173 protein-coding genes, 1 pseudogene and 2 riboswitches (1 of these 176 only partly in view) are annotated in these 206,314 nt (G+C 72.4%); of the genes and pseudogenes, 88 read left to right on the forward strand and 86 right to left on the reverse strand.

The annotated features are described in order from the left end of the window. Positions 1-792: the 5' portion of an iron ABC transporter permease gene (locus AB0N27_RS19945; protein ID WP_364371594.1), read on the reverse strand. Its footprint begins 249 nt before the window's first position; 792 of the gene's 1,041 nt are visible here — the first part of the coding sequence; the start codon lies at positions 790-792; the stop codon falls past the left edge of the window. 60 nt (positions 793-852) lie between these two features. Continuing rightward, a complete protein-coding gene (locus tag AB0N27_RS19950) occupies positions 853-2,799 on the reverse strand; it encodes a multicopper oxidase domain-containing protein (RefSeq protein WP_364371597.1) in 1,947 nt (648 codons plus the stop codon). A 119-nt stretch (positions 2,800-2,918) separates the two neighbouring features. On the opposite strand from AB0N27_RS19950, the gene AB0N27_RS19955 reads away from it, so the two are divergent. Continuing rightward, positions 2,919-3,278 (forward strand): YciI family protein, encoded by a 360-nt coding sequence (locus tag AB0N27_RS19955; RefSeq protein ID WP_364371600.1) that lies wholly within the window; start codon positions 2,919-2,921, stop codon positions 3,276-3,278. Between the two features lie 10 nt (positions 3,279-3,288). On the opposite strand, the gene AB0N27_RS19960 is transcribed toward AB0N27_RS19955, so the two are convergent. Further along, complete coding sequence (locus AB0N27_RS19960; RefSeq protein WP_364371603.1) at positions 3,289-3,717, reverse strand: cytidine deaminase; 429 nt, start codon at positions 3,715-3,717, stop codon at positions 3,289-3,291. 2 nt (positions 3,718-3,719) lie between these two features. Next, the gene (locus AB0N27_RS19965) at positions 3,720-4,316 is read right to left on the reverse strand and encodes a CGNR zinc finger domain-containing protein (RefSeq protein WP_364371606.1); all 597 of its coding nucleotides are present in this window, start codon (positions 4,314-4,316) and stop codon (positions 3,720-3,722) included. A 60-nt stretch (positions 4,317-4,376) separates the two neighbouring features. On the opposite strand from AB0N27_RS19965, the gene AB0N27_RS19970 reads away from it, so the two are divergent. Continuing rightward, a complete protein-coding gene (locus AB0N27_RS19970) occupies positions 4,377-5,681 on the forward strand; it encodes an MFS transporter (RefSeq protein ID WP_364371609.1) in 1,305 nt (434 codons plus the stop codon). Positions 5,682-5,725: 44 nt separating this feature from the next. Beyond that, positions 5,726-9,796, forward strand: a complete 4,071-nt coding sequence (hrpA, locus tag AB0N27_RS19975) for an ATP-dependent RNA helicase HrpA (RefSeq protein WP_364371612.1) — start codon at positions 5,726-5,728, stop codon at positions 9,794-9,796. A gap of 39 nt (positions 9,797-9,835) precedes the next feature. Here hrpA and rfbB read toward each other — a convergent pair whose 3' ends face one another. Further along, entirely contained in the window at positions 9,836-10,876 is a 1,041-nt protein-coding gene (gene rfbB / locus AB0N27_RS19980; RefSeq protein ID WP_364371615.1) for a dTDP-glucose 4,6-dehydratase, read from the reverse strand. A gap of 164 nt (positions 10,877-11,040) precedes the next feature. Continuing rightward, entirely contained in the window at positions 11,041-11,970 is a 930-nt protein-coding gene (locus tag AB0N27_RS19985; protein WP_357985482.1) for a LysR family transcriptional regulator, read from the reverse strand. Between the two features lie 83 nt (positions 11,971-12,053). Between AB0N27_RS19985 and AB0N27_RS19990 the strand changes: the two genes are divergently transcribed. The 7 genes from AB0N27_RS19990 (at position 12,054) to AB0N27_RS20020 (ending at position 20,921) form a co-directional block, all read left to right on the forward strand. After that, on the forward strand, positions 12,054-12,737 hold the full coding sequence (locus AB0N27_RS19990; RefSeq protein WP_364371619.1) for a succinate dehydrogenase cytochrome b subunit: 684 nt from the start codon (positions 12,054-12,056) through the stop codon (positions 12,735-12,737). Between the two features lies 1 nt (position 12,738). After that, the gene (locus AB0N27_RS19995) at positions 12,739-14,676 is read left to right on the forward strand and encodes a fumarate reductase/succinate dehydrogenase flavoprotein subunit (protein WP_364371622.1); all 1,938 of its coding nucleotides are present in this window, start codon (positions 12,739-12,741) and stop codon (positions 14,674-14,676) included. After that, the gene (locus AB0N27_RS20000; RefSeq protein ID WP_364371625.1) at positions 14,673-15,437 is read left to right on the forward strand and encodes a succinate dehydrogenase/fumarate reductase iron-sulfur subunit; all 765 of its coding nucleotides are present in this window, start codon (positions 14,673-14,675) and stop codon (positions 15,435-15,437) included. Before AB0N27_RS19995 ends, AB0N27_RS20000 begins: the two co-directional genes overlap by 4 nt. A gap of 1,015 nt (positions 15,438-16,452) precedes the next feature. Then, complete coding sequence (locus AB0N27_RS20005) at positions 16,453-17,637, forward strand: zinc-dependent alcohol dehydrogenase (RefSeq protein ID WP_364371628.1); 1,185 nt, start codon at positions 16,453-16,455, stop codon at positions 17,635-17,637. After that, positions 17,634-18,572, forward strand: coding sequence for an SDR family NAD(P)-dependent oxidoreductase (locus tag AB0N27_RS20010; protein WP_364371630.1), 939 nt, complete (start codon positions 17,634-17,636; stop codon positions 18,570-18,572). Before AB0N27_RS20005 ends, AB0N27_RS20010 begins: the two co-directional genes overlap by 4 nt. Before the next feature lie 131 nt (positions 18,573-18,703). Beyond that, the gene (locus AB0N27_RS20015; protein ID WP_364371633.1) at positions 18,704-19,666 is read left to right on the forward strand and encodes a serine hydrolase; all 963 of its coding nucleotides are present in this window, start codon (positions 18,704-18,706) and stop codon (positions 19,664-19,666) included. 112 nt (positions 19,667-19,778) lie between these two features. Further along, positions 19,779-20,921 (forward strand): MBL fold metallo-hydrolase, encoded by a 1,143-nt coding sequence (locus AB0N27_RS20020; RefSeq protein WP_364371636.1) that lies wholly within the window; start codon positions 19,779-19,781, stop codon positions 20,919-20,921. 57 nt (positions 20,922-20,978) lie between these two features. Here AB0N27_RS20020 and dgt read toward each other — a convergent pair whose 3' ends face one another. Continuing rightward, entirely contained in the window at positions 20,979-22,490 is a 1,512-nt protein-coding gene (gene dgt, locus AB0N27_RS20025; RefSeq protein ID WP_364371639.1) for a dGTP triphosphohydrolase, read from the reverse strand. 142 nt (positions 22,491-22,632) lie between these two features. Between dgt and AB0N27_RS20030 the strand changes: the two genes are divergently transcribed. From AB0N27_RS20030 to AB0N27_RS20040, 3 genes are all read left to right on the forward strand, one after another. Beyond that, entirely contained in the window at positions 22,633-25,143 is a 2,511-nt protein-coding gene (locus AB0N27_RS20030; RefSeq protein ID WP_364371642.1) for a Tex family protein, read from the forward strand. Between the two features lie 104 nt (positions 25,144-25,247). Continuing rightward, entirely contained in the window at positions 25,248-26,132 is an 885-nt protein-coding gene (locus AB0N27_RS20035) for an aminoglycoside phosphotransferase family protein (protein WP_364372137.1), read from the forward strand. Between the two features lie 24 nt (positions 26,133-26,156). Beyond that, a complete protein-coding gene (locus AB0N27_RS20040) occupies positions 26,157-26,633 on the forward strand; it encodes a hypothetical protein (protein ID WP_364371646.1) in 477 nt (158 codons plus the stop codon). On the opposite strand, the gene AB0N27_RS20045 is transcribed toward AB0N27_RS20040, so the two are convergent. Continuing rightward, positions 26,554-27,510, reverse strand: a complete 957-nt coding sequence (locus tag AB0N27_RS20045; RefSeq protein ID WP_364371649.1) for a DUF389 domain-containing protein — start codon at positions 27,508-27,510, stop codon at positions 26,554-26,556. The genes AB0N27_RS20040 and AB0N27_RS20045 overlap by 80 nt on opposite strands. A gap of 219 nt (positions 27,511-27,729) precedes the next feature. Between AB0N27_RS20045 and AB0N27_RS20050 the strand changes: the two genes are divergently transcribed. Genes AB0N27_RS20050 through AB0N27_RS20065 form a run of 4 tightly spaced genes read left to right on the forward strand, consistent with a single transcriptional unit; the run spans position 27,730 to position 31,383 of the window. Next, the gene (locus AB0N27_RS20050) at positions 27,730-28,890 is read left to right on the forward strand and encodes an aminotransferase class I/II-fold pyridoxal phosphate-dependent enzyme (protein ID WP_364371652.1); all 1,161 of its coding nucleotides are present in this window, start codon (positions 27,730-27,732) and stop codon (positions 28,888-28,890) included. Further along, a complete protein-coding gene (locus tag AB0N27_RS20055; RefSeq protein WP_364371654.1) occupies positions 28,887-29,531 on the forward strand; it encodes a sugar transferase in 645 nt (214 codons plus the stop codon). Before AB0N27_RS20050 ends, AB0N27_RS20055 begins: the two co-directional genes overlap by 4 nt. Continuing rightward, positions 29,528-30,175 (forward strand): NeuD/PglB/VioB family sugar acetyltransferase, encoded by a 648-nt coding sequence (locus tag AB0N27_RS20060; protein WP_364371657.1) that lies wholly within the window; start codon positions 29,528-29,530, stop codon positions 30,173-30,175. Before AB0N27_RS20055 ends, AB0N27_RS20060 begins: the two co-directional genes overlap by 4 nt. Next, positions 30,172-31,383, forward strand: a complete 1,212-nt coding sequence (locus tag AB0N27_RS20065) for a glycosyltransferase family 4 protein (RefSeq protein ID WP_364371661.1) — start codon at positions 30,172-30,174, stop codon at positions 31,381-31,383. Before AB0N27_RS20060 ends, AB0N27_RS20065 begins: the two co-directional genes overlap by 4 nt. A gap of 58 nt (positions 31,384-31,441) precedes the next feature. On the opposite strand, the gene wecB (AB0N27_RS20070) is transcribed toward AB0N27_RS20065, so the two are convergent. Genes wecB (AB0N27_RS20070) through AB0N27_RS20080 form a run of 3 tightly spaced genes read right to left on the reverse strand, consistent with a single transcriptional unit; the run spans position 31,442 to position 34,747 of the window. Beyond that, entirely contained in the window at positions 31,442-32,566 is a 1,125-nt protein-coding gene (gene wecB, locus AB0N27_RS20070; protein ID WP_364371664.1) for a UDP-N-acetylglucosamine 2-epimerase (non-hydrolyzing), read from the reverse strand. A gap of 22 nt (positions 32,567-32,588) precedes the next feature. Further along, entirely contained in the window at positions 32,589-33,713 is a 1,125-nt protein-coding gene (locus AB0N27_RS20075) for an NAD-dependent epimerase/dehydratase family protein (RefSeq protein WP_364371667.1), read from the reverse strand. Then, a complete protein-coding gene (locus AB0N27_RS20080) occupies positions 33,707-34,747 on the reverse strand; it encodes a polysaccharide biosynthesis protein (RefSeq protein WP_364371670.1) in 1,041 nt (346 codons plus the stop codon). Before AB0N27_RS20080 ends, AB0N27_RS20075 begins: the two co-directional genes overlap by 7 nt. A 326-nt stretch (positions 34,748-35,073) precedes the next feature. Between AB0N27_RS20080 and AB0N27_RS20085 the strand changes: the two genes are divergently transcribed. After that, positions 35,074-36,396, forward strand: coding sequence for an O-antigen ligase family protein (locus AB0N27_RS20085; protein ID WP_364371673.1), 1,323 nt, complete (start codon positions 35,074-35,076; stop codon positions 36,394-36,396). Between the two features lie 15 nt (positions 36,397-36,411). On the opposite strand, the gene AB0N27_RS20090 is transcribed toward AB0N27_RS20085, so the two are convergent. Genes AB0N27_RS20090 through AB0N27_RS20100 form a run of 3 tightly spaced genes read right to left on the reverse strand, consistent with a single transcriptional unit; the run spans position 36,412 to position 40,120 of the window. After that, positions 36,412-37,785, reverse strand: a complete 1,374-nt coding sequence (locus AB0N27_RS20090) for a glycosyl transferase family 1 (RefSeq protein WP_364371676.1) — start codon at positions 37,783-37,785, stop codon at positions 36,412-36,414. Continuing rightward, entirely contained in the window at positions 37,772-39,166 is a 1,395-nt protein-coding gene (locus tag AB0N27_RS20095; RefSeq protein WP_364371679.1) for an oligosaccharide flippase family protein, read from the reverse strand. Before AB0N27_RS20095 ends, AB0N27_RS20090 begins: the two co-directional genes overlap by 14 nt. 9 nt (positions 39,167-39,175) lie before the next feature. Next, on the reverse strand, positions 39,176-40,120 hold the full coding sequence (locus AB0N27_RS20100) for an NAD-dependent epimerase/dehydratase family protein (protein WP_364371682.1): 945 nt from the start codon (positions 40,118-40,120) through the stop codon (positions 39,176-39,178). A 167-nt stretch (positions 40,121-40,287) separates the two neighbouring features. On the opposite strand from AB0N27_RS20100, the gene AB0N27_RS20105 reads away from it, so the two are divergent. Continuing rightward, positions 40,288-41,523 (forward strand): glycosyltransferase family 4 protein, encoded by a 1,236-nt coding sequence (locus AB0N27_RS20105; protein ID WP_364371684.1) that lies wholly within the window; start codon positions 40,288-40,290, stop codon positions 41,521-41,523. 128 nt (positions 41,524-41,651) lie between these two features. Next, positions 41,652-42,956 carry an O-antigen ligase family protein gene (locus AB0N27_RS20110; RefSeq protein WP_364371686.1) on the forward strand — a complete coding sequence of 435 codons (1,305 nt, stop codon included), beginning with the start codon at positions 41,652-41,654 and terminating at the stop codon, positions 42,954-42,956. 57 nt (positions 42,957-43,013) lie between these two features. On the opposite strand, the gene AB0N27_RS20115 is transcribed toward AB0N27_RS20110, so the two are convergent. The 3 genes from AB0N27_RS20115 to AB0N27_RS20125 form a co-directional block, all read right to left on the reverse strand. Continuing rightward, positions 43,014-44,282 (reverse strand): glycosyltransferase, encoded by a 1,269-nt coding sequence (locus AB0N27_RS20115; protein WP_364371689.1) that lies wholly within the window; start codon positions 44,280-44,282, stop codon positions 43,014-43,016. 2 nt (positions 44,283-44,284) lie between these two features. Then, positions 44,285-45,403: a glycosyltransferase gene (locus AB0N27_RS20120; protein WP_364371692.1), complete on the reverse strand. Its 1,119-nt coding sequence runs from the start codon at positions 45,401-45,403 to the stop codon at positions 44,285-44,287. Positions 45,404-45,519: 116 nt separating this feature from the next. After that, positions 45,520-46,977 (reverse strand): lipopolysaccharide biosynthesis protein, encoded by a 1,458-nt coding sequence (locus AB0N27_RS20125; protein ID WP_364371695.1) that lies wholly within the window; start codon positions 46,975-46,977, stop codon positions 45,520-45,522. 212 nt (positions 46,978-47,189) lie between these two features. Between AB0N27_RS20125 and AB0N27_RS20130 the strand changes: the two genes are divergently transcribed. Then, positions 47,190-48,470, forward strand: coding sequence for a glycosyltransferase (locus AB0N27_RS20130; protein ID WP_364371698.1), 1,281 nt, complete (start codon positions 47,190-47,192; stop codon positions 48,468-48,470). Here AB0N27_RS20130 and AB0N27_RS20135 read toward each other — a convergent pair. Then, the gene (locus AB0N27_RS20135; protein WP_364371701.1) at positions 48,377-49,057 is read right to left on the reverse strand and encodes an acyltransferase; all 681 of its coding nucleotides are present in this window, start codon (positions 49,055-49,057) and stop codon (positions 48,377-48,379) included. The genes AB0N27_RS20130 and AB0N27_RS20135 overlap by 94 nt on opposite strands. Beyond that, positions 49,057-49,611 (reverse strand): DapH/DapD/GlmU-related protein, encoded by a 555-nt coding sequence (locus tag AB0N27_RS20140; RefSeq protein ID WP_364372140.1) that lies wholly within the window; start codon positions 49,609-49,611, stop codon positions 49,057-49,059. The genes AB0N27_RS20135 and AB0N27_RS20140 overlap by 1 nt, the downstream gene beginning before the upstream one ends. Before the next feature lie 343 nt (positions 49,612-49,954). Here AB0N27_RS20140 and AB0N27_RS20145 point away from each other — a divergent pair, with 343 nt between their 5' ends. From AB0N27_RS20145 to AB0N27_RS20165, 5 genes are all read left to right on the forward strand, one after another. Then, positions 49,955-51,094: an aminotransferase class I/II-fold pyridoxal phosphate-dependent enzyme gene (locus tag AB0N27_RS20145; protein ID WP_364371704.1), complete on the forward strand. Its 1,140-nt coding sequence runs from the start codon at positions 49,955-49,957 to the stop codon at positions 51,092-51,094. Positions 51,095-51,336: 242 nt separating this feature from the next. After that, positions 51,337-53,211, forward strand: a complete 1,875-nt coding sequence (locus AB0N27_RS20150) for a polysaccharide biosynthesis protein (RefSeq protein WP_364371707.1) — start codon at positions 51,337-51,339, stop codon at positions 53,209-53,211. Positions 53,212-53,339: 128 nt separating this feature from the next. Then, complete coding sequence (locus tag AB0N27_RS20155) at positions 53,340-54,752, forward strand: oligosaccharide flippase family protein (protein ID WP_364371710.1); 1,413 nt, start codon at positions 53,340-53,342, stop codon at positions 54,750-54,752. A 16-nt stretch (positions 54,753-54,768) separates the two neighbouring features. After that, on the forward strand, positions 54,769-56,112 hold the full coding sequence (locus tag AB0N27_RS20160) for a glycosyl transferase family 1 (RefSeq protein ID WP_364371713.1): 1,344 nt from the start codon (positions 54,769-54,771) through the stop codon (positions 56,110-56,112). A 7-nt stretch (positions 56,113-56,119) separates the two neighbouring features. Next, the gene (locus AB0N27_RS20165; protein WP_364371716.1) at positions 56,120-57,313 is read left to right on the forward strand and encodes a glycosyltransferase; all 1,194 of its coding nucleotides are present in this window, start codon (positions 56,120-56,122) and stop codon (positions 57,311-57,313) included. Here AB0N27_RS20165 and AB0N27_RS20170 read toward each other — a convergent pair. Beyond that, on the reverse strand, positions 57,271-58,755 hold the full coding sequence (locus AB0N27_RS20170) for a hypothetical protein (RefSeq protein ID WP_364371719.1): 1,485 nt from the start codon (positions 58,753-58,755) through the stop codon (positions 57,271-57,273). The two genes, AB0N27_RS20165 and AB0N27_RS20170, sit on opposite strands and share 43 nt — an antisense overlap. Positions 58,756-59,081: 326 nt before the next feature. Here AB0N27_RS20170 and AB0N27_RS20175 point away from each other — a divergent pair, with 326 nt between their 5' ends. Both AB0N27_RS20175 and AB0N27_RS20180 read left to right on the forward strand, forming a co-directional pair. Then, entirely contained in the window at positions 59,082-61,082 is a 2,001-nt protein-coding gene (locus AB0N27_RS20175) for a heparinase II/III family protein (protein ID WP_364371721.1), read from the forward strand. After that, positions 61,079-62,266, forward strand: coding sequence for a glycosyltransferase family 4 protein (locus AB0N27_RS20180; RefSeq protein ID WP_364371724.1), 1,188 nt, complete (start codon positions 61,079-61,081; stop codon positions 62,264-62,266). The genes AB0N27_RS20175 and AB0N27_RS20180 overlap by 4 nt, the downstream gene beginning before the upstream one ends. A 12-nt stretch (positions 62,267-62,278) precedes the next feature. On the opposite strand, the gene AB0N27_RS20185 is transcribed toward AB0N27_RS20180, so the two are convergent. After that, a complete protein-coding gene (locus AB0N27_RS20185) occupies positions 62,279-64,447 on the reverse strand; it encodes a Gfo/Idh/MocA family oxidoreductase (RefSeq protein ID WP_364371727.1) in 2,169 nt (722 codons plus the stop codon). A gap of 175 nt (positions 64,448-64,622) precedes the next feature. Between AB0N27_RS20185 and wecB (AB0N27_RS20190) the strand changes: the two genes are divergently transcribed. Together wecB (AB0N27_RS20190) and AB0N27_RS20195 are read left to right on the forward strand one after the other, a co-directional pair. After that, positions 64,623-65,705: a UDP-N-acetylglucosamine 2-epimerase (non-hydrolyzing) gene (wecB, locus tag AB0N27_RS20190; protein WP_364371730.1), complete on the forward strand. Its 1,083-nt coding sequence runs from the start codon at positions 64,623-64,625 to the stop codon at positions 65,703-65,705. A gap of 68 nt (positions 65,706-65,773) precedes the next feature. Beyond that, positions 65,774-66,691: an NAD(+)/NADH kinase gene (locus AB0N27_RS20195; protein WP_364371733.1), complete on the forward strand. Its 918-nt coding sequence runs from the start codon at positions 65,774-65,776 to the stop codon at positions 66,689-66,691. 40 nt (positions 66,692-66,731) lie between these two features. On the opposite strand, the gene pgm is transcribed toward AB0N27_RS20195, so the two are convergent. Together pgm and glgC are read right to left on the reverse strand one after the other, a co-directional pair. Further along, positions 66,732-68,375 carry a phosphoglucomutase (alpha-D-glucose-1,6-bisphosphate-dependent) gene (gene pgm / locus AB0N27_RS20200; protein ID WP_364371736.1) on the reverse strand — a complete coding sequence of 548 codons (1,644 nt, stop codon included), beginning with the start codon at positions 68,373-68,375 and terminating at the stop codon, positions 66,732-66,734. A 31-nt stretch (positions 68,376-68,406) separates the two neighbouring features. Then, positions 68,407-69,639 (reverse strand): glucose-1-phosphate adenylyltransferase, encoded by a 1,233-nt coding sequence (gene glgC, locus AB0N27_RS20205; RefSeq protein ID WP_364371739.1) that lies wholly within the window; start codon positions 69,637-69,639, stop codon positions 68,407-68,409. A 72-nt stretch (positions 69,640-69,711) separates the two neighbouring features. Between glgC and glgA the strand changes: the two genes are divergently transcribed. After that, the gene (glgA, locus tag AB0N27_RS20210) at positions 69,712-70,923 is read left to right on the forward strand and encodes a glycogen synthase (protein WP_364371742.1); all 1,212 of its coding nucleotides are present in this window, start codon (positions 69,712-69,714) and stop codon (positions 70,921-70,923) included. A gap of 112 nt (positions 70,924-71,035) precedes the next feature. On the opposite strand, the gene AB0N27_RS20215 is transcribed toward glgA, so the two are convergent. The 4 genes from AB0N27_RS20215 to AB0N27_RS20230 form a co-directional block, all read right to left on the reverse strand. Beyond that, a complete protein-coding gene (locus tag AB0N27_RS20215; protein ID WP_364371745.1) occupies positions 71,036-71,980 on the reverse strand; it encodes an inositol-3-phosphate synthase in 945 nt (314 codons plus the stop codon). Positions 71,981-72,184: 204 nt separating this feature from the next. Then, a complete protein-coding gene (locus AB0N27_RS20220) occupies positions 72,185-73,435 on the reverse strand; it encodes a DUF222 domain-containing protein (protein ID WP_364371748.1) in 1,251 nt (416 codons plus the stop codon). Positions 73,436-73,536: 101 nt separating this feature from the next. Continuing rightward, entirely contained in the window at positions 73,537-73,992 is a 456-nt protein-coding gene (locus AB0N27_RS20225; RefSeq protein ID WP_364371751.1) for a type II toxin-antitoxin system VapC family toxin, read from the reverse strand. Further along, complete coding sequence (locus AB0N27_RS20230) at positions 73,982-74,239, reverse strand: AbrB/MazE/SpoVT family DNA-binding domain-containing protein (RefSeq protein WP_364371754.1); 258 nt, start codon at positions 74,237-74,239, stop codon at positions 73,982-73,984. Before AB0N27_RS20230 ends, AB0N27_RS20225 begins: the two co-directional genes overlap by 11 nt. A 117-nt stretch (positions 74,240-74,356) precedes the next feature. On the opposite strand from AB0N27_RS20230, the gene AB0N27_RS20235 reads away from it, so the two are divergent. Together AB0N27_RS20235 and glgB are read left to right on the forward strand one after the other, a co-directional pair. After that, a complete protein-coding gene (locus tag AB0N27_RS20235) occupies positions 74,357-76,522 on the forward strand; it encodes a maltotransferase domain-containing protein (protein ID WP_364371757.1) in 2,166 nt (721 codons plus the stop codon). Beyond that, positions 76,510-78,612, forward strand: coding sequence for a 1,4-alpha-glucan branching protein GlgB (glgB, locus tag AB0N27_RS20240; RefSeq protein WP_364371760.1), 2,103 nt, complete (start codon positions 76,510-76,512; stop codon positions 78,610-78,612). Before AB0N27_RS20235 ends, glgB begins: the two co-directional genes overlap by 13 nt. 49 nt (positions 78,613-78,661) lie before the next feature. Here the strand turns inward: glgB and AB0N27_RS20245 are convergent, their stop codons facing one another. Together AB0N27_RS20245 and AB0N27_RS20250 are read right to left on the reverse strand one after the other, a co-directional pair. Beyond that, positions 78,662-80,668: a family 10 glycosylhydrolase gene (locus AB0N27_RS20245; protein WP_364371763.1), complete on the reverse strand. Its 2,007-nt coding sequence runs from the start codon at positions 80,666-80,668 to the stop codon at positions 78,662-78,664. A gap of 65 nt (positions 80,669-80,733) precedes the next feature. Beyond that, positions 80,734-81,774 carry a phosphatase domain-containing protein gene (locus tag AB0N27_RS20250; protein ID WP_364371766.1) on the reverse strand — a complete coding sequence of 347 codons (1,041 nt, stop codon included), beginning with the start codon at positions 81,772-81,774 and terminating at the stop codon, positions 80,734-80,736. A 124-nt stretch (positions 81,775-81,898) separates the two neighbouring features. On the opposite strand from AB0N27_RS20250, the gene AB0N27_RS20255 reads away from it, so the two are divergent. From AB0N27_RS20255 to AB0N27_RS20270, 4 genes are all read left to right on the forward strand, one after another. Then, positions 81,899-83,518 (forward strand): hypothetical protein, encoded by a 1,620-nt coding sequence (locus AB0N27_RS20255; RefSeq protein ID WP_364371769.1) that lies wholly within the window; start codon positions 81,899-81,901, stop codon positions 83,516-83,518. A gap of 52 nt (positions 83,519-83,570) precedes the next feature. Further along, on the forward strand, positions 83,571-84,368 hold the full coding sequence (yaaA, locus tag AB0N27_RS20260; protein ID WP_364371772.1) for a peroxide stress protein YaaA: 798 nt from the start codon (positions 83,571-83,573) through the stop codon (positions 84,366-84,368). 105 nt (positions 84,369-84,473) lie between these two features. Beyond that, positions 84,474-85,133, forward strand: a complete 660-nt coding sequence (locus AB0N27_RS20265) for a hypothetical protein (protein WP_364371775.1) — start codon at positions 84,474-84,476, stop codon at positions 85,131-85,133. A 72-nt stretch (positions 85,134-85,205) separates the two neighbouring features. Then, positions 85,206-86,168 carry a TAXI family TRAP transporter solute-binding subunit gene (locus AB0N27_RS20270; protein ID WP_364371778.1) on the forward strand — a complete coding sequence of 321 codons (963 nt, stop codon included), beginning with the start codon at positions 85,206-85,208 and terminating at the stop codon, positions 86,166-86,168. Positions 86,169-86,175: 7 nt separating this feature from the next. On the opposite strand, the gene AB0N27_RS20275 is transcribed toward AB0N27_RS20270, so the two are convergent. The 3 genes from AB0N27_RS20275 to AB0N27_RS20285 form a co-directional block, all read right to left on the reverse strand. After that, positions 86,176-87,603: a HAMP domain-containing sensor histidine kinase gene (locus tag AB0N27_RS20275; RefSeq protein WP_364371781.1), complete on the reverse strand. Its 1,428-nt coding sequence runs from the start codon at positions 87,601-87,603 to the stop codon at positions 86,176-86,178. 9 nt (positions 87,604-87,612) lie between these two features. Then, positions 87,613-88,269 carry a response regulator transcription factor gene (locus AB0N27_RS20280; RefSeq protein ID WP_357985654.1) on the reverse strand — a complete coding sequence of 219 codons (657 nt, stop codon included), beginning with the start codon at positions 88,267-88,269 and terminating at the stop codon, positions 87,613-87,615. 87 nt (positions 88,270-88,356) lie between these two features. Further along, entirely contained in the window at positions 88,357-88,668 is a 312-nt protein-coding gene (locus AB0N27_RS20285) for a hypothetical protein (protein ID WP_139583969.1), read from the reverse strand. Between the two features lie 101 nt (positions 88,669-88,769). Between AB0N27_RS20285 and AB0N27_RS20290 the strand changes: the two genes are divergently transcribed. Beyond that, complete coding sequence (locus AB0N27_RS20290; protein ID WP_364371785.1) at positions 88,770-89,108, forward strand: DUF952 domain-containing protein; 339 nt, start codon at positions 88,770-88,772, stop codon at positions 89,106-89,108. 50 nt (positions 89,109-89,158) lie between these two features. On the opposite strand, the gene AB0N27_RS20295 is transcribed toward AB0N27_RS20290, so the two are convergent. The 3 genes from AB0N27_RS20295 to AB0N27_RS20305 form a co-directional block, all read right to left on the reverse strand. Further along, complete coding sequence (locus AB0N27_RS20295; protein ID WP_364371788.1) at positions 89,159-90,916, reverse strand: CDP-glycerol glycerophosphotransferase family protein; 1,758 nt, start codon at positions 90,914-90,916, stop codon at positions 89,159-89,161. A gap of 409 nt (positions 90,917-91,325) precedes the next feature. Further along, a complete protein-coding gene (locus AB0N27_RS20300) occupies positions 91,326-93,467 on the reverse strand; it encodes a DUF6077 domain-containing protein (RefSeq protein WP_364371791.1) in 2,142 nt (713 codons plus the stop codon). Positions 93,468-93,607: 140 nt separating this feature from the next. Then, positions 93,608-94,207, reverse strand: coding sequence for a TetR/AcrR family transcriptional regulator (locus AB0N27_RS20305; RefSeq protein ID WP_364372143.1), 600 nt, complete (start codon positions 94,205-94,207; stop codon positions 93,608-93,610). 218 nt (positions 94,208-94,425) lie between these two features. Between AB0N27_RS20305 and AB0N27_RS20310 the strand changes: the two genes are divergently transcribed. From AB0N27_RS20310 to AB0N27_RS20325, 4 genes are all read left to right on the forward strand, one after another. Continuing rightward, complete coding sequence (locus tag AB0N27_RS20310; RefSeq protein ID WP_364371794.1) at positions 94,426-95,319, forward strand: ABC transporter permease; 894 nt, start codon at positions 94,426-94,428, stop codon at positions 95,317-95,319. Next, positions 95,312-96,130 carry an ABC transporter ATP-binding protein gene (locus tag AB0N27_RS20315; protein WP_364371797.1) on the forward strand — a complete coding sequence of 273 codons (819 nt, stop codon included), beginning with the start codon at positions 95,312-95,314 and terminating at the stop codon, positions 96,128-96,130. The genes AB0N27_RS20310 and AB0N27_RS20315 overlap by 8 nt, the downstream gene beginning before the upstream one ends. A gap of 147 nt (positions 96,131-96,277) precedes the next feature. Further along, positions 96,278-97,786: a bifunctional cytidylyltransferase/SDR family oxidoreductase gene (locus tag AB0N27_RS20320; RefSeq protein ID WP_364371800.1), complete on the forward strand. Its 1,509-nt coding sequence runs from the start codon at positions 96,278-96,280 to the stop codon at positions 97,784-97,786. A 28-nt stretch (positions 97,787-97,814) separates the two neighbouring features. Further along, positions 97,815-99,485: a CDP-glycerol glycerophosphotransferase family protein gene (locus AB0N27_RS20325; RefSeq protein ID WP_364371803.1), complete on the forward strand. Its 1,671-nt coding sequence runs from the start codon at positions 97,815-97,817 to the stop codon at positions 99,483-99,485. Positions 99,486-99,489: 4 nt separating this feature from the next. On the opposite strand, the gene AB0N27_RS20330 is transcribed toward AB0N27_RS20325, so the two are convergent. Further along, entirely contained in the window at positions 99,490-100,035 is a 546-nt protein-coding gene (locus AB0N27_RS20330) for an alpha/beta hydrolase (RefSeq protein ID WP_364371806.1), read from the reverse strand. Positions 100,036-100,087: 52 nt separating this feature from the next. Beyond that, positions 100,088-100,324, reverse strand: a pseudogene (locus AB0N27_RS20335) (hypothetical protein); the annotation flags it as partial. A 23-nt stretch (positions 100,325-100,347) separates the two neighbouring features. Here AB0N27_RS20335 and AB0N27_RS20340 point away from each other — a divergent pair. Further along, positions 100,348-101,388, forward strand: coding sequence for a hypothetical protein (locus AB0N27_RS20340; protein ID WP_364371809.1), 1,041 nt, complete (start codon positions 100,348-100,350; stop codon positions 101,386-101,388). Positions 101,389-101,460: 72 nt separating this feature from the next. Here the strand turns inward: AB0N27_RS20340 and AB0N27_RS20345 are convergent, their stop codons facing one another. The 4 genes from AB0N27_RS20345 to AB0N27_RS20360 form a co-directional block, all read right to left on the reverse strand. Then, the gene (locus tag AB0N27_RS20345) at positions 101,461-102,309 is read right to left on the reverse strand and encodes a C39 family peptidase (RefSeq protein ID WP_364371812.1); all 849 of its coding nucleotides are present in this window, start codon (positions 102,307-102,309) and stop codon (positions 101,461-101,463) included. A gap of 227 nt (positions 102,310-102,536) precedes the next feature. Further along, positions 102,537-102,678: riboswitch (cyclic di-AMP (ydaO/yuaA leader) on the reverse strand. Between the two features lie 302 nt (positions 102,679-102,980). Then, positions 102,981-103,751, reverse strand: coding sequence for a hypothetical protein (locus tag AB0N27_RS20350; RefSeq protein ID WP_364371814.1), 771 nt, complete (start codon positions 103,749-103,751; stop codon positions 102,981-102,983). 131 nt (positions 103,752-103,882) lie between these two features. After that, complete coding sequence (locus AB0N27_RS20355) at positions 103,883-104,341, reverse strand: hypothetical protein (RefSeq protein WP_364371816.1); 459 nt, start codon at positions 104,339-104,341, stop codon at positions 103,883-103,885. Between the two features lie 81 nt (positions 104,342-104,422). Then, the gene (locus tag AB0N27_RS20360) at positions 104,423-105,640 is read right to left on the reverse strand and encodes an acyltransferase (RefSeq protein ID WP_364371819.1); all 1,218 of its coding nucleotides are present in this window, start codon (positions 105,638-105,640) and stop codon (positions 104,423-104,425) included. 245 nt (positions 105,641-105,885) lie between these two features. On the opposite strand from AB0N27_RS20360, the gene AB0N27_RS20365 reads away from it, so the two are divergent. Both AB0N27_RS20365 and pseI read left to right on the forward strand, forming a co-directional pair. Next, entirely contained in the window at positions 105,886-107,040 is a 1,155-nt protein-coding gene (locus AB0N27_RS20365) for a glycosyltransferase (protein WP_364371822.1), read from the forward strand. A 128-nt stretch (positions 107,041-107,168) separates the two neighbouring features. Beyond that, complete coding sequence (gene pseI, locus AB0N27_RS20370; protein WP_364371826.1) at positions 107,169-108,221, forward strand: pseudaminic acid synthase; 1,053 nt, start codon at positions 107,169-107,171, stop codon at positions 108,219-108,221. 264 nt (positions 108,222-108,485) lie between these two features. Here pseI and AB0N27_RS20375 read toward each other — a convergent pair whose 3' ends face one another. Genes AB0N27_RS20375 through AB0N27_RS20390 form a run of 4 tightly spaced genes read right to left on the reverse strand, consistent with a single transcriptional unit; the run spans position 108,486 to position 111,270 of the window. Beyond that, a complete protein-coding gene (locus AB0N27_RS20375; RefSeq protein WP_364371828.1) occupies positions 108,486-109,010 on the reverse strand; it encodes a hypothetical protein in 525 nt (174 codons plus the stop codon). Then, the gene (locus AB0N27_RS20380) at positions 108,994-109,749 is read right to left on the reverse strand and encodes an SDR family NAD(P)-dependent oxidoreductase (RefSeq protein WP_364371831.1); all 756 of its coding nucleotides are present in this window, start codon (positions 109,747-109,749) and stop codon (positions 108,994-108,996) included. Before AB0N27_RS20380 ends, AB0N27_RS20375 begins: the two co-directional genes overlap by 17 nt. Next, positions 109,742-111,022 (reverse strand): AMP-binding protein, encoded by a 1,281-nt coding sequence (locus AB0N27_RS20385; RefSeq protein ID WP_364371834.1) that lies wholly within the window; start codon positions 111,020-111,022, stop codon positions 109,742-109,744. Before AB0N27_RS20385 ends, AB0N27_RS20380 begins: the two co-directional genes overlap by 8 nt. Further along, the gene (locus AB0N27_RS20390) at positions 111,019-111,270 is read right to left on the reverse strand and encodes an acyl carrier protein (RefSeq protein WP_364371836.1); all 252 of its coding nucleotides are present in this window, start codon (positions 111,268-111,270) and stop codon (positions 111,019-111,021) included. The genes AB0N27_RS20385 and AB0N27_RS20390 overlap by 4 nt, the downstream gene beginning before the upstream one ends. Before the next feature lie 99 nt (positions 111,271-111,369). Between AB0N27_RS20390 and AB0N27_RS20395 the strand changes: the two genes are divergently transcribed. Then, positions 111,370-111,879 (forward strand): GNAT family N-acetyltransferase, encoded by a 510-nt coding sequence (locus AB0N27_RS20395; RefSeq protein ID WP_364371838.1) that lies wholly within the window; start codon positions 111,370-111,372, stop codon positions 111,877-111,879. Positions 111,880-111,963: 84 nt separating this feature from the next. On the opposite strand, the gene AB0N27_RS20400 is transcribed toward AB0N27_RS20395, so the two are convergent. After that, positions 111,964-113,697 carry a hypothetical protein gene (locus tag AB0N27_RS20400; RefSeq protein ID WP_364371841.1) on the reverse strand — a complete coding sequence of 578 codons (1,734 nt, stop codon included), beginning with the start codon at positions 113,695-113,697 and terminating at the stop codon, positions 111,964-111,966. Positions 113,698-114,062: 365 nt separating this feature from the next. Here AB0N27_RS20400 and pseB point away from each other — a divergent pair, with 365 nt between their 5' ends. Genes pseB through AB0N27_RS20435 form a run of 7 tightly spaced genes read left to right on the forward strand, consistent with a single transcriptional unit; the run spans position 114,063 to position 121,321 of the window. Further along, positions 114,063-115,046, forward strand: a complete 984-nt coding sequence (gene pseB / locus AB0N27_RS20405) for a UDP-N-acetylglucosamine 4,6-dehydratase (inverting) (RefSeq protein WP_364371844.1) — start codon at positions 114,063-114,065, stop codon at positions 115,044-115,046. Further along, positions 115,043-116,200 carry an aminotransferase class I/II-fold pyridoxal phosphate-dependent enzyme gene (locus AB0N27_RS20410; RefSeq protein ID WP_364371847.1) on the forward strand — a complete coding sequence of 386 codons (1,158 nt, stop codon included), beginning with the start codon at positions 115,043-115,045 and terminating at the stop codon, positions 116,198-116,200. The genes pseB and AB0N27_RS20410 overlap by 4 nt, the downstream gene beginning before the upstream one ends. A gap of 10 nt (positions 116,201-116,210) precedes the next feature. Next, positions 116,211-117,059 (forward strand): hypothetical protein, encoded by an 849-nt coding sequence (locus AB0N27_RS20415; protein WP_364371850.1) that lies wholly within the window; start codon positions 116,211-116,213, stop codon positions 117,057-117,059. Then, positions 117,049-118,863 carry a class I SAM-dependent methyltransferase gene (locus tag AB0N27_RS20420; RefSeq protein WP_364371853.1) on the forward strand — a complete coding sequence of 605 codons (1,815 nt, stop codon included), beginning with the start codon at positions 117,049-117,051 and terminating at the stop codon, positions 118,861-118,863. The genes AB0N27_RS20415 and AB0N27_RS20420 overlap by 11 nt, the downstream gene beginning before the upstream one ends. After that, positions 118,860-119,597 (forward strand): glycosyltransferase family protein, encoded by a 738-nt coding sequence (locus AB0N27_RS20425; RefSeq protein ID WP_364371856.1) that lies wholly within the window; start codon positions 118,860-118,862, stop codon positions 119,595-119,597. Before AB0N27_RS20420 ends, AB0N27_RS20425 begins: the two co-directional genes overlap by 4 nt. After that, a complete protein-coding gene (locus AB0N27_RS20430; RefSeq protein WP_364372146.1) occupies positions 119,594-120,676 on the forward strand; it encodes a spore coat protein in 1,083 nt (360 codons plus the stop codon). The genes AB0N27_RS20425 and AB0N27_RS20430 overlap by 4 nt, the downstream gene beginning before the upstream one ends. A gap of 9 nt (positions 120,677-120,685) precedes the next feature. Further along, positions 120,686-121,321, forward strand: coding sequence for an alpha-ketoglutarate-dependent dioxygenase AlkB (locus AB0N27_RS20435; protein ID WP_364371859.1), 636 nt, complete (start codon positions 120,686-120,688; stop codon positions 121,319-121,321). 78 nt (positions 121,322-121,399) lie between these two features. Here the strand turns inward: AB0N27_RS20435 and AB0N27_RS20440 are convergent, their stop codons facing one another. Together AB0N27_RS20440 and AB0N27_RS20445 are read right to left on the reverse strand one after the other, a co-directional pair. Next, a complete protein-coding gene (locus tag AB0N27_RS20440; RefSeq protein WP_364371862.1) occupies positions 121,400-123,883 on the reverse strand; it encodes a DNA topoisomerase IV subunit A in 2,484 nt (827 codons plus the stop codon). 32 nt (positions 123,884-123,915) lie between these two features. Then, positions 123,916-126,045: a DNA topoisomerase IV subunit B gene (locus AB0N27_RS20445; protein ID WP_364372149.1), complete on the reverse strand. Its 2,130-nt coding sequence runs from the start codon at positions 126,043-126,045 to the stop codon at positions 123,916-123,918. A gap of 166 nt (positions 126,046-126,211) precedes the next feature. Between AB0N27_RS20445 and AB0N27_RS20450 the strand changes: the two genes are divergently transcribed. The 3 genes from AB0N27_RS20450 (at position 126,212) to AB0N27_RS20460 (ending at position 128,787) form a co-directional block, all read left to right on the forward strand. Next, the gene (locus AB0N27_RS20450) at positions 126,212-126,364 is read left to right on the forward strand and encodes a hypothetical protein (RefSeq protein ID WP_364371865.1); all 153 of its coding nucleotides are present in this window, start codon (positions 126,212-126,214) and stop codon (positions 126,362-126,364) included. A 206-nt stretch (positions 126,365-126,570) separates the two neighbouring features. Next, positions 126,571-127,827 (forward strand): hypothetical protein, encoded by a 1,257-nt coding sequence (locus AB0N27_RS20455; RefSeq protein WP_364371868.1) that lies wholly within the window; start codon positions 126,571-126,573, stop codon positions 127,825-127,827. A gap of 96 nt (positions 127,828-127,923) precedes the next feature. Further along, the gene (locus tag AB0N27_RS20460) at positions 127,924-128,787 is read left to right on the forward strand and encodes an alpha/beta fold hydrolase (protein WP_364371871.1); all 864 of its coding nucleotides are present in this window, start codon (positions 127,924-127,926) and stop codon (positions 128,785-128,787) included. 38 nt (positions 128,788-128,825) lie between these two features. Here AB0N27_RS20460 and AB0N27_RS20465 read toward each other — a convergent pair whose 3' ends face one another. After that, positions 128,826-128,996 (reverse strand): hypothetical protein, encoded by a 171-nt coding sequence (locus AB0N27_RS20465; protein WP_364371874.1) that lies wholly within the window; start codon positions 128,994-128,996, stop codon positions 128,826-128,828. Between the two features lie 195 nt (positions 128,997-129,191). Between AB0N27_RS20465 and AB0N27_RS20470 the strand changes: the two genes are divergently transcribed. Both AB0N27_RS20470 and AB0N27_RS20475 read left to right on the forward strand, forming a co-directional pair. After that, on the forward strand, positions 129,192-129,824 hold the full coding sequence (locus AB0N27_RS20470) for a hypothetical protein (protein WP_364371878.1): 633 nt from the start codon (positions 129,192-129,194) through the stop codon (positions 129,822-129,824). 157 nt (positions 129,825-129,981) lie between these two features. Beyond that, positions 129,982-130,350: a hypothetical protein gene (locus AB0N27_RS20475; protein ID WP_364371881.1), complete on the forward strand. Its 369-nt coding sequence runs from the start codon at positions 129,982-129,984 to the stop codon at positions 130,348-130,350. A 56-nt stretch (positions 130,351-130,406) separates the two neighbouring features. Here AB0N27_RS20475 and AB0N27_RS20480 read toward each other — a convergent pair whose 3' ends face one another. Next, positions 130,407-131,357 (reverse strand): DUF72 domain-containing protein, encoded by a 951-nt coding sequence (locus AB0N27_RS20480; RefSeq protein WP_364371884.1) that lies wholly within the window; start codon positions 131,355-131,357, stop codon positions 130,407-130,409. Between the two features lie 128 nt (positions 131,358-131,485). On the opposite strand from AB0N27_RS20480, the gene AB0N27_RS20485 reads away from it, so the two are divergent. The 3 genes from AB0N27_RS20485 to AB0N27_RS20495 all read left to right on the forward strand — a co-directional run bounded on the left by AB0N27_RS20485 (position 131,486) and on the right by AB0N27_RS20495 (position 133,562). Beyond that, positions 131,486-131,989, forward strand: a complete 504-nt coding sequence (locus tag AB0N27_RS20485) for a DinB family protein (RefSeq protein ID WP_364371887.1) — start codon at positions 131,486-131,488, stop codon at positions 131,987-131,989. Between the two features lie 106 nt (positions 131,990-132,095). Next, positions 132,096-132,320: a hypothetical protein gene (locus AB0N27_RS20490; protein ID WP_364371890.1), complete on the forward strand. Its 225-nt coding sequence runs from the start codon at positions 132,096-132,098 to the stop codon at positions 132,318-132,320. A 195-nt stretch (positions 132,321-132,515) separates the two neighbouring features. Continuing rightward, entirely contained in the window at positions 132,516-133,562 is a 1,047-nt protein-coding gene (locus tag AB0N27_RS20495) for an NAD(P)-dependent alcohol dehydrogenase (RefSeq protein WP_364371893.1), read from the forward strand. A gap of 10 nt (positions 133,563-133,572) precedes the next feature. Here AB0N27_RS20495 and AB0N27_RS20500 read toward each other — a convergent pair whose 3' ends face one another. Beyond that, a complete protein-coding gene (locus AB0N27_RS20500; protein WP_364371896.1) occupies positions 133,573-134,082 on the reverse strand; it encodes a DinB family protein in 510 nt (169 codons plus the stop codon). Positions 134,083-134,159: 77 nt separating this feature from the next. On the opposite strand from AB0N27_RS20500, the gene AB0N27_RS20505 reads away from it, so the two are divergent. Together AB0N27_RS20505 and AB0N27_RS20510 are read left to right on the forward strand one after the other, a co-directional pair. Beyond that, a complete protein-coding gene (locus AB0N27_RS20505) occupies positions 134,160-134,675 on the forward strand; it encodes a 2'-5' RNA ligase family protein (RefSeq protein WP_364371899.1) in 516 nt (171 codons plus the stop codon). 212 nt (positions 134,676-134,887) lie between these two features. After that, entirely contained in the window at positions 134,888-135,073 is a 186-nt protein-coding gene (locus AB0N27_RS20510; protein ID WP_354821650.1) for a hypothetical protein, read from the forward strand. 15 nt (positions 135,074-135,088) lie between these two features. Here AB0N27_RS20510 and corA read toward each other — a convergent pair whose 3' ends face one another. Further along, a complete protein-coding gene (corA, locus tag AB0N27_RS20515; protein WP_364371903.1) occupies positions 135,089-136,216 on the reverse strand; it encodes a magnesium/cobalt transporter CorA in 1,128 nt (375 codons plus the stop codon). 229 nt (positions 136,217-136,445) lie between these two features. Between corA and AB0N27_RS20520 the strand changes: the two genes are divergently transcribed. The 5 genes from AB0N27_RS20520 (at position 136,446) to AB0N27_RS20540 (ending at position 141,360) form a co-directional block, all read left to right on the forward strand. Beyond that, positions 136,446-138,386 carry an amino acid transporter gene (locus AB0N27_RS20520; protein WP_364371906.1) on the forward strand — a complete coding sequence of 647 codons (1,941 nt, stop codon included), beginning with the start codon at positions 136,446-136,448 and terminating at the stop codon, positions 138,384-138,386. Positions 138,387-138,471: 85 nt separating this feature from the next. Next, positions 138,472-138,582, forward strand: a riboswitch (SAM riboswitch). A 33-nt stretch (positions 138,583-138,615) separates the two neighbouring features. Further along, positions 138,616-138,756, forward strand: a complete 141-nt coding sequence (locus tag AB0N27_RS20525; protein ID WP_364371909.1) for a hypothetical protein — start codon at positions 138,616-138,618, stop codon at positions 138,754-138,756. A 97-nt stretch (positions 138,757-138,853) separates the two neighbouring features. Beyond that, a complete protein-coding gene (locus AB0N27_RS20530; RefSeq protein ID WP_364371912.1) occupies positions 138,854-139,807 on the forward strand; it encodes an ABC transporter substrate-binding protein in 954 nt (317 codons plus the stop codon). Positions 139,808-139,852: 45 nt separating this feature from the next. Continuing rightward, positions 139,853-140,632, forward strand: coding sequence for an amino acid ABC transporter permease (locus tag AB0N27_RS20535; protein ID WP_364371915.1), 780 nt, complete (start codon positions 139,853-139,855; stop codon positions 140,630-140,632). Continuing rightward, a complete protein-coding gene (locus tag AB0N27_RS20540) occupies positions 140,629-141,360 on the forward strand; it encodes an amino acid ABC transporter ATP-binding protein (RefSeq protein WP_364371918.1) in 732 nt (243 codons plus the stop codon). The genes AB0N27_RS20535 and AB0N27_RS20540 overlap by 4 nt, the downstream gene beginning before the upstream one ends. A 69-nt stretch (positions 141,361-141,429) precedes the next feature. Here the strand turns inward: AB0N27_RS20540 and AB0N27_RS20545 are convergent, their stop codons facing one another. Together AB0N27_RS20545 and AB0N27_RS20550 are read right to left on the reverse strand one after the other, a co-directional pair. After that, positions 141,430-143,055, reverse strand: a complete 1,626-nt coding sequence (locus tag AB0N27_RS20545; RefSeq protein WP_364371921.1) for a Na+/H+ antiporter — start codon at positions 143,053-143,055, stop codon at positions 141,430-141,432. A 53-nt stretch (positions 143,056-143,108) separates the two neighbouring features. Continuing rightward, entirely contained in the window at positions 143,109-146,405 is a 3,297-nt protein-coding gene (locus tag AB0N27_RS20550; RefSeq protein WP_364371924.1) for a BTAD domain-containing putative transcriptional regulator, read from the reverse strand. 156 nt (positions 146,406-146,561) lie between these two features. On the opposite strand from AB0N27_RS20550, the gene AB0N27_RS20555 reads away from it, so the two are divergent. The 3 genes from AB0N27_RS20555 (at position 146,562) to AB0N27_RS20565 (ending at position 148,606) form a co-directional block, all read left to right on the forward strand. Further along, on the forward strand, positions 146,562-147,458 hold the full coding sequence (locus AB0N27_RS20555; protein ID WP_364371927.1) for an alpha/beta hydrolase: 897 nt from the start codon (positions 146,562-146,564) through the stop codon (positions 147,456-147,458). 306 nt (positions 147,459-147,764) lie between these two features. Then, positions 147,765-148,214: a hypothetical protein gene (locus AB0N27_RS20560; RefSeq protein WP_364371930.1), complete on the forward strand. Its 450-nt coding sequence runs from the start codon at positions 147,765-147,767 to the stop codon at positions 148,212-148,214. Continuing rightward, on the forward strand, positions 148,211-148,606 hold the full coding sequence (locus tag AB0N27_RS20565; protein ID WP_364371933.1) for a hypothetical protein: 396 nt from the start codon (positions 148,211-148,213) through the stop codon (positions 148,604-148,606). Before AB0N27_RS20560 ends, AB0N27_RS20565 begins: the two co-directional genes overlap by 4 nt. 19 nt (positions 148,607-148,625) lie before the next feature. Here AB0N27_RS20565 and AB0N27_RS20570 read toward each other — a convergent pair whose 3' ends face one another. From AB0N27_RS20570 to AB0N27_RS20590, 5 genes are all read right to left on the reverse strand, one after another. Then, the gene (locus AB0N27_RS20570) at positions 148,626-150,806 is read right to left on the reverse strand and encodes a hypothetical protein (protein ID WP_364371936.1); all 2,181 of its coding nucleotides are present in this window, start codon (positions 150,804-150,806) and stop codon (positions 148,626-148,628) included. An 8-nt stretch (positions 150,807-150,814) separates the two neighbouring features. Next, entirely contained in the window at positions 150,815-152,017 is a 1,203-nt protein-coding gene (locus AB0N27_RS20575; protein WP_364371939.1) for a low temperature requirement protein A, read from the reverse strand. A gap of 116 nt (positions 152,018-152,133) precedes the next feature. Further along, a complete protein-coding gene (locus tag AB0N27_RS20580; RefSeq protein WP_364371942.1) occupies positions 152,134-152,901 on the reverse strand; it encodes a TetR/AcrR family transcriptional regulator in 768 nt (255 codons plus the stop codon). A gap of 55 nt (positions 152,902-152,956) precedes the next feature. Continuing rightward, a complete protein-coding gene (locus AB0N27_RS20585; protein WP_364371945.1) occupies positions 152,957-154,591 on the reverse strand; it encodes an MFS transporter in 1,635 nt (544 codons plus the stop codon). Continuing rightward, complete coding sequence (locus AB0N27_RS20590; protein ID WP_364371948.1) at positions 154,585-155,280, reverse strand: SDR family oxidoreductase; 696 nt, start codon at positions 155,278-155,280, stop codon at positions 154,585-154,587. Before AB0N27_RS20590 ends, AB0N27_RS20585 begins: the two co-directional genes overlap by 7 nt. A gap of 162 nt (positions 155,281-155,442) precedes the next feature. Here AB0N27_RS20590 and AB0N27_RS20595 point away from each other — a divergent pair, with 162 nt between their 5' ends. The 5 genes from AB0N27_RS20595 to AB0N27_RS20615 all read left to right on the forward strand — a co-directional run bounded on the left by AB0N27_RS20595 (position 155,443) and on the right by AB0N27_RS20615 (position 160,593). Then, positions 155,443-156,732 (forward strand): histidine kinase, encoded by a 1,290-nt coding sequence (locus tag AB0N27_RS20595; RefSeq protein ID WP_364371951.1) that lies wholly within the window; start codon positions 155,443-155,445, stop codon positions 156,730-156,732. Beyond that, on the forward strand, positions 156,720-157,385 hold the full coding sequence (locus AB0N27_RS20600; RefSeq protein ID WP_364371954.1) for a response regulator transcription factor: 666 nt from the start codon (positions 156,720-156,722) through the stop codon (positions 157,383-157,385). Before AB0N27_RS20595 ends, AB0N27_RS20600 begins: the two co-directional genes overlap by 13 nt. Before the next feature lie 88 nt (positions 157,386-157,473). Further along, positions 157,474-158,535 carry a Gfo/Idh/MocA family oxidoreductase gene (locus AB0N27_RS20605; protein WP_364371957.1) on the forward strand — a complete coding sequence of 354 codons (1,062 nt, stop codon included), beginning with the start codon at positions 157,474-157,476 and terminating at the stop codon, positions 158,533-158,535. A gap of 201 nt (positions 158,536-158,736) precedes the next feature. Further along, positions 158,737-159,288 (forward strand): DUF1062 domain-containing protein, encoded by a 552-nt coding sequence (locus AB0N27_RS20610; protein WP_364371960.1) that lies wholly within the window; start codon positions 158,737-158,739, stop codon positions 159,286-159,288. 165 nt (positions 159,289-159,453) lie between these two features. Beyond that, on the forward strand, positions 159,454-160,593 hold the full coding sequence (locus AB0N27_RS20615; RefSeq protein WP_364371963.1) for a carboxypeptidase-like regulatory domain-containing protein: 1,140 nt from the start codon (positions 159,454-159,456) through the stop codon (positions 160,591-160,593). A 3-nt stretch (positions 160,594-160,596) separates the two neighbouring features. On the opposite strand, the gene AB0N27_RS20620 is transcribed toward AB0N27_RS20615, so the two are convergent. The 3 genes from AB0N27_RS20620 to AB0N27_RS20630 all read right to left on the reverse strand — a co-directional run bounded on the left by AB0N27_RS20620 (position 160,597) and on the right by AB0N27_RS20630 (position 162,434). Beyond that, positions 160,597-160,755, reverse strand: a complete 159-nt coding sequence (locus tag AB0N27_RS20620) for a hypothetical protein (protein WP_364371966.1) — start codon at positions 160,753-160,755, stop codon at positions 160,597-160,599. Positions 160,756-160,937: 182 nt separating this feature from the next. Further along, a complete protein-coding gene (locus tag AB0N27_RS20625; protein ID WP_030335934.1) occupies positions 160,938-161,159 on the reverse strand; it encodes a hypothetical protein in 222 nt (73 codons plus the stop codon). Positions 161,160-161,333: 174 nt separating this feature from the next. Next, positions 161,334-162,434, reverse strand: a complete 1,101-nt coding sequence (locus AB0N27_RS20630) for a PIN domain-containing protein (RefSeq protein ID WP_364371970.1) — start codon at positions 162,432-162,434, stop codon at positions 161,334-161,336. Between the two features lie 219 nt (positions 162,435-162,653). Here AB0N27_RS20630 and AB0N27_RS20635 point away from each other — a divergent pair, with 219 nt between their 5' ends. Beyond that, positions 162,654-164,690, forward strand: a complete 2,037-nt coding sequence (locus AB0N27_RS20635; RefSeq protein WP_364371973.1) for a glycosyl hydrolase family 28-related protein — start codon at positions 162,654-162,656, stop codon at positions 164,688-164,690. A 42-nt stretch (positions 164,691-164,732) separates the two neighbouring features. Here the strand turns inward: AB0N27_RS20635 and AB0N27_RS20640 are convergent, their stop codons facing one another. The 5 genes from AB0N27_RS20640 to AB0N27_RS20660 form a co-directional block, all read right to left on the reverse strand. Then, positions 164,733-165,362, reverse strand: coding sequence for a hypothetical protein (locus AB0N27_RS20640; RefSeq protein ID WP_364371976.1), 630 nt, complete (start codon positions 165,360-165,362; stop codon positions 164,733-164,735). 14 nt (positions 165,363-165,376) lie between these two features. Then, positions 165,377-166,465 carry a cellulose binding domain-containing protein gene (locus AB0N27_RS20645; RefSeq protein ID WP_364371979.1) on the reverse strand — a complete coding sequence of 363 codons (1,089 nt, stop codon included), beginning with the start codon at positions 166,463-166,465 and terminating at the stop codon, positions 165,377-165,379. Positions 166,466-166,532: 67 nt separating this feature from the next. After that, positions 166,533-167,582 (reverse strand): nitronate monooxygenase, encoded by a 1,050-nt coding sequence (locus AB0N27_RS20650; RefSeq protein WP_364371982.1) that lies wholly within the window; start codon positions 167,580-167,582, stop codon positions 166,533-166,535. Between the two features lie 47 nt (positions 167,583-167,629). Further along, positions 167,630-168,730: a hypothetical protein gene (locus AB0N27_RS20655; RefSeq protein WP_364371985.1), complete on the reverse strand. Its 1,101-nt coding sequence runs from the start codon at positions 168,728-168,730 to the stop codon at positions 167,630-167,632. Between the two features lie 334 nt (positions 168,731-169,064). Beyond that, complete coding sequence (locus AB0N27_RS20660; RefSeq protein WP_364371988.1) at positions 169,065-170,174, reverse strand: lectin; 1,110 nt, start codon at positions 170,172-170,174, stop codon at positions 169,065-169,067. 329 nt (positions 170,175-170,503) lie between these two features. Here AB0N27_RS20660 and AB0N27_RS20665 point away from each other — a divergent pair, with 329 nt between their 5' ends. Beyond that, positions 170,504-172,810 (forward strand): M64 family metallopeptidase, encoded by a 2,307-nt coding sequence (locus AB0N27_RS20665; RefSeq protein WP_364371991.1) that lies wholly within the window; start codon positions 170,504-170,506, stop codon positions 172,808-172,810. 115 nt (positions 172,811-172,925) lie between these two features. Further along, positions 172,926-173,198 carry a hypothetical protein gene (locus AB0N27_RS20670; protein WP_364371994.1) on the forward strand — a complete coding sequence of 91 codons (273 nt, stop codon included), beginning with the start codon at positions 172,926-172,928 and terminating at the stop codon, positions 173,196-173,198. A gap of 13 nt (positions 173,199-173,211) precedes the next feature. On the opposite strand, the gene AB0N27_RS20675 is transcribed toward AB0N27_RS20670, so the two are convergent. After that, positions 173,212-174,480, reverse strand: coding sequence for an Nramp family divalent metal transporter (locus AB0N27_RS20675; RefSeq protein WP_364371997.1), 1,269 nt, complete (start codon positions 174,478-174,480; stop codon positions 173,212-173,214). A gap of 180 nt (positions 174,481-174,660) precedes the next feature. Here AB0N27_RS20675 and AB0N27_RS20680 point away from each other — a divergent pair, with 180 nt between their 5' ends. The 4 genes from AB0N27_RS20680 to AB0N27_RS20695 all read left to right on the forward strand — a co-directional run bounded on the left by AB0N27_RS20680 (position 174,661) and on the right by AB0N27_RS20695 (position 178,776). Then, the gene (locus AB0N27_RS20680) at positions 174,661-175,068 is read left to right on the forward strand and encodes a GntR family transcriptional regulator (RefSeq protein ID WP_364372000.1); all 408 of its coding nucleotides are present in this window, start codon (positions 174,661-174,663) and stop codon (positions 175,066-175,068) included. Between the two features lie 20 nt (positions 175,069-175,088). Then, the gene (locus AB0N27_RS20685; protein WP_364372003.1) at positions 175,089-175,979 is read left to right on the forward strand and encodes an ABC transporter ATP-binding protein; all 891 of its coding nucleotides are present in this window, start codon (positions 175,089-175,091) and stop codon (positions 175,977-175,979) included. Further along, the gene (locus tag AB0N27_RS20690) at positions 175,976-176,965 is read left to right on the forward strand and encodes a transporter (RefSeq protein WP_364372006.1); all 990 of its coding nucleotides are present in this window, start codon (positions 175,976-175,978) and stop codon (positions 176,963-176,965) included. Before AB0N27_RS20685 ends, AB0N27_RS20690 begins: the two co-directional genes overlap by 4 nt. Before the next feature lie 200 nt (positions 176,966-177,165). Further along, the gene (locus tag AB0N27_RS20695) at positions 177,166-178,776 is read left to right on the forward strand and encodes a hypothetical protein (protein WP_364372009.1); all 1,611 of its coding nucleotides are present in this window, start codon (positions 177,166-177,168) and stop codon (positions 178,774-178,776) included. Positions 178,777-178,827: 51 nt separating this feature from the next. On the opposite strand, the gene AB0N27_RS20700 is transcribed toward AB0N27_RS20695, so the two are convergent. The 9 genes from AB0N27_RS20700 to AB0N27_RS20740 form a co-directional block, all read right to left on the reverse strand. Next, positions 178,828-179,655, reverse strand: a complete 828-nt coding sequence (locus AB0N27_RS20700) for an ABC transporter permease (RefSeq protein ID WP_364372012.1) — start codon at positions 179,653-179,655, stop codon at positions 178,828-178,830. Next, positions 179,652-180,617: an ATP-binding cassette domain-containing protein gene (locus AB0N27_RS20705; RefSeq protein ID WP_364372015.1), complete on the reverse strand. Its 966-nt coding sequence runs from the start codon at positions 180,615-180,617 to the stop codon at positions 179,652-179,654. The genes AB0N27_RS20700 and AB0N27_RS20705 overlap by 4 nt, the downstream gene beginning before the upstream one ends. A gap of 189 nt (positions 180,618-180,806) precedes the next feature. Further along, positions 180,807-182,012: an ROK family transcriptional regulator gene (locus tag AB0N27_RS20710; RefSeq protein WP_364372152.1), complete on the reverse strand. Its 1,206-nt coding sequence runs from the start codon at positions 182,010-182,012 to the stop codon at positions 180,807-180,809. 166 nt (positions 182,013-182,178) lie between these two features. After that, complete coding sequence (locus AB0N27_RS20715; protein ID WP_357986089.1) at positions 182,179-183,282, reverse strand: sugar-binding protein; 1,104 nt, start codon at positions 183,280-183,282, stop codon at positions 182,179-182,181. A 51-nt stretch (positions 183,283-183,333) separates the two neighbouring features. Further along, a complete protein-coding gene (mmsB, locus tag AB0N27_RS20720; RefSeq protein ID WP_364372020.1) occupies positions 183,334-184,632 on the reverse strand; it encodes a multiple monosaccharide ABC transporter permease in 1,299 nt (432 codons plus the stop codon). After that, positions 184,629-186,176 carry a multiple monosaccharide ABC transporter ATP-binding protein gene (mmsA, locus tag AB0N27_RS20725; protein WP_364372023.1) on the reverse strand — a complete coding sequence of 516 codons (1,548 nt, stop codon included), beginning with the start codon at positions 186,174-186,176 and terminating at the stop codon, positions 184,629-184,631. Before mmsA (AB0N27_RS20725) ends, mmsB (AB0N27_RS20720) begins: the two co-directional genes overlap by 4 nt. A gap of 533 nt (positions 186,177-186,709) precedes the next feature. Further along, positions 186,710-187,888 (reverse strand): alcohol dehydrogenase catalytic domain-containing protein, encoded by a 1,179-nt coding sequence (locus AB0N27_RS20730; protein ID WP_364372026.1) that lies wholly within the window; start codon positions 187,886-187,888, stop codon positions 186,710-186,712. A gap of 116 nt (positions 187,889-188,004) precedes the next feature. Next, positions 188,005-188,676 carry a maleylpyruvate isomerase family mycothiol-dependent enzyme gene (locus AB0N27_RS20735; RefSeq protein WP_364372029.1) on the reverse strand — a complete coding sequence of 224 codons (672 nt, stop codon included), beginning with the start codon at positions 188,674-188,676 and terminating at the stop codon, positions 188,005-188,007. A gap of 221 nt (positions 188,677-188,897) precedes the next feature. Further along, positions 188,898-189,296: a hypothetical protein gene (locus AB0N27_RS20740; protein ID WP_364372032.1), complete on the reverse strand. Its 399-nt coding sequence runs from the start codon at positions 189,294-189,296 to the stop codon at positions 188,898-188,900. A gap of 277 nt (positions 189,297-189,573) precedes the next feature. On the opposite strand from AB0N27_RS20740, the gene AB0N27_RS20745 reads away from it, so the two are divergent. Beyond that, positions 189,574-190,830 carry a family 16 glycosylhydrolase gene (locus AB0N27_RS20745; RefSeq protein WP_364372035.1) on the forward strand — a complete coding sequence of 419 codons (1,257 nt, stop codon included), beginning with the start codon at positions 189,574-189,576 and terminating at the stop codon, positions 190,828-190,830. 160 nt (positions 190,831-190,990) lie between these two features. Further along, positions 190,991-192,013, forward strand: a complete 1,023-nt coding sequence (locus AB0N27_RS20750) for a DUF4331 family protein (protein ID WP_364372039.1) — start codon at positions 190,991-190,993, stop codon at positions 192,011-192,013. A 196-nt stretch (positions 192,014-192,209) separates the two neighbouring features. Here AB0N27_RS20750 and AB0N27_RS20755 read toward each other — a convergent pair whose 3' ends face one another. Then, positions 192,210-192,440 (reverse strand): DUF2188 domain-containing protein, encoded by a 231-nt coding sequence (locus tag AB0N27_RS20755; RefSeq protein ID WP_364372042.1) that lies wholly within the window; start codon positions 192,438-192,440, stop codon positions 192,210-192,212. Between the two features lie 71 nt (positions 192,441-192,511). Next, positions 192,512-193,171, reverse strand: coding sequence for a M23 family metallopeptidase (locus AB0N27_RS20760; protein ID WP_364372155.1), 660 nt, complete (start codon positions 193,169-193,171; stop codon positions 192,512-192,514). A 121-nt stretch (positions 193,172-193,292) separates the two neighbouring features. Here AB0N27_RS20760 and AB0N27_RS20765 point away from each other — a divergent pair, with 121 nt between their 5' ends. Continuing rightward, positions 193,293-195,698: a PEP/pyruvate-binding domain-containing protein gene (locus tag AB0N27_RS20765; protein WP_364372045.1), complete on the forward strand. Its 2,406-nt coding sequence runs from the start codon at positions 193,293-193,295 to the stop codon at positions 195,696-195,698. Here AB0N27_RS20765 and AB0N27_RS20770 read toward each other — a convergent pair. Beyond that, the gene (locus AB0N27_RS20770; protein WP_364372048.1) at positions 195,685-195,873 is read right to left on the reverse strand and encodes a hypothetical protein; all 189 of its coding nucleotides are present in this window, start codon (positions 195,871-195,873) and stop codon (positions 195,685-195,687) included. The genes AB0N27_RS20765 and AB0N27_RS20770 overlap by 14 nt on opposite strands. An 18-nt stretch (positions 195,874-195,891) precedes the next feature. Here AB0N27_RS20770 and AB0N27_RS20775 point away from each other — a divergent pair, with 18 nt between their 5' ends. Next, complete coding sequence (locus AB0N27_RS20775; RefSeq protein WP_364372051.1) at positions 195,892-196,470, forward strand: TetR family transcriptional regulator C-terminal domain-containing protein; 579 nt, start codon at positions 195,892-195,894, stop codon at positions 196,468-196,470. A gap of 29 nt (positions 196,471-196,499) precedes the next feature. Here the strand turns inward: AB0N27_RS20775 and AB0N27_RS20780 are convergent, their stop codons facing one another. The 4 genes from AB0N27_RS20780 to AB0N27_RS20795 form a co-directional block, all read right to left on the reverse strand. Then, positions 196,500-197,846, reverse strand: a complete 1,347-nt coding sequence (locus AB0N27_RS20780; RefSeq protein ID WP_364372054.1) for an N-acetylmuramoyl-L-alanine amidase — start codon at positions 197,844-197,846, stop codon at positions 196,500-196,502. Positions 197,847-197,910: 64 nt separating this feature from the next. Continuing rightward, positions 197,911-199,080 carry a peptidase M23 gene (locus tag AB0N27_RS20785; RefSeq protein ID WP_364372057.1) on the reverse strand — a complete coding sequence of 390 codons (1,170 nt, stop codon included), beginning with the start codon at positions 199,078-199,080 and terminating at the stop codon, positions 197,911-197,913. 391 nt (positions 199,081-199,471) lie between these two features. Continuing rightward, positions 199,472-200,455 (reverse strand): hypothetical protein, encoded by a 984-nt coding sequence (locus AB0N27_RS20790; protein WP_364372060.1) that lies wholly within the window; start codon positions 200,453-200,455, stop codon positions 199,472-199,474. Then, entirely contained in the window at positions 200,452-201,726 is a 1,275-nt protein-coding gene (locus AB0N27_RS20795; protein ID WP_364372063.1) for an MFS transporter, read from the reverse strand. Before AB0N27_RS20795 ends, AB0N27_RS20790 begins: the two co-directional genes overlap by 4 nt. Positions 201,727-201,949: 223 nt before the next feature. Between AB0N27_RS20795 and AB0N27_RS20800 the strand changes: the two genes are divergently transcribed. Then, the gene (locus tag AB0N27_RS20800; RefSeq protein WP_364372066.1) at positions 201,950-203,329 is read left to right on the forward strand and encodes a DNRLRE domain-containing protein; all 1,380 of its coding nucleotides are present in this window, start codon (positions 201,950-201,952) and stop codon (positions 203,327-203,329) included. A 67-nt stretch (positions 203,330-203,396) separates the two neighbouring features. Here the strand turns inward: AB0N27_RS20800 and mmsB (AB0N27_RS20805) are convergent, their stop codons facing one another. Both mmsB (AB0N27_RS20805) and mmsA (AB0N27_RS20810) read right to left on the reverse strand, forming a co-directional pair. After that, the gene (gene mmsB, locus AB0N27_RS20805) at positions 203,397-204,647 is read right to left on the reverse strand and encodes a multiple monosaccharide ABC transporter permease (RefSeq protein WP_364372069.1); all 1,251 of its coding nucleotides are present in this window, start codon (positions 204,645-204,647) and stop codon (positions 203,397-203,399) included. Beyond that, a complete protein-coding gene (gene mmsA, locus AB0N27_RS20810; RefSeq protein WP_364372072.1) occupies positions 204,644-206,182 on the reverse strand; it encodes a multiple monosaccharide ABC transporter ATP-binding protein in 1,539 nt (512 codons plus the stop codon). Before mmsA (AB0N27_RS20810) ends, mmsB (AB0N27_RS20805) begins: the two co-directional genes overlap by 4 nt. Positions 206,183-206,314: the final 132 nt, after the last annotated feature.

Below are 206,314 nucleotides of genomic sequence, written 5' to 3' on the forward strand. Positions count from 1 at the left end.
CACCGCGGCACCTGTCAGCAGCACCGCGGCGAGTCCACCGCCGAGGCGGATCAGGCCGATGCGGTGGCCGAGGCCACGGGCCACGTCGTCGCCGAGGGCCAGCGCGTCCAGGCCCCGTGCCACCAGGGCGGCCAGCAGCAGCCCGACGAGGACGAACGGCAGCACCTGCGCGGTGACCGACAGGTCCCGGCCGGCCAGCCCGCCGACCACCCAGAACCGGTACTCCTCGAAGGTGCGGGCGTCGATGCTCAGCAGCGCGTACACCCCGGAGGCCAGGCTGGCGTCGAGGGCCGCGCCGACAAGCGCGAGGGTGACCGGGCTGGCGCCCTCGCGGGCCCGGGTGGCGATGGCGAAGACCAGCAGGCCGGCGATCAGCGCCCCGGCGATGCCGAACCAGACGTAGCCGGCGAGCGTGCCGATGCCGAAGACGGAGATGGCGAGCACCACGCCGAACGACGCGCCGGCGCTGATGCCGAGGATGCGGGGCTCGGCAAGGGGGTTGCGGGTGAGCGCCTGGAACAGCACACCTGCCACGGCGAGGGCGAGCCCGACGGCGAGACCGAGGGCGGTACGCGGCATGCGCAGTTCGCGGACGATAGTGCTCGCGTCGCTGCCGTCCGGTGCGACGAGGGCGTGCCAGACCGCTTCGACGCCGAGTTGCCTGCTGCCCAGCGCGAAACTGGCGAGAACGGCGAGCAGCAGGACCAGCGCGGCACCGGCGGTGACGATGACCCGACGGCCGGTGCGGGTGCTGGCCCGACTCCGGGTCGGCCGGCTGGCGAGGGCGGTCACGGAACTCCTGCACGTTCGACCTTAGGTTCGCCTAACCTTAGCCGAGCTGCGGAAAGTGGCCTAACCGGCGTCGGTCGATGCCGTCGTGGACCCCTCGGGTACGCCCGCCGAACCGCCGTCCCCGGCCGCCGCGCCACCGCGCGGCAGCACGTTGAGTGGCCGCATCATCTCGTTGTCCTCGTGCTCCAGCAGGTGGCAGTGCCAGGCGTAGCGGCCCGGCAGGTCGAAGCGCGCCTTGATCCGGGTCACCTCCCACGGGTACGCGAGGACGGTGTCCATCCGCCCCCGGTCCCCCGGGCCCGGCAGCGACCTGCCCGAACGCCCGCGTCCGAGGAACTCGAACTGGACCTGGTGCAGGTGGACCGGGTGCACGTGCCTGGTGAAGTTGCGGATCTCCCATACCTCGGTGGCGCCGACGCTGGGCTGCTCGGTCGCCGGGTCGCTCCAGCGCAGCGGCAGGCCCCGACCCCGTTCGTCGAGGACGCCGAGCAGCATGGCCATGGCACCCGACCCGCCCGACATCCGCTCGTTGAGCGACAGCCGTCGTACCCGCTCGGCCGGCCCGAGCCGACGGTGTGCCGGCAGCCGCAGCTGCTCGGGCGGCACGCTGGTGTCCACGCCCGCCGCCTCGGTGACCACGAAGCGCAGCACCTGCCCGGTGGTCCGCGGATCGGCGGGCGGGAAGTCCACCCCGGGCCGACCGCCGCGGTACGCCCAGTCGGGTCCCTCGTTGACCAGGTAGAACTCGGTGCCCGCCGGGACGTCGGTGAAGTCGACGACGGCGTCGACCCGCTGCGCGGGGCCGAGGGTCACGCGCTCGTGCGGTACCGGCTCGGGCAGGTAGCCACCGTCGCCGCCGATCTGCCAGATCGGCAGCACCGCGCGGGCCGGCCGCGCGGTGGCGTTGGCGACCACGCTGAGCATCAGGAACCGGCTGTTGCAGCCGTTGAGCAGCCGGAACCGGTAGCGCCGGGGTCGCACGGTCAGCGTGGGCCAGGTGCGGCCGTTGACCACGATCGTGGAACCGGAGAACTCCGACCTCCAGCGCGTGTCATCGCCGTGCGACGCGCGCCCGCCCGGGTAGCGGAGGCTGCCGTCGGCGCCGAAGCTGCGGTCCTGGATCAGCAGCGGAATGTCGTGGTGCCGGGCATCCGGCGGGTCGTCGAGGGCCGGGGCCGGGCCGGGTAGGACGCCGTCCGGCAGGTCGTCGCCGTCGAGCAGGTAGAAGCCGGCCGGGCCGGCGTAGATGTTCTCCCGGGTGAGCCCGAGGGTGTGGTCGTGGTACCAGAGGGTGCAGGGCCGCTGGTCGTTGGCGTACTCGAAGGTGGCCGAGCCCGGCGCCCAGCGCAGGCCGGAGGTCTCGGCGAAGCGGGACCGGAACTCGCGGTACGCGCTGCCGGCCACCGCGAAGCCGGGCGGCAGGTCACGGGTCACGGGCAGGTACCACGCCTCGGCGTGTCCGTCGCTCTCCTGGGTGCTGTGCGCGCCGTGCAGGTGCACCACCTGCGGCACCGGCCCCCGGTATCCCCGGGGGTCGCCGTCCCGGCGGCCGTGCCGGTCCCGGCCCGCGATTCCACCCGCCGGGTTGGCCCAGTGCAGGGTCGGGTCCACCGGCAGCAGGTGGGGCAGGTGGTCACCCCTGTCGTCGACGAGCTGGTTGACCCAGGTCACGCGTACCGGGCGGTCCACCCGCGCCATGATGGTGGGCGACGGGTAGCCGAAGCTGCCGGGGTGGGCGGTGGAGCCGTAACCCCACACCGTCGTGCGCGGCCAGGACGGGGGCAGGATCTGCTGGCGGAACTGGCGTACCGCGATGACGTACGTGTCCCGCTCCGGGCCGGTCGCCACCTGCGGCATGGCCGGTGGGATCCGCAGCGGCGTGACGTACTTCGGGATGTCTCCGGCGTCCAGCGGGGCCGCCGCCGCGAGCGCGGTCCAACCCGCCGGAACCAGCGCCGTGGCACCGCCGGCGGCCCCTGCCGCGAGCAGCCGTCGCCTGCTGACCATTTCCGCACCTCCCGATCGCGCGCACGTCCCATAAGAGAATGAGTTTCGCGGACGACCCCAGGACGGACAGATGGCGCATGACACCCGTAAGAGGGATGTTCACGTCATAGGGTGTGCACATGCGATTCGACAGGCACACGGTCGTCCTTCTGGTCCGACCGTCGGACCCGCCGGAGCTGCCGCAGGACGCGATCGACAGGTTGCAGGAGACCCACCTGGCCCATCAGGCCGGGCTCGTGGAGCAGGGTCTGGTGCTGGCGGCCGGGCCGTTCCTGCACACCGACGACGACCGGCTGCGCGGTTTCGTCGTGCTCTCCATCGCACCGGACGACGCCCGCGCGCTGTTCGCCAACGACCCGGCCGTCAGCGCCGGGCTGTTGACCGCGCAGGTGACGAGCTGGCTGGTCCCCGAGGGCAATGTGCGGTTCGAGGGCGTACCGATGCCCCGGTCGATGCTGGAGGCGGCTGCCGGCGACTGATCCGCCGGTCTCAGCCCTCGGCGGGCCGGGGCGTCGGCAGCGGGCCGTCGCCGGCGCCCACGCCGCCGAGGGCCACCTCCGGCGGCAGGTGGCCGATCGGCGTCACCCGGGGCGCGTCCACCGGCCCGACGATCACCCGTAGGCCGGGGAAGCTGTCCCGCAGCACCTGCCGGCACGGACCGCACGGCACCACGATCTCGCGGCCACGATCCCCCACCACGACCATCGTCTCCAGCTCGGTGACGCCCTGGGTCGCGGCGGCGCCCACTGCCACCATCTCGGCGCACGCCCCGCCACTGTCGTGGTGGACGTTCACCCCACTGAAGACCCGACCGTCGGCGGTGCGTGCGGCGGCGGCACGGGTGTGTCGGGGGCTGCGGCAGCGCAGCTTGGCGACGGCCGTGGCCGCCTGCACCAGCGCCCGGTCGGTGTCGCGCATCGTCACTCTCGGCCCCGGTTGCTCGTCGTGGTCCGATCCTGGTCGGGTCGGCTGCGGTCGCGGTACGCCCGCATCTTGGCCCGGCTTCCGCAGATGCTCATCGTGCACCAGCGGCTGCGCCCGGCCGGACTGTGGTCGTAGTAGACCCAGCGGCACCCGTGCGCGGCGCACGCCTTCAGTCGTGGCCAGGTGCCGTCGGCCTCGGCGAGGAGGACGGTACAACCCACCCGCGCGGTGAGCGCGGCGGCCCTGGTCAGTCCGGGACCCGGTGCCGGGTGGGCCCGCCCGGCGCTGTCGATCTCGACGGTCAGCGGGGCGTCCCGGAACAGGTCGGCAAGTGCGGTGAGGGTGTCCGGCGGCACGTCCACCCCGGTGTGGGCCTGACAGGCGTCGCGCACCGACTCGCGCAGGCGACGCACCGCCGCCAGGTCCTCCGCGCCGGCGGCCGAGGCCGGTACGCCGTGCGCGGCGCAGAACGCGACAAGGTCGGCGACGGTGACCAGCGCGTCGCGTCCCGCCTCGATGTCGAGGGTGTTGACGAGGTCCTGCACGAGGACGAGCGGACCCGGGGCGGGTTGACGGTCGCCGGGCTGTCGCATGCGCCGACATTACCGCTGTGGCAGCATCACCGGTAACTGTTACCAGAAGGAGGCAGCTATATGGTTACTCCGACCCGTGGGGTGCTCCGCCGCAACCGTGACTTCCGCCGGTTCTGGGCCGGCCACACGGCGTCGGTGGTCGGCTCCCAGGTGACCGCCGTGGCGTTGCCCCTGCTGGCCTCGCTGACGCTGGGCGCGGGCGCGGCAGGCGTGGCGGTCATCGCCACCGCGTCGTACCTGCCGAACCTGCTGCTCCCCCTGCTGATCGGTCACTGGTTGCAGCGGCGTCGACGGCGACCGGTGATGATCGGAGCGGACCTCGTGCGGGCCGGCACGTTGGCCGTGGTGCCTGTCGCGTACCTCCTGGGCTTCCTCTCGGTGCCACTGCTGGTGGTGGTCGCCCTGGTCGTCGGCGCGGCAAGCGTGGTGTTCGAGATCGGCAGCTTCGCGTACGTGCCATCCCTGGTGGACGACACCGACCTCGCCGACGCGAACCGGGCCACGCAGGGCTCCACCACCGCCGCCCAGGTGGCCGGGCCGGGACTCGCCGGCGGCCTCACCCAGCTCGCCGGGCCACCACTGGCCGTCGCCCTGGACGCGGTGAGCTACCTGGCCAGCGCGCTGGGTGTGGCCGGCGCGCGACGCGTCGAGCCGGCTCCGCCGCGCGAGGACGCCGGCGGCATCCTCGACGGGCTCCGGGTCATCGCCGTCAACCCGTGGCTGCGGGCGCTGACCACGCACGCCACCATCTACAACGCGGCGTCGCAGATCGTCACCGTCAACCTGGTCGTTCTCATGGTCACCGATCGAGGCCTGAGCCCCGGCCTGTTCGGATTGGCGCTGAGCGCCGCCGGGGCCGGCGCGCTTGTCGGCACGCTCGCGTCGACCCGGCTGGCCGAGCGGCTCGGCTACGGTCGGGCCTTCGCCGCCGCGCTGCTGCTGTCCACCGGCACACCGCTGCTCATCGCGGCGCTGCCCGGCTCCGGTGGCGCGCTCGCCGCCGGACTGGCCGGGGTGCAGTTCACCGCGGGCATCGGGCTCGGTGTGGCGAACGTCCTCTCGGTGACCCTGCGCCAGGTCGTCATCCCCCGGGGCAACCTGGCCCGCAGCGGGGGTGGCTACCGCGTGTTGATCTACGGGGCGCTTCCGCTGGGCAGCGCCCTCGGTGGCGTGCTGGGACACGGGGCGGGCAGCCGGGTCGGGGTCGCGGTCGGCACCGCCGGGCTCGCCGTCTCGGCCGTACCCATGCTGACCCGGCGGATCCGCGGCCTGCGCACTCCGCAGCAGGCGCGCACGGACCCGGCGGGCGCCGCGCCGACGGAGACCGCACCGGCGGGCGGCCCCCCGACCGCCGTCCGGCGGTAACCCGCAGGCGGTACGACGCCGGGCTGCCTATCCTTGGGCACGACATGCAGAATCCAGCCGCCTCCGCCGCGACCGATCCGGTACGCGAGCTGCACCGCCGCCTCTCTCCCCTGATGTTCCGTGACCAGCGCCGGCTCCAACGGCGGCTGGACGGTGCTCGCAAGCTGCGCGACCCGCAGCGGCGGGAGACGGCACTCGCCGAGATCAGCGCCGACGTGACCCGTGCCGAGCAGCGGATCGCCGCCCGGCGCGCGGCCGTACCCGTCATCACGTACCCGGCGGGGTTGCCGGTCAGTGAGCGCAAGGACGACATCGCCGCCGCCATCCGCGATCACCAGGTGGTGATCGTGGCCGGCGAGACCGGTTCCGGTAAGACCACCCAGCTGCCCAAGATCTGTCTGGAGCTGGGGCGCGGCATCAACGGCCTGATCGGGCACACCCAGCCCCGCCGGCTGGCCGCCCGGACGGTGGCCGACCGGATCGCCGACGAGCTGGGCACCGAGCTGGGCGACGTGGTCGGCTACAAGGTGCGCTTCACCGACCAGGTGAGCGAGCGCAGCCTGGTGAAGCTGATGACCGACGGCATCCTGCTGGCCGAGTTGCAGACCGACCGGATGCTGCGCCAGTACGACACGTTGATCATCGATGAGGCGCACGAGCGCAGCCTCAACATCGACTTCATCCTCGGGTACCTGCGGGAGCTGCTGCCCCGCCGGCCCGACCTCAAGGTGATCATCACCTCGGCGACCATCGAGACCGACCGCTTCGCCAGGCACTTCGCGGGCCCGGCCACCGCCGAGGAGCCGCAGGGCGTGCCTGCGCCGGTGGTCGAGGTGTCCGGACGGACCTACCCGGTCGAGGTGCGCTACCGGCCCCTGGTCGAGGTCGCCGACGGCGAGGAGGACGGCGACGGGGACGATGAGAACGTCCGCGACCAGATCCAGGCGATCGGGGACGCCGTCGAGGAGCTGGCCGCCGAGGGCCCGGGCGACATCCTGGTCTTCCTCAGCGGCGAGCGGGAGATCCGGGACACCGCCGACGCGCTGGGCAAGCTGGTGCAGAAGAAACGCTCACTGCTCGGCACCGAGATCCTCCCGCTGTACGCCCGGCTGTCCAGCGCCGAGCAGCACCGGGTCTTCGCCGCCCACTCGTCGCGCCGGGTGGTGCTCGCCACGAACGTCGCGGAGACCTCGCTGACCGTGCCCGGCATCAAGTACGTGGTGGACCCGGGCGCCGCTCGGATCTCCCGCTACTCCAGCCGCCTCAAGGTGCAGCGGCTGCCCATCGAGCCGGTCTCCCAGGCGTCGGCCAACCAGCGCAAGGGCCGCTGCGGCCGTACGTCGGACGGCATCTGCATCCGCCTCTACGACGAGCAGGACTTCGCCTCGCGCCCCGAGTTCACCGACCCGGAGATCCTGCGCACCAACCTGGCGTCGGTCATCCTCCAGATGACGGCTATCGGGCTGGGCGACCTGGCCGCGTTCCCGTTCATCGACCCGCCGGACCGGCGCAACATCACCGACGGCGTCAACCTGCTGCACGAGCTGGGCGCACTCGACCCGACCGAGGCCGACCCGGCGAAGCGGCTCACCGCGCTGGGCCGGCGGCTGGCGCAGCTTCCGGTGGACCCACGACTGGCCCGGATGGTGGTCGAGGGCGAGCGCAACGGCTGCGCCACCGAGGTGCTGGTGATCGCCGCCGCGCTCTCCATTCAGGACCCGCGCGAGCGGCCGGCGGAGAAGCAGGCCCAGGCAGACCAGGCGCACGCCCGGTTCGCCGACAAGGAGTCCGACTTCGTCGCGTACCTCAACCTGTGGCGGTACCTGCGCGAGCAGCAGCGGGAGCTGTCCTCGAGCGCGTTCCGCCGAATGTGCAAGGCGGAGTACCTGAACTACCTGCGGATCCGCGAGTGGCAGGACATCGTCAGCCAGCTGCGCCAGGTGCTGCGTACCCCGCAGGAGAGCGACAGGCGGGGTGGGCGGCCGGCGCGCGACACCGCGGACGGCGCGGAGGCCGGCCGGGGTGCGGGCCGCCGCGGCGGCGCGGACCTGCCCGAGGAGATCGACACCCCGAAGGTGCACCAGTCGCTGCTGCCCGGCCTGCTGTCGCACATCGGCCTCAGGGACGCCCAGAAGCACGAGTACCTGGGTGCCCGGGGGGCGAAGTTCGCGCTGTTCCCCGGCTCGGCGCTGTTCAAGAAGCCGCCGCGCTGGGTGATGGCAGCCGAACTGGTGGAGACGTCCCGGCTGTGGGGCCGCATCGCCGGCCGGGTCGAACCGGAGTGGGTCGAACCGCTCGCGCAGCACCTGGTCAAGCGCAGCTACAGCGAGCCGCACTGGGAGAAGAAGCAGGCCGCGGTGATGGCCTACGAGAAGGTCACCCTGTACGGCGTCCCGCTGGTCAGCTCCCGAAAGGTCAACTTCGGGCGGATCGACCCGGCGTTGAGCCGCGAGCTGTTCATCAGGCACGCCCTCGTCGAGGGCGACTGGCAGACCCACCACCAGTTCTGGGCCGACAACAAGCGGCTGCTCGCCGACATCGAGGAGTTGGAGAGCCGGGCCCGACGCCGGGACATCCTGGTCGACGACGAGACCATCTTCGGCTTCTACGACCAGCGGATCCCCGCCGACGTGGTCTCCGGCCGGCACTTCGACTCGTGGTGGAAGAGGACCCGCCGGGAGCAGCCGGACCTGCTCACGTTCACCCGCGACCTGCTCATCAACGACGGCCGGGCCGGGGTGGACGAGGACGACTACCCCGACGAGTGGCAGGCCGACGGCGTAAGCCTGCCGCTGACCTACCGGTTCGAGCCGGGCACACCCACCGACGGCGTCACAGTGGACATCCCGCTGCCGCTGCTCAACCAGGTGCCGGCGGAGAGCTTCGACTGGCAGGTGCCGGGGCTGCGCGAGGAGACAGTGATCGCGCTGATCCGGTCGCTGCCCAAACCGGTCCGCCGCAACTTCGTGCCCGTGCCCGACTTCGCCCGGGCCGCCCTGGCGGCGATCACCCCGGGCAGGGAGCCGCTGCTGGACGCGCTCACCCGCGAGCTGCGGCGGATGACAGGCGTCACCGTGCCCCGGGACGCCTGGGAGCCGGCCAAGCTCCCCGCCCACCTCCGGGTCACCTTCCGGGTGCTGGGCGACGACGAGAAGCCCGTCGCCGAGGGCAAGGACCTGCCGGCCCTGCAACGCCAGCTCCGCCAGGAGGTACGCCAGGTGGTGGCGGCCGCCGCGCCGGAGGTCGCCCGGACGGGCCTGCGGGAGTGGAGCCTCGGCACCCTGCCGCGCACCATCGAACAGGTCCGCGCCGGCTACGCGGTGACCGCGTACCCGGCACTTGTCGACGAGGGCGCGACTGTCGGGGTGAAGGTGTTCGACTCCCCCGCCGAGGCCGAGGCCGCGCACTGGGCGGGCACCCGACGGCTGCTGCGGCTCACCGTGCCGTCCCCGGCGCGGTTCCTGCAGGGCCGGCTGAGCAACGAGGCGAAGCTGGCGCTGAGCCGCAACCCGCACGGCGGCGTGCAGGAGCTGATCGAGGACGCGGCGGGCGCGGCCATCGACAGGCTCATCGACGCGGCCGGTGGGCCGGCGTGGGACGCCGACGGGTTCGCGGCGCTACGCGAGAAGGTACGCGCCGACCTCGTCGACACGGTGGTCGAGGTGATGGACCGGGTCCGCAAGGTGCTCGCCGCCGCGTACGCGGTGGAGCAGCGCCTGGGCGCCACCCGCAACCTCGCCGTGGTGGCCGCGTTGGCCGACATCCGCAGCCAGCTCGCCGGGCTCGTGCACGCCGGGTTCGTCACCGAGACCGGGTACGCCCGCCTGCCCGACCTGCTGCGCTACCTGACCGCCATCGAACGCCGGCTCGACCGCCTCGGCGGCAACCCGCAGCGGGACCGCCAGCAGCAGGACCGGATCGCGGTGGTGCAGAAGGAGTACGCCGACCTGCTCGCCGCGTTGCCGCCGGCGCGTCGACAGGAGACAGCCGTCCGGCAAATCCGCTGGATGATCGAGGAGTTGCGGGTGAACGTCTTCGCGCAGGCGCTGGGCACCCCGTACCCCGTCTCGGAGCAGCGGATCTACCGGGCGATGGACGAGGCCGAGGGCCGCTGACCCGGCCCGGCGGATCGGCCGGGCCGGGTCGCGGACCGGTCAGTGCGCCGGGACGGACAACGCCCGGCTGGCCGGGACGCCCCGCACGGAGCTGGTCAGCGCCGCGTTGCGCGGCTCGGCGGCGGTGGGCGCCCACCAGGCGCGGTTCTCCCGGTACCAGTGGAAGACCTCGGACAGGCCGTCCTCGAACCGGATCTGCGGCTCGAAGCCGAGCTCCTCGGAGATCTTGCGGTAGTCCAGCGAGTAGCGCTGGTCCTGGACCTTGCGGTCCGGCACGTGCCGGACCCGTTCCCAGCCGGCGCCGGCCAGCCGCAGGATCCGCTCGGCGAGGGCGCGGTTGGTCAGCTCGACGTCGCCCCCGATGTTGTAGACCTCGCCGGCCCGGCCCTTGGCCAGGACCAGCGCGATGGCCCGGCAGTGGTCGTCCACGTGCAGCCACTCGCGCACCGCACCGCCGTCGCCGTGCAGGGTGATGTCCTGCCCGGCGAGCAGGCTGGTGACGAATCGGGGGATGACCTTCTCTACGTTCTGGTACGGCCCGTAGTTGTTGGCGCAGCGGGTGATGGAGACGTCCACGTCGTACGTGCGCCAGTAGGAGCGCACCACGTGGTCGCTCGCCGCCTTCGAGGCCGCGTACGGGGAGTTCGGTTCCAGGACGCAGCTCTCGTTCCAGGAGCCCTCGCTGATCGAGCCGTACACCTCGTCGGTGGAGACGTGCACGACGCGGCCGACCCCACTGCGCGCGCAGGCGGCCAGCAGGTGGTGTGAGCCCATCACGTTGGTCTCGAAGAACGGCGCCGGGTCGTCGATGGACCTGTCGACGTGCGACTCGGCGGCGAAGTGCACCACCGCGTCGTGCCCGGGCACCACGTCGGTGAGCAGCTGGCGGTCGCAGATGTCGCCACGGATGAACGTCAGACGGGGGTGCGCGGCCGGCAGGTTGTCCCGATCACTGGCGTAGGTCAGCTTGTCGATAACCGTCACGTCGCAGTGCTCGAAGCCGACATAGCGCCCGGCGAGCAGGCTGCGCGCGAAATGCGAACCGATGAAGCCAGCGGCGCCGGTCACCAGGATCCTCATGTGTGGCCTCCCTGCCGGCGAGAAACGTCCACCGGTGAGCTCTGCTGAGACGAATGGGGCTTTTGCCCCGTGCAAGAACCCACCTTAGGTGACGGTCATCAACACTGACAGTGATACAACGCCCTTAAGGACGAATTAACCAAGCGGCCCGCCGTCGGGCCCGATCAGCGGGGATCCACGCCCGGGGGCAGGTCGTCGCGCTCGATCGCCGACTGCACGTAGTCCAGCAGGATCCGTCGTAGCTCCCGGCCGGCGTGGGTCGGCACGACGTCGCGCCGACGGGCCACCGCGATGGTCCGCCGCACCCCCGGCGGGGCCAGGGGGGTGATCCGGACCCCGGGTCGCCGGGCCAGCACGATGCCGGGTACCAGCGCGATGCCGAGGCCTGCCTCGACGAAGCTGAGCACGGCGTCCATCTCACCGCCGTCCACCGCGAAGGTCGGCTCGAAGCCCGCCTCGCGGCACGCCTGGATGGTGGCGTCGCGCAGGTCGTAGCCCTCGCGGAACATCACCATCGGCTGGTCGCGCAGGTCCGTGATGTGCAGCTCCCCGGTCGCCGAGGCGGTGGGCACCTCCCCCACCGACGCCACCACGAGGCTCTCGCGCAGGATCGGGTCGACGCGCAGGCCCGGGTCGGCGCCCTGCGCCGGCATGATGATCAGGGCCAGGTCGAGGTCTCCGCGCAGCAGGTCGCGCACCAGGTCCTGGGAACCACCCTCCTCGACCCGCAGGTCCACCGTCGGATGTGCGTCGCGGAAGCGGCGCAGGACCGGCGGGGCGAGCGAGGTGGCCAGGCTCGGCGTGGCGCCGAGGCGGACCCGGCCCCGCCGGAGGCCGACCAGCTCCTGCACCTCCCGGGTGGCGGTCTCCACGTCGGCCAGGATCCGGGTGGCCAACGGCAGCAGCACCTCGCCGGCCGCCGTGAGGGTGATGTTGCCCCTTACCCGCTCGAACAGGGGCGCCCCGAGGTCGGTCTCCAGAGCGTGAATTTGCTTACTGAGAGAAGGCTGAGTGATGCCCACGAGGTCGGCGGCTTGGGTGAAATGTCGTACTTCGGCCACCGCGACGAAGTACCTGAGCTGATGGAGCTGCATCTACATAGCTTATGGCTATCAACGCTGCGAGTTCGATGCATTGGACGACTGATCAAAGTCCTCCTAGCGTCGGTCACGTGGTAATGACGAAAACTCGGTCGCCCATCCGCTCGAACGTCGGTCTCAAGGCCGTCATGGCGGTGACGGGCATTGTGCTGGTGCTGTTCCTGATCGCCCACATGCTCGGGAACCTGAAGGTGTTCACGGGGGAGACCTCGTTCGACCACTACGCGCACTGGCTGCGCGACATCGGCAAGCCACTGCTGCCCGGCGTCTGGTTCCTGTGGATCCTGCGTACCGTGCTCGTGGTGGCGGTCGTCGGCCACATCTGGGCCGCGACAGTGCTCGCCCTGCGGGCCCGCGCCGCCCGCCCGGTCAAGTACGCCCACCGCAAGAAGGTCCGGGGCAGCTACGCCGCGCGCACCATGCGTTGGGGTGGCGTGATCATCCTGCTGTTCGTGATCTACCACCTCCTGGACCTGACCACAGGCACGCTCAACCCGGTCGGCGACCCCAGCAACCCGTACGGCAACGTCGTCGCCGACTTCGCGCCGGAACGCTGGTACGTCACGCTCTTCTACACCCTGGCGATCGTCACGCTCGGCTTCCACCTGCGCCACGGCGCGTTCAGCGCGTTCCGCAGCCTCGGCCAGCAGACGCCACGCGGCGAGCGGCGGGCGCGCAACGCCGCGCTCGTCTTCGCCGTGGCCCTCTGCGCCGGATACCTGGTGGTCCCGTTCGCCGTTCTCACCGGATTGGTGTCCTGACATGGAACTCTTCACCGAGGGCGACCCGATCGCCGACACGAAGGCTCCCACCGGCCCGATCGAGAAGCGCTGGGAGACCCGACGCTTCGAGGCCAAGCTCGTCAACCCCGCCAACCGCCGCAAGATGACTGTCATCGTGGTGGGCACCGGCCTGGCCGGCGGCTCCGCCGCGGCCACCCTGGCCGAGCAGGGCTACCACGTGAAGTCCTACTGCTACCAGGACAGCCCGCGCCGCGCGCACTCCATCGCGGCGCAGGGCGGCATCAACGCCGCCAAGAACTACCGCAACGACGGCGACTCGGTGCACCGCCTGTTCTACGACACCGTCAAGGGCGGCGACTTCCGGTCCCGCGAGTCGAACGTGCACCGCCTGGCCGAGGTGTCGGTGAACATCATCGACCAGTGCGTCGCGCAGGGCGTGCCGTTCGCCCGCGAGTACGGCGGCCTGCTGGACACCCGCTCGTTCGGCGGCGCCCAGGTGCAGCGCACCTTCTACGCCCGGGGCCAGACGGGCCAGCAGCTGCTGCTCGGCGCGTACCAGGCCCTGGAGCGGCAGATCGGCCTCGGCAACGTGGAGATGAACGCGCGGCACGAGATGCTGGAACTGGTCATCGTCGACGGCAAGGCCCGCGGCATCGTCGTGCGGGACCTGGTCACCGGCGAGATCAGCACCGAGATGGCCGACGCCGTCGTGCTCGCCTCCGGCGGCTACGGCAACGTCTTCTACCTCTCCACGAACGCCAAGGGCTGCAACGTCACCGCCACCTGGCGGGCGCACCGCAAGGGCGCGTACTTCGCCAACCCCTGCTACACGCAGATCCACCCGACCTGCATCCCGGTCTCCGGCGACCACCAGTCGAAGCTGACCCTGATGAGCGAGTCGCTGCGCAACGACGGCCGGGTCTGGGTGCCGAAGAACAAGGGCGACGACCGCAACCCCCGGGACATCCCGGAGGACGAGCGGGACTACTACCTGGAGCGGATCTACCCGTCCTTCGGCAACCTGGTCCCCCGAGACATCGCCTCCCGCGCCGCGAAGAACGTCTGCGACGAGGGCCGGGGCGTCGGGCCGACCAAGCTCGGCGTCTACCTCGACTTCGCCGACGCGATCGACCGCCTCGGCCGCAAGGCCATCGAGGCCAAGTACGGCAACCTCTTCGAGATGTACGAGCGGATCACCGGCGAGGACCCGTACGAGGTGCCGATGCGGATCTACCCCGCCGTGCACTACACGATGGGCGGCCTCTGGGTCGACTACGACCTCCAGTCGAGCATCCCCGGCCTGTTCGTGATCGGCGAGGCGAACTTCTCCGACCACGGCGCGAACCGGCTCGGCGCCTCGGCGCTGATGCAGGGCCTCGCCGACGGGTACTTCGTGCTGCCCACCACCATCGCCAACTACCTGGCGTCGGGCCCCCTCGAGAAGGTCGACGCCAGCCACCCGGCGGCCGTCGAGGCGCGTACCGACGTCGAGGACCGGATCCAGCGGCTGCTGGCGGTCGACGGCGACCGGACCGTGGACTCGTTCCACCGGGAGCTGGGGCAGATCATGTGGGAGCACTGCGGCATGGAGCGCAGTGAGGCCGGCCTGCGTAAGGCGATCGGCGAGATCCGCGACCTGCGCGAGCAGTTCTGGCAGCGGGTCAAGGTGTCCGGCACCGGCGAGGAGCTCAACCAGTCGCTGGAGAAGGCCGGCCGGGTGGCCGACTTCTTCGAGCTGGCCGAGCTGATGTGCATCGACGCCCTGCACCGCGAGGAGTCCTGCGGCGGCCACTTCCGGGCCGAGCACCAGACGCCCGACGGTGAGGCGCAGCGTGACGACGACCGGTTCGCGTACGTGGCGGCCTGGGAGTTCACCGCCACCGGCGAGCCGTCGGTGCTGCACAAGGAAGACCTCAAGTTCGAATACGTCCACCCCACGCAGCGGAGCTACAAGTGAACCTGACCCTGCGCATCTGGCGCCAGAAGGGCCCTGAGGACAAGGGTCGGATGGTGACCTACCCGGTCGACGACGTGTCCCCGGACATGTCGTTCCTGGAGATGCTCGACGTGCTCAACGAGCGGCTCATCCTCGACGGCGAGGACCCGGTCGCGTTCGACCACGACTGCCGCGAGGGCATCTGCGGCATGTGCGGCCTGATGATCAACGGGGACGCGCACGGGCCGCAGCGCGGCACCACCGCGTGCCAGCTGCACATGCGGCAGTTCAAGGACGGCGACACGATCGACATCGAGCCGTGGCGGGCCAGCGCCTTCCCGGTCATCAAGGACCTGGTGGTCAACCGGGGCGCCTTCGACAAGATCATCGCCGCGGGTGGCTACGTCACCGCGCCGACCGGCAGCGCGCCCGAGGCGCACTCCACCCCGGTGGCCAAGGCCAACGCCGACGCCGCCTTCGAGTCTGCGGCCTGCATCGGCTGCGGCGCCTGCGTCGCGGCCTGCCCGAACGGCTCCGGCATGCTCTTCACCGCCGCCAAGCTCACCCAGCTCTCGCTGCTGCCGCAGGGCCAACCGGAGCGCTACACCCGGGTGATCGGCATGGTCGACGCGCACGACGAGGCCGGCTTCGGCGGCTGCACCAACGCCGGCGAGTGCACTGTGGTCTGCCCCAAGGGCATCCCGCTGAACACCATCGGCCGGCTCAACCGCGACTACCTCGCGGCCACCACCAAGGGCGCCGGCAACACCCCCGGTTCCTGATTCCCGCGCGCCTCGACCGCCGCACCCCACGCTCGGGGTGCGGCGGTCTCGCGTCTGGTCCCGATGCTTCGGCGGGCGCGGTTTCGCGTCTGGTCCCGATGCTCCGGCGGGCGCGGTTTCGCGTCTGGTCCCGATGCTCCGGCGGGCGCGGTTTCGCGTCTGGTTGCCGTGCGGGGCTGGGGCGACCGTCCCCGGCTCCGGGCGGTCAGGCTTGATCCCTCCGCCGGGGACGGTCGGCCCAGCCCTGACCTGGTCATCGTTCGTCCGTCTGTCGCGGTCCCGCCCGTCGTGGCCCTGACCCGTCACGGCCCCGCCCGTCACAGTCCCGCCCGTCACGGCCCTGACCCGTCACGGCCCACCCGTCACGGCCCTGACCTGTCACGGTCCCGCCCGTTGCGGTCCTGCTGAGGTACGCCGGTAGCTGCCTACCGCCAATACGTCGGCCAATCCCGATTTCGTCCGGGTCCGGCCGGGCTGGACCACATGATCGACTCCAGGTCACCGATGTTGCGGTATCCGGTCGTTCGGATACCGCCAGGTCGCCGAGATGGAGTTGATCACGGCCACCACCCTCTGCGACGCACCGGGCGAAAGGGTGATAAGGCGTGGAACCTGCCGCCGAGCTGTCGGTGGGCGGGCCGCGCCGGCCTGATCCACTCGGGTTCCATCAGGTCGGGCTGTCCCCATGGCTCGGATACCGCAGCTTCAATGAAGACGAGTCGATCAGGGCCCGCCATCGTCCGGCCGATGCCTCCGTCGACAAGCAACGCGTCGGCAGCGCACGATCAAGAGCGCACCGGCAAGAAGTGCACGGGCGCGAGCGCAGGGGTGGAGCGCGTGGGGGCGTACGGGCAGGGCCACCCCACGGGCTGGGGGCGACCGTTTCCGGCGTAGGGATCAAGCCTGACCGCCCGGAGCCGGGGACGGTCGCCCCCAGCCCCAACCCCCGATTACGCGGCCGGTTCAAGTCTCCTCACCCGGGTAGCAGTCAGGCAACCGACGGAGGAGACCGGACATGAAGGCACTGACCTGGCAGGGCAAGCGGGACGTACGGGTCGAGGAGGTGCCGGACCCCCGGATCGAGGAACCGACAGACGCGATCGTGAAGATCACCTCGACGGCGATCTGCGGCTCGGACCTGCACCTGTACGAGGTCCTGGGGCCGTACCTGAAGCCCGGAGACATCCTGGGCCACGAGCCGATGGGCATCGTCGAGGAGGTCGGGTCGGGAGTGACCCGGCTCAAGCCCGGCGACCGGGTGGTGATTCCGTTCAACATCTCCTGCGGCAGCTGCTGGATGTGCGAGCGCCAGCTCTACGCCCAGTGCGAGACAACCCAGGTCACCGGCGAGGGTAAGGGCGCGGCGCTGTTCGGGTACACCTCGCTCTACGGCTCGGTGCCCGGCGGCCAGGCCGAGTACCTGCGCGTCCCGCACGCCCAGTTCGGACCGATCAAGATCCCGCAGACCGGGGCCGACGAGCGCTACCTCTACCTCTCGGACATCCTGCCGACCGCCTGGCAGGCCGTGAAGTACGCGGACACCCCGCCCGGCGGCACCCTTGCCGTGTTCGGGCTCGGCCCGGTGGGGCAGTTCTGCGCCCGCATCGGCCGGCACCTCGGCGCCGGCCGGGTCATCGGGCTGGACCTGGTGCCCGAGCGGCTGGAGCTGGCCCGCCGGCACGGCATCGAGGTGCTCGACGTCAGCGAGCTGACCGACGTGCCGGGCACGCTCATCGACCTGGTGGACGGGCGCGGCCCGGACGCGGTGATCGACGCCGTCGGCATGGAGGCGCACGGCTCTCCGGCGGGCAAGCTGGCCCAGACCGCCGCCGGGCTGCTGCCGAACAAGCTGGCCCAGACGATGACCGACAAGGCCGGCGTGGACCGGCTGTCCGTCCTGCACGCCGCGCTCAAGGGAGTCCGGCGCGGGGGCACCGTGTCGCTCTCCGGTGTCTACGGCGGTGAGGCCGACCCGATGCCGATGATGGAGATGTTCGACAGGGGCATCCAGCTGCGGATGGGTCAGTGCCACGTCCGCCGGTGGACCGACGAGATCCTGCCGCTGCTCTCCGGCGACGACGACCCGCTCGGCGTCGAGGACCTGCGCACCCACCGGCTGCCGCTGAGCGAGGCGCCCCGGGCGTACGAGATGTTCCAGAAGAAGGAGGACGGCTGCATCAAGGTGGTCCTGAACCCGTGAGTCGGGTGGTGGTGGTCGCCGGTGCGACGAGTGGGGTCGGGCGGGCGACGGCCCGGGCGTTCGCCGAGCGCGGCGACCGCCTGGTCCTCGCCGCCCGCGCCCCACAGACCCTCGCCGAGGTACGCGCGGAGTGCGCCGACGCCGACGTGTTGACCGTGCCCACCGACGTCACCGAGCCGGGCGCGTTGGAGGCGCTCGCCGACGCGGCGATCGGGCGGTTCGGTCGCATCGACGCGTGGGTGCACACCGCCGCAGTGATGGCGTACGGCCGCTTCGACGAGCTGCCCGAGCGGATCTTCGAGCAGGTGGTGCGCACCGACCTGCTGGCCGCGGCCGGTGCGGCGCGGGTGGCGCTGCGGCACTTCCGGGCCACCGGCGCCGGAACGCTGATCCTCACCGGTTCGGTGCTCGGGCACATCACCGCCCCGTACATGAGCGCGTACGTGGCCAGCAAGTGGGGTCTGCAGGGGCTGGCCCGGACGGTGCAGCAGGAGTTGCGCGACACCCCGCGGATCCGGCTCTGCCTGGTCAACCCGGGAAGTGTGGACACCCCGGTGTACCAGCAGGCGGCCAACTACCTGGGCCGGATCGGCAGGCCCCCGCCGCCGGTCGCCGGCCCGCAGCGGGTGGCCCGGGCCATCGTCGACTGCGTGGACCGGCCGCGCCGGGAGGTGTCGGTGGGGCGGCTGAACGTGGTGATGCGCGCCGGCTTCACACTGGTCCCGGGTGTCTACGACGTCCTGGTCGGACCGCTGATGAGGCTGGCCGGCCTGAGCGGACGGGCGATCGCCGCGCACGACGGCTCGGTCTTCACCCCGAACCCGGCGGGCGAAGCCGTACGCGGCGGTCACGTTCCCGACCTGCGGCAACTCGCGAGGCAGCTGTCCGGGCCGGCGTGGACCGTCGGCACCGCACTGCGCCGCCGGCTCGGCTGAGCTGTCCCGGGGGCATCATGTATCGATCAACTCGCCTAGGGTGGTGGGCCGGCAGGCGCTCCGGCGCCCCACGACGGGAGAGAAGATTGACTATCCGGCTGAACCGCAGGACAGCACTCGGACTCGGGACGGTGGCCACCGCCGGCACGGCGCTCGGCGCCGCCACACCTGCGAGCGCCGCCGATACCGAGGCCGCGCCGACCACCCCCGCCCGGGCCGCCCGTCGGGTCGCCACAGTCTTCGCCCGGCACAGCACCGAGGCCGGTGGCAACTGGCAGGCGTACGTCAGCGTTGCCGACCCGGCCGGCGCGCCGGTCGTCGCGGTGGCCGCCGACGCGGACCGGCGGATCGAGGCGTACAGCGTCAACAAGATCGCGGTCGCCACGGCGGTGCTGGACAAGGTCGACAGAGGGCTGCTCACGCTGGACCAGCGGGTCGACGTCACCGCCGCGATCGTCGTGCCGGGTGGTGACGGCATCTTCAGCCTGGACGGCGCGTACCCGAGCAGCGTGACCCTCGGGCACGTGCTGGCCAACCTGCTGACCGTCTCCGACGACACGGCGGTGCGGCTGTGCGGGCTGGTCGCCCCGGCCGCCGAGATCAACACGATCCTGGTCGGCAAGGGTTTCCCGAACACCCAGGTCGAGCCGGTGGCCAACCCCAACCGGTTCTTCCTCGGCACCAGCACTCCCCGAGAGACGCACGACCTGCTGCGGGCCCTGGTCGGCGGCACGCTGCTCTCCCCCACCTCGACGGCGTACCTGCTCGGGCTGCTGCGCTCCCCGGTGGCGTTCACCGACGGCATCAGGCGCACCATGTCCTCCGACGAGCGGGCCCGCATCGCCACCAAGGCCGGCTGGTTCGCCGACGCCCGCCACGAGGCCGGTGTGATCTTCGACCGATCCGGCGCGGCGGTGCTCACGTACGCGCTCTTCGCCGACGGGCAGGCCGACCCGGACAACTTCGGCGCCACCCACCCGGCGGTGCAGGCCCGGGCCGCCATGGGTCCGAAGTTCCTGACGGCGGTGGACCGGATCGCCGGCACCGGCGCCGCGTACCGGACCGCCACCCGGCGCCCCAGCAACGGCGGCTGAGCCCGGCCCCGGGTCGGTCGCCGCCGCCGGCGGCCGACCCGCACGGGAGGCCGTCCCGGCACGCCGGCCCGGGGTGACTACCGTGTAGGGCGGACACCTCGGAGGGACGGCGATGGCATCAACACGGAGCACTGACGTCGAACGGTCGCTCGGGCGACGGATGCGGGGCGCGGCCGGACTCGCCGCGCTGGCCGGCCTGGCCTGGGTGGCCCGGGACGTACCGGCGGCGCTCGGCGGCCGGCTCGCCGGCGCCCGCGCCGAACGGGCGGCCCGCTCGCCGCAGTTCCGCGACGGCACCTTCCACAACCGGGCCGGCACCCGCACGATGGTCGCCGACCCCGGTCGCAACCTGGTCCGCGAGCTGATCTTCGGTAAGCAGAAGCGGCGTCCCACCGCGCCCGTGCCACTGCTTCGCCCGAGCGAGTCGCCCGCCGCCGACACCGCCGACGAGCTGAACATCGTCTGGTACGGCCACGCCTCGGCGCTCATCGAGATCGAGGGCCGGCGGGTCCTGCTCGACCCGGTGTGGAGCGACAGGTGCTCGCCGTCCGCCCTGGTCGGCCCCCGCCGGCTGCACGAGCCACCGGTACGCCTGGACGAGCTGCCCCCGCTGGACGCCATCCTGATCTCCCACGACCACTACGACCACCTGGACATGGCCACCGTGCGGGCGCTGCTTGCCGGTCAGTCCGCGCCGTTCCTGGTGCCGCTCGGCGTGGGCGCGCACCTGGACCGGTGGGGCGTGCCCGCCGACCGGATCATCGAGCTGGACTGGTCCGAGTCGCACCAGGTCGCCGGCCTGGAGATCACCGCCACCGCCGCCCAGCACTTCTCCGGCCGAGGGCTGCGCCGCGACGGCACGCTGTGGAGTTCGTGGGTGGTGGCCGGGGCACGCCGCAGGGTCTTCTACACCGGCGACTCCGGCTACTTCGACGGGTACGCGGCGATCGGCGCCGAGCACGGGCCGTTCGACGTGACGCTCATGCAGATCGGCGCGTACGACAGGGCCTGGCCGACCATCCACATGTTCCCCGAGGAGGCGGTGAACGCCCACCTCGACCTGCGCGGCGGGCTGTTCATCCCGGTGCACTGGGCGACGTTCAACCTGGCCCTGCACGACTGGTCCGAGCCGGTGAACAGGCTGTGGGCCGAGGCGAAGGCCCGCGACGTGCGGCTGGCGGTGCCGCGCCCCGGCGAGCGAGTGGTGGTCGACGAGCCGCCCGCCGTCGACGGCTGGTGGCAGTCGATCGCCTAGTGAAAGGAAGGGTCCCTTATTAACGCCTCGCGTTAATAAGGGACCCTTCCTTTCACTTCAGAGCACGAACGCGTCGGTCCAGAGCGCGCCGGAGCGGCCGGAGAGCGCGTCCAGCATGGCGACGGCCTGACCGTCGGTGAGCTGCGCGACGAAGTCCACGATGGCCCGACCCCGGGCCCGCCCGATCCGGTCCGGCGTACGCGGGTGCAGCTCCGCCTCGGCCAGCTCCACCAGGTCGTGCAGCCGGCGGGGCAGCCGGGACTCCTCCTCCGGGTCGAGCAGCCACTCCCACAGCGCCTCCACCAGGGTGCCCAGCAGCCGGGCCTGACCCCGCTGGTGCAGGGCCAGGTCGGGGCGCGCCAGCACGAACCGGTGGTGGACGAACTTGAGCACCTGCACCTCGTGCCACTGCGCGCAGCCGAGCAGCACGTACCCGGAGCGCACCGACGGCTGGTCGGTCACGGTGATCGCCTCGACGAAGCGGGTGGACCAGCGGGCGGAGAACCGGGCCACGTACTGCTCGGCCTCGATCGAACCGTCGAACGGCATCGCCAGCAGCCCGTCGACCAGTTCCTCGCGGACGTGCTCGACGGCTGCGGCGAACGCGTCGTCGTCGGCGATCCAGGCGTCCTTGCGATGCAGCTGCCGGCGGAGCCGCTCGATCGCCGCGCCGGGTCGCCGGGCCGCGATGGCCAGCGCCCCGTCGGTGATCGCCCGGAGCTGCCCGCTCTCGCGCTGCCAGGCCATCAGCTCCGCCGACACCGACCCCTGCTGGAGCACACCGACGCGGTAGAAGTCCTCCACGTCGTGGATGGCGTACGCGATGTCGTCGGCGGTGTCCATCACCGACGCCTCGACTGTCTGCTGCCAGTCCGGGATGCGGCCGGCGAACGGCTCCCGCGCCTGCCGCAGGTCGTCCAGTTCGGTCCGGTACGCGCCGAACTTCAGCGAGCCGCTCTCCGGGTCGTCCGGCGGCGGGGTCGCGCCCCGGGGCGGTGGGTCCAGCAGGCGCGGGTGCGGGTCGGGGTAGTCCAGCCGCGTCCACGGGTACTTCAGCATCGCCGCGCGGACCGCGGCGGTCAGGTCCAGCCCGGTGGTGGCCGCGCCCCGGATCTCGGTGCTGGTGACGATCCGGTACGACTGGGCGTTGCCCTCGAAGCCGTCGGGGAGGCCGAGGCGTTGGCGGGCCAGCCGGTCCAGCACCCGCTCCCCCAGATGCCCGAACGGCGGGTGGCCGAGGTCGTGGGCGAGCGCGGCGGCCTCCACCACGTCCGGGTCGCAGCCGCCGAGCTTGTCCAGCAGGTCACGCCACCGCTCGTCGGCCGTGAGCCGTTCCGCGATCGACCGGGCCACCTGGGCGACCTTCAGGCTGTGGGTGAGCCGGTTGTGCACCAGCAGGCCGGAGCCGACCGGGCTGATGACCTGGGTGACGCCGCCGAGGCGGGCGAAGAACGGCGAGCCGACGATCCGGTCCCGGTCGGCGCGGAACGGGTTCGCCGCGAGGTCGCCGAGGGCCCGGGCGCTGCCGCCGAAGAGCCGCCGGGCGCGCGGCTCCGCAGGTGTTTCCATGATCGCCACGCTAGCGCAGGCCCGACCCCGGCCGCCGACGGTCACCCGGCCGGGCGCGGCGACAGCGGTCGGGACCGACCGGCACAATGCAGGGCGGTACCCGCTCTGTGAAGGCGGATCGAGTCGAAGGCGGATCGAGATCGTGACCCAGTCTGTTCATCAGCGGATCGCCGACGAGCTTGGCGTGGCCGAGCGTCAGGTGCGGGCGGCAGTGGAGCTGCTCGACGGCGGCGCCACCGTGCCGTTCATCGCCCGCTACCGCAAGGAGGCCACCGGCCTGCTCGACGACACCCAGCTGCGCACGCTTGAGGAGCGGCTGCGCTACCTGCGGGAGCTGGACGAGCGGCGGGCAGCGGTCCTGGAGTCGATCCGCGGTCAGGGCAAGCTCGACGAGGCCCTGGAAGCGCAGATCATGGCGGCGGACTCGAAGTCCCGGCTGGAGGACATCTACCTGCCGTACAAGCCGAAGCGGCGGACCCGGGCGCAGATCGCCCGCGAGGCCGGGCTGGCGCCGCTGGCCGAGTCGCTGCTTGCCGATCCGACGCAGGACCCGAGAGCCACGGCCGCCGGGTTCGTCGACGCGGAGAAGGGCGTCGCCGACGCCGCCGCCGCGCTGGAGGGCGCCCGCGCGATCCTCATCGAGACCTTCGCCGAGGACGCCGACCTGATCGGCACGCTGCGCGAGCAGATGTGGTCGCGGGGCCGGCTGGTGTCCCGGGTACGCGAGGGTCAGGAGACGGCCGGCGCCAAGTTCGCCGACTACTTCGACTTCTCCGAGCCGTACCCGAAGCTGCCCTCGCACCGGATCCTGGCGATGTTCCGGGGCGAGAAGGAGGGCGTGCTCGACCTGACCATGGAACCGGAGGAGGCCGGCGAGGCGGATGCCGCGCCGACCGGTCCGAGCCGGTACGAGGCGGCGATCGCCGGCCGGTTCGGGGTGTCCGACGCGGGTCGCCCGGCCGACAGGTGGCTGGCCGACACGGTCCGCTGGGCCTGGCGTACGCGGATCCTCATCCACCTCGGCGCGGACCTGCGGCTGCGGCTGTGGCAGGCGGCCGAGGAGGAGGCGGTCCGGGTCTTCGCCACCAACCTGCGTGACCTGCTGCTCGCCGCACCGGCCGGCAGCCGGCCCACGATGGGTCTGGACCCGGGTCTGCGGACGGGCGTGAAGGTGGCGGTGGTGGACGCCACAGGCAAGGTGCTCGCCACCGACACGATCTACCCGCACGAGCCGCGCCGGCAGTGGGACGCCTCGGTGGAGACCCTCGCCCGGCTGGCCGGCGCGCACGGTGTGGAGCTGATCGCGATCGGCAACGGCACCGCCTCGCGGGAGACCGACAAGCTGGCCGCTGACCTGATCAAGCGGCATCCGCAGCTCAACCTGACCAAGGTGATGGTCTCCGAGGCCGGTGCGTCGGTCTACTCCGCCTCCGCGTACGCCTCGCAGGAGCTGCCCGGAATGGACGTGTCGCTGCGCGGCGCGGTCTCCATCGCCCGACGGCTCCAGGACCCTCTCGCCGAACTGGTCAAGATCGACCCGCGGTCGATCGGGGTCGGGCAGTACCAGCACGACCTGTCCGAGGTGAAGTTGTCCCGGTCGCTGGACGCGGTCGTGGAGGACTGCGTGAACGCGGTGGGGGTGGACGTCAACACCGCCTCCGCGCCGCTGCTGACCCGGGTCTCCGGGATCGGCGCCGGCCTGGCGGAGAACATCGTGCTGCACCGGGACGCCAACGGGCCGTTCCGCTCGCGTACGGACCTGAAGAAGGTGGCCCGGCTCGGGCCTAAGGCGTTCGAACAGTGCGCCGGCTTCCTGCGCATCCCCGATGGTGACGACCCGCTGGACTCGTCGAGCGTGCACCCCGAGGCGTACCCGGTGGTGCGTCGCATCCTCGCCAGCACCGGTCAGGACCTGCGCTCGGTGATCGGCAGGAGCGCGATCCTGCGTGGGCTGCGGGCGACCGACTTCGTCGACGACCGGTTCGGCCTGCCCACCGTCACGGACATCCTCGCCGAGCTGGAGAAGCCGGGCCGCGACCCGCGACCGGAGTTCCGCACCGCCACCTTCGTCGAGGGGGTGGAGAAGATCGGTGACCTGACGCCCGGGATGGTGTTGGAGGGCGTGGTCACCAACGTGGCGGCGTTCGGGGCGTTCGTGGACGTCGGTGTGCACCAGGACGGCCTCGTGCACGTGTCGGCGATGTCCCGGACCTTCGTGAAGGACCCCCGCGAGGTGGTGAAGTCCGGCGACGTGGTGAAGGTCCGGGTGCTCGACGTGGACGTACCCCGCAAGCGGATCTCGCTGACCCTGCGCCTGGAGGACGAGCCCGCCGCCACCGGTGGTGGTGGTGGTGCGCGGACCGGGCAGGAGGGGCGCGGCCCCGCGCAGCGCGGCCCGCAGGGCGGTCGCGGCGGACAGCCCGGCCGTAGCGGACAGCCCGGGCGCGGCGGACAGAGTGGACGCGACGGGCAGGGCGGACGCGACGGGCAGGGCGGCGGACGCGGTGGGCAGGGCGGCGGACGCGGTGGGCAGGGCGGACGCGACGGGCAGGGCGGCGGACGCGGTGGGCACGGCGGGCAGCAGCGGCAGGGCGCGCCGGCGCCGGCCAACGACGCGATGGCGGAGGCGCTGCGCCGCGCCGGACTGGCCTGAGCGCACCCACCAGGCAGTGGCCGGCAGGCGCCGTGGCCGGCGGTGGCCGGCGGGAAACCTGCTCGCGCGGCGGTGGGGGTCGGGGTGATGATCTCGCGGTGAGGATGCACCCCGACCAGGTGGACGTGACCGTGGAGGTGGTCGCCGCCTTGGTGGCCGAGCAGTTTCCGCACTGGCGGGGTCTGCCGGTGCGCCCGCTCTCCTCGGCCGGCACGGTGAACGCCCTGTTCCGGATCGGCCCGGACGTCGTACTGCGCTTTCCACTGCGGCCCTCCACCGGCGGGGAGCTGCGCGACGAGCTGCTGCGCGAGCAGGAGCACGCCCGGCTGTTCGCCGCGCACCTGCCGGTGGCGGTGCCCGAACCCCTCGGCCTCGGTGAGCCGGGCGAGGGGTACGCCGGGTGGTGGACGGCGTACCGGTTCATCCCCGGTGAGACGGCCGGGCCCGACCGGATCGGCGACCCTGACGTGTTCGCCCGCGACCTGGCCGGCGTGGTGGTCGCCCTGCGCGGCATCGACACCGGCGGGCGGTCCTGGTCGGGGTCCGGTCGGGGTGGGTCGCTTGCCGACCAGGATGCCGATGTGCGGGCCGCCCTCGCCGTCAGCGGCGCGCTCACCGACACCGCCGCCCTCGCCGAGGTGTGGGCCCGGTGCCGCGACGCGCGCCGGGAGGACCCCGTCGACATGTGGATCCACGCCGACCTGATGCCTGGCAACCTGCTGGTCCGCGACGGTCGGCTGGCCGCGGTCATCGACCTGGGCGCGGTAGGTGTGGGCGATCCGGCGGTGGACCTGATGCCCGCGTGGAACCTGTTCGACGCGGGGGCGCGCGAGACGTACCGGCGGGCGTTGGGCGTGGACGACGCGACGTGGGAGCGGGGGCGCGGCTGGGCGCTGGGGCAGGCGATCAACGCGCTGCCGTACTACGTCGAGACCAACCCGGTGATGGCCGACATCGCCCGGCACACCCTGGGGGCCGTCCTCGGCTGAGCCCGGGTCGCGTACCGTCGGCTCGTGGTGGAGGGCGACGACCCGCAGTGGCGGGAGCGGCAGCGACAGGCGGTCCGGGCGCACGCCGACGCGGACGCCCGGCGGCGGGCGGCCGAGCAGGCGCAGGCGGCGGAGCTGGTGGCCTGGTTCGTGGCCGAGGCGACCCGGCGGGGGTTGCCCACCACGCGGCTTGTCGCGCGGGGCTACGACGGGCGCGGGCGCTACCGCACCCGGTTGACCGGCTGGTACGTCGACCGGGCCGGCACCCGGGCGGTGGACGTGGACGGCCGGTTCCACCTGCTGACCGTGCCGGGTGGCCTGCGGGCCCGACTGTTCGGCGTCGACCCGCAGCCCAGCCCGGCGCCGCTCGTCGTCGGGGCGGGTGGCCGCGACGGCGAGTCGATGCCGTTGCGGACCCTGCTCACCCGGCTGCTTGACGACGCGCCAGGCGATTCCGGCGGGCCACGTCCCACCACCAGGCCTGCTGGACCAGGAGCGTGAGCAGCCCGGCCAGGACGATCGCGCACACGTTGATCACCAGTTGGAGTGCCGAACCGCCCGCCTCGTCCCACACGCCGTAGGCGGCGGCCACCGCCACGTTCGCCGCGGCCGGCACCGTGGTCACCGAGATCAACACCCCGACCAGGCTTCCCGACTTCTTCGACGTCAGCGACAGCATGCCGGCCACGCCGGCGAGCAGGCCCACCACCCAGGACAGCGCGTCGGGCCGCCAGATGAAACTGGTGAGCGGACGGTCGGCGCGCAGCATCTCCTCGCTGACCAGACCGGCAGCGGTCAGCGCCCAGGTGCTCAGCACGGTCGCCACCATGGCCGCCAGGAAGCCCACGGTGAGCGCCTGCACCGACCGGCCGATCACGTCGAGCCGGCGACGCAGCAGCGCCACGCAGAGCGCGGCGAGCGGGCCGAACTCCGGGCCGACGACCATCGCCCCGACGATGAGGATCGGCTGGTCCAGCAGCACGCCGATACCGGCGATCATGGTGGCCACCACGATCAGCACCAGGTAGGTGCCGGACAGCTCGGTCTGCTCGCCGGTCTTCGCCGCGATCTCGTCCCAGACCACCGCGTCGGCGCCACTGCCGGGCGCCTTCTCCGCGGCCCGGTCCGCCGACGCGGAGATGGTCAGCTCGACGTCGTCGGCGGAGATACCGCCGCTCGCCTCCACCCCGAGCTGCTGGAGGCCCCGCAGGACGCCGTCGGCGCTCTCCCGGACCACGTCGCAGAGGATCAGGTCGCCCCGCGGTTGCCGGGCCACGCCGGGCAGCACGGCCAGGTGGGTCACCCCCGCCTCGGCGGCCAGCAGGTCGACGACCTCGGCGGATCGGTCCGCAGGGGCGATCACCCTCAGGTGCAGCACTCGTTCTCCCTGTTGTACGCGGCACGCGGGCACGGCCGGCAGCACTCTAGCGGGCCGGACCGGACGACCGGTTCGGACGTCGGGGCCAGTCGGCCCGATTCGCCGCAGAATCGGCGAAACCACCTATGCACCGTCATAGGCCCTGCTACAACCATTGTGGTCTTTTGTCACGTCCGATCGGAGGCGCCGTCCGTGGACCTGATCCACCACCGTCCGCCCGTGGCGCCGCGCAGCGGCGGCCCGGCGGTGACCGACCCGGTCTACCTCTCCCCACCGGACGTCGGTGAGCTGGAGGAGTCCTACCTGCTGCGCGCCGTGCGCACGGGACGATTCGACCCCGACGGGCCCGAGCTGGGCGCGTTCGAGCGGGAGGTCGCCGCGCGGGTCGGCGTCGGGTACGCGCTGGGGCTCTCCTCCGGCACCGCCGCCCTGCACCTGGCGCTGCTCGCAGTGGGGGCCGGACCGGACAGCGTCGTGGTGGTGCCAACGCTCACCTTCGCCGCCACCGCGAACGCGGTCACCTACACAGGCGCCGAACCGGTCTTCGTGGACTGTGACGCGGCCACCGGCAACGTCGACGTCGACCTGCTCTCCGACCTGCTGGGCCGCCTCGCCGACGCCGGTCGACGGGTCGCCGCCGTCCTTGTCGTCGACATCAACGGCCGCTGCGCCGACTACGACAGGCTGCTGCCGCTCTGCGCGGCCACCGGCGTCCCGGTGGTGGAGGACGCCGCACAGGCCCTCGGCTCCACCTACCGTGGACGGTGTGCCGGCACGCTCGGCCGGGTCGGGATCTACTCGTTCAGCCACAACAAGATCATGACCACCTCGGCTGGCGGGATGCTCGTCTCCGACGACGCCGCGCTCGTGGCCCGGGCCCGGCACCTCGCCACCCAGGCCCGCGAACCGGTGCCGCACTACGAGCACCGCGACATCGGCTACAACTACCGGCTCAGCACCCTGCTGGCGGCCCTCGGCCGGGCGCAGCTCAGCAGACTGGACCCGATGATCGCCAGACGGCGGGCGCTACGGGACCGGTACGCGCGACTCTTCGCCGCCGTACCGGGCACCCGCATCCTCGGCGCCGGCGACCCCGGCGCGAACTGCTGGCTGACCTCCGTGGTGGTCGAGCCGGAGCGGTCCGGCTGGCACGCCGGGGACCTCGCCGCGCACCTGGCCCGGCTCGGGGTGGAGAGCCGGCCGATGTGGAAACCGATGCACCGCCAACCGGTGTACGCCGACCGGCAGGTCGCCCTCACCGGCGCCGCCGACCAGCTCTTCGCCACAAGTCTCTCGCTGCCCAGCGGTTCCGCCCTCACCGACGAGCAGGTCGACCGCGTGGTCGGCGGGATCGCCGAGTTCCTCGGGGGGCACCGGTGAGCCGGCCGTACGACGCGGTGAAGCGGGTGCTGGACGTGCTGGTCGCCGCCGTCGGTCTGCTGCTGGCCACGCCGGTGCTCGCCGCCGTGGCGTTGGCTGTCCTGATCACGATGGGTCGGCCGGTGCTGTTCCGGCAGGCCCGGCCCGGGCGGCACGGGCGGCTGTTCGAGCTTGTCAAGTTCCGCTCGATGACGGTCGGGGGCGAGGACGCCGCGCCGGCGAACGACGGCGCGCGACTGACCCCGTTCGGTCGCTGGCTGCGCACCACCAGCCTGGACGAGCTGCCGCAACTGTGGAACGTGCTGCGCGGCGAGATGAGCCTGGTGGGGCCGCGCCCGCTGCTGCCGGCGTACCTGGACCGGTACACGCCCGAGCAGTTCCGCCGCCACGACGTCCGCCCCGGCATCACGGGCCTCCAGCAGGTGTACGGGCGTAACGCGCTGAGCTGGGAGGAGCGTTTCGCTCTCGACGTGCGCTACGTCGGGCAGCGCTCACTCCGGCTGGACCTGCGCATCCTGCTGCGCACGGTCCGGACCGTGCTGCGGCGGGAGGGGATCACCGCGGCCGGTGCGGCCACCGCGCACGAATACCTCGGTCCGGCCGAGCTGGCCGGCGCCGGCGCGGCGGAGGCCCACCGGTGAGCGTGGACCTCGTCATCGTCGGCTGCGGCGGGCACGGCAGGGAGGTGCTCGGCATCGTCCGGGCCGTCAACGCCGCAGCCGCTGGCGCGCCACCGTGGCGGGTACGGGGGTTCGTCGACGATCGGCCCAGCGAGGTCAACCTGAAGCGGGTGCAGCGGCTGGAGGTGCCCTACCTGGGCGGGACCGCCCGCCTCGCCGAGCAGCCCGCCGGCACGTACCTGGCGTTGGGCATCGGGGACCCGGCGGCCCGCCGGGCGGTGGACGGACGGCTGGCCGGGTACGGGCTGCCGGCCGCGGTGCTTGTGCACCCGGACGCCACAGTCGGGCCGGACGCCGTCTACGGCGAGGGTCTCATCGCGTTCCCCGGCGCCCGGGTCACCACGAACGTCACGCTCGGCCGGCACGTGCACCTCAACCAGAACAGCGCGGTGGCGCACGACTGCGAGCTGGGCGACCACGTCTCGGTCAACCCGCTGGGGGCGGTCTCGGGCGACTGCCGGCTGGGCGACGGGGTGCTGATCGGCGCCGGGGCGGTCGTGTTGCAGAAGCTGCGGGTGGGCGCCGGCGCGACGGTCGGCGCGGGAGCCTGCGTGGTCCGGGACGTACCGGCCGGCACGGTGGTCAAGGGAGTCCCGGCCCGGTGAGCGCCTCCGGCGGCCCCGGCGTGGGTCACCCGCTCGGGGTCCGCCGACTGCGCATCGCGGTGCTGGTCAAGACGAACGCCGGCGGGATGTGGCTGCTGCCGCAGGTCGAGGAGCTGCGCCACCGGGGGCACGAGGTGACGGTGGTGCTGCCCCGGGGGGCCGGCCGGCTCACCGACGAGCTGGAGCGGCGGGGCTTCGAGGTGCTCGACTCCCCGTACGACTTCACGCTGGGCAGGCACGCGCCGGTCGGGCTGCTGCGGCTGCGGGCACTGCTGCGGCGGCTGCGCCCCGACGTGGTGCAGTACCACCTGATCGCCTCGGCGTACGCGGTGCGGCTGGCCACCTTGGGAATGCCGGTGCGCCGGGTGCACATGGTGGCCGGTCCGGCGTACCTGGAGTCCCGGCTCGTCCGGTCGGTGGAGCGGTTGATGTGGCGGCTGGACGACCTGGTGGTCTGCGGGTGCCGGTACGCCTCCGCCCGGTACGGTGAGCTGGGCTGCCCGCCGCAGCGGCGGCCGGTGGCGGTGTACGGGGTGGACACCGACGCGTTCAGCCCGGAGGCCACAGGCCCGGACCAGCGGGCGAAGCTGCGCGCCGAGCTGGGCATCGACCAGAGCGCGTTCCTGGCGGTGATGGTCTCCTACGTCTACCCGCCCAAGCGCCTGGCGCACTCGGGTCGCGGGGTGAAGGGGCACGACGTCCTGCTGGCCGCGTGGCGGACGTTCCGCCGCCGGCACCCGGACGCGCACCTGCTGCTTGTCGGCGGCGGCTGGACGGCGGCCGGGGAGAGCTACCGGCGGCACCTGGGCGAATCCTTCGGCGTGGCCGACGACCCCGGGGTGACCTGGGTGGAGTCGGTGCCGGACGTGCGTCCCTGCTACGCGGCCGCCGACGTGAGCGTCGCGCCGTCGCTCTGCGACAGTCCGATGGCGGCGGTCGAGGCCGGTTCGATGGGCGTGCCGAGCATCGTCAGCGCGGCCGGCGGGCTACCCGAGGCGGTCACCGGACGTTGCGGCTGGGTGGTGCCACCGGCTGACCCGACAGCCCTGGTGGACGCTCTCGACACCGCGTACCGGGGCTGGGTCGCCGGAACGCTGACGCTGCGCGGCAGGCTGGCCCGCCAGCACGTGCTGGCGTCCTTCGACGACCTGCGGGCGGCGGCCGAGGTGGCGGACCTCGTGGAGGACGTGGCGGCCCGCAGGCGGTGACCACGACGGTGGGCGGTCGGTGGCCGGTCCCGCCGGGCCACCGACCGCCCGTCGCGCGTCAGTGCCGGATGCCTGCCCAGTCGTGGTGGCGACGCACCGTGGAGAGGATGAAGTCGACCACCCGTCGCGAGGTGTCCGGCACCTGGTAGTCGGCCGGGCAGGGCACCCCCTGCGCGGCGACCTGCGCCACCGTCACCTCGACGGCCTCGACCACGCCCTGCGGGTCGAGGCCGGTCATGATGATCCCGCCGGCGTCGAGCGCCTCGGGGCGTTCGATCGACTCGCGCAGGGTCACCGCCGGGAAGCCGAGGATGGCGGCCTCCTCGCTGATCGTGCCGCTGTCCGACAGCGTGCAGTACGCCCTGGTCTGCAGGTGCACGTAGTCGAGCAGCCCGAACGGCTCGTGGAAGGCGATGCCGTCCAGCGCGGTGGCGTCCGGCGCCAACGCCTCCAACCGCTTGCGGGTACGCGGGTGGGTGGAGACGAGCACCGGCAGGCCCCACCTGTCGCGGACCGCGACCAGGCAGTCCAGCAGCCGCTGGAGCCGGTCGGGCCGGTCGACGTTCTCCTCCCGGTGCGCGCTGACCAGGAAGTAGCCGCCCTTGTCGAGTTCCAGCTGGCGCAGGATTGTGGAGCTGGCGATCGGCGCCCGGTAGTGCTCCAGTACCTCGCGCATCGGCGAGCCGGTGTGCAGGATCCGGCGCGGGTGCAGGCCCTCGGCGAGCAGGTTGCGTCGGGCGTGTTCGGTGTAGACCAGGTTGAAGTCGGCCACGTGGTCGACCAGGCGCCGGTTCGTCTCCTCCGGCACGTTCAGGTCGAAGCAGCGGTTGCCGGCCTCCATGTGGTAGACCGGCACCCGCATCCGGCGGGCCATCAGCGCGGCGATGCAGCTGTTGGTGTCGCCGAGCACGAGCAGCGCGTCCGGCCGCACCTCGGCGATCGCCGCCTCCATGCCGACGAGGACCCCGCCGAGCACCCGGCCCAGCGACGAGGTGTCGACACGCAGGAACCGGTCGGGTTGCCGCAGGCGCAGCTCGGTGAAGAACACGTCGGAGAGGGTGGCGTCCCAGTTCTGTCCGGTGTGCACCAGCACGTGGTCGACTGTGTCGTCGAGCCGGCTGAGCACCCGGGACAGTCGGATGATCTCGGGACGGGTGCCGACGACTGTCATCACCCGGGTCATGTGGTCTCCCTCCGCATGTCACTCACCGGACGCCGGCCGGCACCCGGTGCTCGTCCCCGACCGGTTCGGGCCACGTGTCGGGCCGTTCCGGGTCGAACAGCTCGTTGGTCCAGAAGAGGGTGAGCAGCTCGTCCCGGCCGGTGTTGGTGATGTTGTGCGCCCACATGGTCGGCATGTCGATCACCACAGGTTCGTCGCCGCTGACCGGGAACCGGACGACATCGGTGTCGCCGATCCGGCGCAGGCTGATCTCGGCGGTGCCGCGCAGCACCACGAACCGTTCCACCTTGGCCAGGTGGAAGTGCTCGCCGCGGGTGATGCCGGGCCGGGTGCTGGAGCAGAACGTCTGCCCCGCTCCCCCGTGCGTCTTCACCGTCTCGACGAGCGCTCCCCGGGCGTCGGCCCGGGTGGGCAGGGCCAGCGGGTAGTGCGCCGGGAAGCAGTGCGACCGGTAGGTGTTGAACAGCCGTACGGCGTGCCTGTCGCCAAGCGGCGGGATCTCGCCGGTGCGGTAGATGTCCGCGTACGAGGCGAGCTGGTCGGCGAGGTCACGGACCCCGGTCCGCAGCGCCGGCATCGCCGGGTCCCAGGAGCCGCCCGCCGCCACACCGGCCAGCCGGGCCGCGGCGTCGGTGACGTGCACCAGGTCCATCTCCCGGTCGGCGTGCACCTCCGGCTGGCCGCCCTCGGCGAGCACCCGGCAGAAGGTGGCGACCGCCGAGTTGTACCAGGGCCGGCCGTGCTCGCCGTACAGGTTGGGAAGCAGCAGGTCGTCGAGCGGCACGCCGGTGTCGGCGAGGATGCTGGCGGCGGTGGCCTTGGCGTCGCCGTACGGGGTGCCGTTGCCGGCCTGCACCGAGTTGGCGAAGACCACACCGATGGGCGGGTCCGGGCAGGCGCGCAGGCCGTCGGCGAGCTGGGCGGCGAGCTGGACGTTGCCGGCGGCCACGTCGGCGGGTTCACCCCGGTTGACCCCGGCCAGGTGCAGCACCCGGTCCACGCCGGCGATCTTGTGGGCGACCACTGCCGGGTCGGCGAGGTCCGCGCGGGTCAGCACTGTCGGCTCGGGCCAGCCGAGCGCCCGCAGCAGGACCCGCACGTGCCAGCCGAGGAAGCCGCCCGGGCCGGTGACGGCGAGGCTCAGCACGCCAGCACCGGGTCGCGCAGCGCCAGCTCCGCCCGGACCTCCGGCAGCGTCCTGAGCAGCTCCACCACCTCGGGTACGCCGAGCCGGGTGGCGTTCGCCGAGTTGAAGTCCTCCTGCGGCACCTCGCCCAGCTCGCCCTCGGAGACGTAGAGCGCGTAGTTGAGATCGCGGGCGTCCAGCGGCACCCGGAAGAAGTCGCCGAAGTCGTCGGCCTGGGCCAGCTCCTCCCGACTGGCGAGGGTCTCGTGCCACTTCTCGCTGTGCCGTACGCCGATCACGTCCAACTTGAACGGCACGTCGAAGAGCTGGCAGACGGCCTCGGCGAGGTCGCTGATGGTGCAGGCGGCGGCCTTGCGGATGAACACGTCGCCGGGGCGGGCGTGGTGGAAGGCGTGCTCGACCAGGTCGACCGAGTCGGCGAGCGACATGAGGAAGCGGGTCATGCCGGGGTCGGTGACGGTGGGCGCGCGACCGGCCTTGATCTGCTCGATGAACAGCGGGATCACCGAGCCGCGCGAGTACATGACGTTGCCGTACCTGACGCAGGAGACGGTGGTGGCGCTGTTCGGGTTGTTCCTGGCGTACGCCTGGGCGACCTTCTCCATCAGCGCCTTGCTCATGCCCATCGCGTTCACCGGGTAGACGGCCTTGTCGGTGCTGAGCACCACCACGGAGCTGACCCCGTTGTGCGCGGCGGCCTCGACGACGTTGCCGCTGCCGAGGATGTTGGTGCGCACCGCTTCGAGGGGGAAGAACTCGCAGGACGGCACCTGCTTGAGCGCCGCCGCGTGGAAGACGAAGTCGACGCCCCGGGTGGCGCGCAGCACGGTGTCGACGTCGCGGACGTCGCCGATGTGGTACCGCACCCGTTCGTCGCCGAGGGACCGTCGCATGGCTTCCTGCTTGGCCTCGTCCCGGCTGAGGATCCGCACCTCGGCGACGTCCCGGTCGAGCAGCCGTCGGGCCATCGTCTGTCCAAAGGATCCGGTCCCGCCGGTGATCAGCACCCGACGGCCCGCGGTCATCACGCTCATTGGTTCTCCCGTTCGTCACCCGACGGGCGGTTGTCACCCGCCAGCCCGGACGCAGCGCTTCGCGCTGCCGCGCGGGCGCCGATCTCCGGTGGCCAGGCGAAAGCCCCACCGGTTGCGGCACCCGGGTCAACGAAGGCCGACAAGACGGGATACGCGTTTAACCCAAACACCCCAAACAAGCCTCCACCGGCGCAAACTCGCACCGAAAAGGTGCCTGTTTGTCAGGGGAATTCGCCACTTTACCGTTCTTCACCTGATAGAAACGGTTCCGTGCCGCTCCCTCCCCCGCCAGGCCGCGCGCCGACCGCGTACCCCGGGCTCATCCGGTGACGGCGGCGCCGCCGCGCACCGGACCGGCCCGGCACCCCCCGCAGCTCGTCGGCCGGGCGAACCCGACGCCCGTCGGCCAGCGGCCGGCCACCGCCACGCGCCCCCTCCCGCACCAACCCAGCGGCAGCCTTCCCGCCGTCCTGGTCCTCTGCGTGATCGCCTTCATGGCCGCGCGCCCGCCCTGGTGGTCGTTCAACTACGCCGCACCGCTGGCCGTGCTGGCGATCGGACTCACCGGACGGCTGCCCCGGCTGCGCGGCGTCGACACGCTCGCGCTGCTCCTCGCGGGCTGGGCCGCCGCCAGCGTCCTCTGGAGCAGCCGCACCGACCTCACGGTGCCCGCCGCCTACCGGTATATCTCGGTATGCCTGCTCCTGGTGGCCTGCCGGCACGTCGTCCGTGCCCGACGCGACCTGCTGCTGGTCGGCTGGGCGTACCTCGCCGGCTGCGCCGTCGTCGCCGTCGAGGTGGTCACCGGCGCCCGGTCGCAGGGGGACGTGCTGCTCTTCGCGCACCGCTACGGCGTCGACGGCAGGGAGGTGAACCTCACCGCGTACACCCTTGCCGTCGGTGTGGTGCTGGCCCTGGCGCTCGCCGTGGCCGGCGCCCACCGGCGGTCGCTGTGGCTGGCGCCGCTGGCGCTGGTGGTCCTGCTCGGGTACGCGGTGCTGCTCACCGGCTCGCGGGGCGCGGCCATCGGCGTGCTGCTCGGGTTGCTCGCCGCGCTGGCGGCGCACCTGCTGCCCCGGCTGACCGGGCTCACCGTCGCCGGGGTCGCCGCCGCCGCGGTGCTCGTGGTGCCGTTCGGGATGACCCCGCAGAACGAGATGCTCTGGCTCGACGGGCTGTACGGCAGGCCCACCGGCGACATCTCCGGGCGGCTCTCCATCTGGCCGTACGCCCTGTCGACCTGGTGGGAGTCGCCGCTGACCGGCTCCGGCGCGGGGGTGTTCATCTCCACCAACCCGTTCGAGATCGGGCCGCACAACCTGCTGCTCACCGTCGGCAACGACCTGGGGCTTGTCGGGGTGCTGCTCTACTTCGGCACGATGGCCGCGGCTCTTGTCACCGCCGCCCGCACCGGCCGGAGGGCGTTGCTGCTGACCTGCGCGTTCACCGCGGCCATGCTGCCGATCTGGCTGACCGGCCAGTGGGAGACCGCGCTGGGTTTCTGGCTGGCCCTCGGCCTGCTCACTGTCGTTCCCGGGATCTGGGGTCCGGCGCGGGCGCGGGGCGTCGCGCCCCGGCACGCCCGCTCCCTCCTGCGCCGGGCGACACTCGTGCCGATGGCCGGCGCCGGAAGGTTCCCGCGCCGCTGACCGTGGCGGCACCGCTCAGCCGGCGTCCACGCCCTCGAGCGTCGTCCCCGACCCGGACCGGGGCGCCGGCGGCCGGGCCACCCGGCGGCGCGCCGCCTCCCGAAGCACCTCGGCGAAGCGGGCGGCCACCCGGTCCGTACGGTGGTGCCGCACCGCGTACGCCAGCCCCCGCCGGCCCAGCCGGTCGCGCAGCCCGGCATCGGCGCAGAGCGCGCCGACCGCCTCGGCCAGGGCCGCCTCGTCGTCGACACCGACGACAGTGCCCGCGTCGGCCTCCGACAGGTGCGCCATCGAGGCCAGCTCGGCGGGACCGAACCCGAGCACCGGCCGGCCCGCCGCGAGGTACTGCGGGATCTTCGTGGACAGCGAGTAGCGGGTGTACCGGCGGTGCTCCTCGGCGAACGCCTCGACGTGCACCAGCACGTCGGCCCGTCGCAGCACCCCGGGGACCTCGCCGGGCGCCAACGACCGACCCATCCGGACCGCCGGCAGACCGGCGAAGACGTCCCCGTACGGGCCGAGGTCCCGCGCCGGGGCGTGCACGGTCAGTCGCGCGGGCGTGCCCCGCTCCGCCAGTCGCTGCACCACCTCGCCGATCCGGCGCAGCGAACGCCACCGGTCCAGGTGCAGCCCGCCCACGTAGACGAGCTCGACCGGGCCGCCCGCCGGACGCGTCGGCGGTGGCTGGTCGGGGTCGGCGAAGTCGGACGGGGCCACACAGTTGCCGAACGCGGCGAACGGCAGCCCGTACCGGCGCTCGAACTCGCGGGCCATCGCCTCGCTGATCCCCATCCCGTACGACGAGTGCCGCAGCACCTCCCTGACCCCGGCCAGGACGGCGAGCCGGGGTACGCCGAGCACCTGCCCGTTGGCGTACAGGGTGCTGGGCCAGTCGTCCATGAAGTGCGGCACCAGCGGGGCGTCGCACTCCTGCGCGGCGGTCACCGCCAGGCGCATCATCCGGATGCTGCCGAGCGTCGCGTAGACCACGTCCGGTCGCTGCTCGCGCAGCCAGCCCCGAACGTCGACGGGAACGCGGACCGGGCTGAGGTCGACGAAGGCCCGCAACTGCTGGCGCAGTCGGGCGCGCACCGGGCCGGGCAGCGGATCGACCGCCTCGGCGGTTCCCACGCCGACCGGGTCGGCACGGCGGGTGCGCTGGCGGAGGCGGAACAGGTGGTACTCCACCGGCGCGTTGCGCGGCGCGAACCGGGCGAACGTGCCGCGCACCTCCGCACCCGGGCTGGCGTCCTCGGTGTACAGCTGGGCGAGGCGGTCCGGCGGCCAGCCGGCGAACAGGTTCGACAGGGTGATGCCGGTGCCCGTGGAGCGGTCGAAGACGGCGGCGCTCACCACCAGGACGCGGGGAAACTCCTCAACGGACGGCATGGGCGACGACTCCCTCGGTCTCGGTGGCCGGGCGGTGATGCCGGCGCAACGTCCGGTGATATCCGTACAGCGCGGCAGGCACGACTGTCAGCGCGTAGCCGAGCGCCCCGACCCAGGGCACGGCGGCGACGCCGAGGCGGTCCGCCGCGTACCACTTGCCGAGCGCCGACAGCAGCAGGAAGGCCGCCCAGCCGACGAGTTGCGGGACGATGACGCCGTCGGCGTTCTGCACCATGAACCGCGGTGACAGGGCCGCCTGGAGCACCCACCAGACACCCAGCCCGGCGAGCAGCACGCGGTCGTCGCCCATCGGCACCGGCAGCCAGGCGGCGAAGAGCCGGTCGCCGAACGCCACGAGCGCGGCGGCGGGCAGGCCGGCGGCGAGCACCGACAGCACTGTCATCCGTCGGGTCGTCCGCCGTACCCAGTCCAGGTGCCCCTCGGCCAGGGCCTCGCCGTTGGCCGGCCAGAGCGGCACGTTGACCAGGACGACGAGCTGGCCGAGCTGGGACAGCAGCTTCGCCGGCACCACGTACCCGGCCACCGCGGACAGGCCGAGCGCGTGCGCGATGATCAGCGTGTCGGCGTTCGTGGCGAACGAGATGACAACGGTGAGCACGAAGAACAAGCCACTGAGCCGGGCCAGCTCCACTGCCGCGCGGGCGTCGACAGCTCTCGGCGTGGGTCGAATCCGCGGCTCCTGCCGACCGAAGAACCAGAGCATGTTGAGCAGGTTGACCAGCAGCGGCGTGGCCACCGACACCGCGACGACCAGGAGCGGCGACAGGTCGGCCCAGACCACACCGAGGACGGCGGCGAGCGCCGCGAGGCTGCCGGCGGCCTGCCAGACGTTGCTCCGCCCGACCTGCTGGTAGGCGTACTGGACGCGGGCGATCAAAGACAGCGGCACGTTCAGCGCGAACGCGGTGAGGCAGATCAGCGAGATCATCCGGGTCTGCTCGGTGGTGACCTGCCCGGTCACGTTGAACAGCGCCGACCACGGCACCGCGCCGGCGGCCAGCCAGAGCGCCCCGGTGAGCGCGAACGCCAGCACCGTGAGAGTCAGGTACGCGCTGGAGACGTAGCGGCGGGCCCGCGCGGTGTCACCGTTCGCGTAGCAGGGGGCCAGCTTCGTCATCAGTCCGCTGCCCAGCCCCAGGTCGGCGAAGGCCGCCATGCCGGCCAGCGAGGCGACAGCCATCCACAGGCCGTACAGGTCGTTGCCGAAGTAGGGAAGCGTCACCGGGACCAGCACAATCGGAACGATCAGCCCGGCCGCCCGGCTGAGCAGCGCCGTGGTGACACCCGACACCAGCCGGCGGCTGCGGCTCGTGCCGGCCGGGCCGGCCCGCCGGGTCCGTTCGGCGACCCCGGACGACATCGGCGCGGCCTACTGGCCGCTGAGCACGTGACCGGACATCCAGGACACGGTCCGCTCCAGACCGGTGCGCAGCGGTACCGGTCGCACCGTGGGGAACAGTTCCCGCAGCCGGCCGCAGTCGGCCTGCGAGTCCCGTACGTCGCCGGGGCGCGGCGGCTCGTGCACCACGGGCAACGGCCGGCCCATGATGTCCTCCAGTTCGGCGATCAGGTCGAGCAGGGAGATCCGTGCGCCGAAGGCCAGGTTCACCACGTCGGTGGTGGACACCCGGCGGACGATGGCGTCGACGAGCACCGAGGTCACGGTGCCGACGAACGTGAAGTCGCGGGTCTGCCGGCCGTCACCGTGCACCCGCAGCGGCTCGCCGGCGAGGGCCGCCGTGACGAACCGGGGCAGCACTGCGGCGTACGCGTGGTGCGCCGCCTGCCGTGGGCCGAAGACGTTGAAGAAGCGGAACGGCAGCACACCCATGTCGTAGCACGACGCGTAGGCGACCGCGTACGCCTCGGCGGCCAGCTTGGAGACCGCGTACGGGGAGACCGGGATCGGGCGGAGTCCCTCCTGCCGGGGCAGCACCGGGTTGGCGCCGTACACCGACGAGGACGACGAGAGGATCACCTGCGGTACGCCGTGCCGGCGGGCGGCCTCCAGCACCATGAGCGTGCCTGTGGCGTTGGCGTGGTGGCTCGGCAGCGGCCTGTCGATGGAGCGCGGCACCGAGCCGAGGGCGCCCAGGTGCACCACGCTTGCCGCGCCGGCGACCGCCTCGTCGAGCAGGTCGGGGTCGAGCACGGTGCCCTGGTACAGCCGGACCGGTTGGCCGTGCAGGTTGTCCAGCAGGCCGGTGGAGAGGTCGTCGACGACCACGATCTCGGTCACCTGTGGGGTCTCGTCGAGCGCCCGCACGAGGTTCGCGCCGATGAATCCGGCTCCCCCGGTCACCACTACCTTCACGAGGTCTCCCCTTCGGCCGGTCGACGGCGGCCCAGCACCCGCTGCCAGTGGGACAACGAGCGCTCCGGACCCAGGTCACGCGGTACGGGACCGGCGTGGCGCGTGTCCTCCGATCCGTTCCGTCAGTTGTCAGCGCTGATGGGCGAGTGGGGACGGGGGCGTCGGAGATGCGAATCGGACTGATCAGTCAGTGGTACCCGCCGGAGAACACGTTCGTGCCGGGTCAGCTGGCCACCGAGCTGACCCGGCGCGGGCACGAGGTGCGGGTGCTGACCACGTTCCCGAGCCTGCCGCTGGGTCGGACCTACCCGGGGTGGCGACAGCGGTGGAACCACAGCGGCACCGAGGACGGGGTGGCCGTACGGCGGGTGCCGGCGTACCCGAGCCACGACCGTTCCGGCCTGCGCCGGGCGGTGAGCTACCTGTCGTTCGCGGCGACCAGCGCCGTGGCCGCCCCGCGACACCTGCGCGGGGTCGACGCGCTCTACGTCTACCACCCGCCGCCCACCTCGTACGCCGCCGCCGGGCTGCTGCGCCTGTTGCGCGGCGTGCCGGCGGTGCTGCACGTGCAGGACCTGTGGCCGGAGTCGGTGACCCAGTCGGGGATGGCGCCGGCGGGGCTGGCGGGCAGGGCTTTGGACGCGGTCCTCACCGGGGCGATGCGGCGGATCTACCACTCCTGCGCCGGCATCGCGGTGATCGCTCCCGCGATGGCGGAGCAGGTGGTGGAGCGCGGCGTGGACCCGGGCTCGGTGCGTACCGTGTTCAACTGGACCGACGAGGCGCTGTTCCGGCCGGTGCCGTGCACCGACGCGGCCCGTACGACGATCGGCCATCGGGGACGGACGACTGTGATGTTCGCCGGCAACCTGGGGTTGTTGCAGGGCGTCGACGTGGCGATCAGGGCGGCGGCGGCCGCACCGGACGCGGTGGACCTGGTCTTCGTCGGCACCGGGTTGGGCGCCGAGCAGGCCCGCAAACTCGCCGACGACCTGGGCGCGACGAACGTCCGGTTCCTCGGCCGGCGCCCGGCGGCGGAGATGGCCGAGTTGTACGCCGCCGCCGACTACCAGCTGGTCATGCTGCGGGACCTGCCGTGGCTGCGCGGCACGGTGCCGTCGAAGTTGCAGGCCGCGCTCGCCTGCGGGGTGCCGGTGCTGATGTCGGCGGACGGCGACGCCGCCCGGCTGGTCGAGGCCGGTGGGGCCGGGCTGGTCTGCCCGCCGGACGACTGGCGGGCGCTTGCCGACCAGTTCGTCGCGGCGGCACGGGTGCCGGCCGAGCAGCGGCTCGCGATGGGCCGCCGAGGTCGTCAGCTCTACCTGGACCGGATGTCGATGCGCGTCGGGGTCGACCAGATCGAGGATCTGTTGAGCAAGGCGGCGGCCCGGGGGCGCGGCTGACATACGGCGGCAATTGCCCGATTTATTGGTTAAAGCACAGGTACCTCCCTCGATCTCCGCCTAGGCTCGTCTGCGGCACGGTCCGGCGTCCGCCCGGCCGGGAGCACCGCTCGGCAGGAGGAGAGCCCGTGGCTCAGGGGTACGGCGCAGCGCGGTCCATCGTGGAGCGTCCGCAGCGGCGCCCCGACGACGCCACACCTGCCCGGTCGCCGATCGGTCTGCCCCGGACGGCCGCGCCGGCACCGGCGGCCAGCGGCGGCAGCCGGTGGAACCTGGCGGGGTTCAGCGTGCTGCCGATCTGCCTCGCCGCCGTCCTGGGCACGGTCAGTCCGAACCTGGCCTACCAGGGCGGGCTCTGGCTCGCCGCCGCCGCGCTGCTGACCAGCGGTCGCATCCCCCGCACCGGACCGGCGGACTACCTGGCGATCCTGATCTGCTGCTGGGCCAGCGCCACGCTGATGTGGAGCCGCGACGTCGAGAGCAGCCAGATCGCCGTACGGGCCTGGTGGACAGTCGCCCTGCTGCTGATCGCCGCACGGCACGTGCTGTCCAGCAGGCGTCGCCTGCTGCTGGTCGCCGGTTCCTACCTCGCCGGCGCGGGATGGACGGCGGCCGAGCTGATCCGGGCCAGCCGCCTCGACCAGACCGCGCTGCGCGTCTCGCTGGAGGGCGTGGGCGTCAACTACACCGCGTACTGCCTGGTCACCGCCGTCCTGGTCACCGTCCTGCTGCTGGTGGCACGGGTCGGCACCCGCCCGGTCCGCGCCGCGCTCTGGCTGCTGCTGCCGCTGTTCGGGTACGCGACGATGCTCACCGGAACGCGGGCCAGCCAGATGGCGCTTGTCGCCGTCGCGGCGTACCTGCTCGTGGACCGGCTGGCCGGGCGGACCTGGGCCGTCGCCGTCGGCGCCTCGGCAGTCCTGCTGACCCTCGTGCCGTTCGGGCACCTGACCCGCTACCAGCCACAGTGGCTCGCGGACGTGTTCGACAGGCCCCTCGACGACCTCTCCGGACGGCTCGCCATCTGGCCGGTCGCCGAGGCGTCGTTCTGGGACTCGCCGCTTGTCGGCATCGGTGTCGGCGCGTTTCCCAGTACCAACCCGTACTACGGGGTGGGCGCCCACTCGCTGGTGCTCACCCTCGGCAACGACCTCGGCCTGATCGGGATCGTGATGTTCGCGGCGGTGATCGGCTTCCTCATCCGGGACGCGGCACCCGGGCTGAGCCGCCGGCACGGGATGCTGGTGGGCGCGCTGATCGTCGGCTGGACGCCGATCTGGCTCAGCGGGCACTGGGAGATCTCGCCTGTGGCGTGGCTCGTGCTGGCCCTGTGGTCCCGGCTGCCGGTGGCGCTGCTCGACCGGCCCGTCGAGACGAAGCCGGTGGTGCCGGGCACCCGCCCGGCACGGCCACCGATGGGCCTGGTGCGCTGAACGGGCCGCGCCGGCCCGGCACGCCGCGCGGGCCCGCGCTGACCTGGTAGCCGCGGGTCAGCCGACCCGGCCCGGGGCGGGCGCCGGCACGTCGGCCGGAGTGTCCCGCTCGCCGGTGAGCCCGCACAGGTCGGCGAGGAAGTCGTGCATCCGGCGCCCCTGGGCCGCCGGGTTGCGGGTTTCCCGCACGAACCGGGCGCCGCCGGCGCCGCGCTCACGGGCCGCGCCGGGCGGCAGACTCACCACCCGACCCAGGGCCGCGCGCAGCCCCTCGACGGTGTCCGGCTCAGCGAACGACAGCCAGGGGGTGTAGTCCGCCGGGATGCCCGGCAGCCTGGTGCTCACCACAGGCACGCCGGTGGCCAGGTACTCGATGATCTTCGACGGAAACGACCAGCGGACGAAGTCCTGATCCACCGGCCGGGGGTTCACCAGCACCCTCGCCCGGGACAGCCGGGGCAGCAGCTCGGCCCGGGGCAGCAGCCGCGGCGGCGCGATCCGCCGGTCCACGGCGGCCTGGTCACGCAGCCAGCCCTCCAGTTCACCACGCCCGTACACGCACAGCCGCAGGTCGTCCCCGGGCAGCCCGCGGAACGCCTCGACGAGCCGGTCGACGCCGTAGGCGCGGCTCAGGCCGCCGGCGTAGACGACGTCCCGGGTCGCCACCGGCGGTGCCTCGGCGACGCTCGCCGGCCCGGTGGCGCAGATGCCCTCCATCACCAGCCGGGGACGGCCGGGCGCGAAGTCGTCGGCGAGCGCGGGCGTCAGCGCGATCACCCCGGAGCAGCGGGCCAGCGCGGCCCGGACCAGCGCCACGTCGAGCCCGCGCAGCAGCCGGACCACCCGTCCGTCGGTGGGCAGCGCGACACCCGGCGGGTCGGTGAGCACCGGCACCACCCGGACGCCGCGCCGCCGGGCCCGCAGCACGCCGAACCACAGGAAGGGCGAGTGCACCCCGTGGACGAGGAGCACATCGGTCGCCTGCTTTCGCAGCTCACGGCTTCCGGTGCGCCAGGCCGCCACGAACCGGGTGAGGTGCTTGAGGCCGAGCAGGTTGACGAACGCCAGCAGGTGACCGTCCACGCCGTCCTGCCGGAACCGTCCGGGGCGGAAGCGGACCTGACGGTTGCCCGGCCAGGTGGACACCGGGGCGGCCGACAGCAGGTGCACCTGACAGTCGGCGGCCCGCAAACTGTGGACCAGTCCCCAGGCGAAGGTGTGCGTCTGGGTGGGCATGATGGTGTCCCGGGCGATGATCTCGGCGAGCAGGTCGTCCGGCACGGTGAAGCCCAGCAGGGTGACCCGTGGGCTGCGACGGTGCGCCATGCTCACTCCCCGATGATCCGCTGGTAGACCCGGTCGAGTGAGCCGAGCATGACGTCGAGGCTGTAGCCCTCGGCCACCACCTTGCGACCCAGTTCACCCACGTGCAGCCGCTCGGCGGAGTCGTCGAGCAGCGGCGACAGCGCTCCGGCCAGGGCGTCGGGATCACCCGCCGGCACCAGCCGGCCGCCACCGGAGCGCAGCACCTCGACGTTGCCGCCGACCGCCGAGGCGACGACGGGCAGCCCGTGCGCCATGGCCTCCAGCAGCGCGTTGGAGAGGTTCTCGTGCAGGGTCGGGAAGACGAAGAGGTCCGCCGCGCCGAGCAGGTCCGGCACGTCCAGTCGGTTGCCGAGCAGCCGCACCTCGACGTCTCCGGTGTCGGCGAGGGCCGCGGTGATTCCCTCCCGGTCCGGGCCGTCGCCGGCGACGAGCAGCACCCGGCGGGCGGCGGACCGGCGGACCGTGGACGGCGGCAGTCGGCGCAGCGCGTCGGCGAGGACGCCGTAGCCCTTCTCCCAGGTCAGCCGGGACACCGCGATCATGGCCACGTCGTCGGGGCGCAGGCCCAGCGCGGCGCGGACCCGCTCCCGGTGCGCGCGGGGGTGTGCCGGCAGCGGCACCCCGTTGGGGATCACCCCGACGAACGTCGCGCCCGGGTCGCGGAGGAAGTCGCGGCGGGCCGCGTAGTCGCAGACGGTGCCGACGTGGCTGGCCATCCGCAGGGTGGCGGGTTCGGCCCCGTGCACGAGCAGCCGGCGACGCCAGGGCCGGCCGGGCTGCCGCAGGTCGCGGACGGTGCCGTGCACGGTGACCAGGATCCGGCGGCAGCCGGCGAGGCGCGCGGCGAGCACCCCGTGGAAGCCCTCGTTCTGCAGGCCCCGGACGTGCACGAGGTCGGGGCGGATGCGTCGCAGCAGGCGTACCCACTGGCGCAGCAGTGGCACGTTCAGGCTGCCGTTGCCCGCGTGCTGGTGCATCCGGACGAACTCGTAGCGCTCGGCCAGCGGCGAGTCGAGCACGCGCTGCACGGCGGTCAGCGGGCCGTTGGCCCCCGGCGTGCCGGCCGAGTGCTGCACCACCACCGGGCGGCGTCGGCTGTCGCGCACGGTGTGACGTTGCATGGCCCCTCGTTCCGCACGAGGCTCGACGACGAGCCGGTCCGGGTGCGCCGGCCGCACCCCGGGTGGTAACTGCGGCAGCCGCGACGAGGTGACGCCGCCGCGCCGGGCCCGATCGCTCACGGCCCCACGACAGTCGCGGCGGTGGTGGCCCTCTCCGGCCGCGACGACCCGCCGGCCAGCACCCGGCGGTAGCCGACCACGGCGGCCGGCAGCACCGTGAGCCCGTAGGTCGCGGCCGAGGCGAGCGCCACCCCGGGCAGGCCCACCCGGGCGGCCAACACGATCTTCAGGGGTACGGCCAGCAGCAGGCAGCCCGTCCAGCCGACGAACTGGGGTCGGAGCAGACCGACGCTGTTCTGCACCATGAACAGTGGAGCCGCGACGGCCAGCAGCACCGACCAGACGGCGAGCCCGGCGAAGAGCGTGGGCGACACCGGCGGGAGGTCGGCCGCGCGGACCCAGAGCCGCAGCACGTCGTTGCCGATCAGCACGAGCGCGAGTCCGGGTAGGACGACGACGCCTGCGGACAGGCAGACCATCCGGAGGGTGACGCGCCGTACCCAGGTGAGATCACCGCGGGCCAGCGCCTCGCCGTTGGCCGGCCAGAGCGGCAGGTTCACCAGGGTGATGAAGAGTGTCAGCAGGGCGAACATCCGCAGCACCACCGCGTAGGTCGCCGCGGCGGGAAGCCCGAGCACCCGACCGATCAGGAAGCCGTCGAGGTTGAGCACCACCGACGAGAGCACCGAGAGCAGGAAGAACCGGGCACCCAACCGGAGCAGCCCACGGGCCACCGCCGCCCGCACGTGCCGCGGCCGGGGTCGCAGATCCCGGTCCTGCCAGGCGAAGTAGCAGACGGAGTTGGCCAGGTTGACCACCGGCACCGCGAGCACCGCGGCGGCGATGACCGCCACGTCACCGGCGCCGCCGGCGACAGCGGCGTAGACAAGCGCGACCGAGACGAGGCTGCCGCCGGCCTGCCAGAGGTTGCTCTGGGCCACCTGCTGGTGGGCGTACTGGACCCGCTGGATGAGGGCGAGCGGGATGTTGACCAGGAAGGCGCCGAAGCAGAGCAGCACCACCGCCCGGGCGTCGCCGGCCACCGCCGGGGCCGTGGCGTTCAGCAGCGCCGGCCAGGGCACCCACCACAGGGTCGCCACCAGCACCACCATCAGCAGGACGGACAGCGCGCCCAGCAGCGCGTACGCGCTGGAGACCTCCCGGGCCGCCGCCCGCCGTTCGCCGGTGCCGCGCAACCTCGCCAGCCGGGTCAGCAGCCCGTTGCCGAGCCCGAAGTCGGCGAAGAGCGCCATGCCGGTGAGCGAGGTGACGGCCATCCAGAGGCCGTACCGCTCCGCACCGAGGCTGCGAAAGGCCAGCGGGGTGATCAGCAGTGGCGCGGCCAGGCCGACCATCTTGCCGGCCAGCGAGGACACGATGCCGCCGGCGAGCACACGGCTGCGGGTCTTCCCGGTGTCGGGCGAAACCGGAGGGCTCGCGGGTGTCGGCCGCTCGGCCACGACCAGACCGGGTCGCCCGACGACGGGCGCCTCTCCGGTGATCGGTCGTCGCATGCCGTGCCGCCTCCACGCCCCGTCGACAGGTCACCAGGTACAACGACCACCGATCGTTGCAGTTGCTGTGCGTAGTCACACCATCACTGACAGCACTCCGACACCGGTTCCCTCTCCGACACGGCGGCGCGAGCGGGCTCTGGCCGACCCGGGCTGCCTAGACTTATCGGCCATAACGGTTGAACAACCCGAATCCTCCGAGGGGGCAGTCCGTGGGCGAGCCCACCACGACGACGGACCTGATCCCGGCCGCGACTGCCACCGCGACGCCACAGGTGCTGGCGGTGGCCGCGTACCGGTTCCCGCACGGGGACGCGATGTCCAACCGCCTGCTGCAACTGGCCCGCTCGGCCACTCCGCCGGGCGGTACGACACTTGTGGTCAACGACTGGCCGCAGGACGGGTCGCGTCCACCGGAATCCCCGGACCTGCCCCCCGGCGTCCGCCTGATCACACTGCCCCGCCGTCGCGTCGTCGGCGGGATGGCGGGCCGCTGGCTGCACAGGTACACCCGCCCGCTGCGGGTGCTGGCCGCCCTGCGCGGCGCGGGTGTCCGCCCGGCGGCGCTGGCCGGCGTGCACCTGCCGCTCAGCGTGTGGAACCTGGTCACCTGGGCGGTGCTGCGCACGGCCGTACGCTGCCCGATCACCGTGGACGTGCTCGAACGGCACGACCGGGCGCAGTTCCCCCGGGGCTGGCTGACGCCGTACTTCGTCCGGCACCGCTGGGCGTTCTTCCTGGCCGGCCGGCTCGCCGACCGGGTCATCGCCATCTCCGAGACATTGGAGCGGCACTTCGTCGGCCAGGGCCGACCCACGCTCGTGGTACCGCCCCAGGTGGACTGCGCCGACTACGCCGACCCCGCGCCGACCCCGCTCGACGGCGGGCTCCGGCTGCTCTACGCGGGATCGGCAGGCGCCAAGGATCAACTGGCCGTGGTGCTGGAGGGCATCCGCGCACTCGCGCCCGAGGACCGGTCCCGGGTACGCCTGGTGATCGCCGGGATCAGCCGGGAGCGGGCCGGCAGCCTCTCCGACCTGGGCGGCGCCGACCCCGCAGACCTCGACGACCGGGTGACATTCCTCGGTCGGGTGCCCCGCGACCGGGTGCTCGCCGAGCTGCGCCTGGCGCACTTCTCGGTGCTGGTCCGGCCGCCGGCCGGGTACGCGCAGGCGGGCTTCCCGTCCAAGGTGCCGGAGAGCCTGGCCGCCGGCTGTCCCGTGCTGCTCAACCACACAAGCGACCTGGGGCGGTACATCGTGGACGGCCGGGAGGGGATCGTCCTCGACGGCGCCGGGGCGGACGACGTGCGGCGCGGGCTGGAGCGGGCGTTGCTGCTCGACGACCAGGGCTGGTGGGCGATGAGCCGGGCGGCCCGCGAGCGGGCGTACTGCTTCGACTACCGCGCCTGGACGGCGCTCGTCAGCGACTTCGTCACAGGCGTCGGCAGCTCGGCCAGACCGGCCAGCTCGGCGGAGGTCAGCCGCCGCTGAGGCGGGTAGAGGTGCCGCTCGTGGTCCCGGATCGTCTCCACCGGCCAGCGCAGTCGGATCACCCGGGCCGGGTTGCCGGCCGCCACGGCGTACGGCGGCACCGACCGGGTGACGACCGCACCCGCGCCGATCACCGCACCCCGGCCGATGGTCACGCCGTGCAGGATCACCGCCCGGGTGCCGACCCAGACGTCGTCACCGATGGTCACGCCACGGTCGTGGCTCTCGTCGCCGGGCTTCTTGCCGACCGCGATCATCGGTACGCCCACCTGGTCGATTCGGTGGTTGCCGCCCCTGATGGTCACCTCGGGGCCGAACATGACGTTGTCGCCGATCCGGATCCGCGCCCGGGCCGCCACCAGGATCGGCCGGTATCCGAGGTCCACATTGTGGCCGACCTCGATCGTCTCGCAGGTGTAGACGCCGTCCGGGTCGAAGGTGAAGTTGTCGCCCCGGGCGGCGAACCGGTTGGCGAGGGCGAGGCCCCTGACGGCCCGGCGGGCGCGGGTGACGGTGTCCGCGAGTCGGTGCAGCGCCAGGACCACCGCCCCGAGGACGGCACCCGGCCGACCCGCCGCCACCCGCATCAGAACCCCGCCCGACCGGCGCCGACCTGCTCGGGCACCCCGTAGATCTGACGGATCACCGCGGCCTTCTCGGCGGCCGGCAGGTGCCCGCACCCCAGCGACCGGGCGCGCATCCGGTCGAGGTAGTCGTCGACGCTGCGGATCACCCGGGCCGGCACGCCTGCCGCGACACTGTTGGCCGGGATGTCGCGGGCCACCACCGAGCCCGCGCCGATGATGCACCGGTCGCCGATCGTCACGCCGGGCAGGATCGTCGTCCGTACGCCGAGGTAGACGTCGTCCCCGACGGTGATCGGGGCGGTCCACTCCAGATCGGGCACCTCCCTGCGCAGGATCAGCGTGCCGCCGTCGTGGGTGATGAACTGGACCCCCGCGGTGACGTAGACGTTGTCACCGAGGGAGACGAGCCACGGCTCGGAGCCGAACATCGCCCGGTCGATGCCGTAGAAGCGGACCCGGCCGCGCAGGTCGACGCCGAGGGACCGGGCGAAACCCTCCGGGTCCCGGGCGGCGGCCCGCCGGTCCCGCAGGGCGTTCGCCACGCCGCGCACCATGCTCAGCACCACTATCTCCGTCTCCCTGCCGTTCGGTGATCACGCGGTCCGAAGTGTAAATTCAGCGAACTGCGCGGATTACCACAATCACCCAAATTATGGGTAAATCCCCCACGGCGAGATGAGCGCCGCTCGGGTCCACGCTCACCGCGGGCGCTCCACCCGGGAGGGAAGCCGGTGACCCGACCCGTGTCCGGCAGGGGATCTCGCTGTTGATTGGGGCGACGCGCTTGTCCGACTGTGGCGAATTGACGTGTCGGAACTCGCGTCACTGATACAACATTTACATGCCTTTTGTCCCCGTATCTCCTGATGTTCGGACGCGCCGGCACCGGACGACCCCGTGAACGGCACGGTGTACCTGTCGCCACCCGACGTCGGGCCGCTCGAGGAGTCGTACCTGATCGCCGCCCTGCGCTCGGGGTGGGCCGCGCCGATCGGTCCCGACCTGGAGGCGTTCGAGCAGGCGATCGCCGGACGGGTCGGCACCGCCGGCGCCGTGGCAGTCAACTCGGGGACGGCAGCCCTGCACCTGGCCCTGCTGGGCGTCGGGGTCGGGCCGGGCGACGTGGTCATCGTGCCGACCCTGACCTTCGTCGCCACGGCGAACGCGGTCCGGTACGTCGGCGCGCGTGCGGTGTTCGTCGACTGCGACCCGCGGACCGGAAACGTGGACGTCGACCTCGTCGACGACCTGATCCGGGGGCTGCGGTCGCGGGGTGAGCGCGTCGGCGCGATCGTCCCCGTCGACATGTTCGGCAGCTGCGCCGACTACAGCGCGCTGAGCCCGATCTGCGCCGAGGCCGGCGTGCCGCTTGTGGAGGACGCCGCCGAGGCGCTCGGCGCCAGCCACGCGGGGCAGCCCGCCGGATCGTTCGGGCAGGTAGGCGTGCTCTCCTTCAACGGCAACAAGATCATGACAACGTCCGGCGGCGGGATGCTGGTGTCCGACGACACCGCGCTTCTCGCGCGGGCTCGACACCTCGCCACGCAGGCCCGGGAACCGGCACGGCACTACGAGCACCGCGAGACCGGCTACAACTACCGGCTCAGCAACCTCCTCGCGGCCCTGGGCCGGGCCCAGCTGATCCGGCTGGACGGGATGATCGCCCGACGCCGGCACCTGCGGGACAGCTACGCGAAACTCTTCGCCCCGGCCCCCGGCGTACGGCTGCTCAACGCGGAGGACACCGAGTCCAACTGCTGGCTCACGGTCCTCACCGTCGAGCCGGACCGGTGCGGTTGGCGGGCCGACGACCTGGCGGCCCACCTGGCCGAGCGGGACATCGAGACCCGGCCGGTGTGGAAGCCGATGCACATGCAGCCAGTGCACCTCGGTGCGGAGTGCCTGCTCACCGGAGCGGCGGAACGGCTCTTCGCCGACGGCGTCACCCTGCCCAGCGGGAGCGCCCTGACCGAGCCGCAGACCGCCCGGGTGTTCGCCGCCATCGAGGAGTTCCTCGCCCTCCGCGCGGGCGGCTAGCCGGTCCGGTCCGGCCCGGTGGCGCGTCCGAAGTGGTACGGGATGTGGGCCGATCAGGTGGCGATGGGAGGCGTTCCGGCCTGGCCGGTTCCCCCGAGCCAGGCAATAAGTCACGCATTACCTGAAACACGGTTACGGCACCCCACTGTGCCTGTAACAAGGACAAAGGGCGCAGTACGGGCCCTTCTGCCGTGTACGGCGGAAGCAGTCGGGACACGGGGCAGGAGGCAGGAGAGCCAGACATGCCGCAGGACACCGAGCACACGGACCACGCGCAGCGCCGGAACCGGCGGGCCAGGGCACGCCGGCGCACCATCGCCTTTCTCGCCACCGACACCACCGCCTGGATCAGCGGTTTCGTCGCCGCCGCCTCGACGCGGTTCGAGTTCCACCTCCCGCCGGGCCAGCTGGGTCGGACCGCGGCGATAGGCGTCCTCGCCGCCGTCGTGCACGTGGCGGTGGCGGCGGTACGCCGGCTCTACTCCGGACGTCACCCCCTGGGCAGCCTCCAGGAGGTTCAGGGAGTCGCCGGCACCGCGATCACCACGGCCGCGATCATGCTGCTCGGCCTCCTGCCCAGCAGCCACCGGCCGGTGCCGGCGAGCACCCCGATGGTCGGCGGCGCCCTGGCCCTGCTCCTGATGCTCGGTGCCCGGTTCGCGTACCGGCACCGGCGGGACCTGTCCCTGCGACCCGACGTCCGGTCCTCGACGCCGGTGCTGCTGTTCGGGATCGGCGACGCCGGGCAGGAGCTGCTGCGCGCGCTGCTCGGCGACCCGCGCGGCAGGTACCTGCCGGTGGGCGCCCTCGACGACGACCCGGACAAGCGCGACCTGCGCATCCGGGGCGTCCGGGTGCTCGGCGGGCGGCACGACGTCGGCCGGGCCGTACGACGCACCGGCGCGAAGGCTGTCATCTTCTCGGTGGCCAACGCCGACGCCGCGCTGATCCGTCAGATCCGCGAGGCCACGCTGGCGGCGGGCGCGGTGTTCAAGGTCCTGCCCCCGGTACGGGACCTGGTCGACCACCGGATCACCGTCACCGACGTCCGCGACGTGCAGATCGGTGACCTGCTCGGGCGGCGCCAGGTCGTCGGCGACCTGCCACTGAGTACGAACAGCCTGGCCGGACGGCGGGTCCTGGTCACCGGCGCGGGCGGGTCGATCGGCTCCGAACTCTGCCGGCAGGTGATGAAGGCCGACCCGGGCGAGCTGATGATGCTCGACCGCGACGAGTCGGCCCTGCACAGCCTCCAGATGTCACTCGCCGGACGGGCCCTGCTGGACGGTCCCGAGCTGATCCTCGCCGACCTGCGGGACGACGAGGGCATCCGGCGGATCATCCGCGAACGACGACCCGAGGTCATCCTGCACGCGGCGGCGCTCAAGCACCTGACGCTGCTGCAGCGGCACCCGGGCGAGGCCGTCCAGACGAACGTGTGGGGCACCCTGTCGGTGCTCGACGCCTGCCAGGACGTGGCCAGGTTCGTCAACATCTCCACCGACAAGGCGGCCAACCCGATAAGCGTGCTCGGATACTCCAAGCGGATCACCGAGCGGCTGACCGCGCACGCCGCGTCCCGCTTTCCCGGGACGTTCCTGAGCGTCCGGTTCGGCAACGTGCTGAGCAGTCGCGGTTCCGTGGTGACCGCCTTCCAGCGGCAGATCGAGGACGGCAAGCCACTGACCGTCACCCACCCCGAGGTCACCCGCTACCTGATGACCGTGCAGGAGGCCGTGCACCTGGTGCTCCAGGCCGCCGAGATCGGCCGCGACGGGGAGGCGTTGGTGCTGGACATGGGCGAGCCGGTACGCATCGCCGACCTGGCCCGGCAGATGGCCGAGCAGGCGTCGAGCAGCGTGCCGATCGTCTACACCGGCCTGCGTCCGGGAGAGAAGCTGCACGAGGACCTGCTCGGCACCGGCGAGATCGACGACCGGCCGTTCCATCCCCTGGTGTCCCACGTGGCCGTGCCACCGCTGGACCCGGCGGAGGTGAGCGGGCTCGACCCGTACGAGGACACGGCGAAGGTCATCCATCACCTCGCCCTGCTCAGCGCCCAGCCGAGCGACCCGACGGTCCACGGTCCGCTGGGCGTACCCCTGCGGTCGCGCTGACCGACCGCGACCGGGCACCGCCGGTGCGTCCGCATCCAAATCCCCTCACCGACAGTTATGCCGGGAGGACCCAGAGCGAGGTCGCGCCGCGGCACTCGCACCGCCCCGAGATCGATAGGACGGACATTTTGCGGGCCCCCGACGGCAGGTTCGAGCGGCAGGAACGGCCGGACACCGCGGGTCCGGGGCTGGCCGTCCAGACGGTCGAGCCGCCTCCGCCGACGATCCCCGTCGCCCCGCGGCCGGGTCGCGGACGCCGGCTGCTGTCCTGGATCGCCACCGCGGCGCTGAGCCGGGCGGTAAGCGCGGTCGTACCCCTGTTCCTGCTGCCGGTGACGCTGTCGTACCTCGGCACCGACCTGTACGGACTCTGGGCCGCTGTCCTCGCGGTCACCGGGATGGTCGCCTTCGCCGACCTGGGCGTCGGCCTCGGGCTGATGACCAGGCTCGCGCCGTGCCGGGTGGACGGCGACTCGGACACCGCCCGGCGGTACGTCTCCAGCGCCTACGCGGCGGTCTGCGGCATCACGCTGCCGGTGTGTGGCCTGCTCTGGCTGATTGGCGGCCTCGTACCGTGGCCGCTGCTGTTCAACGCGACAGGAGCGGCCGCGCGGGACGCCCACCTCGTCGCCCTGATCTGCCTGACCGCCTTCCTGCTGAACATCCCGCTGTCGCTTGTCGCCCGGGTGCAGTACGCGTATCAGCAGGTGGCCGTCAGCAACGTCTGGCAGGCGGGTGCGAGCGCCCTCTCGCTCCCGCTCGCGCTCGGCGCGGTGTACGCGGACCTTCCCCCGATAGCGGTCATCGCCAGCATCGCCATCTCCCCGTTGCTGGTCAACGTCGCCAACACGGTGTGGACCTTCGGCTGGCGCCTGCCACAACTGGCACCCCGCCCGAGGTTCGTCGACCGTCGCGGGGTCCGCGACCTGTTCGCGCTCGGCGGCCTGTTCTTCCTGGTGACGCTGGTGATGGTGCTCGCCGACAACGCCGACCCGCTGATCATCGCGCACATCCTGGGCCTGGCCAGTGTGACCGCGTACGCGGTGCCGGCCAAGCTCTTCACCCAGCTCGGCGCGCTCGTCACGCTTGTGAACCAGCCGCTGTGGCCGATGCACGGCGAGGCCCTGGCGCGCCGGGACCTCGACTGGGTACGCCGGACCGTCCGTCGCATGACAGTCGTCTCCACGCTCATCGCGCTGCTGCCGTCGACATTCCTGGTGGTGTACGGCGAGCAGTTCTTCGCCGCGTGGCTCCCGATCCCGATCGGAAGCCGTTCCCTGCTGGTCGGCCTGGCCTGCTGGTGGCTCGTGCTGGCCGCGATCTCCCCGCGGTTCATGGTGCAGAACGCGGCAGGGGTCGTACGCCCCCAGCTCTGCGGTTACCTGCTCTACCTACCGCTGTCCATCGTCGGCAAGGTGTTCGGCGTGCACTGGCTGGGACTCTCGGCCGCGCCGTTCATCGCCGTCGTCGTCTACAGCCTGACGGTCGTCCCGGCTGCCATCTACGGCTACCGGCGGGCGCTCACCGTGCGGGCCACCTGAGAGAGGCGGATCACCGATGTTGTCGCAGGACGAACACCCCCGGGTGCTGGTGGTGAGCCACACGCCCTTCAGCCGGGTCAGCGGCACCGCCATGACCCTGTCGAACCTCTTCTCCGGCTGGCCGAAGGACCGCCTCGGGCAGGTGCACACCGGCAACATCACGCCGTCGACCGAGGTGTGCGAGAAGTTCTTCCACTTCCCGCCCCGGGACCACTACCTGCCGATCCAGTACTACTCCATGCGGATGCTGGGCTGGAACGGTCGTACACCACTGCAACAGAGCCGGCCCATCGCGGCCGTACACGCCGCGGCGGAGAGCCGCCCCGCCATGGCCAGGGCGTACGCGCAGCTGCGCGCGACCGCCGACCTCAGTCCCATCCGGGTGCCCGGGACGCTCACCGCCTGGATGCGTGACTTCCGCCCGGACGTCGTCTACTCCATGCTGGGCAGCGTCCGGTTGACGAGGATCACCGCTCTGGCGGCGCGTACCTGCGGCGTTCCCGTGGTGCCGCACTTCACCGACGACTGGCCGGCGACGCTGTACGGCAACGGCGAACTCCTCGGGCGGGCCAACCGGTCCACGCAGGAGGCCATCGCGCGGCTCATCCGGCTGGCTCCGCTCGGCATGGTCATCAGCCGGCCGATGGCGCACGAGTACACCAGGCGGTACGGCATCCCGTTCAGCCCCTTCCTGAACTGCGTCGACGAGACCTACTTCGCCGCCCCCCGCGAGGAGAGCCACCAGCGAGCGACGACGGAGCTGGTGTACGTCGGCGCGCTGCACCTCAACCGGTGGGAGTCGCTGCGCGACATCGGCGCCGTACTGGACCGGCTGGCCGGGGACGGCCTCCCGGCCCGGCTGACCGTCCACGCCCCGGAGAAGGACCTCGCCCGGTACGGCCGGCACTTCGCCCACCTGGAGCGGGTGCGGCTCGGGCCGTCGCTGGCCAGTGACGAGGTGCCGGAGGCGCTGCGGTCCGCGGATGTCCTCGTCCACATCGAGTCGTTCGACGAGGAGATCAGGCGCTACACCCGCTACTCGGTGTCGACGAAGATCCCCCAGTACCTCGCCTCGGGCCGTCCGATCCTCGGCTACGGCCCCGCCGAGGTGGCGTCGATGGACCACATCCGCGCGGCGGACGCCGGCGTGATCGTCGGTACGAACGACCCGGCGGCGCTTGTCGCCGACCTCACGAGGCTCTGCCGTGACGCCGCGCTGCGCCAGCGGCTCGCCCGCAACGGGGTCGACTTCGCGCGGCAGGAGCACGCCAGGGACAGCGTCGCCGCGCGGTTCGCCGCCACGCTCCGCGCGGCGACGGACGTCGAATCCGTCAGGCAACTGACCGCAGAGGCACGTTGAGGTGCGAATGAGACGGTCGGGTTGGGTCGCCTGTGTGGGCCCGTTCCTCTTCCCTTGGGGTGAGGCGGGATCGCGACGCGTCCACGGACTTGTGGCGTCTCTGGCCGCCGCCGGCTACGACGTGGTGGTCGCCGGCGGAGGGGCGGAGCCGCGCGGCGTCACCCCGCTGCCGGGTGTCGACGGGCCGGGTTCGGTGGCGTACGTCGGCCTCGCGGAGAAACCACCGCCGGGCGCCGGGCCGCTCGCCAGTTCGATCCAGACCCTGGTGCGTTGGGGCCAACGGACGGTCCGCTGGCTCGACGCCCAACCGACCAGGCCGTCGCACGTCCTGGTGCACGGCGGTCAGGCCCAGTACATGTACCACCTCCAGCGCTGGTGCCGTCGTCACGACGTGCCGTTGATCGTCGACGTCGTCGACTGGTTCAACGGGCGCTACGTACGCGGCGGGTACCTCGGGCCACTGCACGCCAGCATGAAGCTCGCACTGCACCACTACTACCCGCGCTGCGACGGCCTCGTCGTGATCAGTTCGTACCTGGAGGACCACTACCGCCGAAGCGGCAGGCCGCTCCTGCGGGTGCCGCCCACGCTCGACGTCAAGGGCCTGACGCTCGACGCCCGGCAGAGGGCGGCGGGCTCGTCCGGTCTCACGCTCGCCTACGCCGGCAATCCGCACGGGAACAAGAAGGACCTCCTGGGCACCGTCATCGAGGCGGTCAGCCGGGTCCAGCGCGACGGCGCGCGCGTCGAGTTGCGCATCTACGGGCCGACGCCGGACGAGGCACGCGGCCTGTTCGGCGGCCGGGCGCTGCCCGACGGTGTGCGGTGCCTGGGTCGCCTACCGCAGGCCGAGGTGGCCGCCGCCCTCCAGGAGGCGGATTTCACGGTCCTGATCCGTCGGCCGGAACGGGCCACCGACGCCGGCTTCTCGACGAAGTTCTGCGAGAGCCTGGCCAGCGGCACACCGGTGATCGCCAACCTCACGAGCGACATGGGCAGGTATCTGCGCCCGCACCGTGAGGGGCTGATCTGCCGGGACCATTCGCTCGCCGAGGTCACCGAGGCGATCCGTACGGCTGCCGGTCTGAGCGACGCGCAGCGCAACCTGATGCGCCAGGCCGCGCGTAGCCAGGCACTCGAGTCGTTCGACTACCGGGCCTACGCGGAGCCGATCGGGGCGTTCTTCCGGAACTGGGGCTGACGATCCTGGGCTGCCGCGAGCCGCCGGCGCCCGGCGTTGATTGACTGCATCGCCCAGAGCGCGAGCAGGGTGGCCATCCCGACTATGGATTCCGGCGCCATACCGAGCTGGTTGTTCGCCGGTACGTAGACGACGAGGATGCAGAGCTGGGCGAACAGCAACGTCGGGATCACCCGCCGGGAGGACACCGCCGCGCGCCAGGAGCCGGCGAAGAGCCAGCCGACCAGCCCCATGAGCAACGCCGCACCGGGGAACGTGAGGTCGGAGGCGAGCCAGGGATAAATCGTGGCCCAGTACATGCGTGCCGGCCACCCCTTCTCGTGCTCCGTCCGGTCCGGAAAGGGCGGGTGGTCGGTCAGGTCCACTCCGAACCTCTGCTCGGCGAAGATCGCCGCGGACGGTGAGCTGCCCAGGCCACGGGACCACTCGAAGGGCACCTGGAGGTTGTAGGAGAGCCCCAGGTAGCCGTGGGTCGGGTAGCCGATGACGTCCGCGACACCCTCGGCGATCGGCGTGCCGACGACGCGCTCCACAGTGGGGTTGACCTGGACGAGGGCGCCAGTGGTGCCGAACTCGGTCGCCCGCGTCGCATGACTGTGGACCATGTAGATGGCCAGGAGCGCGAACGCCGCGCCGACCACCACGAGCGTTCCGCGACGTCGCGAGCTGATGCGCCGTCGCCGCCGGACCGACGCCCGGGCGACAAGCATCCCCGCCGCCAGCATGACGGCGACGTCGCCGAGCCCCTTCGTGGTGCCGATGAAGAGGTAGAACGCCATGTGCAGCGCCGTCCCGGTCAGGCCGGCGAGCCGCAGCCAGGTGGGCAGGCTGCGCCAGTGGACCACCAGCAGGGGTACGAGGGCCACGCTGAGCACGCCGAGCGGGAACAGGAGGTTCATCCACGGGCTCGTGGTGCCGATGCCCTGCTGGTAGATCTCGAACTTGTTGAGATAGCCGGTGGCCGGTGCCCTGATGCTCGCCCACACGCTCTGCGGGCCGGTGGCGCCGAACTCGGCCAGTCGCGTCAGGCTCACCACGACGTAGTAGACCGAACTGGCCAGGACCAGCTGTCGCACCTGCCGGATGCGGTCGATGGAATGGGTCGTGACGGCCGCGGACGGCGCTCGGCGTGACATCTGCGCCACGTATCCACCGGCGAAGAGGGCCGTCGCCGCGACCACGAAGACGCAGAGCTGGCCCGGGTTCGTGACCTCGCGGGCCAGCCCGGTCAACCAGAACGCGCCGAACGTGCCGAGCATCCAGGCCAGGGCGAGCCACAGCGGAAGCCAGGTCACCCTCCGCGAGGTCGGTCTTGCGGCGGTGGCGTCCGTCCGTGGTGCGCGGCGGTCGGGCGGCGGCGAGACCGTGCGCCAGCGGTCGTCGACGTCATCGCGGTACGACCGGTGCCGCCCCCGGCTGATCCCGTCGACGGCTGTCACCACGGTCCACTCCCGACCGGGTGTCCCGGTGAGCGGGCAGCGTCGAGCCGCCGCGAGCCACGCTGTTGAGCGCTACGCGATTCCCCACACCAGAACTGGCCGGACACACCACGCGCAACGACCTCACGACAGGCGAGGCAACGCGGAAACGGTCAGTGTGGCCTCGAATCGGGAATTACTGAACACGCGGCCATAGTCCGTCCTAATTGCGTGAATCATCGCTAATGAGCTGATACCGTCGGCCGAACTGCTTCGAGCGCCCTGAGCTCGGCATTCGCGACCAGTTCCGCAGACCCGATCGCCTTCGTCGCCGCGCCCAAGGAAACCTGATGGTGAAGAACCCTCTCCGCGCGATCGCCGCGGACCTGCGCGCACTTGGCGGATCCGCGCCGCTGCGCGCCGCGTACGAGACCTCCAAGCGCACCGGATTCCACGCCGTCCTGTTCCGTGCCCAGGCACACCGACACCACCCCGCGGCGCCGGTACCGCTGACAAACGCGCTGCCGAGCAGCGACGAGGCCCGGCAGCGCTGCCTGGACGACGCCCGACGTGTCCTGCACGACGGCCTGCGGGTCTTCGGCGCCCGGGTGGCCACCGGCGTGTCGGCACCGTGGTGCACCGACCCCCTGACCGGGCAGCGGTGGCCGGCCGACGACCCGTGGTGGCGCATCGACATCCGATCCGACGCGCGACTGTCCGACGTGAAGCACATCTGGGAGGCGGCACGCCACCGTGACCTGGTCGTCCTGGCGCGCGCGGCCCGTCTCGACCCGGACGGCCCCTGGCAGGACGGCCTCGACGACCTGCTGCGGTCCTGGTGCGACCAGTCGCCGCCGGAGCGGGGCGTGAACTGGTACTCGAGCCTCGAACTCGCCCTGCGCGCCATCGCCTGGAACCAGATCCTGACGCTGGCCGGCGAACGGCTTCCGCGCGAGGTGACGACCGCCATGGACCGGCTGCTGCTGGCCAGCGCCCGGCACCTGATGGTCGAGCTGCCCTACACGGTGAGCAGCATGCGCAACAACCACATGCTCGGCGACGCGCTCGGGCTGATCCTGCTCTCCCGGATGTACCCCACCGCCCGACGCGCACGGTGGTGGGCGGGCACCGGGGAGAGGATGTTCGCCGCCCAGCAGCGCCGGCACTTCGGGCCCGACGGTCGCATGATCGAGGATTCGGTGTCGTACCACCGCTTCGTCCTCGAAATGCTCACCGTGCGGACGCTGCTCGGCGGCGCGCCGGCGAGCGTCCTTCGTGACCTGCGCGCGGCAAGCCTGCACCTGGCCCGGCTCGGCGTGTTCGACGGGGACGTCCCGCAGTACGGCGACTGGGACGAGGGCCGGGTGCTCGCCTCCTCCGGCGATCCGCTGGACGTGGCCGGCTCGACCGCGCTCGGGCTCGCGCTGTGCGGCGAGCGACTGCCGGCACGGTGGTACGCCGACTTCGACGAACTGGCGTGGTACGCGCCGGCACCCGGGCGGGGCGCCACCGGGGACGGGTTCGCGGCGACCACCCGGGGACGGTCGACGACCTCCGGCGGCATCGCGGTGGTCGACCGGGGGCCGTGGCGGGTGTGGTTCAAGGTGGACGGCGGGCCGTCCCACGGGCACGCCGACCTCACCTCGGTCTGGATCAGGCACGGCGGGCACTGGCTGGTCGCCGACCCGGGTACGGGCACCTACAACGGGCCATTGGAGGTGCGCAACGGGTTGCGCACCTCGGCCGCCCACCCGGTACGACGGCCGGACGGGCGGGACCAGCTCGTCCCCCATCGCGCGTTCCGCTGGCGGCACACCGCGCGTGGGCACCTCGGGCCGCCGCTCGACCTGCCGGACCGCACCGTCCTGTTCGGTTGGCACGACGCGTACGAGCGCGGCGAGCGCCCCATCCGTGTCGGCCGCGCCGTCGTCGTTGCCGACCAGTACGTGGCGATCGTCGAGTTCGTCGACCCGCCGGCGTCCGTCGGGACCTGGTCGCTCACCGTCCCGCTGCACCCCGAGGTGGCGGTGGAGAACGACACACTTGTCGCCTGTGGCACCAAACTCCACCTCTTCGGGCTGGACGGCCACGAGACGGTGCGGGGACGGTCGACGCCGTTCGCGGGCTGGCACAGCCGGACGTACGGGCGCTGGGAGCCGGCGACGTGGATCACCGCCGAGAGCCGGGCCGACACCACCGTGTGGGGGTTCGGCACGGTGGCCGGGCCACCGCCCGCACCTGACGCCCTCGACGGTTACGCCTTCGAGGTGACCTGGAGCGGGAGCGGCGCCTCCCTCGCCGTCACGCACCTCGCGTCCGGGACGGTCCGACACGTGGGAGCGCCGCGATGACACACCGCCGAGTCCTCGTCCTCAACCACTTCGCCGTCCCCCCGGGCCAACCCGGCGGCACCCGGCACGTCGAGCTGTTCAGCCGGCTCCCCGGCTGGACGTACGTGATCCTCGCCGGCCGGCGCAACATGATCACCGGTGCGCCGCAACTGCCGGAGCCGGGGTTCTATCCGGTGGCCGTGACGCCGTACCGGGGCAACGGCCTGGGTCGGGTGGTGAACTGGGTGAGCTACGCGGTGACGGCCACGGTGGCCGGCCTGCGGCAGCCCCGCCCCGACGTGGTGTACGCGTCCTCGCCGCACCTGCTGGCCGGCCTCTCCGGCTGCGTGGTGGCGACGCTGCGACGTACCCCGTTCGTCCTCGAGGTGCGGGACCTGTGGCCGCGCGTGCTCGTCGAGATGGGCACGTTGTCGGAGACGTCGCTGGCGAACCGCGCGCTGGAGCGCCTGGAGCGGTTCCTGTACCGGCGCGCCGACCGGGTGGTGATCATGGCTCCGGGGGTCCGGGAGGCGATCGAGGGCACGGGAGTGGCACCGGACCGCATCGCGTTCATCCCCAACGCCGCCGACCCCGAGGACTTCACCCCCAGCGCGGACCGCGACGAGCTGCGCCGCCGGTACGGCTTCACCCGCCGCACCGCCGTGTACGCGGGGGCGCACGGCCCGGCCAACGGGCTCGACCTGCTGCTGGCCGCCGCCGAGGCGGTGCCCGAGATCGACGTCGTGCTGGTGGGCTCGGGCGTGGAGAAGGCGCGCCTGCAAACGAGGGCGCGCGGCATCCGTACCGTGCGGTTCCTGGACCCGGTGCCCAAGACCGAGATCCCCGACCTGCTGCACGCGGCGGACGTCGGGCTGCACGTGCTCGCCGACGTCGAGCTGTTCCGGGCCGGGGTGAGCCCCAACAAGGTGTTCGACTACATGGCGGCCGGCCTGCCGATCGTCACCAACAGCCCGGGAATCGTCGGTGACCTCGTCATGGGCGCCGACTCCGGGTTTGTGACCCCGCCGGGTCACCTCGCCCACGGCCTCGCCCAGATGGTGCAGGCGAGCCCCGACGAGTTGACGAAGATGGGCGCGGCCGGCCGTCGCTGGATCCGGGAACACCAGTCCCGCTCGGCGATGGCGCTCGCGCTCGCGCGACTGCTCGCCCCGCTCGTCGACGGCGGGGACGAGGCGGCACGCTGATCCGCTCGGCCGTCAGAGGGTGAAGCCGGTGCTCACGCTGCTGTCCGCGTCGAGCTGCGTGGGCAGATGCGACGGCTGCTCCTCGACGCCCGTCAGGGCGGCGACGGCGGACAGCGCCGCGCGGGTCGTACCCAGCGACGCGTCGAGTTCGCCGTCGTCGGACGCGTCGCCGGCGATCACCGCCCGCGTGTGGGCGAGCAGTTCCCGGTGTCCCTTCCCACCGGACACCCGCTTCACCTCGCGTCCGTCGATCTCCAGGCGCTGGAAGTCGTCGATCAGTATCGTGCGCCCCCGGCCGAGGATCTCCAGACGCTCCTTGGGCGTACGCCGGTGCCCACCAGTGGAGTAGGTGATCGTCGCGGTGGACCCGTTCGGGTAGCCGAGCAGGACGCTCACGTCCTCTTCCAACCCCGGCTCACCACGACCACTGCCGTACGCGGACACGACGCGGGGCTGCTCGCCCACCAGCCACGAGGCGAGGTCCAGGAAGTGGCACACCTCGCCACGGACGCGACCGCCCTGACGCCGGTCGTGGTACCAGTGCGAGTCGGGCAGCTGCCCGGCGTTGATCCGGTACGCGACGGTCACCGGCCCGGAGGCGGCGGCCAGTGCCGTCCTGGCCGCGAGCACCATCGGCGCGTGCCGGCGGTTGAAGCCGACGAACAGGTGCCCGGGGTTGCGCTGGTACGCGGCCGTGACCTCGTCGAGTTCGTCCTGTGTCAACGCGAGCGGCTTCTCCACGAAGACGTGCTTGCCGGCGTCGAGCGACTGCACCACCAGGCGGGCGTGCGAGTCGTGGCGGCTCAGGATGAACACGACGTCGACGTCGTCGCGGACCAGCAGATCCTCGACGGTGGGCGCCACCACGCCGATGCCGTTGCGCTCGGCGGCGTGGCGGGCCGACAGACCCTTGGCGGACGTGATGGCGGCGAGGTCGTCCGCCCAGCCCGCGGCCTTGAGGGCGGGCAGGAACGTCGCCCTGGCGTAGTTTCCGGCCCCGATGAGGCCCGCCCGGGGCGACGCGGAGGTGCGGCGCGGCCGGATCGTGATGGTGTGCCGGGACGGCTGCGCGGGAGCCGAGTAGTCGAGCTGCACCGCGAGCGAACGCGGATCCGACGCCAGCACCTCGTACGCCGACGTCGCCCGCTCCACGTCGAAGACGTGGGTGACCAGGTCGTCGACCGCGACCCGTCCGCTTGCCACCAGATCGAGGTACGCCTCGATGTTGCGTCGCGCCGTCCAGCGCACGTGGCCGATCGGGTAGTCGATGCCCCACTCCTCGTACGCCCGGTCGTAGCGGCCGGGGCCGTAGCTGCGGGCGAACCGCAGATCCAGCTCGCGCTCGTAGAACCGCCGACGGTCGAGGTCCAGGCCGACGTCGCCGACCACGACCAGCCGGGCACGGTCGCGCGCGATCTCGGCGCTGCGCGCGACAGGCTCCGACGAGGCTGTCGCCGCAGTGATCAGGACCGCGTCGACGCCCCGACCACGGGTCAGTTCCCGGATCTGTTCGGTGGTCGCCGCACCTGCCTCGACGAGACCGACCGCGCCGCCGCCTCCGGCCAGATCGGCGCTCCACTGACGCAGGTCGATGCCTATGACGGTGAGGCCCGAGGCGAGCGCCAGGCGTACGGTCAGCTGCCCGACCAGGCCGAGGCCGACCACGGCGACCGAGCCGCCGAGCCCCACCTCGGCCTGCCGCAGGCCCTGCAACGCGATCGCCGCCACCGCGCCGAACGCGGCCGCCTGGTCCGACACCGCATCGGGTACGGGTACCGCGAGCAGACCCGGTACCGCCTGATACTCGGCGTGCCCGGCGGACGCGGTGGCCACCCGCATACCGGGGCGGATCCCGTCGGTCGCGGCGCCGGCGGTGACCACGACACCGGCGGCGCTGTATCCGAGTGGCATGTCCTCGTCGAGCCGGCTGCGTACCGCCGCGAGGGTCGAGCGCACCCCGCCGGTGCGTGCCCGGTTGACGACCTGGCGGACGAGGTCCGGCCGCGCCCGCGCCTTGCGCAGCAGACTCGCCGACGCCAGCTCACGCACGGCCCGCTCGGTCCCCGCCGAGAGCAGGGACCTGCGGGTGGCGACGAGCACCTCGGTCGGGCCGGGCTCCGGCTGTGGGACCTCGACGACCTTCAGCTCGCCGGCGGACACGGACTGGACGATCTGCTTCACGTGGGGCCCGCCTGCCATCAGGGAGTAGGAACATCGCTCGCGGCAGGGCACCCTCGGGCAGCGCAAACCGCAACGCATCCGTCATTCGACATTGTATAGAGAGCGCAGGCATCAAACTGGATAACTTGTACTATTGCCGCGTCGCTCCTGATTCGCGTCGGCCACGAGGAGACACATGCCAGCCGGGATCGTTCTGCACGTCACGGGGGCTCGTCCCAACTTCCCCAAGGCGGCGCCCGTGGTCCGCGCGCTCGAGAGGCACGGCGTCCCGCAACGCCTCGTCCACACCGGACAGCACTACGACGAGCGGATGTCCGAGGTCTTCTTCCGCCAACTGCGCCTGCCCGAGCCGGACATCAACCTCGGCGTCGGGTCGGGCAGTCACGCCAGCCAGACCGCCCGCGTGATGACCGGCCTGGAGGAGCTGATGGTCGCCGAACGGCCCGCGCTCACAGTCGTGTACGGCGACGTCAACTCGGCACTCGCGGCGGCCCTCGTGGCATCCAAGTTGGACATCCCTGTCGCGCATGTGGAGGCGGGCCTGCGCAGCTTCGACAGGTCCATGCCCGAGGAGATCAACCGCGTCGTCGTCGACCACGTGGCAGACCTGCTGTTCGCCACCAGCCCCGACGCCGTGACCCACCTGCGCGACGAGGGCATCGCGGCGGAGAAGATCCACCTGGTCGGCAATCCGATGATCGACACGCTGCTGGCGAACCTCGACCGCTTCGACGTCGCCGGCATCCGCGCCGCGCTGTCGCTCCCCGCGCGCTACGTCGTGGCGACACTGCACCGGCCCGGCAACGTCGACGACCCGGCGGACGTCGTCGATCTGGTGAAGGCGATGCACGCCGTGGCCGACCACCTGCCCGTCATCCTGCCGCTGCACCCGCGCGGGCGGCGGCAGCTCGAGAACGCGGGCCTACTCTCGCACCGCGCGCTGCGCGTGGTCGAACCGCTGGGCTACCTCGAGTTCGTGAGCCTGGTACGCGGCGCGGTGGTCGTCGTCACCGACTCCGGTGGCGTGCAGGAGGAGACGACGATGCTCGGCGTGCCGTGTCTGACCCTGCGACCCAACACCGAGCGCCCGATCACCATCACGCACGGCACCAACCGGCTCGTCACCCGCTCGACGCTCGCCGACGCCGTGGCGAACACCCTGACGGCGGGACGGCAGACCCTGCGTCCCACACCGCCGATGTGGGACGGCGCGGCCGGCAGACGCATCGCGGAGATCATCTCCAGGATGCTCGGCTAGCCCACCCCTGCGCACGCACCTTCGACGTACGCCGGACGGGTCCGACGCCGATGTGGTGAGCTGTACGGGTGTCGGGGCTGGGACTTGTGCTGCACCCCACCCGGGATGTCACCGAGGTGGTCGGGATCATCGAACGGTGGGCGACGCGCCACCGCAAGACGCTCATGGTGCGTGCCGAGGACAAGCATCGGGTACCGGCCAGCGTCGAACCCGTACCGGGAGGCGAGGTGGCCGCCCGCGCCGACGCGTTGATCAGCATCGGTGGTGACGGCACGATGCTGGGCGCGCTGCGCTCCGCGATCCACGACCCGAAGCCGGTGCTCGGCGTCCACCTGGGTCGGCTCGGTTTCCTCGTGGAGGTCGAACCACCGGAGCTGCCCGACGCGCTGAGCCGGTTGCTGTCCAAGGACTTCACAGTCGAGTCGCACGCCTGCCTGGCCTGCGACGTGTGCGGTGACGACGTCGTGGCGTTCAACGACATCGCCCTGGTCCGCAAGCCCGGTTCCGGCTTCGTCTCCGCCACCCTCGCGGTGGACGGCCAGCAGTACGGCTACTACCGCGCCGACGCCGTCGTGGTGAGCACGCCGATCGGCTCCACCGCGTACAGCTACGCCGCAGGCGGCCCGCTGATCTCCCCGGCGGCGGACGCGGTGGTGGTCACCCCGTCGGCGCCGATGGCCGGCATCTCCCGGTCGGTGGTGCTCTCCCCGGACGAGAAGATCCGCCTGGAGTTGGAGCCCCACTCGTCGTCGGTCGTGGTGGAGGTGGACGGGCTGGTGCTTCGCGACGCGGCGACCGAGGGGGCTGTGGACATCGGTTACCGCCGCAACGCCGGCCTGGTGGTCCGCTTGGACCCGCTGCGCTACCAGGAACGCAACCAGCTGAAGATGGGCCTGCTGGACCTGCCGTTCCTGCCGGAGCAGCTCCGTGAGCTGCTCCCGCAGGAACTCCGCAAACCGCAGGAGGACGTCCCCCCGCCCTGCTGACCCACCCCGGCTCCCGGAAGGCGGGCCCCCGGGGTGGGGGTCAGGACTGGGCCAGGGCCTTGTCCACCAGGCTCTTGGCCTCCTGCTGGATCTGCTTGAGGTGGTCGGGGCCCTGGAAGGACTCGGCGTAGATCTTGTAGACGTCCTCCGTGCCGGAGGGCCGTGCGGCGAACCAGCCGGACTCGGTGCTGACCTTCAGACCACCGATCGGGGCCCCGTTGCCGGGCGCGGTGGTCAGCGTCGCGGTGATCGGCTCGCCGGCCAGCTCGGTGGCGTCGACCTGCTCCGGGGAGAGCTTGCCGAGCACTGCCTTCTGCTCCCGGCTGGCCGGCGCGTCGATCCGGGCGTACGAGGGCGCGCCGAACCGTTCGGCCAGCTCCGCCCAGTGCTCGCTCGGGCTGCGCCCGGTGGTGGCCAGGATCTCGGAGGCGAGCAGGCAGAGCAGGATGCCGTCCTTGTCGGTGGTCCAGGTCGAGCCGTCGCGGCGCAGGAAGGACGCCCCGGCGCTCTCCTCACCGCCGAAGCCGACGGCGCCGTCGAGCAGACCGGGCACGAACCACTTGAAGCCGACCGGCACCTCCAGCAGCGGCCGACCCAGGTCGGCGGCCACCCGGTCGATCATCGAGGACGACACAAGGGTCTTGCCCACCGCGGCGGCCGGCCCCCACTCGGCGCGGGTACGGAACAGGTGCCCGATCGCCACCGCCAGGAAGTGGTTGGGGTTCATCAGGCCGGCGTCCGGCGTGACGATGCCGTGCCGGTCCGCGTCGGCGTCGTTGCCCGTGGAGATCTGGTAGTCGGCCCGGGCGGCGATAAGCGACGCCATCGCGTTCGGCGACGAGCAGTCCATCCGGATCTTGCCGTCGCCGTCAAGCGTCATGAACCGCCAGGTCGGGTCGACGGTCGGGTTGACCACCGTCAGGTCCAGGCGGTGCCGTTCGGCGATCTCCCCCCAGTACGCCACGCTCGCCCCGCCCAGCGGGTCCGCGCCGATCCGGATGCCGGCGTCGCGGATGGCGTCGATGTCGATAGCCGACGGCAGGTCGTCGACGTAGTGGGCGAGGAAGTCGTACTCCCCTGTGGTGTCGGCGGCCCGGGCCCGCGCGTAGGTGATCCGGCGGACCTCCTTGAGCCCGGCGGCCAGGATGGCGTTGGCCCGGTCCTGGATCCACCGGGTCACGTCGGTGTCGGCCGGCCCGCCGTTTGTCGGGTTGTACTTGAAGCCGCCGTCGTCCGGCGGGTTGTGCGACGGGGTGATGACGATGCCGTCGGCGAGCCCGCTGGTGCGCCCCCGGTTGTGGGTGAGGATCGCGTGCGACAGCGCCGGAGTCGGGGTGTAGCCGTCGCGGCTGTCGACGAGCACGGTGACCCCGTTGGCGGCGAGGACCTCCAGGGCGTCCACGGCGGCCGGCGCGGAGAGCGCGTGGGTGTCCCGGGCGAGGAACAACGGGCCGTCGAGGCCATGCTCTCGGCGGTAGTCGCAGAGCGCCTGGGTGACCGCCAGGATGTGGTCGGAGTTGAACGCGTTGCGCAGGCTGGAACCCCGGTGGCCGGAGGTGCCGAAGGAGACCTGCTGCGCCGGGTCCGCTGGGTCCGGGTGCTCGGCGTAGTAGGCGGTCACCAGGCGCGGCACGTCGACCAGGTCGGCGGGCTCGGCGGGCTGGCCGGCACGGGGGTGGGTCACTGCGGGATCCTCCTCGAAGAGTGCGGGTCGGTCACGGCTCGACCCGCTGGCCCTTGCCGATGACCACGATGCCGTTGTCGGAGACGGTGTAGCGCTGCCTGTCCTTCTCCAGGTCGACGCCGATCTCGGCGCCCTCCGGGACGAACACGTTCTTGTCCAGGATGGCGCGGCGGACCACCGCGTGTCGGCCGATCTCCACACCCTCCATGAGCACCGAGCCCTCGACGTGCGCCCAGGAGTGCACCCGCACCTTCGGTGACACGATCGAGTTCTCCACGAGCGAGCCCGAGATCACCACCCCGGGGGAGACCATCGAGCCGACCGCGCGGCCGACCCGCTCACCCCACTGGTGGACGAACTTCGCCGGCGGCCACGGTGGCTGCTCCGTGTAGATCGGCCAGTCGAAGTTGTAGAGGTTGAACACGGGGTGCACGTTGATCAGATCCATGTGCGCGTCGTAGAACGAGTCGAGCGTCCCCACGTCGCGCCAGTAGCCGCGGTCGCGGTCGGTGCTGCCCGGCACCTCGTTGTCGCGGAAGTCGTAGACGTTCGCCTCGCCGCGCTCCACGAGCATCGGGATGATGCTGCCGCCCATGTCGTGCTTGCTGGCCTTGTCCTCCGCGTCGCGTTCGACCGCCTCGCACAGCGCGCGGGTGGTGAAGACGTAGTTGCCCATCGAGGCGTAGATCTCGTCCGGCGCGTCGGGCAGGCCCACCGCGTCGGTGGGCTTCTCGCGGAACGCCCGGATCTTCCGGCCGTCCTCGCCGACCTCGATGACACCGAACTGATCGGCCATCGACAGCGGCTGGCGGATGCCGGCGACGGTCACCGCCGCGCCGGAGGCGATGTGGTCCTCCACCATCTGCCGGGGGTCCATCCGGTAGATGTGGTCGGCGCCGAAGACGATCACGTAGTCGGGCTGCTCGTCGTTGATCAGGTTGAAGCTCTGGTAGATGGCGTCGGCCGAGCCGGCGAACCACCACGGGCCGCGACGCTGCTGCGCGGGCACCGGGGTGACGTAGTTGCCGAGCAGCGTCGACATCCGCCAGGTCTTGGTGATGTGCCGGTCGAGGGAGTGGGACTTGTACTGGGTCAGCACGACGATCTTGAGATAGCCGGCGTTGGCCAGGTTGGAGAGGACGAAGTCGACCATGCGGTACATCCCGCCGAACGGGACGGCCGGCTTGGCCCGGTCCGTGGTGAGTGGCATCAGGCGCTTGCCCTCCCCACCCGCCAGGACGATCGCGAGCACCTTGGCAGCCATGCCCCGACGCTATCCACCCGCGTCGGACTTCACCACTCGTACGGGGAGTCTTCTGCACTAGGGTGCGAGGTCATGACGGAACCCACCCCGCTGCGCGTCGACCTGCTCACCCGCGAATACCCGCCGGAGGTCTACGGCGGCGCGGGCGTGCACGTCGAGTACCTGGCCCGGGAGTTGCGCCGCCACACCGACGTACGGGTGCACTGCTTCGGTGGGCCGCGCACCGAGCCGGGTGTCACCGCGTACCCCGAACCGCAGGGCCTGACCGGCGCGAACGCCGCGCTGCGCACGATGGGCGTCGATCTGGAGATGGCCGCCGGGACGGCGGGTGCCGACGTGGTGCACAGCCACACCTGGTACGCCAACCTGGCCGGGCACACCGCGAAACTGCTGCACGGCGTGCCGCACGTGGTGACCGCGCACAGCCTGGAGCCGCTGCGTCCGTGGAAGGCCGAGCAGCTCGGCGGCGGTTACGCGCTCTCGTCCTGGATCGAGCGCACGGCGTACGAGTCGGCCGACGCGATCATCGCGGTCAGCGGGGGGATGCGTAACGACGTGCTCACCGCCTACCCGCAGATCGACCCGGACCGCGTCCGGGTGGTCTACAACGGCATCGACACCGTCCAGTACGCCCCGGACGCCAACACCGACGTGCTCGACCGGCTCGGCATCGACCCGGCCCGACCCAGCGTCGCCTACGTGGGAAGGATCACTCGGCAGAAAGGGCTGCCGTACCTGCTGCGCGCCGCCCGCGAGCTGCCCGCTGACACGCAGCTCGTGCTGCTCGCCGGCGCGCCGGACACGGCCGAGATCGCCGCCGAGGTCGAGGAGCTGGTGGCCGAGCTGCGGGCCAACCGGTCCGGCGTGGTCTGGGTGGCCGAGATGCTGCCCAAGCCCGAGGTGATCCAGGTGCTCACCCACGCCACCGTCTTCGTCTGCCCGTCCGTGTACGAGCCGATGGGCATCGTCAACCTGGAGGCGATGGCCTGCGAGACGGCGGTGGTGGCGACCGCCACCGGCGGCATCCCCGAGGTCGTCGCCGACGGCGAGACGGGCCTGCTGGTGCCGATCGAGCAGGCCACCGACGGCTCCGGCACCCCGCTGGAGCCGGCCCGGTTCGTGGCCGACCTGGCGGCGGCGATCAACACGCTGCTGGCCGACGCGGCGCGCACCGAACGGTTCGGCCTGGCCGGACGGCGGCGCGCGGTGGAGCACTTCTCCTGGGACGCCATCGCCCGGCAGACGCTCGACGTCTACCGCTCGCTGCTGCCGCAGGGGCGCTGACGGAGAAGGCCGCCGGACCGCGCCCGCGCCCGCGCTAGATCAGACTGCCGAGCCAGAGGCCGAGCGCGGCCGGCACAGAGGCTGCCGCGGGCTACCACCCGATCGGTCCGGCTCAGATCGCCGTTCCCGGCGGGGACTTGAGCAGTGACGTCGCCTCGGCGACATGACCACCACGCCCATCGCGTAGCGCGCTGGCGGCGATGCGGATCAGGTCGATGTTCACGCCTGCGGCACCACTCGGATCATGCACCTTCAGTTTCACGTCGAGGCTCACCGAGGTCTCACCCCAGCCCTGCGCCTCAAGGTTGAGGTGCGCCACCTTCTGCGACGCGAGATGCGGCAGGTAGCCGAGCGGAGCCACCTCGACGCGGTCAGCCGCCGACAGGGCATTGAGTTTGGACTGCTTCTTGGTGCTGGGGTTCTCGACCAGGTTACGGAAGTCTTCGGTGCCGCCAAGATTGACCTGGTAGGAGCTGACCAGAGTGAGGCCCCGTTCCCGCAGCAGCAGCAACAGCGCGTTGTGCAGCACCGAGGTGCCGAACTGGCTGGCCAGGTCATCGCCGATCAGCGGCAGACCGGCCGCCTCGAACCTGCCCATCCACTGCGGATCCCGGGCCACCGGATCGGAGGTGGTGTTGACGAAGGCCAGGCCCGCCTGGTGCGCGGCTTCGGCATACGCCCGCGCCGTCTCGGGCCGGCCACTCGGAGCCGAGTAGAGCAGCACCTCCGCCCCGGCCAGCGCCGCCGCCACCCGGTCCACCCCGCTCGCGTCGACAAGCCCTTTGGTGACGGGGACACCCTCCTCGGGCAGGTCGCAGTCGAGCCGGGGGAAATTGTTGGGCGGCAGGAAGATCGCCTCGGTCAGATCCCTGCCGATCTTCTCCGGGGAGGTGGCGAAGGCCGCGACGAACTCGATGTCGCCCACCGCGAGCCCGTCGACCATCGGCCTGCGGACACCCACCAGACTGCCGCTGTGGCGGTGCAGAGCGATCCCCTGCACCAGCGCGGAGGTGTTGTTGCCGACGCCGACGACAGCTACCTTCACCCGTTCGATCATGGCCGGAGGCTACGTCAGTCTCCGGCCTACGGTGGTGCCCTGATCCGGTGCGACCCGACCAGCGAGGTGCACGACCGGCGCCTGCGGTGCGAAAGCTGGTCGCCGTCGTGTGGCGTCCGCCGAAGCGCCCGCCGGCCTGGCCCAGCCCGTCGCAACCCTCGGCCTCGCCTGAGAAGCGCCGCAACGGTGGTGGGGTTTCCGGGCCTATCTGCGTCGGTGGTAGTGGTTGCGGCGGGGGACCTGTTCGGGATCGAGCCAGGCGGGTGGGATGAACTCGGGGTGGCCGTCGCGGCCGAGGCGGACGGCCCAGTCGCCGTGGTGGACGTGTCGGTGGTGGTGCCCGCAGAGCAGAACGGCGTTGGCGAGGCTTGTGTCGCCGCCGTCGGCCCAGTGCCGGATGTGGTGACCGTCGCACCAGCGGGGCGGGCGGTCACAGCCGGGGAACGCACATCCGCCGTCGCGCAACACCAGGGCGCGTCGCAGCGGACCGCTGATGAGGCGTCGTTGTCGACCGACGTCGAGTGCCTGCCCGGCGCCGCCGAGGACGGCGGGGAGGATGGCGGCGTCGCAGGCGAGCCGACGCACGGCCTCGGCGGTGAGCTGTAAGCCGGTGTCGAGGGCTCCCACGCCCAACTGCCGCGCCAACCCGTCGTAGGTGGTGGTGACGACGAGCTGGGCGGGGTCCCCGCCGGTTTCGGGCAGCTCACCGGTCCGAAGGGCGAGCCGGCAGATGTCGGCCAGGGCGTCGTGGCGGCGCTGAGCCGGGGTGCGGGTGTCGTCGGGGCCGGTGGGCGTGGTGAGCGGGTCGATGGCGGCGCGCAACGCGGCGGCGGCCTCGGTGTCGAGGATGCCGGCGAGGCGTAGCCGGCCGTCGGTCTGCTCGCTGATGGTGATGTGCCGGTCCCGGGCGGCCCGCGACTCCTGCGCCCGTAGCGCCGCCTCGTCGGCGGCGTCGGCGACGTCCGGGGCGACGTGGTCGAGGATTCGGGTGCCGAGCCTGCGCAGCAGGGCGGCGTCGAACTGCGCCGCCCAGTCGACGAGGAGACCGACTGCCTTGTCGGCGGCCTCCGCGCCAGCGGCGCTGTGCACGATCTCGACCGTGTCGGCGATGACCCGGACCTGTTCCACGGTGACCGACCCTCCGGCCAGCGCGTCGCGCACCCCGGCCGGGGCGGCGTCGAGCGTGGCGGCCAGCTCGACCAGGCGCCGGGCGGCGCCGACCCCGAGTCGCAGCCGGTCCCGCAGCCACACCGCCGTCGAGGACGCGCCCTGCGCGGTGGCGGTGCCCCGACCGTCCAGCTCGCGTACGAGGCTCAGCTTGACCGCTGCCAGGCGCTGCTCCAGCCGATGCGCCGCGTCCAGCGCCGCGACGATGTCGTGCTCATCGGCGGCCCAGCTGGCCGTGTCGAAGCATGCCGCCACCGCGGCCTCAGCCTGCTCCAACGCATCCAACACAACCAAAGATTAGGACAGGTGTACGACACTTTCGGCACCGAAAGTGTCGGCGGTGCGTTCGTCACAGCGGGCTGACTGACGGCTGGACGCCGCGAGCAGGGTCAGTTGGCCGGGGTCGTCAGCGTCAGGGTCGGAAAGTACGTGCGGTATCGCGCCCCGTCACGGGTCAGCAGGTTGTATCGGCACACGGCAGCATGCGCGCCGATATAGAAATCGGCGAGCGGCGACCGTTTCACGCCGCCCAGCCTGCGGTATCGCGTGTACGCCTTGCCGGCGAGGAAGCCCGCCAGGTAAGGCAGCTCCTCGCGAAGGAAGTCTCCCGCCGGCAACGCCTCGTCCAGCTCTTCGATGCGGTCGAAACGAACCGACACCTCGGCGTAGACGATGGGATTGATCACCAGGTTGCCCGTGTCGCGGGCTTCGGCGAGGGCGCTTCCGGACCAGTCCGCCCACTTGGGGTCATCGGTGAGGATGTCCAGCAGCACGTTGGTGTCGACAAGGGTCGTCGTCGCGTCCGGTGAGCGGGCAGGCAGGGCGCGGAGCCGGTCACTCGCCACGCAGCATCTCCATCAGTTCCTCGGTGGACATGTGCTCGGTCTCCTTGGCGCTCCCCCGCCCTCGCATGTGGCGCACGAGGCGCTGCCCCCGGGTGTCGGCACCGTGCACGCGGACGATGCGGAGGGCCCCGCCCTCCTCGATCACATCGACCTCGTCACCCTCGTGCAGGTTGTAGCGCGCCCGCAGAGCTGCCGGGATGGTCACCTGGCCCTTGCTGTTCAACCGCATGCTCTGGACCTCCGTCACGTAATACCAACGATACGTGACACGTCCGGTTGCGCGGCGGGTGTCGCGGCGACCGCAGGAGGGCGGACCGGGGTGCTTGGCCGCGCGCGAACGGATCTCGCGCAGTAGGTTGGCGGGGTGACTGGACGGTTCCCGATCGAAGACGTCTCCCCCGTCGTCTCCTGCGGGCGATACCCGGCCAAGGCGGTGGTCGACGAACCGGTTCCGGTGTCGGCGCGCGCCTACCGGGAGGGGCACGACGCGCTGGGCTGCAACGTGGTGTGGAGCGGCCCGGACGGCGACACCCGGCCGTTCACCCGGATGCGTCCCGGCGAGCCCGGCCAGGACCGTTGGCACGCCACCATCGCACCGGACGCGGTCGGCGAGTGGACCTTCGCCGTCGAGGCGTTCCAGGACCCGTACCTGACCTGGCAGAACGCGGTGACCAAGAAGATCGCCGCCGGGCAGGGGCCGGCCGAGCTGGCCAACGACCTGGCCGAGGGCACCCGTGTGCTCGCCGCCGCCCGGGATCTCGTTCCGGCGACCGACAGGCCCCGGGTCGCCGACGCCCTCACCGCGCTCGCGGACACCGACCTGACCCTGCCGCAGCGCGTCGGTCCGGCGCTGGCCCTTGCCGACCTGCTCTGGGAGCACCCGGTGCGGGAGCTGGTGACCGTCGGTGACACGTACTCGATCTGGGTTGACCGCAAGCGGGCGCTCTTCTCCGCCTGGTACGAGTTCTTCCCGCGCTCCGAAGGAGCGGCGGGCGGTCGGTCCGGCACCTTCGCGACCGCCACGCGGCGGCTGCCGGGTGTGGCCGCGATGGGCTTCGACGTGCTCTACCTGCCGCCGCTCCACCCGATCGGCCGGGTCAACCGCAAGGGCCGCAACAACGCGCTCACCGCCGGACCGGACGACGTGGGCTCGCCGTGGGCGATCGGCGCCGCCGAGGGCGGCCACGACACGATCCACCCCGACCTGGGTACGCCCGCGGACTTCCGGGCCTTCATCGAGGCGGCGGCGGCGCAGGGCCTGGAGGTGGCCATGGACCTGGCGTTGCAGTGCGCGCCGGACCACCCGTGGGTCACCGAGCACCCGGAGTGGTTCACCACGCGGGCCGACGGCAGCATCGCGTACGCGGAGAATCCTCCGAAGAAGTACCAGGACATCTACCCGGTCAACTTCGACAACGACCCCGAGGGCATCCGGGCCGAGGTGCTGCGGGTGGTGCTGCACTGGGTCGGCGAGGGCATCCGGATCTTCCGGGTGGACAACCCGCACACCAAGCCGTTCGACTTCTGGCACTGGCTGATCGCCGAGGTGAAGACCGTCGACCCGGACGTGCTGTTCCTGGCCGAGGCGTTCACCAGGCCCGCGATCATGCACGGGCTGGGCAAGATCGGCTTCACGCAGTCGTACACCTATTTCACCTGGCGCACGACGGCCGCGCAGATGCGGGAGTACTGCGAGGAACTGGTCGCGTCGGCGGATCACATGCGGCCGAACTTCTGGCCGAACACGCCTGACATCCTGCACGAGTCGTTGCAGCACGGCGGCCCACCGATGTTCAAGATCCGGGCGGTGCTCGCCGCGCTGCTCTCCCCCTCCTGGGGCCTGTACGCGGGCTACGAGCTGTTCGAGCACGTGGCCCGGCCGGGTGCCGAGGAGTACCTGGACAACGAGAAGTACGAGCTGCGGCCCCGCGACTGGGCCGCCGCCGAGGCGCAGGGCCGCTCGCTGGCGCCGTTCCTGACCACCCTCAACCGGGTACGCCGGGACAACCCGGCCCTGCACCAGCTGCGCAACCTGCGGTTCCACGAGATCGACAACCCGGCGTTGCTGTGCTGGTCCAAGCACGACCCGCAGACCGGCAACACGGTCATCGTGGTCTGCTCGTTCGACTCGCGCGAGGTGCAGTGGGGCAACACGACACTCGACATGCCGGCGCTGGGCTTCGACTGGCACGAACGCTTCACCGTGTACGACGAGCTGACCGGCACCAGCTACGACTGGGGTCAACGCAACGCGGTGCGGCTCGACCCGTACCTGCAACCCGCGCACGTGCTGACCGTGCGTCGGCCGGCCCCGCCGACCGAGCCGCAGCCGGCGGGCGCCGAGCCAGCGGACCTCACCGTCGCCGAGGTGCCGGACGACCTCTCCGGCGGCACCGCGCCGACATCTCCCGTTCCGACTCCGCCCCGCCGGTCGGGCCCGGTACCGACCCCGCCGCGCCGATCGGCGACCCGCCCGCCCGCCTCCGCACCGACCGACGCCGCCCCGAAGGACGACCGATGGACCAGCTGATCACCGGCGCGACGCACGACCCGCACGCGCTGCTCGGCGCGCACCCCGCCGACGGGTCCACGACGATCCGCACGATGCGCCGGGGCGCCGGCGACGTGGTGCTGCTCGTCGGCGACGAGCGGCACCCGATGAAGCGGGTGCACGACGTGGGCGTCTTCGAGACCCAGGTCGAGCGCACCGTGCTCGACTACCGGGTGGAGGTCGACGGCACCGCGCACGACGACCCGTACCGTTACCCGCCGACCCTCGGCGAGCTGGACCTGCACCTGATCGGCGAGGGCCGGCACGAGCGGCTGTGGGACGCCCTGGGCGCGCGGGTCTTCGACGAGGGCGTGGCGTTCAGCGTGTGGGCTCCCAACGCCGGCGGGGTCCGGGTGGTCGGGGACTTCACCGGCTGGGGGCCGGACGACGGCTGGCCGATGCGCTCGCTCGGCTCCAGCGGCGTGTGGGAGCTGTTCGTGCCCAACGCCCGGGTCGGTGCCCGGTACAAGTACCGGGTGCTCGGCGCCGACGGGCAGTGGCGGGACAAGGCCGACCCTCTGGCCGCGTACGCGGAGGTGCCGCCGGCCACCGCGTCGGTGGTGCACCACTCGACGTACCGGTGGAACGACGAGGACTGGCTGGCCCGGCGGGCCGGGCGGCAGCCGCACCAGGAACCGATGAGCGTCTACGAGGTGCACCTCGGTTCGTGGCGACCCGGGCTGAGCTACCGCGAGCTGGCCGACCAGCTCACCGCGTACGTCACCGAGCTGGGCTTCACGCACGTGGAGTTCCTGCCCGTGATGGAGCACCCGTTCGGCGGTTCCTGGGGCTACCAGGTGACCGGTTACTACGCGCCGACGTCCCGGTTCGGCGACCCGGACGACTTCCGCTACCTGGTGGACCGGCTGCACGCCGCAGGCATCGGGGTGATCCTCGACTGGGTGCCCGCGCACTTCCCCAAGGACGAGTGGGCTCTCGGACGCTTCGACGGCACCCCGCTCTACGAGCACCCCGACCCGCGCCGCGGCGAGCACCCCGACTGGGGCACGTACGTCTTCGACTTCGGCCGCAACGAGGTGCGCAACTTCCTGGTCGCCAACGCGCTCTACTGGTGCGACCAGTTCCACGTCGACGGGCTACGTGTCGACGCGGTCGCCTCGATGCTCTACCTGGACTACTCCCGCAACCAGGGCGAATGGGCTCCCAACCAGTACGGCGGCCGGGAGAACCTGGAGGCCATCGCGCTCATGCAGGAGGTGAACGCGACGGTCTACAAGCACCACGCCGGCGTGGTGATGATCGCCGAGGAGTCCACCGCCTGGCCGGGCGTCACCCGCCCCACCGCCGACGGCGGGCTGGGCTTCGGCTTCAAGTGGAACATGGGCTGGATGCACGACACCCTGCTCTACACCTCGAAGGACCCGATCTACCGCCAGCACCACCACCATCAGCTCACGTTCTCCCTGGCGTACGCCTGGAGCGAGAACTACGTGCTGCCGATCAGTCACGACGAGGTCGTGCACGGCAAGGGCTCCCTGGCCGGCAAGATGCCCGGCGACACCTGGCAGCGGCTCGCGAACGTCCGGGCGCTGCTCGCGTACATGTGGGCGCACCCCGGCAAGCAACTGCTCTTCATGGGCTCCGAGCTGGCCGACGACCGGGAGTGGAGCGAGGAACGCGGCCTCGACTGGTACCTGCTGCACGACCCGGCCCGCGCCGGCGTGCAACGGCTCGTCGCCGACCTGAACCGCGTCTACCGGGACACCCCGGCGCTCTGGGCACAGGACACCGAGCCCGCCGGGTTCCGCTGGATCGCCGGCGACGACGTCGCCAACAACACCGTGTCGTTCGTCCGGATCGCCCCCGACGGCTCGACCCTGGTGTGCGTGGCGAACTTCTCCGCCCAGCCGCTGCACGACTACCGGATCGGTCTGCCGGCCGGCGGGACGTGGGCCGAGGTGCTCAACACCGACGCCCACCACTACGGCGGCTCCGGGGTGGGCAACATGGGCGAGGTACGCGCCGAGGACGTCCCGTGGCACGGGATGGTCGCCTCCGCCGCCCTCCAGGTCCCCCCGCTCGGCGCGGTCTGGCTGCGCAGGGGATGACCGTGCGACCCGTCCGGGGGCGCCGAGGCGCACCCCGGACGGGGCCGGCTCAGAGCCTGGTGATCCGGACGGCGTCGGCGACGACGTACCCCTGCGTGCTGGTCCAGCGGCTGACCCCGACGACCTGGCGCGTCCCCGCGGCGAGGTCGTAGGTGCCCAGCACCCGCCACTGCCCGCCGCCGCTGCGCTGGTCGACGGAGGCGGTCACGGTCCCGTTCACCGTCGCCACCAGGTGCGGCGTGGCGCTGTTGTACCCGGGGTCCGCCGGGTACCAGACCTCGACCCGGTACGAGCCGGCGGCGGGCAGCGTCGCGCTGAACCAGGCCGGGTCGCTGACCGCCTGCGGCTCGGCGAACCGGTAGTTCGTGCCGTACCGCGTGGTGAGGTACGACGACGTGCCCCAGGTGGCGGCGGCGGTGAAGCCACCGGTGGTGGTGTTGTCCACGATCACGCTGAACGTGCCGCCGGTGCCGCTGACCACCCGCGTGTTGCTGGCCGGGCTCTCGTGGTGCAGCCGGTCCAGGGCGGTCACCAGGTACCGGTAGGTCGAGCCCGTCGCGGCGGTGGTGTCGGTGAACGTCCCGGTGCTGCCGGACGCGCGTACGGTGCCGAGCAGGTTGCGGGCGTCGGCCAGGTCGCAGGGGTCGACGGCGCCGTCGCCGGGCAGTCGGTACACGGCGTACGAGGCCGTGCTTCCGGTGCCGCCGCGCTGCCAGTTCACTGTCACACCGCCGGTGCCGCGTACCGCCGAGGTGAGATTCGGCGCGGCGGGCGCCGCGCCGCCGACGCCGGCCGGCGCCAGCGCGGGCCTGCGGTAGTGGTCGGTAGCCACCCGCGACACGGCACCGATGCGGTCGGCGCGGACGTCCTTGGCGCTGAAGTGGATGTCACCGAGGATCCGGGGGTAGGTGCGGTTGAGCGTGAGGTGGTCGGACAGCTCCGCCGGGTCCTGCCAGGCGGCATCCTGCCCGGACGCACCAGCGCGGTAGGTGGCCTGACCGACGAGCAGCTGCACGTTGGTGCCGGCAACGGTCTCCGACCACCAGCGGACCAGCTCCGCGTAGTCGGCCGCGGGGTGGCCGATCTGCCAGTAGATCTGCGGGGCGATGTAGTCGATCCAGCCCTGCTTCACCCAGCGTCGGGTGTCGGCGTAGATGGCGTCGTACGACTGGAGGCCTGTGGTGCGCGAGCCGAGCGGGTCGGTGCCGGCGTTGCGCCAGATGCCGAACGGGCTCACGCCGAGCTTCACCCACGGCTTCGCCGCACGGATCCTGGCGCTCATCTCCTGCACCAACAGGTTGACGTTGTTGCGCCGCCAGTCGGCGATGGTGGTGAAGCCGGCGCCGTACTGGGCGTATGTGGCCTGGTCGGGAAAGCCACCACCGCTACCGGGGTACGGGTAGAAGTAGTCGTCCCAGTGCACCGCGTCGATGTCGTAGCGGTTGACGGCGTCCATCATCGCGTTCTGCACGAAGGCCCGGACGGCGGGGATGCCCGGGTCGTAGTAGAGCTGGCCGTTGTAGGCGACGGCCCAGCCCGGGTTCGTGCGGGCCGGATGGCTGGCGGCCAGCCTGGTGAGGTCGGTGTGGGTGGCGACCCGGTACGGGTTGAACCAGGCGTGGAATTCCAGGTCGCGGGCGTGCGCCTCGGCCACCATGAAGGCCAGCGGGTCGTAGCCGGGGTTGCCGCCCTGGGTTCCGGTGAGCCACTGCGACCACGGCTCGTACGTCGACGGCCAGAACGCGTCGGCGGCGGGGCGGATCTGCACGACGACGGCGTTCATCCGACGCTGCTTGGCCAGGTCGAGCCACCCCCGGTACTCGGCCTGCTGGGCGGCGGCGGTGAGCCCGGTGCGGCTGGGCCAGTCGATGTTTGCCACGCTGGCGATCCACATGCCCCGGAACTGTCGTTTCGGGGTGGCCGGGTCGGTCACGCAGGCCGCCTGGGCGGCCACCGGCACGGTGTCCGGCGGCGAGGAGGCGGGGGCTGTTGCGCCGAGCATCAGCGCCGCTACCAGCGCCAGTCCCGGAAAATATCGATAACAGTCTCTGGGCATGAAGGGATTTTCAACGTTGCCCGACTGTTGTGCAAGTAACCTTCAGAACCGGCGGCGGCGGACGCTCAGACCAGGTCGGCGTCGCGCAGCAGCTGCCACAGGCCGGCGCCGTCCGGCGCGGACAGCCACTTCTGCCCCACCGGCCCCGACGACGCCCGCCCGGCCGGGGCGGGCAGGCTACCGGCCAGCACCGACTGCGTCGGGGAGAGCCGGCGGATGGCCACACCCGCGACGTTCTCCGGGTGGGCGGCGGCGAACTCCCGGTAGATCTCCTGGTCGTGCTGGCCGTCGTCGCCGACCAGCAGCCACCGCACGTGGGGGAACTCCCTGGCCAGCCGGGCCAGGGTGACCCGCTTGTGCTCCCGGCCGCTGCGGAACCAGCGGTCGGCCGTCGGCCCCCAGTCGGTGAGCAGCAGCGGCCCGGCCGGGTAGAGGTGCCGGGACAGGAACCGGGTGAGCGTCGGCGCGACGTTCCACGCGCCTGTGGAGAGGTAGAAGACGGGCGAGCCGGGGTGCGCGGTGACCAGCCGCTCGTACAGCACGGCCATGCCGGGCACGGCGTTGCGGGCGTGCTCGTCGAGCACGAACGTGTTCCAGGCGGCGAGCAGCGGCCGGGGCAGCGCGGTCACCATCACCGTGTCGTCGATGTCGGAGAGGATGCCGAATGTGACGTTGGGGTCGAGGATGCGTACCGGCGCGTCGACCGGATCGGCGTCCGGGACACTGAGCCGGACCGTGCCCCACCCGGGCGGCAGGTCGGCCTCGACGAGCGTGTCGACGAAGCCGCTGCGGTCGGCCTGCGCCTCGTGCCGCACGCCACCGGCCTCGATGGTCACCGTGACGTGCTTCGCCGGCAGGGTGGTGAAGCTGCGCCAGCCACGCACCTTGTCCAGGCGGCCCCGCTGGCGGGTGTCCGGACGGCCCAGCAGCACCCGGCACATCACCCGCACCCAACCCGGCGAGCCGTAGCCGGTGTACGCGATGATGTTGACCCGCCAGCCGGTGCGGCGCAGGCGACGCTCCACGAGCTGGTGAACGGCGTCCTCGATCCGCGCTGCCCGGTGCAGGTTGGGAACGGCCAGCTGGCCGGCGGGAGTGGGTGGCACGCGCCAACCCTGCCACACGATCACACCCACGGCCACGTGAGCGGACCCCGACTGCGCGGAAGCTCCCCGGCCCGCCCGCCGGCCGTGAAACACTCCGGTCGGGACGACGACGGGGGCGTTGGTCGTGTCGCATCCAGAACAGCACGGTGGGCGGTGGCGCCCACGACCCGACCGGCCGGCGCTCGTGGCGCTGCTGCTCGGGCTCGTCGGCGTCGTCTACCGGCTGGTCCTGACGCTGTACACGGTGCCGGTGTCGAACAGCGACGAGGCCACCTTCGGCCTCGCGGCGCTGCACATCGGGCAGGGCCGGGAACGGCCTGTCTTCCTGTACGGCCAGCACTACATGGGGATGCTGGAGTCGTACCTGGCGGCGCCCCTCGTGGCGCTTGCCGGGCCGAGCTGGCCGGTGCTGCGGCTGCCGATGCTCGCGCTGTACGCGGTGTTCCTGTATCTGATCCACAGGTTGACCCGCCGGATCTGCACGCCCTGGTTCGCCACGGTGGTCGTCGGTCTGCTCGCGCTCGGGGGCGAACGGGTGGTGCGCGACCAGCTCACAGTCGTCGGCGGACGGCCCGAGGTGAAGCCCGCGGTGCTGCTGATGCTGCTGATCACCGTGGGGCTGGCGGCCGGCACCGTGCGCCGCCGGCGGCTCGCCGTGGCGTTGTTCGGGCTGCTCGTCGGCCTGGCCGCCTGGTCGGACTGGCTGATCCTGCCGTACCTCGCGGTGGCCGGGCTGGCCCTGGTGTGGGCGCTGCGGCGGGAGCTTCTCGGCTGGTCCGGCCTGCTGCTGGTGGCCGGCGTCGTGGTCGGGATCGCGCCGATGATCCTCGACAACCTACGTGCCGGCCCCGGCGAGGACTCGCTGACGGTGTTCCGGGAGGTCAGCACCAAGGCGGGACCGCGACCGCCGTGGTCCGAGCGGATCTCCGGAGGCCTGCTGGAGGGGGTGCCGCTGGCGCACGGGCTCTGCCCGGTCGACGGCTGCGGGCGCTGGCAGCAGTGGTTCGGGGTGATCTACCCGCTGCTGCTGGTGGCCGGCGCGGCGCTCGCCGTGCTCGCGTACCGTCGGGCGGCCGCGACGCCGCGCGGGGAGCGGGTCGCGCCTGTCGTGCAGCTCGCGCTTGTCGCGGGCGCCGCGTTGACCCTGCTGTCGTACGTGCGCAGCCCGCTCGCCGCGACCAGCCCGCTGGACAACGCCCGCTACCTGTCGGTGCTGCAACTGTCGCTGCCGGCGGTGCTGTGGCCGCTGTGGGTGGTGGCGGTGACCTGCTGGCGGGGCACGGCGAGCGTGCTCGGGCGGCTCGCCGGCGTGCTGGCCACCGCCGTGCTGGTCGCGCTGACCGCTACCACGCTGGTGACCACCGTGCTGTTCGTGACGACCGGGACCGCCGCGTCGCGGACCGAGGAGCGCGCCGCCCGGGAGCTGGCCGCCGCGCTGCGCGCCGACGGACCGCACGAGGTGTACGGGGACTACTGGACCTGCAACCGGCTGATCTTCAACACCGACGAGGCGGTGATCTGCGGGGTGCTCGACGGCGACCTGTCCCCCGGGCAGAACCGCTACCTGGCGTACTGGCGGCAGGTCGGCCGCGCCGAACGACCCGGCTACGTGGTGGAGATCGACTCGCCGATGGACCGGCGGCTGCGCCGGCTGCTCGCCGACCGGGACGACGCCACACCGGTACGGGAGGTCGGCGGCTATCGCGTGTACCACCCCGACACACCGGTGCGGCCCTGGCGGTAACGGCGGGTCGTACGCTGGCCGGGCCGCCGCCGTCGCACCGTCGAGGAGTCCCATGCTCATCCTGCTGCCGCCCTCGGAGGGCAAGGCCGACGCCGGCACCGGACGACGGTTCAGCCCCGACCGGGTCTCGCTGCCGGAGTTGAACCCCGCCCGGGAACGGGTGCTCGACTCGCTGGTGACGCTCTGCGCCGGGCCGGACGAGGAGGCGGCTCGGGTCGCGCTCGGGCTCAGCGAGAGCCAGCGCGACGAGCTGCGCCGCAACGCCCGGCTGCGCGTGGCGGCCACCGCGCCCGCCGAGCGGCTCTACACCGGGGTGCTCTACGAGGCGCTGGGGCTGGCCTCGTTGCCGGCCCCGGCACAGCGGGCGGCCCGCCGGTCGATCCTGATCAGCTCGGGGCTGTGGGGGGCGGTACGCCTGGCCGACCGGATCCCGCCGTACCGCTGCCCGATCGGCGCACGCCTGCCCGGCGTGGGGGCGCTGTCCACGTACTGGCGCGGGGAGCTGGCGGCGGCACTGGACGGCGCGGCCGGTCGCGGCCCGGTGCTGGACCTGCGCTCCGGCGCGTACGCGGCCACCTGGACGCCGCGCGGGGAGCTGGCCGAGCGGACGGTGACCGTGCGGGTGCTGCACGAGCGGGAGGTCGACGGGGCGCCGGTCCGTTCGGTGGTGAGCCACTTCAACAAGGCCACCAAGGGTCGGCTGGTCCGCGACCTGCTGCTCGCCGGCGCCCGCCCGCGTACCGCCGCGCAGCTCGTCGGCACGCTTCGCGAGCTGAAGCACACGGTCGAGGAGCAGACCACCGCGCCCGGCCGGGTACGACAGGTGGATCTGGTCGTCACCGACCTCTGACGTCGGATACCCGCAAGATTTCCTCAAGGCTGGGCGCGAGGCATTCCGCAACGGCGTCGCAGGGGCCACGGTAGGGGAACCCAGACTCCGACAAGGGAGCCTTCGTTGACCTCGGAACCTGCCCTGCTCGACGCACTGCGCGCACCCGCGACGCCTCCCCCACTGGACTGGCTGACCCTCGGCGACGCGTTCGAGGCCGCCTGCCTGCTGCGGTGCACGCCGCCGCCGACAGCCGCCCGGCCGGGCACCCCGTACGCGCCAGGCGTGGAGTTCAACCGGGAGGACGCCGCGCAGCGGATGCGTCAGCTGCTCGGCCGGCTGGACATCCCGGTGACCCACGAGACCGCCGTCGGTGGTCTGCGGCGCCGCTACGAACTGCACAGGCTCTGGGTGCCGCGCGAGCACCACGGCGCGTACACCCGGTTGTTGGACGCCGGCTGGCGGCAGGGGCGTCGGGAACTGCTCGGCGGGCCGGCTCCCGGCGCGTCGCCGGCCCGGCGGCTGTGGGTGTCCCGTCTGGCGGCGGCGGCCTGGCGGTCGGCGCTGCTGGCCGGTGGACGGCACGTCCGCCGGCACATCCTCGGCGTCCGGATCACCGACCGGGAGCTGGCCGCGGTGCTGATCCGCGCCGCCGCCGTGCTCGACGTGCCGGCCCGGCTCCGCCCGGGTACCGGCTGTTTCCTGGTCAGCGTCGCCGACGGCCCCGACCGGGAGCGGATCCTGCGCAGCGCGACCCTGGAGCCGGCACGCCGTCAGGTCTGCTGAGTCGACGCCGTTGACGCGCCGGCCGCGCGGACGGGCTTGCGCCCGCGCTGCCGACGGCGCACAGTGCAGCGCGTGAGGCGTACCTCGTCCAGTCGGCCCGGCCACCGCCGCGCGGGCCCGGCGGCCCTGTTGACGCTGCTGCTGGCCGTGACCCTGACCGCCGCCGGCTGCCGGGACACCGCGAACGAGCCGCTGCGCATCCGGATCGCCACCGGGAGCCCCACAGCCGTCTACTACGCCTTCGGCCAGTCCCTGGCGACAATCCTCAACCGGGAGATGCCCGACGTGCGGGCAAGCGTGGTGGTCACCGCCGCCTCGGCGGAGAACGTCAGACTTGTCGGCTCCGGCGCCGCCGAGCTGGGCTTCACCCAGGCCGACGTGCTGCCCAGAGCCTCGGCGAAGGACTCGCCCGTCGACGCCATCGCCCGGGTGTACGACGACCAGCTGCACCTGGTCACCACGGGTGGCGGCGCGGTGCGCACCCTCGCCGACCTGCGGGGCCGGCGGGTCTCCGTGGGCGCGCCAGGATCGGGCACCGAGATCACCGCGACCCGGCTGCTGGAGGTGGCGCGGCTCGGCGGTGACGAGGTACGCCGCGAGCGGCTCGGCCTGGACGACTCGGTGGCCGCCCTGCGCTCCGGGCGGATCGACGCGTTCTTCTTCTCCGGCGGGCTGCCGGTGCGCGGCATCGAGGAGCTGGCCTGGCGCAGCGCCACCCGGATCGTCGACCTGAGCGCGCTTACCGAGCCGTTGCGCTCCCGCTACGGGCCGGTCTACGTCTCGCGGGACATACCCCGCTCGGTGTACGGCATGGACCCGGTGACCACTGTGGCCGACCCGAACTACCTGATCGTGCGGGCCAACCTGCCGGAGCGGGTGGTCCGGGAGGTGACCAGGCTGCTGATGGAGCGCCGGGCCGAGCTGGGCGCGGCCCATCCGGCGGCCGGACGGATGAGCCCCCGCTCGGCGATCGTCACCGCACCGCTGTCGCTGCACCCGGGCGCCGCCCAGTGGTACCGCGCGGCCAAACCCTGAGCACCCGCTACGGGACGGGGCACGCGTCGCCGGCGGGTTCGGTGTCCGCATCCGGCCGGTCGGCGTCTGCCGGGGGCCCCGGGAACCACAGACCGGCGATCAGCCCCCGCGGCTCCCCCGCGCGCATCGTGAGCCGCCCGTCGGACGCGTCCACGAGCACGGCGACGATGGTCAGGCCGAGCCCGGCGCCGTCGACGTTCTGCGCGTCCGGCGCCCGCCAGAACCGCTCGGTGGCCTGGCCGAGCTGACTCTCGGTCATGCCCGGGCCGGAGTCGCGCACCTCCAGGGCCACCCCGTGGTCACCGAGAGCCACGGTCACCGTCACCGTCCCGCCGGCACCGCTGAACTTCACCGCGTTGTCGATCAACGCGTCGAGGGCCTGGTCGACGGCTGTCGGCACGGTGCGGGCGTACGCCGGGGCGTCGCCCGGGGCCAGCCGCAACGTGACCGACCGGTGCCGCGCCAGCGGCGCCCACGCGGCCACCCGGGACGCCGCCACCGCCGCCGCGTCGACGGTGACCCGCTCGTTCTCCTCGCGTTCGGCACGGGCCAGGGTGAGCAACGCGTCGAGCACAAGCGCCAGCCGGTCGGTCTCCTCCAGCGCCAACCGGTGCTCGGAGCGGCCGTCCACGTCGGTGAGGCTGGGGCCCAGCTCCTCCACCCGCAGCCGAAGCGCCGTCAGCGGGTTGCGCAGCTGGTGACTGGCGTGCGCCACGAAGGCGCGCTGCCGGTCCATCACGTCGGAGACCACGTCGGCCATGTGGTTGAAGCTGGCCGCGAGCCGGCGCAGCTCGGGCGGGCCCAGGCGGTGCTGCACCCGCGCGCCCCGGTCGCCCTCGGCGATCTCGTGGGTGACCGCGTCCAGCTCGGTGACCGGCCGCAGCACCCACCCGGCCAGCCCGAACGCGGTGAGCACGCAGGCCAGCACGGCGAGCAGACCCGCCAGCGCGAGCAGCAACCACCAGGCGGCGACGGCCCGGCGGATCGGGCCGGCCGGGGTCACGATCACCACCGCGCCGAGGACCTCACCACCGTCGCTCACCGGCACGGCCACCACCACCGGGCCCGTCGTCCACGGCCACACCGACTGCGGAGCACTGGCCTGCTGCCCGGACAGCGCGACGTCCAGGGCCGTGGTGGTCGCGGTCGGCTGCCACCGAGGCGAGGCGACAAGGGTCCCCCGGTCCCGGTCGACGACTGCCGCGCCGATCGCGTACAACTCGTCGTAGCTGCGCAACTCCGACTCGATCGGGTCCGGGCCGCCGCCGCGCAACGTCGGCCCGGCCAGCGAGGCGAACCGGGTGGCGTCGGCCAGCCGGTCGGCGCGCACCCGTTCGGTCTCACTGGCGGCCAGGGTGGCGGCCAGCGGTGTCTCCAGGGCGATGAGGACGAGCACCATCAGCAGCAGGTAGCTGATCACCAGTCGGCGACGCACGGCGGCTCCTCAGACCTCGCGCAGCCGGTAGCCGACCCCGCGTACGGTCTCCACCAGGCGGGCGTCGCCCAGCTTGCCGCGCAGCGACCCCACGTGCACCTCGACTGTGTGCCGGTCGGCCCAGGTGGTGCCCCAGGCGTCGAGCAGGATGCGGTCCCGGGGCACCGCCACCCCGGGCTGGCGGGCCAGCGACAGCAGCACGTCGAACTCCTTGCGGGTCAACGTGACCAGCCGGCCGTCGACAGTCACCGTCCGGGCCGTCACGTCGATGCGCACCGACCCGGCCTCGATCAGGTGCCGCTCCGGCGCGGCGTTCGCGGCCCGGCGCAGCACCGCCTCGATCCGGGCCTGCAACTCCACCATCGAGAACGGTTTGACCACGTAGTCGTCGGCGCCGAGGCGCAGCCCGAGCACCCGGTCGCGCTCCTCACCCCGCGCGGTCACCGCGATGATGCCGAGCTGACTGCTGCGTCGGCGCAACGCCCGGCACAGGTCGGTGCCGTCCCCGTCGGGCAGCGTCAGGTCGAGCAGGACCAGGTCGCACGGGGCGGCCGAGAGCGCCGCGGCGACGGTGGCGGCGTGCTCGACCTCGTATCCGCGCCGGCCGAGAGCCGAGGAGAGCGCGGCGGCCACCCGGCGGTCGTCCTCCACCAGCAGGATCCGCACCCGTGCCCCCGTCCCTCGCAGCGCCGTCCTGCGAATGGTGGCAGAAGCGGGCGGCGAGCGGGAGGCCCGCCCACCGGGGGCGGACGCTCAGAGGCCGAAGACGTCGTCGGCGACGCTGTCCCGGACACCGTCGGTGAAGCCCCGAAAGCCCGGGTCGTCGTGGCGGGCCGGGACGCTCGTGACGTTCACGCCGCTGGCCTGGGTGACCGCGTCGACCAGGGGCGGAAAGTCGATCTCGGCGTCGTCGAAGGCGTCGTCGTCCGCCTCGGCCAGATTGATCACCTGCTGCACGTCGTCGGACGGGGTGTCCGGATCCGCGGCCCACTCGCCACCGGCCCGGTAGCACTCGTCGTACAGCGCCCGCTGGCTGTCGGTCCAGTCGTCGTCGTAGCTCTCCATCGCCATCCCCTCCGCGGCCGTTGCACCTGAGCATGCCGGGCCGCGCCCGGCGTCGGCGGCGGTACGGCCGAAACGCGTACCCGCCGACGTAGGCTGCGGAGGTGATCTACAAGCTGCTGCCGACTGTCGAGTGGGACGACGCCCGGGCGGCCGGGCACCTGGCCGGCTCGGCGGTGGACCGGCAGGACGGTTTCATCCACCTCTCCGCAGCCGAGCAGGTGGTGGAGACGGCCCGTCGGCACTTCGCCGGCACCACCGGGCTGACCCTGCTGAGCGTGCGCGAGGACCGGTTGGGTGACGCGCTGCGGTGGGAACCGTCGCGCGGCGGGCAGCTCTTTCCGCACCTGTACGGTCCCCTGCCGGTCACCGCCGTGGTGGACGCGCGGGTGCTGCCGGTGGACGTCCCGGTCGCCGACGCGGTGGCCGCGCTCCTGAGCTGACGCGACCGTGCCCGGTCCGACGGCGTCGGGCCGGGCGCGGGATCGTCGGGTCAGCGGCAGAGGCGGGCGATCTCCTCCTGGAACCGGTCCATCGGGTTCTCCTCGGCGGGGCCGAGCAGGTAGGTCTTCAACTCCCGGCGCGCCTCGGTCATCGGGTCGTCACCGGCCCGGGTCACCGACACGATCTTCTCCAGCTCACCGCAGTCCTTCGAGAGCAGGTACGCGGCCCGCGTGGTGGGGAACTCCCTGCGGAACTCGTCCTCCGGGAGGCCTGCCGGGTTGGCCACCACGTACGGACGCTGGCTCTGCACGAAGTCGGAGACCACACTGGACACGTCGCTGACCAGCAGGTCGGTCTGGTTGAAGCAGTCGAACAACGCAGGCGTGCGGCCCGTGATGACCAGGTGCGCGGTGCCGTCCAGAGAGGACGCGTTCGGGTTGCCGCCGGCGGCACGGATCGCGCCGACGATCCGCTCGTGCACGCTCCGGGCCGCCGTCGACCGCGACCCGGTGAGCGGGTGCGGCTTGTAGATCAGACGCACCCGGGGGTTCGTGGCCAGCAGCCCCTTGACGATCCGCTCACCCATCAGCACGAGCGAGGTGTGGTACGGGTCGTCGTCGAGCCAGCCCTCCCAGGTGGGCGCGTACAGCACCGTGAACGGCCGGTCCACCGACTCGGCGCCGAACGTGTGCACACCGGCGAGCTGCGGCCGGCCGATCTCGACGATGTCCGAGTCGAGCACACCCACACCGGCGCGGGCGTACCGCTCCCGGCCGGCCAGTCCGGCGACCCAGACCTCGTCGTACACCTTGCTGTACGGGTTGACGCTTGCCTGCTTGTCGCTGTCACCGTGCCCGACGAAGACGTGCTTCGTGGTGGGCTCGCGCAGCATGTGGATGTTCGCGCCGACGTTCGCGGCGTAGAGCGCCGCGCGGATGCTGCCGAGTTCCAGGTTCATGAAGTCCACCCCGGCCGGTACGCAGATCACCGGCAGCCGGGTGTCGGCCAGCTCCAGGAACGCGTCCCGACTGCGCATCAGCACCACCGCGCGCTGCTGGAGCGCCTCGGTGGGAGCGAGCCACATGTTCGCCTGGTAGACGTCCTTCGCCGGGCCGGCGAAGTAGAGCGCCACCTCGGGCCGGTAGGTGTCCAGCCACCGCTGCACGGCGGGCAGCAGCGGACCCGGACCCGAGCCCCGGCCGCGCAGCCAGGTCAGCGCGATGATCGCGCCCACCACGCCGGTCGCCGCCACGGCCACCGCCGCGGCGACGAAGAACGGGGTCACGTCGTGCTGCACCGCGGCGGCCACCGCCGCCGGCACCAGCAGCAGGTTGAGCAGGGGCATCCGCTCGCCGGCCACGGCCGCGGCCCAGGCCGGCGGCTGGGGGGCCGAGCGCAGCGGACCCAGTTCGATGTTGCGCACCATGGCGGAGAGCGGGTTACGACGCTCGATCATGGTGGTCAGGGCGCCGGCGAAGACCGACACGACCCACACGACTGCCGGCAGGGCGAGCAGCCAGGACAGCTCATGGCCGTTGAGGGACACCTCGGCGGCGACCAGCAGCACGGCGGCGAGATCCCGGGTCAACTGCCGGTACGAGAAGTGCAGGCCGACCTTCTCCAGCAGCAGCTGCGACGGTGGCGACCAGCGGGCCACGGCGAACTCGCCAACCACCGCGACCAGCCCGGCGACGGCGAACAGAGCGATCCAACCGAAGGTGCCGGCGACGAGCATGACCAGGTAGGACAGCACCAGCAGCGCGCTGCGGGCGGCGACGCCGAGGCGTCCCGATAACGTGCCGAACAAAGGTACAGCTCCCTACGAGAGTGGTGACCGTCTGGGCGCGTGGCCCTGGATGGCGACGCCGGATGGGGACGGCCTGCGTACGACGCGGGGGCCACGCGGCGATGCGGAGGTCGCAGCCTCGCGCGCCACCGACGGGTCGGCCCCGCCACCGCGCACGCCACGTCCCATGTCCGAACTCCTGAAGTGCAGTGTGCCACGCGCGGACCCGCCCGAAACCGCGCCTCGGGCCGTCCGCGCGTGACTGCGACCTTAACGCCGTGGAACACCGAGGGATCACCCGGGTATCGGACCGCAATCCGGGCACCTGACGGGTCCCGCCGCTGTGCGGCGGGTCACAACCGGGCGCCGACACGCCACGGCCCGGACGCGACGAGGCGTCCGGGCCGTGGTGTCGACGTATCCCGGCAGGTCAGCCGCCGGGGGTCGGGGACGCGGTGGTCCGGTAGCAGTTCATCGCGCCGGGTGGGTTGCGCGACGCGATCAGCTCCAGACCCAGGTACGGCGCGGCGTCGGCGACGATGGTGTTGGACTTCCAGACACAGACCGTGCTGACCCCCACCCGGCGCATCGCGCCGTCCGCCTCGTAGATCGAAACGGTCCGGTCGGCGTCGGCCAGTCTCGCCAGCAGCAGCCGGTCCCGGGAGAACTCCGTGTCGATCCCGTAGTCGGTGAGGTAGAGGTCGCGGGGAAGCACCACCCGGACCTCGGTGGTGACCTCCGGGAGTGACCGCATGACCGACGACGGCGCGAGCACCAGGCCCGGCGGGCGGTTGTCCAGCCTCTTGATCCAGAAGGAGGACGCCTTGCGGGCCACCGGCATCCGCCAGGTGGGCTCCGTCTGGACCACGTCGTCTTTCCACATGGGCTTGCCCTGGGTGTAGAAGATGCACACCAGCACGGCGGGGAGCGCGAAGGCCAGGACACGGTTGACCCGGGCCAGTTGGGGCAGCCGGGGCAGCCGGACGACGGCCAGCATGCCGACGAGCGCCGGCACCGGCAGGATCCACGGCACCCGCCAGAGCACCGCCCGCAGACCGCTGAGGTCACCGGCGACCTTGAGGATCCCGGGGATCAGCAGGACCGTCACCGCGAGCACGGCACCGGCGGCGAGCTGCCGGGGCGCGCCCGCGCGCAGCACCAGAGGCGACCACCACACGGCGAGCCCGGCGATGACGCCGAGGATGCCGAGCCACAGGGTGAGCTCGTAGATGGTCCGCAGCGGCAGCAGCGGCGCGTACGTGGCGACCGTCGTCTCGATCCCGCCGCGCAGGACCTGCACGAGCGCGCCGGACAGCACCGGGTAGAGCGACACTGCCGCGAAGCACAGGACGGCGTCGCGCACCCGCCTGGTGGCCAGCAGCGCGACACCCGCCGCGGCGCCGATCAGGGGAAGGAGCATCACGGCCGTGGTGGTGTAGCCGACGCTCGCCACGGAGAGCAGGGTGAGCAGGATCAGCGAACGCCGGGAACGGCGCTCCAGGTAGTCGGTGAAGTACACCCAGGCCAGTGGGATGAGCGCGTGCACGAAGACGCTCTTGCCCTGGGTCAGCCGGGGCAGGTGGTACGTGTTCAAGGAGTCGGCGAAGTACGCCACCAGCAGGATGTAGGCCGCCGCCACGCCGAACGCGACGAGCGGACGTCGCGGCGCCCACCGCTGCACGAGACGCCACAGCGCGAAGATGGCGAAGACGGCGAGCACCGGCAGCAGCAGGTACCACGTCGCGGACGCGGCGTGCACGTGCAGGACGCGCGCCATCGCCCCGATGAAGACCTCGAAGGACGGCAGGGGCGGATTCGCCGAGCCGGCCGGCAGGACGCCCTCGGTGAACAGGAAGTCCCGGAACGGGATCTCGTCCCGCTCGGCCACCCAGACGGACTTGCCGACGTAGAAGACGTCGTCGAGGGAGACCCGAGCGATGAGCGTGGCGAAGTAGGCGGCGGCCAGCGAGACGACGAGGACCACCCAGCCCTGCGCCGGGGTGGTGCCCCGGCTTGCCGCAGCGGTGCCCCTGTCGACCGCGGCGCCGCGGCGCGACACGGCCAGCCACGCCGAGATGACCGAGACCAGGCCGAGCCCGATCGCCAGCCACCAGGTCACCGTGCCCGTGCCGAGGGACGCGAACAGCGCCGCGCCGAGCGCGGAGCCGAGGGGCAGGGCGTACCGGCGCAGCAGCGCCGTCCGGTCGACGGGCGGCTCGGCGGGCGCGCTCGCCGGCTCGTCGTCGGCGGGCCGGACGACCTCGTCCCGCTGCCGGAGCTTCCAGGTCACGTACGCCACGACCGGCAGCAGGACCACCCAGCCGATGAAGACGACCGAGGGACGCAGGGCGAGACCGAGGTTGAGGTGGTAGAGCAGCGTCCAGAGGGCGAAGCCGACCACCGCCGCGTCGGTGAACAGGACGGGTGCGGCTGCCACACCGGCGTTGAGTCGACCGATCAGACTCCGGCCGCGCCCGGACCGGTTGGTGCCCGCCGCTGCGGGGCCCGCGATCGGGGCGGTCTCTCGGTCGGCTGGCGCTGGCGCCACAACAGCGTCTTCGACTTTCGTCACGGGTCGTCCTTGTCGTCCGGCGGCGAGTGTGGGGGCGGAAATTGGATGTGGTCTCGGTGACAGCCCGATGTCAATGGGGCAGCCTAGCGGAGGCGGGCGGGGAATCCGGGCCCACCGTTTGGAGGGTGTCGCGGGGCCGGTCAGCCGGCCATCGGAGCTGCTCGGGGGTGCGGCACGGCACCTGTCACGCCGAGCCCGGCGACCACCGACTCGACGAGCCGCTCCAGGTAACTGTCGGTGAGCGGGAGCCGGGCGATGGCGAGCCGCCAGTAGAGCGGGCCGACGATGAGGTCGATCGCGGCGTCCGGGTCGGTGTCGGCGGGCAGCTCTCCCCGCTGCACGGCCCGGCCGACCAGACGACCGCCGATGTCCTGCTGGCGGGCCTGGAGCACCTGACGCAGGGTCGCGTCGATGCTGGGGTTGCGGGCGGCCTCGGCCAGCAGGTCGGGAATGATCTGCGAGGCCAGCGGGTGGCGCAGCGCATGCGCCACGGCCTGGAACAGCAGCGTGAGGTCGCCGCGCAGGGTGCCGGTGTCAAGCGCCGGGAGCTTGCCGTGCGCCGCCGCCGCGACGATCTCCACGACCAGGTCGAGCTTGGAGCTCCACCGGCGGTAGATCGCCGTCTTGCTGACGCCGGCCCGGCGGGCGACCGCCTCGATGGAGAGCCGGCCGTAGCCGACCGCGGCGAGCTCCTGCATCAGCGCGCGCCGGATGGCCGTGGTGATCTCTCCACGGAGCACCGCCGCGCCGGCCGGAGCACGCCTCTTCTCGGACGTCACCAGGGACTCTTCTCGCAGGTCACGACGGCCAGCGTAGCGCAACGACGATACGGTTGCGTCCCGACGTGTTTCGGACTACTGTCCACGCAGCGACGAGGCGGCGCCCCGCGCACAACTCCCACTAGGATCCCATCGTCGCGAGCAACCCCGTCTGCACGAAAGATCGGAGCGCCATATCCATGGCCACCACCGCGCTGGTCGACCCCGACACGGGCCTGACCCAGGCGCAGCTGGCCGCTCGGCACGGGCTACGGGTCGCCGGTGAGCGACCGAGCCTCGTCGAGTACAGCCGCCGACTGTGGGCCTACCGGCATTTCATCGCCGCGTACGCCAACGCCAAGCTGGTCGCCTCGTACAGCAACGCCAAGCTGGGCCAGCTCTGGCAGGTGCTCACACCGCTGACCAACGCGGCGGTCTACTACCTGATCTTCGGGGTGGTGCTGGCTCAGAACAGCATTCCGAACTTCATCGCCTACCTGACCACCGGGCTGTTCATCTTCAACTTCACCCAGAGCGCGGTGCTGGCGGGCACCCAGTCGATCAGCAGCAACCTCGGGCTGATCCGGGCGTTGCACTTCCCCCGGGCCAGCCTGCCGCTGTCCACCACGATCACCCAGTTCCAGCAGTTGCTGGCGTCGATGGTGGTGCTGATCGGCATCGTGCTGGTCACCGGCGAGCCGATCACGCTGAAGTGGTTGCTGCTGGTGCCGGCCCTGCTGCTGCAGGCGGTGTTCAACGCCGGCGTGGTGCTGCTGGTTGCCCGGCTGGGCTCCAAGTCCAGCGACCTGAAGCAGGTCATGCCGTTCGTCATGCGCACCTGGATGTACGGCTCCGGTGTCCTGTACAGCGTCAGCCTCTTCGAACGGCTGCCCGCCTGGGCGACGACGCTCGTGCAGTACAACCCGCTGCTGGTCTACATCGAGCTGGCCCGCTACTCCCTGCTGGAGCAGGCGCCACTGCTCAACGAGTCGCTGACCCGGCTCTGGCTGGTCGCTGCGGGTTGGGCGCTGGTGGCCGGGCTCGGCGGTTTCATCTACTTCTGGCGCGGCGAACAGGAGTACGGCCGTGGTTGAGCACATCGGGGCCTCCACCGAGGCGACCGCGACACTGACCGCCACCCAGGAGCGCATCCCGACCGTGGTGGTCGACGACGCGCACATCATCTACCGGGTGCACCAGGGCGCCTCCGGTGGCACCACGCCGGTGGCCGCGCTGCGCCGGCTGGTCAAGCGCACCCACGCGCCGAACGTCCGGGAGGTGCACGCGGTCAAGGGCGTCTCGTTCACCGCGTACCGGGGCGAGGCGATCGGGCTGATCGGCAGCAACGGCTCCGGCAAGTCCACGATCCTGCGGGCCATCGCCGGCCTGCTGCCGGTCAACAGGGGCGCGATCCACACCCAGGGGCAGCCGTCGCTGCTCGGCGTGAACGCGGCACTGCTCAACGACCTGTCGGGCGAGCGCAACGTGGTGCTCGGCTGCCTGGCCATGGGGATGCACCCGGACGACGTGGCCAAGCAGGCCCAGGGGATCATCGACTTCTCCGGGATCAACGACCGGGGCGACTTCGCCAGCCTGCCGATGCGGACGTACTCGTCGGGCATGGCGGCCCGGCTGCGGTTCTCCATCGCCGCCGCGAAGAAGCACGACGTGCTGCTCATCGACGAGGCGCTCGCCACCGGCGACAAGGGCTTCCGCAAGCGCAGCGAGCAGCGGGTACGGGAACTGCGCGAGGGCGCCGGCACGGTGTTCCTGGTCAGCCACCAGCTCTCCTCGGTACGCGACACCTGTGAGCGGACGATCTGGCTGGAATCGGGCGTCATCCGGATGGACGGCCCCACCGACGAGGTCATCCGCGAATACGAGGCGTACGCGAACAGCAAGTAGAAGTGCCGGCGAACCTCCGGCATCGACACGACGCCATGGACCGCGTCGCCCGCGTTGGGGTGGCGCGGTCCGCGCGTTAAGGTTCATCCCGTCGCCGCTCGGGCGGAACCTTCCGTTAACGCATTCGACGAGAGTGAGGATCCGGCAATGACGCAGGACCAGACCACTGGCCCGGACGCCGCAACGGAGACCCCGGCACCGTGGCGGCCCTCGCGGACAGTGGCCGTGGTGCTGGCGGGCGGCACCGGGACCCGGCTGGGCCTCGGCATCCCGAAGCAGCTCCTGAAGATCGCCGGTAAGCCGATCATCGAGCACACCCTGGCGGTCTTCGAGGCGGCACCGGAGATCGACGAGATCATCGTGCTGATGGCCGCCGGCCACGTCGAGGACGCCCGGCAGATCGTCGAGAAGGCCGGCCTGCGCAAGGTCACCAAGGTGATCGAGGGTGGCGACACCCGCAACGCGACGACCCGGATCGCCCTGGACGCCGTCGGCCCGGCCGACTGCAACATCCTCTTCCACGACGCGGTACGCCCGCTGCTCAGCGGCCGGATCGTGCGCGAGTGCGTGAACGCGCTCTGGACCTACGACGCAGTGGACGTGGCCATCCCCTCCGCGGACACGATCATCCAGGTCGACGACAACGACTGCATCACCGACATCCCGATGCGTTCCCGCCTGCGCCGTGGCCAGACCCCGCAGGCGTTCCGCTCCCCCACCATCCGCGAGGCGTACCGGATCGCCGAGGGCGACCCGGACTTCGCCGCGACCGACGACTGCGGCGTGGTGCTGCACTACCTGCCCGGTACCCCGATCAAGGTGATCGACGGTTCCGACGAGAACATCAAGGTCACCCACCCGGTCGACGTGCACCTGGCGGACAAGCTCTTCCAGCTCGCCGCCGCGCAGGCGCCCCGGCTCACCGACCACCGCAGCTACGCCGAGGAGCTGACCGGCCGCACCATCGTGGTGTTCGGCGGCAGCTACGGCATCGGTCACGAGCTGGCCGAGTTGGCCCGCCGCTACGGCGCGCAGGTCTTCCCGTTCAGCCGCTCCACCACCGGCACCCACGTCGAGCGCGCCGAGGACGTCGAGGCCGCGCTGAAGACCGCGTTCGAGGCCACCGGCCGCATCGACCACGTGGTGGTCACCGCCGGGATCCTGGAGAAGGGCGCCCTCGCCGAGATGGACGAGGAGACGATGGACCGGGTGCTCCAGGTCAACTTCGTCGGCCCGGTGACCATCGCGCGGCAGTCCCTTCCGTACCTCCAGCAGACCAAGGGCCAGCTGCTGCTCTACACCTCCAGTTCGTACACCCGGGGGCGGGCCCGCTACGCGCTCTACTCGGCCACGAAGGCCGCCCTGGTCAACCTCACCCAGGCGCTCGCCGACGAGTGGGCCGACGTCGGCGTCCGGGTCAACTGCATCAACCCGGAGCGGACCGCCACCCCGATGCGCACCCGGGCGTTCGGCGAGGAGCCGGAGCACACCCTGCTCGCCGCCGAGGCCGTCGCCCAGTCGTCGCTTGACGTGCTGATCTCCGACCTGACCGGCCAGGTGATCGACGTACGCCGGGCGCCCGGTGACGGGCCGAGCGTGCCGGCGCAGTCCGGCCCGGACCGGGCCGAGGCACCGGCGGCGGCCTCCGCGAACTGACGGCGGCGAGGGCGGAAAGCGGAGCGACATGCGCGGTGACCTGGTCCGGAAGATGGCCGCCCGGTGCCTGAGCACCGGGCTGGCCGTGCTGGCCTTCGTCGTGCTGGCGCTCACCGGCGCCACCGACTGGGGGCTGGCGCTGGCCGTCGCCGCCTTGGCCGCGGCAGCCGTCGAGCAGCGGATCCGGCCCGGCGCCGACCTGGTCGCCGAGACGGCCCTCATCGCCGCCGCGGTGCTTGTCGGCTACTCCCGGCGGCTCGACGACGGGTTCGACCCGGCGCTGGTGGCCACCGCGCTGGTCCTGCTGGGGCTGGTGCTGCTGGTGGGGCCACTGCGGACGGCCGGGAACCTGGAGATCCGCGCGGCCAACCTGCCGGTCCGGTCCTGGACGCCGCTGGTCGCCGACCGGCTCGGCACCGCACTGCTCGGGCTGCTCGCCGTCGTGGCCCTCGCCGCCGCGCTGGTCCTGCCCGCCGTCGTGGCGCTCGTCGCCAGCCTGCTGGTGGGCGCGGGGGCCGGGGCTGTCGCCCTGGACCTGGCCCGGCGCCGGTTCCGGCCGGCCGCCGGGGGCGGGGCGGTGGCCCGCGCGCTGCGCCGGCACGAGCCGGAGTTCCTGCTCTACTTCTCCGCACCCCCCGGTTCGGAGTACCAGGTCACCATGTGGCTGCCCTACCTGGAACGGATCGGCCGCCCGTTCGTGGTGCTGGTGCGGGAGCCGGAGTTCCTCGCGCCGATCGCCGCCGCCACCGACGCGCCGGTGGTCTACTGCCCCACCCTGCGGGCGATGGACGAGGCGCTGGTGCCCAGCCTGCGGGCGGCGTTCTACGTCAACCACGGCGCCAAGAACAGCCACTGCATCAGGTTCACCCAGCTCACCCACGTGCAGTTGCACCACGGCGACAGCGACAAGGCGCCCAGCGCCAACCCGGTGTCCGGGATCTTCGACCGGATCTTCGTGGCCGGCCCGGCGGCGATCGAGCGGTACGCCCGCGCCGGCGTACGGATCCCGGCCGAGAAGTTCGTGGTGGTGGGCCGCCCGCAGGTCGAGTCGATCGAGGTACGCCCCGAGCCGGTACGCGGGCTCGCCCACCCGACGGTGCTCTACACCCCCACCTGGACGGGGCACCACGCCGACGCCGACTACTGCTCCCTGCCGGTGGCCGAGACGCTGCTGCGGCGGCTGCTGGAGCGCGGCGCGACAGTCATCCTGCGGGCGCACCCGTACACCGCGCAGAATCCGGCCTCGGCCCGGCAGCTCGGCCGGTTGACCGAGCTGCTGGTCGCCGACCGGGCCCGCACCGGACGGCAGCACGTCGTCGGCGCGGCGGCCCGCGAGCTGAGCCTGACCGAGTGCGTGAACCGCTCGGACGCGCTGATCTCCGACGTGTCCGGGGTGATCTCCGACTACCTCTACTCCGGTAAGCCGTACGCGGTGACCGACATGGGCGACGAGGGCGACGGGTTCGTGCGGCGCTTCCCGTTGGCCGCCGCCGGTTACGTGCTGCGGCGGGACATGTCGAACACCGACGAGGTGTTGACCGACCTGCTGGACACCGATCCCGCCGCCGAGGACCGGTGGGCCACCCGCCGCCACTACCTGGGCGACTTCCCGGCCGAGTCGTACGCCGAGGCGTTCCTGACCGCCGCCCGCCGGGAGCTGGCGCCGCAGCGGACGCTCACCGCCCCGGCGGCCGTGTAGCGCCTCAGCGGTACGCGTCGAGCAGGGCCAGCACCGCCGCCGGGTCCTCCACGTGTGCGTTGTGCCCGAGCCCGGGCAGCGTGACGACCGGGACGCCGTACTCCTTGAGCTGCGCGTCGGTGACCATCGGGTCGTGCTCGCCGCGGGCCAGCACCACAGGCACGTCGGTGGCGGCGATCAGGGCGGCCAGGTCGGGCTCGCCGACGGCGAACGCGCCGGGATCCATGGCGAGGCGCCACCGGCCGTCGACCTGCCGCAGCCCGGCGTCCACCACCGGATGGTCCGGTGGGAGCAGGCCGACCAGCCCGGAGACCCGCAGGTAGCGGCGTGCCGCCTCGGTGCGGTTGGCGAACCAGCTGACCGGGCGGGCGGCGAGCGCGGCGGCGCGGTCCAGCTCGGCGGGCGACCAGACCGCCTTGATGCCCAGCCCGACCACCGCGTCGACGGGCAGTCCGGCGTCGCGGGCGGCCAGCGCGAGACCGACGACGCCGCCGAGCGAATGCCCGAGCACGACGAGCCGGTCGTCGGCCGCGGGCGATCCGGTCGGCAAGACCAGTGAAGGAGTACGACGGCAGCGGCGCCGACCAGCCGTGACCGGCCAGGTCCGGGGCGAGCCACCGCGCGGCCCAGTGCTGCTCCAGCAGCGGCGCCCAGGGCAGCCACACGTCGCCGCTCGCCCCCATCCCGTGCAGCAGCAGCAGGATCGGTCCGCGACCGGCTTGACCACCCGATTCATCCGCCACGGCCGCAGTCTCCCACGGTTCGCGGCCCGGAACGAGAGTCGAACGCGGACCCGACCGGCGGTGATCCACTGTAGAGTGCGGCGCCTGGACGGGCATCGTCGTCGCGGGAGGGAGCCTCCGTGCTCAGAAGGCATCGATCAACACTGGTGGCGGCGGTGGCCGTCGTCGCCCTCGGCGCGGCACCGGGCGCGCCCGCGCTCGGCACACCGTCGGGCGCAGCGCCGCACGGCGCGGCTGTCGCGGCGGCCGACCGGGTCCTGCGGGTCTACAACAACAACATCGAGAACCTGGTGGTGAACAACGCCGACGGGAGCTGCACCCGGATCTCCGGACCGGACCACCTGACCTCGATCCTGGTCGACGACGCCGGACGCACAGGCACCAGCGGTGTGGTGGCGCCGGACCTGCTGATCGTGCAGCAGGTGCGCGGCACCGGCCAGGCCGAGGCGTACGCCGACCAGCTGTCGGCGAAGTTCGGCTACCCGGCTGGCACGTACGGGGCCATCGTGGCCTGGGCGGACCCGGAGCCGTGGGGCAGCACGCACAAGTGCAGTTCCCAGTCGCTGGGCGACCTGAAGAAGAAGCAGACCAACGCGATCATCTGGAACACCAGGACGCTCAGCCTCGCCGCCGGCGACATCTCCAAGTACTGGAGCGCGGGCTGGCTCAAGCCGGGCACGGCGTACGCCAACGGCGCCGGGTGCACGCTGTACAAGCCGCCGAACAGCGACCCGGACAGCACCGACTACTACAAGTGGAAGCGGACCAGCGCCATCGCGGCCCGGTTCACGATCAGGGCGACCGGCACCAGCGTGTTCGCGGCGACCATGCACCTGCCGCAGGAGAACCGGCAGAACGCGTGCGCCGGCGACGGCGACCGGGGCATCGCCAACAGCGGCATCCACCTGGGCGCGGACGCGACGAGCCTGTTGAACGCCTCCACGATCCGGATCGTGGGGATCGACGCGAACCGCACGGGCATCGCGGCCAGCACGCTGAGCGGCTACGGCATGACCGGCTACGGCTCGGCCGCCACCAGCGGGTCCAGCAAGATCGACTATCTGTTCGTGAAGGGCACCGTACGGCCGTCCAGCATCGGGCACACGGTCAGCGGGACGAAGTCGAACCACCTCGCGCTGTACGGCTTCATCGACTACTGAGCACGACACGAAGACGCCGCGGGCGCCGACCCCTCGTGGGGGACGGCGCCCGCGGCGGTCCATCCGCCTGGGTCAGGCGGAGTAGCCCCGGGTGGCGATCCAGTTGGCCAGGTCGATCGTGGTGATCCAGTACGACGCGTCGGCCGCGTTCGCCGAGTCGGCGATCCGCACGGTCCGGCCGTTGTCCCGGTAACCCACCACGGCGATGTAGTGCCCACCGCCGTAGGAGTGCCAGCCGCCGTTGGTGTCGACGGCGTCGCCGGCGACGTTGGCCACCACGCCACGGCCGTCGGTGATGGCCTTGACGACGTCGGCCTGGAGCTGGTCCATCTGGGCCGGGCTGGGCGAGCCCGCGAACATCCGGGTCCGGTACGGGGAACCCTTCACCTCGGCGTTGAGCACGCGGGTGGTGTCAAGTGCCGAGTTGGTGCCCATCTCGGTGGTGCCCAGTTCGGCGGCGAGTTCGTTCTGGGTGCGGTCGATGCCGCTGGCGCTGAGCGCGTTGCGGGTGGCCGCCGGACCGCAGTTGTAGTACGTGTTCTGCGCCTCGTAGTCGTAGTCGAGCACCTTCGTCGCGGGCGGCTTCGGCGGTGTCGGCTTACGGGTGAGGTCCGGGTTGCCGCTGGCCTTCGCGGCGGGTGACGCGGCGCTGGTGGCCGGGGCGGCGCTGCTCGGCGCGGCGCTGGCCGAGGGGGACGCGACGCGCGCCTGGCCACGGGAGGCGGCAAGGTCGCTGCGCATCTCGGCGACTGTGGTCGCGCTGTGCTGGCCGGCCGGGGCGTCGTCGGTGTCGGTGAGCAGGACACCGGAGGTGGCCGCGAGCGCGAGGGCCGCGGCGGAGGCGGCGACGATCTGGTACGGACGTTCGGTGGTGAGACGGCGGAGCTGACGCTTCAGGGTGTGCTTCACGGGGTCCTCCACGGTTCGGGGGGAGAGCGGCACACCGGGGCCGAGCCGGTATCCAGGCAGGCGCCAGCGCGCGAACCGTGGTCCGCGGATGGTGAACCGCTCGAGGGGAACGCCCGGCGCTGCCGGGCGGGAAGGGCGATGACCCGGGGGTCAGCTCACCAGACGGATGAGCGGGGGCACCGCCGCGCCGTGGAGGCGGGGGAACAAGCAAAGGGTGGAGAGGTGCTGCACGAGGATGGAACTCCTTCCGACACCGCCTACCGGGTTAGCTGACGGATTCGGGCGGGAAGATCGCCCTACCGCGGGCCGTGGCTCGCGGATTCACCCCGGACTTACTGGTGGGTCCCCGGTTCGTTGATCACGATTGAGCGGGTCGGCGCGGCGTCGCCTCTTGCGATCGGTAACCGCACCGGACGGGACGACACTACTGGCCGGTGCGTACGCCTGCCAAGCCGCGTCCACCTGCGTAAACATCATTCTGGGCGACAATTTCTGCGCGTATTGCCGATGACGTGACTCGATGGGACAACCGGTTACGGCGACGCCTGTGGTCGACAACCGGACAGGCCGTCGACAACGACGTCGGATTCGTGCGAACAACGGGCCCGATCGCGTCGAGCGCCCGATTTTGCGGGCCCGTGACCGGGCTCACGTCACAGATCGGGCTCAACCGACGGGCCGGCTCAACTGACGCGCGCCGGGCGCCAGCGGGCCACCGCGGCCTGACGTACCGCACCGGTCGCCGCCCGGCGGGCCGGCGCCGGGCCGGGCCGCAGTCGGGCCGCGGCCGCGTACGCCTCCTCGGCGAGGGTGCGGGCCGATTCGGCGGCCAGTTCCGCGTCCCGCCAGGCCGACCGTTCCCGCTCGGCGGCGACCCGGTAGTCGGCGAGCCTCGCGTCCCTGATCGCCCGGGCGAGCAGCACCTCCTGCTCGACGGGGTGCCGGCGGGGATCCCAACCCCGCCGGTGCCCGAACACGTCACCGAGCTGCCCCATGGTCAGCTCCCCGCGCCAGTACGCCGCCATCGCGGCCCGGTGCAGGTACCGCTCCCGGGCGGCGTACTCGGCCGGGGTGTGCGGGGTACGCGGGGTGGGCAGCGCCCCGGCGCCGGCGAACCGACGGGCCACGGTGTCCGCCTCGTCGTACCCGGCCCAGGCCCGCTCGGCCTCCTCCTGAATGACCAGCCAGTCAGCCCGTCGCCGTCGGGCGGTCTGCGCGGCGCCGGCGGCGGCGACAGCCACCTCCTCGGCGTACCGGCGCCTGTCGGCGGCTGCGGCGGCTGCGGCCTCCCGGGCGGTGGGCGCGGTCGGGCCCGGCTCACCCGTCGGCCCGTCCCGCTCCGGGCGGGCGACGAGAACGGCGGGCACGCTCAACGCCAGCAGGAACAGCACCGACCAGATGGCGGCGGCCTGCGGTACCTCGGTCAGGAACTGGTAGAAGACAACGGTCTCCATGATCGACACCTCGGAACGACAGCGATGCGACGGTGAGCCGCACGGGCCGGGCGGGTCGTGGCGTGGCCACGGGCCGACGGGTGCGGGTGGTTGATCGACAGGCGCGGCGGCGGGACGCTCGTCCCGATGGCTCAGCGGGAGGGCGGGGCCCGGGGTGCCCGGCTGGCCGGGCCGCGGGCGTGGGGCCGCCACTCGGACCGGGCAGCGCTCGCCGCGGTGACACCCGTGGCGGCGGGCAGGATGCCGGCGGCCAGCCGGGCGGGCTGCGGGTCGACCGACCGGGTCGAGGTGTGCCGGTCGGCGACGTCGGCGGCGACGACCGAGGGCAGGTGCCCGATGGCGACCACGCCGATCAGACCGGACGGCGTTCTCGGGCCGGTGACGATGCCCGGCGTGACGGTGGCCTGCCGAGTGATCGGCCCGCTGGCGGTGAACGTCGACGCGGCGTCGGCGGACGTCGGGGAACCGGCGGAGGCGGGCGACGCGCCCGCGCCGAGCGCGAGGGCGGCGACGACGGCGAGGCTGGTCAGCACCCGTGTGGCCCAGCGCGCCACCCACCACAGGGGACAGGTGAGCGCGACCGGAAGCACGTCCTCACGCTACCGCCGTCGCCGGCCGGACGCACCGACGCCGGGCGTGTCGGGTCACGCCGCGCCGACCAGCGTGGACGATCAGCGCGAGTCGGCGTACGTCGATCGGTCCTCGGGCCGGGGCCCGGCGGCCGGCGCGTTCCCGGCCTGGTGGGTGGGTTCGTCAGCGCCTGTGGCTGGTGTGCGCGGACGCGGAACGGCCGACGGGTGGGCCCGGCGGCTCGGGGCGAGCCGGCGCATCATCGGTGTCTCCACGAAGCGGTGCAGCAGTGCGGCGAGGACGAGGTTGACCGACAGGAAGCCGAGCACCACAGCCGGGCCGCGCCACCCGCCGAACCCGGTCCCCCAGTCCCCCGTCCACCGCAGCACGCTCGTCATCACCAGCACGTGCACGAGGTAGAACGCGAACGAGACCTCACCGAGCCAGACCAGCGGGCGGGACCGCCACGGCGAGCGTCGGCCCCGCACGTCGGCGTCCGCCGCGGCGGTGATCACCAGCAGGTACGCCACGGCCAGCAGGGTGGTCCACAGCTCGGCGCGGATCCACTGTGCCGCTGCCACCCAGGTGGCCACGAAGATCGCGCTCGCGACGGTCAGGCCGGGACCGCGCCAGAGGCCCCGGCGCATCAGCTCGGCCGCCACCGCGCCCAACCAGAACTCCAGCGACCGGGCCGGCGGGAAGATCTGGGTGAACCACCAGCGGCTGTCCTCCGGCACCAGGTGCTGGGCCGGCCAGAGCGCGAGGATCAGCAGCGGCAGGGCGACGACAAGCGTCCACAGCAGCGCGGGACGGGCCCGGCGCAGCAGCGGCAGCACCAGCGGCAGGCACAGGTAGAAGAAGAACTCGCAGGACAGCGACCAGCTCACCGTGTTGATGCTGTAGAACCAGCCCGGCCTGGGGTCCCAGGCCTGCAACAGCAGGAGGTTCTCCAGCGCGACGGCGGGCAGGACGGGGTCGGCGAACCACCAGGCGACAAGCAGCGCCGCCGCCCACAGCACCAGGTGGTTCGGGTAGATCTTGGCGACCCGCCGGCGCCAGAACGTCCGCCGGGAGTCGCCCGGGCGGGCCGACCAGACCAGCACGAACCCACTGAGAACGAAGAAGAACTGCACCCCGGACAGGCCGAGGGTGAACAGCGCGTCGACAACCGCCTTGTAGTCCGGCTCGGCGATGATCCGCATGGTGCCGGCGTGGAAACCGAAGACCAGCAGCGCGGCGATCCAGCGCAGCCCGGTCAGCGAGGGCAGCCGGGTGACCGGGGCCGGCTGGGCCGCCGGGACGTCGGTGGTGCCCGTCATGCCGGTCGCCTGACGATCAGCAGGGTCACCAGCACGTACGTCTCCTCCTCGGCGCGGCGTCGGACGGCGCGACGGCGACGCCCGCGACGACCCGGCAGGGCCGCACCGGGGCACCCTACCGGGTCACTCCCGGGTGAACCGGACGAGCGTCGTTAACCTTCCGCTCGGCGGGAGTTCAGGGACTCCACCTTCCTCGGCCACGTCAGGTTCCGGGCCCGGCCACCCGGGTCGTCGAAGGTGGCGGCGTGGTCAATGAGCCGACGCACGCACCGCTGCTGAGCATCGTCGTGCCGGTGTACGGCGTGGAGGCGTACCTGTACCAGTGCCTCGAGTCGATCCGGGCGGACATTCCCGCGGGCGACGCGAACGCGGTCGAGCTGATCGCCGTCGACGACGCGTCGCCGGACGGCTGCGGCGCGATGCTGCGCGCGTACGCAGGCCGCGACGGCGTCCGGGTCGTGCACCTGAGCAGCAACGTGGGCCTGGGGCTGGCCCGCAACGCCGGTCTCGACGTGGCCACCGGCAGGTACGTCTGGTTCGTCGACAGCGACGACTGGCTGCCCCCGGGCACCATCGCGGCGGTGCTGGACCGGCTGCGCCAGCACCAGCCCGACGTGCTGATGCTGGACCACCTGCGGGTGCACGAGGACGGCCGACGTGAGGTGGACGCGAGCAGTCACCTGCTGCGCGGGGTGCCGGGTGTGGTCCGCCTGGCCGACCAGCCGCACCTGCTGCGGGTGCAGCACACCGCCTGGAACAAGGTGGTCCGCCGGGCCTTCCTCGACGAGTTGGGGCTGCGGTTCTTCCCCGGCTGGTACGAGGACATCCCGTTCAGCCATCCGCTGCTCATCGGCGCGGAGAAGATCTCCGTACTGGACCGGGTCTGCTACCTGTACCGGCAGGGCCGCCAGGGCGCGATCACCTCCACCCGCAGCGGCCGGCACTTCGAGGCGTTCGGCCAGTACGAGCGGCTGATGGACTGGGTCGCCCGCAACCACCCGGACGAGCGGTTCCGGGCCGAGCTGTTCGAGCTGATGATCAGCCATTATCTGGTGGTGGCCGGCAACGACGACCGCCTGCACCCGCACCTGCGGCGGGCGTTCTTCCACCGCGTCGCCGAGCACTACCGCCGTTACCTGCCCACCGGCGGCTACCCGGTGCCCGCCGGCGTGGCCGGGCTCAAGCACCGGCTGGTGGGGCGCGGTGACTGGCTGGCGTACTCGGCGCTGCGTCAGGCGCACCGGGTCGCGGGCCGGCTGCGCCGGCCGGGCCCGACGGCGAGCCCGGACGCCGGGACCGACGAGGACCCGAACCGAGGGGACACCACCACGACGCGGGCCGCGGAGCCCACCGGGACGCCCGAGCGGTCCGACGCGTTGGCCGGAATTCGCCTGCCGTGACCGTCGGCGTTCGCACCCCACGCCCGGCGCGGTTCCCGGCGCCGGAGTTTTCCAGGTCGTCCACCCCTCGGGGGGACGACGACAGCACCACCGCACCCCGGTGCGGACGTACCTGAGCAGAGGTCCCAATGACGGCGACAACCAAGATCGGACCGCACGTGGTCGGTGCCGGCGAGCGACCCTTCGTGGTCGCCGAGATGTCCGGCAACCACAACGGCGACCTGGGTCGCGCGCTGGCGATCGTCGACGCGGTGGCCGAGAGCGGGGCGCACGCGCTCAAGCTCCAGACGTACCGGCCGGACACGATCACGATCGACGTCGACACCCCCGCGTTCCGCATCTCCAGCGGGCACGAGCTGTGGGGCGGGGAGAACCTGTACCGCCTCTACGAGCGGGCGCACACCCCGTACGAGTGGCATGCGTCGATCTTCGAGCGGGCCCGCGAGCGCGGTCTGACCGTCTTCTCGTCGCCGTTCGACGCGACGGCCGTGGAACTGCTGGAGTCACTTGACGCACCGGCGTACAAGATCGCCTCGTCGGAGCTCGTCGACCTTCCGCTGATCCGGTTGGTCGCCGGCACCGGCAAACCGATGGTGATCTCCACCGGGATGGCGACGGTCGCCGAGATCGACGCCGCGGTGCGCACCGCCCGCGACGGCGGCGCGGCGGGCATCATCCTGCTGGCCTGCACGGCGTCCTACCCGGCGCCGCCCGCCGACAGCAACCTGCGCCGGCTGCCGGTGCTGGCCGGCGCCTTCGACGTGCCGGTCGGCCTCTCCGACCACACGCCAGGCATCGGGGTGGCTGTCGCCTCGGTGGCACTGGGCGCCTGCTTCATCGAGAAGCACGTGACGCTGGACCGCGCCGACGGCGGCGTGGACTCGGACTTCTCCCTGAATCCGGCCGAACTGTCGGCGCTGGTCGCCGAGTCGGGCCGGGCGTACGCCGCACTGGGCGGCACGGCGATCGGCCCGACCCCGGCCGAGCGGGAGGGGCTGCGGTTCCGCCGTTCGCTGTTCGTTGTCGCCGACGTGCGGGCCGGCGACCCCCTGACTGCGGACAACGTCCGCTCGATCCGCCCGGCCGGCGGGCTGGCCCCGGTGGAGATCGACCGGGTGCGGGGCCGCACCTTCACCACCGACGTCCCCCGAGGCACCCCCCTGAGCTGGGACCTGATCTGATCGGTCGCTCCACCGAGGCTGCCCGGCGGGTCGCCCCGCAGCGCCGGTGGAGCGAGGCTGAGAGCCTGTCGAGCTGCCCCGGATATGGGGCGGGCAGCCGTCGCGCGGCCGTGGACAGCCGTCGCGCGGCCGCGGACAGCCGTCGCGCAGCAGTGGACAGCCGTCGCGCAGCCGTGGACAGCCGTCGCGCAGCCCTGCGTACTCCCGAGACTCGCGGTCCAGGTGGACCAGCGGCCGAGGCGCCTGCCCAAGACGAGGGGCAGCTCAGGGATAACCACGGCGCCGACCAGCGGCGAGAGCGTCTGCCCCACATCTGGGGCAGCTCGACAGGCAACCAGGGCACCGACCGCCAGGGCGGCCGCGCGCCGGCCGCAGGTCCTGGTAGCTGAGTGGCAGCGCAGGCTCGCGGGCGACGCCGACAGTGACGACCAGGTCGGCCACGGTGAGGGTGCGCCAGACCGTTGCGCCGGCTGGCGTGCTCAGACCGTGGGTACGCCACCACACCGCCACCGGCACGTCGGTCAGCTTGCAGTGGCACTCGGTACGGGTCCACCGCGCCCAGAAGTCCGGCACGCCGAGGCGGCGAGCTAGCGCCGGCGGCACCGGGGCGTCCGCGCGTTCGGCGTCGATCGCCACCCGCCACCCGGGCGTCAGCGGGCCGTACCAGCCGACGCAGCGACCATCGTCGAGATGGCTACGAGTCGTCGCGTCGGCCAGGTCGGCGGGTACGCCGATGCGCAGATGCCGCTCGGCGACGGCCAGCTGGGCCAGGTCAGACGGAGGCGGCACCGTCCACCACGATGACCTGGCCGTTGATGTTGGTGTGCTCGCGCAGCAGCATCCGCACCACGGGTACGACCTCCAGCGGCTCGGTGAGGTGACCGCTCGGGGTGCGGCGCACGATCTGGTCGAGCTGGGTCGGGCCGAGCACCGCGGACATCTCCGAGGCGAAGAACCCGGGCGCCACCGCGTTGACGAGCATCCGGCCGCCCAGCTCCCGGGCGAGTGAGCGGGTTGCCGCGTCCATGCCGCCCTTGGTGGCCGAGTACGCGACCAGGCCCGGGAATCCACGCTGCGCGCAGATCGAGGTGATGTTGACGATCCGCCCGCGCAGGCCCTTGCCGAGCATCCGGCGGACCACCAGCCGAGTCAGTTGCAGCGGGGCGGTCAGGTTGGTCCCGATGATCCGGGCGATGTCGTCGGTGGCAGTGTGCACGTGCAGCGAGTCCTGCCCGACGGCCGCGTTGTTGATGATGCCGTCGATCGGGCCGAGGCGCTGCTCCACCTCGCGGACGAAGGCATGCGCGGCGCGCAGGTCGGTGACGTCCACCGAGCCGACGTGCACCCGGTCGGGGTGCTCGGCGGCGAGCTTCTCCAGTTCCGGGGTGACGGTACGGGCGAACGCGGCCACCCGTACGCCCGCGTCGAGCAGGTCGGTGACGATGGCCAGGCCCAGCCCCCGTGAGCCCCCGGAGACGAGGACGACGGAGCTGGGGGGAACGAGCTGGGTGTCGGCGGGGTCAGACATCGCTCTTCAGGGTCTCCTTGACGGGAATCTCGGTGAGCACCCGGATCCGGCGGGGCACCGCGTGCTGGGGCAGCCGGTCGGCGCACCAGCGCACCAGCGCGGCCTCGTCCGGCACGCCGCCGTCGGCGGAGGCCGGGTCGGCGGGGGTGAGGACCACCTCGGCGACCACCATCCGGCCGAGCACCGGGGCGCGGCGGCCGGTGACCCGGGCCCAGGCCACGCTCGGGTGCCCGGTCAGCACGCCGCGCACCACACCGGCGGAGACCTTGCTGCCACCGACGTTGATCTCGTCGGAGTCCAGCCGCCCGGTGATCAGCACCCGGCCGTCGACGACCTGCACCCGGTCACCGGTGCGTACCGGGCCGGCCAGCCCGGCCCCGTGGTACGGGGAGGTGACCACGAGCTCGTCGTCGCGTACGGAGAGGGTCGGCCGGCCGGGGGCCTGTCGGTCCAGCCAGTCGACGGGGAATCCGGCCCGCCCGTCGTGCACCACGATGGACGCGCCGACCTCGGACGACGCGTAGATCCAGGAGATCCGGGCGGTCGGGAAAACGGCCCGCAGCTGGTCGAGGATCGCCTGGTCCACAGGCTCACCGCCGAGGGTGATCTGGCGCAGCGGCACCCGGGCCAGCGCGGCGGCGTCCCGGTAGAGGGTGCGACGCCAGAACGTCGGCGTGCCGGACGCGGCGTCCACCCCGTGTGCGGCGGCGACCGCGGGCCAGTCGTCCAGCTCGTCCGGCTCGACCACCACCAGGTGCTGCCCGGGCTGGGTCAGCGACAGGGTGACCACCTGCCACCAGGCGTACGTGCCGGGGGCGTAGGGGCAGAGCCAGGTCCGCTCGGGCTGGTCGGCCCGCACAGTGGTCAGCGTGTCGAGGGTGTGCCCGACCCGCTTCGGGCGGCCGGTCGAGCCGGACGTCAGCAGCCACAGCCGGCCGGGGTCGGCGGCACGCGGTCGGGCCGGCGCGCTCGGATGGGTGCCGTCGTGGTCGAGGACGGTGACCGTGAAGCCGGCCTCCGACAGGTCGGCGCACATCTCCGCGTCCACCCGGCTCGTGGTGGTGAGCAGCAACTCGGTGCCGTGCACGGCGTGCTGCCGCGCGGCCGCGAGGGCGTGCGCGGCGGAGTGCGCGAGCACCGCGGCGGGGTCGGGCAGCGCCGGCGTCGGCAGCTCCCGCCAGGTCAGCGCGACGCCGCCGACGACCACCCGGTTGTCGGCGCCGGCCGGCTCGGGGTGCGTGGCCGCCACTGGGCCGGGTGCCGCGACGGTCACTGGTGCGCAAGCTCGACGAGGAAGTCCAGGACGTCGCCGACCGTGGCGATGCGGCGAAGGCCGGGGGCGTCGAAGTTGAGCTCCTCCCCCGTCTCGTCCTCCACCCGCAGGGCCAACTCGGAGAAGTCGAGGGACCGGAAGCCGATCTCCCGCAGCTGCGCCGTGTCGTCGGCGGGCAGCTCCTTGTCCTGGTTCTTCAACACCTGCGCCATGAGGTCGCGGATCTGCGCGCGACTCAATTCGTTCATGCGCCGGAGTCTACAACCCAACGAATGTGTATCCGCTTTCCCGGTGCGTCCGGGTAAGGTGCCCGAACCGGACGGGAACAGATTGAAAGAGAGAGGCACGTGCTGCGCGAAGCAACGGCGGACGACGTTCATCTGATGTTGTCCTGGCGTAATCAGAAAGCAAACCGGCAGGTCAGCAGGAACAGCCACGAGATCACCGCCGAGGAGCACGCCAGGTGGTGGTCGGCGGTCCGCGACGACCCGTCGCGGCGGGTGCTGGTGTACGTCCGCGACGACCGCCCCTGCGGCGTGGTCACCTTCTTCGACCTGCGGTGGGACGGCCCCCGGACGGGCGCCTGGGGCTTCTATCTGGACTCCGACGGGCTGGCCGGGCGCGACGAGACGCTGCCCGCCTGGCTGGGCATCATGCGGGAGGCGGTGGAGTACGCCTTCGACGGGTTGCACCTGGACCGGCTCGACGGGGAGGTGCTGGAGCACAACACAGTCGTACGGCAGATGAACAGGCGTTTTCGTTTTGTCGAAGGCACCGGCCGCCGGGAGGTGTCCGACGGTCGGGAAATCACCGTCATTCCCATTTCACTGAACCAGGCCGACCGCCGCCGACGCTGATTGTCGCGCATATTCGCACAATGGTCGGACACGATTAACCGCCGCTGCCCCCGTTGGACATCGGCTGTTCACGAAAGGCCGGGCTCACGCCCGTCGCCACGCCGCCCAGTGCTGGCGTTCGTTGCCGCCGAGCCGGACGAAGCCGTACCTGGCGCCGTCCCAGTCGTCGGGTTGGCCGGGCGCCCAGCGGGCGAACACCACCTGCGCGGCGGCCGGCGGCTGCTCGCGGAACCACCGCACGTCGGTCCAGGTCACCTGGTGACTGAGGTTGAACCGCAGGATGTAGTGCACGCCGGTGGACGCCCACACCCGCTCGCCGGGGCGCACCCCGACGTCGGCCACCCGTGGGGTGGGCGCGGTGCTCGCCACGGTCGGGAGCACCAGCCGCTCGTCGATCACCTGCATGGTGACGAGGTTGACCACCACGAGGGCGCCGAGGATCGGCAGCCGCAGGCGGGGCACCTGGACCACGGCGACCAGCAGCAGGCAGCCGGCGACACCGATCAGCGATCCGACGACCGGGCGCATCTCCCGCCAGCCGCCGGTCAACGCCACCAGGTCGGGCGCGCCGAAGCCGCCGTACCGCAGGGTGTGCCCCCGGCTGGCCACGTACGCGAGCCGGGCCGCGACGACCGCGCCGCCGGCGGCCAGCAGGCCCACCGCGACTGCCGCGCGGCGCAGCACCACCAGGCGCCCGGCGGTGAGCAGCACACCGAGGCCGACGAGCATCCAGAACGGCGCGAGCATCTGCACGTAGCGCGCGTAGATCGCGTCCAACGGTTTGCCGGTGATGCCGGCCAGGATGACCGACGCCCCGCCGGCCACCCCGACGCTCGTGACGAGCGCGACGCCCATCGTCCAGCGGGTCGCGTCGCCGCGCCGGGGCCGCCACAGTTCGTGGACGGCCGCGGCCCAGGCCACCCCGGCCATCCCGAAGGTGACCACGACGAGGTACCAGAGTTGGGTGGTGACCGCCGCGCCGACCCGGACCACACCCTGCGCGGAGGCGACCGCGTCGACCACGCTGCCGCCCGGGGTGCTGCCCAGCAGGTAGACCCGGTCCCCGAGCAGCCGGATGCCTGCCTCGTTGACAAGCGCCAGGGCCAGCACCGGCGCCAACGCCGCGAGCACCCCCGCGGGGGTGATCCGGCGGCGGACCAGCAGCAGCAGGACGAGGCCGGCGTGGATTCCGACGATCACCAGGCCGCGGGAGTGCAGCAGGTGGAACGCGCCGACGAACAGACCGACGGCGGCCGCGGCCAGCGGACCGGGCCGCCCGATCCACCGGTGCACGGCGAGCAGCCAGGCCACCACCAGCGGCGCCATCACCGCGTCGATCATGGCGACACCGGCGTAGAAGGCGGTCGCCGGCAGGGTCGCGGCCACCACCGCCGCGCCCAGGGCGTACGCGCGCCGCAACCCGAGCAACCGCCGACCCAGCAGGTACGCGAGCGGCAGCAGCGTCGCGTTCACCATCGCGTTTATCAGTTGGACCAGCCGGTAGCTGTCGGCGAAGTCCCGGTCGCCGAGGAACGCCGGCGAGATCAGCATCGGGTAGCCGACCCGGCGCAGCAGGTCGTTCTCGCTGCTGAACCCGCCCGGGCCGCCGGCCAGCGCGCGGGCGGTGTTGAGGTAGCTGTCTTCGTCGGTGTGCGCGATCGGCAGCACGACGTGCCGGGACAGCCACATCCGCCAGGCGACGCTGAGCACCCACCCGGCGAGCAGCAGCAGCGGCACGAGCCAGCGCAGCGCGGGGGCGGCGCCCGGCGTACCGGCCGCAGCCGCCGGCCGTTCCATCACGTCGCTGCCGGATGCCATCAACGCCTCCTGGGTTCGCCGGCCGGGCCGGTGGTGCGCGGGCCGGACGGCGCCACGGCCGGCCGGTGACGCACGTGGGGGTGACCCGCCCGCGCCGAGGTGGCGCGGCTGTCGGGTGAACGCGGAAACCGGCGGCACGAGGGCGCCCGGGTCGCTCGCGCGGCCACTGTAACGGCCGGATCCGGCCTGGTCAGCCCACTTCGCGCACCGACGGAAGTGTTCGCCTGCGCGGTGTCCGGCATTCACGGGAGCAGTGGACGCGGTTAACCCGCGAGCGCCGGGGCGTTAACCCGCAATGGCTAGCGTCTCACCCCGGTCGGCCGGCCGAAGGCCGCCCGTTCATCCACGAACACTGGAGCGCCACATTGAGTGAGTTGGATGGATCGTCCATTCTGATCACCGGGGGAACGGGTTCCTTCGGCAGGACGTTCCTGCGGCACATCCTCAACGAGGCCGACCCCGCCCGGGTGGTGGTGTTCTCCCGTGACGAGCTCAAGCAGTACGAGCTGCGCCAGCAACTCGGCGACGACCCGCGGCTGCGCTGGTTCATCGGCGACATCCGGGACCGGCACCGCCTCACCCGCGCCATGCACGGCGTGGACCACGTCGTGCACGCCGCCGCTCTGAAGCAGGTGGACACCGCGGAGTACAACCCGTCGGAGTTCATCGCCACAAACATCACCGGCTCGCAGCACGTGGTCGACGCCGCGATCGAGGCCGGCGTCCGGAAGGTCATCGCGCTCTCCACCGACAAGGCGTCCAGCCCGATCAACCTGTACGGCGCCACGAAGCTGGTCGGCGACAAGCTGTTCGTCTCGGCCAACCACTACGCGGCCCACCACCCCACCCGGTTCGCGGTGGTCCGCTACGGCAACGTGGTGGGCAGCCGTGGCTCGGTGGTCCCGCTGTTCCGCAGGCTGGCCGCCGAGGGCAAGATCCTGCCGATCACCGACAAGCGGATGACCCGCTTCTGGATCACTCTGGAGCAGGCCGTCCAGTTCGTCATGGACTCGTTCGACCAGATGCAGGGCGGCGAGCTGTTCGTGCCGCGCATCCCGAGCATGCGCATCCTCGACCTGGTCGAGGCCGTCGCGCCGGACGCCACCACCCACGAGATCGGCATCCGGCCCGGCGAGAAGCTGCACGAGGAGATGATCGCGCCGGACGACAGTCGCCGGACACTGCGCGCCAAGGACCGCTACATCGTCCAGCCGACGATCGCCGGCTGGGGCTACCAGCCGCCTGTCGACTGCGAGCCGGTGCCGGACGGCTTCGCGTACCAGTCGGACACCAACGACGAGTGGCTCGGCGTCGAGCAGCTACGCGACATGCTCGGCCTCACCGCATGACGGGGATGCTCCCGTACGGCAGGCAGTCGGTCACCGAGGACGACATCGCGGCCGTCGCCGACGTGCTGCGCGGCGACTGGCTCACCACCGGACCGCAGGTGGACGCCTTCGAGGCCGACCTGGCCCGGTGGACCGGCGGGGTGGGCGTCGCCGCCGTCTCCAACGGCACGGCCGCGCTGCACGTGGCGTACGCGGCCGCCGGGGTCGGTCCGGGCGACGAGGTCGTCGTACCGCCCATGACGTTCGTGGCGACCGCCAGCAGCGCTGTCGCCCTCGGCGCGACTATCGTGTTCGCCGACGTCGACGACGAGACGTTCTGCCTCGACCCGGCTGCCGCCGCCGCGGCGGTCACCTCCCGCACGAAGGTCGTCGCCGCTGTCGACTACGCCGGCCATCCGGCCGACTACGACGCCCTGCGCGGGTCACTGGCCGGCAGCGACGCGCTCCTGCTCGCCGACGCCGCACACTCGATAGGCGGCACGTACCACGGCCGGCCGGTCGGCTCGCTCGCCGACCTGACCACGTTCTCGTTCTTCCCCACGAAGAACCTCACCACCGCCGAGGGCGGCGCCGTCGCCGCCCTGGACCCGCGGATCCTGAAGCGGGCACGCCGTTTCCGCGGCGTCGGGGTCGTCCGCGAGCGCGACGAGCTGCGCCTCGCCGACGAGGGCGGCTGGCACCAGGAGGTGCACGAGTTCGGGTTGAACTACCGGCTGCCGGACGTGCTCTGCGCTCTGGGCCGCAGCCAGCTGCGCCGCCTCGCCGGGTTCAAGGCGCGTCGGGCCGCCCTGGTCGCCCGCTACGACGAGGCGCTGTCCGACCTGGACGGCGTGGTGAGGCCCACCCGCCGGTCGTGGGCCGACCCGGCTTGGCACCTGTACCCGATCCGGGTGCTCGACGGCCGCCGCCGCGAGGTGTACGACCGGATGCGCGCCGCAGGCATCGGCGTGCAGGTCAACTACCTTCCGGTGCACTGGCACCCGGCGTTCGCCGACCTGGGCTACCGGCGCGGATCCTGCCCGGTGGCCGAGTCGTTCTACTCCCAGCAGCTGTCGCTGCCGCTCTACCCGGGGCTCAGCGACGCCGACCAGGACCGCGTCGTCGACGCGCTGACCGCGATCCTGCGGGGCAGCGCGGTGCGATCCGCCGCCTGATGGGGACCTGATGCACCACGCGAACCACTTCTACGGCCACGCGCACGTGCTGGCCCGCTACGCCGGTCTCGGTGACCGGCACCCACCCCGGATCAACGGGTACGTGCAGCACGGCTGGAACATCGGCGACGGCCTGGCCCCGGGCCACCCGTACGCCGACCGAACGCCGAGCCTGCTCTGGTCGGAGCAGACCCGCCGGCGGGCCTGGTCGGTGGGCCGGCGCAACGTCGTCGTCATCGGCGCGCCGTTCGTCTACCTGCTGGCCATGCGTCCCGAGGAGCCGCCGGCCGAGGAGCGCGAGGGCACCATCTGGTACCCGTTCCACGGCTGGGAGGGCCAGCACGTCAAGGGCGACCACCGCAGACTGATCGCCCTGATCCGGGAGACCGAGCCCGGCCCGGTCACTGTCTGCCTGTACTGGCACGAGTACGGCATGCGCAACGTCCGCCGGCTCTACGAGCGCGCCGGCTTCCGGGTGATCTGCCACGGCTACCGGGGGCACTGGTGGAAGGACACCGACCCGGAGTTCCTCGACAAGCAGTTGACCGAGCTGCGCCGGCACCGCCGGGTGGCCTCCAACCGGCTGACCAGCGCGATCTTCTACGGCATCGCGGCGGGCTGCGAACCGGCGGTCTACGGCGACCCGATGATCCTGTCCAACGAGGATCCCACCTTCGGTGGGACGGCCCGGATCCGGCGACAGTGGCCGCAGCTGCACGGCACCTCGGTCGACCTGTCCACCGCGACGGGGATCGCCCGCGCCGAACTGGGCACCGACCACCGCTGCTCGCCTGCCGAACTGCGCGAACTGCTCGGTTGGGCGAACCTCCAGGAGGAAGAGGAAGACCGTGACGACTGAGACGGCACCCGCCGGCCGGATCACCCTGCCGGGCGGCGAGATGCTGGCCTGGTCCGACCTGCCGCGCGAACGGCTGGCCGACGGTGGGCCGCTCGCCGCGCTGGCCGCCCGGATCGTGCCGTCCGGCGCCCGGGTCCTGCTGGCCGGCCGGCACGATCCGGCGCTGCTGGACCGGCTCACCCACGCCGAGGTCACCTGCCTGTTGCGCAGCCACCCGGACGCGGTGGCGCTCGCCCCGCGCGCCGCCCACGTGGTGGTGGGCGGCCCGGCCGGGCTGCCCACCGACGAGACGTACGACGTGGTCATCGCCGCCGCCGGACTGGACCCGGTGGAGTCGGTGGAGGGCACCCGGCTCGGCTGGGACGGCGTGCTGGCGCGACTCGTCGACGCGCTGCGGCCGGGCGGCGCGCTGCTGCTGCGCCTGGACAACCCGCTCGGACTGCACCGGCTCGTCGACACCACCCCCTGGTACGCCGGCCGGGACGACTCCGACTGGGTGATCGGTGGGGTGCTGGACCAGGCCCACCCGGCGAACCGCGACCAGCTCCGCGAGCGGCTGCGCGGCGCGGGACTGCTGCCGGTCGCCTGCTGGGCCGCGTACCCCGACTCCGGTGCCCCCACCGCGCTGCTCGACGCCGACCAGCTCGACCGGGGCGCCGGCTCCGGCCTGTTCGACGCGGTGCTGCACGGCGCCTGCGCGGCGGGCTTCACCGGCGCGACGATCCTGCAGGACCCGGCCCGGCTGGCGGTGGACGCGCTGCACGCCGGACGCGCCGCCGACCTCGCGCCGAGCTGGCTGATGCTCGCCCGCCGGGCCGGGGCACCCGCGCCCGCACCCGACGGAGACCTGCCGGTAGCCCTCGCGCAGACCGGGCAGCCCGGGATCGGCGTGCTGGAGGTGCTCGACGGCCCGTCCGGCTGGCACTGGAGGCTCGCCCCGGGCACCGGCGCTGGCCTGCCGGTCGCGCAGCCGTTCGCCAGCCGCGTGGCCGCGTACCGGGACGCGGACGCGCCCAGCGGGCCGGTGCCGCCCGGCCGGCTGCTGCGTACCCTCCTGCTCGACGCGGCCCTGCGCCGCGACCTCGCGGCCCTGCGCGCGCTGCTGCGGGGGTACGCGGGCTGGCTCGCCGACCAGGCCGACCCCGACGGGTCCGTCGTCGGCGCGACCGCGCTGGCCGGCACCGACAACGTGGTCGTCGACGGCGGGCGGTACGCCGTCCTCGACGCGAGCTGGCGGGCCACCGACGCCCTGTCCACGGACGTCGTGCTGGCCCGCGGCCTGTGGCGTTTCGCGGTGGACCTGTTCACCGGCGGGTACGCGCACCCGTGGTCGTCCACCCTCGACGTGGCGGGCCTGACGGTGGTGCTCGGCGGGCTCGCCGGACGCGACCTGGACCGCGCGACAGTGACCCGGGCGGTGGACGCCGAGGCGGAGATCACGGCGGCCCTGCACCAGCTCGACCCCGACGGCCGGGTCACCCTCGCCACCCGGCTGCACGCCGTCGCGCCGACCGACCCGCCGGTCGGCCCGCACAGCTACCAGCAGATGCGTGAGGCGTGGCTGCGTCAGCGCGAGGAACTGAGCCGACTCGCGGCGCTGACCGCCTGGACCGAGGAGCTGCTGACCTCGCGCGAACGGGCGCTGCGCCGCGCCGAGACGACAATCGGTCTGCTCAGCGGCTCACTCAGCTACCGGGTGGGCCGGCTCGCCATCACACCGGCCCGGCTCGCCAAGCGCGGCGCCCGCGCCGCCAAGCGCCGCGCCCGCGCCGTACGCGGCCCCCGGCAGGAGGAGCAGCAGTGACCGGACCACGCGTCGTCGGGATCGTGCAGGCCCGGATGGGATCGTCGCGCCTGCCCGGCAAGGTGCTCCGCCCGCTCGCCGGACGATCCGTGCTGGGCCGGGTGGTGCGCGCCGCCAGCGACAGCGGCGTCCTCGCCGACCTGGTGGTCGCCACCAGCACCGACCCGGTCGACGACGCGGTCGTCGCCGAGTGCGTACGGCTGGACGTGCCGTACCACCGAGGGCCCGTCGACGACGTCCTGGACCGCTTCGTGGGCGCGCTCGCCGCGCACCCCGGCGACGCGGTCATGCGGTTCACCGCCGACTGCCCCCTGCTCGACCCGGAGATCATCGCGCTTGTCGCCGCCGTGTACCGGGCGGTCCCCGGACTCGACTACGCGAGCACGTCGATCGCCCGTACGCTGCCCCGGGGACTGGACGTGGAGATCATCCGGGCGGACGCGCTGCGTACCCTCGACCGGCTCGCCACCGGGCACCACCGGGTGCACGTGACCTCGTACGCGTACACCCACCCCGACCTGTTCCGGGTGCTCGGGGTGACGCTCGCCCCGGACCGTTCCGGGCTGCGGCTGACAGTCGACACCGAACAGGACTGGGCCCTGGTCAACGCCGTCGTCGACCACTTCGGCGACGTCAGCGTGCCGCTGGCCAAGCTCGCCGACTGGCTGGACGGGCAACCCCGCCTGCGGGCGCTCAACGCCGACGTCCGCCAGAAGCGCCTGGAGGAGTCCTGAACACGGTCCGGGTCGGTCTGCGCTGCGACGCCGGGCCGCGACGCGGTGTCGGGCACCTCGTACGCTGCCTGGCCCTCGCCGAGGAGTTCCAGGCGCGCGGCACACACGTCACGGTGTTCGGCACCGTCGAACGGCTCGACTGGGCCGTCGCCGAACTGGCCGCGCGGGGCATCGGACTGCACCCCGGCCCGGACACGCCGGACGGGCTGGTCGAGGCGGCCCGCCGGTACGACCTGGACGCGATGGTCCTCGACTCCTACGAGCTGGATCCGGCCGGCGCGGGCGCGCTGCGTGCCGCAGGCGTGTTCACAGTCGCCGTCATCGACGGCGACAGCCGGAGCCAGGTCGCCGACCTCTACCTCGACCAGAACTTCGGAGCACGGCACCCGGAGCTGCCCGGCCGGCTGCTCGCCGGCAGCGATTACGCAGTGCTGCGCGACTCGGTGATCGGCGCCCGACCACCAGTCCCCCCGCCCGCCACGGCGGTCAGCCGGCCCCGGGTGCTTGCCTTCTTCGGTGGAACGGACGCGGTCGGCGCGGCCCCGGTGCTCACCCGGGTGCTGGTGGCCACCGGCCATCCGATGAACCTGACCGTCGTCGTCGGCCGACCGGAGACCGAGGCGGAGGTGGAGGACATCACCCCCGGCCGTGGGCAGGTCATCCGACCGGTTCCGCCCACCACCTCGTTACCGACCCTGATCACCGAAGCCGACCTGGTGGTCAGCGCCGCCGGCACATCCACCTGGGAACTCTGCTGCCTCGGCGCACCCGCCGCCCTCGTCTGCGTGGTCGACAACCAACGCGAGTCGTACCACCGGGTGGTGCGACACGGCCTCGTCGCCGGCCTCGGTGAGCTGCCCGAGCTGACCACCGCCGGCGTCGCCGGACGGGCCGCCCGCGCGGCGGCGGCGCGGACCCTGCTCGGGCTGCTCAGCTCGCCCCAGCGGCGCGCGACGCTCGCCGCACGGGCCTGGTCGTCAGTCGACGGACAGGGCCGGGCCCGGGTCGTGGACGCGGTGCTCGACGCCGTGGGCGCAACCCACCGATCCATTGGCACGGGTGTACGAAACTGCTGCTAGGGTGGCCGTATGACGCAGGCCGCCTACCAGCCGTCGATGCTCGACCTGACCGACACCGGGCCGACCCTGGGGCCGCTGTCCGGCCAGATCCGCCGGCACCAGCTCACCCGCGGAGCCTGGGTCGACCACCTCCCCGGCTGGGTGCGCGGCTCCGACGCGGTCCTCGACACCCTGCTCACCGAGGTGCCCTGGCGGGCCGAACGCCGCACCATGTTCGACAACGAGGTCGACGTGCCCCGCCTGCTCTGCTGGTACGACGGCGATCGACAACTCCCCCACCCCGTGCTCACCGAGGCGCGGGCGGAGCTGACCCGGCACTACGCTCCCGAGCTGGGCGAACCGTTCGTCACCGCCGGCATGTGCCTCTACCGCTCCGGCCGGGACAGCGTGGCCTGGCACGGCGACACCATCGGCCGGTCGGCGCACACCGACACGGTCGTCGCCATCGTCTCCTTCGGGGCGCCCCGGCCCCTGCTGTTACGCCCACGCGGCGGCGGCGACAGCCTGCGTTTCCCGGTCGGCCACGGCGACCTGATCGTGATGGGCGGCTCCTGCCAACGCACCTGGGAACACGCCATCCCGAAGACCACCCGCCCGGTCGGCCCCCGGGTGAGCGTCCAGTTCCGCCCCGTCAACGTCGCCTGACCTGCCTTATCGACCAAGAGGTCCGCGTCACGACGGGCCGGAGCCGGTGACGCGAACCTCTTGATCAAGCCTGAGGGGTCAGTCGCGTTCGATGAGGTGGCCGACCACCGTCGGACCGAGCATCACCGCGAAGCCGGAACCGTCGCGGCGCGGGTCGGCCGCGGGAAGCTCCACCGGGTCACCGGTGCCTGTCGCGCCTACCGGGCGCGGCCCCACCCAGGCGACAGCCACGTCCGTCTCGCCCTTGAGGAAGCGGTGCGCGCGCACCCCGCCGGTCGCCCGGCCCTTCGCCGGGTACGACTTGAACGGCGTCACCTTCACCGTCGCGCCGGTCGAGGTCACCACCATCGGTTCGCCGTGACCCGGGTCGTCGGTGCGTACCGCCCCGAAGAACACCACGCGCGCCCCGGCCGGCAGGTTGATGCCGGCCATGCCACCACCCTTGAGCCCCTGCGGACGGACCAGCGCGGCCGGGAACCGCAGCAGCGACGCCTCCGACGACACGAACGTCAACGTCTCGGCGCCGTCGGTCAGCCAGGTCGCCCCGACCACCTCGTCACCGTCACGCAGACCGATCACCTCGAACTCGTCGGAGCGCACCGGCCACTCCGGCGCGCAGACCTTCACCACGCCGTGGCGGGTGCCCAGCGCCAAACCCGGGGAACCGTCCGCCGGCCCGCCGAGCGGGGCCAGACCCACAACTGTCTCCCCCGCCTCCAACGGCACCAGCTCGGCCGCGGACATGCCACCGCGCAGCGACACCGTGCCTGCCTGCTCGGGCAGCACCGGCAACGGCAGGACGTCGACCTTGAACGCCCGGCCGGCGCTTGTCAGCAGCAACACCCGACCACGGGCGGTGGAGTGCACTGTCGCGCGTACCGTGTCGTGCTTGACCCGGCCGTTGCGTCGGCGCCCCTCGGCGCTCTCCTCCGACTCGGCAGCGGTCCGGGCGACCAGCCCGGTCGCGGAGAGGATCACCTGGCACGGGTCGTCGGCCACCTCCAGCGGGCCGGCCGGCGCGGACGCGGCCAGCACCTCCTTCAGGTCGCCGTCGACGAGTGTCGTACGCCGTTCGGCGCCGAACTGCTTGACCACCGCCGCCAGCTCGTCGGAGACCACCTTGCGCAGCACCCGCTCGTCGTCGAGGATCGCGCTCAGCTCGGCGATCTCGGCACGCAGGCGCTCCTGCTCGGCCTCCAGCTCGATCCGGTCGAACTTCGTCAACCGGCGCAGCGGAGTGTCCAGGATGTAGGTGGCCTGGATGTCGGAGAGGCCGAAGCGGCTCATCAGCCCGTCCTTCGCGGCCTGCGCGTCGTCGCTGCCCCGGATCAGCCGGACCACCTCGTCGATGTCCAGCAGAGCGATGAGCAGGCCGTCGACCAGGTGCAGTCGTTCCTGGCGCTTGCGCCGGCGGTACGAGGTGCGCCGGGTGACCACCTCGTACCGGTGGGCCAGGAAGACCTCCAGCAGCGCCTTCAGCCCCAGCGTGCGCGGCTGCCCGTCCACCAGGACCAGGTTGTTGACGCCGAACGACTGCTCCAGCGGGGTCAACCGGTAGAGGTCGGCGAGCAGCGCCTGCGGGTTGACGCCGACCTTGCACTCGATGACGAGCCGGGTGCCGCTCTCCCGGTCGGTGAGGTCCTTGACGTCGGCGATGCCGGTCAACCGCTTGGTCTTGGTGACCTCGTTGGTGATCGCGGCGATGACCTTCTCCGCGCCGACCCCGTAGGGCAGCTCGACCACTGTGATCGCCTGCCGGCCCCGGCTGCCCTCGATCGGGCCGATCTCCACCTTGCCGCGCATCCGCACCACGCCGCGCCCGGTCTCGTACGCCCGGCGCACCTCGTCCAGGCCGAGCAGCACACCACCGGTGGGCAGGTCAGGGCCGGGAACGAACTCCATGAGCCGGTCCAGTGTGGCGTCCGGGTGGTTGATCAGCCAGCGGGCGGCGGAGACCACCTCGGCCAGGTTGTGCGGGATCATGTTGGTGGCCATCCCGACCGCGATCCCGGACGCGCCGTTGACGAGCAGATTGGGGAAGGCCGCCGGCAGCACTGTCGGCTGGGTCAGCGAGCCGTCGTAGTTGGGCTCGACGTCGACGGTGTCCTCGCCCAGCTCACCGACGAGCAGCATCGCCTCGCGGGACATCCGGGCCTCGGTGTAGCGGCTGGCAGCCGGGCCGTCGTCTGGAGATCCGAAGTTGCCATGCCCGTCGATGAGCGGCACGTTGAGGGAGAAGTCCTGCGCGAGGCGGACCATCGCGTCGTAGATCGCCGTGTCGCCGTGCGGATGGTACTTTCCCATTGTATCCCCGACAATTCGGGCAGACTTCACGTGCCCCCGGTCGGGCCGGTAGCCCTGCTCGTACATCGACCAGAGAATGCGCCTGTGCACGGGCTTGAGACCGTCGCGGGCGTCCGGCAGGGCGCGGGAGTGGATGACCGAGAACGCGTACTCCAGGTAGGAGTCGGAGACCTCGGTGACCAGCGGATTGTCGAAGACCCGCGCGCCGGCCTGGTCGAACGAGGAGAGGTCGACCTTGTTTTCCTTGCGGCGTGCCATGACTCAGCTCTCCACTCGAATGGAACATCGGCTCATGCGTCGATCGCCTCGCGGTCGACCCGGTCGGCGGAGTCGATCAGCCAGTTACGCCGGGGCTCGACCTTCTCGCCCATCAGGAGTTCGAGGATGCGTTCGGCGGCGTCCACGTCGTCGAGGGTGATCCGGCGCACCGCGCGGGTGGCCGGGTTCATCGTGGTGTCCCACAACTCGTCGGCGTCCATCTCACCGAGACCCTTGAACCGTGGAATGGGGGTGACGATCTGCTTGCCGGCCTTCTCCAGCTTGCGAACCGTCGTCTCCATCTCGGCCTGCGTGTACGTGTAGACCGTCTGCGGGTTGCGCCCCTTGGTGGTGACCTTGTGCAGGGGCGGCATCGCGGCGTAGAGCCGGCCGGCCTCGATCAGCGGGCGCATGTACCTGGCGAAGAGGGTGATCAGCAGAGTACGGATGTGCGCGCCGTCCACGTCGGCGTCGGCCATGATCAGCACGCGGCCGTAGCGCAGCGCGGAGAGGTCGAACGTCCGTCCGGAGCCGGCCCCGAGGACCTGGACGATCGCCGCGCACTCGGCATTGTCCAGAACCTGCTGGAGGTTGGCCTTCTGCACGTTGAGGATCTTGCCGCGGATCGGCAGCAACGCCTGGTACTCCGAGCTGCGGGCCATGCGGCTCGTGCCGAGGGCGCTGTCGCCCTCCACGATGAACAGCTCGCTGCGGTCGATGCCGGTGGCCCGGCAGTCGACAAGCTTCGGCGGCATCGACGCGCCCTCCAGGGCGGTCTTGCGCCGGGCGGCGTCCTTCTGCTGCTTCTGGGTGAGTCGCACCCGGGCCGCGTCGACGATCTTCTGCAGGACGGTGCGCGCCTCGGCCTTGGTGCGCCTGTCCTCCAGCCACGCCTTGACGTGCGTGTCCACCAGGCTCTGGATCACCTTGGTGATGCCTGTGGTGGACAGCTCGTCCTTGGTCTGCGAGGTGAACTGCGGCTCGGGGATCCGCACGTGCACCACGGCGGTCATGCCCTCCAGGACGTCGTCCAGGGTGGGCGGCTCCTCCTTGGCCTTGAGCAGGCCACGGGTGTTGCGGACCGCGTCGGCGAGGGTGCGCACCAGGGCACGCTCGAAGCCCTTGCGGTGGGTGCCGCCGTGCGCGTTGCGGATGGTGTTGGTGAAGCACTCGACGGTGCGCTCGTAGCCGGTGCCCCAGCGGAACGCCACCTCGACCTCGGCGCGGCGCTGCACATTGGACTGCATGACCCCGTTGGCGTCGGCGGCGTTCTCCCGGTACGTCCCCTCGCCGTTGACCAGCAGGATGCCGGAGACGGGCCGGTCGCCGGCCGGGGCGAGGAACTCCACCATGTCGCTGAGCCCGTTAGGGTAGTGGAACCGCTCCTCGGCGGGAGCCTCGCCGGTCAGGTCACGCAGCAGGTACGTCACGCCGGGGACCAGGAAGGCGGTGTTGCGCAGCTTCATGCGGACCGCGTCGACGTCGAGCGCCGCGCCGGTCTCGAAGTAGCGGGCGTCGTGCCACCAGCGGATCGAGGTGCCGGTGCGGTGGCCGCGCTTCATGGCGCCGATGACCTGGAGCCCGGGGCCGGGGGTGAAGGGCGCGTCCGGGCCGTCGCCGTCGAAGATCCCGGGGACGCCGTGCCGGAACGACATGGCGTGGACCTTGCCGGCGCGGCGGACCGTCACGTCGAACCGGCGGGACAGCGCGTTGACCGCGGAGGCGCCGACGCCGTGCAGGCCGCCGGAGGTCTTGTAGCCGGAGCCGCCGAACTTGCCGCCGGCGTGCAGGCGGGTCAGCACCAGCTCGACGCCGGAGATGCCGGACTTGGCGTGCACGTCGGTGGGGATGCCCCGGCCGTCGTCGTCGACCTGCACCGAGCCGTCGGCGTGCAGGATCACCTCGACGTGGCTGGCGTGACCGGCGACGCCCTCGTCGGTGGAGTTGTCGAGGATCTCGTTGACGAGGTGACCCACGCCACGGCTGTCGGTGGAGCCGATGTACATGCCGGGCCGCTTGCGGACGGCGTCCAGCCCCTCAAGGTGGGTGAGGTCATCGGCCCCGTACAGGGTGTCAGGCTCTGCGGTCAACTGGTCGTACTCCCCGGTCTCGGCGGTGTGCTGCCGGTCACCGGCGACATCAGCCGGCGTGGCGCGCCGCAGCGAGCCTAGCCGGAGGCTGGGACAACTCCCGTAGGCCCTACGCGACCCGCCGCGTGACACCGCCCGGACGTGAGCGAGGCAACAGCTACGGGTGATCACGGAACCACGCACCGACACCGCCGCCGCTAGGCTCTCTCACCCGGCCGGTGGTCGAAAGGTGGACACGGTGGACGAGACCGGGCTGGTCGGCACCGGGCTGGGTCTGCTGTCGGGCGAGATGAGCATGCTGCGGTGGGTGCAGTGGCTGTGCGTACTGCTGATCTGGGGTGTGGGTCTGAACGCCCTGGGCGCGGCCGCGCTGAGGCGTCGCGGGCGGTAGGCCCCGCGGACGTAGCGGTCGCCCGGACGGTCGGGCACACCCCGATCCGGTACGCCGCCAGGTCGTCCCGTTCGGACGCGGCGGCCCTACCGGGCCGACATGTCATTCATCGAAAGATTCTGTTACGGGCCATTGACGCCCGTCGCGCAGGAGTGATCTGATCGCGCTCTCAGAGAATCTTTCATCTTTCGATGGATGGGAGCTCCATGCCCAGATTCCGCCGTACCGCGCTCGCCGCGGCACTCACGATCGTCACGGCCGCACTGTCGACGGCCGTCGCGCTGCCCTCCCCCGCGACCGCCGCGCTGCCCACCGCCGCGGTGGCCCTCGGCGACAGCTTCATCAGCGGCGAGGGCGCCGGGGCGTACACCCCGGTGGTCGACGTCAACGGGGTGGCCCAGGGCTTCCCCGGCTGGACGGCGCCGAACAACAACGCGTTCTTCTGCCACCGGTCGGCCAACGCGTCACTGAACCAGGCGAACCTGCCGGGCATCCAGAACCGGTTCAACCTGGCCTGCTCCGGCGGTCAGCCGCACGACATCGCCAACGCCTCGCAGGCGCGCGCCAACGGTCGTACGGTGGCCGCGCAGCTCGACCAGCTCCGCGCCGTCGCCCAGACCCAGGACATCGACCTGGTGCTGATCGGCCTGGGTTCCAACAACAGCTCGTTCACCTTCGGCAGCGTCGCGGAGAAGTGCGCCAACCGGTTCATCGCCGACGCGTGGACCGGCTGGTGGGAGTTCTGGGCGTATCTGAACGGGCCGGTGGAGCAGAAGCCGTGCAGCGACGCCGACCTGGCCACCGCCGCGCAGCTCAGCGCCGCGACGGCGGAGACCACCGCCGCCGTACGCCAGATCCTGACCACCCTCGACCAGGTGGATGCGGACGGGCAGCACCGGGTCGTGTTCCAGGACTACACGAACCCGCTGCCGCTGGAGCTGAACGCGACGTTCCACGAGGAGGACGGCCGGGACGACACCCGGGACAAGTTCCGTGACCTGGGCGCCGAGCGGTACGCGGCCGGCTGCCCGATCCACCGCGCCAGCCTCGCCCCCGGGCACCGCTTCTCCCAGGGCCTCGGCGGCATCGTGAAGTCCACCCGAGACACCCTGGCCGTCGAGTTCCCCTCGGCCGACCTGGTCTACCTCAACGTGCAGCGGGCCTTCGACGGCGCCCGGCTCTGCGAGCAGACCAACAGCCCGACCGGCGCGCTTGCCACCCCGATCCGCCTCCAGGACGGCGCGAACGGCACCTTCGTCACGAGCCTCGCCGGCAAGGACAAGATCGACATCCAGCGCATCGCGAACACCTGCGTCAGCTACTTCCAGACCTGCCAGGAGTCGTGGCACCCGAACGCCACAGGGCACCAGGTGCTCGGCCAGTGCCTGGCCGGCGCCGCCACCACCGCCGCCCGCGCGGTGGCGTGTGTCAGGGCCGGCAACGGGGCGATCTCCGTCTCCTGACCGGCCGCGTCACCGAAGGCCCCGCCACCCGGCGGGGCCTTCGTCGCGGCCCCACCTCGGCTACCCGCCGGTAACGTCGGGCCGTAAGCTGGCCCGGTGAACGGGGAAGCGGAGTACGCGCAGGAGTTCGTCGACGTCGACGGCGCCCGACTCGGTGTGCAGGTGTACCCCGAGCCGGCCGGACCGGCGGGCGCGCCGGTCGTGGTCATCTGGCCCGCGATGGGGGTACGCGCCCGCTACTACCGCCCGTTCGCGGCAGCGCTGCGCGACGCCGGGCTGGCCGTGGTCGTCGCCGACCTGCGGGGCACCGGCACGAGCACTCCCGCGCCGAACCGCGCCGACCGGCACGGCTACAGCGAACTGGCAAGCGACGTCGGCGCCGTCCTGGCCGCCCTCAAGCCACGGCTGGACGGGCGCACCCGACTGCTGCTCGGTCACTCACTCGGCGGGCAGGCCACCCTGCTGCACCTCGCCCTGCACGGCGACGCCGACGTGGACGGGCTGGCACTTGTCGCGGTCGGCGTCCCCTACTGGCGCGTCTACCCGGGCCGGCGCGGCGTCGGCGTCCTGCCGTACACCCAGGGAATCGCCGCCACCGCGGCGCTGCTCGGGGTCTGGCCGGGCTGGGGCTTCGGCGGGCGGCAGGCGCGCGGGGTCATCCGGGACTGGGCGCACACCGCCCGGACCGGCCGCTTCCCGCACCTGGACGGCACCGACACCGAAGCGGCGGTACGCGCGGTGCGCACACCCGTGCTGGCGGTCAGCGTCGACGACGACCAGTACACCCCGCACGAGACCATGGACCACCTGTGCGCGAAGCTCACGTCGGCGCCGGTGACCCGCCAGCGGTACACCGTGGCGGAGGCCGGCGCGGCGCTCGACCACTTCACCTGGGTGCGCGCCAGCACACCCCTGGCGGGGCGGATCGCCCGTTTCGCCGGCGACCTGCCGCCGCGCTGAGGCGTCACCGGCCGGGGCACGTGGCCCGGCCGGGCGGCTCACCCGTCCTGGTCCAACGGGGTCGACTCACCGTCGCGCTCCACGCGGATCTCGGCGTGGTCCTTGCGCGGCGCGACCTCCGCCGTGTTTCGGTGCGGGTCGTTGTCCGGATGCATGAGCACCGCGTCGGTCTTGGGGGTCTTCTCCCGAACCTCATCCGGCTGCGACATCCCGTTCCCCTCTCGGTAGGCGTCCCACGGCTCTACCCGCCACCGCCCGGACGACTCCTGCCGGCGGCGGTCCCGCACCGCGACGCACCGATGTCCCGACCGTGCCGGTGCGGCCGGGATAGGCCGGCGGGTGACGGGGTTAGCCGCCCGGGCGGCGGGTAAGCCGCATCGCCCGACACGGCGGAAGGGGATCACATGTCCGAACGACACACCGCACTGCGCTCGATGCACGATCTGGGTCTGGCGGCCTGGTTCGGCGGCTCCCTCATGGGTGCCTTCGGCGTCAACGGCGCAGCGGCGAAAATCAACGACTCGACCCAACGACTCCCGGTCGCCTCGGCCGGATGGTCGAAGTGGACACCTGTCAACGCTGCCGCTATCGGCGCGCACCTGGCCGGCGCGGTAGGCGAACTGGTCACGGAGAGCCCCCGGGTGGCGGCCCAGCGGGGAGTCGCCCGGGCCAGTGCCATCAAGACCGCGTTGACCATCGGCGCGCTCGCGGTCACCGGCTACAGCCGGTTGGTCGGCATGCGGCTGGAGAAGGCGGGCGGCCCGCCGGTGAGCGGCACGACCGAGCCCAACCAGCAGACACCGGCGAACGTCGCCTCCTCGCAGCGACAGATGAAGCTGCTCCAGTGGGCGATCCCGGCGCTCACCGGTTCGCTGGTCGTGGTCACCGCGTACATGGGCGAACAGCAGAAGCCCGGTCAGGTGCTGCGGGGCATCCTGAACCGCACCAACGGGATGCGCAGCGCCCCGATGAGCATGGCCAAGATGGGCATGAGCATGGGGGCCGGCAAGCGGCACCTGGCCATGTCCGGACGCTGAGCGTCGGGCCGGCCGGTGCCCCGCCGGACCGTCGACGGCGGGACAGCGGCCGGCCCTACGCGCCCGCCCACGGTGTACGCCGTGGCGAGCGGGCGGGACCGGCCCGGGGACGGGCACTTCGTCCGCCCGTAGCGGCGGACCGACGAGTGGGGTGGCCATGACCGAGGCACGCAGCAGTGGCGGCGGTGACCGGCCGGAACCGGAGGCGGTCAACCCGTGGGGCACCGGCGACGGTTTCGACGCCGACGCGCCGTGGGGCGCGGACGACGATTCGCCTATGGACGAGGGCAGCGAGGAGACGGCGGTGCCCGAGGGACGGCGGGGTGAGCGGCGCGCGGGGGCCCCTGCTGGCCGGTCCGCTCCGGCCGGTCGACACGGCTTCGGTTCGGTCGAGCCCACCCGTACGACGATGGCCGGGCCGGGCGCGCCACCGGACCCGGCGCCCAGCGGCCGGACCTTCCCGGACGACGCGGACGTCACCGAGCGGTCCCAGGACGCGTTGCGCAGCCGGGGTCGGCGCTCCTGACCACCGCGCTGCCCGCGTCCCCCGGTACGGCCGGCAGGGAACGCGGGCAGCGGCCGTCAGCGAGCGGACACGACCCGGGCCGGGGCGCTGCGGTCGTCGACCGGTCGAGGGGGCGCGGCCGGCATCTCGACGAGCATGGTCTCGGCGAGCACCTGCGCCAGCCGGGTGGCGTCGCGCTGGGCCTGCCCGGCGCAGCAGTTGTTGAACAGCACGTGCAGGTCGTCGACCCGGTCGGCCAGTTCGGCGAGCCGTCCGGCCCAGTCCCGCAGTTCCGACTCCGCGTACGCGTAGCGGAACTTGTCCTCCTTGTCACCGTCGCGCCACGCGTCGCTGTGCCCGTGGAACCGGACTACCGCCGGTTCGGCGGTGAGCGTGAGGATCGGCGGCACCGACGACTGGTGGCCCTGCGGCATGTCGACGCAGACCATCGAGAGGTCGTGTGCGCGCAGCAGGTCCAGAGTGGCCGCCTGGGCGGCACCGTCGAACCAGGACTCGTGCCGCACCTCCACCGCCACCCGCCACGGTCGGCACCGCTGTGCCAGCTCGACGATGCGACGCTCGGCCGCCGCGCCACGCGCCAGCCACGGCGGGAACTGCAACAGCACCACGCCCAGCTTGCCGGCGGCGGCGATCGGGTCCAGCGCCGCGCGGAAGCGGGCCCACAGCTCGTCGTACACGGGCTCGGGCAGGTCACGGCGGCGGACCCGGCTGGGGCCGGAGGCGGGACGCAGGTCGCGGGGCAGCGCGGCGACAGGCGTCGGGTGACCGGTGAAGAGGCGGAACGCCTTGACGTCGAAGGTGAAGTCGTCGGGTGTCGCGTCGACCCAGCCCTGGGTGGTCTCCGGCACCGGCACGGCGTAGTAGGAGGTGTCCACCTCGACCAGGGGGAACCGGCCTGCGTAGAAGGCCAGCCGGGCGGCCGGCGTGTTGGCCGAGCGCGGGTACCAGCCGGAGCGCAGCAGCGACTGGTCGGCCCAGGACGACGTGCCCACCTTAATCACACCCATGTCATTCAGTGGACAGTCCCGCGCGCCGATCGGCAACCGCTGGCGACCCGGCCGACGTCGCGTCGACGCCGGAATGTCGGTGCCCCTTCCTAGTCTGGCGCGCGACGGACTTCGACAAAGGGGCGACCATGACCAGCACCGCTCAGCTCACCGGGGAACGAGCCGACCTGCTACAGACCCTGCGCCGGCACCGGGGTTTCCTCCTGCACACGGTCGAGGGGCTGACCGACGAGCAGGCCGCCACCCGCAGCACCGTCAGCGAGCTCTGCCCGGGTGGTCTGGTCAAGCACGTCGCGGGCACCGAGGAGCGGTGGATGCTCTTCGCCGTGGGCGGTGCCGAGGCGATGCAGCGCACCGAGATCGACTGGGTGGGTCAGTTCCGGATGGCGCCGGGCGAGACGTTGGCCGGGCTTGTCGAACGTTTCCAGGCGGTGGCCGCGCACACCGACGAGCTGGTCGCCACCCTCGACCTGGACGTGGCGCACCCGCTGCCGCAGGCGCCCTGGTTCGAGCCGGGGGCCAGCTGGACGGTCCGCCGGGTGCTGCTGCACCTCATCGCCGAGACGGCCCAGCACGCCGGGCACGCCGACATCCTGCGGGAGGCGATCGACGGCAGCAAGACCATGGGCTGAGCCGACGAGCGTTCGACGGGGCTGAAGCGCCACGTCGCGTGTCGCCTCCCGTCCCGCACCTGGCGGATGTGACGCCGCGCAGGTGGGCGGCGCTGAGGGTCACGAGATGGACGCGGATCAGATGGACCAGGAGACCGCCGAGCGGCTGCTCGGCGGGGGTCCTGTCGACCCGTCGGCCGGTCCTCGTCCGCTCGTCCTGCTGCTGTCCGCCGTCCGCGCCGCGGCGCGCCCCGCCGAACTGGCAGGTGAAGGTCTCGCTGTGCAGGGCTTCCGCAGCGCCCGGCGCCCACCCCGTGGGGAGGGCGACCGGGCGACACTCCGCGACGAGTGAGACCGACTGGCGCCTGCGGATCGATCTCGATGTCGCCCTGGGCGTCGCTCCTTTCCGGGTTCTTGGCAGGATCACCGGCGCCGGGGTGAGCGTGACTCACCCCGATCGGGTGAGCCACACCGCGCGGACGTGAACCCGTTTGCCGTGCCACGAAGTGGGCAGCCACCCGCAGGCTCAGAGACGGGGGGCGTTCGGATGCGGGCACTGCGGTTGATGGACTGGAAGTCGGAACCGGAACTGGTCGAGGTCGCCCAACCGACGCCCGGCCCGGGCCAGGTGGTGGTGCGGATCGGCGCCGCCGGTGCCTGCCACTCCGACCTGCACCTGATGGACGAGTTCGAGTCGGGGTCGGTGCCCTGGAACCCACCGTTCACGTTGGGCCACGAGAACGCGGGATGGGTGCACGCCCTCGGCGACGGCGTGACCGGGCTGCGCGTCGGGGAGCCGGTCGCTGTCTACGGCCCATGGGGCTGCGGCACCTGCGCCCGTTGCCGGGTCGGCATGGACCCGTACTGCGAGAACCCGGCCGGCGCGCCGGTGCCCGGCGGCGGTGGCGGCCTGGGCCTCGACGGCGGCATGGCCGAGTACGAGCTGGTACCCGACGCCCGACACGTCGTACCGCTGCCCGAGGGGTTGGATCCGGTGCAGGCCGCACCGCTCACCGACGCCGGGCTCACCCCGTACCACGCCGTGCGGCGGTCCTGGCCGAAGCTCCCGCCGGGAAGCACGGCCGTGGTGATCGGGGTCGGCGGGCTGGGGCACGTGGGCGTGCAGATCCTCAAGGCCACCACCGCCGCCCGCGTGATCGCTGTGGACAACCGCGCCGAGGCGTTGCGACTGGCCACGGAGTGCGGGGCGGACCGCACGGTGGCCTCCGGCCCGAGCGCGGCCGAGGAGATCCGGGACGCCACCGGCGGGCGGGGCGCCGACGTGGTGCTGGACTTCGTCGGCGCGGACGCCACGCTGACGCTCGGGGCGGCGGTGGCCCGTACCGTGGGCGACCTGACGATCGTGGGAATCGGCGGTGGCACCCTGCCTGTGTCGTTCTTCTCCGTGCCGTACGAGGTGAGCATCGCGACCACCTACTGGGGCAGCCGACCGGAACTGGTGGAGGTGCTGGACCTGGGGGCGCGCGGCCTGATCCGGCCGAAGACCACCACCTTCGCGCTGGACGAGGCCACGGACGCGTACCGCCAGATGCGCGAGGGCACGCTGGAGGGCAGGGCGGTGATCGTGCCCTGAGCCGGTCGGGTCAGTCGGCCCCGAGGAGGCCACGGACGAAGGCGGCCTGCCCGACGTGTTGCAGATCGTCCTCGACCACGCTGACCAGCCGCACGCCGAGGGTGACGGGTGGGTCCCACCCCTCGTCCACGACCCGGTCCAGGTCCGCCGGGGACAGCCCGGCCAGGAACGGTCGGGTACGCGCCGACACCGCGCCGTAGTAGTCGATCAACGCTTGGGCGCTCTCCGGCCGCACCGCCGCGACCTGCGCGGGCGAGTGCCCGAAGCCGGTGTCGTCGGGATCGGCGGCGAGGCCGAAGCGGCCCGCCCAGTCGCCGCCGACCCAGACCTGCTCGGCGTCGAGCAGGGCGGCGACGGCCTGGTCCTGGATACGGGTGAGGTGCCAGACCAGCCAGCCGATCGAGTTGGCGCCCGGTCCGGGTTCGTGGCGCAGTTGCTCCGGACTCAGGCCGTCGACCGCCGCGCGGACGAGGTCGGGCAGCCTGTCGTACGTCTCGGTCAGCAGGTCACTCACGTCCACGGCGCACGCCTCCTGGTCGGTTTCCGAACAGGTACCGCCGACACGGGCGATCAAACCTCTGCCGCTACGGTGATCACGTGGTCGCGGCGTTGGAGTTGTACCTGGATCCGGACGCCACCCGCCGGATCCGGGTGCTGTGGGACGCGCTGGAGGCCGAGGGCGTGCAGAGCATGCGCTCGCTGCTGGAGCAGCGTCACCGCCCGCACGTCTCGCTCGCGGTGGCGCCCCGCTTCGACCCGGAACAGGTGGCCGCCGCGCTGCGCGGGACGGTCGTGGCCGCCCCGCTGCGACTCGAATTTCAACACGCCGGGCAGTTCGTCGGCCGGGTGCTCTGGCTCGGTCCGGCGCCCACCGCGGAACTTCTGGCGCACCACCGGCTGGTGTACGACCGGCTGGCCGCCGCCGGCATCCCCCTGGCCGAGCACTACCAGCCGGGCCGCTGGGTGCCGCACTGCACGCTGTCCATGCGGGTGCCGAACGCGCTGATGGCCGCCGCGGTGCGTCGCTGCCTGGAGGTGCTGCCGGTGGCCGCGACAGTGGTCGGCGCGGCGCTCACCGACCACGCGCGCGGCATCGCCCACCCGCTGCCATGATCGCCGACCCGAAAGCGGACGATAGCGGAGAATGTCCGGTTTGGCGGGCCGCAGTCGGGAAACCGAAAAGAAGCGGTGCGGACGCGTCCGGGCGTGGGATGGTTCGAGATGGCTGCCGTACCGGTGCGCCCCGTTCGCTCGGGCGACCGGCCCGGCGGCGCGGCCTACGCCCGCGCCGCCCGCGGCGGCTTCGACGAGGAGAGGCAGGGCCCATGCAGGCTCAGCGCAGGCCACCGCGCACGGAGCGGAGCCAGACCCGGGACGACCGGACCGGCGGCGGGATGACCGGGGCGGCCACACCACTGACGATCTGGGCCGCCGCGGTGCTGCTCGGCCGGATCGCCGCTGGCGACGACGACAGCGAGGACGAGCGGCACATCCTGCGCGGCATCGAGTGACCCCGACGCACCGGCTCAGAGCCAACCGCGCCGTTTGAAGACCAGGTAGAGGGTGCCGCACACGAGCAGCATCAGCAGCAGCGCGAACAGGTAGCCGAAACGCCAGTCCAACTCCGGCATGTGGACGAAGTTCATCCCGTACACCGTGCCGATGAGGGTGGGGGCGAACAGGATCGCGGCCCAGGACGAGACCTTCTTCAGCTCCTCGTTCTGGGCGTAGCTGGCGGCGGTGAGGCTGCGCATCTCCTCGTTCTGCTGCTGCGAGACGAGTGTGGCGTTGACGGTGAGGATGTTCTGCAACAGGTGCCGGAACCCGTCCACCCGTTCCACCACCTGGGTGAGGTGGTCGGTGACGTCGCGCAGATACCTGCGCAGTTCCTCGTCGGTGCCGTAGCTGCCCGCGCCGGCCGCGAGCGCGTCCAACATGGTGAGCAGCGGACGGGCGGCCCGCTGGAACTCGATGACCTCCCGGCTGAGCCCGTAGATGCGCCGGCTGGCGTTCGGGTCACCCCCGAACACCTGGGTCTCGATCTCGTCGATGTCGTTCTCCAGTCCGGCCACCACCGGCGCGTACCCGTCGACCACCTGGTCGAGGATCGCGTACAGGACCGCCTCGGGGCCCTGGGCGAGCATCTGCGCGTCGGTCTCCAGTCGACGGCGTACGGCGGCCAGGTCGGGCGCCTCGCCGTGCCGGACGGTGACCACGAACCCTGGCCCGATGAACAGGTGCAGCTCGGAGAACTCGACCTCCTCGCGCCTGTCGTCGTATCGGGCGGCGCGCAGCACCACGAACAGGGTTTCGCCGTACCGTTCCAGCTTGGGCCGCTGGTGGGCGTTGATCGCGTCCTCGACGGCCAGGTCGTGCAGCCGGAACTCCCGCGCCAGTGAGGTGATCTGGTCGATGTCGGGCCGGTACAGCCCGATCCAGGCCATCGCGCCGTCCCGCTCCTGCAGGCAGCGATACGTCTCGGCGAGGCCGGACGGTGAGGCGAACCGGTGCCCCCTGAGATAGACGGCGCTCTCCACCATGCCGCCGGTGGGCGGGGCCGGCGCGGGAGGTGGCGGCACGCCGACGGCTGTCGCGTGCTCGTCGAGCTGGCGGCCGAAGCCACCACCCGGGCGGAAGCGACGGCCGCCGACCATGAGCCGCTCCCCTCCCCGGTGGCATCCGCGTCCGGCAGGCCTCGGCCCGAGCGGGCGGATCGGTGCGGGGCGCCGGGGGCGCTGCATCCCCTCTGCCCCGGGGCCGAAACCCGTCCGACCCGCCGGGGCTGCGGGACGGGCACGGGCGGGTTCGGCGTACCTGCGGACGGGCGCGTACGACCGGGCGGATACTCGCGGTGAGCAGGGGCGGAGGACGGGGGAAGCGCCGGTGCGGGTCGACAGGCGCGCCGGGCGGCTGCGCGGCTGGCTGCTCGGCGGCGGTACGGAGCGGGCCGGGCGGCACCCCGGCCCGCACGGCCGCCCGCGGCGGGACCGGCAGCACCCCTGGTGGAGGGTGATGTGCCTGACCGGTGTCGACTACTTCTCGACGCTCGGCTACCAGCCGGGAATCGCGGCGCTGGCCGCCGGGGTGCTGTCGCCGGTGGCGACCCTGGTGCTGGTGCTTGTGACGCTGCTGGGCGCGCTGCCCGTGTACCGGCGGGTGGCGGTGGAGAGCCCGCACGGCGAGGGTTCGATAGCGATGCTGGTCCGTCTGCTGAGCTTCTGGCCGGGAAAGCTGCTCGTGCTGGTGCTGCTGGGGTTCGCGGCCACCGACTTCATCATCACCATCACCCTCTCGGCGGCGGACGCGACGGCCCACATCGACGAGAACCCGTTCCTGCCCGCCGGCCTCAAGGGGCACGAGCTGCCACTCACGCTGCTGCTGGTGGCGTTGCTGGGCGCGGTGTTCCTCAAGGGATTCGGCGAGGCCATCGGGATCGCCGTCGCCCTGGTGGCGGTCTACCTCACGTTGAACGCGGTGGTGATCGCCGTCGCGTTGGAGCGGGTGGTGACGCACCCGAGCGCGGTCGGGGACTGGGGCACCGCGCTGACCACCGGGCACGGCGACCCCCTGCTGGTGGTCGGACTGTCCCTGCTGGTCTTTCCGAAACTGGCGCTGGGTCTGTCCGGGTTCGAGACCGGGGTGGCCGTGATGCCGCACATCCGGGGGGACCGGCAGGACTCCGAGGACCGGCCCTCGGGGCGGATCCGTGGCGCGCGCCGGCTGCTCACCACCGCCGCGACGATCATGAGCGTCTTCCTGATCACCAGCAGCGTGACAACCACTGTGCTGATCCCGCCCGAGGCGTTCCAACCGGGCGGCCCCGCGAACGGCCGGGCACTGGCCTACCTGGCGCACCAGTACCTCGGCGAGGTGTTCGGCACCGTCTACGACCTGTCCACCATCGGGATCCTCTGGTTCGCCGGCGCCTCGGCGATGGCCGGACTGCTCAACCTCGTACCCCGCTATCTGCCCCGCTACGGCATGGCCCCCACCTGGGCCCGGGCCGTACGCCCGCTGGTCCTGGTCTTCACCACAGTGGCGTTCCTGATCACTGTGGTCTTCGACGCCAGCGTGGACGCGCAGGGCGGCGCGTACGCCACAGGGGTCCTGGTGTTGATCACCTCGGCGGCGACGGCGGTGACCCTCGCGGCGCGGCGCCGGCGGCAGCGGGGCCTGACGCTCGCGTTCGGGACCATCGCGGTGATCTTCGTGTACACGACGGTGGCGAACGTCGTGCAACGCCCCGACGGCGTCAAGATCGCGGCGTGTTTCATCGGCGGGATGATCCTGGTGTCGGTGCTGTCCCGACTGATGCGGGCCTACGAGCTGCGGGTCGACCACGTGGAGCTGGATCCGGCAGCGGCCCGGATGATCGACGAGCGGGCCACCCACCGGATCCGCCTCGTCGCGCACGAGCCGGAGCGCCGGGACCCGGCCGAGTACCGCGCCAAGCTGGCCCAGACCATGGCGGACAACGACTTTCCCGACGACGGCGACGTCATCTTCGTCGAGGTGCACGTCACCGACCCGTCGGACTTCGAGACCGCGCTGCTGGTCCGCGGCAGCGTGGCGCACGACAGCTACCAGGTGCTCAGTCTGGCGAGTTCCTCGGTGCCCAGCGCGCTCGCCGCCCTGCTGCTGGAGATCCGCGACCGGAGCCGGCGTCGCCCCCACATCTACTTCGAGTGGACCGAGGGCGGCCCGGTTCGCAACCTGCTGCGCTACCTGGCGTTCGGGCAGGGCGCGATCGCCCCGGTCACCCGGGAGATCCTGCGCCGCCAGGAGCCCGACCCTCGCCGCCGCCCGCACGTGCACGCCGGTTGACCTGCCGGTCGACGGCCGTCGCGGACGGTGAGCGTGGTCATAACGGCTGGACGACCCACCGGTTCCGGCTGCTAGCCTCGGCGCAGGTCATGAGCGCCAGCGCGAAGCCCCGGCTCGCTGGCCGGCAACCCTCCTCCGCGGTGGGGTGCCCCGGGTGAAGACCAGGCACCGGCGGACGTCGGTGCAAGCGTGGCCTGGCACCCAGGTCAGCACAGACCCGGGAGACCGTATGCGCATCCTCAGCTCCATCCCACCGGCCGACCTCGCGGATCTTCGCGTCGGCCGCCTCTCGGCGGCACTGACCAGGCGTCGGCACGTGGACATGATGCGAATGTGCAGCGCGGCGTGTCGCCGCCGCACCGCGCTCTGACGCGTCCCTCTTCTCACACCACTTTTCCAGCGGTACGCCCATCGGGCGCACCGTCCGCGGCGCGTACCCGCCGCGACGCACCCCATCGGAGAGACCTGTGCGATTCCTTCCTGCCCTGACCCGTGTCGCCGCCCTGGGCGCGGCCACCATCCTGGCCGCGACCGCGCTCACCGCCTGCGGCGACGACGCCTCGACCGACGCCGCCGCCAACCCGTACGGCCTGGCGCGGCCGGGTGTCCTGCGCGCCGGCACGCTCACCGACGCCCCGCCGAACGTCTACCTCAAGGACGGTAAGTTCACCGGCTTCGACAACGACCTGCTGACCGCGGTGGCCGGCAAGCTCGGCCTGACCGTCGAGTTCGTCGGCACCGACTTCTCCGCCCTGCTCAGCCAGGTCAACAACCACAAGTTCGACGTCGGCAGCTCCTCGATCACCATCACCGAGGCGCGCAAGAAGACAGTCGACTTCGGCAACGGCTACGACTTCGGCTACTTCGGCCTGGACGTCCCGGCCGGCTCGCCGATCACCAGCTTCGACCAGTTGGCAGGCAAGCGGGTCGTGGTGGTGCAGGGCACCGTCCAGGACGACTACGCCACAGGCAAGCAGCTCGACCCGGTGCGGGTGCCGGACTACAACGGCGCGATCAACCAGCTCAAGGCCGGCACCGCCGACGCGTGGATCGCCCCGGCGGAGATCGGCGAGAAGTCGGCAGCCGACAGCAACGGCAAGATCACCGTGGCGGCCAAGCAGCTCAGCCCGGCGCCTACCGCGTACGCCGTGGCCAAGGGCGGCGACAAGCTGCGCGAGGCGCTGAACAAGGCCCTCGACGAGGTCATCGCGGACGGCACCTGGAGCCGTCTGCAGGCGCAGTACTACCCGGGTCGGCCGATCCCGGCGGACTTCACGCCGGGCAGCGGCGCTGTCGCGGCGCCGTCCGCGTCGGTGGCGCCGTCCGCGTCCGCGTCGGTTGCGCCGTCCGCGTCCGCGTCGGTTGCGCCGTCGACGTCCGCGTCGGTGGCGCCGTCCGCGTCCGCGTCGACCGCGTCCTGAGCGGTAACCGGTGACGAGCGAGCGGGGCGGTAGGAGAGGCGACCGATGGATCCGTTGAGCACCCTGTGGGAGACGTTCTTCGACGCCGACGCGATGCGTGAGGCGCTGCCCGAGATGCTTACCGTCGGGCTGCCGAACACGCTGATCCTGGCGGTCTCCGCCGCCCTGCTCGGCTCGGTGCTGGGCCTGCTGCTGGCCGTCGCCGGCATCTCCCGTACCCGGTGGCTGCGCTGGCCCGCGCGGGTCTACACCGACGTGTTCCGGGGCCTGCCGGCCGCCGCGACGATCCTGCTGATCGGGGTCGGGCTGGCGCCGCTGGGCATGGAGATCTGGGGGCCGGACCCGTACCCGCTGGGCATCCTGGCGCTGTCGTTGATCGCGGCGGCGTACATCGGGGAGATCTTCCGCTCCGGCATCCAGTCGGTGGAGGCCGCCCAGTTGGAGGGCGCCCGCGCCCTGGGTTTCTCCTGGGCCGACGCGATGCGGCTGGTGATCATCCCGCAGGGCATCCGGCGGGTGCTGCCCGCCTGGGTGAACCAGCTCATCGCGTTGATCAAGGACTCCAGCCTGGTCTACTTCCTCGGGCTGGTGGCCAGCCAGCGGGAGCTGTTCCGGATCGGGCAGGACTACGCGGCCACCACCGGCAACGAGTCCGCGCTGCTGCTCGCCGGGCTCTTCTACCTGGCGTTGACGGTCCCGCTGACGCACGTCGTCAACTGGATCGACAGGCGGCTGCGGCACGGCCGGCCGGCCACCGCTGCCGTCGACGAGGACGAGGACGAAACCCCGGCGCTCGCCGGGGCCCCGGAAGGAGACAGGCGATGACCACCTCGGTGAGCCTGGAGGCGCGCGACGTCCACCTCGCCTTCGGACCGAACCGGGTGCTGCGCGGCGTCGACCTCACCGTGGCGCGCGGTGCGACGGCCTGCGTGATCGGGCCGTCCGGGTCGGGCAAGTCCACTCTGCTGCGGACCCTCAACCGGCTGATCGAGCCCGACCGCGGCGACGTGCTGCTGGACGGCCGCAGCGTGCTGCGCGACGACCCGGACGCGCTGCGCCAGCGGGTCGGCATGGTGTTCCAGCAGTTCAACCTGTTCCCGCACATGACCGTGCTGCGCAACATCACCCTGGCCCTGCGCCGCCTGCGCAAGCTCGGCGAGGACGAGGCGGACGCGGTCGCCCGCGCCCAACTGGAGCTGGTGGGGCTGGCCGGCAAGGCGAACTCCCGGCCGACGCAGCTCTCCGGCGGTCAGCAGCAGCGTGTGGCGATCGCCCGGGCTCTGGCCCTGCGACCCGAGGTGATGCTCTTCGACGAGGCCACCTCGGCGCTCGATCCCGAGCTGGTCAAGGGCGTGCTCGGGGTGATGGCCGACCTGTCCGCCGCCGGGATGACAATGGTGGTGGTGACCCACGAGATGGGGTTCGCCCGGCAGGTCGCCGACACCGTCGCCTTCATGGACCGGGGCGTGGTGCTGGAGGCCGGCCCGCCCGAGGCGATCTTCGAGGGCGCCGAGCATCCCCGGCTGCGCCGTTTCCTCGCGCAGGTGCTCTGAGGACCGCCGCTCACCCGGCCTGGCGGCGCAGGTGCGCGGCGAACGTCAGGGGTCCGGCCGCGGTCTCGGTCACTCGCTCGGTCCGCGTCCCAGCAGCCGGATCTCCTCGTTGTCAAGCGCGGCCTGCAACTCCAGCAGCACGAGGTCGTCGATCTCCCGGCTGTCGCGAAGGCGGGTGACCTCCCGGCGCTTGTGGGCGAGGACGCCCAGGCGCAGGTCGCGTTCCAGCCGGCGTTCCTCGGCGGTGTCCCCGCCGCTCTCGTTGGCGTCTTCCAGGTGCCGCTGGTACTCGGCCTGCAACCGGCGTACCGCCTCCTCGCCGGCGCCCACCTCGGCGGCTACGCGGGGCACCATGGCCAGGCCGACCTGGGTGGCGCGCATACGGGCCAGCCGGGCCTCGTCGACCCGTTCCGGGTCGCCGGCCAGTCCCGCCCAGCGCACCACGAGCGGCAGGGTGGTGCCCTGAATGAGCATGATCAACACGATCACCAGCGCCGTCACGAAGATGATCAGGTCGCGTTCGACGACCGGGCGACCGGCGACAGTCATCGTCGGGACGGCCAGCGCTGCCGCGAGCGACACGGCGCCCCGGAAGCCGGCCCAGCCCGCCACGGTCCCCACCCGCCAGCTCGACGGTTGCGCGCCCTGCTCCACCATCCGGCGGCGTCGCAGTCTCGCCGACTGCGACGTCAGGTAGATGAAGAACAGCCGGGTGCAGAGGACCACCACGGTGACCACCAGCACGATCACCACGGCCCGCCCCGGCGAGGTGCTCGTGACGCCCCGCACCGCCCGGGGGATCTGCGTGCCGAGCAGCACGAACAGACCGCCGTTGATGAGGAACGTGGACAGGTCCCAGAACGCGTACGCCAGCACCCGGGACCGGGCACGGATCACCCGTGGACCGGCGTACGCCAGCACCAGCCCGGCGACCACCACCGCCAGCACCCCGCTGGCGTGCACCGAGTCGGCGAGCAGGAACGCGGCGAACGGAGTCAGGACGCTCAGCGCGCCCTCGCGCAGCGGATCGTCGAGCCGCTTGCGGATCAGCACCACGGCGAAGCCCACAAGCAGGCCGGCGAGCACGCCGCCGACGCTGGCCCCGACGAACTCCTCGCCGATGCCCAGCACGCCCGGATCCGCGCTGTGGGTGAGCAGCCCCACGGCCACCGCGAAGACCACGAGCGCGGTGCCGTCGTTGATCAGGCTCTCCGCGTGCAGGGTGGTGAGGAGCTTGCGGGGCAACCGTTTGGCCAGGCCTGTGACAGCCGCCGCGTCCGTCGGTGCGAGGACGGCGCCGAGCACCCAGGCGGCGGCGGGATTCACCCCGAACGCCTGCGCGGTGAACGACACGGTGATCATGGTGAGCACCACGAGCACCACGGCGAGCAGACCGATCACCGGCAGGTTGGCCCGGATCTCGCGCAGGCTGATGGTGAGGCTCTCCCGGTACAGGATCGCCGGCAGGAAGATCAACAGCACCAGGTCCGGTTCCAGGGTCAACTCGGACAGCGGCGGCGCCAGCCCGAGCAGCACCCCGAAGGCGATGAGCAGGACCGGCGGCGCGACCCGGTACCGGCCGCCGAGCGTGGTGCCGACCAGGACGGTGACGCCCAGCACCACGATCAGGACGAGCACCTCCACGGCGTACCCCCCTCGGTCCCTGGCCGACGGCTTACCCGCCGGCGGTTCCATCTGACCGCACCCACCGGCCGGTTCCGACGGAAAGTCCGCAAGTCGTGGCGGGGTCAGCCGCCGGCGCGGGCCTGGGCGGTCACCGCTCGGGCGGTACGACGGTGCCGGGCCGCCTCGTCGTCCCGGCCCAGCGCCGCCGCGAGGTCGGCGAGGTGCCCGGCCACCGGGCCGACGGTGAGCATTCCGCTGCCGGCCGCCAGCTCCCCGGCCGCGGGCAGCAGCTCGGCGTGGACCCGGTCCATCGTGACCCGGTCGTCGAGCAGCCGCGCCGCCCGGCCGACGAGACAGAGGCGGACCTCGCGCAGCAGGTCGTGCGGCCCCGGCGGCAGTGCCCGCAGGGCCTCCCCGGCCGCGGTCCGGTCACCGGCGGCGACCAGCAGCAGCGGGCGGACCCACGGCTCGTGCGGCCCCCAGTCCAGACCCGCCCAACCCTCGTCGCCAGGCCCCGGGAGCGGACGGTCGTCGGCCAGCCGCAGGCCGAGCAGCGCCAGCGGGAGCAGACCGCGGGTCAGGCCCGGCATGCCGTCACCGGGCAGCCGGTCGGCAGCCGCCCGGTACGCGTCGGCAGCCGCGGCCGACTCGCCGTCCAGTGCCAGCCGCAGCGCGGCGTACCACCTGGTGAAGACGCCGACCAGTGGCAGCTCGTACCGTTCGGCGAGGCGGTCGGCGGCGCGGGCGTGGGCGTCGGCGGCCTGCCGGTCGCCCAGCGCGCAGGAGGCCTGGACCAGGATCAGGTGACCCGCCACCTCGAAGGTCACCAGCTGGTGCCGGGCGGCCAGGTCGACCAGCTCGGCGCCGATCCGGGCGCGTTCACCAGCCAGGCCGACCCGGTCGAAGGCGTGCATGAAGCGGGCGTTCAGCGCGAACGCCAGCAGCCCGGGGTCACCGACCGTCCGGGCTGTCGACTCGGCCTCGTCGGCCGCCCGACGCCCACGGTCGGTGACGGTTCCGCGCAGCTCCAGGGCGAGGGTGCTCAGCAGCCGGCTGCGCCGCGCCGACCCGGTCGCGCCGAGGGCCGCCAGGGCACGCTCGGCGACCTGCGCGATCCGCCCGGAGAGCAGGTCGTCGTCGTTGCGCGTCCAGATCGCCGGCACGTCGAAGCCGGTGAGCACCTCCTCGATCAGCAGGGGGTCGCCGACGGACTCGGCGGCCGTGATCGCCTCGGCCCTGACCCGCCGCGCCTCGGCGAGGCGGCCCGTGACGGCGAGCGCACGCCCCAGACCCACAAGCGCCGTCAACCGCTCGCGGTGGTGGACCTCGCCGGCCCGGTCGTACGCGTCGACCGCCTGCCGCCACAACCGGGCCGCCTCGTGCGGGTTGCCGCCCCGTTCGGCCTGCTGGGCCGCCGTGCGGGCGTACGCGGCGGCGCGACCGGCGGCGACCGGCCCGCCGGCGCGCAGCAGGTGGTGGGCGAGCGCGGCGGGTTCGACGGGTTCGCGCTGTGGCAGCACCTCGGCGGCGGCACCGTGCCAGGCGGCGCGGCGCGGCGCGGACAGATCGGCGTAGAGCGTGTCGCGGACCAGGATGTGGGCGAAGCGCAACTGCCCGTCGGTGTCCCGCTCGACGAGGAAGCCCGCCTGAAGGGCGCGGTCCACGGCGTCCAGCACTGTCGAGGGGTCGTCCGCCAACGCGCTGAGCGCCTGCGGGTCGAGGTCCCGGCCGAGCACCGCCGCCTGCCGCAGAACGGTACGGGTGGGCGCGGGCAGCTGCGCCAGCCGGTGCCGGATCACGTCGCGTACGCCGGGCGGCACCGCCGCCAGCGCGGCGTCGCCCTCGCCCGCGTACAGCTGGGCCAGCTCCCGTACGAAGAAGGGGTTGCCGCCGCTGCGGTGGTGGATCAGCCGGGCGGTGGCCGCGTCCAGGTCCACTCCGGCGACGGCGCTCGCCAGTTCGCCTGTCGCCGGGGCGGGCAGTCCGGCGAGATACTCGCGCACCGGTTCGAGGCCGGCCGCGCGGGCCAGGGCGGCGGTGAGCGCCGGACTGATCTCGGTGGCCCGGTACGTGCCGAGGATCAGGACCGGCCCGCCGGCCGGTTGCGGCCCGGCCAGGATCGCGGTCAGCAGGTCCAGGGTGTCGCCGTCGGCGCGGTGCAGGTCGTCCAGGACGATCAGCACCGGTTGCCGGTCGGCGACCGCGGAGACCAGCGAGGCGACCGCGCGGTGCCTGCGGAACCGTGTGACGCTTGCCTCGCCCGTGGCGGGGTCGTCCTGTTCGTCGACGCCTGTCGAGCCGGCGAGCGCCTCGGTGACCTGCGTCCAGGGCCAGGCCGCCGGTGCGCCCTCGTACTCCGGGCTGCGTCCCCACGCCGTGGCCCATCCCTGCACAGCTAGCTGCCGGGTGAGCGTCTCGGCAAGCGCGGTCTTGCCGGCTCCCGGCTCGCCGCTGAGCAGGGCGAGCACGGGCCGGCGGCGACCGGCGGCGGTGTCGGCGGCCAGCCGCAGCCGGGCCAGCTCCGCGTCGCGGCCGACGAACGGACGCTCCCGCGCCGCCGCGACGGGACGGTCCGCGGTCACGACGGGACGATCGGCGGTCCCGATGTCGGGGGCGGCGTCGAGGTGCGGGGTGAGGTGCGGGGCCTGGGCCAGGATGTCGGCCTCCAGCCGCCGCAGCTCCGGCCCCGGGTCCACACCCAGCGCGCTCACCAGGGCGGCCCGGGCCTCGCGGAGCGCGGCCAGCGCGTCACCCTGCCGACCGGCGCGGTACCTGGCCATCGCCAGCAACCGCCAGGCGTCCTCGCGCAGCGGGTTGCCGGCGAGGTGGGCCGGCAGGTCGGTGGCGGCCTCGTCCGGCCGCCCCAACGCCAGCAGCGCCTCGGCCCGCCGTTCGACGGCGAGCATTCGCAGCTCGTCCAGTCGGTTGACCTCCGCGACCGCCCAGGCCTCGTTCGCGCAGTCGGCGTACGCGGGGCCGCGCCACAACCCGAGTGCCGCATCCAGGGCCTCCAGAGCCGGGGCGGGACGTCCCGCGGCCAACAGCCGGCCGCTCTCGCCGACTGCGGCCTCGAACCGGTCGGCGTCCACCGCGTCCGGGCCGGCCCGCAGCGCGTACCCCGGTGCCTCGGTGAGCAGGATCCGGGGCGGCGTGCGGGGCGGCCGGTCGGGCTCCAGCGCCCGGCGCAGGTCGGCCACGAAGGTGCGGATGGCGCCCACCGCGCCGTCCGGCGCGACGTCCCACAGGTCGTCGACGAGCCGTTCCACAGGCACCACCCGGCCGTGGGCGATCAACAGCCGGGCCAGCACGAGGCGCTGCCGGTGCCCCCTGAGCGGGACCGGGCCACTCTCGGTGGCGGCGGTCACCGGCCCGAGCACACCGAAGGTCACCGTCGGAGCGGCCGCCGGCTGCCTGGTCATGGCACCAATCTAGGCGGGCCGGCGCGGACCACGGCCGCCCGCCCGCACTGATCGGACGCTCACCGTCCGCTGATCGCCACGGGGCAGGCTCGACGACGTACGACGGCGTCCGGCCACCGCGCCGGACCCGCCCTCATCACCAGGAAGGTTCCACCAGTGGACCCCAGGATCAACGGATTCGACTACCAGCGCGTAACCGTCGCCGACGGCGTGACGCTCAACGCCGCCGTGGGCGGTTCCGGGCCACCTGTCGTGCTGCTGCACGGCTTTCCGCAGACGCACCTCATCTGGCGGCACGTCGCGGCCGACCTGGCCGCCGACCACACGGTCATCTGCCCCGACCTGCGGGGGTACGGCGACAGCGACAAGCCCGTGGACAGCGACGGCACCGCGTACGCCAAGCGCACCATGGCCGCTGACATCGTGGCGCTGGCCGGGGCGCTCGGCCACGAACGGTTCGCGCTGGCCGGGCACGACCGGGGTGCCCTTGTGGCGTTCCGCGCCGGTCTCGACCACCCGGCGGCGATCAGCCAGCTCGCGCTGCTCGACGTGCTGCCCACCCTCGACATGTGGGACGTGCTGCACGGCGCCAGCGCTGCGGTCGCCTTCCACCTCTATCTGATGGCACAGCCGCCCGGTCTGCCCGAGGAGATGATCGCGGCCAACCCGGACGCCTTCTTCGGTCATTTCCTTGACGTCTGGACCCGCGATCCGCAGGCCATGCCGGCGGAGGTGCGGGCCTCGTACCTGCGCGCGTCCCGCAACGCGGTCACCTCGATCGTCGCCGACTACCGCGCGTCCGCTGGCGTCGACGTCGCCCACGACTCCGCCGACCGGGGCGCCGGCCGCCAGCTGTCGATGCCGGTGACCGTGCTCCAGCAGGACTGGGGTGCGGCGCTCGGTTATGACGCGGCCGGGCTGTGGCGGGCGTGGGCACCGGACCTGGCGCACCAGACGGTCGCCTGCGGGCACTTCATGGCCGAGGAGGCGCCGGCCGAGGTGGTCGGAGCGCTGCGTGCCCTGCTCGCCCGCCCGGCCCACAACCCTCGGTAAGATTTCCGACACCAAATGTCACGGGCGGCCCGGGCGAAACTGGGCCGCCCGGCTCGCTTAAAGGCGCTGACCTGCGGAAACGCGACGTTACACCAGGTGGACGCCAACCGGTCATCGGTGATACACAGGCAGGTACCGGCAGCCAACGACGGCCCGTCGCCCATCTCCTCGCCACCGACCGTTCGCACGAAACCGCCACTCCACGGGCCTTAGCCGCAGGACCGCACCCCCGGTCATCACCGTCTCCACACGGCACCGGCCCGACGGCCGATGACGGATGGGACGGTCCTCGACCAGGGAGTTGCCGTGAGATATCTGCGTATCCGAGCCCGCCACCGGCCGTACGAGATGGCCGTCCTGGCCACGTCACCGGTCTGCGGCATCCTGATGTTGACCCTCGACGTCCGGCCGACCTCCGTCCAGACGTCCATGCCGGCGCCCGTGCAGGCGGCCTGGGAGATCGGCCTGATCCTGGTGGGGGTGAGCGGGTTGCTGGGCATTCTGTGGCCCGGCCGGCTCTCCACCGGGCTCGGCATCGAACTCGCGTCGGTCCTGGTGCTCGGCACCATCACCGGCATGTACGTGGTCGCCCTGGTGTCGCTGTGGAACCACCAGTCCCTGGTCACGGCGTCGTTCGTCGCCGCGGTGACGATCGGCTCGATCTGGCGGGGCGTCGAGATCGCCGTCGACCTGCGCCGCCTGGCCCGCGCCTGCGAATACCTGCCCGACCTGCAACTACAGGGGGGTGTCCCGTGAACACCGCGCCGGCGCCGGCGGCACCGCACTGGGTGCAGGTGGCGCTCAGTGTGTTCGGCATCCTCGGCGGCTCCACCGGTCTGGCCGCGATCGCCACGGTGCTGGTGCAGCGGGGAAAGTTCAAGGCCGACGCCGCCGACACCCTCACCGAGGCCGCCCTCACCCTGGTGCAGCCGTTGCAGACCCGGATCACCGAGCTGGAGGGCGAGGCGCTGCACGCCCGCTCGGAGCTGGGGACGCTGCGCGAGCAGGTCAACCAGTTGCAGTTCGTGGTCCGGGTGCTCACCCGGACGCTGGACCGCTGGCGGGCCGCGATCCGCGCGCCGGACGCGACCCTGCGCAAGGTTCGAGCGGTGGTGGCGGAGTCCGAACGACTACCGGACGGCGGCTGACCGGCCCGCCATCTCCGGCTCACAGGTGGCCGGCGGACCCGGAGTCGCGGAGTCGTCTGACGAGCTCGCGCACCGCGGCTCGGAACTCGGGGTCGGATTCGCCCGGATGATGGCCCCGGACCGGTGGTGGCAGGTGGTCCCCCGGCGCGGCCAGCAGCTCCCGGGGGTCCCGCAGCCGCCGGTCGACGGCACCGGCCGGGTCGGCGGCGTCCGGAGGCGGGTCACCGGGGCGGTTCGGGTAGAAGATCCATCCGCCGACCGGGTCGGTGTCGCGCCACAGGTTGATCCACCGCCATCCGACCCGCTGCCCCACCTCACGCATCATCTCCTCGTTGAGGTACGCGGGGTAGAGCCGGGCGTACAGGCGGTCCAGCGGTGATCCGTAGGTGAGCAGAGCGACACGCCGACGCACCTGCGGGGGCAGCCGCAGCACCGCCAGGGCCAGCAACACCGAACCGTGGCTGTGCCCGCAGAGCAGCACCCCGGTGTGCCGCCCGGCGAGTTGGATGATCCGGTCGGCCAGCTCCGGCACCGCCCGGTCGGCGTAACTCGCCGGCGCGAACGGGTGGGCGGCCCGGGGCCAGAAGGTGCCCAGGTCCCACAGGATCCCGACGTGCCTGCGGAACCAGGCCGTCCGGTACCCGAACACACCGAACGTCAGCAGGGTGAGGACCACTGCGGCGACGAGGTAGGTGCCGGCGGTCAGCCCCATCCCGACGGCTTCGGCAGGCAGCCCGACAACCCGCGCCAACTCCTCCGGTTGACGACCGGTGAGCCCGAGCAGGCTGGTGGCCAGTCCGACCGCCGTGAGAACTGCGTACGTGGCGGCCAGCACGCCCAGCCACTCGGTGAAGCGCGCCCGGGCGATGGCCCTGGTGGCCTGCCGCAGCCGCCCGGCCGCCTCCGGCGGTGCGGCGGGAAAGTCGCGGGCGGTGATCGCCTCCGCCGCACGGCGCCGGCGCGAGCGCGACAGCAGGGCTATCGCCCCACACAGCAGCACCGCAGCGCCCACGTGCAGGAAGAAGGCAAGCAGCGTCCAGCGGTACGGCAGCGGCGGCCCGCCGTCACTGAAGTACCCGCCGAGCACCTCCCCCGTCTGGTAGGTCAGGCCGGCGGAGAGCGCACCGGCCAGACCGACCGCGATCGCCGCGATGACTGCCGCGCCCAGTCCGTGCCGGAGCACGACGCGGCCGTCCACCCGACCGCGCTGCCACAGGACCAGGCCGCTGAGCAGCACCAGCAGTGCCATCTGGCCGAGCAGCACCGTGCCAGCGACCCCGTCGTAGCCGGGTAGCCCGCCCGACGGCGGCCAGTCCCGCTCATCGCGGGCGACGGCGACGAGCGTCGCCACACTCAGGCCGACAGCGGCCACGCCCGTCGCGCGGGCGCTGCGGGTGACCGTCCGCGCGGTAGCCACCTGGTCGATCAGACCCGGCGCGGCGAGCAGGCCGACGCAGGCCAGCAGCACCGCCGCGCTGAGCACCAGCAGCAGCGTCGTCGCGACGGTCGCGCCGCCGGCGCGACGGGCCACGAGCAGCACGAGGTTGAGGACGGCGAGCGCGCCGGCGACGTGGATGGCCCGCAGTCGTCCCACGAGCGGCTCCACGGCCCACAACGGGTTGTCGGCCGGTCGGGACCGGCGGGTGCCGAGCAGCCGGAGTAACACGACCGCGGCGATCGGCACCAGCGCCAGCGCGGCGAGCCGCTGCCCGACGTGCCTGTCGTCGAGCCCGGCCATCGTGTCGAAGGGTCCCCGGCACCGGGTGTCGCCGAGACACCGCCAGGCGACCAGGTCGAGGGCGACACCGGCGACGGCCACCACGTACACCGCTGTGAGGTTGAGAGCGAGGAGGCGGCACAGCATGGCGACGCCGCCGGCGCTGCGACCATCCGCCGGCCGCATCCACACCGCCACGTTGCTCAACATGAACGGCAGCAGGAAGACCATGGAGATGGTCCGGGCCACGGTGCCCGAGGGCAGGTCACCCCACCGGTACGCCTCGACGGTCACCCCGTTCGGGTCGGTGCCGTCCGGCTCGTCGGCGCGGTGGAAGCCCCCGCTGCCGTCGCCGGCGACCTGGCGGGTGTGCGCCCGGTCGAGAATGACCGCCGGCTGCGCCCCCGACACGCCGTGCACCCGCAACTGCACCACGTCGTGCAGTCGCGGTTGGTCGCCGTGCCGCGCTGACCTCTCCGGCATCGGGGTGGCTACCCGTGCCGCCGCAGCTCGGACGCGCCGTCGCCGTTGGCGCGCCACACGAACCGCCGTATGCCGGGCATCGCGTCGACCAGGACGATAAGCAGCAACACCCCGGCGACGGCTGCGCTGTTGACGAGTTGCGGACGCCCCTCGCTGGTCAGACCGGCCGCCACGATGGCCGGCACACCGATCAGGCGCGCCCAGGGCAGGCTGGCGTCGATCACGGCCGAGAGCACGATCCGGGCGGTCAGGAACAGCGCCGGGCCGAGGACGCCGACCGCAAACTGCTCCGTGCTGTGCTCGCCCGGGTCGGCGATCGTCATCTCCATGGCGACGGACGTGCCCAGCACCCCGGCGATCATGACGAGGTGCAGGTAGCCGGCCAGGAGCGCCAGCTTGCTGCCGGGCGGGCCCTCCGCCGTGATGGCGGCGCCCAGCCGCGTGCCGGCGGGCACCAGGTAGAGCCGGGCCAGGGCGACCGCGGTCACGAACGCCAGGGCGAACGCCACGCTGCGCTCGCGGTCCAGGTCCGACTGGCTGTAGGTGAAACCGGCGATCAGAATCAGCTCACCCAGCGCGATGATGAAGATCTGCTGGTAGCGCTCGGAGAGGTGTTCCCCGTTCACCTGGAGGTCCGGCCAGGAACTGCGCCCGAGCCGCGGGAACGGCCAGCGCAGCCGGGCCAGGGAGTACTCCAGCAGCAGGGCGAGCGCCCACAGCACCTCGCGTGCCGGTGCGACGACCGCACCGAGCACCCAGAGCACACCGGAGATCGCGAACCAGATCGCCACCCGCAGGCTGCGCAGCTGCAGCGGGTGCCCCCGCAGTGCCGGGATCAGCAGCGCCCCCCGGCCCACATGGATGGCGACGTAGGCGACGGCGAACAGCCCGGCGTGCGAATCGAACGCGGTGGGCACGGCGGAGGCCATCAGCAGACCGCCGAACATCACCCAGAGCAGCAGTACGACGATCAGCGGCGCGCTCGGGTCGAACCAGTCCGCCGACCAGGCGGTCACGAACCACACCCACCAGAGCGCCGCCAGCATCACCAGTGCCTGGAACCCGCCGTTGAGGCTGTGGTCGGCCAGCAGCGCCTGGGACAGCCGGGTCAGCGCGAAGATGAAGGCCAGGTCGAAGAAGAGCTCCAGGAACGACGTCCGGCGAGGGTTCTCGCGCCGCTGAAGCAGCCGCTCGGGGAGGCCGTTCTTCATCGCCCCCCTTCCCGGACGTCGCCCGCCGTCCCAGTCGTACCACCCGGGCGACCGGGCGCGGGCGGGTTCCGTCGAGCCTGGGACGCCGGTGCGGCCGTACCCCTGAGCGGGGGGGGCTACCGGCCGGCCGCCCGCTCGGCGACCACCACCGAGATCCCGTCGAGGACCCGTTGCAGACCGAACTCGAAGGCGTACTCCGGGCCGTACGCGGCGCCGTGCTGCTGGCCCGCAGCCGTACCGACCCGGGAGGCGGTCGGATAGCGGTCGGGCGTCAGGAACGTCTCCAGCCAGGGCGCGTGCGACTGCCACCACTGGCCGTCGGTCAGGCCCGTGTCCCGTTCCAGATCGACCACCTCGGAGGCGGAGCGCGCGGAACTCTTCACGTGCCCGAGCACGAGGGTGAGCACCGCGTCCATCTCGACGTCGGTGAGCCCGATGTCGGCGACCGCGCCGAGTTCGTGGTCGTACTTGGCCACCAGGTGCGGCCCGAGCACCGGTCGGGTCGTCTCGGCCCGCAGCATCCACGGATGCCGCTGGTAGAGCGCGAGATTGTCCCGGGCGATCCGCTCCAGCCGGACCCGCCAGTCCCCCTCGACCGCGGGGCGCGGCATCTCGCCGTACGCCGTGTCGATCATGACGTCGACGAGTTCGGCCTTGCCCGGCACGTAGGTGTACACCGACATCGTGCCCACCCCCAGCGCCTCGCCGACGCGGCGCATGGTCAGCGCGTCGAGGCCCTCGGCGTCGGCGATGTCGATGGCGGCACGGACGATCCGGTCGACGCTGAGCCCCTGCCCGGCGCTGCGGCTGGTCGGCTCCCGGGTACGCCAGAGGATGGCCAGGCTGCGGGCCGGGTCCGCGGTCGCCTTGCGCTCACTCGCCATGGTGCGGCCATCCTAACAACGCGGGCGTACGACGTACGCCGCGCGGCCGGCCGGGTCAGGTGGCCTCGCTGTCGTCGGTCAGGGTGCGGCCGGCGGCGGCCGGCACCAGGTGCCGCACCTCCGGGGCCCCGTCGGCGCACTCCTGGGCCCGCTCCTCGGCCTCGCGGTCCTCGCCGGTCAGCCGGCCACCGTGCTGGCGCAGGTGCTCGTCCCAGGACGGCACCAGATACACCTCGACGAACTGGTCGGTGGTCTCGGCCGGACGGAACAGCCCCCAGCGAATCGCACCTGTCCGCTGCCGTGCGGCGCGCACCAGGTCCATGGCCGCCAGGAACGGCCGGGTCCGATCCGGCCGGACGTTGTACCGCAGCTCCACCAGCACCGGCCCCACCCTCGGGTCCGGCTCGTACGCCAGGTGCAGCTGCGGCCAGTAGGCCGCCGGTTCCCGGTTCACCGCCCGCAGGTCGGGAAGCGGCCAGATCCGGCTCGTCACGGTGCCGACGAGCATCAACGCCGCCGCCGCGAGATAGGCAAGGACCAGGCCACCCATGTCGGCCACCAGCCCCCACAGCAGCGCGCCGACCGCCTGCCCGCCCGCGAAGCACACCTGGTAGACGGCCAGGCCACGGGCGCGTACCCAGGCCGGCAGGAAGAGCTGCATCTCGGCGTTGACGTTGGCCAGCACCGTCACCCAGGCCATCCCGGCGGGCAGCAGGGCGAGAAGCACGAGCGGCACCACACGTACCGTGGCGACCACCGCCAGCGCCACGGTGAACACCGCTCCGGCGCCGAACAGGAGCTGGTTGGCCGACAGGCGGGTACGAATCACGGCCAGCAGCACCCCACCGACGACGGCGCCCACCCCGAGGGCGGCCAGCAGCAGCCCGTACCCGCCGGAGCCCAGCCCCAGCCGACGGCTCGCCACCAACGGCAGCAACGCCCACAGCGCGCTGGCCGGGATCACGAAGACCAGCGCCCGACGCAGCAGCCGACGGACGATGGGCGAGTGGCGGACGTACCGGCTGCCGGCGCGCAGGGCGGCGGTGAAGCGCTCGGGGACCTCGACCGCGCGGGCGTTGCCGGGCCGCCAGCGCCACAGCGTGTACGTGAAGATCAAGAAGGCGACCGCGTTGAGCCCGAAGACCGGAGCGACACCGGTACGGGCGATCAGCACACCGGCCAGCGCCGGTCCGACCGCCCGCGCCACGTTCACGCTTATCGAACCGAGCGCGGACGCCGACCGCAGCTGTTCCTGCGGCACCAGCTCCGGGATCACCGCCGCCCAGGCCGGCAGGGTGAGCGCCTGCCCGACCCCGAACGCGAAGGTGAGCGTCAGCAGCAGGGCCGGCGGCATCCGATCGGTAAGGGTGAGCAGCGTCAGGGCGAGGGCCACCGCGACCAGGAACAGCTGCACGGCGAGCAGCAGGTGCCGGCGGTCGAAGCTGTCCGCGAGCACTCCGGCGGGCAGTGCCAGCAGCAGGACCGGCAGCAGGCTGGCGGTCTGGACCAGGGCGACGAGGGTGGAGGCGTTGGAGTGGTGGATCAGCAGCCACTGCGCGCCGACCGTCTGCATCCAGGTGCCGATGTTGGCGACGAGCAGGGCCAGCCACAGGTTGCGGTAGACAGCTGTCCGCAGCGGCGCCCACGCCGAGGCCGGACGGTCGGAGGGTCCGGCTCCGGCCGTCACCACCGCCCGTCCGCGCGCAGCACGCGCTCGCCTGACACGTACAGGTCGTCGGGTTCGAGCAGCAGCAGCCGGACGACCTCGGTGGCGACCTGCTCCGGTAGGGCGTACACCTCGTCGAGGAACTCGGCGCCCACCCGTTCCTGGAGCCGGGTCGGCATCGGCCCGGGATGCAGCTGCATCACCTTGACCCGGTTGCTGTGCTGCGCCTCGGCGAGCGAGTCGACGAGGCTGCTGCCGTAGCTCTTGGTGGCCCGGTACACCGGGATGCCCGGGCGGGGGGCGGCCACCGCCATCGCGCCGATGTAGACGACGTTCCCGTGGCCCTGCCGGTGCAGGTGCTCCAGCGCCTCCCGCAGCAGGTACGTGACGCCCAGGACGTTGATCTCCACGGCTTGCCGGATGTGCTCCACCGGAAGGTCCATCAGGTCGCCGCCGGCCCACATCGACGCGCAGGCAGCCACCCCGTCGATCGTGCCGTAGCGTCCGACCACCTCGGCGAACCCGTCGCGGACCTGCTCGTAGGAGGAGACGTCGCAGACCGCCCCGTCGCAGCCCAGTTCGTCGGCCGCCGAGGCGACCTCGGCCGGCACGTTGCCGAACACCACCACCCGGTGCTCGTCGACAAGCAGCCGGGCCACCGCGAGGCCGAGTCCGCTGGTACCGCCTACCACCACGAAGGTTCTGGCCCCCATGTCTCTCCCACCGTCGCGAGCACAGCCCACGCCTGTCGCGTGATGGCGAGTCCTTCCCGTTTCCGGACCCCGCACACCCGCCGCGCCGGTAGTGCTGGGCATACCCGAGAAGTGGATCTGGACGGCTGGGGCGGCCGTCCGCCCGCGATTAGCGTCTCCGGCATGACCTCGCCCCGTCCCTCCCACCTGGCCGAAGCGCTGCGTCGCCGCGACTGGCTGGTCTCCGCCTGGCCCTGGCGGGCGCTGGCCTACCTGGTCAGCACCGTGCCGATCGCGGGTGTGCTCGCCGTCGGGTTGCTCGTCATCGGCGCGCCCCTGCTCGCCGCGGTCAACGCGTTGCGGCTGCACGGACGACCGCCGGAGATACCGCTGATGCTGTTCCTGGCGGTCGGCAGCCTCACCCTGCTGGCGCTCGCGCCGATCGTGAGCTTCCCGGTCGCCGCCGTGGAGCGGTGGCGGCTCGGGCTCGTGGACGGCCGCGCCCTGCCGGCGTCCCCGTGGCCGGGCCTGGCCGCCCGGTACCGCACCGCGGCCGGCTGGCGGGAGGTGGCGTACCTGTTCTGGCTGGGCGGGATAGCTCCGGTCGCGTACTGGGTGTTCCTGCTGCTGGTGCTGCTCGACCTCGGGATGGTCACCAGCCCCTGGCTGGTCAGCGACGCCGACCCGGTGGTGGTGTGGCAGCCGATCGAGACCACCGGGGAGGCCGTTCCGTACGCGGTCGTCGGTGTGCTGCTGCTACCGGTCCTGGGGTACGCGGCTGGTCTGCTCGCCGCAGTCCAGGCCGCCGTGGCCCGGTGGGCGCTCGCCTGGCCGGTCGACGCGGCGGCGCTGCGCGAGGTCTCCCGGTCCCGCACCCGCCTGGTCGGCGCGTACGAGGCCGAACGGCGCCGCATCGAGCGGGATCTGCACGACGGCGCGCAGCCCCGGCTGACCAGCCTCACCCTCCAGCTGGGTCTGGCCCGGCTGGACGTACCGGAGGACTCCCCCGCCGCCCGGCCGCTCGCCGTGGCGCACGACCAGGCGCGCGGCCTGATGGTGATGCTGCGGCAGTTGGTGCACGGCATCCGGCCGCAGAGCCTCACCGATCTCGGCCTGGCCGGCGCTGTCCGCGAGCTGGCGGACGCGGCCACCGTCGCGGTCACCGTGCACGCCGACATCGACGGCGAGCTGCCGGAGATCGTCGAGACCACCGCGTACTTCGTGGTGTCCGAGGCGCTGGGAAACGTGGCCCGGCATGCCGGGGCGACACGCGCCGATGTGCGTCTCACCCGGGACGGCGGCGACCTCGTGGTCGAGGTGTCCGACGACGGTCGCGGCGGCGCCGACCCGGCCCGGGGCACCGGCCTGACAGGTCTCGCCGACCGGGTCGCCGCCGTCGACGGGCGGCTGCTGCTGTCCAGCCCGCCCGGCGGGCCTACCCTGGTCCGGGTGGAGCTGCCATGTCGCAGGTGACCCGGGTGGTGCTCGCCGAGGACGAGGTGCTGTTGCGCGAAGGGCTCGTCGCGCTGTTGACCCGCTTCGACTTCGCGGTGTGCGCCGCCGTCGGTTCCGCGCCGGAGCTGCTGGACGCCGCCCGGGAGCACCAGCCGGACCTGGTGCTTACCGACATCCGGATGCCGCCCGGTCGACGGGACGACGGGCTACGCGCGGCCGTGGCACTGCGCGCCGAACGGCCCGGGCTCCCGGTGGTGGTGCTCAGCCAGTACGTGCAGACCGGGTACGCGGCGGCGCTGCTGGACAGTGGCGACGGCCAGCGGGTGGGCTACCTGCTCAAGGACCGCGTGGCCGAGGTCGCCGAGTTCGTCGACACGCTGCGCCGGGTCACCGCGGGCGGCACCGCCATCGACCCGGACGTGGTCCGGCAACTCCTGCACCGCCCGCGTGATCCGCTCGCCGCGCTGTCCGCGCGGGAACGCGAGGTGCTGGCGCTGCTGGCCGAGGGCCGGTCGAACGCGTCGATCGCGGCCCGGCTGCACGTCACCGAGGCGGCGGTCGGCAAGCACGTCGGCAACATCCTGCTCAAGCTCGACCTGCCACCCAGCGACGACACCAACCGGAGGGTGCTCGCGGTGCTCACCTACCTGCGCAGCGACCCGAAGGCCTGACCAGCGCCGGGCCGGGAGCGGGGCGTAGATTCGATAAGCGGTACCGCCGCCGCTCAGGAGCCGCGGACCGGCGAGACGGGGGTGCGGCATGGCGGAGGCGCTGCGGGTTGGCCTGCTGGGGTACGGGCTGGCGGGCCGGGTGTTCCACGCGCCGCTGATCGCCGCGACACCGGGCCTGCGCCTCGACGCCATCGTGACCCGCGATCCGCAGCGGCGCGAGCAGGCCCGGCAGCACTTCCCGGACGCCCGCCTGGTCGACGACGCCGACGAGTTGTGGCGTACGCCGGACGCGTTGGACCTGGTCGTCGTCGCGACGCCGAACCGGCAGCACGTGCCGATGGCGCGGGCGGCGCTCGCGGCGGGCCTGCCGGTCGTCGTCGACAAGCCCCTGTCCCCCACTGCTGCCGAGGGCCGTGCGCTCGTCGACGAGGCATCCGAGCGTGGGGTGCCGCTGACGGTGTTCCAGAACCGGCGCTGGGATGGCGACTTCCTGACCGCCCGCCGCCTGGTCGAGCAGGGCGAGTTGGGGCGGGTGCTGCGCTTCGAGTCCCGGTTCGAGCGCTTTCGGCCGACGATCAAGCCGGGCTGGCGGGAGCTCGCCGGTCCCGAGGAGGCCGGCGGCGCCCTGTTCGACCTCGGCGCGCACCTCGTCGACCAAGCGGTGCAGTTGTTCGGCCGGGTGGACCGCGTGTACGCGGAGGTGGACCGGCGGCGCGCGGGTGCCGCCGTGGACGACGACGCCTTCGTGGCGTTGACCCACGCCGGCGGGGTGCACTCGCACCTGTGGATGGGTGCGGTGACCGCGCAGCTCGGCCCCCGGCTGCGGGTGCTTGGCGACCGGGCCGGCTACACGACGTACGGGCTGGACGTGCAGGAGGCGGCGCTGCACGACGGCGGCCGACCGGACCAGCCGGGCTGGGGCGAGGTCCCGCCGGAGCGGTACGGCATGTTCGGTGTGGACGGTGACCTGCGGCCGGTGCCGACCGAGCCGGGCGCGTACCAGAGCTTCTACGCGCAGGTGGCGGCGGCGCTGCGCGACGGCACGCCGATGCCTGTTGACCCACGCGACTCGGTCGCCACGGTCGAGCTGATCGAACTGGCCCACCGGTCGGCGGCCGAGGGCGCGGTGCTGCCGGTCCCGACCGCCTGAGCGGCGCCTGCCCGAAAAACCGGTGGAGTGGCGCCGCCCTGCGCCACTACCGTGCGGCGCAACCACGTCGTCCAGGTAAAGGGCCGGCCGTTGTACACCCTGTGAGACCTCCCGAGCGCTGATCTGTCGCGCGTCGCGCGTCGCGCATCTGCGCCGCGCTCCTTCTTGCTGCGGACTTCTCACTGAAACCGGTGTACCTCTGTGCTCACAACCTGGGCCGTCGTGCCCACCTGCCTGCCGCTCGTACGCCGCCGTTGCCGCGCGTGTGCGTCCGAGCTCCTTCGGCCAAGCGGCAAATTCCGCGTCAATGCCAACCGCAAGCTCATCGACGTCTGGATCCTCGCGCTCTGCACCGTCTGCGGGGAGACGGCGAAGCTCACGGTCCTGGAACGGGACACGGTGCGTTCCATCCGACCGGAGCTGCTGGACCGGCTGCACGACAACGATCCCGGTCTGACCGCCGAACTGCTCCAGGATCCGGACGTGCGGCGCCACAACCGGTTCGAGCTGGACTGGACCGACGCCTGGCGGCTCGACACGGACGGACCGGATCACCTGGACCACGACAGGATCGACGTCGGGGTCCGCTTCGCCGCCCGGATCCCGGTCCGCCCCGTACGACTGATCGCCGACGGGTGCGGCCTGTCGCGCGGGGAGGTCGAGCGGCTGATCACGGAAGGGAAGATCGTGTCGATGGCCCGGCTGCTGGGGGGCACGCTCTCCGGCGACTTCACCTTCACGCTCAAACGCTGATCCGTCGTCGACAACCTGGGGCCTGTCCGGCACGATCCGCCGGGCAGGCCCCGGCCCGTGTCTCACCGGGCGCGCGGGCGGGTCGCGCCGTCCGTACCGGACAGGGCATAGTGGCCGGCGGCGCCATCGACCGATGTTGCTCGCGCCTGGAGAGGGTGGTGGGAAGTGACGCGCTCAGGTGTCCGCTGGACGGTGGCGGCCGCATTGATCACGCTGGCCGGGGGGACGCTCGCGGTGTCGGCGGTACCCGCGACGGCCGCCCCGGAGACCGTCCGCATCCTGAGCGTGTCGGCGGAGAACGTGAAGCCCGGCGAGAAGGTACGCGTGCGGTTCAGCGTCACCAACAACGGAAGCCGGGCCGACAAGGCCATCGTGGTGGTCGGCGGTGGTCTGCCATGCACCTCCGGATGCCGGGCGGAGCCGAAGCTCGCACCCGGCCGCAGCCAGACCTTCGACGCGACGGTCGTCGCCCCCGCGGCTCACCCGGGCGAGACCACCGGCCTCAACATCTCGATCGGCGTGCGGCTTGCCGGGGAGAACAGCTATGCCTACAAGATGGTCTACGTCCACGGCCCGGGCGCGTCGCCGTCCGGTGGGGACCAGCCGGCGGCAGGGGTGAGCGGGGTCTCCGGCCGGGTCCGCGACTCCGGCGGGAAGGCGATCGGCGGCGTGGCCCTGACCATCCGGGACAGCGCCGGGCACGAGTACCGGACGACAAGCGGAGGCAGCGGCCAGTTCTCGATCACGGCGAGCGCCGGCAGGACGATCGCCGAGGGCCCCATCACGGTTCGCGCGGCAATGGACGGCTACCGCGCCGCCAGCACGACCGTACGGGGCACCGCCGGCGCCGTCGCGACAGTGCGGCTGACCCTCTCCGCGGTGCCGGCGCCCACCACGGCGTCGTCGTCGCCCGCCGTGGAGGCGAGCCCGCTCGACGCGGCGGCCGACGGTACCCCCGGGGCCGCGTCGCCCGCCCTGAAGGCGGTAAGCGACGGGGGAGGCGGTTCGGCGCTGCCCTTCGTCCTGGGCGGCCTACTGGTCGCCGCGGGCCTGGGCACGCTCGTACTGCTGGTGATGCGCCGGAGGACCGCGACGCAGGCGGGGGTTCCTTCGACTACCCAACTGCCGGCGTCGGCGGGCGGGAGCATGGCCGACGCGCCGACAGCGGTGCTCAGGCCCGTGGGTGGCGGGAGCATGACCGACGCGCCGACAGCGGTCCTGCACCGGCCCGTGGGTGGCGGTTTCCCTGGCACGTACGGCGGACCCGCACAGGGTGTGCCCCACCAGGACGGCCACCGAGGTTGAGAGCTATTCGGCTTCCCGCTCGGAGAGGGCGTCGTCCGGCACCCGGGCGTCGTCGTCGGTAAGCGTGTCGTCCGACGAGTGGGTGAGGTTCGCGAGCCGACGCTCGGCCTCCCGGACCTCTTCGTCGAGCCGGGAGTTCTCCTCGTCAGGACCTTGCGACATGGGCGACCTCCATCGGGCACGGACGCCTCGGGTACCCGGCCTGACGGTGGGGACACGGAAAGCGGGAGGTGTCTCGGAGGCCCGGAGGCGCACGGGCGGGGTGAAAAGCCGTGCGCCGGGCCGGTCGGCGGGTGCGCCCGGGCGCAAGCCCAGGAGCGGTGCCGGCCCGGCCCGGCGCCGGATCAGCGCTGCTTCAGCTCGCGCCAGGATGGGTGGGTGCCGCGCCAGGCGTCGGCGAGAATGGCCGCCGAGGCCCGGCTGGGGCACTGCTGCACCCGCTCACGGCCCGACGCCCCACCGATCTGGGCGCGAACCTCCCAACCCTGCCCATCAGTACGGATGTACACGTCCCGGCGCCCGCGCGGGGTCGTGTCTCCGTTCCACCAATGCTCCTCGACCTTCATTCGCCGACCGTATAGCAATTCCCGCGCCGAGGGTACGGCGCAGGATGGCTCAGACCAGGGCAAGAGCCGCATTCCAGGCGTATTTCGGGCCAAGCGTTGACAGTTCGAAACCACAACGGCGGATCTTCCCCTCCTGACTTGCAGATCAGGAGCACGTCGGACCCGCCCGGGCGGTCAGGCCCGGGTGGTCAGGAGGTAGTCGTCGGCCTCCGGGCTCCACCGCAGGTCGAGTACACCGGCGGTGGCGGCGGCCTTGCAGAACTGAAGGAAGCTGCGGTAGCCGAGCTTCTTCTCGCTGAAGTCGGGGCGCGCCCGGCGCACCTGGTTCTTCAGACCGGACAGGGCCACCGGGTTGCCGCCGCTGCCCAGGTCCGCCACGACGCCCCGGAGCAGGCCGAACGCCACCTCCCGGTCGCCGTGCTCGGGCAGCGAGACCTCCGGGTCGCCCTTCGCGGGGCCCTCGGCCAACTCGATCACGTTGCGCTCGGCGAGGTGGCGCAGCAGCTCGCCGAAGGTGCGGAAGCCGTAGTCGGACTCGCTGAACGTCGGGTCCTTGCGCAGCAGGGTGCGCTTGAGCCGGGAGGCGGTGACCTCGCCGTTGGCGCTGCCCTGCAAACCGGCCACCGTCTGGGCGACCTGCACGGCGAGGGCGTCCACGTCACGGCCGGGTTCCTCCCCGGCGGGGCGACCGTCCACGTCGGGTTCCGGCTCGTGCTGCCGCTCCGGCTCGGACGGACGCTGGTCCGGGCCGGCCTGCCGAGCGGCGGGGCGGGCACGCCGGCCGCGGGCCGGCGGGATGTCGACGCCCTCCAGCCGGTCGTAGTAGAGGAACTCGTCGCACGCCGGGGGCAGCAGCGCCGACGTCGACCCCTCGACCCCGACCCCGATGACCCGCTTGTTCAGCTCGCGCAGCTTGTGCACCAGCGGCGTGAAGTCACTGTCACCGCTACAGATGACGAAGGTGGAGATGTAGTCGCGCTCGAACGCCAACTCGATCGCGTCGACAGCCATCTTGATGTCCGCCGCGTTCTTGCGGGACGCGCCCATCCGCTGGGGGATCTCGATCAGCTCGACGTGCGACCGGGTGAGCATGCGGCGGTCCTCGTCGAAGTACGACCAGTCGGCGTACGCCCGGCGCACCACCACCCGCCCCCGCTCGGCCAGCGCGTCCGCGATCGGCCGGAAGTCGAAGTCCGCGCCGCCACGGTGGTCGCGTGCTCCGAGCGCGAGGTTCTCGTAGTCGAGGAAAAGGGCGATCCGGTCTTCTTGATCCACGCGGCCCAGCGTACGCCGGCCGTGGGCCGTCCGGGCGCAGGCGAGGCGCGACACCTCAACTCACCAATCGTCCATTTCTTGCGGTCGGACAGTCGCTCCTTTTCGGTGTTCGATTGTCGTCTTGCAGCAGACTGTCCGGTGCTGCATCATGCAGATCAATGTCGGGCGTCGGGGGACGCCGGGCGGACCTCCACCACCATCCACCCAGGAGGGTCACCGATGTTTCGCAGCCTCATGCCGCCACGGGGACGCCCGGGCCGGCCCACCTCGGCGGCGGTCGCGCTCGCCACAGGCCTCGCCGTGCTGGCCGCCGCGCCCGCCGTCGCCGTCGCCGCTCCGTCCGCGTCCGACGCCGCGCGGCCGGTGGTCACCCGGGCCGCCCTCGATCCTGCGCTCATCACCGGGCGCGGCGCCGACGTCGACTTCGTCGAACAGGAGGCGGAGAACGCCCGCACCACGGGCGAGGTCATCGGCCCGGACAGGTCCGCCTACACGCTGCCCGCAGAGGCGTCCGGTCGTCGGGCAGTCCGGCTCACCCCCGGCGAGTACGTGGAGTTCGTCCTGCCCAGCGCGGCCAACGGGATCACCGTGCGGTACAGCATCCCGGACGCGCCCTCCGGCGGCGGGATCACCGCGCCGCTGCGGGTCGCCGTCAACGGCACGCACGTGCGCACCATGACGCTCACCTCGCAGTACTCGTGGCTCTACAACCAGTACCCGTTCACCAACGACCCGCAGGCCGGGCTGCTGCACCCGGACTGGTGGATCACCGAGTGCCAGTGCGTGCCGTCGGCCACCACGCCGTACCCGAGCATCAGCAAGCCGTTCCGACCCACCCACTTCTACGACGAACAGCGACTGCTGCTCGGGCGCACCTACCGGGCCGGTGACCGGATCCGGCTCACCGCGCCGGCCGGCAGCGCCGCCGCCTGGACGGTCATCGACCTGCTCGACTCCGAGCTGGTGGCGCCGCCGCGCATCCGCCTGCTCGCGGCGAACGTGCTGGGCTTCGGCGCCGACCCCACCGGCCGGCGGGACTCCGCCGACGCCCTGGACCGGGCCATCGCCTTCGCCCGGCGCACCCACCTGAAGGTGTACATCCCGCCGGGTACCTACCAGGTCAACAGGCACATCATCGTGGACGACGTGACCATCGAGGGCGCCGGCAACTGGCACACCGTCATCAAGGGCCGCGAGGTCGCCCTGCCGACCCCCGCGCCGGACGGCTCGGTGCACACAGGTGTCGGGTTCTACGGTCGCGACGCCGCCGACGGCGGCAGCCGCAACGTCCACCTGTCCGGCTTCGCCATCGAGGGCGACGTGCGGGAACGCATCGACACCGACCAGGTGAACGCGATCGGCGGGGCGATGAGCGACTCGACGATCGACGACCTGCACCTGCGCCACACCAAGGCGGGTCTGTGGTTCGACGGCCCGATGCGCAACGTCCGCGTCACCAACACCATCGTCGTCGACCAGATCGCCGACGCGCTCAACTTCCACACAGGCGTCACCGACTCGCTCGTCGCGCACACCTTCATCCGCAACACAGGCGACGACGGCCTGGCGATGTGGTCGGAGAAGACGGCAAACGCGCGCAACACGTTCGACCACAACACCGTGCAGTCGCCGACGCTGGCCAACGGCATCGCCATCTACGGCGGCACGGACACCACCGTCTCGCACAACCTCGTCGCCGACCCGGTACGCGAGGGCAGCGGCCTGCACGCCGGTTCCCGTTTCGGCGCGGAGCCGTTCACCGGGCACCTGCGGTTCACCGACAACACCACGGTCCGCGCCGGCGCGTACGAACTGAACTGGAACATCGGGCTGGGCGCGATCTGGGTCTTCGCCCTGGACCGCAGCATCGACGCGGCGATCGAGGTGACCGGGGACGCGTACCTCGACAACACCTACAACGCGATCATGCTGGTCAGCGACTGGCCGGTGAAGGACCTCTACTCGATAAGCGACGTGCGTTTCCGCGACGTCCGGGTCGACGGCACCGGCACCTCGGTGGTCAGCGCCCGCGCGGCGGGCTCGGCCTCGTTCGCCAACGTGGACGCCCGCAACGTGGGAGCCGTGGGCGTCAACAACTGCGGGTCGTTCCACTTCACCCCGGCCGGCTCGGAGTTCAGGTTGACCGACCTCGGCGGCAACGACGGCGGCTGGCTCGCGCCGTGGCTGCTGCCCAACACCATCACCTGCGACGACCGGCCCCCGGTGTCGCCGCCCCCGCCTCCGTCACGGTGGTGACCACGGTGGGCGGCCCGCACAACCGGGCCGCCCACCGCGTGGTCAGGCCAACCGGGCGTACGCCAGCGGGACGCTCGTCGGCTGCCCGTCCCAGCTGCCGAGCAGAGTGGGTCCGGCGGGGTCGGCCGGGGCGGGCCGGCGGACGACGACAAGCTCGACGGAGTCGGTGACGATCACCGTGTCGTTCCCGTCGACCACCCGACGTACGACGCCGAGCGGTGCCACCTCGGCGTGCCCGGCACCGGTGACGGCGACTGTCATCGTCGGCTCGCGCACCTCACGCCGCCCGTCCACCTCGAAGTACTGCTCCGCCTGACCGGCGCCGGTGAGGACGGCGTGGGCCAGCGCGGCGGCGTACACCGGGTCGGCGCAGCCGTCGTACACCCAGCGGGTGCCGAGCGCCGAGTGTTCGGTGGTGCCGAGCAGCGAGTCGTCGGCGCCGTCGAGCGGCGCATCGCGGTAGGTGAGCGGGACGTGGTGGACCGGCCCGTCGGCGGCGCCCACGAGCATCGTCTCGACGCCTACCGCGCCGGCCGGGTCGTCGAAGCGGTAGGCGCCCCGGCTCACCACGGCGGCGCCGGCCGGCCCCTGGTACCAGGGTCGGGCGGGCAGCCAGGTCGCCAGCAGGTCGAGCTTCGTGGGGCGCAGTGTCGCGCGGTGCAGCAGAGCCATTCCGGCAGCCTAGGTCACAGGCCCGCGCAGGGTTTCCCGTCGATCGTGCAGCTCTCCGGTTCCCGTGCCTTGGGCCGGCTGTCGCGCACGTCGAACCGGAACGTCTGTGACCCGCCGGCCGACACGGCGGGCCCGGTGAACGTGATCGTCCGCCCGTCCTGCCGCCAGGTGGCGTCGTCCACGTCGTCCACGGTGGTGCCCTCGGCGAGGGTGACCACGACCGACCAGTTCGCCGCTGCGCTGCCCGGGTTGTCCACCACGATCTCGCCCGTGTAACCGAACAGCCGGCTGGAGTCGGTCTCGTAGCGGGCCGCCACCACGACCTGCGGCGAGGGCGGCGGGGCCGACGAGGGCGTCCGCGACGGCTTCGCCGACGGCGTACGGCTCGGCCGGGCGGTCGCCGAAGCGACGGTCCGCGACGGCCGCGCCGACGGGGTCACCGTGGGCGCGACGGTGGGGGCGACGGCCGTCGCGCTCGCCGACGGTGTGCCCGTCGGGGCCGGCGCGGCTGCGGGATCCGACCCGGTCGGCAGCGCGATCCACGCGGCCGTGCCCGCCACCAGGACAGCCCCGCCCACCAGGGCCACAAGCGTGCGCCGCCGCCGTCGGGGACCGGCCGACGGGCCGCCCGCACCGATCACCGGCAGTTCGGCGGTCATTCCGGCCTCGCCCCGGCGCAGGTCGACCTGCTGGAAGGCGAGCCAGTCGAGAATGGCAGGCAGGCGTACGGTGAGCGCCTGCCGGAGTTGCTGCTCCCGCGCCTCGTGCTGCTCGGCCGACCAGGCGCCGTGCGTGGTGACCTCCCGCACCGCGAGTCGCGAGCCCTCCCTGGTGGCGGTGACGGCACAGGTCAGCTCGGTGAGCCGGCCGGCCTCGTCGCAGCGCAACGAGAGCAGTTCCGGCGCGTTCCGCTCGGTCACCTCGACCTCGACGTCGGCGTCGAAGCCCGGCAGGCCGGACGTGTGCAGCAGCAGCCGGTCCGGCACACCCTCGACCGTCTCGGCCTCCACGAACCACCTGCCGAGCAGCTCCAGATCCGTCAGGGCGAGCCAGACCCGGTCGGGCGGGTGGGACAGGTCCACCTGGGTGCCGATCTCGATCACGGCGAGACTCTAACGGGTTTCCCGTCCGGCGCCGTCCGCCCGCCCGGCTCAACTGTGCACGCGCTGGTCAGCCCCAGTGGGTCGACCGCCGCAGCGCCCCCTCCAGGGCCGCCCGGGCGTCGGCGCTCAGCTCGGCGAGCAGGTCGGCCGCCGGCATCTCCCGGGCCAGCGGGTGCGCCTGGCCGGCCCACAGGTTGGCGACCGACGCGTCCCCGTCCCGCCGGGCGGCGGCGAGCAGCGGCCGGGTCAGGTGCAGCACCTGCGGGTAACCGGCCGGCGCCGCCGCGTCGTGCCGCCGCAGGAAGTCGTTCACCACTCCCCTGGCCCGCTTGCCGGTGAACGCCCGGGTCAACGCGGTCGGGTCGGCGCTGGCCACCGCCGCCCGGTGCAGGGGCGAGCTGCCCGCCTCCGGACAGCGCAGGAAGGCCGTACCGAGCTGGGCGGCGGCGGCCCCGGCGGTCAGCACGGCGGCGACCCCGGGACCGTCGGCGATGCCACCGGCGGCCACCAGCGGCCTGGCGCACCGGGCGGCGGCCAACCGGAGCAGCGGCAGCAGCGCGTAGTCGTCGTCGTCCGGCACCCCACCGCGGTGCCCGCCCGCCTCGGTGCCCTGCACGACCACCGCGTCCACACCCAGCTCGACGGCTGCCGTGGCGGCGTCCGGCCTGGTGACCGTGGCCCACACCTCGGTGCCGCGCTCGCGCAGGGCGGCCACCGCCGCCCGGTCCGGCAGGCCGAACACGAAGGACACCACGGGCACCGGGTCCGCGAGCAGCGCCGCCAGCTTCTCGGGGTACGCGTCGTCGCCGCCCACCGGCTCGCCCAACCGCACGCCGTGCCTGTCGGCCTGCGGGGCGAGCCGCTCGGCGTACGCCTCGATGGCGGCCTGGTCGACCGGGCCGGCGCCGGGCAGGAAGACGTTGACCCCGAACGGGCTGTCGGTGCGGGCGCGGACCTGGGCGACGTCGGCGACCAGCCGTCCGGTGTCGATCATCCCGGCGGCCAGGAAGCCCAGGCCACCGGCGGCGGAGACGGCCGCGACGAGTGGCGGGGTGGACGGCCCACCGGCCATCGGGGCGGCGACGATCGGATGACGCAACGTGGACAGGACGGACATCCGCCCATCCTGCCGCACCTGACGCGCGCCGGCGGACGGGCCGCCGGTCACCGCCTGTCGGTGTGCCGCCGCCACAGCACACCGCCGACCGCGAGGAGGCCCAGGAGCGTCCCGGCCCCGGCCGCGAGGGGCCAGATCCGGACGCCCCCGTCGGCCTGCCCGGCGGCGGGGACGGCAGTCGTGGGCGCGGGCGTGGGGGCGGTGGTGGACTCCGCCGGCTGCGGTGCGGCGGTGGCGGGCGCGACCGCGTACCGCAGGATCGTCGGGCGGGCGCCCGGCTGGTCGGCGGACTCGGACACGGTGAGCAGCGACCGTCCGTCCCGGCTGTAGGTGATCGACTCGCCCTGGGGCTCGTCCGGCAGCGCGATGGCCCTCGGGACGCCCGTGGTGAGCGCGGCGACCACGTCACCGTCGGGCACGTCGTACTCGAAGGCGTCGGCGTAGGTGCGCAGCACCACCCGGCGTCCGTCCGGCGCGTTCGCCGCGCCGGTGACCACGCCCCGGCCGAGGAACGAGAACGGGTTGCTCGTGGAGCTGGACGGCAGGACCACCTGGCCGACCGAGGCCAGCGGCGTCGTCGCGCCCGGTCGCAGCGCGGCGGTCGGCGCGTACAGGACGGCGGTGCCGCTGCCACCCTTGGTGATGATCAGCGGCCGGCCGTCGGCGTCGAGCAGCAGCGCCTCCGCGTCGTGCGGGCGGTCCGGGTAGGCCATCCGGAGCAGCACCGGCTCGTCCGCGCCCGGCGCGAGCCGCCACAGGGCGATCGTCTCCCGCGTACGGTCGTTGTCACCGGTGTCGGCCACCCAGATGGTGCCGTCCGCGCCGATCGCCAGGTCCTCGGTGTCGCGAGGGCGCGACGGGTAGCTGACCGTCCGCGTCACCGCGCAGCGGCGGTCGAGGTGGAAGATCCGGCGACGGGCCTCGTCGTCGGCGCCGTCGTTGACGACCACGTACCCGTCGTCCGTGGCGACCATCCCGGAGATCTCGGTGAGCCGGTCGTCCCGCACCTGGCACACAGGTGCGGGGCCCGCCGCGCCGGCCACACCGGGCGCCAACGCCACGGCCGGCACGGCACCGACGACAAGCGCGCCGAGCACCGCTGCCGCGCGGACACGCCGCCCCCGGGTCACCCACCCGCGTACGCGCATCGCCCGCCTCCTCGTCGCGGCCACGTCCCGGCCGTCCCGCCCATCCTGGCGGATCCCGACCACCGGTGTGGTCATCTCGGGGCCGTGACCACACCCTTGTCGATGTGCTGTCACCCCGCCGGACTCTGGAGAGCCGCACCCGGCCTGGCATCCGCTGTGGGAGTGGCTGGGCCAGCCGACCGGCTCGCTGCTCTTCCTGGTCGGTGCGCTGTGCGTACTGCTCGCACTGGGTGTGGCCGCCGCAACCCGCAGGGGCACCCGACCGTCCCCTGAGCGGGCACCCGACGCCCCGGGCCGGTCCCGCCGGGTACGACGTGGACCGGCCGGGCGTCCGCTACCGGGTGGACCAGCGTTGCGCGCCGGTGCCGTTGCAGGTCCAGAGCCGCACCGTCGTGCCGTTGGCCGTTCCGCCGGAGGTCACGTCCACGCACTTGCCGGCGGAGGCGAGCACGACGGCCCCGTCCGTGCGGAAGGTGAAGCGCTGTGCGGCGCTGCCGTTGCACGTCCAGATCTGCACCCTTGTGCCGTCGGTGCTCGCCCCGCCGTTCACATCGAGGCACCGGTCGCCGTAGACCCGCAGTTCGCCGGCGGCGGTGCGGGTCCACCGCTGGTTGGCGCCGCCGTGGCAGTCCCAGATGATGGTGGGCGCGCCGGCCGTGGTGCTCGCGCCCGAGACGTCCAGGCACCGCCCGGAGGCGGTGTTGACCAGACCGACAGGGGTGCCGACCGGTGGGCCGCCGGCCGGGGTCAGGCTGCCGGGCACCGAGCGCAGCGCTTCGTACCAGCGGGCGGCCATCTTGTCGTACCCGCCGGCGTTGGGGTGGACACCGTCGGCGAGGTCGGCGGTGGTGAGCGCGGCGTGCATGTCGACCAGGTGCACCCGGCTGCCCTTCTGCGCCACGATCCCTGGTATCGCGGCGTTGTACGCCCGTACCCGCGCCTCCCGGGTCGCGTCGGACTCCGGCGTGATGGTGGCGACGAAGAGTTCGGCCTCCGGAGCCGTCGACCTGATCTTGTCGATGAGACCGGAGAGCCGGGCGGGGGCGTTGGCCAGGTCGTAGTTCTGGTTCACGTCGTTGGTGCCGATGTGCAGCAGCACGGTACGCGGGTCGGTGTTCCGCAGCCAGGTGACGATGTTGGCGTCGAGCTGGTCGATGCGCCAGCCGGAGTGGCCCTCGTGGTCGTGGTCGCCGAGGCTGGCCGGGCCGTTGAACCCGGAGCCGACGAAGTCGACCGTGTAGCCGCCGCCGCCCAGCCGCTGCCACAGGTTGATCCGGTACCCGCCGGGCACGTTGTACCCGTCGGTGATCGAGTCACCAAGTGGCATCACGCGTACGCCGCCGTTCGACTCGGCCTGGGCGGGTGCGACCTGGGCCAGCGCCAGTACGGCGCCGAGGACGAGCCCGAAGCCTCCGGCGGCAACCCGTCGTGGGTTCCATCGCATGGTGTTCCCTCTCCTCGCGGGTGGTCCGGGTGCACCGTGGGGCGTCGCCCGCCGACAACGACTGCCACACCGGACGGTGCATCGATGCTTCCCGATCGAACGGCTGGCCCGACACCCGGACCGGCGGGCGCGCGAGCCGAACGCCGCGCTGGCTGCGCCGGGCGGTCACCCGCCGCCACGGTCCACTCACGACGACGCGGGGTTACGTGCCGGCCCGGCCCCCGGTACGGTCCGAGGTGACAGCGGTCACGGCGGACCGGCACCGGCGCTCCCGCCGGCCCGGTCGTCCCACGCCGTCCGGCCGCACGGCACGTCGGAAGGGGCGCGGGGTGCGGATCAGAGCGGGATTGTGTGTGGCGGCGCTGGTCGCGGCGGGAATGGCTGTCGCCACACCGGCCACCGCCGCGCCGGCCGGCAGCGCCACAGTGGTGCCGATCCAGGTCACCGGCGACCCGGCGAAGCGGTTCAACCTGGTGCTGCTGGGCGACGGCTACACCGAGGCCGACCTGCCCACCTTCCGGGAGCACGTGGACCGGCACCTCAACACCCTCTGGACGATCGAGCCGTTCAAGTCCTACCGCAGCTACTTCAACGTGTACGCCGTCGAGATCGTCTCGCCGGAGTCGGGAGTGGACTGCGATCCCGGGCTGTCCGCGCCGCAACGCGACACAGTGCTGGACATGGGCTTCTGGGGCGGGTGCAACCCGGCAAGCGTGCAACGCCTGCTCACTGTCGACGGCGCCGCCGCGAACACGTACGCCGACCTGGCCGTCGGCACCAACCCGGGCAACCGGCAGCTGATCGCCCTGGCCAACAGCGGCACCTACGGCGGGGCGGGCGGCAGCAACGCCACCGCGTCCGGCGGTAACGCGCTCTCCGCGCTGATCAGCCCGCACGAGCTCGGGCACTCGCTCGGCGGGTTGCAGGACGAGTACGACTACTACGCCCGCGGGGTGCCCGGCGACACGTACGACGGGCCGGAACCGGACTCGGCGCACCACACGGTGCTCACCGAGCGGCAGATGCGCGACACCCGGGCCAAGTGGTGGCGCTGGCTGGGCGAGCCGAGCGAGTCGGGCGGCCGGATCGGCCGCTACGAGGGCGGCCTGTACCTCCAGCGCGGGGTGTGGCGGCCGAGCCGGCACTCGATGATGAAGTCGCTGGGCTTCTACTTCGACCAGGTCGGCCGCGAGCAGATGACCGAGCGGATCGCGGCCCGGGTGAGCATCGTGCAGGGCGGCACGGCCACCGACCAGCCGGTCGGCGCGGACCGGCTGCTCTGGGTGGACACCCTGCACCCGGTCAGCCACGCGTTGGCCGTGACCTGGTCGGTGGACGGCAGGGTGGTGCCGCGGACCGGCGACGCCCGCCACCTGGACCTGCGGACGCTGCGGCTGCGCCCCGGCCGGCACACGGTCACCGCCACGGTGACGGACCCGACGGAGTTCGTCCGCGACCCGGCGATCCGCACCTCCCCCGCGCTGACCCAGACCCGCACCTGGACGGTGGACACCGGTGTCCGCACCCCGCCGGTGGCGCCGCCGCTGGCCATCACCGGGTCCACCCCGACCGACCGGCCGGTCGGGGCCCACGACGTGGTGTACGTGCAGACCAGCCAACCCACCGACCGGGCGCCGGGCGTGCGCTGGTCGCTGGACGGGCGACAGGTGGCCGACACCGGCAGCGACCGCGACCTCGACCTGGGCGCGCTGCGCCTGTCGCGGGGCACCCACCGGCTGACCGCCCGGGTGAGCGACCCGGCGACCCGGGAGGCGGTGACCCGCACCTGGACGGTCGACGCGACCCGCCCCGACGTCGCGTACGAACTCTCCGAACCCCTGCTCACCGTGACCCGGCCCGGCCGGCCTACCGAGTACGTGTACAACGGCCCGTTCACCATGGGGTTGACCGGCACGGACGACCGCCCCGGGGTGGTGACCTCGGAGTTCCGGCTCGACGGCGACGGCTGGCACACCTACTACGGCTGGCCGACGGACGCCCGGTCGCCGTTCCTGTTCACCGCCACCGGCACCGACGTGGACGGCCTGGTCTACGGCAACCTCGGCTCGGGCGGGCTGTCGGTGTCGCCGTTCGCCGAGCGGTCCCCGGGGTACGGCAGGCACACCATCGAGTACCGGGGCGTCGACGCGGTCGGCAACGTCGGGTCGTCCCGTGCGTTCGTGGCCACACTGATCCCGCCGCCACCTGCCTGCACCCGCGTGGTCGCCGGGCGACACGCCGGCCCGCTGGTGGCGAGCGCCGGCGTCACCTGCCTGCGCGGGGCCACCGTGAGCGGCCCGGTCACCGTGGCACGTGGCGCCTCCCTGGTCGCCGAGCGGTCCACGATCGGCGGGGGCCTGGCGTCGTCCGGCGCCGCCGCCGTCGAACTGCTGGGCACCGAGGTACGCGGCGCGGTGGCGCTGACCGGCACGACAGGCCACGTCACGGTGGTGGGCACGCGGGTGGACGGCCCGCTGGCGCTGACCGGTACGGCGTCGGCCCCGATCCTCGCCGGCGGGCGGGTGGGCGCGCTGACCTGCGCGGGTGGCCCCGCTCCGGTGGATCTCGGTGCCCCCACGACGGTGCGGGGCACGACCGCCCCGTCCTGCCGCGGCGGCGCGACCCCGCCGGCCTGACACCCGAGCCGGTCGGGATCCCGCCGGATCCCGCCCCCGGGGCAGGTCTGAGTGCGGCGATGCCGGGTAGGCAGCGGCCCGGCGGCATGTCGACGACCGCCGCGAGGAGGCTCCGATGAGCACGTACCCGGACGACCAGGGCGTTCCGATCCCTCCCCCGGAGGCGGACGCCGTCGAGCAACGGCAGGACGCGTTCGACGTGGGACCGCCGGACCGGGTGTCGGGTGACGTCGACCCGGAGGCGTCCGAGGCCGACCTCGCCGAGCAGGGCGCCCTGCCGGCGGGCGCCCTGGAGGAGGGGACGTCACTGCCGGCCGATGCCGACCCGGCGGACGCCCTCGAACAGCGCCAGGAGATCCCGGCCCGCGACGAGGGCCGCCGGACCTGACCCACGCCCCGGCTCACCCGGCGACGACCTGCCAGAGCAGGAAGGCGTTGAGCGCGACCACAAGCACGGCCACCAGCGAGGCGGCGGCGGTGGTGACTGGGTGGTTGACCAGGTTTCCCATCAGGTCCCGGCGACGGGTGAAGGCGACCACCGGGATCAGCGCGAACGGGATGCCGAAACTGAGGATGACCTGGGACAGCACCAGCGCCCGGGTCGGGTCGAGGCCGATGGCGAGGACGGCGAGCGCGGGCAGCAGGGTGACCAGGCGACGCAGCAGCAGGGGAATCCGCCGCCGCAGGAAGCCCTCCATGATCACTTCACCGGCGTACGTGCCGACGCTCGTGGACGCGAGCCCGGAGACCAGCAGGGCGATGGCGAAGCCGAACGCCGCAGCGGTGCCGATTGTCTGACCGAGCCCGGCGTGCACCCCCTCCAGGCTGTCCGCGCCGGCCGGGCCACCACCCCGGAAGCTGGCCGCGGCGATCAGCAGCATGGCGAGGTTCACCGCCCCGGCGGCGGTCAGCGCGAGCAGCACGTCGGTGCGCTGGCCCCGAAAGAGCGTGCGACGTTCGGTGTCGTCGGCGGCGGGGATGCGGTCGCGGGTCAGCGCGGAGTGCACGTAGATGACGTGCGGCATGACCGTGGCGCCGAGGATGCCGGCGGCCAGCAGCACGCTGTCGGTGCCCTGGAGGCGGGGCACCAGGCCGGCGACGGCGGAGCCCGGGTCGGAGCCGGAGGCGAGCAGGTTGGCGGCGAAGGCCAGCACGATCACGCCGAGCAGCACGGCGATGCCGATCTCGAACGCGCGAAAGCCCCGTGAGCGCAGGGCCAGCACGGCGAACGCGGCGGCGCCGATGATGATCCCGCCGGGCAGCAGCGGGATGCCGAAGAGCAGGTAGAGCGCGACCGCGCCACCGATCACCTCGGCCAGGTCGGTGGCCATGGCGACCAGCTCGGCCTGCACCCACATCATCCGGTTCACCGGCCGTGGCAGGCACTCGCGGCACAGCTCCGGCAGGCTGCGCCCGGTGGCCAGGCCGAGCTTGGCGGTGAGCGTCTGCACCAGCATCGCCATCAGGTTGGCCACCACCACGACCCAGACCAGCAGATAGCCGTAGCGGGCGCCGGCGGCCGAGTTGGTCGCGAAGTTGCCCGGGTCGACGTACGCGACGGCGGCGACGAACGCCGGGCCGAGCAGGATCAGCCGTCCCCGCACCCGGCCCCGGGCGCGGGCCGTCTGCAACGGAGTCGCCGTCGGCGCAGTGAACTGCTTGGTGACCATCGCCCACCTCTCCGTCGCGCGGATCGCCTGCCGTCCCCTTCCCGGTCCGCTGGCCCGTGGGTGCCAATCCGTGGCCCGCCGGTGCCACCACTGCCGCCGAGTCGCTTGACAGGTACGACCCGTGCGTCAAAGCTGTCTATTAGTCCTACTGTCGTAGGACAACAGGAAGGATCATCACGAGTGATCGAGTTCGTGCTGGACAGCCGGTCGAAGGTGAACACCTACATGCAGCTGGTGCAGCAGGTGAAACAGGCGCTGCGGGTCGGCCTGCTCTCACCGGGCGACCAGCTGCCGAAGGTCAGGGACGTCGCCCAGTCGCTGGCGATCAACCCGAACACGGTGCTGAAGGCGTACCGCGAGTTGGAGATCGAGGGTCTGGTCGGCGGCCGACCCGGGGTGGGGACGTTCGTGCAGCGCACGCTCGCCGGCGCGTCCCTGCCCAACCAGGCCGAGCTGCGCGCCGACCTGGTCACCTGGCTGCACCGGGCGCAGGCCGCGGGCCTCACGGCCGAGGACGTCATCGCCCTGGTGGAGACCACGCTGCGCGCCACCCTCGCCGACGACACCCCGCAGAAGGAACCCGCATGAGCGGAACGAGAGGACAGAGGATGGACATGGTCTTGGAGGCCGACCGGCTCGGCAAGCGGTACGGCAGCACCTGGGCGCTGCGGGACTGCTCACTGCACCTGCCGGCCGGCCGGATCGCCGCGCTGGTCGGGCCGAACGGTGCGGGAAAGAGCACCCTGCTGCACCTCGCCGTCGGGCTGCTCAAGCCCGACGGCGGCACGGTGCGGGTGTTCGGCAGGTCCCCGTACGGGGACACGCAGGGCCTGGCCGACATCGGGTTCGTCGCCCAGGACACTCCCCTGTACCGGGACTTCACCGCCGCCGAGCTGGTCTTCGCCGGTGGCAAGCTGAACAGGCGGTGGGACGCGGCGTTGGCCCGTACCCGGTTGGCACAGCTCGGCATTCCACCGGACCGGCCGGTGGGCAAGCTCTCCGGCGGGCAGCGGGCCCAGGTGGCGCTCGCCCTGGCGCTGGCCAAGCGGCCCCGGCTGCTGCTGCTCGACGAGCCGGTGGCCAGCCTCGACCCGCTGGCCCGGCGGGAGTTCCTCCAGTCGCTGATGGGCAGCGTGGCGGACTCCGGGACCACGGTGCTGCTCTCCTCGCACCTGCTGGCCGACCTCGAACGGGTCTGCGACTACCTGATCGTGCTCAACTCGGCCCAGGTGCAGCTCACCGGCGCTGTCGACGAGCTGGTGGAGGCCCACCGGCAGCTCGTCGGTCCCCGGCACGACGGCGGCGTTGTCGGGGGCGTCGCCGCCGTGGTCCGGGCCAGTCACACCGACCGGCAGTCCACGCTGCTGGTCCGCACCGACGGTCCGATCACCGATCCGGCCTGGACGGTCCGCGACGTCAGCCTGGAGGACGTCGTCCTGGCCTACCTGGCCGACGGCGCCGTCCAGACCAGTCACAGCGAGTGGGGGGTGGCGGCATGATCTGGCTGACCTGGCGGCAACACCGCAAGCAGGCGTTCTACACCCTGGTCGGCCTCGCGGCGCTCGCCGCCCTGCTGGTGCCGATCGGCCTGTCGATGCGGAACACCTTCAGTGACCTCGGTCTGGCGGACTGCGCGCGCCAGCTCGCGGACGCCAATGTGGCGGCGGCGACACGGGAGACCTGCGACGCGGGGTTCCACCGCTTCGGCAACAAGTACGGCAGCCTCAACCTGGTCGCCGTACTGCTGATCACCCTGCCGGCGCTAGTCGGCCTCTTCTGGGGTGCCCCGCTCGTCGCCCGCGAGGTGGAGCACGGCACGCACCGGTTCGTCTGGACCCAGGGCGTCGGCCGGACCCGCTGGGCCCTGGTGAAGTTCGGACTGGTGGGCGGAGCCGTCCTGGTCCTCGCGGCGCTGTACGGGCTGGGCATGTCGTGGTGGGTCGACCCGCTCACCAAGGCCGCGTACGAGGGCCGGCTCGGCATGATCGTCTTCGATCTGCAGGGCGTCGTCCCGATCGGCTACACCCTCTTCGCCGTGGCGCTTGGCGTCTTCGCCGGCACCGTGTGGAAGCGGATGCTGCCCGCCATGGGCATCACCCTCGCCGGCTACATCGGTGTACGGGCGGCGGTGGAGATCCTGGCCCGACCCCGCTACCAGCCGGCCCGCACCCAGACCTTCCCGATCGAGGGAGAAGGGCCACCGGAGATCAGCCGGGGAGACTGGATCCTCACCCAGGGCGTCCGGAATCCCGACGGGACGTTGATCGCCCAGGACACCCGGATCCAGTGCCCGCCCGGCGGAAAGGGACCTGACGGTCGGGTCTGCGGCGCCGAGTTGGGCCTCGAACCGGGCGCGTACAACTGGCAGCTGTACCAGCCGGCGGACCGGTTCTGGCTGTTCCAGGGCATCGAGACGGGCATCTTCGTCGCCCTGGCCCTGCTCCTGCTCTACCTCGCGGTGCGGCGGATCCGCCGGATCGCGTAGCGCGGCGGCGGGTGCTCGTCGGGGTGCGGGGGCCCCGGCGATCACCCGTGAGCGCAGGCGCTCGACAGTCAGTACGAGCCCGCGAAGTCGGATTCCGGCCCGTCGCCAACGCGACTCAACGTGCCGCTTCACTCACCCACGGTGCTCCGATGTGGACTCCGGGCCCGGGTTGGCCGGGCCGCAGAGACGGGAGCGTGCGCGTGAAGTCCAGAATCCTCAGTCGGGTTGCCGCGTCGGCCGTGGCGCTCGCCTGCGCCGTGCTGGGTGCGGTCGCGTTGCCGGCCGCCCCGGCGACGGCCAGCCCGATCCGCAACGCCACCGCCTGGTCGGTGCTGCTGTGCAAGTTCAGCGACAAACCGGCGGAGCCTCAACCGCCGTCGCACTTCGCCAACTTCCTCACCGCGGCCGGGGTCGGCACCGGCGGGGTGGCGGACTACTTCGCCGACCAGTCCGGCGGACGGGTGTCGCTGGCCGGGTCCGTGGTGCGGGGCTGGTACACGATGCCGTACACGCTTGCGCAGTTCGGGTCGATCGACAGGTGGACCCGGATCCAGCGCTGCGTGGACACGGCGGCGACCGCCGGCTACGCGGTGCCCGCCGGCAACCGGATCGCGGTCATGCTCAACGACTGGGTGGATTCCGGCGCGGCGGGCGGCCGGGTGCTGCTCGACCCGGGCGCCTGGAACGTCGGCTTCGCCGCGCACGAGATGCTGCACGGTTACAACCTGGGGCACTCCTTCTCCAACGACACCACCTACCAGAACGCGCCGTGGTCCCAGCCTGGCGAGTACGACGACCCGTGGGACGAGATGAGCGCCATGCACATCCACGCCTTCGGCACCGCGAACTACGGCACCAGCGCGGTAGGGCTCAACGGGCCGCACCGCGACGAGCTGGGCTGGCTGCCCAAGAACCGGGTGTTCACCATGGCCGCCGACGGGGTCGCCTCCCGCACCCTCACCCTGGCCCCGCTTGAGGTGCCCGCCGCGAGCGGCCCGCAACTGGTCCGGATCCCGTTCGACCCGGCCGACCTGTTCCACTACTACACGGTCGAGTTCCGCCGTAAGACCGGCTGGAGCGCGGGCATCCCCGCCGACACGGTGCTGCTGCACGAGGTCCGCAACGGCACCCCGACCCTGCTGCGTACCGGCCCCGGCGGCGGGCCGGTCCAGTCGCTCAACGCCAACGGCGTGCAGATCGGAGTGAACTGGCTCTCCGGCAACTCCGCCTCGGTGACCGTGACGACCGACGTGGTGAACCGCTGCCTCCAGGGCTACGTGTGGCGCGAGGCCCGCGCCGGCGATCTGGTCTGCGTCACAGGCGCCACCCGCAGCCAGGTGTGGGCGGACAACGCCGCCGCGGCCGGCCGCTGGGTGAACGGCCCGTACGGCCCGCACACCTGCGTCGCCGGCTACGTGTGGCGTGAGGCGTACGCCGGGGACGACGTCTGCGTCACCGGGACGCAGCGCAGCCAGGCCGCCGCCGACAACGCCGCGGCCGCGTCCCGGCGCAACCCGGCCCGGCTCGTCTCCGGCCCGAACACCTGCGTCAGCGGGTACGTCTGGCGCGACGCCGACCAGTCCGACTACGTCTGCGTCACCGGCGCGACCCGCTCCCAGGTGCTCGCGGACAACGCCGCCGCGGCGAGCCGCTGGGTCAGCGGACCGTACGGCCCGCACACCTGCGTCGCCGGGTACGTGTGGCGTGAGGCGTTCATCGGCGACGACGTCTGCGTCACCGGGACGCAGCGCAGCCAGGCCGCCGCCGACAACGCAGCCGGCCCGGGGCGGGTGCTGCGTCCCGCCGGGTGACCGACCGCGCCCCCGGTGGCCCGGCCACCGGGGGCGCGTACGCCTGGACGCTCAGCCGGCCAACCGCCGGTACCTGGCGACCGAGAGCGGCAGGAACACGGCGACAAGCACGATCGGCCAGGCCACCGCCAGCCACGGGTAGTGCTGCGCCGCCCACGAGTCACCTCCCCAGCCGGGGTTGCCGAACAGCTCGCGGGTGGCGCCGACGGTCGCCGACAGCGGGTTCCACGCGGCCACCGCGCCGAGCCAGGCCGGCATCGTGGCAGGTGCGACGAACGCGTTGGAGAGGAAGCCGAGCGGGAACTCCAGGGTCTGCACGGCGACCACGGCCGTCTGACCCCTGGTGACCAGGCCGAGGAAGATGCCGACCCAGATCAGGGCGAACCGCAGCAGCAGGATCAGCCCCACCGCGCCCAGCGTGGCGCCGGCGCCGCCGTGCGCCCGCCAACCGACCGCGAGGCCGGCGGCCAGCAGCACCGCGAGGGTGACCAGGGCGAACAGCATGTCGGTCACCGCCCGGGCGACGAGCGGCGCGAGGGGTGACACAGGCATGGCGCGAAGCCGGTCGGTGATGCCGCGCTCCAGGTCCTCGGCGACGGCGATAGTGGTGAGGCTGATCCCGAAGACCATTGTCATCACGAACATGCCGGGCATCAGGAACTCCCGGTAGCTGCCCCCGCCGGGCACCTGCAACGCCCCGCCGAACAGGTAGGCGAAGATCAGCACGATCAGGATGTTGAAGCCGAGCGAGGCGACAAGCGGCCCGGGCTCGCGTCGCCACCGGGCCAGGCCGCGCCAGACGAGGGTGCCGCTGTCGGTGAGCGCGGCGGGCCGGCCGGGTGTCAGGTCCACCGCCGAGGGCAGGGTCGTGGTGCTCACGCGGTCACCTCCCGCACGGCCCGGTGCCCGGTGAGGTGCAGGAACACGTCGTCCAGGGTGGGGCGACGGAGAGCGACGTCGGCCACCGTGACCTGCGCGGCGTCGAGTGCCCGCAACACCTCGACGAGAGCACCGGCGCGACGCCCGACGCCGACACTCACCGCACGCCGGTCGGGGTCGACAGTCGGCTCGTCGTCGACGACCCGGCGCACCTGGGTGACGGCGGTGGCGAGATCGGCGGCGTCCGCGACGACCAGCTCGATCCGGTCGCCGCCGAGGCGGGCCTTGAGGTCGTCGGGTGTGCCTTCGGCGATCACGCGACCGGCCTCGACCACCGAGATCCGGTCGGCGAGCTGGTCGGCCTCGTCCAGGTGCTGGGTGGTGAGCAGCACTGTGGTGCCGGCGCGGACCAGCTCCCGGATCGAGACCCACACCTCGTTCCGGCCCCGCGGGTCCAGCCCGGTGGTGGGTTCGTCGAGGAAGAGGACGGCGGGGGCCAGGATCATGCCGGACGCCAGGTCCAGCCGGCGCCGCATCCCGCCGGAGTACGTGCGTACCGGCCGCTCGCCGACATCGTCGAGGCCGAACCGCTCCAGCAACTCGACCGCCCGCTGCTGGGCCCGGCGCCGCCCCAGGTGGAACAGCCGCCCGAAGAGCACGAGGTTCTGTCTGCCGCTGAGCGCCTCGTCGAGCGCGGGGTGCTGCCCCACCAGCCCGATGCGGTAGCGCACCTGGTCCGGCTGGCGGGTCACGTCGAAGCCGGCGACCTCGGCGCGACCTCCGTCCAGCCGCAGCAGGGTGGACAGGATCCGCACCGAGGTGGTCTTGCCGGCCCCGTTCGGACCGAGCAGGCCACACACCGTCCCCGCGTCCACCCGCAGGTCGAAGCCGTCCAGGGCGAACCGGTCCCGATACCGCTTGCGCAGCCCCTGCGCGACTATCGCCGCACCGCTCGCTGTCACGTCGATCTCCCCTCCGTAGCGGCCACCGGCGCTTACCGTACAACATACGGTAGCGGATACGGGAGTGAGTTCCGGCCGGCTTCAGCGCGATGACGACAGCGCCTGACGGGGCACGAGACCTGGCCCCCGGCTGGGCGGCGTGATCAGGTGGTGCGGCAACTGCCGGATCCCGCGCGGCGGGTCGGATCCCTAGGCCGAGCCGGCCGATCCCCACTGTCCGGCGACGCCGACGTTGAGCGGATCGGCAAGCAGCTTGTCGAAGGCCAGTTCGGCGGCACCGATCAGAACGGCGTCCCGGCCGAGCGCGGCCGCGCGCAGGCGCAGGTGCTCCCGGGAGCCCGGCAGCGGCATGGTGTCCAGCCGGCGGCGTACGGTGTCCGCTCCGGCGGTGAAGATGTCGCGAAGGGAGCCACCGAACACCACCGCGTCCGGGTTGACCACGTTGACGAGGTTCGCCACGCCGAAGCCGAGCCAGTCGGCGACCCGCTCGACCGCCGCCCGCGCGGTCGGGTCGCCGTGCTCCGCCGCGCGCAGCACCTCGGCTACCGCCGTACGGTCGTGGGGGTCCCGACCGGCGTGCCGCAGCAGCGCCGCCTCACCGATCTCGGTCTCCCAGCAGCCGCGCGAGCCGCAGCCGCAGGGCAGCCCGTTCGGGTTGACGACCATGTGGCCGACCTTGCCGCTGTGCCCCCGGTGGCCGATCACCAGGCGGCCGCCGACGATGATGCCGGCGCTGATCCCGACGTCGCCGTGCAGATAGATGAGGTCGTCGACGCCTGCCGCCACGCCGCGTACGTGTTCGGCCAGCCCGGCGATGTCGGCCAGGTCCCCGGCCACGAAGCCGGGGCAGGCGGACAGTTCGGCCTCGAGCGCCGCGCCGAGGGTCGCCTCGACGCCGGCGACCAGGATCTCGCCGTCCGGGTTGCGGGACGTGTCGGTCACCGCGACGGCGCCGCCGACGAGCAGCGCGTCGGGGGCCACCGCGCGTTCCATGTCGCGGACCAGGTCGGCGAGCGGCCCGACGGCGTCGACCGCCGACATGCCACCGGGCCGGGCGACCTCCCGCAGGTCGAGGATGCGCCCGCCCAGGCCGACCCGGGCGGCACGCAACCGGTAGGCGTCGATGCTCAGGGCGTGTGCGTACACCCGGTCGGAGCGAGGGCTGACCACCAGCGAGGGGCGGCCGGCGCGGCGGGCGGTGGTGGTTGTCTCCTCGGTGACCAGGCCACTGGCGACCAGGTCGGCGGCGAGGGCGCCGATGGTGCTGCGGTTCAGGCCGAGTCGAGTGGTCAGCTCGGCGCGGGACGTCGGGCCGTGCAGGTGCACGTAGCGCAGCACGGCACCGAGGTTCTGCCGCCGGATCTCCTCCTGGCTGGCGCCGGGGACCGAGGGCACTGGGGATTCGGGGTTACGGCCGACGCCGGCTGGCCTGGACCGGATGGGTTCGTTCACGGTCAGACCTCCTTCCGGGTCGCTGCCGGGTGGTGCGGGGCGCCCGGACGACGATGGGTCCCGGAAGGGGAGCTCCCGGGACCCATCGTCGTTGCTGCCTACCGCGTGATTACTTGGTGAGCGGTGCGAGCTTCGGGTCGTTCGCGTACGCCTCGGCGGCGTTCGCCTTGGTGACGGCGACCGGCGGGAGCAGGAACGTGTCGACGACCTTGCTGCCGTTGTTGTACGACTCGGTGTCGTTCACCTGCGGCTTGTCACCGGCCTGGAGAGCCTTGACCATGTTGATGGTCTCCTTCACCAGGTTGCGGGTGTCCTTGTTGATCGTCATGTACTGCTCGCCGGCGACGATCGACTTGACCGACTCGACCTCGGAGTCCTGGCCGGTGACGACCGGGATCGGCTTGCCAGCACCCTTGACCGAGGTCAGGATGGCGCGGGCCAGCGTGTCGTTCGGGGAGAGGACGCCGTCCAGCTCCTTGTTGCCGTAGGTCGAGGTCAGCAGCTGGTCCATGCGGGCCTGCGCACCCTCGGCCTTCCAGCCCTGGATGGCGGTCTGCTTGACGTCCTTCTGACCCGAGGCGACGACGACGTTGCCCTTGTCGATCTCCGGCTTGAGCACGTCCATGGCGCCGTTGAAGAAGACACCGGCGTTGTTGTCGTCCGGCGAGCCGGAGAACAGCTCGATGTTGTACGGGCCGTTCGGCTTCTTGGCCTTCATGCCGTCCAGCAGGGCCTGGCCCTGGAGCTGGCCGACCTTGAAGTTGTCGAACGCGACGTAGTAGTCGAGGTCCGGCGTGTTGGTGATGAGCCGGTCGTACGCGATCACCTTGGCACCGGCGGCGTGCGCCGCGGCGACCTGGGTCGACAGCTGCGCGGCGTCGGTCGCGCCGATGACGATGACCTTGGCGCCCTTGGTGGTCATGGCGGTGATCTGGGCCTGCTGGTCGGCGACCGTGGTCGACGCGCCGGCGTACTGCACGTCAGCCTGGAAACCGGCCTCCTTGAGACCGTTGGTGAACAGGTCACCGGCGAGGACCCAGTTCTCCGAGGTCTTGGCCGGCAGGGCCACACCGATCAGGGAGTTCGCAGCGAAGCCCTTGGCGGCCTCGCCGCCGGAGTCGCTGTCGCCGTCACGGCCGGAGCCGCAGCCGGCGAGGGCCAGCATGGCGGCGGCGCTGATGGCCACCACCGACGAGCCGAAGAATTTACGCATGGTGAGGACTTGCCTTTCTGGATGTGAGACGGGTGGAGAGGTCGGTGGCCGTCAGCCGGACACCGCTGCCTTGGCGGGCTCGCGCTCCGCGTCCGGCGGTGAGGCGGGTGGGACGGAGTCGTCGCGACGGAACGGCCGCATCAGGCTCCCGATGATGGAGAAGCGCCCCTGGCTCTTGTTGTAGACGTCGATCGCGACGGCCAGCAGCAGGACCAGACCCTTGATGATCTGGACGCGGTCGGTGCCGACGCCCATGAGCTGGAGGCCGTTGTTGAGCACGGCCATGACGAGACCACCGACGATCGAGCCGCTGATGGTGCCGATACCGCCGGAGACCGCCGCGCCACCGATGAAGACCGCGGCGATGGCGTCCAACTCCCAGCCGTTGCCGTCCTGCGGTCCGGAGGCCGCCGAACGGGCCACGAAGATCATGCCGGCAAGCGCTGCCAGGACGGACATGTTCATCATGACGAAGAAGTTGACCCGCTTGAGCTTCACGCCGGACAGCTCGGCCGCCCGGGAGTTGCCGCCCACCGCGTAGATGTGCCGGCCACCTGCCGTGTTGCGGGTGTAGAAGGAGTACGCGATGACCAGGACCAGCAGGATGATTCCGGAGATCGGGAAGCTGGTGCCGACGCGGCCACTGGCGAAGCGCAGCGAGGCGAAGGCGATGACCCCGACCATGACTGCCATCCGCAGGATCGAGATCCACATCGGCGCCGGGTCGGCGTCCATGGCCCGACGGGTCTTGCGGGCCTGGATCTCGCGCCACACCACCGCCACCGCCGCGGCCAGACCGAGCAGCAGCGTCGCGTTGTTGTAGCCGGTGTTCGGGCCGAACTCGGGCAGGAAGCCCGAGCCGATCTCCCGGAAGCCCTCGGGCACCGGAATGGTGTTGGCGTTACCGATGAACTGGTTGCCACCGCGGAAGAGCAGCATGCCGGCCAGGGTGACGATGAACGCCGGCACCCCGATGTACGCCACCCAGAAGCCCTGCCAGGCACCGATGATCGCACCGATGGCGAGGCCGAACAGGATGGCGACGGGCCAGGGCAGCGACCATTCGGCCATCGACTTGGCCACCAGGATGCCCGCGAAGGCGGCGACCGAGCCGACCGAGAGGTCGATGTGCCCGGCCACGATCACCATGAGCATGCCGATGGCCAGAATCAGAATGTACGAGTTCTGCTGGAACAGCGCGATCAGGTTGTCCGACCGCAGGGTGAGGCCGTCGGTCAGGATCTGGAACAGGACGACGATCGCCACCAGGGTGAAGATCATTCCGAACTGTCGAGCGTTGGAGGTGGTGCCTCCGAACAGGTTCTTCTGAAGGTCCTTCAATCGGCTCATCGTGTGGCCATCTTCTTCGTCGAGGTCATCTGCTTCATGAGGTTTTCCGGGGTGGCGTCGGCCCGGGCGATCTCGCCCGTGATGGCACCCTCGAACACGGTGTAGATGCGGTCGCAGAGCCCGATCAGCTCAGGCAACTCCGAGGAGATGACGATGACGCCCTTCCCCTGGTCGGCGAGCCGCTGGATGATGCCGTAGATCTCGTACTTGGCACCGACGTCGATGCCGCGTGTCGGCTCGTCGAGGATCAGCAGGTCCGGGTCGGTGAACATCCACTTCGCCAGGACGACCTTCTGCTGGTTGCCGCCGGAGAGCTTGGAGACGCTCTCGTCGACAGTCGGGGCCTTGGTCCGCAACTCCTTGCGGTACGCCTCGGCCGCCTGGTACTCCTCGACCTCACTGAGGACGCCGTGGTGCGAGATCTTGGACAGCTTGGCGGCCACCGTCGAGGACTTGATGTCGTCGAGCAGGTTGAGGCCGATCGCCTTGCGGTCCTCGCTGACGTACGCGAGCCCGTTGTCGATGGCGTCCGCCACCGACTTCAGGACGATCTCCTTGCCGTCCTTGATGATCGTGCCCGACTCGTACACCCCGTAGGAGCGGCCGAAGACACTCATCGCGAGTTCCGTACGGCCCGCGCCCATGAGACCGGCGAAGCCGACGATCTCGCCGCGGCGGACCACGAAGCTCTCGTTCTTGCAGACCTGCCGCTCGGCGGAGATCGGGTGCCTGACGTTCCAGTCGCGGACCTCGAAGAAGACGTCACCGATCTTCGGGGTGTGGTCCGGGAACCGGCTGCTCAGCTCGCGGCCGACCATGCCCCGCACGATCCGGTCCTCGTCGACCCCGTCCGCCTTGACGTCGAGGGTCTCCACGGTCCGGCCGTCGCGCAGGATGGTGATCTGGTCGGCGATCGCCTCGATCTCGTTGAGCTTGTGCGAGATCATGATCGAGGTGATGCCCCGCGAGCGGAAGCCGCGCAGCAGGTCCAGCAGGTGCCGGGAGTCCGCCTCGTTGAGCGCGGCCGTCGGCTCGTCCAGGATGAGCAGCTTCACGTCCTTGGCGAACGCCTTGGCGATCTCCACGAGCTGCTGCTTGCCGACACCGATGTCCTTGATCAGGGTGTCCGGGTCCTCCTGGAGGCCGACTCGGGCCATCAGGTCCAGGGCCATCCGGTTCGCGGCCTTCCAGTCGATCGCGCCCCGCTTGCGCGGCTCGTTGCCGAGGAAGATGTTCTCGGCGATCGACATGCCCGGAATGAGCGCGAGCTCCTGGTGGATGATCACGATTCCGGCGTTCTCGCTGGCCCGGATGTCGGAGAACCTGCTCTCCGAACCCTGGTAAATGATCTTGCCGTCGTAGCTGCCGTACGGGTAGACCCCGCTGAGGACCTTCATCAGCGTGGACTTGCCCGCGCCGTTCTCGCCGCAGATGGCATGGATCTCGCCGGCGCGAACCACCAGGTTGACGTCGGAGAGGGCCTTGACTCCGGGGAACTCCTTGGTGATGGAACGCATCTCAAGGAGGATGGGCACGTCGCTCATCGCTCGTACCACCTCGCCAACGTCATCGGTTGCCTCCGGAAGGTTGAACCTTCACTTGGTTTTGTTGTTGACGGCAACGTATTGCGGCGGAGCGGCCATCCGCAAGGCGAGGGCCTGTTGAAAATGTAACAATCCGGCAATATAGACGTAACCCTGTCTTCGCCCGTCACAGCCGCCCCGGCAGCCACTCACGGCACCTTCCCGTGCCGGTGGCAACGTTGTCAAATGGCAGTGGCGCGTCGGTTGACGCCGTCCGACCCTTGACAAGCCCCACCACCAGGGGTGATCCGCAGTGACCGGAGGAACAGCGACGCACCCGCACGCCCGCCACAATCGAACGATCGTGATGGGGCCGCCACTCCGGCACCCCCTCCGGGACGCCATGGCGACCCTCGACCACCTGTGTGACCCGCGCCTCTACGGCGACACCGGATCGACGACCGTCGTCTCGACGCGCCCGGCACCAGGAGAGGGATCCCGCACCTTAACGCCGGTTACTGCCGATTCGCGGCAGTCGGCCGCGATCCGATCGGTCAACTCGGGCGCAGCACCGCCTTGATCACGCCGTCCTCCCGGCGGTCGAAGCGGTGATACAGATCGGGCGCGTCGTCGAGGCTGCCGTGGTGGGTCACGATCACGCTGGGTCGGGCCCGGCCGGCGACGACCATGTCCCGCAGCAGCACCGTGTAGCGGCGGTCGTGCGTACGGCCGAACCGGACCGCGACCCCCTTGCTGAACAGCGTCCCCCACGGCGCGACCAGGTTCTCGTGGCCGTCCGCGCCGGGGCGCGGGTGCAGGTCCTTCTCCGGGTAGACCCCGGCGACCGCGATCGCGCCCGCGGGATTGACCAACCGGGCCGCGTCGGAGATCACCTGATCGGGGCGTTCCCGCTCCGGGCGCTCCCGGTCGCGGGCCTGGAAGCCGACCGCGTCGATGACCTTGTCGATCCCGCCCAGCTTCTCCTCGCCGAGCGGAAGCCCCGACCGGGCGCGGTCGGCGCGGATCTGCTCGACCGGATCTCCGCGCCGGAAGTCGACGGGCACCGCCCCGATCTCGCCGGCCTTGTCGAGCCGCGCGTCCACACCGTCGACGCAGTAGACGACCCGGGCGCCCCGGAGCAGCGCCGAGTACGCGCCGAGCAAACCGATGGTGCCGGCGCCGAACACCGCTACCGTGTCACCGGGCTCGACCACGGCCAGTGCGGCGGCGGCATGCCATCCGGTGACGAACGCGTCGGCGAGCAGCACGAAGTCGTCCTCGTACGCGTCCTGCGGCTCCCCGGGCACGGGCACGCAGTTGGCGTCGGCCCACGGCACCCGCAGCAGCTCGGCCTGCGCGCCCCGGTACGGCCCCATACCTGCGTAGCCGTACGCCGCGCCCGGCCCCTCGGCCCGCGCCCGCAGACACGCCGCCGACAGCCCCCTGGCGCACATCACGCACGTCCCGCAGAACAGGTGGGTGGGGATCACCACCCGGGTGCCCGGCCGGACGGTCTGCACCGCCCCGCCGACCTCCTGCACCACGCCCAGCGGCTCGTGACCGAGCACCAGCCCGGGGTCGGCTCCGGTGCGCCCGTCGTACATGTGCAGGTCGGTGCCGCACAACGCGCTGGAGGTGATCCGCACGAGCGCGTCGGTCTCCTCCTCGATCGTCGCGTCGGGCACCTCGCGCACGGCGACCGTCCGGACGTCCGCGTAGACGACGGCTCTCATCCGACCCCCTGTTCGGCACGGAAGCGGCAGGTCTTCCCCGGCCTGCGCCGTTCATGCCCGCACCTGGGTCCCGGCGCGACCGCGCCACACGGTGGACGCCGACCGCCGTGATGCGGTCAGTGGCGCAGACGGTCCCGCAGGGTCGCGACGCCGTCGCCGGACAACTCGGCGAGGACGGCGGGCCGACCGGTCAGCGCGAGCATCACCGCCTCCGCCTCGCCCCGGACCACCCGCCCCTGCCCCGACGCCCAGCCGATGTCAGTCGCCTCGAACCGCAGCCCGTCGGTGAGGCCCCGGGACACGAAGAAGCCGAGCGCGCGGCGGTGCACCAGGAAGTCCAGCGACGTCCGGAGCCGGTCCGGACGCAACTCGTGCGCGAGGCCCAGCGGGCGGCGGATGTCCTGCCCGTGCACCTGAAGGTCGGTGAGCTGGCCGAAGTATCCGACACGCGGCGCGCGGAACGGCGTCTCGGCGTTCTCGCGCAGCAGCGCCGAGATCTGCCCGACGGGGCGGTGGGCGACCATCTCGGCCAGCCGGGCGTTGGCCTCGTGCAGGTTGAACCTGCTGCGCAGGAGGATCGGCAGGAACCAGCGACGGCGGGCCGCGAACGGGGCGACGAGGTGAGCGGCCACCTGCCGGACGGTCCAGGATCCGCACAGGCTTGGCGCGTCCAACTGCGCGGGAGTGAGCGCGTCGATCAGGTCGGCGGCTCGTCGTCGTTCATCGCTGATCATGGCCATGATCTCGGCGGCCGCCGGGCCTGACACACCATCGGACAACGCGGTCATCGGCATTCTCCCCCCGTGGGACACAGCCACCACCACGACAAGTGGACTTCCGCAGTATGCCGGGCACGGGCGTCCCGGCTCCTCCCCCGCGAGGGGGATCCGCGGCGCGTGGGCCCACCACTGTCCACACAGGACATGTCATCGTCGGGACACGACGTCCCGGCGGTCCACCGACGAACCGGATCGGTTCTCGCTGACAGTGCCCCGGTGCGGGTCGGCGATCAGCTGACCTGGGCCACCGGCGCCGGGCGGTGCCGGATCTCCTCCATGAACGGGAACCGGGCGGTGAGCTCGGCGACCGTCAGCCCCGCCTGCCATCCCGAGGCGACCTGGGCGACCTGCGCCAGGTCCATGACGTCGCCGCGCGCGATGATCTCCCCGGCGACCCGCAGATCGATCATGAAGTATCGGGCCTGCGATCCCAGCTTGACGCAGACCACGCCCTGGTCGGAGTGCAGCTCGGCGCAGGTGAACCGACTCCGCCCCTGCTCCGGGGCGGTGACCCGGCCGAGGTCGAGGCCGTGGCGGGCGGCGGTTTCGACGAGCGCGGGGGCCAGGCCACCTTGCTCGACCAGGTCCGGGTAGAGGCGCACACCCAGTGCCGCCGACGCGTCGCTCATGACTGACTCCCACTTCCTTGTGACAGAGACCAGCAGCGCGCAGGTTACGGGGAGGTTTCCTGCGAACCTCGTCATCCTGTCCCGGGTGGACGCTCCACGGCAATAGGAAGGGTCGATTCGACCGCTATCGAGGGGTGCGACCGGGCGGTAACGGACGGTCGTCGTATTGGAAACACTCTTGACAGAAAGACACGATATCGACATGCTTCGCTTCAGAGAGCGCTCTCCATCCCCTCGGCGCGCAGCCTCCGCCACCCCTTTCACCGAGGAGCCCCCCGTGTTCACAGCCCGCCCCGCACCCCGCCTCCGACCCCTCCTCCTCGCGGCGGTCGCCCTCGTCACCACCGCCGCCGCCCTCGCCGTCCCCGCGCAGTCCGACCGCGCCGAGGCCGCCATCGGCCCGATCACCTGGCAGGACGAGTTCAACGCCCCAGCCGGCTCCCCCGTCGACCAGAACAAGTGGCGCTTCGACATCGGCGGCGGCGGCTGGGGCAACAACGAGCGGCAGTACTACACCAACAGCACAAGCAACGCCGTCCACGACGGCCAGGGCAACCTCGTCATCACCGCGCGCCGGGAGAACCCCGGCAACTACCAGTGCCACTACGGGCGCTGCGAGTACACCTCGGCCCGACTGCTGACGGCGTCGACCTTCACCCAGACGTACGGCCGCTTCGAGGCTCGCATCAAGATCCCGCGCGGCCAGGGCATCTGGCCGGCGTTCTGGATGCTCGGCACCGGCGGCGGGTGGCCCGACGCGGGCGAGATCGACGTCATGGAGAACATCGGCCGGGAACCCAACACCGTCTACGGCACCGTGCACGGGCCCGGCTACTCCGGGAGCGGAGGCATCACCGGCAGCCGCACCATCGGCGCTCCGCTCGCCGACGGCTTCCACACCTACCAGGTGGACTGGGAGCCGAACGCGATCACCTGGTACCTGGACGGGGTGCAGTACCACCGGGTCGATCCCGCCCGGCTCGGCGGCAACCGGTGGGTGTTCGACCACCCGTTCTTCATGATCCTCAACGTGGCGGTCGGCGGTAACTGGCCCGGCTACCCGGACGGCTCCACCCAGTTCCCGCAGCAGATGCTCGTCGACTACGTCCGGGTGTCCAGCTACACCTCCGGCGGAGGCGACCCCGCGCCCGGCACCAGCCGGATCCGGGGGGCGCAGAGCGGTAGGTGCATCGACATCCCGAGCGCCAACCCGGTCGAGGGCGCCAAGCTCCAGATCTGGGACTGCAACACCACAGCCGCCCAGGCGTGGACCTTCGCCTCCGACGGGACCGTCCGCGCGATGGGCAAGTGCATGGACCCGGCCTGGGCCGGCACCGCCAACGGCACCGAGGTCAACCTCGTCAGCTGCAACGGCAACCCGGCCCAGCGATTCACCCTCAACGGCGCGGGCGACCTGGTCAACCTGAGCGCCAACAAGTGTGTGGACGTGCGGGAGGCCAACCCCAACAACGGGGGCAAGCTGCACCTGTGGGACTGCATCGGCGCCGCCAACCAGAAGTGGTCTCGCATCTGACCACACCGGCCTCGACGAGTGGGCCGCCCGAGAGGCTTCGGGCGGCCCACCGTCAGGTACGGCGTACCGGGTCAGCCGAGCGACCCGGATTCCGCCGACGCACGTCGGTTCACGCCCTATGTTCGGATTATCCATATCCGACCGTTCCGGGAGTGAGCCCATGTCCCACCATCTCGACACCCCCCTCGCCGCCCAGGGCGGTCAGCTCTACATCGACGACCTGTACGTCTTCGACGGCGACCGCTCCACGGTGTTCGTCATGGACGTCAACAGCTCGGTGACCAAAGCCGACATCAAACGTGGCTTCCACGCCGAGGCGCGTTACGAAATCAAGATCCATTTCAACGGCGCGGAGATGGAGGAACTGACCTACCGCTTCGCCTTCGGCGAGCCGGACGGCGAGGGCAGGCAGGCCCTCCAGCTGTACGAACTCACCGGAGCCGACGCCCGCGACGACGCAGCGATGGGCACCCCCATCGCCGAGGGGCGGACCGGCGAGATCACGACCGGCGGCAACGTCCGCATCTGGGCCGGACGGATCACCGACCCGTTCTTCATCGACCTCGACGAACTGGCCACCATCAACGGCGCGGTCAAGGACGGTTCGCGGGTGGACCGCTCAGCGTGGCGGGCCGACCAGGCCAAGAACAGCTTCGCCGGCACGACTGTCGAGTCGATCGTCCTCGAGGTCTCCCAGGACGAGCCGCTGCTGCGCGACGGCACCGAGATCGGCGTGTGGTGCCGTACCCTGCTCGCCACCGACGCCGGCGGATGGCGGCAGATCAACCGCGCCGGGCACCCGATGATGTGGCCGATCTTCTGGCCCCACGACACCGACTTCTCGGATCCCGCCAACTTCCGGCACCCCAGCAGGGACCTGCCCGACGGCGGGGAGGAGATCGCCACCGCGGTCGCGGGCGTCGTGGCGGCGAACAGCACCGCACCGGACCCGCACGCGTACGGCTGGAGCGTTGCCCGCCAGCTCTACCCGGACGTGTTGTCGTACACGGTCGGCACGGCCGCGACCTTCGGCTTCGCCTGTCGCAACGGGCGCACGATGGCCGACAACGCGCCCGAGGTGATGTTCTCCCTGGTCCTCAACACCGGTACGACCTCCGGCCTCACGCCTGATGTCACGAAGGCCGCCCGCGCCGCCACGTTCCCGTACGTGGTCCCGGCCTGAGGCGGCCGAGGCCGCGAGGTCCCGCGCTCGCAACCGGGCCGGCCGCCGATGCCGCTCCCGGAGCCGGCACGACAGTCGACGCGGTCACGGCGATCAGACGGCTCTTCTTGAGGATGAGGATGCGCGGCTGGTGCGCGAAAACGGACCGACCTCCTCGGTCACGCCGAAGAGGTCGGTCCGCCTGTCGCTGGTGCGGTCAGCCCGCGATGTCGCGGGGATCGCGGCTGCGGGGGTAGGTGTTCTTCTCCCCGATCGTGCCGTCCTGCTTCTTGATCACGTGCTCGACGCCCCGGTCGGCCGCCATCTCCCGACCCTCGGCCTGCGCCTCGGCCTTCCCGTCGTGCGTGCTGCTGGCCCGCTCGTTGCCCTCCGCCTTGTTCTTCCACTGTCCGTCCTCGTGGTACGTGTCGACGTCACCCTTGGCCATGGCCGGCTCCTCACTGCGTCTGGACTGTCCCCGGATCAGTGCCCCGAGTCGTGCCGGGCAAAACGGAGTCCTCAGGAGACGGCCGGGCAGTTGTTGCTCGTCCGCCTGACCGTGTACTCGCGATCGTCGGTGGTGATGCCCGACGGCGTGCCGTCGAAGTGAGCCTCCACCTTGTCCCAGCCGCGCCGCTGTTCGTAGTGCAGATGCGGGGCGCCGGAGTTGCCGGTGCTGCCGAGCCGCCCGATCTGCTCACCCTGGGCGACCTTCTGCCCGACCTCGACCAGCGGCGGTTCGAGCATGTGCAGGTACTGCGTCTCCCACTTGCCGCCGTGGTCGATCTTCACCCAGTAGCCACCGCCGCGACCGCGCGGACCCTGCGGGTTCTCCGGGGTACGCCCACCCAGCGACCCGTTGATGCCTGCCACGGTGACGGTGCCGGCGTAGGACGCGAGCACCGGGCGACCCCAGGCCTCGCCCTCGGTGGGGAACAGGTCGACGTCGTAGTCGTCGTGGCCGGGGTAGGTGCCGAGCTGCCACGTCTCGCCGCAGGCGACAGGCATCTGGAAGAGCGGACGGGGACCCGCCGGTCGCAGCATCGGCACCACGACCACGGCGATGCCGAGGAGGGCCGCCACCGCGACGAGCGCCAGGAGGACACGCACGGTACGGCCGCGGGGACGGCGGTGGGTGCGGGCTCGGGCGGGGCGGCCGGTCGTCACCGGCCCGAGCATGGCAGACGCCGGCAACGCGCCCGCCCCGGGTCGGCGATCACCACCGCAGTTGCATTGCAGTCGCATCGTGAAAGAGCTACGGTGAACGCAATGCAGTCGTATTGTAAACGAGGGGGCACCCGTGCACGTGATCGCGTTGTCCGAGGCGACCACCGAGATGGTCGACCTGGTCGGCGGCAAGGCGGCCGGGCTGGGCGAGATGATCCGGCGGGGTGAACGCGTCCCCGAGGGCTTCTGCGTCACCGCCGAGGCACACCGGCTCGGCGTCCTCCCCGAGGCGGAGATCATCGCCGCGTACGAGAGGCTCGGCGGCGGCCCGGTGGCGGTACGCTCCAGCGCCACCGCCGAGGACCTGCCGGACGCCAGCTTCGCCGGGCAGCAGGACACCGTCCTGAACGTCACAGGCGCCGCCGAGGTCATGGCCGCGATCGGCACTTGCTGGGACTCGCTGCACAACCACCGCGCCACCGCCTACCGCGACGCCCACCGGATCGGCAGTCAGGAGGTGTGGATGGCTGTCGTCGTGCAACGCATGGTCACCCCGACGGTGGCGGGAGTGCTGTTCACCGCCAACCCGGTGACCGGCCGCCGTGACGAGTTGGTGGTCGACGCCGCTCCGGGGCTGGGCACCACTGTCGTGGACGGCGCGACGACTGTGGACCACTACGTCCTCGACGGCGTCGACAGGGACGACGCCGGCTGCCTGACGTCCGGGCACCTGGCCGAACTGCACGGCACGGGCGAACGGCTCCAGGCCCAGTTCGGCTACCCCCAGGACGTGGAGTGGGCGATCGACGCGGACGACGTGCTGTGGCTGCTGCAGTCGCGACCGATCACCAGCCTGTTCCCCGCGCCGCCGGCCACCGACAAGCCCCTCCCCCGCGTCTACCTGGAGTTCGGGCACGTCCAGGGCATGCTGCGACCGGTGACCCCGATGGGTATGGCGACCCTGCGGGCGCAGATCACCGCGATGCTCGCCGCGCTCGGCGTCCGGGTCGAGATCGTCGACATCGGCGGCCGCCTCTACGGCGACCTGACCGACCTGGCGCGGGACAGATCGTCCCGCCGGCGGCTGGTGAAGCTCCTGGCCGTCGACTTCGGCCCCCGGGCGCAGGCGGTGATGCGACACGTGCTCGCGGATCCGCGATTCGCCCCGGTCAGCGGCGGCACCGGTCGCGGCGCGGGGCAGGGCGCGGCGTCGCTGCGGACGGCCGGGCGCGCGGTGGTGGGGATCCTGCGGGCCCTGGCCCGTCCGGACACGGCGCGGATCCGGATGTTCCGGGCGGTCGAGCAGATGAGGGTACGCTCGGCCGCCCCGACCGACCTGCGGACCAGCGCCGACCGGCTGCGCTTCGTGCGGGAGGCACAGGACGCCGACGACAGCGCCGACGCGATCATGTCGCCGATCGTCGCGGGGATGCTCGCCGCCGCGCTGCCTGCCGAACTGCTCAAGGGCATCGCCGGCCCGGACGAGATCCACGCTGTGCTGGCTGGCATGCCGCACAACGTGACGATCGAGATGGACCTGGCGCTGTGGCGGCTCGCCCAGGGCGCGGGTGACCACCGTCAGCTCCTGCTGGACACCCCGCCCGACGAGCTGGCCGCACGTCACCTGAGCGGAACGCTGCCCGACATCGGCATGACCGCCTTCCTCGACGAGTACGGCCACCGGGGCGTCGCCGAGGTCGACCTCGGTGTGCCCCGCTGGGCGGAAGACCCCACACCCGTCTTCGCGGCGCTCGCCAACTACCTGCGCGTCACCGATCCGCGGCAGGGCCCCGACAAGCGTTTCCACCGGGCCGCCGTGGCGGCGGAGGCGGCGCTGGAGGAGCTGGTCGCCCGGGCCCGCCGCCGGCGCCCGGTGCGGGGCAGGCTCGCCGGATTCCTGCTGCGCCGCGCCCGGTCGTTGGCCGGCCTCCGCGAGGCGGGCAAGTTCGCCGGGTTGTACCCGCTGCGCGAGACCCGCCGACACCTGCTGCTCGTCGGGGCCGACCTGCACGGCGCCGGGTTGCTGGACCAGAGCGACGACATCATGTTCCTGACGCTCGACGAGGCGCACTCCGTCGTACACCAGGGTGTTGATCTGCGCGGCGTGGTCGCCGCGCGGCGGGCCGTGCACCGTCGGGAACTGCGTCGCCGGTCGGTGCCGGTGGCGCTGCTGTCCGACGGCACCGACGTCGAGGCGGTCCTGCCGGCGACTGCCGCCAGCGAGGGGACGCTCGTCGGCGTGGGCGCGTCCGCGGGTCGGGTGACCGGACCGGCCCGGGTCGTGCACGACCCGGGCACCGCCCACCTCGAACCAGGCGACGTCCTGGTCGCCGCGACCACAGACCCCGGTTGGACCCCGCTCTTCCTCACCGCCGCCGCGCTGGTCACCGACACCGGCGCGATCATGGCCCACGGGCCCACAGTGGCCCGGGAGTACGGGATCCCCGCCGTCATCTGCGTGCCGGACGCCACCCGGACGATCACCACCGGGCAGCTCGTCACCGTCGACGGCGGCGCCGGAACAGTCACCCTCCACTGACCACCACCCCTACCGCGAGGACGACGATGACCGAGCCGGGACCACCCACCGCGACGACCGTGGGCCAGCTGCCGACGATCCCGACGGCCTCCTGCGCAGCGCGCGGGGCACGCCGGCGGGCGACACCGCCCGCCGGTAGCCGCCGCCCCACGGGCGGGGTGTCCGGGCCACCCACTGTGAAACGATCGAGGTCATGCCCAAGAAGGTCGACCACCAGGAGCGACGCACCCTCATCGCGGACGCGCTGATGCGGGTCGCCGCGGACCAGGGACTGGAGGCGGTGAGCCTGCGTCACGTGGCCACCGCGGCCGGCGTGTCCGCCGGGATGGTCCAGCACTACTTCCGGACCAAGGACGAGATGATGGCGTTCGCGTTGAGCGTGGTGCGCGAGCGCGGCCAGGTCCGGGTCACCGAGGCGGTGCGGCGGCTGGGCGAGAACCCCTCCCCCCGGCTCCTGCTCCGGACGATGATCGCCGCGCTGCTGCCGCTCGACGACCGGACCCGCGACGACGGCCGGGTGGCGTTGGCGTTCCTCGCCTACACGGCGGTACGACCGTCGGCCGCACCAGGTCTCCGCGCGGACACCGCGCAGCTGACCAGCTTCATCGCCAGCGTCCTGCCCACGAGGGACGCGGCCGCGGCGGCCGGCCTGCTGGCGCTCATGGAGGGGCTGGGCGTCTACCTGCTGGGTGGGCAGTACACCCCCGAGCAGGCGCTGGACGCCCTGGACGCCCACCTCGACCTGCTGTTCGGCACACCGGCGACCGCCTGAGCGACGGTCGCCGGGGCCGATCCGCGCCGTCAGCAGCGCGGCACGCTCGGGATGTACCCGTCGTACCCGGTGAGCAGGTACGCGTCCGAGACGTAGCGGTTGGTGCCGATCCGGTTCCAGACGGAGGTGGTGCCGTACGGGCCGGTGACGGTGCTGCCGACCGCCTGGCAGTAGATGGAGACCGTGGCGCCGTCGGCCACCGAGCCGACGACCGGATAGCTCGCCCCCGGGCCGGAGCGCACGTTCAGGGTGCTCGCGCTGGTGTTCACCGTGCCCGAGCCGATGCCGGTGATCCCGTTCACCAGTTGCAGGTAGTAGGTCCAGTTCCAGTTCGGGCCGGGGTCGGTGTGGGTGGCGCCGGGCACCTCGTTGTGGCCGATGATGTGCGCCCGGTCCCTGGGTATGCCGTACTTCGTGGTGAGGTTGCGGGTCAGGGTGGCGGACTGGCGGTACATCGCGTCGGTGAACCAGGCCGGATTGTCGACGTACCCCTCGTGCTCGATGCCTACCGACTGGGTGTTGTAGGTCCAGTTGCCGGCGTGCCAGGCGATGTCCTTCTCCCGCACCGACTGGGTGACCGCGCCGTCCGAGGAGCGGACGGTGTAGTGCGCGCTGGCCTGGGCGGCCGGGTTCTGGAACCAGCTGACCGTCCCGGCGTACGAGCCCTGTGCGAAGTGGATGACGACGCGGTTCACGGGGTGGCTGCCCGGCCGGCTGGCCACCGTGTAGTTGCTCGTGCTGGCCGGCGCCCACGCGGCCGGCCCGTAGTCGGTGCTGAGGGTGCCGACCCCGCCGGGCACCGCGACCCGCTCCAGGGCGCCCCGGCGCGGAGCGACAGGCCGGCCGGCCACCGCCTCGCCGCGCGTCGGAGCGATCCCGACGCGCAGCAGGTCGTAGACGGTGTCCGCGTAGAGCCGCGCGACCGACGGGTCGGTGGCGCCGCCGTACCTGGCGACAGGCCCGTACCACCCGTTCACGTCGTCGCGGGCCGGGGCGGTGAGTCCGGCCTGGTCGGCGTACGACCGCAGCACGGCGGCCGCCCCGAGGACGTTCGCCGCGGTGTCGGCGCGCAGCGTGTCCGGACTGAGTCGGGTGAGGGTGGCCGCCTCGTCCAGGGTGCGGTCGGTGGCCAGGTGCATGAGCCCGTACCCGCCGGCCGTGCTGGCCGCGCCGCCGTGCGGGTCGAGCCGCGACTCGGCGTACCCGAGGGCGACAAGCAGGTCGCGGGGAACGTCGTACCGCGCGGCGGCGGTGTCGAACGCGGCGGCCAGCGGGGCGGCCGACGCGGGCGTCCCCCCGGGGTCGGCGACGGCAGGTGACGCGACCGCGACGGTCAGGGCTGTGGTCAGGGCGAGCAGGGAGGTTCGAACGGACATCAGCACTCCTCGGGAGGACTGGGGTGGGCGGCCGGTTGACCACCCACCCCGGCGGTCGAACTCGTCAGCACCAGCCGTTGACCGGACCGTTCACGCCGGTCCACAGGTACGCGTCGGACACCCAACTGCCGTCGCTCAGGCGGTCCCAGAGCGCCGTGGTGCCGTACCGCCCGGTGTGCGACGTCCCGTTGGCGGAGCAGGAGACGGTGACTGTCGCGCCGTCGCCCAGTGAGCCGAGCGAGCCGTAGCCGGTACCCGGCCCGGCACGTCGGGTGAGCGCCCCGCCGCCGTTCGCGTCGACGACCGCCTGGTTGAAGCCGAGCGCGCCGTAGTTGTACAGGCCACCGCCGACGCCGGCCCAGGCCGAACCGTGCCGCGCCCCGCCCTGGTACGCGGCGGACCCGTTGGCCAGCACCCACTTTCCGATGTCGTGGTCGGCGATCGGCACGTACGCGCTGTTCTGCCGCAGCCCGAAGTGCACGTGCCGGCCGTACGCCGCACCGCCGCAGGTGACGTCGGTGCCGGTGTTGCCCAGCACGGCGCCCTGGCCGACGCCGAGGCCGTTGACGGAGATGCTGTTCCACAGGTGGTAGTAGTCGGTCGAGTAGCCCCGGTCGTGGATGACCCGGATCCATCCCTGACACATCGTGTACGCCGTGCCGGCGCGGGCGGCGCGGACCACCTGGTCACCACCGGCCAGGTCGACCGAGCTGTACGGCCACTCGGTTCCGCCCCAGCCGTGCGGGCCGCTGGTGAGCGTCCACGTCTGGCCCACGCCGAACGGCAGGGCCATCCCGGTGCGGAAGTCCCCGCCCGCGTAGAGCGGGGTGGGGGTGGCGGTGAGCACGCCCCTCTCCTGGTTGCTCACCAGTGGCGATTCGGCGGCCAGCGCGGCGAAGGTGGCCTCGCCGTCGAAGGCGACCCGCCAGCCGGTGGGCTCGGACCGGGCGATGAAGACCGAGCCGGTCGGGTGGGCGTCCTCCTGTCGGGGCGCGAGGGCGACAGCGGTGCCGAACGCCCACCGGCCGCTGGTGCGACTGACGGTGACCCGGGTTTCCGGTCGCGCGGCGGCAGTGGACAGTTCGGCCGCGCCGAGCAGTTTGGCGGTCACCGCGGCGGTGAGCGTGGAGGTGACGGGCGCCGCCGAGGCGGCGCCGGGTGTCGCCCCGATCAGACTGGAGAGCATCAACAGGGCGGCGGCCGCGCCGCCGACCAGTCGTCGGCTGTGTCTCATCGTGCCCTCACTTTCGGTGCGGCGGGTTCAGGCCGGGGCGACGGAGAGCCGACGGCCGCTGGCGTGACCTTGAAAGAGGCAGATGTAAATATTGACGGTGATTGTTGTGGAGTAAACCGCCGGAAGTCAATGCGCGCATCGAAAGTTTTCTACATCTCCGCTATTGCGGGACCGACCCCTCGGACCGGGCCGGAATTGGGCGAGGATGAGTCCCGGCGTGACCCCCTCGACGCGTACGGGCCGCGCCTCCGAACGCGAGACGCGGCCCGTTTCCCCGATCCCGGTCAGCCCGCCGAGGCGGTGGCGGCCCGAGCCTTCCGTCGGCGCAGTTCGTCGGCCGGGACGAGCCAGGTGGAGTTGGTCGCCCCGAGGCCGAGGAGCCTTGTGACCGTCAGGTGAGCGGCGAGGGCGACTCCGCGCCGGGGATCAGGAGCGTCGGCGTACCGGACCCGTCCGCCGGGACGCTCCACACGTCCGGCCGGCCGTCACTCCCGCGCAGCGTGTAGGCGAGAGTCGCGCCGTCCAGCCAGGCGGCCTGGTCGTCGACGCTCGACGTCTCGGCCGTCGCGGTCACCCGCATGCTCGCCAGGTCGAGGACCGACAGCCGCCAGCCCTTCGCCGGGTCGGCGTCGATCGCCTCCTTGAAGGCCAGCCGGGTGCCGTCGGGCGACAGGGACGGGCACTCGACGTTCTCCTTCACGGTCTCCACGGTCCGGGCGGCGAGGTCGCCCCGCACGAGGTAGCGCCGTCCCTGGGTCGACAGGGTCGCGTAGAAGCGGTTGTCGTCGGCGGTGAAGGTGACGCCCCAGTAGTTGACGTCCGCGTTGCGGTAGCCCCTGCCGTCCCGCGTGATCGCGAACCCCTCCAACGACTGCACCGTCGCACCGGTGACGGTGTCGAGGATGCCGGTGCGGGTGGAGAAGCCGCTCGCGGTGTAGGAGTCGCCGCCGACGAACGTCGTCCAGGAGACCATCCGCCCGGACGCCGACACCCGGGCCCGGTTCGGCAGGCCCGGCACGCTCAGTGCCCGTGTCTGACGCAGCGCGGAGTCGAGCACGACGACCTGGTACGACCAGGCGGTCTCCGGCCGCAGGCAGACACCGGTGCCGGCGGCGGCGTACACCCGCAGGCACTCCAGAGCGGACACGGTGCGCGGCCCGGCCGGGTCGGCAGCGGCGACCGAGGAGACGTACCTGTCGGTGACGGCGAGCAGCCGCGGGCCGGGCGTGAGGGTGACGGCCCGTTCGCCGGTGGCGGGTGGCGGCGTCCGGGCCGGTTCCGCCGCGGTGGCTGCGTAGCCGGCCGCCCCGGCGCCCAGCAGCACGGCCGAGGCGGCCACCACGGCGATCTTCGCGCGGGTCGACATCGTGGTCATCGGGACACCCTCCGGGCAACGGGACGGGACGGGGAGGCGAGCAGGAGCAGCGTGCCGACGAGGACGACGCCGACCGCGAGGGCCGCGGCCCGGACCGCGGTCTGCGGCCCCCACGCCTGCCAGGCCAGGCCGAACAGGATCGAGGAGACGAGGTACGCCAGCGCCTGCCCGGTCTGCACGAGGGCGATCCCGGTGGTGCGCAGTCGCGCCGGCAGCACCGGACCGGCGAGCGCGATGAGCACCCCGTCGGTGGCCGCGTAGAACGTCCCGTACAGCGCAAGCGTCACCGCGAGCCCCGGCCAGCCGTGCGTCGGCGTGGACAGCAGCAGGTACGTCACGCCGAGCGCCGCGTATCCGCCCACCACCACCGGCAGCCTGCCGATCCGGTCGGCCAGCACCCCGAGGGGTGCGGCGAGCAGCAGGTACGCCAGGCTGGTGCCGACCGCGAGCAGCGGGAACCAGCGCAGACCGAGGTCCTCGCGCCGTTGCAGCAGCAGGTAGACGAACCCGTCGCCGATGGTGGACAGGCCGAGCAGCGCCGCCGCCAGCACGAGGCGGCGCGCCGGCCGGCTGCGCAGCAGTCCGAACGCCTCGCCGACGGAGACCCTCGGGTCGTCCGGCCCGTCGGTCGGCACACCGGACGGCCGCTCCCTGACGAACAGCACGAGCACGACGACGGCCAGGGCGGCGACGCAGAAACTGGTGACGAACACCGCGTCGTACGACTGCCCGACGGCCAGCAGGACCGCGAACGCGGCGAGCGGGCCGAGGAACGCGCCGACGCTGTCCATGGCCCGGTGCACCCCGAACGCGCGTCCGAGCGCCTCGGGTGGGGTGGACAGCGTGATCAGCGCGTCGCGGGGCGCGCTGCGGATCCCCTTGCCGAGCCGGTCGACGGCGATGACGGCGCCGATCGCCGGCACCGACCGGCCGGCGAGCAGCAGGCCGAGCTTGGCGACCGCCGAGAGCGCGTAGCCGGTGCCCGCGATCAGCTTGCGCCGCCGGAACCGGTCGGCGACGAATCCACCGACGACCCGCAGCAGTGCCGTGGCGCCGGTGTGGACGCCGTCGAGCACACCGAACGCCACCGGGCTCAGGTGCAGCCCCAGCACCAGGTAGAGCGGCAGGACGGCGGCGACCATCTCGGCGGAGACGTCGGTGATCAGGCTGACCGTGCCCAACGCGACGACGTTGCCACTGACCATGGTGAGCCGTCGGCGTCGTGGCCCGGGCGGGTCGGTGACCGGTCGGGAGACGGTCGACAGGTACACGAGCAATCTCCTCGGATCGACGGCTGACGGTCAGCCATCGTGCGGAACCGGTCCGACCGGCCACAAGGGAGGACGCGTGACGGCCGGGCGTGGGACGGGTGAACGCTCGTCGAACACCGAGGTGTTTGCCTGGCGGGACGCACTGTTCACCCGCGCGTAGCGCGCCGGCTGATCGACCTTCCTACATTTCTTGCGCCTCACACCCGTAGCGAAGGAGTCCTGGATGGACATTCGATTTCCCCGCCCGTCGGTGACGGTGGGGGTGGTCGCGGTGCTGCTCGCCTCGACGGCCGTCGTCGTCGTGACCGGAGCGGGCGCGGCTTCGGCCGCGAGCGTGACGTTCACGCCTGTCGCCGACACCTACGTGCAGAGCGACACGGCGTCCACCAACTACGGCACCTCCGGGCAGCTCGTGGTGGACAACTCGCCGGTGCGGCGCTCGTTCCTGCGCTTCACCGTCAGCGGGGTCAGCGGCACGGTGACCAGCGCGAAGCTGCGACTGCGCACGATCAGCGGCAACGACGGGAGCGACGCCGGCGGCACGTTCCGGCGGATGTCCAACACGACCTGGTCGGAGACCGGCACCACCTGGAGCAACCAACCGACCATCGACGGCGCCACACTCGGCTCGATCGGAGCGGTCAGCGGCACCAGCTGGTACGAGGTCGACGTCACCGCCGCGGTCACCGGCAACGGCACGTACAGCTTCGGCGCGACCTCGACCAGCGGCGACGGCGCCTACTACGGCACCCGCGAGAGCGGAGCGGACGCGCCGCAACTGGTGGTCACCACCGGGACCACGACGCCGCCGACGTCAGGTGACCCGGTCTTCGTGGGCGCCGGCGACATCGCCAACTCCGGCACCGGCGACACCGCCACCGCCGCGCTGCTGGACAGCATCCCCGGCACCGTCTTCACCACCGGCGACAACGTGTACGACAACGGCACCGCGTCGCAGTTCGCCAGCTACTACGAGCCCACCTGGGGTCGGCACAAGGCACGCACCCGCCCGTCGCCCGGCAACCACGACTACAACACCTCGGGCGCGACCGGCTACTACAGCTACTTCGGTACGGCCGCCGGCCCGAGCGGTCGCGGCTACTACTCCTTCGACCTCGGCAACTGGCACATCGTGTCGTTGAACTCCAACATCAGCATGTCCGCGGGGTCGGCGCAGGAGCAGTGGCTGCGCGCGGACCTGGCCGCCAGCGGCAAGCCGTGCACGCTGGCGTACTGGCACCACCCGCTGTTCACGTCCAGCTCCAACCATGCGCCGTCGACGTCGACACGCCCGCTGTACCAGGCGCTCTACGACTACAACGCCGACGTCGTGGTGTGGGGCCACAACCACGTGTACGAGCGGTTCGCCCCGATGAACCCGGCCGGCGGGGCCGACGCCACCCGGGGCATGCGCAGCTTCGTGGCCGGGATGGGCGGTGCGAGCCACTACGGCTTCGGCACCATCCAGCCCAACAGCGAGGCACGCAACAGCTCGGCGTACGGGGTCCTGAAGTTCACCCTGCACGCCGGCAGCTACGACTGGCAGTTCGTGCCGGTCGCCGGCCAGACGTACACCGACAGCGGCACGGCCACCTGCCACTGACCGCCCGACACGACGCGTGCCCCCTGCCCGAACGACGGGCAGGGGGCACGGACGTGCGGTGCCCGCGTCAGCGGGCCGAGCCGGCGCGGCGCTTGTTGTAGACGTCGAAGGCGACGGCCACCAGCAGCACGAGCCCCTTGACCACCGACTGGGTCGACTGGTCGACGCCCATCAGCTGCATGCCGTTGCTCATCACCGCCATGATCAGACCACCGACCATCGCGCCGACAACGGTACCCACGCCACCGGTGACCGCCGCGCCGCCGATGAAGGCCGCCGCGATCGCGTCCAGCTCGAACATGTTGCCGGCTGCCGGCTGGGCGCCGTTGGACCGCGACGAGTAGATGACACCGGCCACCGCCGCCAGGAAGCCCATGTTGACGAACATCCAGAAGTTGACGGTGCGGACCTTCACGCCCGACAGCGCCGCCGCGGACAGGTTGCCGCCGATCGCGTACACCTGACGGCCGAAGACGGTACGCCGGGTGAGCAGGCCGTAGACCAGGACCAGCACCGCCAGGATGATCAGCACGATCGGCAGACCACGGGCGTGCGCCAACTGCCAGGCGAAGTACATGATGACCGCGCCGACCGCGACGACCCGGGCGACGAACAGCGGGAACGACTCGACGGGCTGCTGGTAGCGGATGCGGGCGACCCGGGTGCGGAACCCGCTCACCGCGTAGCCGGCCACCGCGACGGCGCCGATCAGCAGTGTGAACGCGTCGAAGCCGTTGCCGCCGAGCAGTCCGTTGAGGAAACCCGCCGCGACGCGCTGGTACTCGGCCGGGAACGGCGACAGCGAGATGTTGTCGAGCACCCGCAGGGTGAGGCCGCGGAACAGCAGCATCCCGGCGAGGGTCACGATGAACGCCGGGATGCCGGCGTACGCCACCCAGAAGCCGTGCCACGCGCCGACCGCCACGCCGACGGCCAGGGCGGCCAGCACGCCGATCCACCACGGGTGGCCCTGCTGGATCACCAGGACGGCGGAGACCGCCCCGGTCAGCGCGACGACCGACCCCACCGACAGGTCGATGTGCCCGCCGATGATCAGGATGACCATCCCGATCGCGAGGACCAGGATGTACGAGTACTGAAGGACGATGTTCGTGATGTTCCCGGGGCTCAGCGACACCCCGTCGGTCAGGATCGCGAAGAGCGCCACGATGACGACAAGCGCGACGTAGATCCCGCTCTGCCGCAGGTTGTTCAACACCAACGCCCGCAGGTCGCTCGTCCCCGTGTGCAGGGCGGCGGCGGGTGTGCTGTCCGAGGGCGTCGGGCGCTCCGCCGGAGGGGTCTTGATGCTTGTCATCCGACGAGCTCCTTGTCCTTGGTCATCAGCTCCATGAGGCTCTCCTGGGTCGCCTCGCCCACCGGCACCTCACCGGTGATCCGGCCGCCGGCGAGGGTGTAGATCCGGTCGCACATCCCGAGCAGCTCCGGCAGCTCCGAGGAGATGACGATCACCGCCTTACCGGCGGCCACCAGCCGATTGATGATCGTGTAGATCTCGTACTTGGCGCCGACGTCGATCCCACGTGTGGGCTCGTCCAGGATCAGCACGTCCGGGTCGGTGAACAGCCACTTCGACAGCACGACCTTCTGCTGGTTGCCGCCGGAGAGCTTGCCGACCACCGCCATGACGCTCGTGGTCCTGATGTTCATCTCCCGCCGGCTCGTCTCGGCGACCTTGATCTCCTCGTTGCCGTTCACCCAGCCCAGCCGGGCCAGCCGGTCCAGCGCGGCGGCCGAGACGTTACGGCGCACGTCGTCGATCAGGTTGAGGCCGTACCGCTTACGGTCCTCGGTGACGTACGCGATGCCGTTGTCGATCGCCTCGGCGACGGTACGGGCCTGCACCTCGCGCCCGCGCACGAAGAGCCGGCCGCTGATGTCCCGCCCGTACGACCTGCCGAACACGCTCATCGCCAGCTCGGTGCGCCCGGCCCCCATGAGACCGGCGATGCCGACGACCTCGCCGGCGCGCACGGACAGGCCGACACCCTCGACGACCTTGCGGTCCTGGACGGGGTGACGCACCGTCCAGTCCTCGATGCGCAGGACCTCCTCGCCGGGGGACGACTCCCGGTCCGGGTAGAAGCTGTCCAGGTCGCGTCCGACCATGCCGCGGATGATCCGTTGCTGGGTCACCTCGCCGGCTTTCATGTCGAGGGTCTCCACCGTGCGACCGTCCCGGATGACCGTGGTCGAGTCGGCGATGGCGGTGATCTCGTTGAGCTTGTGCGAGATCATGATGCAGGTGATGCCCCTGTCGCGCAGCTGCCGCAGCAGGTCGAGCAGGTGGGCGGAGTCGACGTCGTTGAGGGCGGCGGTCGGCTCGTCGAGGATGAGCAGGCGCACCTTCTTCGACAGCGCCTTGGCGATCTCCACCAGTTGCTGCTTGCCCACGCCGAGCTGGATGACCGGGGTCACCGGGTTCTCGTGCAGTCCGACGGACGCCAGCAGCTGCGCCGCCTCGGCGTTGGCCCGGTTCCAGTCGATGAGCCCCCCGCGACCGCGTCGCTCGTTGCCCAGGAAGATGTTCTCCGCGATCGACAGGTACGGCACCAGGGCGAGCTCCTGGTGGATGATGACGATGCCGTCGGCTTCGCTGTCGCGGATGCCCCGGAACTGCACAGGCTTGCCGTCGAACAGGATCTCGCCGTCGTAGGAGCCGGTCGGGTGTACGCCGGAGAGCACCTTCATCAGGGTGGACTTGCCGGCGCCGTTCTCACCGCAGATGGCGTGGATCTCTCCCCGGCGCACCGAGAGGGAGACGTCCTCCAGCGCGGTCACCCCGGGGAAGGTCTTCGTGATGCGGCGCATCTCGAGGATGGTGTCGTCCATGGTCACTGTCCTCTGTCAGGTCGGACGCGGTACGCCACGGCGTCGGGCCCACCAGTGACCAGAGGGGACCGAGAGAGGGATAACTGATGTAGAGAAAGGAGGGGGCCCAAACACACCAAACGGATCAGGCTG

Source organism: Micromonospora sp. NPDC093244 (genome assembly GCF_040683695.1).
GTDB lineage: Bacteria > Actinomycetota > Actinomycetes > Mycobacteriales > Micromonosporaceae > Micromonospora.

Excerpts from the sequence above, each read along its gene's own strand:
- mmsA (WP_364372072.1), bottom strand. The coding sequence starts at position 206,182 with ATGGACGACACCATCCTCGAGATGCGCCGCATCACGAAGACCTTCCCC.
- AB0N27_RS20105 (WP_364371684.1), top strand. The coding sequence starts at position 40,288 with ATGCGAATCGGACTGATCAGTCAGTGGTACCCGCCGGAGAACACGTTC.
- AB0N27_RS20605 (WP_364371957.1), top strand. The coding sequence starts at position 157,474 with ATGGCGGAGGCGCTGCGGGTTGGCCTGCTGGGGTACGGGCTGGCGGGC.
- AB0N27_RS20595 (WP_364371951.1), top strand. The coding sequence starts at position 155,443 with ATGACCTCGCCCCGTCCCTCCCACCTGGCCGAAGCGCTGCGTCGCCGC.
- AB0N27_RS20655 (WP_364371985.1), bottom strand. The coding sequence starts at position 168,730 with ATGCGCGTACGCGGGTGGGTGACCCGGGGGCGGCGTGTCCGCGCGGCA.
- AB0N27_RS20510 (WP_354821650.1), top strand. The coding sequence starts at position 134,888 with ATGCAGGCTCAGCGCAGGCCACCGCGCACGGAGCGGAGCCAGACCCGG.
- AB0N27_RS20135 (WP_364371701.1), bottom strand. The coding sequence starts at position 49,057 with ATGCGGGTGGCGGCGGGTCGGCCGGGTGCCGTCCTCGGGGCGGTGGTC.
- AB0N27_RS20675 (WP_364371997.1), bottom strand. The coding sequence starts at position 174,480 with ATGGTCACCAAGCAGTTCACTGCGCCGACGGCGACTCCGTTGCAGACG.
- AB0N27_RS20650 (WP_364371982.1), bottom strand. The coding sequence starts at position 167,582 with ATGTCCGTCCTGTCCACGTTGCGTCATCCGATCGTCGCCGCCCCGATG.
- AB0N27_RS20760 (WP_364372155.1), bottom strand. The coding sequence starts at position 193,171 with ATGCTCGGGCCGGTGACGACCGGCCGCCCCGCCCGAGCCCGCACCCAC.
- AB0N27_RS20320 (WP_364371800.1), top strand. The coding sequence starts at position 96,278 with ATGACGCAGGACCAGACCACTGGCCCGGACGCCGCAACGGAGACCCCG.
- AB0N27_RS20165 (WP_364371716.1), top strand. The coding sequence starts at position 56,120 with ATGAGACGGTCGGGTTGGGTCGCCTGTGTGGGCCCGTTCCTCTTCCCT.
- AB0N27_RS20285 (WP_139583969.1), bottom strand. The coding sequence starts at position 88,668 with ATGGAGAGCTACGACGACGACTGGACCGACAGCCAGCGGGCGCTGTAC.
- AB0N27_RS19955 (WP_364371600.1), top strand. The coding sequence starts at position 2,919 with ATGCGATTCGACAGGCACACGGTCGTCCTTCTGGTCCGACCGTCGGAC.
- AB0N27_RS19995 (WP_364371622.1), top strand. The coding sequence starts at position 12,739 with ATGGAACTCTTCACCGAGGGCGACCCGATCGCCGACACGAAGGCTCCC.
- AB0N27_RS19950 (WP_364371597.1), bottom strand. The coding sequence starts at position 2,799 with ATGGTCAGCAGGCGACGGCTGCTCGCGGCAGGGGCCGCCGGCGGTGCC.
- AB0N27_RS20410 (WP_364371847.1), top strand. The coding sequence starts at position 115,043 with ATGACGGGGATGCTCCCGTACGGCAGGCAGTCGGTCACCGAGGACGAC.
- AB0N27_RS20490 (WP_364371890.1), top strand. The coding sequence starts at position 132,096 with ATGGACGCGGATCAGATGGACCAGGAGACCGCCGAGCGGCTGCTCGGC.
- AB0N27_RS20545 (WP_364371921.1), bottom strand. The coding sequence starts at position 143,055 with ATGGAACCGCCGGCGGGTAAGCCGTCGGCCAGGGACCGAGGGGGGTAC.
- AB0N27_RS20125 (WP_364371695.1), bottom strand. The coding sequence starts at position 46,977 with ATGCGACGACCGATCACCGGAGAGGCGCCCGTCGTCGGGCGACCCGGT.
- AB0N27_RS20090 (WP_364371676.1), bottom strand. The coding sequence starts at position 37,785 with ATGCCGTCCGTTGAGGAGTTTCCCCGCGTCCTGGTGGTGAGCGCCGCC.
- AB0N27_RS20440 (WP_364371862.1), bottom strand. The coding sequence starts at position 123,883 with ATGGCACGCCGCAAGGAAAACAAGGTCGACCTCTCCTCGTTCGACCAG.
- AB0N27_RS20390 (WP_364371836.1), bottom strand. The coding sequence starts at position 111,270 with ATGAACGAATTGAGTCGCGCGCAGATCCGCGACCTCATGGCGCAGGTG.
- wecB (WP_364371664.1), bottom strand. The coding sequence starts at position 32,566 with ATGACCCGGGTGATGACAGTCGTCGGCACCCGTCCCGAGATCATCCGA.
- AB0N27_RS20160 (WP_364371713.1), top strand. The coding sequence starts at position 54,769 with ATGTTGTCGCAGGACGAACACCCCCGGGTGCTGGTGGTGAGCCACACG.
- AB0N27_RS20360 (WP_364371819.1), bottom strand. The coding sequence starts at position 105,640 with ATGACGGGCACCACCGACGTCCCGGCGGCCCAGCCGGCCCCGGTCACC.
- AB0N27_RS20120 (WP_364371692.1), bottom strand. The coding sequence starts at position 45,403 with ATGCAACGTCACACCGTGCGCGACAGCCGACGCCGCCCGGTGGTGGTG.
- AB0N27_RS20380 (WP_364371831.1), bottom strand. The coding sequence starts at position 109,749 with ATGTCTGACCCCGCCGACACCCAGCTCGTTCCCCCCAGCTCCGTCGTC.
- AB0N27_RS20310 (WP_364371794.1), top strand. The coding sequence starts at position 94,426 with ATGGCCACCACCGCGCTGGTCGACCCCGACACGGGCCTGACCCAGGCG.
- AB0N27_RS20415 (WP_364371850.1), top strand. The coding sequence starts at position 116,211 with ATGCACCACGCGAACCACTTCTACGGCCACGCGCACGTGCTGGCCCGC.
- pseI (WP_364371826.1), top strand. The coding sequence starts at position 107,169 with ATGACGGCGACAACCAAGATCGGACCGCACGTGGTCGGTGCCGGCGAG.
- AB0N27_RS20035 (WP_364372137.1), top strand. The coding sequence starts at position 25,248 with ATGCACCCCGACCAGGTGGACGTGACCGTGGAGGTGGTCGCCGCCTTG.
- AB0N27_RS20115 (WP_364371689.1), bottom strand. The coding sequence starts at position 44,282 with ATGGCGCACCGTCGCAGCCCACGGGTCACCCTGCTGGGCTTCACCGTG.
- AB0N27_RS20570 (WP_364371936.1), bottom strand. The coding sequence starts at position 150,806 with ATGCCGGAGAGGTCAGCGCGGCACGGCGACCAACCGCGACTGCACGAC.
- corA (WP_364371903.1), bottom strand. The coding sequence starts at position 136,216 with ATGGTCGGCGGCCGTCGCTTCCGCCCGGGTGGTGGCTTCGGCCGCCAG.
- AB0N27_RS20625 (WP_030335934.1), bottom strand. The coding sequence starts at position 161,159 with ATGAAGGTCGAGGAGCATTGGTGGAACGGAGACACGACCCCGCGCGGG.
- AB0N27_RS20730 (WP_364372026.1), bottom strand. The coding sequence starts at position 187,888 with ATGAGAGCCGTCGTCTACGCGGACGTCCGGACGGTCGCCGTGCGCGAG.
- AB0N27_RS19960 (WP_364371603.1), bottom strand. The coding sequence starts at position 3,717 with ATGCGCGACACCGACCGGGCGCTGGTGCAGGCGGCCACGGCCGTCGCC.
- AB0N27_RS20215 (WP_364371745.1), bottom strand. The coding sequence starts at position 71,980 with ATGATCGAACGGGTGAAGGTAGCTGTCGTCGGCGTCGGCAACAACACC.
- AB0N27_RS20150 (WP_364371707.1), top strand. The coding sequence starts at position 51,337 with ATGCCGCAGGACACCGAGCACACGGACCACGCGCAGCGCCGGAACCGG.
- AB0N27_RS20470 (WP_364371878.1), top strand. The coding sequence starts at position 129,192 with ATGTCCGAACGACACACCGCACTGCGCTCGATGCACGATCTGGGTCTG.
- rfbB (WP_364371615.1), bottom strand. The coding sequence starts at position 10,876 with ATGAGGATCCTGGTGACCGGCGCCGCTGGCTTCATCGGTTCGCATTTC.
- AB0N27_RS20690 (WP_364372006.1), top strand. The coding sequence starts at position 175,976 with ATGATCTGGCTGACCTGGCGGCAACACCGCAAGCAGGCGTTCTACACC.
- AB0N27_RS20455 (WP_364371868.1), top strand. The coding sequence starts at position 126,571 with ATGCCCAGATTCCGCCGTACCGCGCTCGCCGCGGCACTCACGATCGTC.
- AB0N27_RS20590 (WP_364371948.1), bottom strand. The coding sequence starts at position 155,280 with ATGGGGGCCAGAACCTTCGTGGTGGTAGGCGGTACCAGCGGACTCGGC.
- dgt (WP_364371639.1), bottom strand. The coding sequence starts at position 22,490 with ATGGAAACACCTGCGGAGCCGCGCGCCCGGCGGCTCTTCGGCGGCAGC.
- AB0N27_RS20640 (WP_364371976.1), bottom strand. The coding sequence starts at position 165,362 with ATGGCTCTGCTGCACCGCGCGACACTGCGCCCCACGAAGCTCGACCTG.
- glgC (WP_364371739.1), bottom strand. The coding sequence starts at position 69,639 with ATGGCTGCCAAGGTGCTCGCGATCGTCCTGGCGGGTGGGGAGGGCAAG.
- AB0N27_RS20180 (WP_364371724.1), top strand. The coding sequence starts at position 61,079 with ATGACACACCGCCGAGTCCTCGTCCTCAACCACTTCGCCGTCCCCCCG.
- AB0N27_RS20350 (WP_364371814.1), bottom strand. The coding sequence starts at position 103,751 with ATGGAGACCGTTGTCTTCTACCAGTTCCTGACCGAGGTACCGCAGGCC.
- AB0N27_RS20735 (WP_364372029.1), bottom strand. The coding sequence starts at position 188,676 with ATGACCGCGTTGTCCGATGGTGTGTCAGGCCCGGCGGCCGCCGAGATC.
- mmsA (WP_364372023.1), bottom strand. The coding sequence starts at position 186,176 with ATGAGCGACGTGCCCATCCTCCTTGAGATGCGTTCCATCACCAAGGAG.
- AB0N27_RS20550 (WP_364371924.1), bottom strand. The coding sequence starts at position 146,405 with ATGACCAGGCAGCCGGCGGCCGCTCCGACGGTGACCTTCGGTGTGCTC.
- AB0N27_RS20740 (WP_364372032.1), bottom strand. The coding sequence starts at position 189,296 with ATGAGCGACGCGTCGGCGGCACTGGGTGTGCGCCTCTACCCGGACCTG.
- AB0N27_RS20660 (WP_364371988.1), bottom strand. The coding sequence starts at position 170,174 with ATGCGATGGAACCCACGACGGGTTGCCGCCGGAGGCTTCGGGCTCGTC.
- AB0N27_RS20095 (WP_364371679.1), bottom strand. The coding sequence starts at position 39,166 with ATGTCGTCCGGGGTCGCCGAACGGACCCGGCGGGCCGGCCCGGCCGGC.
- AB0N27_RS20750 (WP_364372039.1), top strand. The coding sequence starts at position 190,991 with ATGTCCCACCATCTCGACACCCCCCTCGCCGCCCAGGGCGGTCAGCTC.
- AB0N27_RS20685 (WP_364372003.1), top strand. The coding sequence starts at position 175,089 with ATGGACATGGTCTTGGAGGCCGACCGGCTCGGCAAGCGGTACGGCAGC.
- AB0N27_RS20005 (WP_364371628.1), top strand. The coding sequence starts at position 16,453 with ATGAAGGCACTGACCTGGCAGGGCAAGCGGGACGTACGGGTCGAGGAG.
- wecB (WP_364371730.1), top strand. The coding sequence starts at position 64,623 with ATGCCAGCCGGGATCGTTCTGCACGTCACGGGGGCTCGTCCCAACTTC.
- hrpA (WP_364371612.1), top strand. The coding sequence starts at position 5,726 with ATGCAGAATCCAGCCGCCTCCGCCGCGACCGATCCGGTACGCGAGCTG.
- AB0N27_RS20575 (WP_364371939.1), bottom strand. The coding sequence starts at position 152,017 with ATGAAGAACGGCCTCCCCGAGCGGCTGCTTCAGCGGCGCGAGAACCCT.
- AB0N27_RS20780 (WP_364372054.1), bottom strand. The coding sequence starts at position 197,846 with ATGTCCGTTCGAACCTCCCTGCTCGCCCTGACCACAGCCCTGACCGTC.
- AB0N27_RS20755 (WP_364372042.1), bottom strand. The coding sequence starts at position 192,440 with ATGGCCAAGGGTGACGTCGACACGTACCACGAGGACGGACAGTGGAAG.
- AB0N27_RS19985 (WP_357985482.1), bottom strand. The coding sequence starts at position 11,970 with ATGCAGCTCCATCAGCTCAGGTACTTCGTCGCGGTGGCCGAAGTACGA.
- AB0N27_RS20140 (WP_364372140.1), bottom strand. The coding sequence starts at position 49,611 with ATGGTGCGCGGCGTGGCGAACGCCCTGCGGGACCGGCGGGCCGCCGCC.
- AB0N27_RS20580 (WP_364371942.1), bottom strand. The coding sequence starts at position 152,901 with ATGGCGAGTGAGCGCAAGGCGACCGCGGACCCGGCCCGCAGCCTGGCC.
- AB0N27_RS20775 (WP_364372051.1), top strand. The coding sequence starts at position 195,892 with ATGCCCAAGAAGGTCGACCACCAGGAGCGACGCACCCTCATCGCGGAC.
- mmsB (WP_364372020.1), bottom strand. The coding sequence starts at position 184,632 with ATGAGCCGATTGAAGGACCTTCAGAAGAACCTGTTCGGAGGCACCACC.
- AB0N27_RS20620 (WP_364371966.1), bottom strand. The coding sequence starts at position 160,755 with ATGTCGCAAGGTCCTGACGAGGAGAACTCCCGGCTCGACGAAGAGGTC.
- AB0N27_RS20175 (WP_364371721.1), top strand. The coding sequence starts at position 59,082 with ATGGTGAAGAACCCTCTCCGCGCGATCGCCGCGGACCTGCGCGCACTT.
- glgA (WP_364371742.1), top strand. The coding sequence starts at position 69,712 with ATGACGGAACCCACCCCGCTGCGCGTCGACCTGCTCACCCGCGAATAC.
- AB0N27_RS20600 (WP_364371954.1), top strand. The coding sequence starts at position 156,720 with ATGTCGCAGGTGACCCGGGTGGTGCTCGCCGAGGACGAGGTGCTGTTG.
- AB0N27_RS20435 (WP_364371859.1), top strand. The coding sequence starts at position 120,686 with ATGACGCAGGCCGCCTACCAGCCGTCGATGCTCGACCTGACCGACACC.
- AB0N27_RS19990 (WP_364371619.1), top strand. The coding sequence starts at position 12,054 with ATGACGAAAACTCGGTCGCCCATCCGCTCGAACGTCGGTCTCAAGGCC.
- AB0N27_RS20325 (WP_364371803.1), top strand. The coding sequence starts at position 97,815 with ATGCGCGGTGACCTGGTCCGGAAGATGGCCGCCCGGTGCCTGAGCACC.
- AB0N27_RS20715 (WP_357986089.1), bottom strand. The coding sequence starts at position 183,282 with ATGCGTAAATTCTTCGGCTCGTCGGTGGTGGCCATCAGCGCCGCCGCC.
- AB0N27_RS20670 (WP_364371994.1), top strand. The coding sequence starts at position 172,926 with ATGAGCACGTACCCGGACGACCAGGGCGTTCCGATCCCTCCCCCGGAG.
- AB0N27_RS20480 (WP_364371884.1), bottom strand. The coding sequence starts at position 131,357 with ATGGGTGTGATTAAGGTGGGCACGTCGTCCTGGGCCGACCAGTCGCTG.
- AB0N27_RS20245 (WP_364371763.1), bottom strand. The coding sequence starts at position 80,668 with ATGCCCAGAGACTGTTATCGATATTTTCCGGGACTGGCGCTGGTAGCG.
- yaaA (WP_364371772.1), top strand. The coding sequence starts at position 83,571 with ATGCTCATCCTGCTGCCGCCCTCGGAGGGCAAGGCCGACGCCGGCACC.
- AB0N27_RS20465 (WP_364371874.1), bottom strand. The coding sequence starts at position 128,996 with ATGTCGCAGCCGGATGAGGTTCGGGAGAAGACCCCCAAGACCGACGCG.
- mmsB (WP_364372069.1), bottom strand. The coding sequence starts at position 204,647 with ATGACAAGCATCAAGACCCCTCCGGCGGAGCGCCCGACGCCCTCGGAC.
- AB0N27_RS20790 (WP_364372060.1), bottom strand. The coding sequence starts at position 200,455 with ATGACCACGATGTCGACCCGCGCGAAGATCGCCGTGGTGGCCGCCTCG.
- AB0N27_RS20785 (WP_364372057.1), bottom strand. The coding sequence starts at position 199,080 with ATGAGACACAGCCGACGACTGGTCGGCGGCGCGGCCGCCGCCCTGTTG.
- AB0N27_RS20800 (WP_364372066.1), top strand. The coding sequence starts at position 201,950 with ATGGACATTCGATTTCCCCGCCCGTCGGTGACGGTGGGGGTGGTCGCG.
- AB0N27_RS20020 (WP_364371636.1), top strand. The coding sequence starts at position 19,779 with ATGGCATCAACACGGAGCACTGACGTCGAACGGTCGCTCGGGCGACGG.
- AB0N27_RS20525 (WP_364371909.1), top strand. The coding sequence starts at position 138,616 with ATGCGCATCCTCAGCTCCATCCCACCGGCCGACCTCGCGGATCTTCGC.
- AB0N27_RS20540 (WP_364371918.1), top strand. The coding sequence starts at position 140,629 with ATGACCACCTCGGTGAGCCTGGAGGCGCGCGACGTCCACCTCGCCTTC.
- AB0N27_RS20535 (WP_364371915.1), top strand. The coding sequence starts at position 139,853 with ATGGATCCGTTGAGCACCCTGTGGGAGACGTTCTTCGACGCCGACGCG.
- glgB (WP_364371760.1), top strand. The coding sequence starts at position 76,510 with ATGGACCAGCTGATCACCGGCGCGACGCACGACCCGCACGCGCTGCTC.
- AB0N27_RS19970 (WP_364371609.1), top strand. The coding sequence starts at position 4,377 with ATGGTTACTCCGACCCGTGGGGTGCTCCGCCGCAACCGTGACTTCCGC.
- AB0N27_RS20475 (WP_364371881.1), top strand. The coding sequence starts at position 129,982 with ATGACCGAGGCACGCAGCAGTGGCGGCGGTGACCGGCCGGAACCGGAG.
- AB0N27_RS20080 (WP_364371670.1), bottom strand. The coding sequence starts at position 34,747 with ATGAGCGTGATGACCGCGGGCCGTCGGGTGCTGATCACCGGCGGGACC.
- AB0N27_RS20400 (WP_364371841.1), bottom strand. The coding sequence starts at position 113,697 with ATGGCATCCGGCAGCGACGTGATGGAACGGCCGGCGGCTGCGGCCGGT.
- AB0N27_RS20635 (WP_364371973.1), top strand. The coding sequence starts at position 162,654 with ATGTTTCGCAGCCTCATGCCGCCACGGGGACGCCCGGGCCGGCCCACC.
- AB0N27_RS19965 (WP_364371606.1), bottom strand. The coding sequence starts at position 4,316 with ATGCGACAGCCCGGCGACCGTCAACCCGCCCCGGGTCCGCTCGTCCTC.
- AB0N27_RS20495 (WP_364371893.1), top strand. The coding sequence starts at position 132,516 with ATGCGGGCACTGCGGTTGATGGACTGGAAGTCGGAACCGGAACTGGTC.
- AB0N27_RS20485 (WP_364371887.1), top strand. The coding sequence starts at position 131,486 with ATGACCAGCACCGCTCAGCTCACCGGGGAACGAGCCGACCTGCTACAG.